At 62.1% G+C, this 221,800-nt stretch carries 223 protein-coding genes, 1 other RNA gene and 1 pseudogene (2 of these 225 running past the window's edge); 122 read left to right on the plus strand and 103 right to left on the minus strand.

Annotated elements, in window-relative coordinates; all coding sequences use genetic code 11:
* On the plus strand, positions 1-588 hold the 3' end of the coding sequence (locus Q0478_RS07665; protein ID WP_298677917.1) for an RSP_2647 family RNA methyltransferase. Its footprint begins 609 nt before the window's first position; the window shows 588 of its 1,197 coding nt (coding positions 610-1,197); its start codon lies beyond the left edge, outside the window; its stop codon occupies positions 586-588.
* Entirely contained in the window at positions 585-1,124 is a 540-nt protein-coding gene (locus tag Q0478_RS07670; RefSeq protein WP_298677920.1) for an RSP_2648 family PIN domain-containing protein, read from the plus strand. The genes Q0478_RS07665 and Q0478_RS07670 overlap by 4 nt, the downstream gene beginning before the upstream one ends.
* Here Q0478_RS07670 and Q0478_RS07675 read toward each other — a convergent pair.
* Positions 1,121-1,807, minus strand: a complete 687-nt coding sequence (locus Q0478_RS07675) for a M48 family metallopeptidase (RefSeq protein WP_298677923.1) — start codon at positions 1,805-1,807, stop codon at positions 1,121-1,123. The genes Q0478_RS07670 and Q0478_RS07675 overlap by 4 nt on opposite strands.
* Before the next feature lie 25 nt (positions 1,808-1,832).
* A complete protein-coding gene (locus Q0478_RS07680; RefSeq protein ID WP_298677926.1) occupies positions 1,833-2,990 on the minus strand; it encodes a cytochrome P450 in 1,158 nt (385 codons plus the stop codon).
* A gap of 57 nt (positions 2,991-3,047) precedes the next feature.
* Between Q0478_RS07680 and Q0478_RS07685 the strand changes: the two genes are divergently transcribed.
* The gene (locus Q0478_RS07685) at positions 3,048-3,782 is read left to right on the plus strand and encodes an Asp/Glu racemase (protein WP_298677929.1); all 735 of its coding nucleotides are present in this window, start codon (positions 3,048-3,050) and stop codon (positions 3,780-3,782) included.
* 168 nt (positions 3,783-3,950) lie between these two features.
* Here the strand turns inward: Q0478_RS07685 and Q0478_RS07690 are convergent, their stop codons facing one another.
* From Q0478_RS07690 to purB, 15 genes are all read right to left on the minus strand, one after another.
* On the minus strand, positions 3,951-5,132 hold the full coding sequence (locus Q0478_RS07690; protein WP_298677930.1) for a VWA domain-containing protein: 1,182 nt from the start codon (positions 5,130-5,132) through the stop codon (positions 3,951-3,953).
* A gap of 10 nt (positions 5,133-5,142) precedes the next feature.
* A complete protein-coding gene (locus Q0478_RS07695) occupies positions 5,143-5,307 on the minus strand; it encodes a hypothetical protein (protein ID WP_298677931.1) in 165 nt (54 codons plus the stop codon).
* 20 nt (positions 5,308-5,327) lie between these two features.
* Entirely contained in the window at positions 5,328-6,698 is a 1,371-nt protein-coding gene (locus Q0478_RS07700; RefSeq protein ID WP_298677933.1) for a DUF2927 domain-containing protein, read from the minus strand.
* A gap of 299 nt (positions 6,699-6,997) precedes the next feature.
* Positions 6,998-7,903, minus strand: a complete 906-nt coding sequence (locus tag Q0478_RS07705) for a lysophospholipid acyltransferase family protein (RefSeq protein WP_298677935.1) — start codon at positions 7,901-7,903, stop codon at positions 6,998-7,000.
* Positions 7,900-8,766, minus strand: coding sequence for a DMT family transporter (locus Q0478_RS07710; protein ID WP_298677937.1), 867 nt, complete (start codon positions 8,764-8,766; stop codon positions 7,900-7,902). Before Q0478_RS07710 ends, Q0478_RS07705 begins: the two co-directional genes overlap by 4 nt.
* Before the next feature lie 121 nt (positions 8,767-8,887).
* A complete protein-coding gene (locus Q0478_RS07715; RefSeq protein WP_298677939.1) occupies positions 8,888-9,955 on the minus strand; it encodes a FliG C-terminal domain-containing protein in 1,068 nt (355 codons plus the stop codon).
* 155 nt (positions 9,956-10,110) lie between these two features.
* Complete coding sequence (locus tag Q0478_RS07720; RefSeq protein ID WP_298677941.1) at positions 10,111-10,500, minus strand: monovalent cation/H(+) antiporter subunit G; 390 nt, start codon at positions 10,498-10,500, stop codon at positions 10,111-10,113.
* On the minus strand, positions 10,497-10,784 hold the full coding sequence (locus tag Q0478_RS07725; protein ID WP_298677944.1) for a K+/H+ antiporter subunit F: 288 nt from the start codon (positions 10,782-10,784) through the stop codon (positions 10,497-10,499). The genes Q0478_RS07720 and Q0478_RS07725 overlap by 4 nt, the downstream gene beginning before the upstream one ends.
* The gene (locus tag Q0478_RS07730) at positions 10,781-11,284 is read right to left on the minus strand and encodes a Na+/H+ antiporter subunit E (RefSeq protein ID WP_298677947.1); all 504 of its coding nucleotides are present in this window, start codon (positions 11,282-11,284) and stop codon (positions 10,781-10,783) included. Before Q0478_RS07730 ends, Q0478_RS07725 begins: the two co-directional genes overlap by 4 nt.
* 1 nt (position 11,285) lies before the next feature.
* Positions 11,286-12,839 carry a monovalent cation/H+ antiporter subunit D gene (locus Q0478_RS07735; protein WP_298677950.1) on the minus strand — a complete coding sequence of 518 codons (1,554 nt, stop codon included), beginning with the start codon at positions 12,837-12,839 and terminating at the stop codon, positions 11,286-11,288.
* Positions 12,836-13,192, minus strand: coding sequence for a Na+/H+ antiporter subunit C (locus Q0478_RS07740; RefSeq protein ID WP_298677953.1), 357 nt, complete (start codon positions 13,190-13,192; stop codon positions 12,836-12,838). Before Q0478_RS07740 ends, Q0478_RS07735 begins: the two co-directional genes overlap by 4 nt.
* Before the next feature lies 1 nt (position 13,193).
* Positions 13,194-16,064 (minus strand): monovalent cation/H+ antiporter subunit A, encoded by a 2,871-nt coding sequence (locus tag Q0478_RS07745; protein WP_298677956.1) that lies wholly within the window; start codon positions 16,062-16,064, stop codon positions 13,194-13,196.
* A gap of 625 nt (positions 16,065-16,689) precedes the next feature.
* Positions 16,690-16,842, minus strand: a complete 153-nt coding sequence (locus Q0478_RS07750) for a carbohydrate-binding module family 14 protein (protein ID WP_298677959.1) — start codon at positions 16,840-16,842, stop codon at positions 16,690-16,692.
* A gap of 33 nt (positions 16,843-16,875) precedes the next feature.
* The gene (locus Q0478_RS07755; protein ID WP_298677962.1) at positions 16,876-18,054 is read right to left on the minus strand and encodes an amidohydrolase; all 1,179 of its coding nucleotides are present in this window, start codon (positions 18,052-18,054) and stop codon (positions 16,876-16,878) included.
* 14 nt (positions 18,055-18,068) lie between these two features.
* The gene (gene purB / locus Q0478_RS07760) at positions 18,069-19,376 is read right to left on the minus strand and encodes an adenylosuccinate lyase (RefSeq protein WP_298677965.1); all 1,308 of its coding nucleotides are present in this window, start codon (positions 19,374-19,376) and stop codon (positions 18,069-18,071) included.
* Positions 19,377-19,456: 80 nt separating this feature from the next.
* On the opposite strand from purB, the gene Q0478_RS07765 reads away from it, so the two are divergent.
* Positions 19,457-19,933 carry a DUF6314 family protein gene (locus tag Q0478_RS07765; protein ID WP_298677967.1) on the plus strand — a complete coding sequence of 159 codons (477 nt, stop codon included), beginning with the start codon at positions 19,457-19,459 and terminating at the stop codon, positions 19,931-19,933.
* A complete protein-coding gene (locus Q0478_RS07770; RefSeq protein WP_298677970.1) occupies positions 19,923-20,510 on the plus strand; it encodes a biotin transporter BioY in 588 nt (195 codons plus the stop codon). Before Q0478_RS07765 ends, Q0478_RS07770 begins: the two co-directional genes overlap by 11 nt.
* A gap of 241 nt (positions 20,511-20,751) precedes the next feature.
* Here the strand turns inward: Q0478_RS07770 and Q0478_RS07775 are convergent, their stop codons facing one another.
* The 5 genes from Q0478_RS07775 to Q0478_RS07795 all read right to left on the minus strand — a co-directional run bounded on the left by Q0478_RS07775 (position 20,752) and on the right by Q0478_RS07795 (position 25,780).
* On the minus strand, positions 20,752-21,261 hold the full coding sequence (locus Q0478_RS07775) for a CarD family transcriptional regulator (protein WP_298677973.1): 510 nt from the start codon (positions 21,259-21,261) through the stop codon (positions 20,752-20,754).
* Between the two features lie 245 nt (positions 21,262-21,506).
* On the minus strand, positions 21,507-21,845 hold the full coding sequence (fdxA, locus tag Q0478_RS07780) for a ferredoxin FdxA (RefSeq protein ID WP_298677976.1): 339 nt from the start codon (positions 21,843-21,845) through the stop codon (positions 21,507-21,509).
* A gap of 83 nt (positions 21,846-21,928) precedes the next feature.
* Positions 21,929-22,315 (minus strand): RNA-binding S4 domain-containing protein, encoded by a 387-nt coding sequence (locus Q0478_RS07785; protein ID WP_298677978.1) that lies wholly within the window; start codon positions 22,313-22,315, stop codon positions 21,929-21,931.
* Positions 22,315-25,104, minus strand: coding sequence for a helicase-related protein (locus Q0478_RS07790; protein WP_298677980.1), 2,790 nt, complete (start codon positions 25,102-25,104; stop codon positions 22,315-22,317). Before Q0478_RS07790 ends, Q0478_RS07785 begins: the two co-directional genes overlap by 1 nt.
* A 46-nt stretch (positions 25,105-25,150) precedes the next feature.
* On the minus strand, positions 25,151-25,780 hold the full coding sequence (locus Q0478_RS07795; RefSeq protein WP_298677982.1) for a tetratricopeptide repeat protein: 630 nt from the start codon (positions 25,778-25,780) through the stop codon (positions 25,151-25,153).
* A gap of 69 nt (positions 25,781-25,849) precedes the next feature.
* On the opposite strand from Q0478_RS07795, the gene Q0478_RS07800 reads away from it, so the two are divergent.
* From Q0478_RS07800 to Q0478_RS07810, 3 genes are all read left to right on the plus strand, one after another.
* Positions 25,850-26,143: an SCP2 sterol-binding domain-containing protein gene (locus tag Q0478_RS07800; protein ID WP_298677984.1), complete on the plus strand. Its 294-nt coding sequence runs from the start codon at positions 25,850-25,852 to the stop codon at positions 26,141-26,143.
* A 12-nt stretch (positions 26,144-26,155) separates the two neighbouring features.
* Entirely contained in the window at positions 26,156-27,088 is a 933-nt protein-coding gene (locus Q0478_RS07805) for an alpha/beta fold hydrolase (RefSeq protein ID WP_298677987.1), read from the plus strand.
* A gap of 73 nt (positions 27,089-27,161) precedes the next feature.
* Positions 27,162-28,982: a M3 family oligoendopeptidase gene (locus tag Q0478_RS07810; protein ID WP_298677990.1), complete on the plus strand. Its 1,821-nt coding sequence runs from the start codon at positions 27,162-27,164 to the stop codon at positions 28,980-28,982.
* A gap of 539 nt (positions 28,983-29,521) precedes the next feature.
* Here Q0478_RS07810 and Q0478_RS07815 read toward each other — a convergent pair.
* Together Q0478_RS07815 and Q0478_RS07820 are read right to left on the minus strand one after the other, a co-directional pair.
* A complete protein-coding gene (locus tag Q0478_RS07815) occupies positions 29,522-30,403 on the minus strand; it encodes an alpha/beta fold hydrolase (protein ID WP_298677992.1) in 882 nt (293 codons plus the stop codon).
* A 271-nt stretch (positions 30,404-30,674) separates the two neighbouring features.
* Positions 30,675-30,998: a 2Fe-2S iron-sulfur cluster-binding protein gene (locus tag Q0478_RS07820; RefSeq protein WP_298677994.1), complete on the minus strand. Its 324-nt coding sequence runs from the start codon at positions 30,996-30,998 to the stop codon at positions 30,675-30,677.
* Positions 30,999-31,201: 203 nt separating this feature from the next.
* On the opposite strand from Q0478_RS07820, the gene Q0478_RS07825 reads away from it, so the two are divergent.
* Positions 31,202-31,723, plus strand: a complete 522-nt coding sequence (locus Q0478_RS07825; protein ID WP_298677996.1) for a peptidoglycan-binding domain-containing protein — start codon at positions 31,202-31,204, stop codon at positions 31,721-31,723.
* Between the two features lie 42 nt (positions 31,724-31,765).
* Here Q0478_RS07825 and Q0478_RS07830 read toward each other — a convergent pair whose 3' ends face one another.
* From Q0478_RS07830 to Q0478_RS07860, 7 genes are all read right to left on the minus strand, one after another.
* Positions 31,766-32,437, minus strand: coding sequence for a nitroreductase (locus tag Q0478_RS07830; RefSeq protein WP_298677998.1), 672 nt, complete (start codon positions 32,435-32,437; stop codon positions 31,766-31,768).
* The gene (locus tag Q0478_RS07835) at positions 32,437-33,549 is read right to left on the minus strand and encodes a primosomal protein N' (replication factor Y) - superfamily II helicase (protein ID WP_298678000.1); all 1,113 of its coding nucleotides are present in this window, start codon (positions 33,547-33,549) and stop codon (positions 32,437-32,439) included. The genes Q0478_RS07830 and Q0478_RS07835 overlap by 1 nt, the downstream gene beginning before the upstream one ends.
* Before the next feature lie 47 nt (positions 33,550-33,596).
* Entirely contained in the window at positions 33,597-34,691 is a 1,095-nt protein-coding gene (locus Q0478_RS07840) for an SPFH domain-containing protein (RefSeq protein ID WP_298678002.1), read from the minus strand.
* A gap of 42 nt (positions 34,692-34,733) precedes the next feature.
* Complete coding sequence (locus Q0478_RS07845; protein ID WP_298678004.1) at positions 34,734-35,699, minus strand: DUF2927 domain-containing protein; 966 nt, start codon at positions 35,697-35,699, stop codon at positions 34,734-34,736.
* 57 nt (positions 35,700-35,756) lie between these two features.
* Positions 35,757-36,956 (minus strand): toxic anion resistance protein, encoded by a 1,200-nt coding sequence (locus tag Q0478_RS07850; protein WP_298678006.1) that lies wholly within the window; start codon positions 36,954-36,956, stop codon positions 35,757-35,759.
* A 23-nt stretch (positions 36,957-36,979) separates the two neighbouring features.
* Positions 36,980-37,873, minus strand: a complete 894-nt coding sequence (locus Q0478_RS07855) for a 5-bromo-4-chloroindolyl phosphate hydrolysis family protein (RefSeq protein WP_298678008.1) — start codon at positions 37,871-37,873, stop codon at positions 36,980-36,982.
* A 208-nt stretch (positions 37,874-38,081) separates the two neighbouring features.
* Complete coding sequence (locus tag Q0478_RS07860) at positions 38,082-38,888, minus strand: pseudouridine synthase (protein ID WP_298678010.1); 807 nt, start codon at positions 38,886-38,888, stop codon at positions 38,082-38,084.
* Positions 38,889-38,950: 62 nt separating this feature from the next.
* Between Q0478_RS07860 and Q0478_RS07865 the strand changes: the two genes are divergently transcribed.
* From Q0478_RS07865 to rnpB, 6 genes are all read left to right on the plus strand, one after another.
* A complete protein-coding gene (locus Q0478_RS07865) occupies positions 38,951-39,397 on the plus strand; it encodes a nucleoside deaminase (protein ID WP_298678610.1) in 447 nt (148 codons plus the stop codon).
* A gap of 252 nt (positions 39,398-39,649) precedes the next feature.
* Positions 39,650-39,937 carry an Asp-tRNA(Asn)/Glu-tRNA(Gln) amidotransferase subunit GatC gene (gene gatC, locus Q0478_RS07870; RefSeq protein WP_298678012.1) on the plus strand — a complete coding sequence of 96 codons (288 nt, stop codon included), beginning with the start codon at positions 39,650-39,652 and terminating at the stop codon, positions 39,935-39,937.
* Positions 39,937-41,424 carry an Asp-tRNA(Asn)/Glu-tRNA(Gln) amidotransferase subunit GatA gene (gene gatA / locus Q0478_RS07875; protein WP_298678014.1) on the plus strand — a complete coding sequence of 496 codons (1,488 nt, stop codon included), beginning with the start codon at positions 39,937-39,939 and terminating at the stop codon, positions 41,422-41,424. Before gatC ends, gatA begins: the two co-directional genes overlap by 1 nt.
* A gap of 46 nt (positions 41,425-41,470) precedes the next feature.
* The gene (locus Q0478_RS07880; protein WP_298678017.1) at positions 41,471-42,214 is read left to right on the plus strand and encodes a hypothetical protein; all 744 of its coding nucleotides are present in this window, start codon (positions 41,471-41,473) and stop codon (positions 42,212-42,214) included.
* Positions 42,211-42,891, plus strand: coding sequence for an N-acetylmuramoyl-L-alanine amidase (locus Q0478_RS07885; RefSeq protein ID WP_298678020.1), 681 nt, complete (start codon positions 42,211-42,213; stop codon positions 42,889-42,891). Before Q0478_RS07880 ends, Q0478_RS07885 begins: the two co-directional genes overlap by 4 nt.
* 272 nt (positions 42,892-43,163) lie before the next feature.
* Positions 43,164-43,534: RNase P RNA component class A (rnpB, locus tag Q0478_RS07890), an RNA gene on the plus strand.
* Positions 43,535-43,608: 74 nt separating this feature from the next.
* Here rnpB and Q0478_RS07895 read toward each other — a convergent pair.
* A pseudogene (locus Q0478_RS07895) lies at positions 43,609-44,427 on the minus strand (EamA family transporter); the annotation flags it as partial.
* A gap of 141 nt (positions 44,428-44,568) precedes the next feature.
* Between Q0478_RS07895 and rpmG the strand changes: the two are divergent.
* The 3 genes from rpmG to Q0478_RS07910 all read left to right on the plus strand — a co-directional run bounded on the left by rpmG (position 44,569) and on the right by Q0478_RS07910 (position 45,862).
* Positions 44,569-44,736 (plus strand): 50S ribosomal protein L33, encoded by a 168-nt coding sequence (gene rpmG / locus Q0478_RS07900; protein WP_274961353.1) that lies wholly within the window; start codon positions 44,569-44,571, stop codon positions 44,734-44,736.
* A 306-nt stretch (positions 44,737-45,042) separates the two neighbouring features.
* Positions 45,043-45,384, plus strand: a complete 342-nt coding sequence (locus Q0478_RS07905; RefSeq protein WP_298678023.1) for a hypothetical protein — start codon at positions 45,043-45,045, stop codon at positions 45,382-45,384.
* Positions 45,377-45,862 carry an ATP-binding protein gene (locus Q0478_RS07910; protein ID WP_298678025.1) on the plus strand — a complete coding sequence of 162 codons (486 nt, stop codon included), beginning with the start codon at positions 45,377-45,379 and terminating at the stop codon, positions 45,860-45,862. Before Q0478_RS07905 ends, Q0478_RS07910 begins: the two co-directional genes overlap by 8 nt.
* A gap of 68 nt (positions 45,863-45,930) precedes the next feature.
* On the opposite strand, the gene Q0478_RS07915 is transcribed toward Q0478_RS07910, so the two are convergent.
* Entirely contained in the window at positions 45,931-46,665 is a 735-nt protein-coding gene (locus tag Q0478_RS07915) for a Bax inhibitor-1 family protein (RefSeq protein ID WP_298678028.1), read from the minus strand.
* Positions 46,666-46,822: 157 nt separating this feature from the next.
* Positions 46,823-47,782 carry an NADPH:quinone oxidoreductase family protein gene (locus Q0478_RS07920; protein WP_298678615.1) on the minus strand — a complete coding sequence of 320 codons (960 nt, stop codon included), beginning with the start codon at positions 47,780-47,782 and terminating at the stop codon, positions 46,823-46,825.
* 376 nt (positions 47,783-48,158) lie between these two features.
* On the opposite strand from Q0478_RS07920, the gene Q0478_RS07925 reads away from it, so the two are divergent.
* From Q0478_RS07925 to Q0478_RS07970, 10 genes are all read left to right on the plus strand, one after another.
* On the plus strand, positions 48,159-48,530 hold the full coding sequence (locus Q0478_RS07925; protein WP_298678031.1) for a helix-turn-helix transcriptional regulator: 372 nt from the start codon (positions 48,159-48,161) through the stop codon (positions 48,528-48,530).
* 70 nt (positions 48,531-48,600) lie between these two features.
* Positions 48,601-49,392, plus strand: coding sequence for an inositol monophosphatase family protein (locus tag Q0478_RS07930; RefSeq protein WP_298678033.1), 792 nt, complete (start codon positions 48,601-48,603; stop codon positions 49,390-49,392).
* Between the two features lie 110 nt (positions 49,393-49,502).
* Positions 49,503-50,837: an 8-oxoguanine deaminase gene (locus tag Q0478_RS07935; RefSeq protein WP_298678036.1), complete on the plus strand. Its 1,335-nt coding sequence runs from the start codon at positions 49,503-49,505 to the stop codon at positions 50,835-50,837.
* 37 nt (positions 50,838-50,874) lie between these two features.
* Positions 50,875-51,291, plus strand: a complete 417-nt coding sequence (locus Q0478_RS07940) for a CAP domain-containing protein (protein ID WP_298678039.1) — start codon at positions 50,875-50,877, stop codon at positions 51,289-51,291.
* Positions 51,292-51,359: 68 nt separating this feature from the next.
* Positions 51,360-52,742: a magnesium transporter gene (gene mgtE, locus Q0478_RS07945; protein WP_298678042.1), complete on the plus strand. Its 1,383-nt coding sequence runs from the start codon at positions 51,360-51,362 to the stop codon at positions 52,740-52,742.
* Positions 52,739-53,296: a 5-formyltetrahydrofolate cyclo-ligase gene (locus Q0478_RS07950; protein ID WP_298678045.1), complete on the plus strand. Its 558-nt coding sequence runs from the start codon at positions 52,739-52,741 to the stop codon at positions 53,294-53,296. Before mgtE ends, Q0478_RS07950 begins: the two co-directional genes overlap by 4 nt.
* Before the next feature lie 99 nt (positions 53,297-53,395).
* The gene (locus tag Q0478_RS07955; protein WP_298678048.1) at positions 53,396-53,866 is read left to right on the plus strand and encodes an OsmC family protein; all 471 of its coding nucleotides are present in this window, start codon (positions 53,396-53,398) and stop codon (positions 53,864-53,866) included.
* A gap of 27 nt (positions 53,867-53,893) precedes the next feature.
* A complete protein-coding gene (locus tag Q0478_RS07960) occupies positions 53,894-54,706 on the plus strand; it encodes a TIGR00282 family metallophosphoesterase (RefSeq protein ID WP_298678050.1) in 813 nt (270 codons plus the stop codon).
* Positions 54,703-55,623 (plus strand): DMT family transporter, encoded by a 921-nt coding sequence (locus Q0478_RS07965; protein WP_298678053.1) that lies wholly within the window; start codon positions 54,703-54,705, stop codon positions 55,621-55,623. Before Q0478_RS07960 ends, Q0478_RS07965 begins: the two co-directional genes overlap by 4 nt.
* Positions 55,624-55,647: 24 nt before the next feature.
* Entirely contained in the window at positions 55,648-57,426 is a 1,779-nt protein-coding gene (locus tag Q0478_RS07970) for an SLC13 family permease (RefSeq protein ID WP_298678055.1), read from the plus strand.
* Positions 57,427-57,528: 102 nt separating this feature from the next.
* Here the strand turns inward: Q0478_RS07970 and Q0478_RS07975 are convergent, their stop codons facing one another.
* Complete coding sequence (locus Q0478_RS07975) at positions 57,529-59,301, minus strand: SLC13 family permease (protein ID WP_298678057.1); 1,773 nt, start codon at positions 59,299-59,301, stop codon at positions 57,529-57,531.
* 153 nt (positions 59,302-59,454) lie between these two features.
* Here Q0478_RS07975 and Q0478_RS07980 point away from each other — a divergent pair, with 153 nt between their 5' ends.
* Complete coding sequence (locus Q0478_RS07980; RefSeq protein WP_298678059.1) at positions 59,455-60,204, plus strand: YebC/PmpR family DNA-binding transcriptional regulator; 750 nt, start codon at positions 59,455-59,457, stop codon at positions 60,202-60,204.
* 24 nt (positions 60,205-60,228) lie between these two features.
* On the opposite strand, the gene Q0478_RS07985 is transcribed toward Q0478_RS07980, so the two are convergent.
* A complete protein-coding gene (locus Q0478_RS07985; RefSeq protein WP_298678061.1) occupies positions 60,229-61,134 on the minus strand; it encodes a LysR family transcriptional regulator ArgP in 906 nt (301 codons plus the stop codon).
* Between the two features lie 87 nt (positions 61,135-61,221).
* Here Q0478_RS07985 and Q0478_RS07990 point away from each other — a divergent pair, with 87 nt between their 5' ends.
* Both Q0478_RS07990 and Q0478_RS07995 read left to right on the plus strand, forming a co-directional pair.
* Positions 61,222-61,815: a LysE/ArgO family amino acid transporter gene (locus Q0478_RS07990; RefSeq protein ID WP_298678064.1), complete on the plus strand. Its 594-nt coding sequence runs from the start codon at positions 61,222-61,224 to the stop codon at positions 61,813-61,815.
* 47 nt (positions 61,816-61,862) lie between these two features.
* Positions 61,863-62,768: a DMT family transporter gene (locus Q0478_RS07995; protein ID WP_298678067.1), complete on the plus strand. Its 906-nt coding sequence runs from the start codon at positions 61,863-61,865 to the stop codon at positions 62,766-62,768.
* A 109-nt stretch (positions 62,769-62,877) separates the two neighbouring features.
* On the opposite strand, the gene choV is transcribed toward Q0478_RS07995, so the two are convergent.
* From choV to Q0478_RS08010, 3 genes are all read right to left on the minus strand, one after another.
* Entirely contained in the window at positions 62,878-63,909 is a 1,032-nt protein-coding gene (gene choV, locus Q0478_RS08000) for a choline ABC transporter ATP-binding protein (protein WP_298678070.1), read from the minus strand.
* Entirely contained in the window at positions 63,906-64,757 is an 852-nt protein-coding gene (gene choW / locus Q0478_RS08005) for a choline ABC transporter permease subunit (protein WP_298678073.1), read from the minus strand. The genes choV and choW overlap by 4 nt, the downstream gene beginning before the upstream one ends.
* Before the next feature lie 100 nt (positions 64,758-64,857).
* Complete coding sequence (locus tag Q0478_RS08010) at positions 64,858-65,787, minus strand: choline ABC transporter substrate-binding protein (protein ID WP_298678076.1); 930 nt, start codon at positions 65,785-65,787, stop codon at positions 64,858-64,860.
* 96 nt (positions 65,788-65,883) lie between these two features.
* On the opposite strand from Q0478_RS08010, the gene betI reads away from it, so the two are divergent.
* The 5 genes from betI (at position 65,884) to Q0478_RS08035 (ending at position 70,809) form a co-directional block, all read left to right on the plus strand.
* Complete coding sequence (gene betI, locus Q0478_RS08015) at positions 65,884-66,465, plus strand: transcriptional regulator BetI (RefSeq protein ID WP_298678080.1); 582 nt, start codon at positions 65,884-65,886, stop codon at positions 66,463-66,465.
* Complete coding sequence (gene betC / locus Q0478_RS08020) at positions 66,462-67,970, plus strand: choline-sulfatase (RefSeq protein ID WP_298678083.1); 1,509 nt, start codon at positions 66,462-66,464, stop codon at positions 67,968-67,970. The genes betI and betC overlap by 4 nt, the downstream gene beginning before the upstream one ends.
* Positions 67,971-68,046: 76 nt before the next feature.
* Entirely contained in the window at positions 68,047-69,705 is a 1,659-nt protein-coding gene (gene betA / locus Q0478_RS08025; RefSeq protein WP_298678617.1) for a choline dehydrogenase, read from the plus strand.
* A 102-nt stretch (positions 69,706-69,807) separates the two neighbouring features.
* Entirely contained in the window at positions 69,808-70,473 is a 666-nt protein-coding gene (locus Q0478_RS08030) for a thermonuclease family protein (protein ID WP_298678085.1), read from the plus strand.
* A gap of 99 nt (positions 70,474-70,572) precedes the next feature.
* The gene (locus Q0478_RS08035) at positions 70,573-70,809 is read left to right on the plus strand and encodes a YdcH family protein (RefSeq protein ID WP_298678087.1); all 237 of its coding nucleotides are present in this window, start codon (positions 70,573-70,575) and stop codon (positions 70,807-70,809) included.
* Positions 70,810-70,875: 66 nt separating this feature from the next.
* On the opposite strand, the gene Q0478_RS08040 is transcribed toward Q0478_RS08035, so the two are convergent.
* Positions 70,876-72,267 carry a short-chain fatty acyl-CoA regulator family protein gene (locus Q0478_RS08040; protein ID WP_298678090.1) on the minus strand — a complete coding sequence of 464 codons (1,392 nt, stop codon included), beginning with the start codon at positions 72,265-72,267 and terminating at the stop codon, positions 70,876-70,878.
* Between the two features lie 203 nt (positions 72,268-72,470).
* Positions 72,471-73,685: a multidrug effflux MFS transporter gene (locus Q0478_RS08045; protein WP_298678093.1), complete on the minus strand. Its 1,215-nt coding sequence runs from the start codon at positions 73,683-73,685 to the stop codon at positions 72,471-72,473.
* A 178-nt stretch (positions 73,686-73,863) separates the two neighbouring features.
* Here Q0478_RS08045 and Q0478_RS08050 point away from each other — a divergent pair, with 178 nt between their 5' ends.
* From Q0478_RS08050 to Q0478_RS08070, 5 genes are all read left to right on the plus strand, one after another.
* A complete protein-coding gene (locus tag Q0478_RS08050) occupies positions 73,864-75,396 on the plus strand; it encodes an acyl-CoA carboxylase subunit beta (RefSeq protein WP_298678096.1) in 1,533 nt (510 codons plus the stop codon).
* Positions 75,397-75,406: 10 nt separating this feature from the next.
* The gene (locus tag Q0478_RS08055; protein WP_298678098.1) at positions 75,407-75,814 is read left to right on the plus strand and encodes a DUF6497 family protein; all 408 of its coding nucleotides are present in this window, start codon (positions 75,407-75,409) and stop codon (positions 75,812-75,814) included.
* A 70-nt stretch (positions 75,815-75,884) separates the two neighbouring features.
* On the plus strand, positions 75,885-76,256 hold the full coding sequence (locus Q0478_RS08060) for a hypothetical protein (RefSeq protein WP_298678101.1): 372 nt from the start codon (positions 75,885-75,887) through the stop codon (positions 76,254-76,256).
* Positions 76,257-76,442: 186 nt separating this feature from the next.
* Positions 76,443-78,488, plus strand: coding sequence for an acetyl/propionyl/methylcrotonyl-CoA carboxylase subunit alpha (locus Q0478_RS08065; RefSeq protein ID WP_298678103.1), 2,046 nt, complete (start codon positions 76,443-76,445; stop codon positions 78,486-78,488).
* Between the two features lie 94 nt (positions 78,489-78,582).
* Positions 78,583-79,083: a hypothetical protein gene (locus Q0478_RS08070; protein WP_298678105.1), complete on the plus strand. Its 501-nt coding sequence runs from the start codon at positions 78,583-78,585 to the stop codon at positions 79,081-79,083.
* 4 nt (positions 79,084-79,087) lie between these two features.
* Here Q0478_RS08070 and Q0478_RS08075 read toward each other — a convergent pair whose 3' ends face one another.
* Positions 79,088-79,537 carry a DUF4174 domain-containing protein gene (locus Q0478_RS08075; protein WP_298678108.1) on the minus strand — a complete coding sequence of 150 codons (450 nt, stop codon included), beginning with the start codon at positions 79,535-79,537 and terminating at the stop codon, positions 79,088-79,090.
* A 175-nt stretch (positions 79,538-79,712) separates the two neighbouring features.
* Here Q0478_RS08075 and Q0478_RS08080 point away from each other — a divergent pair, with 175 nt between their 5' ends.
* From Q0478_RS08080 to Q0478_RS08100, 5 genes are read left to right on the plus strand one after another with little or no spacing between them, the layout of a single operon-like run.
* On the plus strand, positions 79,713-80,657 hold the full coding sequence (locus Q0478_RS08080) for a hypothetical protein (protein ID WP_298678111.1): 945 nt from the start codon (positions 79,713-79,715) through the stop codon (positions 80,655-80,657).
* Positions 80,623-82,749 carry a methylmalonyl-CoA mutase gene (scpA, locus tag Q0478_RS08085; protein ID WP_298678114.1) on the plus strand — a complete coding sequence of 709 codons (2,127 nt, stop codon included), beginning with the start codon at positions 80,623-80,625 and terminating at the stop codon, positions 82,747-82,749. Before Q0478_RS08080 ends, scpA begins: the two co-directional genes overlap by 35 nt.
* A gap of 4 nt (positions 82,750-82,753) precedes the next feature.
* Positions 82,754-83,362 carry a VOC family protein gene (locus Q0478_RS08090; protein ID WP_298678117.1) on the plus strand — a complete coding sequence of 203 codons (609 nt, stop codon included), beginning with the start codon at positions 82,754-82,756 and terminating at the stop codon, positions 83,360-83,362.
* Positions 83,359-83,838 (plus strand): GNAT family N-acetyltransferase, encoded by a 480-nt coding sequence (locus Q0478_RS08095; protein ID WP_298678120.1) that lies wholly within the window; start codon positions 83,359-83,361, stop codon positions 83,836-83,838. Before Q0478_RS08090 ends, Q0478_RS08095 begins: the two co-directional genes overlap by 4 nt.
* A gap of 42 nt (positions 83,839-83,880) precedes the next feature.
* Complete coding sequence (locus Q0478_RS08100; protein WP_298678122.1) at positions 83,881-84,588, plus strand: molecular chaperone DjiA; 708 nt, start codon at positions 83,881-83,883, stop codon at positions 84,586-84,588.
* On the opposite strand, the gene Q0478_RS08105 is transcribed toward Q0478_RS08100, so the two are convergent.
* The 5 genes from Q0478_RS08105 to Q0478_RS08125 form a co-directional block, all read right to left on the minus strand.
* Positions 84,575-85,021 (minus strand): hypothetical protein, encoded by a 447-nt coding sequence (locus Q0478_RS08105; RefSeq protein WP_298678125.1) that lies wholly within the window; start codon positions 85,019-85,021, stop codon positions 84,575-84,577. The two genes, Q0478_RS08100 and Q0478_RS08105, sit on opposite strands and share 14 nt — an antisense overlap.
* A gap of 150 nt (positions 85,022-85,171) precedes the next feature.
* Positions 85,172-86,716, minus strand: coding sequence for a Ppx/GppA family phosphatase (locus Q0478_RS08110; protein ID WP_298678128.1), 1,545 nt, complete (start codon positions 86,714-86,716; stop codon positions 85,172-85,174).
* Between the two features lie 259 nt (positions 86,717-86,975).
* Positions 86,976-89,147, minus strand: coding sequence for an RNA degradosome polyphosphate kinase (locus Q0478_RS08115; protein WP_298678619.1), 2,172 nt, complete (start codon positions 89,145-89,147; stop codon positions 86,976-86,978).
* 225 nt (positions 89,148-89,372) lie between these two features.
* Positions 89,373-90,053 (minus strand): DnaA/Hda family protein, encoded by a 681-nt coding sequence (locus Q0478_RS08120; RefSeq protein WP_298678131.1) that lies wholly within the window; start codon positions 90,051-90,053, stop codon positions 89,373-89,375.
* Positions 90,053-91,213, minus strand: a complete 1,161-nt coding sequence (locus Q0478_RS08125; protein ID WP_298678133.1) for an AI-2E family transporter — start codon at positions 91,211-91,213, stop codon at positions 90,053-90,055. Before Q0478_RS08125 ends, Q0478_RS08120 begins: the two co-directional genes overlap by 1 nt.
* A 489-nt stretch (positions 91,214-91,702) precedes the next feature.
* Between Q0478_RS08125 and proS the strand changes: the two genes are divergently transcribed.
* The 5 genes from proS to Q0478_RS08150 all read left to right on the plus strand — a co-directional run bounded on the left by proS (position 91,703) and on the right by Q0478_RS08150 (position 97,371).
* Positions 91,703-93,055, plus strand: coding sequence for a proline--tRNA ligase (gene proS, locus Q0478_RS08130; RefSeq protein WP_298678136.1), 1,353 nt, complete (start codon positions 91,703-91,705; stop codon positions 93,053-93,055).
* A gap of 283 nt (positions 93,056-93,338) precedes the next feature.
* Positions 93,339-94,058 (plus strand): hypothetical protein, encoded by a 720-nt coding sequence (locus Q0478_RS08135; protein ID WP_298678138.1) that lies wholly within the window; start codon positions 93,339-93,341, stop codon positions 94,056-94,058.
* Positions 94,059-94,241: 183 nt separating this feature from the next.
* The gene (locus tag Q0478_RS08140) at positions 94,242-95,528 is read left to right on the plus strand and encodes a lipoprotein-releasing ABC transporter permease subunit (RefSeq protein ID WP_298678141.1); all 1,287 of its coding nucleotides are present in this window, start codon (positions 94,242-94,244) and stop codon (positions 95,526-95,528) included.
* On the plus strand, positions 95,521-96,204 hold the full coding sequence (locus Q0478_RS08145; RefSeq protein WP_298678143.1) for an ABC transporter ATP-binding protein: 684 nt from the start codon (positions 95,521-95,523) through the stop codon (positions 96,202-96,204). The genes Q0478_RS08140 and Q0478_RS08145 overlap by 8 nt, the downstream gene beginning before the upstream one ends.
* Before the next feature lie 171 nt (positions 96,205-96,375).
* Positions 96,376-97,371 (plus strand): Ldh family oxidoreductase, encoded by a 996-nt coding sequence (locus Q0478_RS08150; protein ID WP_298678145.1) that lies wholly within the window; start codon positions 96,376-96,378, stop codon positions 97,369-97,371.
* Between the two features lie 36 nt (positions 97,372-97,407).
* Here the strand turns inward: Q0478_RS08150 and Q0478_RS08155 are convergent, their stop codons facing one another.
* On the minus strand, positions 97,408-97,854 hold the full coding sequence (locus tag Q0478_RS08155; RefSeq protein ID WP_298678148.1) for a DMT family transporter: 447 nt from the start codon (positions 97,852-97,854) through the stop codon (positions 97,408-97,410).
* Complete coding sequence (locus Q0478_RS08160) at positions 97,851-98,315, minus strand: PaaI family thioesterase (RefSeq protein WP_298678151.1); 465 nt, start codon at positions 98,313-98,315, stop codon at positions 97,851-97,853. Before Q0478_RS08160 ends, Q0478_RS08155 begins: the two co-directional genes overlap by 4 nt.
* A gap of 146 nt (positions 98,316-98,461) precedes the next feature.
* On the opposite strand from Q0478_RS08160, the gene Q0478_RS08165 reads away from it, so the two are divergent.
* Positions 98,462-98,920, plus strand: a complete 459-nt coding sequence (locus tag Q0478_RS08165; RefSeq protein WP_298678153.1) for a c-type cytochrome — start codon at positions 98,462-98,464, stop codon at positions 98,918-98,920.
* A gap of 47 nt (positions 98,921-98,967) precedes the next feature.
* Positions 98,968-99,378: a cytochrome c gene (locus Q0478_RS08170; RefSeq protein WP_298678156.1), complete on the plus strand. Its 411-nt coding sequence runs from the start codon at positions 98,968-98,970 to the stop codon at positions 99,376-99,378.
* Positions 99,379-99,500: 122 nt separating this feature from the next.
* Here Q0478_RS08170 and Q0478_RS08175 read toward each other — a convergent pair whose 3' ends face one another.
* Both Q0478_RS08175 and Q0478_RS08180 read right to left on the minus strand, forming a co-directional pair.
* A complete protein-coding gene (locus tag Q0478_RS08175) occupies positions 99,501-100,688 on the minus strand; it encodes an NAD(P)/FAD-dependent oxidoreductase (RefSeq protein WP_298678158.1) in 1,188 nt (395 codons plus the stop codon).
* 39 nt (positions 100,689-100,727) lie between these two features.
* Complete coding sequence (locus Q0478_RS08180; RefSeq protein ID WP_298678160.1) at positions 100,728-101,780, minus strand: heparan-alpha-glucosaminide N-acetyltransferase domain-containing protein; 1,053 nt, start codon at positions 101,778-101,780, stop codon at positions 100,728-100,730.
* A gap of 257 nt (positions 101,781-102,037) precedes the next feature.
* Here Q0478_RS08180 and ftsW point away from each other — a divergent pair, with 257 nt between their 5' ends.
* From ftsW to ftsA, 8 genes are all read left to right on the plus strand, one after another.
* Positions 102,038-103,204: a putative lipid II flippase FtsW gene (ftsW, locus tag Q0478_RS08185; RefSeq protein WP_298678162.1), complete on the plus strand. Its 1,167-nt coding sequence runs from the start codon at positions 102,038-102,040 to the stop codon at positions 103,202-103,204.
* Entirely contained in the window at positions 103,201-104,325 is a 1,125-nt protein-coding gene (murG, locus tag Q0478_RS08190; RefSeq protein WP_298678165.1) for an undecaprenyldiphospho-muramoylpentapeptide beta-N-acetylglucosaminyltransferase, read from the plus strand. The genes ftsW and murG overlap by 4 nt, the downstream gene beginning before the upstream one ends.
* Position 104,326: 1 nt before the next feature.
* The gene (gene murC / locus Q0478_RS08195; RefSeq protein ID WP_298678166.1) at positions 104,327-105,760 is read left to right on the plus strand and encodes a UDP-N-acetylmuramate--L-alanine ligase; all 1,434 of its coding nucleotides are present in this window, start codon (positions 104,327-104,329) and stop codon (positions 105,758-105,760) included.
* Positions 105,757-106,011, plus strand: a complete 255-nt coding sequence (locus tag Q0478_RS08200; protein ID WP_298678168.1) for a DUF2484 family protein — start codon at positions 105,757-105,759, stop codon at positions 106,009-106,011. Before murC ends, Q0478_RS08200 begins: the two co-directional genes overlap by 4 nt.
* Positions 106,008-106,934 carry a UDP-N-acetylmuramate dehydrogenase gene (gene murB, locus Q0478_RS08205; protein WP_298678171.1) on the plus strand — a complete coding sequence of 309 codons (927 nt, stop codon included), beginning with the start codon at positions 106,008-106,010 and terminating at the stop codon, positions 106,932-106,934. Before Q0478_RS08200 ends, murB begins: the two co-directional genes overlap by 4 nt.
* Positions 106,935-107,011: 77 nt before the next feature.
* Positions 107,012-107,932, plus strand: a complete 921-nt coding sequence (locus Q0478_RS08210; RefSeq protein ID WP_298678622.1) for a D-alanine--D-alanine ligase — start codon at positions 107,012-107,014, stop codon at positions 107,930-107,932.
* On the plus strand, positions 107,920-108,813 hold the full coding sequence (locus Q0478_RS08215; protein WP_298678173.1) for a cell division protein FtsQ/DivIB: 894 nt from the start codon (positions 107,920-107,922) through the stop codon (positions 108,811-108,813). Before Q0478_RS08210 ends, Q0478_RS08215 begins: the two co-directional genes overlap by 13 nt.
* Positions 108,810-110,144, plus strand: coding sequence for a cell division protein FtsA (gene ftsA / locus Q0478_RS08220; RefSeq protein WP_298678176.1), 1,335 nt, complete (start codon positions 108,810-108,812; stop codon positions 110,142-110,144). Before Q0478_RS08215 ends, ftsA begins: the two co-directional genes overlap by 4 nt.
* A gap of 54 nt (positions 110,145-110,198) precedes the next feature.
* On the opposite strand, the gene Q0478_RS08225 is transcribed toward ftsA, so the two are convergent.
* Positions 110,199-110,663: a DsrE family protein gene (locus tag Q0478_RS08225; protein WP_298678178.1), complete on the minus strand. Its 465-nt coding sequence runs from the start codon at positions 110,661-110,663 to the stop codon at positions 110,199-110,201.
* Between the two features lie 507 nt (positions 110,664-111,170).
* Here Q0478_RS08225 and ftsZ point away from each other — a divergent pair.
* The 4 genes from ftsZ (at position 111,171) to recN (ending at position 116,580) form a co-directional block, all read left to right on the plus strand.
* Positions 111,171-112,775: a cell division protein FtsZ gene (ftsZ, locus tag Q0478_RS08230; RefSeq protein ID WP_298678181.1), complete on the plus strand. Its 1,605-nt coding sequence runs from the start codon at positions 111,171-111,173 to the stop codon at positions 112,773-112,775.
* 191 nt (positions 112,776-112,966) lie between these two features.
* Entirely contained in the window at positions 112,967-113,887 is a 921-nt protein-coding gene (lpxC, locus tag Q0478_RS08235; RefSeq protein WP_298678624.1) for a UDP-3-O-acyl-N-acetylglucosamine deacetylase, read from the plus strand.
* Positions 113,888-114,043: 156 nt separating this feature from the next.
* Entirely contained in the window at positions 114,044-114,892 is an 849-nt protein-coding gene (locus Q0478_RS08240) for an outer membrane protein assembly factor BamD (protein ID WP_298678183.1), read from the plus strand.
* Between the two features lie 41 nt (positions 114,893-114,933).
* Entirely contained in the window at positions 114,934-116,580 is a 1,647-nt protein-coding gene (gene recN, locus Q0478_RS08245; RefSeq protein WP_298678185.1) for a DNA repair protein RecN, read from the plus strand.
* A gap of 10 nt (positions 116,581-116,590) precedes the next feature.
* Here the strand turns inward: recN and Q0478_RS08250 are convergent, their stop codons facing one another.
* The gene (locus Q0478_RS08250; RefSeq protein WP_298678188.1) at positions 116,591-117,973 is read right to left on the minus strand and encodes an FAD-linked oxidase C-terminal domain-containing protein; all 1,383 of its coding nucleotides are present in this window, start codon (positions 117,971-117,973) and stop codon (positions 116,591-116,593) included.
* Between the two features lie 112 nt (positions 117,974-118,085).
* Here Q0478_RS08250 and Q0478_RS08255 point away from each other — a divergent pair, with 112 nt between their 5' ends.
* Positions 118,086-119,765 (plus strand): chloride channel protein, encoded by a 1,680-nt coding sequence (locus Q0478_RS08255; protein WP_298678191.1) that lies wholly within the window; start codon positions 118,086-118,088, stop codon positions 119,763-119,765.
* A gap of 27 nt (positions 119,766-119,792) precedes the next feature.
* Here Q0478_RS08255 and Q0478_RS08260 read toward each other — a convergent pair whose 3' ends face one another.
* The 4 genes from Q0478_RS08260 to cobS form a co-directional block, all read right to left on the minus strand.
* Positions 119,793-120,137, minus strand: coding sequence for a DUF427 domain-containing protein (locus Q0478_RS08260; RefSeq protein WP_298678193.1), 345 nt, complete (start codon positions 120,135-120,137; stop codon positions 119,793-119,795).
* Between the two features lie 61 nt (positions 120,138-120,198).
* Positions 120,199-122,001, minus strand: a complete 1,803-nt coding sequence (locus Q0478_RS08265; RefSeq protein WP_298678196.1) for an aminopeptidase P family protein — start codon at positions 121,999-122,001, stop codon at positions 120,199-120,201.
* Positions 122,002-122,150: 149 nt separating this feature from the next.
* Entirely contained in the window at positions 122,151-124,028 is a 1,878-nt protein-coding gene (cobT, locus tag Q0478_RS08270) for a cobaltochelatase subunit CobT (RefSeq protein WP_298678199.1), read from the minus strand.
* Between the two features lie 128 nt (positions 124,029-124,156).
* On the minus strand, positions 124,157-125,143 hold the full coding sequence (gene cobS / locus Q0478_RS08275; protein ID WP_298678201.1) for a cobaltochelatase subunit CobS: 987 nt from the start codon (positions 125,141-125,143) through the stop codon (positions 124,157-124,159).
* A gap of 219 nt (positions 125,144-125,362) precedes the next feature.
* Between cobS and msrB the strand changes: the two genes are divergently transcribed.
* Positions 125,363-125,830 (plus strand): peptide-methionine (R)-S-oxide reductase MsrB, encoded by a 468-nt coding sequence (msrB, locus tag Q0478_RS08280; protein ID WP_298678204.1) that lies wholly within the window; start codon positions 125,363-125,365, stop codon positions 125,828-125,830.
* A 27-nt stretch (positions 125,831-125,857) separates the two neighbouring features.
* Here msrB and Q0478_RS08285 read toward each other — a convergent pair whose 3' ends face one another.
* Positions 125,858-126,481: a DnaJ domain-containing protein gene (locus tag Q0478_RS08285; protein WP_298678207.1), complete on the minus strand. Its 624-nt coding sequence runs from the start codon at positions 126,479-126,481 to the stop codon at positions 125,858-125,860.
* Between the two features lie 75 nt (positions 126,482-126,556).
* Between Q0478_RS08285 and Q0478_RS08290 the strand changes: the two genes are divergently transcribed.
* Positions 126,557-126,808: a BolA family transcriptional regulator gene (locus Q0478_RS08290; RefSeq protein WP_298678209.1), complete on the plus strand. Its 252-nt coding sequence runs from the start codon at positions 126,557-126,559 to the stop codon at positions 126,806-126,808.
* 10 nt (positions 126,809-126,818) lie between these two features.
* On the opposite strand, the gene Q0478_RS08295 is transcribed toward Q0478_RS08290, so the two are convergent.
* From Q0478_RS08295 to Q0478_RS08310, 4 genes are all read right to left on the minus strand, one after another.
* On the minus strand, positions 126,819-127,118 hold the full coding sequence (locus Q0478_RS08295) for a hypothetical protein (RefSeq protein ID WP_298678211.1): 300 nt from the start codon (positions 127,116-127,118) through the stop codon (positions 126,819-126,821).
* Between the two features lie 96 nt (positions 127,119-127,214).
* A complete protein-coding gene (locus Q0478_RS08300) occupies positions 127,215-127,691 on the minus strand; it encodes a thioesterase family protein (RefSeq protein WP_298678214.1) in 477 nt (158 codons plus the stop codon).
* A gap of 7 nt (positions 127,692-127,698) precedes the next feature.
* Positions 127,699-129,213 (minus strand): Asp-tRNA(Asn)/Glu-tRNA(Gln) amidotransferase subunit GatB, encoded by a 1,515-nt coding sequence (gatB, locus tag Q0478_RS08305; RefSeq protein ID WP_298678216.1) that lies wholly within the window; start codon positions 129,211-129,213, stop codon positions 127,699-127,701.
* A gap of 86 nt (positions 129,214-129,299) precedes the next feature.
* Complete coding sequence (locus Q0478_RS08310; protein WP_298678219.1) at positions 129,300-130,589, minus strand: hypothetical protein; 1,290 nt, start codon at positions 130,587-130,589, stop codon at positions 129,300-129,302.
* 173 nt (positions 130,590-130,762) lie between these two features.
* On the opposite strand from Q0478_RS08310, the gene Q0478_RS08315 reads away from it, so the two are divergent.
* Positions 130,763-131,551, plus strand: coding sequence for a transglycosylase SLT domain-containing protein (locus Q0478_RS08315; RefSeq protein WP_298678221.1), 789 nt, complete (start codon positions 130,763-130,765; stop codon positions 131,549-131,551).
* 5 nt (positions 131,552-131,556) lie between these two features.
* Here the strand turns inward: Q0478_RS08315 and Q0478_RS08320 are convergent, their stop codons facing one another.
* The 7 genes from Q0478_RS08320 to Q0478_RS08350 form a co-directional block, all read right to left on the minus strand.
* Positions 131,557-132,003 (minus strand): hypothetical protein, encoded by a 447-nt coding sequence (locus Q0478_RS08320; protein ID WP_298678224.1) that lies wholly within the window; start codon positions 132,001-132,003, stop codon positions 131,557-131,559.
* A 129-nt stretch (positions 132,004-132,132) separates the two neighbouring features.
* Positions 132,133-134,685, minus strand: a complete 2,553-nt coding sequence (gene pepN / locus Q0478_RS08325) for an aminopeptidase N (RefSeq protein ID WP_298678227.1) — start codon at positions 134,683-134,685, stop codon at positions 132,133-132,135.
* Between the two features lie 102 nt (positions 134,686-134,787).
* Positions 134,788-136,119: a lyase family protein gene (locus Q0478_RS08330; protein WP_298678230.1), complete on the minus strand. Its 1,332-nt coding sequence runs from the start codon at positions 136,117-136,119 to the stop codon at positions 134,788-134,790.
* Entirely contained in the window at positions 136,119-136,907 is a 789-nt protein-coding gene (gene pcaD / locus Q0478_RS08335; RefSeq protein WP_298678233.1) for a 3-oxoadipate enol-lactonase, read from the minus strand. Before pcaD ends, Q0478_RS08330 begins: the two co-directional genes overlap by 1 nt.
* A 23-nt stretch (positions 136,908-136,930) precedes the next feature.
* Positions 136,931-137,902 (minus strand): threonine/serine dehydratase, encoded by a 972-nt coding sequence (locus Q0478_RS08340; RefSeq protein ID WP_298678235.1) that lies wholly within the window; start codon positions 137,900-137,902, stop codon positions 136,931-136,933.
* Entirely contained in the window at positions 137,899-138,738 is an 840-nt protein-coding gene (locus Q0478_RS08345; protein WP_298678237.1) for an alpha/beta hydrolase, read from the minus strand. Before Q0478_RS08345 ends, Q0478_RS08340 begins: the two co-directional genes overlap by 4 nt.
* The gene (locus tag Q0478_RS08350) at positions 138,731-139,429 is read right to left on the minus strand and encodes a haloacid dehalogenase type II (protein WP_298678240.1); all 699 of its coding nucleotides are present in this window, start codon (positions 139,427-139,429) and stop codon (positions 138,731-138,733) included. The genes Q0478_RS08345 and Q0478_RS08350 overlap by 8 nt, the downstream gene beginning before the upstream one ends.
* Before the next feature lie 197 nt (positions 139,430-139,626).
* On the opposite strand from Q0478_RS08350, the gene Q0478_RS08355 reads away from it, so the two are divergent.
* On the plus strand, positions 139,627-140,055 hold the full coding sequence (locus tag Q0478_RS08355; RefSeq protein ID WP_298678242.1) for a peptidylprolyl isomerase: 429 nt from the start codon (positions 139,627-139,629) through the stop codon (positions 140,053-140,055).
* A 128-nt stretch (positions 140,056-140,183) separates the two neighbouring features.
* Positions 140,184-140,888, plus strand: coding sequence for a thioredoxin family protein (locus tag Q0478_RS08360; RefSeq protein WP_298678244.1), 705 nt, complete (start codon positions 140,184-140,186; stop codon positions 140,886-140,888).
* 14 nt (positions 140,889-140,902) lie between these two features.
* Here Q0478_RS08360 and Q0478_RS08365 read toward each other — a convergent pair whose 3' ends face one another.
* The 3 genes from Q0478_RS08365 to Q0478_RS08375 are packed head-to-tail and all read right to left on the minus strand — an operon-like array spanning position 140,903 to position 142,748.
* Positions 140,903-141,955 carry a YeeE/YedE family protein gene (locus Q0478_RS08365; RefSeq protein WP_298678247.1) on the minus strand — a complete coding sequence of 351 codons (1,053 nt, stop codon included), beginning with the start codon at positions 141,953-141,955 and terminating at the stop codon, positions 140,903-140,905.
* 30 nt (positions 141,956-141,985) lie between these two features.
* Positions 141,986-142,330 (minus strand): helix-turn-helix transcriptional regulator, encoded by a 345-nt coding sequence (locus tag Q0478_RS08370; RefSeq protein WP_298678251.1) that lies wholly within the window; start codon positions 142,328-142,330, stop codon positions 141,986-141,988.
* A gap of 34 nt (positions 142,331-142,364) precedes the next feature.
* On the minus strand, positions 142,365-142,748 hold the full coding sequence (locus Q0478_RS08375; protein WP_298678254.1) for a thioredoxin family protein: 384 nt from the start codon (positions 142,746-142,748) through the stop codon (positions 142,365-142,367).
* A 72-nt stretch (positions 142,749-142,820) separates the two neighbouring features.
* Here Q0478_RS08375 and Q0478_RS08380 point away from each other — a divergent pair, with 72 nt between their 5' ends.
* The 7 genes from Q0478_RS08380 (at position 142,821) to soxB (ending at position 148,351) form a co-directional block, all read left to right on the plus strand.
* The gene (locus Q0478_RS08380) at positions 142,821-143,561 is read left to right on the plus strand and encodes a cytochrome c biogenesis protein CcdA (RefSeq protein ID WP_298678257.1); all 741 of its coding nucleotides are present in this window, start codon (positions 142,821-142,823) and stop codon (positions 143,559-143,561) included.
* A gap of 62 nt (positions 143,562-143,623) precedes the next feature.
* Complete coding sequence (locus tag Q0478_RS08385) at positions 143,624-144,187, plus strand: thioredoxin family protein (protein WP_298678260.1); 564 nt, start codon at positions 143,624-143,626, stop codon at positions 144,185-144,187.
* A 158-nt stretch (positions 144,188-144,345) separates the two neighbouring features.
* A complete protein-coding gene (soxX, locus tag Q0478_RS08390; RefSeq protein WP_298678263.1) occupies positions 144,346-144,822 on the plus strand; it encodes a sulfur oxidation c-type cytochrome SoxX in 477 nt (158 codons plus the stop codon).
* Between the two features lie 46 nt (positions 144,823-144,868).
* Positions 144,869-145,285 carry a thiosulfate oxidation carrier protein SoxY gene (soxY, locus tag Q0478_RS08395; protein WP_298678266.1) on the plus strand — a complete coding sequence of 139 codons (417 nt, stop codon included), beginning with the start codon at positions 144,869-144,871 and terminating at the stop codon, positions 145,283-145,285.
* An 18-nt stretch (positions 145,286-145,303) separates the two neighbouring features.
* Positions 145,304-145,633: a thiosulfate oxidation carrier complex protein SoxZ gene (gene soxZ, locus Q0478_RS08400; RefSeq protein ID WP_298678269.1), complete on the plus strand. Its 330-nt coding sequence runs from the start codon at positions 145,304-145,306 to the stop codon at positions 145,631-145,633.
* Between the two features lie 60 nt (positions 145,634-145,693).
* A complete protein-coding gene (soxA, locus tag Q0478_RS08405; RefSeq protein ID WP_298678272.1) occupies positions 145,694-146,545 on the plus strand; it encodes a sulfur oxidation c-type cytochrome SoxA in 852 nt (283 codons plus the stop codon).
* Between the two features lie 108 nt (positions 146,546-146,653).
* Positions 146,654-148,351, plus strand: a complete 1,698-nt coding sequence (gene soxB, locus Q0478_RS08410) for a thiosulfohydrolase SoxB (RefSeq protein ID WP_298678275.1) — start codon at positions 146,654-146,656, stop codon at positions 148,349-148,351.
* Between the two features lie 298 nt (positions 148,352-148,649).
* On the opposite strand, the gene Q0478_RS08415 is transcribed toward soxB, so the two are convergent.
* Positions 148,650-149,489, minus strand: coding sequence for a MoxR family ATPase (locus Q0478_RS08415; protein ID WP_298678278.1), 840 nt, complete (start codon positions 149,487-149,489; stop codon positions 148,650-148,652).
* 182 nt (positions 149,490-149,671) lie between these two features.
* Here Q0478_RS08415 and dksA point away from each other — a divergent pair, with 182 nt between their 5' ends.
* Both dksA and Q0478_RS08425 read left to right on the plus strand, forming a co-directional pair.
* Positions 149,672-150,094, plus strand: coding sequence for an RNA polymerase-binding protein DksA (gene dksA, locus Q0478_RS08420; RefSeq protein WP_298678626.1), 423 nt, complete (start codon positions 149,672-149,674; stop codon positions 150,092-150,094).
* Between the two features lie 72 nt (positions 150,095-150,166).
* Entirely contained in the window at positions 150,167-151,333 is a 1,167-nt protein-coding gene (locus Q0478_RS08425; RefSeq protein ID WP_298678280.1) for an FAD-dependent monooxygenase, read from the plus strand.
* Positions 151,334-151,487: 154 nt separating this feature from the next.
* On the opposite strand, the gene eno is transcribed toward Q0478_RS08425, so the two are convergent.
* From eno to Q0478_RS08445, 4 genes are all read right to left on the minus strand, one after another.
* Complete coding sequence (eno, locus tag Q0478_RS08430) at positions 151,488-152,762, minus strand: phosphopyruvate hydratase (RefSeq protein ID WP_298678283.1); 1,275 nt, start codon at positions 152,760-152,762, stop codon at positions 151,488-151,490.
* 213 nt (positions 152,763-152,975) lie between these two features.
* A complete protein-coding gene (locus tag Q0478_RS08435; protein WP_298678286.1) occupies positions 152,976-153,863 on the minus strand; it encodes a DMT family transporter in 888 nt (295 codons plus the stop codon).
* 114 nt (positions 153,864-153,977) lie between these two features.
* Positions 153,978-154,394, minus strand: coding sequence for a Fur family transcriptional regulator (locus Q0478_RS08440; protein WP_298678287.1), 417 nt, complete (start codon positions 154,392-154,394; stop codon positions 153,978-153,980).
* A gap of 75 nt (positions 154,395-154,469) precedes the next feature.
* Positions 154,470-155,321: a PhzF family phenazine biosynthesis protein gene (locus Q0478_RS08445; RefSeq protein WP_298678290.1), complete on the minus strand. Its 852-nt coding sequence runs from the start codon at positions 155,319-155,321 to the stop codon at positions 154,470-154,472.
* 64 nt (positions 155,322-155,385) lie between these two features.
* Here Q0478_RS08445 and Q0478_RS08450 point away from each other — a divergent pair, with 64 nt between their 5' ends.
* Positions 155,386-156,330 (plus strand): DMT family transporter, encoded by a 945-nt coding sequence (locus tag Q0478_RS08450; protein WP_366914909.1) that lies wholly within the window; start codon positions 155,386-155,388, stop codon positions 156,328-156,330.
* On the opposite strand, the gene Q0478_RS08455 is transcribed toward Q0478_RS08450, so the two are convergent.
* Both Q0478_RS08455 and Q0478_RS08460 read right to left on the minus strand, forming a co-directional pair.
* Positions 156,327-156,773, minus strand: coding sequence for an N-acetyltransferase (locus tag Q0478_RS08455; protein WP_298678293.1), 447 nt, complete (start codon positions 156,771-156,773; stop codon positions 156,327-156,329). The two genes, Q0478_RS08450 and Q0478_RS08455, sit on opposite strands and share 4 nt — an antisense overlap.
* Positions 156,770-157,711: a nucleoside hydrolase gene (locus tag Q0478_RS08460; RefSeq protein WP_298678295.1), complete on the minus strand. Its 942-nt coding sequence runs from the start codon at positions 157,709-157,711 to the stop codon at positions 156,770-156,772. Before Q0478_RS08460 ends, Q0478_RS08455 begins: the two co-directional genes overlap by 4 nt.
* 142 nt (positions 157,712-157,853) lie before the next feature.
* Here Q0478_RS08460 and Q0478_RS08465 point away from each other — a divergent pair, with 142 nt between their 5' ends.
* Entirely contained in the window at positions 157,854-158,777 is a 924-nt protein-coding gene (locus tag Q0478_RS08465; protein WP_298678297.1) for a hypothetical protein, read from the plus strand.
* Here the strand turns inward: Q0478_RS08465 and Q0478_RS08470 are convergent.
* The 3 genes from Q0478_RS08470 to mazG all read right to left on the minus strand — a co-directional run bounded on the left by Q0478_RS08470 (position 158,746) and on the right by mazG (position 161,569).
* Positions 158,746-159,531: a hypothetical protein gene (locus tag Q0478_RS08470; protein WP_298678300.1), complete on the minus strand. Its 786-nt coding sequence runs from the start codon at positions 159,529-159,531 to the stop codon at positions 158,746-158,748. The two genes, Q0478_RS08465 and Q0478_RS08470, sit on opposite strands and share 32 nt — an antisense overlap.
* A 127-nt stretch (positions 159,532-159,658) precedes the next feature.
* A complete protein-coding gene (locus Q0478_RS08475; protein WP_298678303.1) occupies positions 159,659-160,669 on the minus strand; it encodes a Fe(3+) ABC transporter substrate-binding protein in 1,011 nt (336 codons plus the stop codon).
* Positions 160,670-160,747: 78 nt separating this feature from the next.
* On the minus strand, positions 160,748-161,569 hold the full coding sequence (gene mazG / locus Q0478_RS08480; RefSeq protein WP_298678305.1) for a nucleoside triphosphate pyrophosphohydrolase: 822 nt from the start codon (positions 161,567-161,569) through the stop codon (positions 160,748-160,750).
* A gap of 62 nt (positions 161,570-161,631) precedes the next feature.
* Between mazG and Q0478_RS08485 the strand changes: the two genes are divergently transcribed.
* The 4 genes from Q0478_RS08485 (at position 161,632) to Q0478_RS08500 (ending at position 165,465) form a co-directional block, all read left to right on the plus strand.
* Positions 161,632-162,789 carry a M20 aminoacylase family protein gene (locus Q0478_RS08485; protein ID WP_298678308.1) on the plus strand — a complete coding sequence of 386 codons (1,158 nt, stop codon included), beginning with the start codon at positions 161,632-161,634 and terminating at the stop codon, positions 162,787-162,789.
* A gap of 12 nt (positions 162,790-162,801) precedes the next feature.
* Complete coding sequence (locus Q0478_RS08490; RefSeq protein WP_298678311.1) at positions 162,802-163,965, plus strand: M20 aminoacylase family protein; 1,164 nt, start codon at positions 162,802-162,804, stop codon at positions 163,963-163,965.
* 81 nt (positions 163,966-164,046) lie between these two features.
* A complete protein-coding gene (gene speB, locus Q0478_RS08495; RefSeq protein WP_298678314.1) occupies positions 164,047-165,015 on the plus strand; it encodes an agmatinase in 969 nt (322 codons plus the stop codon).
* Between the two features lie 39 nt (positions 165,016-165,054).
* Positions 165,055-165,465 (plus strand): DUF1499 domain-containing protein, encoded by a 411-nt coding sequence (locus tag Q0478_RS08500; RefSeq protein WP_298678317.1) that lies wholly within the window; start codon positions 165,055-165,057, stop codon positions 165,463-165,465.
* Here the strand turns inward: Q0478_RS08500 and Q0478_RS08505 are convergent.
* Positions 165,412-165,687 carry a hypothetical protein gene (locus Q0478_RS08505; protein WP_298678319.1) on the minus strand — a complete coding sequence of 92 codons (276 nt, stop codon included), beginning with the start codon at positions 165,685-165,687 and terminating at the stop codon, positions 165,412-165,414. The genes Q0478_RS08500 and Q0478_RS08505 overlap by 54 nt on opposite strands.
* A 62-nt stretch (positions 165,688-165,749) precedes the next feature.
* Here Q0478_RS08505 and prfA point away from each other — a divergent pair, with 62 nt between their 5' ends.
* The 3 genes from prfA (at position 165,750) to Q0478_RS08520 (ending at position 168,437) form a co-directional block, all read left to right on the plus strand.
* Positions 165,750-166,799 carry a peptide chain release factor 1 gene (gene prfA, locus Q0478_RS08510; RefSeq protein WP_298678321.1) on the plus strand — a complete coding sequence of 350 codons (1,050 nt, stop codon included), beginning with the start codon at positions 165,750-165,752 and terminating at the stop codon, positions 166,797-166,799.
* Complete coding sequence (prmC, locus tag Q0478_RS08515) at positions 166,796-167,632, plus strand: peptide chain release factor N(5)-glutamine methyltransferase (RefSeq protein ID WP_298678323.1); 837 nt, start codon at positions 166,796-166,798, stop codon at positions 167,630-167,632. The genes prfA and prmC overlap by 4 nt, the downstream gene beginning before the upstream one ends.
* A gap of 208 nt (positions 167,633-167,840) precedes the next feature.
* A complete protein-coding gene (locus tag Q0478_RS08520) occupies positions 167,841-168,437 on the plus strand; it encodes a DUF4167 domain-containing protein (RefSeq protein WP_298678325.1) in 597 nt (198 codons plus the stop codon).
* A gap of 115 nt (positions 168,438-168,552) precedes the next feature.
* Here Q0478_RS08520 and rsmA read toward each other — a convergent pair whose 3' ends face one another.
* Genes rsmA through lptF form a run of 6 tightly spaced genes read right to left on the minus strand, consistent with a single transcriptional unit; the run spans position 168,553 to position 175,985 of the window.
* On the minus strand, positions 168,553-169,392 hold the full coding sequence (gene rsmA / locus Q0478_RS08525; RefSeq protein ID WP_298678327.1) for a 16S rRNA (adenine(1518)-N(6)/adenine(1519)-N(6))-dimethyltransferase RsmA: 840 nt from the start codon (positions 169,390-169,392) through the stop codon (positions 168,553-168,555).
* Positions 169,389-170,357, minus strand: coding sequence for a 4-hydroxythreonine-4-phosphate dehydrogenase PdxA (gene pdxA, locus Q0478_RS08530; protein ID WP_298678329.1), 969 nt, complete (start codon positions 170,355-170,357; stop codon positions 169,389-169,391). The genes rsmA and pdxA overlap by 4 nt, the downstream gene beginning before the upstream one ends.
* Positions 170,347-171,570, minus strand: a complete 1,224-nt coding sequence (locus tag Q0478_RS08535) for a peptidylprolyl isomerase (RefSeq protein WP_298678331.1) — start codon at positions 171,568-171,570, stop codon at positions 170,347-170,349. The genes pdxA and Q0478_RS08535 overlap by 11 nt, the downstream gene beginning before the upstream one ends.
* Positions 171,571-171,574: 4 nt before the next feature.
* Positions 171,575-173,755, minus strand: a complete 2,181-nt coding sequence (gene lptD / locus Q0478_RS08540) for an LPS assembly protein LptD (protein ID WP_298678334.1) — start codon at positions 173,753-173,755, stop codon at positions 171,575-171,577.
* Positions 173,752-174,849 carry an LPS export ABC transporter permease LptG gene (lptG, locus tag Q0478_RS08545; protein WP_298678336.1) on the minus strand — a complete coding sequence of 366 codons (1,098 nt, stop codon included), beginning with the start codon at positions 174,847-174,849 and terminating at the stop codon, positions 173,752-173,754. The genes lptD and lptG overlap by 4 nt, the downstream gene beginning before the upstream one ends.
* A complete protein-coding gene (lptF, locus tag Q0478_RS08550; protein WP_298678338.1) occupies positions 174,846-175,985 on the minus strand; it encodes an LPS export ABC transporter permease LptF in 1,140 nt (379 codons plus the stop codon). Before lptF ends, lptG begins: the two co-directional genes overlap by 4 nt.
* 171 nt (positions 175,986-176,156) lie before the next feature.
* On the opposite strand from lptF, the gene Q0478_RS08555 reads away from it, so the two are divergent.
* Positions 176,157-177,641, plus strand: coding sequence for a leucyl aminopeptidase (locus tag Q0478_RS08555; protein WP_298678340.1), 1,485 nt, complete (start codon positions 176,157-176,159; stop codon positions 177,639-177,641).
* 3 nt (positions 177,642-177,644) lie between these two features.
* Positions 177,645-178,112, plus strand: coding sequence for a DNA polymerase III subunit chi (locus Q0478_RS08560; protein WP_298678341.1), 468 nt, complete (start codon positions 177,645-177,647; stop codon positions 178,110-178,112).
* On the opposite strand, the gene Q0478_RS08565 is transcribed toward Q0478_RS08560, so the two are convergent.
* Positions 178,109-178,972, minus strand: coding sequence for a LysR family transcriptional regulator (locus Q0478_RS08565; protein WP_298678343.1), 864 nt, complete (start codon positions 178,970-178,972; stop codon positions 178,109-178,111). The genes Q0478_RS08560 and Q0478_RS08565 overlap by 4 nt on opposite strands.
* A gap of 127 nt (positions 178,973-179,099) precedes the next feature.
* Here Q0478_RS08565 and Q0478_RS08570 point away from each other — a divergent pair, with 127 nt between their 5' ends.
* Positions 179,100-180,419 (plus strand): aminotransferase class I/II-fold pyridoxal phosphate-dependent enzyme, encoded by a 1,320-nt coding sequence (locus Q0478_RS08570; protein WP_298678345.1) that lies wholly within the window; start codon positions 179,100-179,102, stop codon positions 180,417-180,419.
* Between the two features lie 168 nt (positions 180,420-180,587).
* Here the strand turns inward: Q0478_RS08570 and Q0478_RS08575 are convergent, their stop codons facing one another.
* The 8 genes from Q0478_RS08575 to secG form a co-directional block, all read right to left on the minus strand.
* Complete coding sequence (locus Q0478_RS08575) at positions 180,588-181,889, minus strand: FAD-binding oxidoreductase (RefSeq protein ID WP_298678346.1); 1,302 nt, start codon at positions 181,887-181,889, stop codon at positions 180,588-180,590.
* Positions 181,886-183,247 carry a glutamine synthetase family protein gene (locus tag Q0478_RS08580; protein ID WP_298678348.1) on the minus strand — a complete coding sequence of 454 codons (1,362 nt, stop codon included), beginning with the start codon at positions 183,245-183,247 and terminating at the stop codon, positions 181,886-181,888. The genes Q0478_RS08575 and Q0478_RS08580 overlap by 4 nt, the downstream gene beginning before the upstream one ends.
* A complete protein-coding gene (locus Q0478_RS08585; protein ID WP_298678350.1) occupies positions 183,244-183,933 on the minus strand; it encodes a type 1 glutamine amidotransferase in 690 nt (229 codons plus the stop codon). The genes Q0478_RS08580 and Q0478_RS08585 overlap by 4 nt, the downstream gene beginning before the upstream one ends.
* Before the next feature lie 59 nt (positions 183,934-183,992).
* Positions 183,993-185,306: a glutamine synthetase family protein gene (locus tag Q0478_RS08590; RefSeq protein WP_298678352.1), complete on the minus strand. Its 1,314-nt coding sequence runs from the start codon at positions 185,304-185,306 to the stop codon at positions 183,993-183,995.
* A gap of 78 nt (positions 185,307-185,384) precedes the next feature.
* Positions 185,385-185,831: a TerB family tellurite resistance protein gene (locus Q0478_RS08595; protein WP_298678354.1), complete on the minus strand. Its 447-nt coding sequence runs from the start codon at positions 185,829-185,831 to the stop codon at positions 185,385-185,387.
* Positions 185,832-185,879: 48 nt separating this feature from the next.
* The gene (locus tag Q0478_RS08600) at positions 185,880-186,173 is read right to left on the minus strand and encodes a DUF1330 domain-containing protein (protein WP_298678356.1); all 294 of its coding nucleotides are present in this window, start codon (positions 186,171-186,173) and stop codon (positions 185,880-185,882) included.
* Positions 186,174-186,239: 66 nt separating this feature from the next.
* The gene (locus Q0478_RS08605) at positions 186,240-187,883 is read right to left on the minus strand and encodes a CTP synthase (RefSeq protein ID WP_298678358.1); all 1,644 of its coding nucleotides are present in this window, start codon (positions 187,881-187,883) and stop codon (positions 186,240-186,242) included.
* 168 nt (positions 187,884-188,051) lie between these two features.
* A complete protein-coding gene (secG, locus tag Q0478_RS08610) occupies positions 188,052-188,405 on the minus strand; it encodes a preprotein translocase subunit SecG (protein ID WP_298678360.1) in 354 nt (117 codons plus the stop codon).
* Between the two features lie 390 nt (positions 188,406-188,795).
* Between secG and Q0478_RS08615 the strand changes: the two genes are divergently transcribed.
* From Q0478_RS08615 to cysE, 24 genes are all read left to right on the plus strand, one after another.
* Positions 188,796-189,146 (plus strand): DUF6614 family protein, encoded by a 351-nt coding sequence (locus Q0478_RS08615; RefSeq protein WP_298678361.1) that lies wholly within the window; start codon positions 188,796-188,798, stop codon positions 189,144-189,146.
* Between the two features lie 148 nt (positions 189,147-189,294).
* The gene (locus Q0478_RS08620) at positions 189,295-190,590 is read left to right on the plus strand and encodes an adenylosuccinate synthase (RefSeq protein WP_298678364.1); all 1,296 of its coding nucleotides are present in this window, start codon (positions 189,295-189,297) and stop codon (positions 190,588-190,590) included.
* Between the two features lie 4 nt (positions 190,591-190,594).
* A complete protein-coding gene (locus Q0478_RS08625; RefSeq protein ID WP_298678366.1) occupies positions 190,595-190,855 on the plus strand; it encodes a DUF2842 domain-containing protein in 261 nt (86 codons plus the stop codon).
* 313 nt (positions 190,856-191,168) lie between these two features.
* On the plus strand, positions 191,169-192,251 hold the full coding sequence (locus tag Q0478_RS08630) for an ABC transporter ATP-binding protein (protein ID WP_298678367.1): 1,083 nt from the start codon (positions 191,169-191,171) through the stop codon (positions 192,249-192,251).
* Positions 192,248-192,889, plus strand: a complete 642-nt coding sequence (locus Q0478_RS08635) for a DNA-3-methyladenine glycosylase 2 family protein (RefSeq protein WP_298678368.1) — start codon at positions 192,248-192,250, stop codon at positions 192,887-192,889. Before Q0478_RS08630 ends, Q0478_RS08635 begins: the two co-directional genes overlap by 4 nt.
* The gene (locus Q0478_RS08640) at positions 192,886-193,551 is read left to right on the plus strand and encodes an alpha/beta fold hydrolase (protein WP_298678369.1); all 666 of its coding nucleotides are present in this window, start codon (positions 192,886-192,888) and stop codon (positions 193,549-193,551) included. Before Q0478_RS08635 ends, Q0478_RS08640 begins: the two co-directional genes overlap by 4 nt.
* A gap of 171 nt (positions 193,552-193,722) precedes the next feature.
* Positions 193,723-194,112, plus strand: coding sequence for a hypothetical protein (locus tag Q0478_RS08645; RefSeq protein WP_298678370.1), 390 nt, complete (start codon positions 193,723-193,725; stop codon positions 194,110-194,112).
* 43 nt (positions 194,113-194,155) lie between these two features.
* Positions 194,156-195,382 carry a terminase family protein gene (locus Q0478_RS08650; protein WP_298678630.1) on the plus strand — a complete coding sequence of 409 codons (1,227 nt, stop codon included), beginning with the start codon at positions 194,156-194,158 and terminating at the stop codon, positions 195,380-195,382.
* Positions 195,383-195,494: 112 nt separating this feature from the next.
* Entirely contained in the window at positions 195,495-196,679 is a 1,185-nt protein-coding gene (locus Q0478_RS08655) for a phage portal protein (protein WP_298678371.1), read from the plus strand.
* Positions 196,672-196,974 carry a hypothetical protein gene (locus tag Q0478_RS08660; protein ID WP_298678372.1) on the plus strand — a complete coding sequence of 101 codons (303 nt, stop codon included), beginning with the start codon at positions 196,672-196,674 and terminating at the stop codon, positions 196,972-196,974. Before Q0478_RS08655 ends, Q0478_RS08660 begins: the two co-directional genes overlap by 8 nt.
* A 21-nt stretch (positions 196,975-196,995) precedes the next feature.
* Entirely contained in the window at positions 196,996-197,550 is a 555-nt protein-coding gene (locus Q0478_RS08665; protein WP_298678373.1) for an HK97 family phage prohead protease, read from the plus strand.
* 34 nt (positions 197,551-197,584) lie between these two features.
* Positions 197,585-198,778: a phage major capsid protein gene (locus Q0478_RS08670; protein ID WP_298678375.1), complete on the plus strand. Its 1,194-nt coding sequence runs from the start codon at positions 197,585-197,587 to the stop codon at positions 198,776-198,778.
* Between the two features lie 135 nt (positions 198,779-198,913).
* Positions 198,914-199,513 carry a head-tail connector protein gene (locus Q0478_RS08675; RefSeq protein ID WP_298678376.1) on the plus strand — a complete coding sequence of 200 codons (600 nt, stop codon included), beginning with the start codon at positions 198,914-198,916 and terminating at the stop codon, positions 199,511-199,513.
* Positions 199,510-199,848 (plus strand): head-tail adaptor protein, encoded by a 339-nt coding sequence (locus Q0478_RS08680; RefSeq protein WP_298678377.1) that lies wholly within the window; start codon positions 199,510-199,512, stop codon positions 199,846-199,848. Before Q0478_RS08675 ends, Q0478_RS08680 begins: the two co-directional genes overlap by 4 nt.
* Entirely contained in the window at positions 199,845-200,258 is a 414-nt protein-coding gene (locus tag Q0478_RS08685; RefSeq protein WP_298678378.1) for a DUF3168 domain-containing protein, read from the plus strand. Before Q0478_RS08680 ends, Q0478_RS08685 begins: the two co-directional genes overlap by 4 nt.
* A 27-nt stretch (positions 200,259-200,285) precedes the next feature.
* Positions 200,286-200,702, plus strand: coding sequence for a phage major tail protein, TP901-1 family (locus tag Q0478_RS08690; RefSeq protein WP_298678379.1), 417 nt, complete (start codon positions 200,286-200,288; stop codon positions 200,700-200,702).
* Positions 200,702-201,034 carry a gene transfer agent family protein gene (locus Q0478_RS08695; RefSeq protein WP_298678380.1) on the plus strand — a complete coding sequence of 111 codons (333 nt, stop codon included), beginning with the start codon at positions 200,702-200,704 and terminating at the stop codon, positions 201,032-201,034. Before Q0478_RS08690 ends, Q0478_RS08695 begins: the two co-directional genes overlap by 1 nt.
* The gene (locus Q0478_RS08700; RefSeq protein WP_298678381.1) at positions 201,024-201,224 is read left to right on the plus strand and encodes a rcc01693 family protein; all 201 of its coding nucleotides are present in this window, start codon (positions 201,024-201,026) and stop codon (positions 201,222-201,224) included. The genes Q0478_RS08695 and Q0478_RS08700 overlap by 11 nt, the downstream gene beginning before the upstream one ends.
* Entirely contained in the window at positions 201,217-201,876 is a 660-nt protein-coding gene (locus Q0478_RS08705; RefSeq protein ID WP_298678382.1) for a phage tail tape measure protein, read from the plus strand. The genes Q0478_RS08700 and Q0478_RS08705 overlap by 8 nt, the downstream gene beginning before the upstream one ends.
* A 9-nt stretch (positions 201,877-201,885) precedes the next feature.
* Positions 201,886-202,518, plus strand: a complete 633-nt coding sequence (locus Q0478_RS08710; RefSeq protein WP_298678383.1) for a DUF2460 domain-containing protein — start codon at positions 201,886-201,888, stop codon at positions 202,516-202,518.
* A complete protein-coding gene (locus Q0478_RS08715; RefSeq protein ID WP_298678384.1) occupies positions 202,518-203,408 on the plus strand; it encodes a DUF2163 domain-containing protein in 891 nt (296 codons plus the stop codon). Before Q0478_RS08710 ends, Q0478_RS08715 begins: the two co-directional genes overlap by 1 nt.
* Entirely contained in the window at positions 203,405-203,845 is a 441-nt protein-coding gene (locus tag Q0478_RS08720; RefSeq protein ID WP_298678385.1) for a peptidase, read from the plus strand. The genes Q0478_RS08715 and Q0478_RS08720 overlap by 4 nt, the downstream gene beginning before the upstream one ends.
* Positions 203,845-207,756: a glycoside hydrolase TIM-barrel-like domain-containing protein gene (locus tag Q0478_RS08725; RefSeq protein ID WP_298678386.1), complete on the plus strand. Its 3,912-nt coding sequence runs from the start codon at positions 203,845-203,847 to the stop codon at positions 207,754-207,756. The genes Q0478_RS08720 and Q0478_RS08725 overlap by 1 nt, the downstream gene beginning before the upstream one ends.
* 147 nt (positions 207,757-207,903) lie before the next feature.
* Complete coding sequence (cysE, locus tag Q0478_RS08730) at positions 207,904-208,719, plus strand: serine O-acetyltransferase (RefSeq protein WP_298678387.1); 816 nt, start codon at positions 207,904-207,906, stop codon at positions 208,717-208,719.
* Between the two features lie 80 nt (positions 208,720-208,799).
* Here the strand turns inward: cysE and Q0478_RS08735 are convergent, their stop codons facing one another.
* Together Q0478_RS08735 and Q0478_RS08740 are read right to left on the minus strand one after the other, a co-directional pair.
* Positions 208,800-209,648 carry an alpha/beta fold hydrolase gene (locus Q0478_RS08735; protein WP_298678388.1) on the minus strand — a complete coding sequence of 283 codons (849 nt, stop codon included), beginning with the start codon at positions 209,646-209,648 and terminating at the stop codon, positions 208,800-208,802.
* Positions 209,645-211,021 carry a dipeptidase gene (locus tag Q0478_RS08740; RefSeq protein ID WP_298678389.1) on the minus strand — a complete coding sequence of 459 codons (1,377 nt, stop codon included), beginning with the start codon at positions 211,019-211,021 and terminating at the stop codon, positions 209,645-209,647. Before Q0478_RS08740 ends, Q0478_RS08735 begins: the two co-directional genes overlap by 4 nt.
* A gap of 263 nt (positions 211,022-211,284) precedes the next feature.
* Between Q0478_RS08740 and hemA the strand changes: the two genes are divergently transcribed.
* The 3 genes from hemA to ispG all read left to right on the plus strand — a co-directional run bounded on the left by hemA (position 211,285) and on the right by ispG (position 215,372).
* Entirely contained in the window at positions 211,285-212,508 is a 1,224-nt protein-coding gene (hemA, locus tag Q0478_RS08745) for a 5-aminolevulinate synthase (protein WP_298678390.1), read from the plus strand.
* Positions 212,509-212,618: 110 nt separating this feature from the next.
* On the plus strand, positions 212,619-214,160 hold the full coding sequence (locus Q0478_RS08750) for a helix-turn-helix domain-containing protein (protein ID WP_298678391.1): 1,542 nt from the start codon (positions 212,619-212,621) through the stop codon (positions 214,158-214,160).
* 87 nt (positions 214,161-214,247) lie between these two features.
* On the plus strand, positions 214,248-215,372 hold the full coding sequence (gene ispG / locus Q0478_RS08755) for a flavodoxin-dependent (E)-4-hydroxy-3-methylbut-2-enyl-diphosphate synthase (protein ID WP_298678392.1): 1,125 nt from the start codon (positions 214,248-214,250) through the stop codon (positions 215,370-215,372).
* Here the strand turns inward: ispG and Q0478_RS08760 are convergent.
* From Q0478_RS08760 to Q0478_RS08770, 3 genes are read right to left on the minus strand one after another with little or no spacing between them, the layout of a single operon-like run.
* Positions 215,369-215,839 carry a disulfide bond formation protein DsbA gene (locus tag Q0478_RS08760; RefSeq protein WP_298678394.1) on the minus strand — a complete coding sequence of 157 codons (471 nt, stop codon included), beginning with the start codon at positions 215,837-215,839 and terminating at the stop codon, positions 215,369-215,371. The genes ispG and Q0478_RS08760 overlap by 4 nt on opposite strands.
* Positions 215,836-216,585 (minus strand): DsbA family protein, encoded by a 750-nt coding sequence (locus Q0478_RS08765; protein WP_298678395.1) that lies wholly within the window; start codon positions 216,583-216,585, stop codon positions 215,836-215,838. The genes Q0478_RS08760 and Q0478_RS08765 overlap by 4 nt, the downstream gene beginning before the upstream one ends.
* On the minus strand, positions 216,582-217,910 hold the full coding sequence (locus tag Q0478_RS08770) for a M48 family metalloprotease (protein ID WP_298678396.1): 1,329 nt from the start codon (positions 217,908-217,910) through the stop codon (positions 216,582-216,584). Before Q0478_RS08770 ends, Q0478_RS08765 begins: the two co-directional genes overlap by 4 nt.
* A gap of 58 nt (positions 217,911-217,968) precedes the next feature.
* On the opposite strand from Q0478_RS08770, the gene Q0478_RS08775 reads away from it, so the two are divergent.
* The 3 genes from Q0478_RS08775 to Q0478_RS08785 form a co-directional block, all read left to right on the plus strand.
* Positions 217,969-219,120: an aminotransferase class I/II-fold pyridoxal phosphate-dependent enzyme gene (locus Q0478_RS08775; RefSeq protein WP_298678398.1), complete on the plus strand. Its 1,152-nt coding sequence runs from the start codon at positions 217,969-217,971 to the stop codon at positions 219,118-219,120.
* Between the two features lie 44 nt (positions 219,121-219,164).
* Positions 219,165-220,373 carry an N-acetylmuramoyl-L-alanine amidase gene (locus Q0478_RS08780; protein ID WP_298678400.1) on the plus strand — a complete coding sequence of 403 codons (1,209 nt, stop codon included), beginning with the start codon at positions 219,165-219,167 and terminating at the stop codon, positions 220,371-220,373.
* 117 nt (positions 220,374-220,490) lie between these two features.
* A protein-coding gene (locus Q0478_RS08785) for a penicillin-binding protein 1A (protein WP_298678402.1) crosses the window boundary here: on the plus strand, positions 220,491-221,800 show its 5' portion. It continues 1,207 nt past the right edge of the window; only the first 1,310 of its 2,517 coding nucleotides appear in the window; the start codon lies at positions 220,491-220,493; the stop codon falls past the right edge of the window.

Consider the following 221,800-nt stretch of genomic DNA (forward strand, 5'->3'; position numbering starts at 1 on the left):
CAGAAAACCGGTATTTTCTTTGATCAGCGCGACAATCAGGCTTTTGCCGCAAAGCTGAGCCAGGGCGCTGATGTTCTTGATGTTTTTTCCCATGTCGGGGGCTTTGGCCTCGCCGCCTTGGCGCAGGGGGCCAAGAGCGCTCTGGCTGTCGACGGCTCCGCCGCAGCGCTGGAACTGGCCACAGCGGGGGCTACGGCCTCGGACATGGCAGAGCACTTTGAAACGCGTATATCAGACGCATTTGACGCGCTGGCAGCCTTGGCCGAAGAGGGCCGCAAATTTGATGTGGTGATCTGTGATCCGCCCGCTTTTGCGCCCTCAAAGAAGGCTTTGGACGCGGGGTTGAGGGCCTATGAGCGCATTGCGCGGCTGGCGGCTGTCTTGGTGAAGGAGGGCGGATATTTAGGGCTTTGTTCCTGTTCGCATGCCGCCGATTTGGGCAAGTTTCGCGCCGCCTCAAGCCGGGGCATTGGCCGCGCAGGGCGCGTAAGCCAGCTGATTCACACGGGCTTTGCGGGGCCGGACCATCCGCTGATGCCGCAGCTTGCGGAAAGTGGCTATCTCAAAGCGCTGTTTTACCGGCTGTGAAGCTGCTGCTTGACACCTGTGTGCTCTATCCGACGGTGATGCGCGAAATGCTTCTGGGCGCGGCCGATGCGGGGGCTTTTGAGCCACTGTGGTCCGCCGAGATCGAGGGCGAATGGGCGCATACGGCAGAGAAGCACGCGGCTGGTGGACGGGTGTTTGCCGAAGGGGAAATTGCGCTGCTCCATGCGCGCTGGCCCAATGCGCGGGTGCGCTATGGCGAAGGGCTGAAAGCGCGGCTCTGGCTGCCGGACGCGGGCGACATCCATGTGCTGGCGGCGGCTGTGGCAGGCTCTGCTGACGCGATTATCACCTTGAATAAAAAGGACTTTCCCGCGCAGATATTGGCCGAAGAGGGCCTGAGCCTGATGGACCCGGACGCTTACCTGCGCGGGGTTTTTGCCTCCGATCCTGCGCTTGTTACGCCTGTTGCGGAGCGCGTTCTCGCCAAGGCGCGGGAGCTTTCGGGGCAGGGTTGGACGATGCGCAGCCTTTTCAAAAAAGCGCGTCTGCCACGGCTGGCGAAAGCGCTCGGCTAGGCCTTTGCCCAGCGGCTTTCGAGCGCGCGGATGGCGGCGATGCGCTCTTTTGTTTTGGGATGGCTCAAGAGCCAGGCGGGCGGTCGGCCCGCGACCGCGCCTGTGAGGGTTTCCAGCTTGTGAAACAGCGCGATTTGCGGCGCAACGCCAAAGCCGGCTTTCGTCATCAATGCGGCGGCGTATTCATCGGCCTCGTATTCGTCTGCGCGCGAGAGGCGCGCGGCGAGCAGGGTGGTTGCGAAATTGGCGAGCCAGACACCAATCACCGGAACGAAGCGCGAGAAAATTGCTCCGAGCGCCATGCGCATGGCATTTTGGCCCGAAAAGTCGATCATTCGGCGGCGCGAATGGCCGAGGGCGACATGTCCCAGCTCATGGGCGATCACGCTGGCCAGCTCCTCTGCGCTCACCTCTCCAGACCGAAATTTGTTGTAAAATCCTCGGGTTATAAAGATCCGCCCGTCTGGTGCCGCGAGCCCGTTGACCGGTTCTATCTCATAGAGATAGACCGTCACGCGCGCGAGCCCAAGGGCGGCGGCGAGGCGTGTGAGCACGGGCTGAAACGCCGGATCGACCAGCTCTGTGGACTTCTCATCAAGCTCCTTGAGCGTGTTGCGCACGGAGAAACGGTAGACGATATAGCCGTAAATGAGCGGCAGCAGGATGGGCAGAAGCTTGATCATGGCACATGATATGGGGGCTGGCGCGCTACCATGCAACGGGCATTTTTGTGGGCCCGCGAAAGGCCCAGCCCGTGAAGGGGACATCGCCCGCAAGCGACATCTGCGGGAAGCGCTCAAAGAGCTTTGGCAGCGCGATCTCGGTGATCAGCGCACGGGCCACAGCCGCCCCGCCACAGAAGTGTGGCCCCGCGCCAAAGGGGATGGAGGGAGCTGTATTTCGTTTAATATCATATAGTTGAGGTTCTTCAAAATGGGCCTCGTCATGGCCTGCGGAGGAGAACATGAGAAACACCCGCGCGCCTTTTTCAAAGGGGATGCCGTGGATCACATCGGCGCGCGCGACCTCACGCGGCGACATGCCGATGGGAGAAATCCAGCGGACATATTCATCAAAAACCTGGCCCCAGCTGGCCTCGCCCTTGCGGACCCATGCGAGCTGCTCGGGATGGGTGAGCAGCGCCCATGCGGCCCCGGCTATGGCGTCGCGCGGCTCGTTCTGTCCACCGGAGATGATCAGCTTGATGTTGGCGCGGATCGACTCCATTGGCAGGCCGGCCTCATACATGACCGAGAGCGCGGAGTTGTTGGGCGCGGCTTTGAGGCGGGGGAGCATGTCGTCGATATGGGTGTCGATGGAGGTGGTGCAATCGTGGCAATTGGCCTCGATCTCGGGATTGCCTGCGTAGTTGGCGCAGCCGTCGATCATGCCCTGGCTGACGCGGTCAAGCTCGGCGGCGGCCATGTTTGTGAGGCCTGTGACAAGCTTCAGGGTTTCGGCGGAGAGGACCATCGCATAGGCGCGCACCAGATCGCAGCCTTGCTTTTCTGCGAGTGAATTCAGCAGCTTGTCGGCCATGGTTGCTATTTGCGGTTGCCAGATGTCGCGCATGGTGCGGGGGCTGAGCGCGGGAAAGAGCGCGCGGCGCTCGGCCATATGGGCCGCGCCATCCTTGCGCATGAGGTTCTCGCCCATGAGCTTGGTCATTAACCCTTTCGGCTGGCGCGAGGAGAAAACGTCGATTCGTTTTTCTTGTGTGAAAATATCATCGCGCCGGGTGAGCAAGGTGGCGTTGAGCTCGGGCACAAAGGTGATGGGCGCGCTCGCGCGCATCGCGGCCAGATCGGGGTAGGGATCGGCGGCGAAGGCGGCGAGGTTTATATGCGTGACAGGGGCGCGCGTCATGGGGCAAGCTTACGGGGGCACGCAGATTCGGGCCAGCGAAAATACAAGGAGCGTGCGGTGGTAAAATATGAGCTGGATCAAGGGTTTGGCGGCGAAGCCAAGCTTGGGCTGATTGTTCTTTCAACCGATGAAACCCTGGAAAACGAGGCCCGGCAGGTGCTCGCCGGGCGGGCTGTGAGCCTTGTGCACACGCGCATCGCCGCTGAGGCCGACGTAACGCCTAAGGCTCTGAAATTGATGGAAAACCGCCTGCCTGCGGCGGCGGCTCTGCTGCCGCAGGGGCTTCGGGCGATTGGCTATGCCTGCACCTCGGCCAGCACGGTGATTGGCCCTGAGCGGGTGGCGGCGTTGCTGGGCCAAGCCCAGCCACAGGCCGCCGCAACCAACCCCATCAGCGCTGTGGTGGCAGCCCTTAAGGCCCTGAATACAAAGCAGATTTCATACGTCAGCCCCTATGTCAAAGAGGTGACCGCCCCGATGCGCGGCTTGCTGGCCGAGGCTGGATTTGAGACCGTGGCAGAGGCCAGCTTTGCCCAGAGCGAAGACCGCAAGGTGGCCCGAATTTCAGAAGAGAGTACCTTGCAAGCCATTGAAGATATTGCAAAAACAGCGCCTTCAGATGCGGTTTTTGTGAGCTGCACCAACCTGCGGAGTTTTTCTATTCTGCGCGAGGCAGAGCAGCGGGTGGGACGGCCGGTTATTTCGTCAAATCAAGCGCTTATCTGGCATATGCTCACCCTCGCGGGCTGTGCGCCCAAAGGCTGGGGGCCTGGCAGCTTGTTTGAAGTGTAAACCCTGCGCACGAGAGGGTTAACGGCGCGCGCCAGAGGCCAAAAGGGGGGGGTGAAACCCGTGCACCCCCCGTGCACAAAGCGTGCACCGCTGTTGCGCGGCTTTGAGGCGCTAAAAGTGGTTAACGCGGCGCACGCTGGGCCAGAAAGGCAACAGGCTTGCGCCGGGTCAGATCAGCGCGCGCATTCCGCGTGTGATGCCATCAAGGGTCATCGGCACCATCTGATCTTCAAAGATCTCCCGGATCATGCCGATGGAATGGGTGTAGCCCCAGTATTTTTCCGGCACGGGGTTGATCCAGACCGTGTTGGCCCACTGTGCCCGCGCCCGCTCCAGCCAAACCTGCCCTGCCTCGGCGTTCCAATGCTCATTCGCGCCGCCGGCATAGGCGATCTCATAAGGCGACATGGAGGCATCGCCCACGAAGATACATTTGTAGTCGCTGCCATAGGTGCGCAGAACCTCCCAAGTGGGGGTCTGTTGGTCCCAGCGGCGGGCATTGTCTTTCCAGACGCCCTCATAGAGGCAGTTGTGAAAGTAGAAGTGCTCAAAGTGTTTGAACTCGGATTTGGCAGCGGAAAACAGCTCCTCGACCAGTTTGATATGCGGGTCCATCGAACCGCCGATATCAAGAAAGAGCAGCACTTTGACGGCGTTGCGCCGCTCGGGGCGGGTCTTCACATCGAGATAGCCGTGTTCGGCCGTGGCGCGGATTGTGCCGTTGAGGTCCAGCTCCTCATGCGCCCCGTCGCGTGCCCAGCGGCGCAGGCGCTTGAGCGCAACCTTGATGTTGCGCGTGCCCAGCTCCACATCGCCGTCGAGATTCTTGAATTCGCGCTTGTCCCAAACTTTGACGGCGCTCTTGTGGCGGCTCTCTTTCTGGCCAATGCGCACCCCTTCGGGGTTGTAGCCATAAGCGCCAAACGGTGAGGTTCCGGCTGTGCCGATCCATTTGTTGCCACCCTGGTGGCGGCCCTCCTGTTCTTTGAGGCGTTCTTTCAATGTTTCCATGAGCTTGTCAAAGCCGCCTAAACTTTCGATCTCGGCGCGTTCTTCTTCGGAGAGGTGCTTTTCGGCAAGTTTTTCCAGCCAGTCTGAGGGGATATCGACCGCTTCTAAGACATCACCTAAAGAAATCTCTTCAAGGCCCTGAAATGTTTTGGAAAAAGCCTGATCAAATCTGTCGATATGGCGCTCATCTTTGACCATGGCAGCGCGGGCCAAATAGTAGAACCCTTCGATATCATAGGTCACCAGACCGGATTTGACCGCCTCCAGAAAGGTTAGAAATTCGCGCAGAGACACCGGAATACGGGCCTCGCGCAGGTTCTCGAAAAACGGGAGAAACATCGCCTCGGCCTCAGAGCATCCGCAGGATCAGGATATTGAGAAACAGCGCGACCAAGGCGCAGATCACCCCGAGGACAGCCGCGTGCTGCACCATATCGAGCCTGTTACCATTCTTTTTTCGGGCCAAGAGGGCCCCGCCAATCGCGCCGATTACGAACCCCAGTGTAACAATCATCTCGCCCCATCCGCTCTGCTTTAGCCACGTTTGCCTCGGGATGGGCTGAGGGTTTCGATCTCGCGCATTTTGGCGCGCACGGCCCATTCCGAGCCAAATCCGTAGCGCGCCCAGCCCAGACTGTCCAGCCTGACGTGGTGGGCCTCGGAGGAGCGCCCAGTCAGTTCGAGGGCCTCGGCGCGCAACAACATCAGCGTGCTCAGCAGGGCGGCGTTCTCATGCTTTTGGGCAATGTGCAGGGCCGGGTTCACGAGGCCGAGCGCGCGCAGGCCATTGCCTTCGCTGAGCGCATGCGAGGCCAGTTGCGAGGCGACATAGGCCCGGTGCAGCGTGGTGGCAGACGAACGGGCGTAAAGCTGGTCGGCGGCCTGAAAATGTTCGAGCGCAAGCGCCGGATCAGAGACCTGCGAGATGCGGCCCATGGCGTAGTGGGCAAAGGCGCGCCGGTGATCTTGCCAGCCAAAGGCCCGCGAGATTGACAGGGCTTTTTGGGCTGCGGCGCGGCGCTGGGGCATAGAGGCCCCGGGACCGAGGGCTGTTTGAACGGCATTGATGTAACTGCGCGGGGTGGGCGCGGTGCGAGTTGGGCTCAGCGCCTCCCCGGCGGGGTTGAGCCGCGCAAGCAGCCCCGGCAGAAGCGCTGCGACCTGGCGTTTGCTCATTCCGGTGCGCAGTTCGGGCGCGTAATAGGTGCGCAGGATCAACATATCAAAGCCGGTCAGAACGGTGTGCATATTGTCATCATTGAAGACAGAATCGGGCAGGCGATAAAGATCATTGAGCGGCCCGATGGCTTGCGCGAGCTCCTCGTGCAGGCAATCACGCACCTCTTGCGGGCTGGCATCATTGGGCACGAAAACCGCAAGTTTCTGGCGGCTGCGCAGCGCGGCCCAGTTGGTTTTTTCGGTGCGGCGCGCTGCTTTATACTCTGAAATATCGGAAATATTGGGCACAACAAAACAGGCCGCATGGGGCAGGTTGCGCCGGATTTCGGCCCGGCTGACGGCCTGCACCGTGATATTGGCATTGGGCGCATTTGTCAGGCTGACGGGCAGGCGGGCCTCGCTTTGCAGCCGGTAGATCAGGCGGCTCAGATCGGGGAGCAGCGTGGCGGGGGGCGCCCCGGTGACGCGGATGCTGATCGGGCCTTCAAAGCGGGTGAGCACGGGCAATTCGCGCCCGGATTCCAGCTGGAAGGCCAGCGCGAGAAAATCGCGGGCGATATCGCTGTTGGCGCGCATGGGCGCTTGTTGCACAGTTGTGGTGAAGGATTTGAGCGGCGGCAGGCCCAGAGTGCCGTCCTGGACGATCCCGCGGGAGGGGGTATCAGAAATATGGCCGGGCATACAGCCGACGAGCGTAAAGAGTGCAGGCAGCAGGAAATTGCGCATCAGCAGCCTCCCGTTGCAGGCTGAGCACCCACGCGCAGCGGACCAGTGGCGGGGGCGGTTTTGTCCAAACACAGACACAGCGCCTGCACCAGCTCTCTCTTTTTCATGGTCAGCTTCTGCCTTAACATTTCCGTTGAACAGGCTTTTCGCTGCTCTTCCTGACTTCCTTAAGGACGAATTGGGGCGAAAAAGTGACAATTTAGCTTAACTGCGCCGCATCCGGCGGACCTGATAAAAAGTGATTTAAAGACAATGCTTTAGGTTGATGTGTCTTGGCAACACTTGGGGCAAAAAGACGGCTAGCTGGTTTCATCTTGGGGGCTTGCGCCTTTCCAGCGGCGGTGGATCCAGAACCACTGGCCGGGATTGGCGCGCACCAGGGCTTCAAGTTGGTGGTTGATTTCCTGGGTCATGGTCGTTGCGTCTGAGGGCGCGACAGGGGCCTGGGCTATGATCTCAAAGTCCAGCCCGTTGGCTTGGCGGATGGCATAGACGGGGATCAGGGCGGCATTGTATTTGAGCGCCAGTTCGGCGGTGATCACCGAGGTGAGGGCCGGCTTGCCAAAAAAGTCGAGTGCTGCGCCCGCGCCGTTGTTGAGGTCGGTGAGGATCCCGACCACGCCACCGCTGCGCAGGTGTTTCACCATCTGCATCATACCGCGGTTGCCCTGGGCAAACATCGGCGCGCCGATGGCTGTGATCGCGCGGACATAATGGCGGTTGAAATAGGGGTTGCTCATTGGCCGGTAAAGCGCGCCCATATTGTGGCCACGCGCGATCAGATTGGCGCGCACCGCATCGTAATTGCCAAAATGCCCTGTCACCAGAATGACCGGGCGCCCCTCTTGGCGGGCGGCCTCCAGCGCGGCGAGGCCGGGGCCCGATATGGGGGCTTGCACGGCGCGGGCCTTGAAGGGCGCGCCCGAGTAGATTTCGATCAGGGTGCGCCCGGCATTGTCGGGCACCGCGCGGCAGATCTCTTGAACCTGCGCCTCTGGCAGATCGGGGAGCACATGCGCAAGGTTGGCGCGCACCCGCGCCTGCCAACCGGCCAAAGGGGCCAAAATCCGCGCGGTGATCCAGCCCATCAGCGGCACACGCCAGCGATAGGGCAGCAACAGCGCCAGACGGATCAACCCGGCAAACAGCAGATTGCTGAGAAAATAACCCGCACGCTTGCGCAGGGAGAGGGGCGCGGCTGTCATGGTTTGCTCTTAGGCTTGGCGTAGGTTTCGCGGTGCCAGACATAAATGCCAGAGGCCGCAATCACAAGCGCGCCGATCAGCGTGTAAAGATCCGGCACGGCGGAAAAGACAAAGAACCCATAGACCAGCGCAAAGAGGATACCAGCGTAGGAAAACGGTGCCAGCATGGCGGCCTCGCCCGCCATCAGCGCGCGGATCAGCGCCAGCTGCCCCAAGGTTGCGCAAAGGGTGATTCCCACCATCAGCGGCACATCGCTCAGCCCCAGCTTCTGCCCGTAAAGCGGCAGGCTCAGCGTGAGCACCGCCGCGCCGAACAAGGCGGTGTAAAACAGCGAGGTCCAAGCATCTTCATCGCGCCCCACAAAGCGCGTGACCAAAGCATAGGCCGAATAGCACATCGCCGCCGCCAGCGGCAGCAGCGCATAGGGCGAAAACACCGCCGAGCCGGGCCGGATCACCAGATAAGCCCCGCCAAAGGCTGCCAAGATGGCCGCCGCACGGCGCAGGCCAAAGCGCTCGCCCAGAAAGAAGGCCGCCCCAAGGGTGATAAACACCGGATTGGTGGACATCACGGATGCGGCCTGCGCGAGGCCGATATTGGAGATGCCAAAGAAGAAAAAGCCGGTCGCGCCCAGCAGGCACACCGAGCGCGCCAGTTGCAGCTTGGGATAGCTTGTGCGCATGATCCGGCGAAAATCCGGCAAAATCAGCGCGGTGACAAGCAACGCCTGCCCGGTGTAGCGCACCCAGAGGGTGGTGAGCGTGCCAACCCGCTCGGCCAGAAGTTTGGCCATCATATCCATGCTGGAAAAGCAGAAAATGGCGGCAATCATCAGCAAGATCGCTTTGGTAGGGGAGGACATGGGGCCACAGCTTTGTGAGAAAAATCCTGCCAAGCCTATCGGGCTTTGCGCGCAAGGGAAAGCAGAAGCCGTCTGCGCGGGCACGCGCTTTTAGGGGCACGGGCCTTTTGGGCGCGCGGGTCTAGCCTTCAGAGTCGTCCTCTTCGGCGATAACCAGTGTCAGCTCGCCGGCGCTTTGCAGCGCGCCAATGGCGGCAACCACGGCATTCATGGCAGCCTCGCCCTCTTTGGGTTTGACGCGGCCGGACTCGGCGATTTCCTCGCGCATACCTTCGGCCATGCGCTTGGAGATATTGCCCAGGATATATTCGGCGCTGGCGCGCAGGCCCTCATCTTCGGTGGCCAGCGCAAAGGCGAGTGCGGTGCGCAGCTGTTCAGGGTCGACCTCGCGGGTGATCTTGGGCACATCCACAGCCCCGACGCGGGCGGGGATATGCACGAAGGTGAAGATTGCCTTTTGCAGGCGTTGGCCAAAATCGGCGTCCTCCTCGGTGAGCCCGCTGAGCAGCGCATCGCGGGTTTCCGAATTGGCAATGTTGAGAATCGCCCCGAGCCGCTCGACGGGGTCGTCCTCAAAGGCGCGCGGGCTTTCATGCTCAAATTGCGCGGCGAGCGAGAGGCCGATCCTGTCAACGGCGCCGGGGGTGACCTGCCCGGTGAGCGAGACGGCATAGCTGATGCGGCGCGCCTCCGGCCCCGGGATCTGGCCGAGCAGCTCGGCGGCCAAGGGCACCGGCAGCTTGGAGAGCAGAACCGCGGCCACCTCGGTGCTTTCCTGGCTGAGCAGGGGCAGCAGCTTTTCGGCGGGCAAGGCGCGAATTCTGTCCCAGGGATCACCGACCTGGCGCACCCCAGCCTCTTTGCGCAGCCGCGCGGCTGTGACAGGGGAAATGCGCCCTTCAAGGCTTTGCAGCGCTTCGGCCAGTCCGGCGGGGAAGACAAGGCCCATGGCCTCGATTTCGCGGGCAAATTCGGCCAGCACATTGGCCAGGGTTTCCCGGTCGATATACCCCATGTCGCCGATGGCAGCGGTGAGGGTGCTCTGGCTCTCTTCGGAGAGGCGCTCCAGCGGCACATCGGCCCCCTCCTTGAGCAAGAAGCGCACAATGATGGCGGCTTTCTGCGCAGAGGTGAGCGCGGGAGACATGCGGCTGGGCGCTAGGCTGGCGAGGGGCTGCATCGCGGACATTTGGCTTCCTATCTGACTGGGTCAGACCCTAGGACGAACCCCCTAAGAAAGCCTTTCGCCCCCCGCAGCCACCAGCGTTTTCTGGCGCCGTTTTGAGCCAAGTTTGCCTAAAATTGTCAGCGCCTCGGCTGACGAGCCGGGGCGCTGGTCTGGTGTCATTGGGAGCTGTGTGGTGGGGACTGGCCGGGCTCTTTTGGGGTGTTGAGCGTTGACCAGGTTTCGTCCTGCGGCGGCGCGGGCGGGGTATCACAGCTGCGCTGGTGGATGTTCACCTTGGCAATGAAGTTGGCCGAAATCGGCGCGGTGACAAACAGAAAACCCATGATCAGCAGCTCGTGATAGGAGGGGGCCCCGCTGAGAAAGCCGTGCAGCATGGAGGCCAGCAGCAATGCGCCGATCCCCACGGTGCCGATTTTGGTGGGCGCGTGCAGCCGGGTCATCGGGTCGTTGAACTTGAGCAGGCCGATGGCGGCGACGCTGGCAAAGCCCGCCCCGATCAGCAAGAGGGCGGCGGTGAGATAGGTTCCGAGGATGGCGGCTGTCATTCGATGATGTCCCCCCGCAGGATAAAGCGCGCAAGCGCGACGGTTGACACAAAGCCCAGCATGGCAATCAGCAGGGTGACTTCAAAATAGATCCGCACCCCCTGGTGCAACCCCAGCAGGATGACCAGGCCCAGCGCGTTGATGACCATGGTGTCCAGCGCCAGGATCCTGTCGCCCGTGCTGGGGCCGATGACCAGGCGGATCAGGCACATGAGTTGCGCAAAGGCGAGGGCGGCAAAGGCCAGCACAAGCGCCAGCGCAAACAGCTCGGGAGCGGTGATCATGCGAAAATCTCCTTCAGGCGGGCTTCGTAGCGGGTTTTGATCTCGTCGCGCACGGCGTCGGGGGTGGTGGTGTGCAGCACATGCACCAGCAGGCTGTGGCCTTCATCGGAAAGGTCAGCAGAGACCGTGCCCGGGGTGAGGGTGATGGTGCCGGCGAGCATGGTGATGGCCTCTGGCGCGCGCAGCTCCAGTGGCACGACAATCCAGGCGGGCCGGAGCTTTGTGTTGGGCACGGTGAGCACGATCCAGGCAACCTGAAGGTTGGCGACCATGATGTCCCAGATCACCAGCAGCGCATAGCGGGCCATTTTGCCGCTGCGAAAGCTTTGCGGGCGGTCGGGCCACCACGGGGCGGTGATCAGCGGTATCACGATGCCCAGGATCAGTCCGAAGACAGCCATGCCGGCGCTGAACTGGTTTTGCAGCAGGATCCAGACCACCGCCAGCAGCAGGGTGAGCACGGGGTGGGGCATGAGCCAGTGAAGCAGGCGGCGTGCCATGTCAGTGATCCTTCTTCTGCGGGTCGGGGGTGCTGAGTTTGCCCGGCGTCTCCAGCACGGTGCTGATATAGGGCTGCGGCGCAAAGAGCTGTGCGGCGATCTTGCTGGTGTAGCCGTGCGCGGCCCCGGCAAAAACCGTGTGCAGAGCCAGCAGGGCGAGCAGCCCGCCAACCGCCAGATAGGCCAGCGGGGCTGGCACGCTGGCGGGGGCCATATCTTCGGGGGCGGTGATGCTCTTGGCTTTCCAGAAGAGCTGGCTGCCCGCGCGGGCAAACCCCAGAATGCTCACAAGGCTAGAGAGCAGCACCACGGCCCAGATCAGCGCGGCCTGCGGTGTTGCCAGCGCGGCCTGAAGCAGCAGGAGCTTGCCCAGAAAGCCCGAGAGCGGCGGCAGACCGGCCATCGCGATGGCACCGGCAAAGAAGAGCGCAGCAGTGAGCGCGGCCCCGGCCATTGGCGGCTGCGCTGTGAGCGCGAGGCTGCCGCCGCGGCCTGTGCGCACCAGATCGCTGATCAGAAACAGTGCCGCCCCTGCGAGGGTGGAGTGCACAATGTAATAGAGCGCAGCGGCGATGGCCTCGGGCGTGAAGAGCGAGATCATCACCATGACCATGCCCATGGAGCCGATGACGGCAAAGGCGACGAGCCGCTCCAGGCGTTTTGCCGCAAGCACACCGATCATCCCCAGAGCCACCGACACAAGCGCCGCCGGCAGCAGCCAGAGGTCATGCAAGCCCTGTGTCACCGAAAGCTCGGGCGGGAAGATCAGAGTATAGACGCGGATGATGGCGTAGGCGCCCACCTTTGTCATGATCGCAAAGAGCGCGGCCACGGGCGCGGGGGCTTCGGCATAGCTGGAGGGCAGCCAGAAGTGCAAAGGCACAAGCGCGGCCTTGATGGCGAAGACCAGAAGCAGCAACACCGCAGCGACCCGGATGCCGACCGTCTCCTCGGCGCTCACAAGCGTGACGCGCTGGGCCAGATCGGCCATGTTGAGCGTGCCCGTCTCGGCATAGATTGCGCCGAGCGCAAAGAGAAACAGCGTTGAGCCGATGAGGTTGAAGAGCACATATTGCACGCCTGCGCGCAGGCGGGCTGTGCCGCCCGCGTGGATCATCAACCCGTAAGAGGCGATGAGCAGCACCTCGAAGAACACGAAGAGATTGAACAAATCGCCCGTCAGGAAGGCCCCCAGAATGCCCATGAGCTGGAACTGAAAGAGCGCATGAAAGTGCCGCCCGCGCGCATCCCAGCCCGAGCCGATGGCATAGAGCAGCACAAAGAGCGCCAGAACCGTGGTGAGCAGCACCATGAGGGTGGACAGCCTGTCACCCACAAGCACGATGCCGAAGGGGGCGGCCCAATCGCCGAGCTGGTAGAGGGTGATTGTGCCATCCGCAGCCTGCCAGGCCAGCGCGGCGGCAATGCCGATAAGGGCGAGCACGCCCGCCAGCGACAGCACCCGCTGGATCCCAATATGATAGCGCGCCGCCAGAACGATAAACGGCGCAAGCAGCGCAGGCAGAACAACCGGTGCAATGAGCCAATGGGTCATGGGCGGGCCTCCGGGCTGTCTTGTGCAGAGGCGGGCGCATCATCCACACGGTCGTCATCGGAGCCAAGAAAGGCCCCAAGCCCGATCATCACCACAACGGCTGTCATGCCAAAGGAAATGACGATGGCTGTGAGCACAAGCGCTTGTGGCAGCGGATCGGCGTAGCCGATGGCGCCTTCGCGCAGAATGGGCGCGCCGCCGATGGTGAGGCGGCCTGAGGTGAACAAAAAGACATTGACCGCATAGGTGAGCAGCGAGATGCCCAGTATAACCGGGAAGCTGCGCAGGCGCAGCACGAGGTAGATCCCCCCTGCGGTGAGAGCGCCGATGGCGGAGGCCACGAGAAATTCCATTCTACACGCCCTCCTTGGCGGTGTTGGTTTGCGGATCATCCCGCGAGGGGTCTATGTCCATCGGGTGTTCTGTTTCCGGGGTATGGGCGCGGCGGGCAAGGCGCGAGAAGCTCTCCAGCGAGAGCATCACCGCACCGACCACCGCGAGGAACACCCCGAGATCAAACAGGGCGGCGGTGGCCAGTTCGAACTTTTCGAACGGCGGGATGCGCACATAGGTGAAATCCGATGTCAGGAAGGGTTTGCCAAAGAACCAGGCTCCGAGCCCTGTCAGCCCGGCAATCAGCACCCCGGTGCCGATGATGCCGTGATAGGGGTAGCGCAGCCGCGCCGTGGCCCAGGAAAACCCGCTGGCCATATATTGCATGACCACCGCAATGGCCACGATCAGCCCGGCAATGAAGCCGCCACCCGGCTCGTTATGGCCGCGCAGGAAGATGTAAAAGCCCACCAGAAGCACCAGCGGCATAATCCCGCGGGTGAGCACCACCATCATCATGGGGTGCATATCGCCCGCGAGGGGCTGGTCGGGGGTGCGGTTGAGCAGGCGCGCCCGCACGGGGCCGCCCAGCAGCGTTTCGGTGAGCGCGTAGATCAGCAGTGCCGCGATTCCAAGCACGATGATCTCGCCGTAGGTGTCAAAGCCACGGAAATCCACGAGGATCACGTTCACCACATTGGTGCCGCCGCCGCCCTTGTAGGAATTGGCAAGGTGAAAGCCGCTGATCGGATCGCTGACAGCGTTGCGCAGCAGGTAGTGGTAAGCGAGCCCGAAGGCGGCCAGTCCACCGGCGATGGCCAATCCGGCGTCACGCAAGCGGCGCAGCACCGAGCTTTCTACCGGCGTGCGGTTGGGCAGGAAGTTGAGCGCCAGCAGCAGCAAGATGATGGTCACGACCTCAACGGTAAATTGGGTCATTGCAAGGTCTGGCGCGCTGAAAAAGACAAAGCCAATAGAGACCATGAGGCCGATGATGCCCATCAAGATGAGCGACAACAGACGGTTGCGGTGCAAAAGCACAAGCCCCGCCGTGGCGGCGAGCACCATGAGCCAAGCGGCCACAGGCACGGCGCCAACCGGCTGCAAGGCGCGGGTGGCGGGCGCCAGCGTGCCGCTGTCATAGGCGTGATAGCCCGCCGCGAGGATGGTGGCTGTGGCGATGGCGGCGTAGCGGCTGAAGGCCCCGTTGTGCAGGGGCAGGACAAGCTTTTCTGCCAGCGTGGCCACGGCCTGAACGAGCGCTTCAAAGATTTGTTTGGCTTCGGGGCGCGGGGCCGCCTCCCAAAGGCGCAGGGCAGGGTTGAACACCGCCAGCAAGAGGAGGCCGCCGATTACTGCCGCGATGGACATGAAGAGCGCGGGCACAAGGCCGTGCCAGATTTTGAAATAGGCTTTGGGAACCTCGCCCGCTTCGCCCAGCACTGCGGCTGTGACGAGCTTCACAAACGGCTCCGCCAGGAAGGGTGCCACGCCGATCGCCACCACCGGCAGCATCAGCAGCGCGGGCGGCAGCCAGAGGCCGGCGGGCGGATCATGCGGCTTGGCAGGGTAATCTGCGCGCACGGGGCCAAAGAAAACATGGCCAATGAGGCGGAAGCAATAGGCCGCCGAGAAGAGCGAGCCGAAGGTGGCCAGCGCGGGCACGAGCCAGGGTGCGCCGAAGAGCGCGGTTTTCGTGGCTTCTTCGAGCATCATCTCTTTGGAGAGGAAGCCGTTGAGCAAGGGAATTCCCGCCATCGACAGCGCAGCCAGCGTGGCGATCACGAAGGTGACGGGCATGAGCTTGCGCAAGCCGCCGAGGCGGCGGATGTCGCGGGTGTGGGCCTCGTGATCTATGATGCCTGCGGACATGAAGAGCGCGGCCTTGAAGGTGGCGTGGTTGAGGATGTGAAACATCGCCGCCATGGCGCCAAAGGCCGTGCCTGTGCCCAAAAGCATGGTGATGAGGCCGAGGTGGCTCACTGTGGAGAAGGCCAGAAGCGCTTTCAGGTCATGCTTGAAAAGCGCGATGACCGCGCCGAGCACCATGGTGATGAGCCCCGCTGTGGTGACAATGACGAACCATTCAGGCGTGCCCGAAAGCACCGGCCACATGCGCGCCATGAGGAAGATACCCGCCTTCACCATGGTGGCGGAATGCAGATAGGCCGAAACCGGCGTGGGCGCGGCCATGGCGTGTGGCAGCCAGAAGTGGAAGGGGAACTGCGCCGACTTTGTGAAACAGCCCAAGAGGATGAGCAGGAGCGCGGGGAGATAGAGCGGATCGGCCTGAATAAGCGCACGGTTTTGCAGAATGACGCTGAGATCAAAGCTGCCGACGATATTGCCCAGCAGCAGCATCCCACCGACCATGGCAAGCCCGCCCATGCCTGTGACGGTAAGGGCCATGCGCGCGCCTTGGCGGCCTTCGGGTAGGTGCTTCCAATAGCCGATGAGCAGGAAGGAGGAGAGCGATGTCAGCTCCCAGAAAATGAGCAAAAGCAGGATGTTATCAGACAGCACGATGCCCACCATCGCGCCCTGGAACATGAGCAGATAGGTGAAAAACTCGCCCATGTTGTCGTCGCGGCTGAGGTAGTTGCGCGCATAGGCGATGATGAGCAGGCCGATGCCGAGGATGAGCAGGGCAAAGAAAAAGCCGAGGCTATCAAGCATGAGCGTGAAGTTGAGGCCCAAAAGCGGCATCCACTCGATCCGCGCCATGACAACCTCGCCGGCAAGGATGGCCGGCAGGTTGGTGAGCAGGCCGATGAAGGCGGCGAGCGAGACTGTGAAGGTGACGCCGGCTGTGGCGGCGCGGCCCGCAGAATTCATCAGCCCTGGAAGCAGGGCGCCGAGGAACGGCAGAAGGACAATGAAGAATAGGGACACGAGACCTCCTGCTGGCCGTTTTTTAGCTTTGCTTTGCTCAAAAATGCACCTGATTTGCCAAAACGCAAGGTTGTGCGACAAAAATAGTCAATTACTCGCGCCGATTTTTGCGGCGCGTTGGGAATCTTGTAAGGGAGGGGGCAAGAGGCCGCAACGCTGATCGGCGTTTGCAGATGTGAAACGCCCAATGACCTTCACGTTATCGCCCGAGCCTGAAAAATAAGAAAGTCGGCAAAGCGGGGCTTTGTGAAGGGGGTGGTGATGGAAGGCAGGTAGTGGTGGTAGGTCTCGGGCCGGTTAACAGCCGCATAGCGGCCCGGCCATGCTGTGCCTGACAGGCGATTTGACAGTTGAGCGCGCGCGGCGTGTTCTGGGGGTGTGTTTGGCAGGCATAAAACGCCCTGCGAGTCATTCAGGTTGGCCACTCCCGGGGCTGACGTTGGCCTCTTGAAGCAAAGGTAGAAAAGTCCCGCACTGGGGGCCTTGGCTTGGATGGGGCAGAAGCGCTTGAGGATTGGGCCGGTTTTGCGGGATGCAGTGTTATTGCGTGGCGCGGCCCGTTGCACGGCTTTTGGCGCCAGATCCAAAAGGGTCTGGCCCGTGGCATTCCGCGAATGTGCCGTGCTCAGCTGGTGACGCGGGGCACGCAGGTGCCTGTTTCGGCATCATAGCTTTGGCCTTGTGCGCAGCTCATGGCTTGCTCATGGCCACGGGAACACTCGGCGCTGGCCATGCTGGCTGTGAGCACAAATATGGCGGTGAGAATGAAACGGGGCATGAAAACTCCTCTCTGACCTGTGCAAGCAGCCTATCACAGCGCGTGATTCGCCGATAGGCCTGTGCCTTCGCTCAAGAGATCATGGGCAATGCGCGCAAAAAGAGCGCTGCCCAGAGGGATGAGATCATCTGGGAAGTCATAGTCAGGATTGTGCAAGGCGGCGTAGCCCTCCCCCGGGCCGAGGCAGAGCATGGCGGCTTTTGCGCCCCAGCCGAACACGCCGAAATCCTCGGAGGCGCGCATGGGCACGCCTTCGCGGCTGTGCGAAATACCGAGCGTGTCCATGGCTTTGACGGCCACTTCATAGGCTTCTGTATCATTGATCGAGGCGGCGAAATGGTCGTGCACCTCGAAGGCCACTTGGAGGCCGTGGGCCTTTGCGGCCTCGGCCGCGAGCGTGCGGGCGGCCTCTTCCAGCGCCGTGATACCCGCATCATCGGCGGTGCGCAGAGTGGCGTAGATCACCGCATCGGCGGGGGCGATGCCGAAGGTCGGCGCGCCGATGTTCACATGGGTGAGGGTGACGAGCTTGAAATCATCACCAAGCGTGCCGCCGTGGCCGAGATCATCCAGCTGCGGCAGAAGGGCTGCCACGGCAAGGGCGGGCGATGTGCCGTCTTCGGGCGTGGCGGCGTGGGCTGTCTTGCCTGTGAGGGTGATCTTGAGGCCGAGAGATGCGCAGTTGATCAGCCCCGCGCAACTGGCGACATGGCCGAAGGGGCGGCCCGGCTCGACATGAATGGCGAAGGCCCAATCAGGAGCGATCTGCGCAAACGCCGGGTCGGCGACCACGGCGCGCGCGCCGCTGCCATCCTCCTCGGCGGGCTGGAACATGAGCACAACGCGGCCCTTGGCGACAGGCTGGCGCACGAGCAGGCGCCCTAAGGCGAGCAGCATGGTCATATGGCCATCGTGGCCGCAGACGTGGCTTTTGCCCGCGATCTGCGAGGCCCAGGGGATATTGTTGATCTCCTGAATGGGCAGCGCGTCCAGCTCGGCGCGAAAGAGCACGGTGGGGCCGGGCGCGCCGCTGTCAAACACCGCCGCGACGCCATGGCCGCCCAGACCTGTGAGGATCTGGCTCGGCGCGAGCGCTTCAAGCGCCTCGGTGATGCGGCGGGCTGTCTCGGCCTCTTCGCCCGAGACTTCGGGGTGCTGATGCAACGCGCGGCGAAAGGCCGTGAGCTCTTTGATGTCGCGGTTGGTCAGCATTTTGCCCCCTGATATCAGCTTTCGCCGAAGACGCGTGTGAAGATCGTATCGACGTGTTTGGTGTGATAGCCCATGTCGAATTTGGCGCGGATGCCCTCTTCGCCGAGGGCTTTGACGACCTCTTCATCGGCCAGCAGCAGCTCCTGGAAATCACGCCGCTCTTCCCAGACTTTGAGCGCGTTGCGCTGCACCATGGAATAGGCATCTTCGCGGGAGACACCTGCTTGGGTGAGCGCGAGAAGCACGCGCTGGGACATCACAAGGCCGGGGAATTTGTTCATGTTTTCCAGCATGTTGTCGGGGAAGATGAGCATCTTTTCGACAACCCCTGTGAGGCGGGCGAGGGCGAAATCAAGCGTGATGGTCGCATCGGGGCCGATGGCGCGCTCGACCGAGGAGTGAGAAATATCGCGCTCGTGCCAGAGGGCGACATTTTCCATTGCAGGGATCACGGCCATGCGCACGAGACGCGCGAGGCCAGTGAGGTTTTCCGTCAGCACAGGGTTTTTCTTGTGCGGCATGGCAGAAGAGCCTTTCTGGCCCATGGAGAAGAACTCGGCGCCCTCAAGAACCTCGGTGCGCTGCATGTGGCGGATTTCGATGGCGACATTCTCGATGCTTGAGGCGATGACGCCCAGAGTGGCGAAGAACATGGCGTGACGGTCACGCGGGATGACCTGTGTGCTGATCGGCTCGGGGGAGAGGCCGAGCTTCGCGCAGACGTGCTCCTCGACGCGCGGGTCGATGTTGGCGAAGGTTCCGACCGCGCCGGAGATCGCGCCTGTGGCGATCTCTTCGCGGGCCATTTTGAGGCGGGCCAGGTTGCGGTCCATCTCGGCGTAAAAGCGCGCGAAGGTGAGGCCCATTGTGGTGGGTTCGGCGTGGATGCCGTGGCTGCGGCCGACGCGGACCGTCATTTTATGCTCGATCGCGCGGGTTTTGAGCGCGGCGAGGAGCTTCTCCATATCGGCCACGAGGATATCGGCGGCGCGCACGAGCTGCACGTTGAGGCAGGTGTCGAGCACATCGGAGCTTGTCATGCCTTGGTGCACGAAGCGGGCCTCATCAGAGCCCACATGCTCGGCGAGATGGGTGAGAAAGGCGATGACATCGTGCTTTGTCACGGCTTCGATCTCGTCGATGCGGGCGACATCGAACTCCACGTCCTTGGCTTTCCAGACCGCTTCGGCATTCTCGCGCGGGATCACCCCCAGATCGGCCATGGCGTCGCAGGCGTGGGCCTCGATCTCGTACCAGATTTTGAACTTGGTGGCCGCAGACCAGATAGAAACCATTTCGGGGCGGGAGTAACGCTCGATCATAAGGAAGCCTTCGCTGTTGCAGGTTGGGTTGGCGCGGTCATAGACTGGGGTTTGCTTAACCTCAAGTCAGGAGCGCGGATATGAGACAGTTTGCCGACTTTCTGGGCCAGTGGCGGCTGGCGCGCACGATTTTGCCAGCGGCAGGGCCTGAGGCGCGCTTTGAGGGCGCGGCTGTCTGGAGCGAGGATGGCGCTTATGCGGAACGCGGGCTTTTGCAGGTTGAAGGGCAGGTGCCGATGACCGCAGAGCGGCGTTACCACTGGGACGCGGATCTGAACGTCTATTTTGACGATGGGCGGTTCTTTCATCGGGTTCCGCCCACGGGCGGGGAAACGGCGCATTGGTGTGACCCCGACCAATATGACGGGGCCTATGATTTTGCCCAGTGGCCGCGCTTTGAGGTGCGCTGGCGGGTGCTTGGCCCGCGCAAAAATTATGAAATGATTTCGCAATATTGTCGCGAGGGAGCGGTTCTGGCTTGCGAAAATGCCTTCGCTGGTGCAGAAATTGCGCAAACAAATGGAGGGACGTGGGATGGCCACAGCCATGACAAATAGAGTTTTGATTGAAACATTCGGCGCAGAGGCCGGAGCGGGCCTTTGGGCCAAGCGGGTTGCTCTGGTGATTGCCGGTGTGATGGCGCTGGCGATTTCGGCCAAGATTGCCGTGCCGATGTGGCCCGTGCCGATCACCATGGGCACCTTTGCGGTGCTGGCGATGGGCGCGGCCTATGGGCCCCGGCTCGGGCTGGCGACGATTGCGGCCTATATGCTGGTTGGCGTGATGGGTTTTGATGTCTTCGCCGGTTCATCGGCGGAAGCTTATGGCATCACCTATATGATGGGCGGCACGGGCGGCTATCTTGTGGGCTATGTGCTGGCTGTTTTGGCGCTGGGCACGCTGGCGCGCAAGGGCTGGGACCGCTCGGCGGGCAAGATGGCCGGGGCGATGTTGATCGGCAATGCGTTGATCTATGTGCCCGGTGTGCTCTGGCTTGGTGTGCTTTACGGCTTTGACAAGCCGCTGCTGGCCTGGGGCTTGACGCCGTTTCTTGTGGGCGATGCGGTGAAACTTGTGCTGGCGGCGCTGCTGTTGCCGGCGGCTTGGAAGCTTGTGGGCCGCGCGCGCGGCTGACGCTTTGGGCACCAAGAGATGTGAAGGGGGCGTAAGCGTGGGAGCTTGCGCCCTTTTTTTGGTTTCGAATTGTGCTGCGCACAATCCGACCAGCTGGGGGCTTTGCCCCCAGACCCCCAGGATATTTGAGGCAAGAAAAAGGGGCATTGGAGGTTTGTGCGTGTGAGGAGGGTGTGCCTCACAAGAAAAAGCCCGCGCTCTTTGGGGAGGCGGGCTTTTGATTTGAGTGCGGTGAGGAGGGTCAGGCGGCGCGGCTGACCAGAACCTCGTCAATTTGCTTGGCGGCGGCGCGCTCGTCTCCGCCTTCGACAGCGCCGACTTCCCGGGTCAGCCGTTCCAGGGCCGCTTCATAGAGCTGGCGCTCGGAATAGCTTTGCTCGCGCTGATCATCGGAGCGGTGCAGATCGCGCACCACTTCGGCGATGGCGATGAGATCGCCTGAATTGATCTTTTGTTCATACTCCTGCGCGCGGCGCGACCACATGGCGCGTTTGACCTTGGCCTTGCCGCGCAGGGTTTTCATGGCCTGGCTGACCACATCGGGGCTGGAGAGCCCGCGCATTCCGATTTCGGTGGCCTTGTTGGTGGGCACGCGCAGGGTCATCTTGTCTTTCTCAAAGGAGATGACAAAAAGCTCGAGTTCAAAGCCGGCGACCTCTTGTTTCTCGATCGAGATGATCTGGCCCACGCCATGGGCCGGGTAGACGACGAATTCATTGGCGCGGAACTCCGCTTTTTTTGATTTGCTCATGCAATCTTTCCTCGCATTGCCGAGAAACCCTGTGAAGCTGTCAACAGAGCCGGAGGGCTGCCGGGGCTGCCCTGTTGGCCGGATTTATGACAGGCAAAACCATCCAGCAAGCGAGGCGCTCGGGGGATGGGTCAGGCAGGTTTCATAATTTACATAAGTGATACATATCACGAATCAGCCCCCAAAGAAAGGGCGCTGATCAGGGTTGCGCACGCGGGGCGGGGCCGGCGGGCGCGCCGGGCGGATCAGCCGCCCTCGCCGGGGGCTTCGGAGAAGTATTTCTCCAGTTTGCCTTCTTCGCCGTCACGGTCCTCGGCTTCGGGGAGCGGGTCTTTTTTGGACACGATGACCGGCCAGAGCTCGGCGTATTTGCGGTTGAATTCGACCCATGTTTCGGTGCCCGGGTCTGTGTCGGGGCGGATGGCATCGGCGGGGCATTCCGGCTCACAGACGCCACAATCAATGCATTCATCCGGATGGATGACGAGCATATTTTCGCCCTCATAGAAGCAATCTACTGGGCAGACTTCGACGCAATCTGTGTATTTGCACGCGATGCAGGCGTCGTTGACGATATAGGTCATATTCAAAAACCCCGATTTTACCTTTGCAAGGTTGGCTAATCGGTTTTGGCAGATCATTCAAGCGCCCACTGTGCCGCAGCGGGCTAGTGTTCGGTGTCGAGGCTGTCTTTGAACGCGGCGATGTGGCGGCGGTCTTTCTTGGTGGGGCGGGGGCCTGTGCGGGCCGGCTCGGGCGCGCGCGGCGCGCGGGGGGGTGTGAGGTCCTCATAGAGGGCCTGTGCCTCGGGGGCGGGGCCCCGGCGTGTGCCCAGAGCAACGATCCTGACCACGCGAATCTGCGCGCCTTGTGAGAAGGTGAGCACATCGCCCGCCGTCACCGCATGGGCGGGCTTGAGCACCTTTTGGCTGTTCACCCGACAATGGCCCCCTGAGACCTGCTTGGCAGAGAGGCCACGGGTTTTGAAAAACCGCGCATGCCAGAGCCATTTGTCCAGCCGCAGCTTTTCGGGGCTTTGGAGCGCCTCGGCCATCAGTCTTTCTTGGTGAGGCCCATGAGTGCGGCGGCGAAGGGGTTGTCAGGGTCGATCGCTTTTTCCTTGGGCGGGCGGGCCTGATAGCTCTGAGCGCCCTGGGGCTTGCCGCGGTCTTTGCCTTGCGGTTTGCCCTTGCGCTGGGGCTTGCCTTTGCCGCGCGGGGCGTCGCCTTGGCCTGCGGGCTTGCCGCGTGGGCGGGCGTTGCCACGGTTGCCACCCCAGGTGAAGGTATAAAAGACCTCCATCTCGGGGGCGTCTTCGGCTTTTGCTTCGGGTTCGGCTGGCGTGGGCGTTTCGGCCTCTACAGGCGCTTCTACAGCGGCTTCGAGGGGAGCTGTTTCCTCGGTGGCGGCCTCTGTAGCAGCCTCTGTGGCTTGCGGAGCGGCTTGCGCCTCGGCGGGGGCCGCCTTGACTTTCACGCGCTCGCCCTTGTCGGCTTTGTAGCCGAGGCCTGCCATAAGGTCGGCGAATTGCTCCAGCGTCATGCCGGTGATGGAGAGCATATCGGCTTTGGCTTCAAAACCGCCACGGCTGTCTTCGGAGCGGAGCATATCGGCGAGGCGCTCAAGCATGTCGATGCGGATCGCGCGGGTTCCGGCGTTGCGGTAGCCGGCCATTGTGTCTGTGCCGGCGGGCTGCGCCGACATATTGGGCACGGTCACGAGGCCGGCGGGCGGGCTTTCGGGGAACTCGGCAAGATCTTGCGCAAGCGACCAGAGCACAAGGCGCAGGCGCGTGGGCGCGGGCTTGAGCAGAAGGGGCTGGAAGATGGTGAACTGGCCAAAGCGGATGCCGTGTTTGCGCAGGGCAGAGCGGGCGTCCTGATCGAGCGCTTTCACTTCGTTGGCCACGGAGGCGCGGGGCAGGATGCCCAAGCCTTCAACCATCTGGAAGGCAAAGCCGCGCGCGAGGCCGGTGAGGGCTTCGTCGCGGCTGAGGTTGAGCAGCGGCTCAAAACCGGCGGCGATTTTGCGGTCAATGAAATGTTGGAGACGGCGGGTGACTTTTTCGGCCACGTCTGCGCCGGCCTCGTCGTCGACAAAGGCCTTTACGGTGGGTTTGAGCGCCTCGGAGCCTTTGAGCAGCTTGCCAACGGCCTGGTTTCCCCACATGAGGCCGCCTTGCTCGGTAAAGTCGATCTCGGTGTCAGGGGCGTTGTAGAACCGGTCTGCGAGCAGATGGAAATGGGGCGCGAGCGCCGCGAGGCTGGCTGCCTTGAGGGTCTTGGCCTCCTGGCCTGCTGCGGATTTGTCCTGCGAGAAGCGGAACCCTTCAAGACGGCCGACGAATTCGCCTTCGACCGTCACTTCACCGTTTTCATTTACCTCGGCCAACATGGCCTCCTTTTGTTTTAGGCGCCGCAGGAGCACAGATGTGCGCCTGTCGACAAATCTCTGGGTCAGCGCCTCGTGAAGCGCATCTGACAGGCGGTCTTCTACAGCGCGAGTCGTCTCGCGCCAATGAGAATCGTCGCGTGTCCAGCCTTTTCGCTGTGCCACATAGGTCCAAGTGCGAATAAAAGCCAGCCGTTTGGACAATGTGTCGATGTCGCCGGCGGGGCGGTCGATCTGTTTGATGTGCCGTGCGATCCAGTCTTCGGGCAGCTCGCCGCGCTCGTGCAGATGGGCAAAGATCTGCCCCAGGAGGGCCGCATGTTCGGACGAGGAGATGGAGCGGAAATCCGGCACGCAGCAGACATCCCAGAGCAGGCGCACGGAGGCGGCATCGGAGGCGCGCGCACGCGGTTCGGCCTCGGCGGCGAGGGTTTTGAGCGCGGCGAGGTCATCGGCCTCGCGGGCCTTGACGAGCAGCTCGTCTTGCGGGCTTTCCTCCAGCGAGTGGATCAGCGCGTCAATTTGGCCGAATTGCAGCCGAGGGTTGCGCCAGATGATCTTTTTGACCGGCGCAAAGCGGTGCTCCATGATCGCCTGGGCGACGCCATCCTCCAGCGGCGCGGCTTCGCCGGTGACCCCAAAGGAGCCGTGCGACATGCCACGCCCCGCGCGCCCGGCGATCTGGCCCAGCTCGTGGGGCATGAGCTGGCGCATGCGGCGGCCGTCAAACTTAGCGGTGGCGGAGAAGGCGACATGGTTGATGTCGAGGTTGAGGCCCATGCCGATGGCATCGGTGGCGACGAGGAAATCCACATCGCCGTTCTGGTAAAGCTCAACCTGTGCGTTGCGGGTGCGTGGGGAGAGCGCGCCCATGACCACGGCTGCGCCGCCTTTCTGGCGCTTGAGCAGCTCGGCGATGGCGTAGACATTTTCCACCGAGAAGCTGACAATGGCCGAGCGCGCCTGCATCCGGCTGATCTTTTTGGAGCCGCCATAGACGAGCTGGGACAGGCGCGCGCGGCCCAGAAAATCGGCCTCCGGCACCAGCGCGCGGATGATGCCGCGCATGGAATCAGAGCCGAGAAACAGCGTTTCATTGATCCCCCGGCTGCGCAGCAGCCTGTCGGTGAAGATATGGCCGCGCTCCGGATCGGCGCAGAGCTGGATTTCATCTATGGCGACAAAATCGGCGGCCATACCCTCGGGCATGGCCTCTACTGTGCAGACGTAATATTGCGCCCGGGTGGGCAAGATCCGCTCTTCTCCGGTGATCAGCGCCACCACCGAGGGGCCGCGCACTGCGACGATCTTGTCATAGACCTCGCGTGCCAGAAGGCGCAGGGGCAGGCCGATCACACCGGTACGATAGCCGAGCATCCGCTCGATGGCGTAGTGGGTTTTGCCCGTATTGGTCGGCCCGAGCACCGCTGTGATGCGCTTTTGCTGGGTCATGTCGGGACACTCTTTTTGGCTGGGGCAGGAGGCAGAGAACGGGCGTTTAGAGCGCCACACCGTTGACAGACGGCGACAGGCGGGCGACGCCCTCAAGGGCTTTCTCATGTGCAGGGTAGAGGTTCAAGAGGATCTTGTAGGCCGCATGGGCCTCTTGGGGCTTTTCAAGTTGCTCCAGAAGGGCGGCAAGGCCGTAGATCGCTCCGAAATGTTGGGGATTGAGCGCGAGCGCTGTGCGCAGATCGCTCAGCGCCAGCCCATAGGCCCCGCTGGCAAAAAAGGCCTGTGCGCGGCCATGCCAGCCTTCGGCAAAGGCGGGGGCATGGTCTGTCAGGGCGGTGAAATGCTCTATGGCGCGCTGCGGCTGGGAGGCTTCAAGCGCGTCTTGGCCGCGCTTGAGCAACAGATCGGCCGTGGGCGAGCCCGAGGCGGACCACTTGAGTTCGATGGTGCGCGCGAGTGTCGCCGCTTCGCCCGCCGGTGCTGTGCGCAGGCGCTCAAGCAGGGTGGCGATTGTGTTGTCGGCGGCGCTGTCTGGCGCCGTGGCGCTCGGCTCTTGGGTGTGGTTTTCGGGCGGGTTTTGCGGCTGCGTTTGGGCAAGGCCCGGGTGACCCGGCGTGAGCCAGAGCAGAAATGCCGCGACGGCAGGTTTGAGATAGACAGCAGGATTTCTCATAGTAGGGTCAGGATAACCACTGGCAGGGCCGACACAAGGCTTTGTCGCAACAATGTGAAGGAATGATCCATGAGTGATGTGATTGACGGGGCTGTGAAGGCGCTCAACGAGAAGCTGGCTGGCGCGGGCTTTGATGCGGGCACGGCCAAATTTGTGATCAACGGCGAAGGCGCTGTGCTGATCGACGCCGATGGCGCGCGCGCGGGTGATGAGGACGCCGATGTGACGCTTTCGGCGGACCGTGATGTTTTTGAGGCGATCCTCACCGGCGATATGAACGCAACCTCTGCCTTCATGAGCGGCAAGCTGAGCGTGGATGGCAACATGGGGCTGGCCATGCAGCTGGGCGGGGTTCTGGCTTAAGTGACACAGGCAGTGACACAGGCGGCTCCCTTCTTTGAGGCGCTGGCCGAGGGGCCAGAGGGCGGATATGCGCTCTGGCTCACGGCCGAGGATGGCCTGCGCTTGCGGGCGGTGCACTGGCCCAAGGAGGGCGCGCGCGGCACGGTGCTGTTGATGCCGGGGCGCACGGAATACTGCGAGAAATACGGCCGCACCGCAGGCGAGCTGGCCGAACGGGGCCTTGCCACGCTGGCGATAGATTGGCGCGGGCAGGGGCTGGCTGATCGGCTGGCCGAGCCGCCACTGCTTGGCCATGTGGGCCGCTTTGGCGATTATCAGCGCGATGTGCGCGCCATGGTGGCGGTGGCCAAGGCCGAAGGGGCCGCAGAGCCCTACTTCTTGCTTGGGCATTCCATGGGCGGCTGCATTGGCCTCAGAGCGCTCTATGAGGGCCTTGAGGTGCAGGCGGCGGCGTTTTCGGCACCGATGTGGGGCATCTATCTTGCGCCGCAGATGCGCCCTGTGGCCTGGGCGCTGAGCAACCTTGCGCAAACCCTTGGGCAGGGCGCGCAGTTTGCCCCCGGCACAAAGAGCGAAACCTATGTGCTTGCCGACCCGTTTGAGGACAACATGCTCACCACGGATCCTGCGATGTGGGCCTATATGGTGCGCCAGGCTCAGGCGCATCCGGAGCTGACGCTGGCGGGGCCATCGCTGCAATGGCTGGCCGAGGCGCTGCGCGAAACCCGCGCGCTGCACAGGATGCCTTCGCCCCAGAGGCGCACCATAACGTTCCTTGGCACATGTGAGCGCATTGTCGATGGGACGCGGATCACCGACCGGATGCGCCGCTGGCCCAGCGGGCGGCTCAGCATGGTTGAAGGGGCCGAGCACGAAGTTTTGATGGAGCGGGCGGCCATGCGCGCTTCGGTGCTGGATGAAATGGTGCAGTTCTTCTTGGAATGAGCGGCGCTGCGCCTTGAGATCGGCTGGCGCGGGGTTTATGTCTGATCCAACAGACACAAAGAGGCGCTCAGAGATGTTTCAACTTCCGTTTCCCGTTCGTGATGCAAACGCCGCTTCGGGCGCAGATGGCCTTGGGGATCTTCCCGAATGGGACCTGAGCGATCTTTATACCGGCGAGGATGCGCCGGAGCTTCAGCGCGACCTGGCCTGGCTTGAGGAAGAATGCGCGCGCTTTGCCGCCGATTATGAGGGCAAGCTCGCCGATCTCGATGCAGAGGGCTTTCTCACCTGCGTTCTGCGCAACGAGAAGATCAGTGCGATTGCCGGGCGGATCATGTCTTTTGCGGGGCTGCGATACTACCAGCTCACGGTGGATGCGGGGCGGGCGAAGTTTCTTTCGGACACGCAGGAAAAGATCACCACTTTCACCACGCCTCTGGTGTTTTTCACGCTGGAGCTGAACCGCCTGGAAGACGGTGTTCTGGAGGGGCTTTTCGCACAGAACGCCGCGCTGGCGCGCTACAAGCCGGTGTTTGAGCGCATCCGTGCGATGAAGCCTTACCAGCTCTCTGACGAGCTGGAGAAATTCCTTCATGATATGGGCGTTGTGGGCGATGCCTGGGAGCGGATGTTTGACGAGACCATTGCAGGGCTTGAATTTGAGGTCGATGGCGAGCCGCTCAACATCGAAGGCACGCTCAACCTTCTGACCGACGAGACCCGCGCAACGCGTGAGGCGGCGGCGCGCGAGCTGGCCGATGTCTTTGGCAGCAATATCAAGACCTTCGCCCGTGTGCACAACACCCAGGCCAAGGAAAAAGAGATCGTCGACCGCTGGCGGGGTATGCCCACAGCACAGACAGGGCGGCACCTGTCAAACGATGTGGAAGCCGAAGTGGTGCAAGCGCTGCGCGACGCGGTTGTGAAGGCCTACCCAAAGCTGAGCCACCGTTACTACGAGCTGAAGCGCAAGTGGCTCGGGCTGCACAAACTTCAGATCTGGGACCGCAACGCACCCCTGCCGATGGAAGACAAACGCAGTGTCGGCTGGGAAGCTGCGCGCGAAACCGTGATGAGCGCTTATGCCGGGTTTGATGCGCGCATGGCCGAGATTGCGGAGCCGTTCTTTACCAAGGGCTGGATCGATGCGGGCGTGAAACCGGGCAAGGCGCCGGGGGCCTTCGCGCACCCCACGGTGACCGATGTGCACCCCTATGTGATGCTGAACTACCTCGGCAAGCCGCGCGATGTGATGACGCTGGCCCATGAGCTGGGGCATGGCGTCCACCAGGTGCTGGCGGCAGAACAGGGCGAGATGCTCTCGTCAACGCCGCTGACACTGGCCGAAACAGCAAGCGTCTTTGGCGAAATGCTGACCTTCCGCAAGATGCTGGGCGAGGCCAAGAGTGATGCAGAGCGCCGTGTGATGCTGGCGGGCAAGGTTGAGGACATGATCAACACGGTCGTGCGCCAGATCGCCTTTTATGACTTTGAATGCAAGCTCCACGCCGCACGCCGGCAGGGTGAGCTGACACCTGAAGACATCGGCGCGCTCTGGATGTCTGTGCAGGGCGAAAGCCTCGGGCCGGCGTTTGAGTTCATGGAGGGCTATGAACACTTCTGGGCCTATATCCCGCATTTCGTGCACTCACCGTTCTATGTCTATGCCTATGCCTTTGGCGATGGCCTGGTGAACGCGCTCTACGCGGTTTATGAAGAAAGCCCTGAAGGCTTTCAGGACAAGTATTTCGAGATGCTCAAGGCCGGCGGCTCCAAACATCACACCGAGCTGCTCGCGCCCTTCGGACTCGACGCGACCGATCCGAAGTTCTGGGCCAAGGGCCTGAGCATGATTTCCGGCTTCATCGACGAACTTGAGGCCATGGAGGGGTGATCAAATTGTGCGCCTTGCGGCGCGCAGGATGTCTCGCCGTCGCCTTTGGCGCCGCCTCGGGCGTATGGCAGGCGTGACGAGCCAATCGAGGGGATGCGCTTGTGGACCTCTTGGAGCCTCCGGCGGGGATATTTGTAGCAATAAGAAAGAACGAAACGCTTTTTTAACCAAGCGAGTTCAGACTGGCGTTACGGTACAGGCGGGGACGCCGATGACCGTGCAATGAGAAAGGCTTTTGCCTTGGGGGCAGCTCGTCGGGGCTGCCCTTTCTTATTGCCCTAAATATCCCGGGGGTGCGGGGGCTGGCCCCCGCCTGTGCCTGTGTGCGGGGGCTGGCCCCCGCTTGTGCCTGTGTGCCGCCCGGCGGGGCGTGGCCGAAGGCCGCGCAAAACCTTGTTTTTTCAGCAGGCTTCAATTTAGGCCGCGCCGATTGACAGTGATATGTGCGTTTGGGCAGGCCAGAACAGGGTGGCAGACGCCTTTTTCTTTTGCCCAGCGGCTTAACATTATTTGTCGTATGGTGTCTTGGGGGGGTAAATTTAGGGCTTCTGCAAGGCAAATTGAGAGAATTCGGTGCGCGCTTGACCTGCGCCATCGGTGAGGCGGCGGAGGAAGCGGATGGCGGCGGGTGAGGAGACCGGCACCATATGCCCTGCGCTTGTGCCCGCTTCAAAGGGAGAGAAGTCTAGCACGGTGACGTTCAAGTTGCGCATATCTGCGTTATCTTGCAGGCGGCCCAACCGTGTTTTATCACCCGTCAACAGCGCGGCCAGATTGAGGACGCGGTCTTTCTGGCTGGTCATGATCACGAAGGGTTGGGGCAGCGGGCCGATTTCGCGGGCCTGTTTGCGAAAGACATCCGGGTCAATATCGGGCGACATGAGCACCACTGCGTCCAGCGCGGCCAAGGGCCGTGATTTGCCCTCCAGGGCCAGTTGCCGCAGCGCTTCCATGACGAGGTGGCTGCCCAGGGAATGGCCGAGCAGGATTATACGGCTGTTTGTGGTGCGGTTGAGTGTCTCCAGAAGCTGCGCCAGATCGCTGCGGGCGAAGAGCACGGAGTCGCGGTCATAGGCATAGCCCAAGGGGTCGCCTGCGGAGGGCCATGCGAAGAGCAGCGACGGGTTGGGCAGGTCAAAGTCATGTTGGATCTGGGCGAGGCGAAAGGCGGCATCTTCCAGGGTGTTGTTATAGCCGTGCACATAGAGCAGGAGCGGCTCGTGTTGGGCCGTGCGTGCGTTGGCAAGTTGTTTGGCAAGCGCCTCGTTCCCGTTGAGCCGGGTTACGCTGAGCGGCGCGAAGTGGTGGGTTGCATTGATCCGGCCGCTGCCGCGTTCGATTTGGCCGGTTTCATGGCCGGGGGGAATGGAAATATTGGCCCGGGCGTAGGTCATGGTGTCCGAGCGGTCTTTGCCAAACATCGCCCCTCTTTGAGACGGGAGGCGCAGGGTGGCAACATAGATGGTTTGGACCGTGGCTTCTGGCACCGGTTGGGAAAATCCCGTGGCCTGCGGGCGGCCACAGGCCGCCAGCGCAAGGAGGGCAAGAAGGAGAAGGCTTCTGGAACAGACCATGCGAGTTTATGCCATGCCGGAGGGGCGCGGGGAAGCGCGCTCTTTTGGTCTGCCGGGTGATGGCTTCATAGGCTGTGCCGCTGCGCCCGGGGCTTGCCGGGCGCATTTGAGGGCGTTCTCAGATCTGTTTTTCGGGCATTTGCACGATCAGACCATCCAGGGCGTCGGTGACTTTGATCTGGCAGGTCAGCCGCGAGCGGGTGGCATCCGGGGCAAAGGCGAAGTCGAGCATGTCTTCTTCCATATCGTCCTTGCCCGGAATTTTTTCGACCCAGTCCGGATGCACATAGACGTGGCAGGTGGAGCAGGCGCAAGCGCCGCCGCAATCGGCTTCGATGCCGGGGATATTGTTGTCGCGGGCCCCTTCCATGACAGTGAGTCCGGCGGCCACCTCGACGGTGTGTTCGGTGCCGTTGTGTTCGATATAGGTGATTTTGGCCATTGCTGCGGGCTCCTGAAAGAGATGTCTTGGGTGTTGTTACAAAAGCTTTCGGGGGGCTGCCAGCCCTAAATTTTCTGCGCAATCCTGCCACAGCTCAAAAAGCTTTGGCCCCGCCGCGCTGTTCGGTGCTTTGCGTGGGGTGGTTTTCTGCTTAAGCTCTGGCCCAGAGGCGCGGCTGTGTGGCGGTTAGGGGCGAATTCGGTTTGAAACGGGTAGCGTGCGGCGCATGGGTCGCGATCATCATAGTGGCGGGCTGTGCAGAGCCGGGCGGGCAGGCTGTCGGTGCGCTGGCATCTGCGCCCCAGAGTTACAGCGCGCTCCCCGCCGGGCGGGACCCGGACTCCTGTTGGGGCAAGGATGTGCGCCCGGCAATTGTCGAGACCGTGTTGGAGCGTGTGCTGGTGCAACCCGGCCAACGGGATGCAGAGGGGAACGTGCTGCGCCCGCCGGTCTACCGCGAGCAGCGGCGGCAGGCGATCGTTCAGGAACGGCAAGAGATTTGGTTTGAGATCCCTTGTCAGGACAGGCTTACCCCGGACATTATTGCCAGCCTGCAACGCGCGCTTAAGGCACGCGGGCTCTATGCAGGGGCATTGAGCGGGCAGATGGACACACGCACCCGCGCCGCCATTCGCCGCTTTCAGAGCGCTGAGGGGCTGGACAGCGCGGTGCTCTCGCTTTGGGCCGCGCGCAAGCTCGGGCTTGTGGCGGTGCAGCGCTCCTAGAGCCTTGCGCACCGTGTCTTTGGCTGGGCCGGTCCGGCGCGCTCAGCGCCAGTCGATCACCTCAGAGAGCGGTGCGCGTGGGGTGCGGAAGCGATTGAGCGGCGCGGCGCTGTCGGCATGGCCAAAAGAGATGGCGCAGAGGATGAGGCGGTCTTGGGGCAAGTCAAACCAGTCGCGCAGAAAGGGGGCGTGGCCTGCGGGTGCGGCCTGAGGAATGCTGGCAAGGCCAAGGCTGCCGAGGGCGGCGCAGAAGGCGGTGACAAAGCCACCGCAATCCAAAGCGCCGTAAGCCCCCAATTCTGCGGGGGACGTGATGAGCGCCATATGTGGTGCGCCAAAAAAGCGAAAATTCTCAAGCATTTGTGCGGCCCGCGCAGGTTTGTCCTCGCGCGGGATGCCCGCGGCGTCATAGAGCTGCATACCGCAGTCAAAGCGGCGGGATTTGTAAACGCCCGAGTAGCTTGCCGGCCAGGGCAGGTCGGGCTGCATTGCGTGGGTTTGGGCGTGGGTGTGGAGCGCTGCGCCGAGGCGGGCGGTCTCATCGGGGGAGGTGATCAAGAGCTGCCAGGGCTGGGCGTTGCACCAGGAGGGCGCGCGGGCGGCTGTGGCGACAGCCTGCTCGATGAGCACTGTCTCAACAGGCTTGGGAAGGTAGGCGCGGCAGGAGTGGCGCGCGGCGAAGATGGCATCGAGGGTTGCATGATCGGCTGTCATCAGAAGGCTCCTTGCTCAAGCCCGTAGAGATAGCCGATTGCGCCCGCCACGATAAGCCCTGCCAGCACCGCGAGAGTGATTTTCCAGATGCAATAGGGCCGCTCGCCCTGCACGCGGCCTGTGCGCCCGTTGACCACAAAGCGGAAGCTGCGCCCCCGGTATTTATAGGCGGCCAGCCAGACGGGCAGCAGGATATGTTTGAAGGTGACATCTTTCACGTCGGTCTTGATTTCGTGGATCTGCTGACGGTCGCCGCCGATGTCAAACTTGACATCGCGTTCGATGATCCGGGCCATTTTCTCGCGCGCCTCTGTGTACCCTTCGGGCAGCAGGACGGCGTAGCCCTCGGCCCGAAAACCGGCGAGATACTCTGGGCGATAGGGCTCAAGGGCGGCCAGATCCCATGGCTCCAGCGCATCGGTGAAGCGCTTGGGCAAAGAGCGCGAGGCGAGCACCAGCACATCATCAAAAAAGCGTGCAACGCGGCCCCGCACGGGCGACCAGCGGATTTTGGCGACTTGCTGGCGCTGGCGCTTGCCATCGCGCATGACCGTGATGGTCTCGTAGTAGACCGTGCCCCGCGCGCCCGTGTAGCGCGAGGCGGTGTCGGCATCAAATGTCCAATAGGGCACATAGATACCGGACATGGCACGGCCCTTGCGGGCATAGGCCTGCAAGCCTTTGGGGGCGAACCAGAGGCTGGCGAGCCAGTCTGTCATGGCGGCGCGGGCGGCGCGTTCATCCAGCGCGAAAGGCAGCACACCGCGCGGCTTGATGTGGCGGTGCACCCCCGTATCTGTCACCACGGGTGTGGCGCAGAAGGGGCATTCGGCGGCGTGCAGGGTGGCGTCAAACGCGACCTCGGCCGCGCAGTTGGGACATTTGCAAACGCGGGTTTCCTCGATGTCCTGTGCGGGCAGGGCGGCGTGCAGCGCGGCCTCAAAATCAAGCTCGCGGATGGCCGCGCCGCGGGTGAGGCCGATGGCCTCTGTGTTGCCGCAGTGATCGCAGATGAGGCGGTCATGGCCTGCATCAAAGCGGTGGTCAGCCCCGCAAGCGGCGCAGGGGAAGCGGTGTTCGGCTGTGACGCTTTTTGGCTCTGGGTGCGACAAGAGATTCTAGGCCTTCGGCGAGGATATTTGGGGCAATAAGAAAGGGCTTACGCGGGGGGCGGGGGCGGTGGCAGGATTGTGAAGAGGGTGGCCAGCGCTGAGAGCTCGGATGCTTTTTTCCAGCCGTCCTGCCCCGCTGTCCAGACCAATGTGTCGCGCGCGAGCGCGCCCTCGGCAGCCATGCGTCCCAGAGAGGCGCGCGAGAAGGGGCCTTTTGTCTCGCCCTTCTCGGCGATGTGCCAGACCGGCTCGGCAGGCGCTGGGGGCGGCGCGAGGTTGGTTTGGGCGGCTTGCCCCCAAGGCCCTTGCGCGGCTTCGCGGGCGATTTGCATCCCCAGCCCGGCGCCAACTCCGGCCTGAAGCGCCCCTGCGCCAGCCTGTGCCGTGAGGCTCTCGGCGGCCTGAAAGCGCATGTAGGAGGAGAGATCTCCGATCATGCCCATGGCGCTGCGCTTGTCCAGGACCGCTTCGACGGCCTCCGGCAGGGAGATGTTTTCGATGTAAAGTTCTGGAATGCTCAGGCCATAGGTGGCGAGATGCGGGCTGATTTCGCGGGCGACAAGCTGGCCCAGCTCGCGGCTGTTGGCGGCCATATCAAGTGCGGGAATATCTGCCAGCGCGAGCCTGCGGGAGACCTCTTGCACGATGATATTGCGGATCTGGTAGCTGATTTCATCCATGGTGAATTCGCCATCTGTGCCGACGATTTCTGTCAGAAAGCGCGCCGGATCGCTGACCTTGATGGTGTAGGTTCCAAAGGCGCGCAACCGCAGCGGGCCAAACTCGGGGTCGCGGACCATGATCGGATTCTTGGTGCCCCATTTGAGGTTGGAAAACCGGGTGGTGTTGACGAAGTAGATTTCGGATTTGAACGGGCTTTCAAAGCCGTGGTCCCAATGGTTGAGGGTGCTCAGCAGCGGCATGTTGTTGGTCTCAAGCAGGTAGAGACCGGGGGTGAAGACATCGGCCAGCTGGCCTTCATGGACGAAGACCGCCGCCTGGCCTTCGCGCACGGTGAGTTTGGCGCCGTATTTGATTTCATGGCCCTCGCGCTCAAAGCGCCAGACCATGGTGTCGCGGCTGTCATCGACCCAATGGATGACGTCGATGAACTCGCCTGTCAAAAAATCAAAAATGCCCATGTCCGGCTTCCTTTACTGATACGTTTGCACTGGATGATCTTGTTAAGAGCCGATCTCCCCGGCCAGCTCCTGCGCGATTTGGCGGATGATGGGCTGGGCGGCCTCAAGGCTCATGCCGCTTTTGAGGCGCGGGTCATAGAGCATTTTGAGCAGCAGCTCGTCATGGCTTGTGAGCGTGGCAAACTCCTCGTCATCATTGAAGATGGAGGGGCGCGCAAAGGGGCTGTCGTTGGAGAGGCCAAGCCCTTGGGCGAGCTCTTCGTGAATGCACGAGAGGCGCATGAGATCAGGGTGTTCGGCGCGGATGAGCGCGATGGCGCGTTCGCGGCCCCACGCCGCTGACGGGGTGTTTGTGTGCACGAGGCAGTAGATGTCGCGCGGCAGCTGGGTGAGCCGGTCGAGCCGTGAAGCGGGAAAATCGGGCCAGACCTTGCGGACGGTTTCGCGCAGGGCGTCATTGTCATCGGCACCCATAAAGAGCACATGGAAATTGGGGTTCGCAGCGTCGGTTGTGATCGGCTGTGCGGTGATGCGGGCAAGCCTGCTGGCATAGCTGCGCAGGGTTTCGCTATCTTGGCTGCGCTGCGCGGCGCTGACGGAGGGGCCAAAATAGCCCGCGATGCGCACCGGGCCACGCCAGGGATGAAACCGGCTGACCTCGGCACGGCTCTGGCTGAGCTCGCCGCCGGAATGCTCGTCATAAAAGGCAATCGCTGTGAAGTTGCGGGCCAGATCGAGGCTGCGAAACCCTGTGTCAGGCCCCCCGCCGTCACGGCGCAGCAGGCCCTGTGCCAGCAAGTGCCTTTGCAGGCGTTGGTAATAGCCGGCCAGTGCGCGCGCGCGCGGGGAGGGGGCAGGCGGCGCGCCGATCAGATCTGCGGCCTCTTGCCCGGATGGCGGCGGACCCATACCGCAGCCCCCCAGCAGCCCCAGCCCCAACAGGCCCGCCAGAAGCGGCCCAACGAGCGCAGGCCCGCCACGCCGCCGGGCTGGCAGACCAGCCGGCATGTCTGCTGGCAGATCAGCCGGTTGAGCAGTGGCAAGGGCGCGGGCGCAGGGCATTGGCTAAGCCGCCGGAACCGAGGTGGCGGCGGTATCGCCCGTGCCGGTTTTGCGCGCCCGTGCCGCAGCGAGGGTGTTGCGCAGCTCCACTTCCATTTTCTGCAACTCGGCTTCGGCGCTGGCGCGTTTGGCCTTGCCAGCATCGGCGATTTGCAAGCTTTCCTCGATGGTGCCTATGAGGTCGGCGTTGGCTTGTTTCACGGCTTCGATGTCAAACACGCCGCGCTCCATTTCCTGGCGGATCATCCGGTTGCTGTCGCGCAGGTTCTGGGCGTTGGCTGTCAGGAGCTCGTTGGTGAGATCATTGGCATCGCGCACGGCGGCGGCGGCCTCGGCGGAGCGCTGGATTGTCACGGCCTGCGCAAGCTGGGTTTCCCAGAGCGGCACAGTGTTGACCAATGTGGAGTTGATCTTGGTGACGAGGGATTTGTCGTTTTCCTGCACAAGCCGGATGGAGGGAAGCGACTGCATGGTGACCTGGCGGGTAAGCTTCAGATCATGCACGCGGCGCTCCAGATCATCGCGCGCGGCGCGCAGATCGCGCAGCTCCTGGGCGCGCATGACCTTGTCTTTCTCGGCGGCTTTCTCGACCTTGGCTTCCAGTGCGGGGATGTCTTTGCTGTCAAGCTGGCGGAGTTTCTCTTCGCCAGCAGCGATATAGAGCGCCAGCTCATCGTAGAAGGCGAGAGTTTTTTCATAGAGCAGATCGAGCGATTTGATGTCTTTCAAAAGCGTGTGCTCATGCTCCAGAAGGCTTTCTGTGATGCGGTCGATCTGATGTTGCACCGCTTCGAACTTGGCGGTGAACTTGGCGAAGGGTGCGGCGCGGCCCAGCAGCTTTTCCCACCAGCTGCGCTCGCGGCGCACGTCCAGCTCGCTCACGGAAAAGCCGCGAATGGTGGTGACAATGCCGCGCAGGCTGTCGCCGGCGGGGCCGACATCCTTGTTGCGCACGCCTTGTAACATGGATTGGCTGATCACTTGCAGCTCGGCCTGTGCCGCAGAGCCGAAGCTGACAATCGACTGGGTGTCGCGCATGTCAAGCTCCGCAAGGCGCTGCTTGATCTCCTTGCTGAGGGCACCCTTGGCGTCGCTCATGGGCACCACGGCCTCGGCGGCGGCAGGTTCGGCAAGCACAACGGCACTCACCTCTTGCACGAGGGCGGCGGCAGCGGCGGCTTTTTGCTGGGTTTCTCTGGCCATGTGGGGTCTCACTTTCTGTAAAATCAGGACTTGTCTAAACGGATACCTTCGCGGGCGAGGCGCTCGCGCAGCACTTCGATCTCGATGTTCAGGTCGCTGCGATCATCCAGCAAAAGCTGCTGGTTCTTGGCAGAGAAACTGTCTTGAAGATCACTCAACAGGGCCAGAAAGCTGGCCTTTGCGGCGCTGCTGCGGCTGCGGCTGTAGAGCTGGGCGAAGGCCTCTGTGGCGTCGCGTGCGCCTTTGAGGTAGATGCCCATATATTTGCGCGCAGCGGTGAGATCGCGCGGATCGTCCTGCACGCTGCCCAGAAGTGCGCGCACTTGGGTTTCAAAGCGGGCCACCCGCGAGCTGACCTCGCGGTCGGCGGTTCGGTTGGCGGCTGTGGTGATGGCGGCAAGATGCGCCTCGGCCTGTGTCACCACCCGCGCTACGCGGTCATTCTGGAAGGTGTCAAGGCCCTCCATACCCTTGTTTACAAGCGGATCAGGGCCAAAGGCGGCGAAATGCAGCCCCAAGCCCAACCCTCCGAAGAGCGCGGCCTCGAGCAGGCCAAAGCCTGCGAGGCCGGCCAGGGCCAGGCCGGCCCCGGTGAGAAGGGAGCCGAGAATTTTGCGCGGCAGGGCCGGGCGGCGCGCCACTTTGCGTGCCTCATAGGCCTCCTGAGCGGTTTCGCCTGCGCGGGTCAACCAGGCTGCGAGCAACAGCAGGGCGAGCGCGCCAAGCCAGAGGGCCATATCTGTGGGCGGCGCTGTGAAGGCCCGCCAGACCATGGGCAGAGGCGCAAGAAAGAGGACGTTGACACGCCCGCCTGCGCGCGCGCGCCGCGCGCCGGCATAGCTCTGGCCGCTGACAGCGCTGCTGTTTGCGGAGCTGCTGTTTGTGGGGCTGTGTTTTCCGCCGTAGCGCTGTGACATCAGCCAGCTCCGAAGACAGCGGCATAAAGCATCAGCAACACCAGCAGCGCAAAGGCCAGTTTTTGCAAGCCGGTTTCGGTCATTTATCCCCCCGTTGGACAGACAAGCTCTCTTGATGTCTTTAATCTAGGGGAGCCAGGCCCGCCGCGCTAGGGGGAAACATGCCCGCCGCGGCTCAGGGCCGTATTTTGCAGCCAAAGCGCGCGGGTTAGCGGGTGCGCCGGCGCTGTGGCTTTCGCGCGGGTTTGGGGTTGCTGTCTTCGCCTGCGGGTGTCTCCAGCCCGAGCTGGTCGCGGATCACCTTGGCGCGCAGCTCCTGCACCTCGCCCTGTTTGAGATCTCCCAGCTGGAAGGGGCCATAAGACACCCGGATGAGCCGGTTGACGGAAAACCCGATGGCTTCCATGGCGCGGCGGATCTCGCGGTTTTTGCCTTCGCGCAAGCCAAGCGTGGCCCAGGCATTGGCTCCTTGCTGGCGATCAAGCGTGACCTGCATGGGCTGGAAGGCCTCGCCCTCGACCACAAGGCCCTGGCGCAGGGGCTCGAAGCTTTCTTCGCTGGGGCGGCCGTTGATGCGCACGCGGTAGCGGCGCAACCAGCCAGTGGAGGGCAGTTCGAGCTGGCGTTTCACGCCGCCGTCATTGGTGAGCAGAAGAAGGCCCTCTGAGTTGATGTCCAGACGCCCCACTGTCATCACACGGGGCAGGCCCTCGGGGAGTTTGTCAAAGACTGTTGCGCGGCCTTGCTCGTCGCTGTGGCTGGTCACAAGACCGGCGGGCTTGTGATAGAGCCACATGCGGGCGGGCTCGGGGGCCTTGAGGGGCTTGCCGTTGACCACGACCTTATCGGCGCTGGTGATGTTGAGCGCCGGGCTTGTGATTGTCTTGCCGTTCACGGCGACGCGGCCTGCGGCGATGAGACGCTCGGCCTCGCGGCGCGAGGCGAGGCCGGCGCGGGAGATGACTTTGGCGATGCGCTCGCCTGCGGGGCTATCGGGTTTGGGTGTGTTGCTCATAGGCGCGGCTTAGAGCATTCATGGCTCTTGCGAAAGAGGGCATCTTGGGGGCATGTGGGCACATGGGATTTGACACGCATATGGCGCGGGCCTTGCAACAGGCCGCGCAGGCCGGCGCGCGCGGCGAGGTGCCGGTGGGCGCGGCTTTGGTCGTGGCGGGGGAGGTGATAGCCCAGGCGGGCAACCGCTGCCGGGAGTTGAAGGACCCGACCGCCCATGCCGAGATGCTTGTCATCCGTGAGGCCTGTGCCGCCTTGGGGGTTGAACGCCTTGAAAACGCTTCGCTTTATGTCACTCTGGAGCCTTGCCCCATGTGTGCTGCGGCCATTTCCCACGCCCGGGTGGCGCGGCTTTACTACGGGGCCTGTGACCCCAAGAGCGGTGGGGTTGCCCAGGGCGCGCGGGTGTTTGAGCATCCGCAGTGTCATCATGTGCCCGAGATTTATGATGGGATTGGCGCGGGGGCGGCGGCTCGTTTGCTGGCGGAATTTTTCAAGGACCGCCGCTGAGAGGGATCGAATTTTGCGCGGCAAAATCCGACCGGCTGGGGGCGCTGCCCCCAGACCCCCGAGGTATTTGACACCAGAAGAAGGGCCGGGGCGCGGCTGTGTGGCCAGCTGTGTGGCGGGCTGTATGGATGGCTGTATGGACAGCCGGGGGCAGGGCTTGCAGCGCAGATTGCAGCAATTGGGTGCGAAGCAGGTTGAAGCGCGCCGCAAGGGGGGGTAAAGGCAAGGCGTTCAGAAATTGGAGTGACTGCCATGTCGATTGACAAGGACACAGCGGCCAAAGTGGCCAAGCTGGCGCGGATCAGGGTTGAAGCGGGAGAGCTGCCGGCTTTGGCGGCGGAGTTCAATGCTGTGCTCGGGTTTATCGAGCAGCTTTCCGAAGTAGATGTTGAGGGTGTGGAGCCGATGGTGTCTGTCACGCCGATGCGCCTGAAGCGGCGGGTTGACGCGGTGACGGATGGGGGCCAGCAGGCGGCTGTGCTGGCGAATGCGCCGGATGCGCGCGAGGGCTTTTTTGCAGTTCCGAAGGTGGTGGAATAATGGCTGATCTGAACAAGCTGACGATTGCGGCGGCGCGGGATGCGCTGCGCAAGGGTGATGTCACCAGCGCGGAGCTGACCGAGGCCTGCCTCACCGAGATCGAGGGGGCAGGGGCGCTGGGCGCTTTTGTGCACCACACGCCGGAGGCTGCGCGCGCGCAGGCAGAGGCGGCGGACAAACGGATCAAGGCGGGCGATGCGCCGGATATGTGCGGCATTCCACTGGGCATCAAGGATTTGTTCTGCACCAAGGGTGTGCCCTCTCAGGCGGCGAGCAACATTCTCAAGGGCTTCAAGCCCGAATATGAGAGCACCGTGACCAGCCAGCTGTTTGACGCGGGCGCGGTCATGCTCGGCAAGCTCAACATGGACGAATTTGCCATGGGCTCGTCCAACGAGACCAGCGCTTATGGCAATGCTGTGAACCCGTGGCGGCGCGCGGGTGACGCGGCGGCGCTCACGCCGGGCGGCTCGTCTGGCGGCTCGGCGAGTGCTGTGGCGGCGGACCTTTGCCTTGCGGCGACGGGCACAGACACCGGCGGCTCGATCCGCCAGCCTGCGGCCTTCACCGGCATCACCGGCATCAAGCCGACCTATGGCCGCGTGAGCCGTTGGGGGATTATCGCCTTTGCCTCCTCGCTTGACCAAGCGGGGCCGATGACCAAGGATGTGCGCGACGCGGCCATCATGCTGGAGGCCATGTGCGGCCATGACCCCAAGGACAGCACCAGCGCCGAGCTGGCTGTGCCCAACTTCGAGGCTATGCTGACGGGCGACATTCGCGGCAAGAAGATCGGCATTCCGCGCGAATACCGCATGGACGGGATGCCCGAGGAGATCGAGACGCTCTGGGCCGAGGGCACGGAGATGCTCAAGGCGGCGGGCGCGGAGATTGTCGATATCTCGCTGCCGCACACAAAATATGCGCTGCCGACCTACTACGTCATCGCGCCTGCGGAAGCCTCAAGCAACCTCGCGCGCTATGACGGGGTGCGCTATGGCCACCGCGCCAGCCTGGCGGCGGGTGATGGCATTACCGAGATGTATGAAAAGACCCGCGCCGAAGGCTTTGGCCACGAGGTGCAGCGCCGTGTGATGGTGGGAACCTATGTGCTCTCGGCGGGCTTTTATGACGCCTATTACAACCGGGCCCGCAAGGTGCGCACGCTGATCAAGCGCGACTTTGAGGAGGTGTTTGCACAGGGTATCGACGCGATCCTGACACCTGCCACGCCAAGCGCGGCCTTTGGCCTTGGCGAGATGAGCGAGGCGGACCCGATTGCCATGTATCTCAACGATGTGTTCACCGTGACGGTGAACCTTGCCGGCTTGCCCGGGATTGCTCTGCCAACGGGAACAAACGCGCAGGGGCTACCGCTTGGGTTGCAGTTGATCGGGCGGCCCTGGGAAGAGGGTGATCTGCTGAATACCGCCTATGCGCTGGAGCAGGCGGCAGGATTTGTGGCCAAGCCGCAAAAATGGTGGTAAACCCCCGCAAAACCGCGTGTTTATGCGCAGAAATGCAGAGGGTAAGGTGACAAGATTTATTCAGATTGCTGCGCTGTCCTGGGCGCTTACGGGCTGTGCTGTTTCTGTGCCAGAAAGTGGTGCGCCCGGCGCAGGCTTTGGGGCTTTGGGGCGCGAAAATGCCTCGCCCTTGCCGGATGCGCAGGCGCTCAGCGATGAGAGCTTGAGCGCAAACCCGGCCAACGAGGGCGCGGGTGCTGAAGACCTGGACCTTGGCGGCACGCAAGACCCGACGGCGGCGCTTGCCCTGGAGACGCAGGCTGTTTTGGCGGCCACACAGGCACAAGCCGATGGCGCAGCCGAGGAGCGCTTGCAGCCGGTGATCAATGCCGCAGGCATCTCGCAGGAGAATGATTTTGATGCGGTCGGCTCACAGCGCAGTATTGAAGACGACGCGGCGCGCCGGGCGGCGCTGCAACAGCAGTATCAGGTGGTTGCGGCAACCAAAGTGCCCGCGCGCGTGGGCTCGGGCGGGCCTAATATAGTGGCCTATGCCCTGAGCACCTCAAATGCCCGTGGCGAAGGCATTTACAAGCGCAGTGGCCTGAATTTGCAGGCAAAATCGACGCGAAATTGTGCGAGATATGCCTCGCCCGACTTGGCGCAGCTTGAGTTTCTGGAGCGGGGTGGGCCCGAGCGGGACCGGCTGGCGCTGGATCCGGACGGAGATGGCTATGCCTGTTCCTGGGATCCGGCTCCGTTTCGCGCAGCGCGCGCGGCGGGTGCAGCGCAGGCTGCTCAAGGGGAGTGAGCCTGCGGCCGCAGATCTTTGAGCGCGTCTCGCCCAATTGGGGCGCGCGCCGCGGCGGGCAAAGGCCCGATCTTGTGGTGATCCACTACACTGCGATGCAGAGCGCGCAAGCTGCGATTGAGCGGCTGTGCGACCCTGTGGCCGAGGTGTCGGCGCATTATGTGATTTGCGAGCGGGGGGGCGTGACGCGGCTTGTGCCTGAGGGAGAGCGCGCCTGGCACGCCGGCGCGGGGCGCTGGGGAGATGTGAGGGATGTCAATTCGCGCGCGATCGGGATCGAGCTGGCGAATACGGGGGATCAGCCCTTTGCGGAGCCGCAGATGGCGGGCCTTGAAGCATTGCTTGCACAGATCATGGTGCGTTGGGCGATTGCGCCTGAGCGGGTGATTGGCCATTCGGACATGGCTCCGGGGCGCAAGAGCGACCCGGGCGCGCGGTTTGATTGGGCCAGGCTGGCGCGGTTGGGCTTGTCGGTTTGGCCGCAGGCGCGCGCGGGGAGCGACTTTTACGGAGCTGCGGCGGCGTTTGGATACCCTGTTGGCGATGTGGAGGATGCGCATATTCTGGAGGCGTTTCGGCTGCGGTTTCGCCCTTGGGCAACGGGGGGGATGGACGCGGTGGATGTGGCGTTGATGAGCGATCTGGCGGCGCGTTGGCCTGTGAGGGGCTGTGCGTGAGGTTTTGCGCCGCGCCCTGCGGGCGCGTCGCGGTGTTTGGGGGAGCAGTTCCTCCGAGCACAGGTTTAACTGGGGGACCAGTCCCCCAGACCACAGGTTTTAGCTGGGGGACCAGTCCCCCAGACCACAGGTTTTAGCTGGGGGACCAGTCCCCCAGACCACAGGTTTTAACTGGGGGACCAGTCCCCCAGACCCCCTGGGATATTTCTGGCAAAAAGAAAGGGCTACGCGGTGATTGACCTCTGGGCGGGGGCGGACTATCTGGCAGGGGCGCGGAAGGCTGGATGGCCGCGGGGGGCTTTTGGGCGCTTCGAGGAAAGTCCGGACTCCACAAGACAACGGTGCCGGGTAACGCCCGGGCAGGGCAACCTGACGGAAAGTGCCACAGAGAAGAGACCGCTTCCTCACGGGGGAGCAAGGGTGAAACGGTGGGGTAAGAGCCCACCGGGGGGCTGGCAACAGACCTCGCATGGCAAACCCCGCCGGGAGCAATGCCGAATAGGGACCTCGCTTTAGGCTGTTTTGGCCTTGAGGTTCGGGTAGGCAGCTAGAGGGGCGTTGGCAACAGCGCTTTTAGATGAATGGTCATCCACTTCGGGACAGCCCGGGGAGACAGAATCCGGCTTACAGGCCTTCCGCGTGTTTATCTTTATCACTTGTGACGATGTAGAGCCCTGCGAGCAGGAGCGCGGCCCCTGTGAGTTTGAGCGGCGTGGCCGCTTCACCGACGACGAGCAGCGCGAGCACCCAGGCTGTGAGCGGCTCGGCCAGCGCAAGGGTGACGGCTGTGGAGGCGGGGAGGGCCTTCAGGCCCCAGGTGTAGAGCGCATAGGCCAGCCCTGTGGCCCCGAGGCCAAGCGCGACGAGCGTGAGCGGGGCTGTGCCTGTGAGGGCCCAGCCCCATGGCAGCAGGAAGAAGACGGGTGTTGTGAAGAGCGCCGCGAGGCTGAAGGTGCTCGCGGCGATGGTGGCGGGGGGCGCATGGGCTGTCATGCGCGAGGAGGCCAGAGAATAGGTCGCATAGCACAGGCCTGCCGCCGCGGCGAGGGCGAGACCGAGGGGGGCACTGCCGCCGGTTGCGCCTGCGAGCACGAGGGCGCCAGCCCCGACAATGGCGAGCGCCTGTCCAAAGGCCTTGCGCAGGGAGGGGCGTTGGCGCAGCCAGAGGATGTCATAGGCGGCCACCCAGAGCGGCGCGGAGCCGATGGTGACCGCTGTGCCAAGGCCGACGCCAGCCAGCGCCACGGCGGCAAAGAAGAGCATGTTATAGGCCGCGATGGCCGCAGCGGCTGTGAAAAGCGCGCGCTTGGGCAGCTGGCGCAGGGCCGCGCGCGCGGCGGGCTGCAAGGCAGCCAGCGCGATGAGCGCGGCCGCGCCAATCCAGAGGCGGGCCGCGCCCACAACGAGCGGCGCGCGCTCCGGCGGCAAAAAGCTTTGCAACGTGCCAGTGCTGCCCCAGAGGATGGCGGCGGCGAGCACCGCAAGCGTGGCGGTCAGGGTGGCGGGAGCGCGTGTCATCGGTGCTTTCTGCTTCATGCCCGCACGAAGCGCAAAGCAAAACTTTCGCAAGCGCGCGCTTTGCGGTTGACTCAGGCGCGCATCTCCTTAAAAGGCAGGCTTCAAGAGAATTCACGGGCTGTGCGCCATCTGCACCCGCCCAGCCGCAGGAGAAGCCCAATGGCGAAGCCAACCACGATCAAAATCCGCCTGAACTCGACCGCAGGCACCGGCCACTTCTATGTGACCAAAAAGAACGCACGCACGATGACGGAAAAAATGTCTATCCGCAAATATGACCCCGTTGTGCGCAAGCATGTTGAATATAAGGAAGGCAAAATCAAGTAAGCTTGGTTTTGACTTTTTCGAGATGGGGCCGTTCCGAGAGGGGCGGCCTTTTTCGTTGACTGAGCGGGCTGTGCTTGTTTGGGGTGGGGGTGTGATTGGCTTTGTCGGCCATGTTGGGCACCACCGGCCGGTGCAAGGGCGGGCCAGCCCCCACGCGCGGGTGCAAGGGAGGGTTGCCCCCCACACACAGGTTTAAGTGGGGGCCAGCCCCCACACACAGGTTTAAGTGGGGGCCAGCCCCCACACCCCCGGGATATTTCGGGAAAGAAAAAAAGCGGTGCGGAAGAGAGGTTTGGAGCGTGGCGGATGCGGCAGATGATCTGGTGGGCGTTGGTGCTTGGAGTGTTGAGCAATGTGGCCGCGGGGGAAGCGCGGGTGATTGAAGACTTTAAGAATAATCCTGCGGCGCGGGGGGTGCTTGTCTTCGATCAGGTGATGGGTTCGGTCAATTTGGCGGGAGCCACTATCTGTGTGGGCAGTCTTCGGCGCCTTGACGGGAGTTTCGGGTTTGATGCGGTCTGGCGTGCGCCTAAAGATGGGTGCGGGTGGGGCGGTATTGGCCGGTATGGCGCGCAGGTATTGGAATGCGAGGTCGATGCCTTTCAGGCAGCGATTGGTAGGGGAGAGAGGTTGGCGGGCTATGTCTGAGGCTGTTTTGCATATGCTCTGCGGCAAGATTGCTGCGGGCAAATCGACCTTGAGCGCAGAGCTGGGGAAGGGCGCAGGCACACTCGTGTTGTGCGAGGATGAATGGCTTTATGCGTTGTTTGCCGATCGGCTTGAAACGCTCGCCGATTATGCGGATTGCACGGCGCGGCTGCGCGAAATTGTTGGCCCGTTGTGTATTGATCTGCTGCGCGCGGGGAACTCTGTTGTTCTGGATTTTGCGGCCAATCGCCCGGCAGAGCGCGCCTGGATGCGCGGCCTTGCCCTGGCCGCCGGGGCGCAGGTGCGGCTGCATTATCTGGCGGTGGATGATGCAACCTGTTTGGCGCGGCTCAAGGCGCGCAATGCGCGTGGGGGCCATCCTTTCCAGGTGAGCGAAGCGCAGTTTCACCGGATTACCTCACATTTTGTACCGCCGACTGAGGATGAGGGCTTTGATGTGATTGAGCACCCTGCCTGAGGGGCGGCCACAAAACAAAAGGGCCAGCGCGGTGGCTGGCCCTTGGGTGTTTGATGTAAGCGTCTGGCTCAGTCGCGCGGCATGAAGAGGAACATGATCGAGCGGAACATCGCGATGAAGCTGATGTAAAGCTGGAGCGCGCCGATGATCGCGGCTTTTTCAAGGAACATTTCAGCCTCTTGGCCGCCCTGGTAGCGTGCGCCGAGGTAGGTGTTCTTGATGTCTTGGGTGGAGGTTGCCGTGAGCACGGCGAACACGCCGAGGATGGCAAGGTTCATCCACCACGCGCCGTTTGCGCCCATGCCACCTGTGAACATGCTGAACAGGCCAATCGCGACAATCCCCCAAGCCATCATGGTTGCGACCTGGCCGATGGGGCCGAGGTTGCGCTTGGTGAGGTAGCCGGTAAGGCTGAGGCCAAGGAAGGCAACAGCGGTGTAGAGCAGCCCCATGATCACGCTGGACATGGAGAACATGATGAAGATCACCGAGAGCGACACGCCTGTGAGCGCGGCATAGGCCCAGAAGATCATGTTGATGCTCGCGACACTCAGGCGCTCGAAGGCGAAGTTGGCCACGAGAACGAAGGCCAGCGGGCCGAAGATGACCGCGTAGACGATTGGCGGGACCAGAAGGACTTGCTGTGCCGCAGGGCTTTGGGCCACGAGGTAAGCCAAAGCAAAGGTCGCAAGGAGTGCGGCCGACATAAGGCCGTAAACCTTGTTCATATGGGCACGAAGCCCTTGGTCGATTGCGGCGTCCTGCGTGCGCGCGCCGGAATGGACGGTGTCAAATTCTGCCATTTAAGCCTCCGAAGTTGCATAGGCGTTATGTGGCCCTGCCTATTCACAGAGCCCTCAGGGTGAATATCGGTGAGGCGGGGGGCTTTTTCAAGCATTTCCCGCTGTGATTTTGTCGGGTTTTTACGTTTTCAAAGCGAGGTGTGGCGCGGTGCTCTCTTCAGAGGGTGATCACCACCTTGCCGGTGGATTTGCGGCTGCGCAGAAGCTCCATGCCCTCAAGGGCTTGCTCAAGCGGCAGGGCGTGGCTCACATGGGGCTTGATCTTGCCTTCGGCATGCCAGCGCACCAGCTCGGTAAGGCTGTCTGTGACGACGGAGGGCTTGAACGCGAGGTAGCCGCCCCAGTAAAAGCCCATGACGGTGAGGTTTTTGACCAGAAGGATATTGGCGGGCACTTGCGGCACTTCGCCCGAGGCGAACCCGATGCTGAGCAGGCGTGCTTCGGGGTTGCAGGCGCGCATGGCGGCCTTGAACTGATCGCCCCCCACCGGGTCATAGACCACATCCGCGCCGCCAAGGGCGCGCACGGCCTCGCGGATATCGTCTTTTTCGGCGTCGATCAGGTGATCCGCGCCTGCGGCTTTGGCCACGGCGAGCTTATCGGCGCCGCGCGCGCAGGCAATAACCGTTGCCCCCATGAGCTTGCCGATTTCAACGGCTGTGAGCCCAACGCCGCCTGCTGCGCCAAGCACCAGCAGGGTTTCGCCTGCCTTGAGCCCGGCCTTGTAGCCAAGCGCGACATGGCTTGTGCCATAGGCCACTTGCAGGGCCGCCGCGCTGACCATATCGGTGCCCTGCGGCAGCGGGGTGACGCGGGACGCGTCAAAACAGGCGTAATTAGCCAGCCCCCCCTGTCCGCCAAAGACCAAGACAGGCGTGCCCACGGCGGGGCCGCTCACGCCTTCACCCAGCGCATCCACCACGCCAGAGACCTCCATTCCCATGGTAAAGGGGTAGGCGGGGGTCTCCTGATAGCTGCCTTGCACCATGAGAAGATCTGCAAAATTGAGCCCGCAGGCGGCAATTTTGACGCGCAGCTCCCCGGCAGCGGGCTGCGGGCGGGCGATGGTTTCAAGGACGGGCGGTTGCCCTTTGCTCAGGCAGCGCAGGGCGCGCATGGTCGGGGTGCTCATTGGGATGGTCCTTTCAGCGACGGCGGCTGTGCCTGTTTTGCCTTCTGGCGGTGCGCAGGTAAACCAAAAATTCGACCCTCCAGAGCCGGCAATTAAGCTTAAGGTTGTGTATTTTAATAATGAAACACGCTAAGCTTGAGGGTTTTTCTTGACAAAATTCCCCTTTAAACGCGTAATGCGTGTAAGCAAGAATTTGTTTAGCTTTATGCGGTATCCTTTTCGGGAAGACATGGCACCGAGGCTATAAAACGTTTGATTTCCGTCTCTGATTGGTCTTGTAACGGTGTGACCCATGATTTCGCGCCGCTGCGACAGGCAAGTGATTGGTAATAGTTTGTGAATAGAAATTGAGGAGTAAAATATGGCTCACCCCGTAGATGTCCACGTCGGCAAGCGCTTGCGCCAGCGCCGCTGGCTTGTTGGCATGACACAGCAGCAATTGGCCGAGAAAGTTGGGATCAAATTTCAGCAGATCCAAAAATACGAAACCGGGGCAAACCGTGTCAGCGCCTCGCGGCTTTGGGACATTTCAGAGGTTCTGGATGTTCCGGTCTCCCATTTCTTTGAGGCAATGGAGGCCGCAGAGCTGCCCGGCCCCAAAGACGAGAGTATCCCGGCTGATTTGCTGGCCGATAAAGAGGCGATGGATTTGATCCGCTCTTATTATTCGATACCGGAAAACCAGCGTAAGCGGCTTTTTGAACTGGCGCGGGTGTTGAGCGACGTGGCCTAGCGCAGCGGCGGCTTGCCTTTGGGGCGCGGGTTGCGGCATAGACGCCCAAAAGGGCGGCAAGAGGCAAGATATGAAAACTGACGACTTGCTCAGCACGGCTCATGCGCTGGCCGATGTGGCCCGCAGCGAGGTGCTGGGCTATTTTCGCGCCGATGGTCTGACGGCTGAGAACAAGCTGGCCACTGGCTTTGATCCAGTGACAGCGGCAGACAAGGCCGCAGAGCGTGCCATGCGCGCGGTCCTGGCGCAGCGCCGCCCCGATGATGCGGTGATCGGTGAGGAATATGGCAACACCGAAGGCCGCTCGGGGCTGACCTGGGTTTTGGACCCGATAGACGGCACTCGCGGCTTTTTGGCCGGCACACCCACCTGGGGGGTGCTGATTGCGGTCTGCGATCTGTCAGGGCCGGTTTTCGGGATGGTGGACCAACCCTATATCGGCGAGCGTTTCTGGGGTGGGTTTGGCGCTTGTGAGATGGTCGGACCGCTGGGGCGCAAAGCGCTCAAGACCCGTGCGGGCCGCCCCTTGAGCGAAGCGATCTTGTTTTCGACCTTTCCGGAAATCGGCAGCGCTCAGGAGCGCGCTGGGTTTCAGGCCCTCGCAGCACAGGTGCGGCTGACGCGGTATGGCATGGATTGTTACGCCTATGCCTTGCTGGCGGCTGGGCAGATTGATCTGGTGGTGGAGGCAGGTTTGTCCAACTACGATATCTGCGCGCCAATCGGCTTGATTGAGGCCGCTGGCGGAATTGTGACCGACTGGCAAGGCGGCCCGGCCCACAACGGCGGGCGGGTTTTGGCGGCGGCGGACCCGATACAGCATGGCGCGGCTTTGGAGCTTTTGCGCCGGGTGCCTGCGTAAGCGGGCTTTGCGCGCGCAGCGATCTGCGCTAGACTGACAGGGCCTGCGCTTCTTGGCCCTTTTCCAGCGCGGCGGTTTTGGCATGAGAGGGCACCAAGAGAGGTGCAACCATGCAAGAAACCCTGATCCGCGGTGCGGACCACATCCTCACGATGAATGATGCGCGCAGCGAGCTGCAAGGCGCCGACATCCTGTTGCGTGACGGCAAGATCGCAGCGGTGGGCCACGGTTTGAGCACTGCGGGGGCGGTGTTGGAGGCGCGCGGCTGTGTTGTGACGCCGGGGCTTGTGAACACCCATCATCATCTCTACCAGACCCTGACCCGGGCCGTTCCGGGGGGGCAGGACGCCTTGCTGTTTGGCTGGCTCAAAACGCTCTATCCGATCTGGGCGCGGTTTGGCCCGGAAGAGATGTTTGTATCGGCACAGGTAGGGCTGGCTGAGCTGGCGCTGACGGGCTGCACGATGAGCTCGGACCACCTTTACCTTTTTCCCAATGGCGCACGGCTGGATGATACGATTGCCGCGGCGCGCGAGGTTGGGTTGCGCTTTCATCCCACGCGCGGCGCGATGAGCATTGGCGAAAGTGATGGCGGCTTGCCACCGGACAGTCTTGTGGAGCGGGAAGCCGCGATTTTGGAAGACAGCATTCGGGTGATTGATGCCCACCACGACAGCTCGGAGGGGGCGATGGTGCGGGTGGGCGTTGCGCCTTGTTCGCCTTTCTCGGTCAGCCGGGAGCTGATGCGCGATGCGGCGCTGCTGGCGCGCGACAAGGGTGTTATGCTGCACACCCATCTGGCCGAAAATGACGAGGATGTGGCTTATAGTCTTGCCAAATTCGGTTGCCGGCCGGGGCAATATGCCGAGGATCTGGGCTGGACGGGGCCAGATGTGTGGCATGCGCATTGCGTGAAGCTGGATGGGCAAGAGATTGATTTATTTGCCCGTTCCGGCACGGGGGTGGCGCATTGCCCCTGTTCCAATTGCCGGCTGGGCTCGGGGATTGCCCCTGTGCGTGCGATGCGCGATGGCGGGGTCAAGTTGGGGCTTGGCGTTGATGGCTCGGCCAGCAACGACAGCGGCCAGATGATGCTGGAAGCCCGCCAGGCGATGCTGTTGCAGCGGGTGGCGCGCGGGGCGGACGCGATGAGCGCACGCGAGGCCCTTGAGATTGCCACGCGCGGCGGGGCCGAAGTTCTGGGGCGCACGGATTGCGGCCAGATTGCTCCAGGCAAGCGCGCCGATCTGGCCATATGGGATATTCGCGGCGTAGAATCGGCCGGGAGCTGGGACCCTGCAGCGCTGTTGCTTGCCGGGCCCTCCAGGGTTAAAGATTTGTTTGTAAATGGACGCCATATTGTGCAGGACGCAGAGATGCCGCATCTGGATTTGCCTGCACTATTGGCGCGCCAGCGCAAGTTGGCACAGAACTTAATGGTTTAATGGAGTGACGTGGTTGCGAGTATTGATGAGTTTGACGGTGGCGATTCTTATGGCAGGCGGGCCTGTTCTGGCCGAGCCTGCGCGTGATGTGATCAAGATGGTGAACGCCTTACGGGCCAAACACGGGCTGCACGCCCTAAAGCTGAGCCCCGAGCTTGAGGCCGCCGCGCAGCGCCACGCGCAGGATATGGCGCGGCGCAACTTTTTGGATCACAAGGGGTCGGATGGCTCGAGCCCGGCCAATCGCGCCAAGCGGGCGGGATACAACTTTTGCACGGTGGCCGAAAATGTGGCTGCCGGGCAGCGCAGCTCGGGCGAGGTCATGCAGGCCTGGACAGACTCGACGGGTCATCGGCGCAATATGCTCAAGCCCAAGGCGCGTGATATTGCGGTGGTGCGCGGGCCGAACAACAAATGGGTGATGATGTTGGCGGCCAAGCGCGGGCGCTGCTAAGGGTGAAATCCCCGATTGCCCCTGTGGCGGCTTGCGCTTAGGTTGGCCGCCAACAGACGGGGGCAAAATTGAGCGACGAGAGTTTTGAAACAGTTGAGCCTGACGATGAGGCCTATGAGCTGAGCCGCAGAGATGTGGACGCGGTGCTCGAGGCGGTGGAGCAGGGCGCGCGCGATGCGCTGATCGCGCGAATGGAGCCCATGCACGCGGCAGATATTGCGGACATGCTTGAGCAGATCAGCTCGGCGGATCGCTATGCGCTGATTGAGCTTTACGGCGTCGAATTTGACGGGGATATCCTCTCCGAACTCGACGAAAGCATCCGTGAGGATGTGATTTCGGCGCTGCGGCCCGAAGTTCTGGCGGAAGCCGTGCGCGAGCTTGAGTCTGATGATGTTGTGGACCTGCTCGAAGACCTTGAGGCGCCGCAGCAGGAAGCCATTTTCGAGGCGCTGGATGATGCGGATGCGGTGATTGCGCGCCAGGCGTTGAGCTATCCCGAGGAATCGGCCGGGCGTTTGATGCAGCGCGAAGTTGTGGCTGCGCCAGAGCATTGGACTGTTGGCGATGCGATTGATTTCATGCGCTCTTCGGAGGATCTGCCGGAACAATTTTATCATGTGGTGCTCGTGGATCCGCGGATGCACCCTGTTGGCAATGTGACCCTGGGGCGCATTATGGGTGCGCCGCGCAAGCAGCCGCTGCACGCGCTGGTGGAAGATGTCTTCCAGATCATTCCGGTGGATCAGGATGAGGGCGATGTCGCCTATGCTTTCAACCAGTATCACCTGATTTCAGCGCCGGTTGTGGATGACGAAGGGCGCCTTGTGGGGGTGATCACCATTGATGATGCGATGGCGGTTCTGGATGAGGAGCATGAAGAGGACATCATGCGCCTTGCCGGTGTGGGCGAGGGCAGCCTGACCGACCGGGTGATCAGCACCACGCGCCGTCGCTTTCCGTGGTTGGCGGTCAATCTGGTGACGGCGGTTCTGGCGAGCCTGGTGATTGCCCAGTTTGAAGGGGTGATATCTGACTATGTTGCCCTGGCGGTCTTGATGCCGATTGTGGCCTCCATGGGCGGCAATGCGGGCACCCAAAGCCTGACTGTGGCGGTGCGCGCCATTGCGACCAAGGATTTGACCAGCTCCAACGTCTGGCGTGTGATCCGGCGTGAGGTGCTTGTGGGCGCGCTCAATGGCGGCATTTTTGCCCTGGTGATGGGCGCTGTTTGCCTGTTGTGGTTTTCCTCGCCGCTGCTGGGGGCGGTGATTGCCGCGGCGATGGTGATCAACCTTGTGGTGGCCGGGCTTGCGGGGACGGTGATTCCTGTGGCGCTGGAAAAAGCGGGCGTTGACCCGGCGTTGGCCTCGGGCGCTTTTGTGACGACGGTGACCGATGTGGTTGGGTTTTTTGCCTTTCTTGGGCTGGCTGCTTGGGTGCTGGTGTGAGCTCTTTGGCGCAGCAGAAGGCAGCGGCGCGCCAGGCCGCTTTTGCACGGCGCAAGCTGGCGTTTCAGGCCGCAGGCGCGGCGCAGGCGGGCTATCTCTCGGAAGTTCTGGCGGGCCATAGGGGCGTGCCCTTGGCCGGGTTTATGCCGATCAGAACCGAGATTGACCCGCTCCCCGCAATGGCGGAGGCGGCGGCGCACGGGCCTGTGGGCGTGCCGGTTATTCAGGCGGCCGGGCAGGCCCTGAAATTTGCCCTCTGGGAGCCGGATTGCGCGCTTGTGGAGGGGCCGTTCAAGGCGATGATCCCCGCAGAGCTTGACTATTTTGAGCCGGAAATCCTGATTGTGCCGCTGGTGGCCTTTGACCGCAAAGGCGGGCGGCTGGGCTACGGGGGCGGATTTTATGACCGCACGCTCGAAGGCTTGCGCACGACACGCGCGACACTCGCGATCGGGTTTGCGTTTGCGGCGCAGCAGGCAGAGGATTTGCCGCTTGAGGCGACGGACCAGCCATTGGATATGATCGTGACGGAGCGCGGGATTATCACGCTGTGAAGCCCTTTTGCAGCGCGCGCCCACCCGCCCACCCCGCGCGCTGCAAAAGGGCTGCCTTCGGCGAGGATATTTTTTGGAAAGAAAAAGAAGGGGAGAGCCATGCACCAGGCACATGATTTTGATGCCAAGATCGTTTGGACGGGCAATTTGGGCACGGGGAATGCGACTTATAAAGGCTATGCGCGCAGCTGGGAGGTGCGCACGCCGGGCAAGCCGGTGATTGCCTGCTCAAACGATCCGCTTCTGGGCGGGGACCCTTCCTTGCACAACCCCGAGGATATGCTGATTGCCGCGCTCTCGGCCTGCCATATGCTGTGGTATCTGCATCTGGCGCATAACGCGGGGATTGTGGTGCTGGGCTATGAGGACGACCCTGTGGGGCATGGCGAAAGCGCGGCCAGTGGAGCGGGGCGCTTTGTGGGCGCGACGCTGCGGCCTGTGATCACGCTGGCGGAGGGCAGCGATATTGAGCGCGCGGATGCGGTACACCACGAGATTGCGAAGGTGTGTTTTATTGCGCGTTCGGTCAATTTTCCGCTGCGGTATTCAGCAAGATACGAGATTGCATAAGTGCTGCCTGCGGCCTAAGGGTTCTCTATGAGACTTCTGTTTTTAGGCGATGTCATGGGCCGCGCGGGGCGACGGGCTGTGAGCGAGCGGCTCAAGGGGCTGCGCGAGGCGTGGGGCCTTGATTTTGTTGTGGTCAATGGCGAGAACGCCAGCAACGGGATGGGGCTTTCGGGCGAACATGCCAAGCTGTTGCTGGCCGCGGGTGTGGATTGTCTGACCCTGGGAGACCATGCCTTTGATCAGAAAGATATGTTGCAGTTTATTGGCCGCGAGCCGCGCATTTTGCGGCCTGTGAATTTTGCCAAAGGGGCACCGGGCGCCGGCGCGCGGGTGTTTCAAGACGGGCGCGGGCGCAAGATATTGGTGGCGCAGGTTTTGGGGCAGGTCTTTATGAAGCGCGCTTTTGACGACCCGTTTGGGCAGATTGAGGCCGTGCTGAAGACACATGTTCTGGGCGGCGCGGTGCAGGCGGCGATTGTCGATGTGCATTGTGAGGCCACCAGCGAGAAAATGGCGATGGGGCATTTTTGCGACGGGCGCGCGAGCCTTGTTGTCGGCACGCACACCCATGTGCCGACGGGCGATGCGCAGATTTTGCCGCGTGGCACGGCCTATATGACAGATGCGGGGATGTGTGGCGATTATCTCAGTGTGATTGGCATGGAGACGGAAGAGCCGCTGCGCCGCTTTGTGACCGGGATGTCCAAGAGCCGTTTTACGCCAGCCACGCAAGAGGCAACGCTTTCGGGGGTTTATGTGGAGACAGACGACCGCACGGGGAAGGCTGTGACGGTGCGCCCTGTGCGGGTGGGTGGGCGTTTGCAGGATGCGGCCCCTTGAACCGCACGCTTGGCTCTGTTTTGGCGCTGTTGCTCATGGGCGCAGGCTGGGGCGTGACGGCGCCTTTGTCAAAACTTGCGGTTTCGACGGGGCACCAGCCTTTGGGGCTGGTGTTTTGGCAAATGTTCGTGGCGGCCTTGCTGTTGGGTGCAATTGTTTGGGCCCGGGGCGGGCGGCTGCGCCTGGGGCGGCGGCAGGTTGTTTTATATGTGGCGATCGCGCTTTTGGGGACAATTTTTCCAAATTCGGCCAGCTACCGTGCGGCGGCGCATTTGCCTGCGGGGGTGATGTCGATTGTGATCGCCATGGTGCCGATGTTTGCCTTTCCCATCGCGCTGGCTTTGGGGCTGGACCGGTTCAGCCTGGCGCGTCTCTTGGGGCTTTGCCTCGGGCTGGGCGGGGTGGCGCTTTTGGTGGGGCCTGAGGCGAGCTTACCGGAGCGGGCCATGGTGGCCTTTATTCCGCTCGCGTTGATTGCACCGTTTTTCTACGGGATCGAAGGAAATTTCGTGGCGAAATTTGGCACTGCGGGGCTGGACCCGATTGCGGTTTTGTTCGGGGCATCTGTTTTTGGCGCGGCCTTCAGCCTGCCTTTGGCGCTGGGGTTTGGCCATTGGGTGAATCCCTTGGCGCAGCCAGGGCTGGCGGAGGCGGCGTTGCTGGCCAGTGCGCTCATCCATGCGCTTGTCTATTCGGCCTATGTTTGGATGGTCGGGCGCGCGGGGGCTGTCTTTGCGGCGCAGGTGGCCTATCTGGTGACAATTTTTGGTGTCGGGTGGTCGATGCTGTTGTTGGGAGAGGCCTATTCGGCCTATATTTGGGGTGCGCTTGGGCTGATGTTGGCCGGCATGTTTTTGGTGCAGCCGCGGGACCCGGAAGAATTTGGACGCGGCGGGCCGGCCTGTGAGCGTGAGTGAAGAGTATGAAAAGGGCAGGGCGATATGGGTGTGTTGGAACTGAGCCAGACAACTGAGGCCGTGTTGGCGCTGGGTGTTGTCCTTGTGATGTTTGTGCTCTTTGTGCGCGAGACTTATCCCACCGAGGTGACCGCGATTTCGGGGGCGGCTGTGATGCTGCTGTTGGGGCTGTTGCCCTACGAGGACGCTTTGGAGGTTTTGTCAAACCCGGCGCCCTGGACGATTGCGGCCATGTTTGTGGTGATGGGGGCTTTGGTGCGCACGGGGGCTCTGGAGGCCTTCACCAGCGTGGCCGACAGGCTGGCGGCGACAAACCCTGCTCTGGCGATTGGCCTTTTGATGGGATTTGTGGTTGTGGCCTCAGCTTTTGTTTCAAACACGCCCGTGGTTGTGGTGATGATTCCGGTGTTTGTGCAGCTGGCCAAGACCATGGGGTTCTCCGCTTCAAAGCTGCTGATCCCGCTGTCTTATGCGGCCATCTTGGGGGGCACATTGACCCTGATCGGGACCTCGACCAACCTTTTGGTGGACGGTGTGGCGCGGGCCAATGGGCAGGCGGCTTTCACGATCTTTGAGGTGACGCCGTTGGGGATTGTTCTTGTGATCTGGGGCATGATTTATCTGCGTTTCATTGCGCCGCTGCTTTTGCCGGAGCGCGACAGTATGGCGAGCCTGCTCAGCACCCGTTCCAAGATGAAATTTTTCACCGAGGCGGTGATCCCGCCGGAGAGCAACCTGATCGGGCGGGAGGTGACCGGGGTTCAGCTCTTCAAGCGTGATGGTGTGCGCCTGATTGATGTTGTGCGCGGGGATGCCTCGTTGCGGCGCAATTTGGCCGGGGTGCGCTTGCAGGTGGGTGACCGTGTGGTCTTGCGCACCGAGATGACCGAGCTGCTCAGTTTGCAAAGCAACAAGGAGCTGAAACGGGTGGATCAGGTATCGGCGGTTGAGACAACCACCGTTGAGGTTTTGATCACGCCGGGGGCGCGGATGGTTGGGCGCAAGCTGGGGGCGCTGCGTTTGCGGCGGCGCTATGGCGTGTATGCCCTGGCGGTGCACCGGCGTAACCAGAACATCGGATTGCAATTGGATGAGCTTGTTGTGCGGGTGGGCGATACGCTTTTGCTGGAAGGGGCTCCGGATGACATTCACCGCCTCGCGGCGGATATGGAGCTGGTAGAGGTGAACCAACCGCAGGCCCGCGCCTATCGGCGTGGCCATGCGCCGCTGGCGCTTCTGGTGATGTTTGGCCTTGTTTTGCTGGCCGGTCTGGGGGCGGCGCCCATTTTTCTGCTTGCGGTTTTGGCGGTGGCGATTGTTCTGTTGTCGCGCTGTATTGATGCGGAGGAGGCCTTTTCCTTTATTGACGGACGGCTGCTGGCGCTGATCTTTTCCATGCTGGCCATTGGGGCGGCCCTGCAGGCCACGGGAGCTGTTGAAATGATCGTGCGTGCCGTGGCGCCTGTGCTGTCGGTCTTGCCGCCGTTTCTGATCATCTGGGCGATTTATCTGCTGACCTCGGTGCTGACCGAGCTTGTGAGCAACAATGCGGTGGCCGTTGTGATCACGCCGGTGGCAATCGGTTTGGCGACGGCGCTGGGGATTGATGCGCGGCCCCTGATTGTGGCGGTGATGGTGGCGGCGAGTGCCTCCTTTGCCACGCCGATCGGTTATCAGACCAATATGCTGGTTTACGGACCGGGGGGGTACAAGTTCACGGATTTCATGCGCGTGGGCATTCCTTTGAACCTCTCGGTGGGGCTGTTGGCTTCCGCGCTCATTCCGCTGATCTGGCCGCTTTAGAGCTTTCGAATTTGGCTGCGCCAAATCCGACCGGTGCGAGGGGCCAGCCCCTCGCGCTCCCCGGGATATTTGGGGCAATAAGAAAGGGATTTTTAGGCGGGTCTAGAGAGGCCAGAAGATCAGGATCAGCGGGATGGAGACCACGACCACGATGATTTCGAGCGGCAGGCCCATGCGCCAGTAATCTGCGAAGCGATAACCGCCCGGACCGAGGATGAGCGTGTTGTTTTTGTGACCTATGGGGGTGAGGAACGCCGAGGAGGCGGCCACGGCCACGGCCATGAGGAAGGGATCAGGAGAGACTTCAAGGGCGCGGGCCATTTCGATGCCCACGGGTGCGGCGACGATTGTTGTCGCGGTGTTGTTGAGCACATCCGAGAGTGTCATGGTGACGATCATCAGCACCGTCAGGATGGCCCAGGGGGGCATGGTTTGGGTGATGTTGAGCAGCGCGCCTGCGAGGAGCTCGGTTCCGCCTGAGTTTTCAAGCGCGGCGCCCAGAGGGATCATCGAGCCGAGGAGCACCACCACGGGCCAGTTGATGTGATCATAAAGCTCGGAGAGCGGCAGAATTTTGAACAGGATATAGGCTACGACCACCCCCCCGAGTGCGATGGGCAGGTAGAGCAGCCCCAGCGAGGCGGCGGCCACGGCGGCGACAAAGAGACCAATGGCGAGCCATGTCTTGCTGTCTTGGGTCACGGCAAGGCCGCGATCGGCCAGCGGCAGGCAGCCAAGCCAGTCTGTGACCTCGGGGCCTGTGCCTTGGGGCACGAGCAAAAGCAGGATGTCGCCGGCCTGCACCTCGGTTTTGCGGATCTGGCTGGTGATGCGGCGGCCTTTGCGGGAAATGCCCATGAGCACGGTTTGTTTGCGCCAGGACAGGCCCAAGCTGAGTGCGCTTTTGCCCGCGATACGCGCTTCGGCGGGCACCACCACTTCGATGAGGTCAAGCCCTTCGTTGGCGGCTTTGAGGCGTTCTTCGCGGGTTTTGTCGGCAAAGGCAAGCCCGAGGGTGGCGCGAAATTCATCCAGCGCATCGGGGCTGGCCTCCAGCACCAGCACGTCATGTTCCTGCAAGTGCGCGTTGCGCGCCGCGCCATAGTGGCGTTTGCCGTTGCGCATGAGGCCGAGGATGGCGACATCGGCCTGTTCGGCGGCCTCTTCAAGCTCGGCGAGGCGTTTGCCGATCTGTTTGCAGCCCTTTGGCACGGTGAGCTCTGCGATATAGGCGGACATATCACCCACGGCTTTGAGGGCATCTGCGCGATTGGGGATGAGGCGCCAGCCGATCAGCGCGACAAAGAGCAGCCCTGCCAGCGCCGTGAGCCCGCCGACGGGGGCGAAATCAAACATGGAAAAAGGCTCGCCCGTGGCATCCCCGCGGATGGAGGCGATGATGATATTGGGCGGCGTGCCGATGAGGGTGGCCATGCCGCCAAGGATTGTCGCAAAGGACAGTGGCATGAGCGAGAGGCCCGGCGCGCGGCCCGCTTTGCGCGCGGTCTGGATATCAACAGGCATGAGCAGGGCCAGCGCGGCCACGTTGTTCATGAAGCCCGAGAGCAGCCCGCCCACGCTGCCCATGATGGCGATATGCGCGCCAAGGCTGCGGCTGTTGTCAATCAGGGTTCGGGTGATGAGATAGATGGCGCCAGAGCGCACGAGGCCCGCCGACACCACCAACACCAGCGCCACAACGATTGTCGCCGGATGGCCAAATCCCGCAAAGGCTGCATCGGTTTGGACAACGCCCAGGGACACGCCCAGCATCAGGGCTGCAAAGGCCACGAGATCATAGCGCCAGCGGCCCCAGAGCAAGAGCGCGAAAACGCCACCAAAGAGCGCGAAGAGGATGATCTGGTCTTGTGTCATGAGCCAAGCCTAGCGCGAGGCTGGGGCGATTTGCACGGGGAAATATGCCTCTGCGCTTCCTTTGGGCACCGGCGGGTGCAGGAATGGTTGAACAGCCCCCCTGCGATCCCTTATAGAGTGCGCAAGAATTTATCGGGTTATCAGGAGCAAACCATGGCAGGCCATTCCAAATGGGCAAATATTCAGCACCGTAAAGGGCGTCAGGACAAGCTGCGCTCCAAGCTTTTCTCCAAGCTCTCCAAGGAGATCACGGTGGCCGCAAAGATGGGTGACCCTGATCCGGAGAAAAACCCCCGCCTGCGTCTGGCGGTGAAAGAGGCCAAGGGCCAGTCTATGCCCAAGGACAATATCGAACGGGCAATCAAGAAGGCTGTTGGTGGCGAGGGCGAGGCCTATGAAGAGATCCGCTATGAAGGCTATGGGCCCAATGGTGTTGCGGTGATTGTCGAGACGATGACCGACAACCGCAACCGCACCGCCAGCAATGTGCGCTCGCTTTTTACCAAACATGGCGGCAACCTTGGCGAAACAGGCTCTGTGGGCTTCATGTTTGATCGCAAGGGGGCGGTGCGTTATCCGGCCACTGTGGGGGATGCGGACACCGTTATGATGGCCGCGATCGAGGCTGGTGCCGAGGATGTGGAAAGCGGTGAAGAGGAACACATAATCTGGTGTGCTGACACGGATTTGAACGAGGTGTCAAACGCGCTTGAGGCCGCGCTGGGCGAGAGCGAGAGCACAAAGCTTGTCTGGCGGCCCACGACCACGACAGAAATGGGCTTTGAGGAGATGCAAAAGCTCATGCGCCTGATGGATGCGTTGGAAGATGATGACGATGTGCAGACTGTGACCACAAATTTTGAAGCTTCAGACGCGGTTATGGCGCAGCTCGACGAGGCTTGAGCCGCCTGTGGCCAGCGCGCTGTTTCAGAGGCGTTGGCCCCCAAGAGGCTCTAGCGCCTTTTTTGCGTGCCGGCGCAGTCGGGCGGTGATCTGAGACAGCGCCGGCGAAACTATGCGGCTGACTTGCCAATAAAGCGGCCTGTCATAGTGGCTGTTTGGCAGCAGCGCGACCAGCTTGCCCTCTGCAAGATATGGGGCCGCGAGGCCAAGCGGATTGAGCGACCAACCAAGCCCGGCAACTGTGGCTCCAAGAAAGCCTGTGGTGGACGGCACAAGATGAACAGGAGGGCGCAGCCCCGGCCTGACATGCTGTGCGAGCCAGTTGTGTTGTAAATCATCATGGGCTGAAAATTGCAACATGGGGGCCTGCGCCAAAGCTTCGGGGGTTGGGCCGAGCGCAAGCCATCGGCGCAAGAAGCCCGGTGACGCCGTGGCGACATAACGCAGCGCACCGAGCGCGACGACATCGCAGCCGCGCACCGGCTTTGCCTGTGTTGTCAGCGCGGCCATGACCTCGCCCCTTCGCAGCCTGTCAGCCGAGACGCTCTCGTCATCGACCAACAGCTCAAAGCTGTATTGCGCGCTGCTATCAAGCGCGGCGGGGAGCCAGGTTGCCAGGCTGTCGGCATTGACGGCGAGGCGGATGCGGCGCGGGCTCTCTGTGGCCTGATCATCCAAACCAAGCGTGCGGGCCAGATTGGCCTCCATCAGCGCGACGGCGTCAGCGTGGGCTGCGAGCCTGAGACCGGCGGCTGTGCCTCGGCAGGGGCTGGCGCGCTCTACCAGAACAGATCCGAAGCTGTCCTCCAGGGCCTTGAGCCGCTGGGAGACGGCGGATTGGGTGAGCCCTAGGGAGTCTGCGGCGGCCTCAAAGCTGCCGAGGCGCAGAATTTCGGCGAGGGCCGCGAGGTGTTTGGGATCGAGTGACATTAGAAATTCTTATTTATGAGGAAGAAAGTTAATTTGTTTTATCCCGCTGCTCCGCATATCCCTAGGGAAATTTGGAGGCCTAAAATTATGCAGGCAGCTTTTGCCGGGTTTGCGCTCGGGTTTTCGCTTATTTTGGCCATAGGGGCGCAAAACGCCTTTGTGCTCCGGCAGGGGATTCGGGGGGAATTTGTCTTTGCGACCTGCGCCACCTGCGCGGTTTCGGACGCGCTGTTGATTGCTGCGGGGGTGACGGGCTTTGGTGCGCTCGCCGAGGCGCTGCCCTGGCTTGAAACTGCGATGCGCTTTGGGGGTGCGGCCTTTCTTTTCTGGTATGGGCTGCGCAACTTTGGTGCGGCCTGGCGAGGCGGACAAAGGCTCGACACCGAGGGGCGCGCGCAGAGCGCGCTGGCGGGGGTGTTGAGCACAGTGTTGATGCTGACCTGGCTCAATCCGCATGTCTATCTTGATACGGTTGTTCTTTTGGGGTCGATTTCTGCGCAATGGGACAACAAGCTCGGCTTTGCCCTTGGGGCTATGAGCGCAAGTTTTGTCTTCTTTTTCGCACTGGGCTACGGCGCAGGTTTTTTGCGGCCGCTTTTTGCACAGCCCCGATCCTGGCAGATCCTGGATGGGCTCGTGGGGCTGACGATGTGGGCGATTGCGTTGAAGCTGCTGCTGTGAGGGCTTTTGGCCTTGCAGGGGCCAAGGCTTCGTGGCTTTCTTAACAGATGAATGAACCTCGCGCCTATCAGCCTGTCAAAGGTGTGTTCTGGATGCTCGTGACCGGGCTGTTGTTTGTCGGGGTGACGGCTCTTGTCAAGGTGAATGGCACCCGTATTCCGGCGGCGGAATCTGCCTTTCTGCGCTACGCAATGGGGCTGGTGTTCTTGCTCCCCATGATCGGAGCGCTGCGGCAATCGAGGCTCTCGTTGCGCCAGCATAAGCTTTTCTGGGCGCGTGGATTGGCGCATACGGGGGGCGTGGCGCTTTGGTTTTATGCCATGGCGCGCATTCCGATCGCGGATGTGACGGCTATGAATTATCTCGCGCCGGTTTATGTGACATTGGGGGCGGCGCTGTTTTTGGGCGAGAAGCTCGCGCTGCGGCGGATCCTTGCGGTGGTGGCGGCCCTTGTGGGGGCGCTGATAATTTTGCGGCCGGGGTTTCGCGAAGTCGGGATGGGGCATTTGGCGATGCTCTTTGCGGCGGTTTTCTTTGCGGGCTCTTACCTGTTGGCCAAGCGGATGTCGGACGAAACCGGCCCTGCTGTTGTGGTGAGCATGTTGTCGCTGACTGTGACTGTCGGGCTTGCCCCGCTTGCGCTGGCAAACTGGGTATCGCCCACCGGAAGTGAGTTGGCGGTGCTGTTTGCTGTCGCGGCTTTGGCGACGGCGGGGCATTACACCATGTCCATGGCCTTTGCGGCGGCCCCTGTGACGGTGACGCAGCCTGTGAGCTTTTTGCAGCTGGTCTGGGCGATTTTGCTGGGCGCAGTGTTTTTCGGCGAGGGTGTTGACCCCTGGGTTGTGGTTGGCGGTTTGGTTATTATCGGGTCGATCGCGTTCATCACCATGCGAGAGGCCGCGCTCAAACGCAAAATGCGCACGCCAGCTGTGCCGGCCACCAAGTTTTGAAAACAGGGGCCTTGGCTGGGGCAGGCCGGGGGCGCCAGCCCTTGATGGGACACCTGCGGTTGTATGCTCTTCAGGACAGGCGTTAAACGACACAGCCGCAGCGGCGCACTCAAGCCTTTGGGGTGAGCAGGCGCGTGAGCACTGTGTTGCGCGTGATCTGGCCGATTGCCGCGCCGGCCTGCATGACCTTGAGGGGGCTGTCGCCGGCGTCAAAATGGGGCATCAGGGCAGACAGTTTGGTGTGTGCTGAAATGCTGCCGCGCGCGGCCGGGGTGAGCGGCTCCATCACATCCCGGGCGGTCAGCACGCCCAAGGGGTTCATCTGGGCCACGAAGTCCGCGACATAGCTGTTGGCGGGATTGGTGTAGATGTCTTGAGGCGTGCCGCATTGGACGATGCGCCCACCCTCCATGATGGCGATGCGCCCGCCGATTTTGAAGGCCTCGTCCAGATCGTGGGACACAAAGATGATGGTGCGCCCAAGGCGCGCCTGAAGGTCAAGCAGCTCGTCTTGCAGGCGTGTGCGAATGAGCGGGTCGAGGGCGGAGAAGGGCTCATCCATCAACAGGATCGGGGCGCTGGTGGCGAAGGCCCGCGCCAGCCCGACACGTTGTTGCATCCCGCCGGAGAGTTCACCCACCTTGCGATCGGCCCATTCAGAGAGGCCGACAAGGGCCAGCTGCTCGCGCACTGTATCTGCGCGCGCAGACGGGCTTTGGCCGGCAAGTTCCAGCCCGAGGCCAACGTTTTGGGCGACACTGCGCCATGGCAGCAAGCCAAAGTGTTGAAACACCATCGAGATTTGATGCAGGCGCAGGGCGCGCAACCGGGCCGGACTGGCTTGGGTGAGCGCGGTGGTTTCTGTTGCGCTGCGCACGAAAACCTCGCCGCGCACCACAGGGTTGAGGCCGTTGACCGCGCGCAGGAGCGTGGACTTTCCCGAGCCGGAAAGCCCCATCAGAACAAGTATTTCCCCCTGTCGCACGTCAAGGCTGCAATTGTGCACACCGAGCACTTGGCCCGTTGCGGCCTGTATCTCGGACCGGCTTTGGCCTGCATCCATGAGGGGCAGGGCGGTTTCGGGCTGGGTGCCGAAGACAATGGACACATTGTCAAAGGAGACGGCGATGTCAGAGTTCATGCCCGGGCCTCCACGCGCAGCATTCTGTCAAGGGCGATGGCAACCGCGACAATGACCAGCCCGCTTTCAAAGCCCAAAGCCGCGTTGACCGTGTTGAGCGCCCGCACGACCGGCACGCCCAACCCGTCTGCGCCCACGAGGGCCGCGATGACCACCATAGACAGAGAAAGCATGATGGTTTGGTTGAGGCCGGCCATGATTTGGGGCAGGGCCGAGGGCAGTTCGACCTTCCACAGCAGTTGGCGCGGGGTGGCTCCAAAGGCGCGGGCCGCTTCCAGAAGGGGCAGCGGGGTGCGCGAGATCCCCAGATGTGTGAGGCGAATGGGCGCTGGCAAGACAAATATAAAGGTTGCGACAAGCCCCGGGACCATGCCGATCCCAAACAGGACGATCATCGGGATGAGATAAACGAACGTCGGGATTGTCTGCATCATATCCAGAACCGGGAGCAAGGCTTGATAAACTTTCGGGCGGTGGGCGGCATAAATCCCGATGGGGACGCCGACCCCCATGCAGAACACCCCTGCAAAAAGGATGAGTGCGAGGCTCTCTGTGGCTTCTTCCCAGTAGCCTTGATTGAGGACGAAGCCAAAGCAAAGCGCCACAATGACTGTGCGTTTCCAGCTGCGTTGCAACAGCCAGGTGAGGGCTGCAAACAGCGCGATCAGGGCCAAGGGATGTGGAAACTGGAGCACATCAAGCGCTGTATCTATGGCAGCGCTGAGGAGCGTTTCCAGCAGATCAAATGCGCCGCTGAAGCGGTCTGTGAGCGCGTCAAACCCCGCTGCAATGGCTTTGCCGACGGTGAGTTTGCCGTTTGCGTCCAGCAGGGGGGAAAGCCATGTCATGCAAATTTGCCTTTGTTGTGTGGGAAAGCAGCGTTGGCAGGCGCCTCAGGGTGCAGAGCTGGCGCGCGGTGGCGCACCAGCTCTTTGGCATCAAAGGGGGTCAGAGGCCCAGCGCCGCTTTGAGCGCTGCGACGGCATCGCCACCGTCTTTTGTGCGCACACCCGCGAGCCAGCTGATTGGCATCTCCGGGTTGGCCTTGAGCCATTCTGTGGCGGCTGCGCGCGGCGCGCTTCCGTCATTGAGGATGGCGCCCATGATCTCATTTTCCATGGCGAGGCTGAAACGCAGGTTGCCCAACAGCTTGCCCAGGTTGGGACAGTCTGTTGCATATCCTGCGCGGGTGTTGGTGTAGACGGTCGCCCCGCCAAAATCAGGCCCGAAATAATCATCTCCGCCGGTGAGATAGCCCATTTCGAAATTGGCATTCATCGGGTGTGGCTCCCAACCGAGGAAAACAATGGGGTCATTTTTCTTGGTGGCGCGGCCGACTTGCGAGAGCATTCCTTGCTCCGAGCTTTCGGCAACTTCGAATCCATTGAGGTCAAAGGCGTTGCTGTCGATCATGGTCTGGATCAGGCGGTTGCCGTCATTGCCGGGTTCAATCCCGTAAATCTTGCCATCCAGTGCCGCGCGGTGTTTGGCAATATCGCTGAAATCCTTGATCCCGAGGTCCATGGCCGCTTTGTTGACGGCGAGCGTATATTTTGCGCCCTCAAGATTGGCGCGCAGGGTGTCGACTGTGCCCGCCTCACGGTAGGGCGCGATATCGGCTTCCATTGTGGGCATCCAGTTTCCGAGGAATACATCAATATCCCCTTCGGCCATGGCCGTATAGGTGACGGGCACCGAGAGAACTTTGGTGTCGGTTTCATATCCCAGGGCCTCAAGCACGGTTGCGGTTGCGGCGGTGGTGGCTGTGATGTCGGTCCAGCCGACATCCGAGAAAACAACGGTGTCACAGGCCGTGTCTGCCAGCGCTGAGGACGCCGCAAAAAGCGCCAGGGCGGAAAGCGTATATTTGAAAGTCATATGAGGTCTCCCATGGGTGGTTTTGATGATTTTTTATTGATTGACGCGTCAATAAAAACAAAACAAGCTCGGTGACGCAACTATTGAGGCGCTGAAATGCCGAAACTTGGAATGGAGCCTATTCGAAGACAGGCTCTCGTGAAAGCCACTATTGCCGAAATCGGCCAGCATGGCACGCTTGATGTGACGGTGAGTCAGATCGCGCGCCGCGCGGGGATGTCGAGTGCGCTTGCGCATCATTACTTCGGGGGCAAGGAGCAGATATTTGTGGCGGCCATGCGGTATACGATGGGGGTTTATGCCGCCGAAGTGCGCGGTGCGCTGACGATGGCGCAGGGCTCGAAAGAGCGGATCGAGGCGATTGTGCGCGCGTCTTTTTCGAGCCGCAATTTTCGCAGTGAAACGGTTGCGGCCTGGATGAATTTTTATGTTCTGGCACAGGTTTCCCCGGAGGCGCGGCGGCTGCTCAATGTCTATCACCGTCGTTTGCGCAGCAACTTGGCCCAGGGGTTGAAGCCCTTGTTGGGGGCACGCGGAGAGGCAGCGGCGAGCCGTGTGGCGGCGCTGATTGATGGCGTATACTTGCGTCAGTCTTTGGGAGAGGGTGAACCCAACGGGCCACGCGCCATCAGACAAGTTCTGGAATATGTCCACCTTGAACTGGGAGAAAGACGGTGAGCAAACCCAATATTCTGATCATCATGGTTGATCAGCTCAACGGCACGCTTTTTGACGATGGTCCCGCTGAGTGGCTGCACGCGCCCAACCTAAAGGCGCTGGCCGCGCGTGCGACCCGCTTCAAAAACGCCTATACCGCCAGCCCTTTGTGCGCGCCGGGGCGGGCGGCTTTCATGTCGGGGCAGTTGCCAAGCGCCACGGGGGTTTATGACAATGCCGCGGAGTTTGCGTCCTCGATCCCGACTTATGCGCACCACTTGCGCCGGGCGGGATATCAGACCTGCCTGAGCGGAAAGATGCATTTTGTCGGCCCTGACCAGCTGCACGGTTTTGAGGAACGTTTGACCACCGATATTTACCCGCCGGATTTTGGCTGGACACCTGATTATCGCAAACCGGGTGAGCGGATTGACTGGTGGTATCACAATATGGGCTCTGTCACCGGTGCGGGGGTGGCGGAAATCACCAATCAGCTCGAATATGACGATGAGGTGGCATATCATGCCACGCGCAAGATCTATGATTACGGCCGTGGGCTGGATGCGCGGCCCTGGTGCCTGACCGCGAGCTTTACGCACCCGCATGACCCCTATGTGGCGCGCCGGAAATACTGGGATTTATATGAGGATTGCGCGCATCTTCTGCCTGACGTGCCTGCGATGGCCTATGAGGCGCATGATGCGCACAGTCAGCGCATTTTTGATGCCAATGACTGGCGTGCCTATGACATCACCGAGGAGCATATCCGCCGCGCGCGCCGCGCGTATTTTGCCAATATTTCCTATCTGGACGACAAGATTGGCGAGATTTTGGCGGCACTTGAGGCGACACGGCAAGAGGCCATGATTGTCTTTGTTTCTGATCACGGCGACATGCTGGGCGAGCGCGGATTGTGGTTCAAGATGAGCTTTTATGAAGGCTCAGCACGGGTGCCCTTGATGATTGCCGCTCCGCAGATGGCGCCGGGGCTGGTTGAGACACCTGTGAGCACCATTGATCTCTGTCCCACGCTTTGCGAGCTTGCGGGGGTGAGTATGGAAGAGGTCATGCCCTGGACGACGGGCGAAAGCCTTGTGAAACTTGGCCAAGGGGGCGTGCGCAAAAGCCCTGTGGCGATGGAGTATGCGGCGGAGGCCAGCTATTCGCCGCTGGTGTGTCTGCGCCAAGGCAAGTGGAAATATACCAATTGCGCGCTGGACCCGGAGCAGCTTTTTGATCTTGAAACAGACCCAAAAGAGCTTCGCAATGTGGCTGAGGACGCTTCAAATACGGGCGTGTTGGAGCAGTTTCGGCTCATGGCGGCGGAGCGCTGGGACTTGGAGCAGTTTGACGCTCAAGTGCGTCAGAGCCAGGCGCGGCGCTGGGTTGTGTATGAGGCCTTGCGGCAGGGGGGATATTTCCCCTGGGATTACCAGCCGCTGCAAAAGGCCAGTGAGCGCTATATGCGCAACCACATGGATTTGAACGTTTTGGAGGAAAACCAGCGTTTTCCCAGAGGCACATGATGGGCCGCCCCCTTTGCGGTGCGCCCACCCACCCGCCCCGCCCCGCAAAGGGGGCGCAGCAGGAGAGACGATGGTGATGCAGGCAGATTATGTTATTGTAGGCGCAGGCTCTGCGGGCTGCGCGATGGCCTACCGGCTGAGTGACGCCGGCAAGACCGTTATCGTGATCGAGCATGGCGGCACGGATGCCGGTCCGCTCATCCAGATGCCGGCGGCCTTGAGCTATCCGATGAATATGCGCCGCTATGATTGGGGCTATATGACAGAGCCAGAGCCACACCTTGGCGGGCGCAGGCTTGTTGCGCCGCGCGGCAAGGTGATTGGCGGTTCAAGCTCAATCAACGGCATGGTTTACGTGCGCGGCCATGCCCGCGACTTTGACCATTGGCGCGACAGCGGGGCGAAGGGCTGGGGCTATGCGGATGTGCTGCCCTATTACAAGCGCATGGAGAGCTGGGACGATGGCGGCCATGGTGGTGACCCTGCCTGGCGGGGCAGGAACGGGCCGTTGCATGTCAGCCGGGGGCCGCGAAAAAACCCGTTGTTTCATGCCTTTGTCGAGGCCGGTCGCCAAGCGGGTTACCCTGTAACGGCTGATTACAATGGCGAGCAGCAAGAGGGCTTTGGCGCCTTTGAGCAGACGGTTCACAAGGGGCGGCGCTGGTCGGCGGCGAATGCTTACCTCAAGCCTGCGCTCAAGCGCGAGACCTGCACTTTGGTGCGAGGCTTGGCGGAGAAGGTTGTGATTGAAGACGGGCGCGCGACGGGTGTGCAGATCAGCCGTGGCGGAAAAAGCGAAGTGATTTCAGCGCGCTGCGAGGTTATTCTTGCGGCGAGCGCGTTCAATTCGCCCAAGCTGCTCATGCTGTCGGGCATTGGCCCCGCTGCACATCTGGCTGAGCACGGCATTGATGTGATCGCAGATCGCAAGGGCGTGGGGCAAAACCTTCAGGACCATCTGGAGATGTATATTCAATATGCCTCAAAGCTGCCGATCACGCTGTTCAAGCATTGGAACCTGCTGTCAAAGGCGGCCATCGGGGCGCAGTGGCTGTTCACCAAGACAGGGTTGGGTGCGTCCAATAATTTTGAGAGCTGCGCCTTTATTCGCTCGCAAGCGGGCGTGGATTATCCGGACATTCAATACCATTTCCTGCCCATTGCTGTGCGGTATGACGGGCAGGCCGCCGCCGAGGGGCATGGGTTTCAGGCGCATACAGGGCCGATGCGCTCGGGCTCGCGCGGGCAGGTAAGTTTGCGCTCCTCAGATGCGCGCGAGGCTCCGAAAATTCTTTTCAATTACATGAGTTTGGAGAGCGATTGGGAGGATTTCCGGCGCTGTATCCGCCTGACTCGCGAGATTTTTGCACAGGCGGCTTTTGCCCCCTATGTGAAGCATGAGATCCAGCCTGGCTTGGCGGCGCAGACGGACGATGAGCTGGACGATGTGATCCGTGAACACGCCGAAAGCGCCTATCACCCCTGCGGCACCTGCAAGATGGGCCGTCAGGATGACCCGATGGCTGTGGTAGACCCGGAGTGCCGGGTGATTGGTGTTGAGGGCTTGCGCGTGGCGGACAGCTCGATTTTCCCAAGAATTACAAACGGAAACCTCAACGGGCCCTCCATCATGACGGGTGAAAAGGCCAGTGACCACATTCTTGGCCGCGCACCGCTGGCCCCGAGCAATGATGCGCCTTGGATCCACCCTGACTGGCAGGCGCGCCAGCGTTAACCTTCCGGTTGGTTTCGTATTGAAAACTGGCCTGCCGGGGGGCATTTTCCCGGCATGTTAATAAAGGTTAACAAAGCTGCCCGCCGGGTCTGGATGGGCCTGATGATGGCCGTATGGGGCCTGGGCGCTGTGCCTGCCTGTGTGGCTGCGGATGTGGCCGGGCATGTGGCTGGGCGTATGGACATTGTGGATGGCGATACGCTGCGGATCGGTGCGCAGCGTTTGCGCCTGTTTGGGGTGGATGCGCCAGAGCGTGCCCAGAGCTGCACAACCGCTGAGGGGCATATCTGGCCCTGCGGAGCCTGGGTCACTGCTCAGGTGCGCCAGCGCTATCAAGGCGCCTATGCCCGTTGCACTGAATTGGCCCAAGACCGTTACGGACGCAGTGTGGTGCGCTGTGAGGTGGCAGGGGGAGATCTGGGGCATTGGCTGGTGCGCGAAGGCCTGGCCTTTGCCTATCGCAAATATTCGCAGCGTTATGTGGCTGCGGAAACACAGGCCGTGGCGGCCCGGCGCGGGGTGCATGGCAGCGATGTTCAGCACCCTGCGGCCTTCCGTGCGGCCCGCCGCCAGGCAGCGGCGCGGCAAGCTGCGCCAAAGGGTGATTGCGCGATCAAGGGCAATATTTCGGCCAAGGGAGCGCGGATTTTTCATATGCCCGGGCAGGAGCATTACGCGCGCACAGTGATTCGTCAGGCCAAGGGGGAGCGCTGGTTTTGCTCGGTTGATGAGGCGCAAGCGGCGGGATGGCGCAAAGCGCGCCGCTGACGGGACTTATTTTTTGCGGCTGGGAGATTGATCGGGATCAAAGTGCCCCGCTTTGCCGCGCGCTAGGCTCTTGGGTGACATCAGAACAGGAGTTACGCCATGTCAAACACACCTCACGAATTGATCGAGGAATTCCCGGAATTTGCCGACAAAATGAGCGCGCTGAAGGTTGCGGATGCGCATTTTGCACGTTTGGCAGAGACCTACCACGAAGTGAACCGCGCGGTGCACCGCGCAGAGACCAATGTGGAGCCGGTGGGGCAATTTGCGGAGGAGGAAATGCGCAAGCGGCGCGGTGCCCTGAAGGACGAGATTTACAAGTTGTTGTCGGCCTGACAGCGCCCAGAGGCGCGTTGGGCGGATAAGGCGAGGGGCAGCTGGGAGACCTGCTGCCCTTTTGAATTAGCCGACATCATACGGCAGAATGCCACGGCTGTCGGGGTTGATGGTGAGGCGGCGTTCAAGCGGCGGCACGGACCGTTGGTGGCAGCTTGTGCGCTCGCAGATCCGGCAGGAAATGCCGATCGGCTCAAAGCTCTGGCGCTCGCTCACATCCAGCCCGTCGGCGTAGACAATATCGCTGGCATGGGCGATGTCGCAGCCAAGCGCAATGGCGAAGCGGCGCGTGGGCGCGCCGAACTGGCCGCCTGTCTTGCTGACATCGCGGGCAATGGAGATGTAGCGCACGCCATCCGGGGTCTCGGCGAGCTGGCGCAAAAAACGCCCCGGAGTTTCAAAGGCGCGGTGCACATTCCAAAGCGGGCAGGCCCCGCCAAAGCGGGCAAATTGCAGCCGTGTGGCGGAATGGCGCTTTGTGATGGTGCCGGCCTGATCCACGCGCACGAAAAAGAAAGGCACGCCTTTGGCACCGGGCCGTTGCAGGGTTGAGAGGCGGTGGGCGACCTGCTCAATGGAGGCCCCGAAGCGGCGGGCGAGCATCTCCAGGTCATGGCGGGTTTCGCGCGCGGCGGTGAGAAACGCGGTGTAAGGCATGAGAGCGGCCCCGGCGAAGTAGTTGGCAAGGCCGATTTTGGCAATGGTGCGCGCTTCGGCAGATTGGAAGCGGGCCAGATCGAGGGTGGCCTCGATGAGCTTGTCTTGCTTCAGCAGGGCGAGCTGCAAGAGGAGCTGGAAGTTGCGGGTGCCAAGGCTCGTTCGTGTCGACAAGGTGAGGGTGCGCGTTTCACGCTCAAAATTGCGCAGCTCGGGGCGGTCAAGCTCGTGGACGGTGATGCCTTCTTCGCGCAGCGCACGCACCGCTGTCTGGCGAATATCGCTGCTTTGAGCCGCGAAATGCTCTGCGGCGCGGTCGACGGCATCAATGTAGTTGTCGCAGTAGTGAAAGAAATCGCGCACCTCATCCCAAGGGCTGGCTTGGGGGCGGGCGTCTTCGCGTCCGAGGGCCTCATCGAGCGAGGCCAGACGTTCATGGGTTTGGCGGTAGGCATTGTGCAGCGCCAGAAAGGCACGCGCCAGCCCCGGCGCATTTGAGGCTGTCAGGCGCAGATCGGCGAGGGGGGGAGGATCTTCTGCAAACATCGGATCAGCCATGGCCTCGCGCATGTCAGAAACCAGCCGCTCGCTGTCGGCGGATGTGAGCTCTGTGACATCAAAGCCAAATTCCTGCGCAAGGCCCAGCACCACCGTTGCGGAAACCGGGCGTTTGTTGTTCTCCATCTGGTTGAGATAGGGCAGGGAGACGCCCAGTTTCTGGGCAAAGTCTTTTTGGGTGAGATTGAGGCGATTGCGGGTTTCGCGCAGTTTTGCGCCGGCATAGAGCTTTTGTTGGGGCATGGTGGGCCTGTCGCTTTGCAAATTAGCTATTGAGAGACTGTGCCTTTGCAAAGCTTTTCTGGCAAGCTGTGGTTTCAAATTTTGCTGCGCAAATTCCGACCATTGGGCGCCGGCCCCCATCTTTTAACGCCAAGGCTTTTGAAGGATCCCCCAGGGGTGTTCGTGGGACATGTAAAAACAGAAGAAACCTGAGAGCGGGCGGCTCAGAGGCGCAGGCGGTTTTCGCGCCGGGTGACGAGCAGGATGACTCCGAGGGCTGCGAGGCAACAGATCATCATCAGGCTCACAAGGGGTAGGTCGGTGGAGCCAGGCTTGAGCAGCGTGCCGGCGAGGGCTGAGAGCGCGGCGCCGCCGCCGATCATGATGGCACTGCCAAGGCCGGAGGCTGTTCCGGCAAGATGGGGGCGCACCGACAACATTCCGGCCTGCGCATTGGGGATGACCATGCCGTTGCCGATGCCCAAAATCATCACACTGCCGAAAAAGGCTGCGGCGGAGCCGGCGCCGGCAAAGCTGAGTATCAGCGCAGGCAGGAGCGCCACCGCACACAGCGCGTTGCCCCAGAAAATCATTGCCGTGAGGCCCACGCGCACCGAATAGCGGGCGGTGATGAAGTTGCCAAGAAAGTAGCCCGCACCGGGGGCGGCGAAATAGAGGCCCAACTCATCCGGGCTCAGCTGATAGACCTTTACGCCCACGAAGGGCGCCCCTCCAAGATAGGCAAAGAAGGCTCCCGACGAAAGCGCCGACGCCATGCAATAGCCCCAGAAACGCGGCGATCTGAGCAGCTCGGGGTATTCCGCGAATTGCTGACGCAGGCTGTTGTTGCTGGGGGGCGCGGTTTCGGCGAGATCGCGCCAGCAGATCACGAAAAGGGCAAGGCCGAGGGCCAGCAGCATCCAGAAGCTTGCGTGCCAGCCGTAGCGAACCTCCAGCACACCGCCGATGGCGGGAGCGATCATGGGCACAAGGGACATGCCCATGGTGACATAGCCCAGCATCGAGGCGGCTTGGTCTTGTGGGTAGATGTCGCGCACAATGGCGCGGGCCAGCACCATGGCGACGGCAATAACCGCCTGAAGCATCCGGAAAATCATGAAGATTTCGGCGTTGGGCGCCAAAATGCAGCCGAGTGTGGCAAGATTGAACAGGCCAAGCCCCCAAAGAATGACAACCCGGCGGCCGTATTTATCCGAGATGGGGCCGATGAACAGCTGCAAGAAGCCGTTGATCGCAAGATAGAGGGCGACGGAGAGCTGAATGAAGGCATATTCGGCATTGAAATAGGCGGCCATGCCATCGAGGGAGGGCAAAAAGACATTCATCGCCAGTGCTGAAAGCCCGGTGAGGCACACCAGCGTCAGGATGTGGGGGGGTGTCGCCCGGTCAAAGAGGCGACTCTTTGGAAACTCTCTCATGCAACCGGCCTAGGGCGCAGGCGGGCAAGAGTCCAGATCGGGGTGTTATGCCATTGCGCAATTTGCAGTTTTGCAATTTGCCAAAAATTTTCGGACACAATTTTGCAAATTTGCCTCTTTGGTCTTTTTTGACCGGCTGGCAAGCTTTATAGAGGAGCAAACCAAAAGGGGACGTATGATGAAAGACATTCTCCAGAAGCTCGAAGAGCACCGTGCGCAGGCGCAGCTTGGCGGCGGCGAGAAGCGGATTGCCGCACAGCACAGTAAGGGCAAATTGACGGCGCGCGAGCGGGTCGAACTGTTGCTGGATGAAGGCAGCTTTGAAGAGTTTGACATGTTCAAAACCCATCGCTGCACAGATTTTGGCATGGATCAGCAAAAGCCTGCGGGCGACGGCGTGATCACCGGTTGGGGCACCATCAATGGCCGGATGGTTTACGTTTTCTCCCAAGATTTCACGGTGCTGGGAGGCTCTGTCTCTGCGACCCACGCTGAAAAGATTTGCAAGATCATGGATATGGCGATGCAAAACGGTGCGCCGGTGATCGGGATCAATGATTCTGGTGGCGCGCGTATCCAGGAGGGTGTTGATAGCCTTGCGGGCTACGGCGAAGTCTTCAAACGCAATATCCAGGCTTCCGGCGTTGTTCCGCAGATCAGCCTCATCATGGGCCCCTGTGCGGGGGGGGCGGTGTATTCGCCGGCGATGACCGACTTTATCTTCATGGTGAAAGACAGCTCTTACATGTTTGTCACCGGACCGGACGTTGTAAAGACAGTGACCAATGAGCAGGTGACCTCTGAAGAGCTGGGCGGGGCCTCAACCCATACCAAGAAGTCATCTGTGGCCGATGCGGCCTTTGAAAATGACGTCGAGGCGATTGCAGAGGTGCGCCGCTTGGTGGATTTCCTGCCGATGAACAACCAGCAAAAGCCGCCGGTGCGCCCGTTCTTTGACGAACCGCACCGCGCCGAGGCCAGCTTGGACACGCTGATTCCGGAAAACCCGAACCAGCCCTATGACATGAAAGAGCTCATCCTGAAGATTGCCGATGAGGGCGATTTTTACGAGATTCAAGAGGATTTCGCGGGCAATATCATCACCGGATTTATCCGCCTTGAGGGCCAGACCGTTGGTGTTGTGGCCAACCAGCCGATGGTGCTTGCCGGTGTCTTGGATATTGACAGCTCGCGCAAGGCGGCGCGGTTTGTGCGCTTCTGTGATTGCTTTGAAATTCCGATTCTCACGCTTGTGGATGTCCCCGGCTTCTTGCCGGGAACCGGTCAGGAATATCGCGGCGTGATCAAGCACGGGGCCAAGCTGCTCTTTGCTTATGGCGAGGCGACTGTGCCCAAGGTCACAGTGATCACGCGCAAGGCCTATGGCGGGGCTTATGTTGTGATGAGCTCCAAGCACTTGCAGGGCGATATCAACTACGCTTGGCCGACATCGGAAATTGCGGTGATGGGCGCGAAGGGCGCAACCGAGATCATCCACCGCGCGGATGCAGGTGACGCTGACAAAATCGCCCAGCACGCGGCCGATTATGAAGAGCGTTTCGCCAACCCGTTTGTGGCGGCTGAGCGCGGCTTTATCGACGAGGTGATCATGCCACAGAGCACGCGCAAGCGGGTGAGCCGTGCCTTTGCGAGCTTGCGCAACAAGAAGCTCTCTATGCCGTGGAAAAAACACGACAATATTCCGCTTTAGGGGTATTGGAATGCGCGTTTCCGCCGGTTCTCTTTTCTGGGCAGGCCTGTGCCTGGCAGGCTTCTCTGTGCAGGCACAGGAGGTGCCACGTTTGCCCTCGGGGCTGAAGGCGGAGGTGTTGGAAGCCTTTGTGGAGTTGCAGCCGGATGGTGTGTTGAACTATGCGCGCTTCCGCTTTGTGGTGCCCCAGATTGCGCGCACTGAAAACATGGATCCTGCCGATTTTGCCGGGGATTTTGCAGTGCTTTGCGCGCAATATGCGGTCCCGCAGCTGGAACGGGAAACACACCGCATTGACCGCGTTGTGATTTCCATGTCCGACAGGCCAGTTGATTTTGGGGTCTCTGACCCTGAGGCCGTTCAGTATTTTGAGCAGTTTTCGCTCAAAGACGGCCGCTGTCACTGGGAGGCGTATTGATGAAATTGTGGCTTAGGTCTGGGCGCGGGATGCGCGCATCTTTGGTCTGTATCAAGCAGGAGCTTGCACCATGCTGAAACATCGCGGTTTTCCTGGCCGGTTGTCGGGGACAGATTTTCAATTTGTGATCCGCCGCGCAAACCCGCGGGGGGTTACACCGATCACAGCACGCGAGCGCTACCGTGACCGCCGCCCCGCCGACAAGCGCGCGGATGTTGGTTTTATGGCGGCGCTCTGGACGCAGTTTGGGGAGGCCCCGTTTGAGCGGGGCAATCTGGATGCGGGCCGTCTGTCCTGGTTGTTTGGCCGCGAAGTGGTGGCGGCAGAAGATCCGTTTGATCCGGCGTGCTATGAGGCGCTTTTGCGCATTGATGTGGATGTGGCACGCGTGTCCTTTCCAGACATCTTTGACGGCACATATGTTTTGGAAGGCCAGGCATGAGCGGGTTGGGGGGGCTGCAAAGGGCGCTGCACAAGCCCCGCTGGCCATGGCTTGGTGGGCGTGCTGGCGCGCTTGGAGAGACTATTTCACACAATGGGCCTGACGCAGGATGCTGTGTCGCAGGCTTTTCACGACCAATGTGCAGCCTAGGCGCTGCGCGCACGACCGATAAAAAGGGGACGGAACATGTTTAAGAAGATCCTGATTGCAAACCGCGGCGAGATCGCGTGTCGCGTGATCAAAACAGCCAAGAAAATGGGGATCAAGACGGTCGCCATCTATTCGGATGCGGACCGTCAGGCGCTGCATGTGCAGATGGCCGATGAGGCCGTGCACATCGGGCCGCCCCCGGCGAACCAGTCCTATATTGTGATCGACAATGTCATGCGCGCCATCAAGGAAACCGGTGCGGAAGCGGTGCACCCGGGCTATGGGTTCCTCTCGGAGAACTCCAAGTTTGCCGAGGCGCTTGAGGCGGCGGGCGTGGCCTTTATCGGGCCACCTGTTGGCGCGATTGAAAAGATGGGCGACAAGATCACCTCCAAGAAGATCGCCCAAGAGGCGGGCGTGAGCACGGTTCCGGGCTACATGGGCCTCATTGCCGACGCGGACGAGGCTGTGAAAATCTCCAACGAGATCGGTTATCCGGTGATGATCAAGGCCTCTGCGGGCGGCGGCGGCAAGGGGATGCGGATTGCCTGGTCTGACAGCGAAGCGCGCGAGGGCTTCCAGAGCTCCAAGAACGAAGCCGCGAGCTCTTTTGGCGACGACCGTATTTTCATCGAGAAATTTGTCACCCAGCCGCGCCATATCGAAATTCAGGTGCTTTGCGACGGCCACGGCAACGGAATTTACCTTGGCGAGCGGGAGTGCTCTATCCAGCGGCGCAACCAGAAGGTTGTGGAAGAGGCCCCGAGCCCCTTCCTTGATGAAGCCACGCGCAAGGCGATGGGCGAGCAGGCGGTCGCCCTGGCCAAAGCGGTGGATTATGCCAGCGCCGGCACGGTGGAATTCATTGTCGATGGCGATAAGAACTTCTATTTCCTCGAAATGAACACGCGCCTGCAGGTGGAGCACCCTGTGACCGAGCTGATCACAGGCGTTGACCTTGTGGAGCAGATGATCCGCGTGGCTTACGGCGAGAAACTGGCCATGGCTCAGGAGGACGTGAAGCTGACCGGCTGGGCGATTGAAAACCGTCTTTACGCCGAAGACCCTTACCGCGGCTTCTTGCCCTCGATCGGCCGCCTCACACGCTACCGCCCGCCTGCCGAGACAGCCTCTGGCCCGCTGCATGACAATGGCAAGTGGCAAGGCGATGCCCCCGCCGGTGATTTTGCCGTGCGCAATGATACCGGCGTCTATGAGGGCGGCGAGATCAGCATGTTTTATGACCCGATGATCGCCAAGCTCTGCACATGGGCCCCGACGCGCGGCGAGGCGATTGCCCATATGCGCGATGCGCTGGACGGCTTTGAGCTGGAAGGGATCGGCCACAACCTGCCGTTCCTGAGCGCGGTGATGGACCATGATATTTTCATCAAGGGCGAAATGACCACGGCCTTTATCGAAGAGCAGTATCCTGAAGGGTTTGAAGGCGTCGAGCTGGATGAGGCCGCGCTGCGCGCTATTGCGGCGAGTGCGGCGGCGATGCACCGTGTCGCCGAGATCCGCCGCACCCGTGTTTCCGGACGGATGGACAACCACGAGCGGGTGGTGGGCACGGACTGGGTTGTGAGCCTTCAAGGGCAGGACTACCCCGTGACGATTGCCGCCGATAAGGCCGGTTCCACTGTCGGCTTTGAAGATGGCAGCTCGCTGCGCGTGGCCTCTGACTGGACCCCGGGCGATCAGCTCGCGCGGCTCAGCGTGGGCGAGGGCGGGCTTGTGCTCAAGGTTGGCAAGGTTTCTGGCGGCTTCCGCATTCGCAGCCGTGGCGCGGACCTCAAGGTGCATGTGCGCACCCCGCGTCAGGCCGAGCTGGCCCGGCGGATGCCTGAAAAGGTCGCGCCGGACACCTCCAAGATGCTCCTGTGCCCAATGCCCGGCCTGATCGTGAAGATTGATGTGGCCGAGGGAGATGAAGTGCAGGAAGGCCAGGCGCTTTGCACCGTTGAGGCGATGAAGATGGAAAACATCCTGCGCGCCGAGAAGAAGGGCATTGTCAGCAAGATCAATGCCGCGCCGGGCGATAGCCTCGCGGTGGACGAAGTGATCATGGAGTTCGAATAAGCCATGCGCCAAAGCCCCACAGAGGCGTCAAGACATTTGAAAGGTCTTCGCGCTAGTCTGAGCAAGGTTTGGCCTTGCTTGGAGGGGCTTTGGCATGAAAATTTACCTGCTCGCGCTGCTGGCACTGGTTTTTACAGCAAGCTGCGATCTGGACACGGAAGAGGCGGTGAAGGCGCAGCTGTCCGGGCGGCTGTATATTTTGGAGACGATGCACTTCACCTCCAAGGGCAGTTGCACAGCGGCTGTCTTCACGCTCGCGCTGGGCGAATTTCGCAAACCCTATCCGCTTGCAACAACGCTGGAAACCGCGATGGCGCGGGTGAAGGCGCAACAAACAGTGCAATTCGCGCTTGCCGGGCTCACGCCCCATCAGGTGAGCGAAGCCATTATGAGCCGCGATCTGTCCAACGGGCTGGGGTTGATCTCGTCCGGGATCGGGCCGGCTCGCGACTGCATGGACGAGAAAATCATGCGCGGATATTACCGCGTTTTGATGTCGCCTGCGGCGCAGATGGTGTATCTGCCCCAAGAGAACGCCTTGCTCTTGCTGTATCCGCCCGAAAAACTGGCCTTTTTTCTGCGCGGCAACGTTTAGGCGCTCAGTTGGTTGTGTCGCGGCGGTCGCGCATTTCTTGTTGGCGCTGGGGGAGCTTGTCGATGGAGCGCGAGATTTCGCGCACGGTCCAGGGCAAGGGTTTGCGCAGATATACCTGCCCGTCCTTGCCCACCAGCATCAGCATAAAGCCGCGCGGGCGGAACAATGTGCGCAAGGCGTTATTCGCAGTGGGGTCTGAATCCAGCACGATTTTGACATCCCGCGCGAGCAGATCCTGCGGGCGCTCAGCCAAGAGCTCTATCTGTTCCATGAAGCGCGGATCGTTTTCGGCCTCCGCGAAAACGATCACCAGCCGATTTACCCATAAAAATCGAGATAAATCTGCTTCTTCCGGAGCGATAAGCCTATCAGCCTCCAGCGTTTCACGCGGGTTTTCAGCCCAGGCAAAGCTGGCAAAAAAGACTGCAATTCCAAAGCTTAAGACCCTAAACATCCTGCCTCCTGTTGGCTATGATATATGCGCTCATAGCCGCTTTACGACCCAAAAAACGGTTCTGGATGATTTTTCTTCGTCGTTAAGCACACGCTTAGAAAAGCTGCGCCACACTCAGGCCCGAATATCAGGCAGCCCGGGTCTGCCTGTGCGGGGCAACTTGGGGCGAGGCACCATGCGGGTTATCTTTCATCTTGGCGCGCATCGCAGCGCGACCACCTCATTGCAGCACTATCTGCGCCTTCAGAGCCCTCTCCTGGCCCGTCGAGGGATCGGGTTCTGGGGGCCGCAGCGGCTGCGCAACGAGGGGCTTTTTGCGGGGCTTTATGCGGGCCCATCTGGGCGGGTGAGCGAGGCTGCGGTGCGCGCGGCACGGCCCCGCATTGCGCGTGCTTTGGCCATGGCGCGCGCGCGCGGGATGCACACACTTGTGATCAGTGAGGAGAACGCAATTGGCTCGGTGCGCGGCAATATCCGCGCAGGGGCGCTCTACCCCGAGGTGCAGAGCCGCTTGCAGGGCTTTGCGCGTGCGCTTGGCAGCCCGGTGCACACGGTGATGCTCGGGGTGCGCCCTTTGAGCGATTATTGGCGCTCTGCGCTGGCTTACGGCGTCAAGCGCGGTGCCGCGCTGCCGGATGCCCAGCGGTTGGAGAAGATCAGCGCCAATGCCCGCAGTTGGCAGGATGTGGCCTCAGATCTGGCGAGTGTTTTCCCGGCTGCCGAGATCGAGCTGCACCCGTATGAAGATTTTGCCCAATGCCCCGAGCAACGGCTGGGCCTTGTTTTGGGCGAGGAGGGGTGCTTTGACGCACTTGAAACGCCTTTGAGGTTGAACGCCGCTCCGGATCTGGACAGTTTGCGCCGCTCATTGAGGCGTCGTGGCGAGGACCCGCGCGCGCTGCCTGCCACAAAAGGGGCCTGGCAGCCTTTCAGCGCCGCGCAGCTGGCGGCCTTGGACGAACGATTTGCAGATGACGTGTTTTGGGGGCTGGCAAAACCCAACAGCCGCACCCGATGGATTGACAGAAAAGCGCCAAAAGAAGCAGGCATCAGCCTGACGTTGGCAAAAGAAAGAGGACATACCAATGACCAAGCGAGACGATTGGGCCAAGCAAGCTGAAACAGAGCTGCGGGGCCGCAAGCTGAGCGATCTGACGTGGAAGACCCTTGAGGACATCGAGGTCAAGCCCGTCTATTTCGAGGACGACCTCGCGGGCATGAGCCATCTTGGGTCCATCCCGGGTTTCGGGCCTTTCACACGCGGCGTGAAATCGACCATGTATGCCGGCCGCCCCTGGACGATCCGCCAATATGCGGGCTTCTCCACGGCCGAGGAAAGCAACGCCTTTTACCGCAAGGCGCTGGCCGCGGGGCAGCAGGGCGTGTCTGTGGCCTTCGACCTTGCCACGCACCGCGGCTATGACAGCGACCACCCCCGCGTTGTGGGCGATGTGGGCAAGGCCGGTGTGGCGATCGACTCTGTGGAGGACATGAAGATCCTGTTTGATGGCATTCCGCTGGACAAGGTCTCTGTCTCGATGACGATGAACGGAGCGGTCATTCCGATTTTGGCGAACTTCATTGTGACGGGGGAAGAGCAGGGCCATGACCGTGCCGTGCTGTCGGGCACGATCCAGAACGATATTCTCAAAGAATTCATGGTGCGCAACACCTATATCTATCCGCCCGAGCCGAGCATGAAGATCATCTCGGACATTATCGAATTCACCTCCAACGAGATGCCGAAGTTCAACTCGATCAGCATCTCGGGCTACCACATGCAGGAGGCGGGGGCGAACCTTGTTCAGGAGCTGGCCTACACGCTGGCAGACGGGCGCGAATATGTGCGCGCGGCCATCGAGGCTGGCATGGATGTGGACAAGTTTGCGGGGCGCTTGAGCTTCTTCTTTGCCATTGGCATGAACTTTTTCATGGAAGCAGCCAAGCTGCGCGCGGCACGGCTTCTGTGGCATAAGGTGATGACAGAGTTTGGCGCCAAGAGCGAGCGCTCCAAGATGCTGCGCACCCATTGTCAGACATCGGGTGTGAGCTTGCAAGAGCAAGACCCCTACAACAACGTGATCCGCACCGCCTATGAGGCGATGGCAGCGGCGCTGGGTGGCACGCAAAGCCTGCACACCAACGCGCTCGATGAGGCGATTGCGCTGCCCACCGAGTTTAGCGCGCGGATTGCCCGCAACACCCAGCTCATTTTGCAGGAAGAAACCGGCATCACCAATGTCGTCGACCCCCTCGCAGGCTCTTACTATGTGGAGAGCCTGACAGCCGAGCTGGCCGAAAAGGCCTGGGCGCTCATGGAAGAGGTCGAGGAGATGGGTGGCATGACCAAGGCTGTGGCCTCCGGTATGCCCAAGCTGCGCATTGAAGAAAGTGCTGCGCGCCGTCAGGCGGCGATTGACCGTGGCGAAGAGGTGATTGTGGGCGTGAACAAATACCGCCTCGCCAAGGAAGACGCCATCGACATTCTGGATGTGGACAATGTGGCCGTGCGCGAAAGCCAGGTGAAGCGCTTGGAGAGCATCCGCACCAGCCGTGATGAGGCAGCCTGCGCAGCAGCGCTGGCAGAACTGACACGCCGCGCCAAAGAGGGCGGTAACTTGCTTGAAGCCGCAGTGGAAGCGGCGCGGGCGCGGGCCTCTGTGGGAGAGATCAGCATGGCAATGGAAGAAGAATTCGGCCGCCACCGCGCGGAAGTGAAGACGCTCGCAGGGGTCTATGGCGCAGCCTATGAAGGCGACGCGGGCTTTGCCGCGATCCAGAAGAGCATTGAGGCCTTTGCCGAGGAAGAGGGCCGCCGCCCGCGCTTGCTTGTGGTGAAAATGGGCCAAGACGGACACGACCGTGGCGCAAAGGTCATTGCCACGGCCTTTGCCGACATCGGCTTTGATGTGGATGTGGGCCCGCTCTTTCAGACCCCTGCCGAGGCCGCGCAGGACGCGATTGACAATGACGTGCATGTGGTCGGAATTTCGAGCCAGGCGGCGGGGCACAAGACGCTTGCGCCCCAACTCATTGAGGAGCTGAAGGCCAAGGATGCGGGCGATATCATTGTGATTTGCGGCGGGGTCATTCCGCAGCAGGACTATGATTTCCTCAAGAACGCCGGTGTGAAGGCGATCTTTGGGCCGGGCACGAATATTCCAGAAGCGGCCGAGGATATCTTGCGCATCATCCGCGAAACGCGCGGCTAACACTGTGCTGGAGTTTGACCATCTGGTGATCGCCGCCGAGCGGCTTGACGAAGGGGTGGCCTGGGCGGAGGCGCGCCTGGGCGTGGCGCTTGAGGCGGGTGGGCAACATGCGCGCTACGGCACGCATAATGCGCTTTTGGGGCTGGCAGGCGGGCTTTACCTTGAGGTCATCGCGATTGATCCGGAGGCCGCCACCCCTGAGGGCGCGCGCTGGTTCGGGCTTGACAGCTTTTCCGGCGCGCCACGGCTCGTGACTTGGGTGTGCCGCTCTCCGGGGCTGGCCAAGGGGCCTGTGCCCGCCGGGTTTGACGGCATTGTTGCCCTCACGCGCGGTGCGCTGGCATGGGATATGGCCGAGGCTGAGGGCGGTGTTTTGCCCTTTGATCAATGTCACCCCGGTTTGATTGACTGGGGCGACACGGCGCATCCGGCCACGCGGCTTGCCCCTTCGGGGCTGGAGCTTGAGCGGCTCACGCTGACCCACCCCGATGCGGAGGGATTGCGCGCCGCTTTGGCAGGCTTGCAGGACGCGCGCGTAGAGATCATCCGCGGGCCTGAGGCAGGTTTGCGGGCGGTCTTGCGCGGGCCTGAGGGGCGCGAGGTGCGCCTGTGAGCGTGCGGCGGGCTGTGGCGGCAGATGCGGGCGCGATTGCTGCGATCTGGAATGCGATCATCCGCGACACGCTGGCCACCTTTACCACCGAGCTCAAGGATGCCGCCGCGCTTGCAGAGGTCATACAGGCGGCCCCAGAGCGCTGGCATGTGGCGGAGGCAGGCGGGCAAGTGCTTGGCTTTGCCTGCTATTTCCAGTTTCGCGGCGGGCCGGGCTACCGACACGCGATGGAATATACCGTCCACCTTGAGGGGGCGGCGCGCGGGCAGGGGCTGGGCCGTGCGCTTCTGGCCGCAGTGGAAGCGGCGGCGCGGCACGAGGGCGCGCATACGCTTTTCGGCGGGGTGAGCGGAGCCAATCCGGAAGGGCAGGCCTTCCACGAACGCGCGGGTTTTCAGCGGCTTGCTGTCTTGCCTGAGGTGGGGCGCAAGGCGGATCGGTGGCTTGATTTGCATCTTTATCAGAAATTCCTCTGATTGCGCCCTGACACGCTGCCAAGGGGGCGTTAAGCTTGGGTCATGTCAATCTGGACCCGCATATCTGCCGCTGTTTCGGCGCTCTCGCAGGGAGAACCGCTGAGTGCGGTTTTTGCACAGCTGCGCACGCCGCCGGAGCGCTCTGTGGCCTTTACCATCGCGGTGATTGCCTTGGGCGCAAAAATGGCCAAGGCCGACGGGCTTGTGACGCGGGACGAGGTGATGGCCTTTCGCGAGGTGTTCCAGATCGGGCGCGAGGATGAGGCGGGTGCGGCGCGGGTGTTCAACCTTGCGCGCCAGGATGTGGCCGGGTTTGAAGACTATGCTGCAAGGGTGCGGGAGATGTTTGGGGCCGGTCACGACGCGCTGGGAGACCTGTTGGAAGGCTTGTTTCATATCGCGCTGGCCGATGGGCGCTACCACCCCAACGAAGATGAGTATTTGCAGGCCGTGGCCCGCATTTTTGGCCTTAAAACACGGGAATTTCGCCAGATCAGAAGCCGGTTTGTGCCGGAGGCCGAGGCGGACCCATATAGCGTTTTGGGCGTGTCCCCGCAGGCGGAGCTCAACGAGGTGCGCAAGGCCTGGCGTGCGCTGGTTCAGGAAAGCCACCCCGACAGGTTTGTGGCCCGCGGCTTGCCGCCGGAAGCCGTGAAGCTCGCCGAAAAACGGCTGATTGCGATCAACCGTGCCTGGGAGGAAATTCAGGAGAAATCAGCGCCCCAAAAGCCGGCGTTCAAGGCGCCTTGAAGGTCAGCCCGAAGGCCAGCAGGCCTTTAGAATCCCTGTCTGTGAGGGGGACGATTTGGGCAAAGAAAGCACCCTGGGTGATCTGCACCCCGCCCAGGAAAATCACATCTCCCACCAGACGCGTTTTGAGGCTGCGGCCGTTTTCCGGATAGAGCGCGATGCCGCCAAACAGCCCGGCCGTGCCAGTGCGCCAACGGGCGAGCGGGCGGTAACTTGTCGCCGAGATGGACAGGCGTTTGTGGCTGTTGAGATAGGCCCCCAGGCTGAGTGCACTGCGCTTGCGCTCCCAGGTCGCAAAGAGGCCGGGATTGACCTCGTTGAACTCCGAGCTGCCCAGATGTTTGGAGCCCAGCAAGAGCGCGTAGCTGTCGGGGCCAGCTTGGGTTGCGCTGGCAAAACAGCAAAAACAAAGGGCAAGAAAAAGACGCTTCATAACCTGTCTCTCAATAACGGCCACGGGCTGTGGCGTTTGGGGCTGATCTGACAGGGTATACTTGGCGAATAAGACATTTTTTAGCCGCTGAAACGGTGTTTTCCGTTCAGGCTCAGACACGCCCGACCGGGCCGGCAAAAGAGGTTTAATCTATTGTTTCAAAACAATTTTAGGCTCAGCTTTCAAGGCTTGTGCGAGCGAGGTGAACCGGGCTTCGGCCACTTCGCCAAACAGCGGCACAGCCTCACGGCTCAGGCTCAGCTCCAGAACGCGCTTCTTGGGATAGAGGCGCATTTTGCCGATATGGGCATCTTTTTGCAGCCAGAGCATCGCCCCAAAGCGCATGGCCTTGCCGACCGTTTCTGCCGCCGTCTGCTCTGCTTGTGAAAGCAACTCGGCGGTGGGCTCAAACCGCGCGGTGGTGATGCGCGAATTGGAGTAGCGATAGAGCAGCGCCAGCCCCAGAAAGATCCTTTCATTGTGTCCGATGCCTGCAAGATTGGCCTGTGTGGCCAAGTTGAAACAGGTTTCGGCGCGATAGTCCGGATGCGCCCGCCAGCTGACATCGTGCAGCAAGCAGGCGGCCTTGATGAGCTTGAGCCGCTCGGGCGCAGCCGCCTTGAACAGCGGCTGGATAAATTCATAGAGCGTGCGCCCGAACCCGGGCAAACGCGCATCTTTTGATTCGGCGAAGCGACAGGCCTCAATCAGCGGGTCACGGTCGCGCAGGCTTTGGGGCATCTGCTCATAGAGCATTCCCTCGCGAATGCCGTAAGAGCTGATGGCAATGTCGCGTGGACGAAATTCTCGCACCACTTCCTTAAGAACTTCTGAAGCAATCGGCACAAGCTTCATACGGCTTGCAGACACCCCCGACTCAGCCTTGAGGCTGTCCTCATCCTGCTCGGCGATATATTTTGCCGTGGCCGAAACAGCTTTGCGGCTCATGCGATATTCGTGCAGCACATGCAGCGGGTAGCCGCGCCGCTGCATGTCGATCCGGGCGATGGCGCGCCAGGACCCGCCCACCAGAAACAGCCGGTTTTGTTGTGTGCCGAGCCGGGCGTGGAGCTCCTGGATGGTGCTGCGGATCAGCGCCTTGCGGGCTTTGCGCCCTCCCTTCACGCTCATGAGCCGTTGCGGGCCGAGCGAGGAGCTGACCCGTTTACCCACCACGCCATCGGAGATCTCGGCCAGTTCCATGGAGGACCCCCCGATGTCGCAGACCAGCCCGTAAGACCCTGGCCAGCCTAGCAAAACACCCTGTGCCGACAGGCGCGCCTCTTCGGTTCCGTCAATCACATGCAGCTGCAATCCGGTTTCAGATTCGACCAGGTCGCGAAATTCCTGCCCATCTTCGGCCTCACGCACCGCCGCTGTGGCCACGGCCGTGAGCGGCCCTGTGTTCATGCCCTCCGCGAGGCGCTGGAAGCGGCGAATGGCGCTGAGCGCGCGGGTGCGCCCAGACGGGTTGAGCCGGCCTGTTTCGCCAATGCCTTCGCCAAGGCCACACATGACTTTCTCGTTGAAAAAATATGCTGGCGAGCGCGCGGCCCCGTCAAAAACCACCAGCCGCACCGAGTTGGAGCCCACATCCACAACCCCAACGCGGGAGAGGGCGCGGGCCTTTGGGTCTTGGAAGAGCGGGCGGCCAAAAAGCCCCCAGTCGCTTGAATTTGCTTGATTTTCGCTCATTCCCAGCGCTCCTGAAGCGTGCTTGGGCCTCTTATGGCGCGCGGGGGACACTGCGTCAACCGTGCGCAGAAAGGTTAACTTTGCGTCAAGGCAGCGCAGGCAGCGTTTGCCAAATCCTCGACAGCCTCAACAGGGGGGGTGCAACCCGTGCACAGGGCGTGCACCACGCGTGCACCGGGGGGATGCGCCTTTTTTGGTTAAGGGGTCTGTGCGGTGGGTTAGGGCCGTTTTAACCAAATTTCGGGGTGAGTTTTGCGGCTCAATCTTCGCCGTGGGTCAGTTTGGGCACATCAGAGGCCCCCGCAGAGCCGCGCCCGGAGAGCGAGGGGTTTTCCATGAAAAAGCGGTGACAGTTGAAGCTGAACACCCCGTCGGGCAGCTCTTCGCGGGTGAAGCGCCCTGAGGCATCCATGACCCAGCTTTGGGCGGTGTCGGCCATATTGGCGGCCATGATCTGGCTGGTGATCTGGGCCTTGACGGTGGGGGTGTTGATTTCCACCAGAGTTTCCACGCGGCGTGAGAGGTTACGCCCCATCCAATCTGCCGAGGAGATGAAGACCCGCGATTTCTTGTGCGGCAGCCCGTGGCCTGCGCCGAAGCAGACAATGCGCGAGTGCTCCAGGAAGCGCCCGACGATGGATTTGACGCGGATGTTTTCAGACAGCCCTTTCACGCCGGGCCTGAGGCCGCAGATCCCCCGGATGACGAGGCTGATTTCCACCCCGGCTTGGGAAGCGGCATAGAGCGCGTCGATCACTTCCGGCTCGATCAGCGAGTTCATCTTGGCCCAGATCTGTGCGGGCCGGCCAGCGCGGGCGTGCGCGGCCTCGGCTGTGATCATGTCCAGCAGCCGTGGCTTGAGGGTGAGGGGGGAGATGGCCAGATTCTCCAGCGCGGCGGGCTCGACATAGCCTGACAGGTAGTTGAAGACCTTGGTGGCGTCGCGCCCCAGGGCGGCATCACAGGTGAAGAGCGACAGATCGGTGTAGATGCGCGCTGTGATCGGATGGTAATTGCCGGTGCCATAGTGGGTATAGGTGACAAGGCGGTCGCCTTCGCGGCGCACCACCGTCGAGATTTTGGCGTGGGTTTTGAGGTTGAGGAAGCCGTAGACCACATGCGCCCCCGCGCGCTCAAGGCGGCGCGACTGGCGGATGTTGGCGGCCTCATCAAAGCGCGCTTTCAGCTCAACAAGGGCGGTGACGGATTTGCCCTCTTCGGCGGCCTCGCAGAGCGCTTCCACGATCGGGCTGTCGCGCGAGGTGCGGTAGAGCGTTTGCTTGATGGCAACCACATCAGGGTCGCGCGCGGCTTGCTGCAAGAAGCGCACGACCATATCGAAGGTCTCATAGGGGTGGTGCAGCAGCATGTCTTTCTGGCGGATCGCGGCGAAGATATCGCCCTCGTGGTCCTGCACCCGCTCGGGGATGCGCGGGGTGAAGGCGGGCCACAAGAGGTCGGGGCGGGCGTCTGTCACCAGCTCGGAGAGGTCGGCGAGCCCGAGCATCCCGCTGATCTCGACAATCTCGTTTTCGCTGACATGCAGCTCGCGCTGGATCATGTTGAGCAGGCGCGCGGGGGCATCTGCGGAGATGGTCAGGCGCACAACCTCGCCGCGCCGCCGCCGCTTGAGGGCGGTTTCAAACTCGCGCACGAGGTCTTCGGCCTCGTCCTCCACCTCAAGGTCACTGTCGCGCAAGACCCTGAAGCCGCAGGCCCCCTTGAGCCGGAAGCCGGGAAAGAGGCTGGGCAGGTGCTCCAGCAACAGCTCCTCCAGCGGCAAGAAGCGCATCTGCCCCTCCGGGGCAGGCAGCGCCACAAACCGAGCAATCTGTGCGGGAATGGGCAAGAGCGCCTGAAGTTTGCGCTTGTCGCGGGCGTTTTCAAGCTCCAGCGCCAGCGCGAAGCCGGTGTTGGGGATGAACGGAAACGGATGGGCCGGATCGATCGCCAGGGGGGAGAGCACCGGAAAGACCTGCTCCAAAAAGACCTCGCGCAGCAGCGCCTTGTCGTCTTTGTCCAGCCCCTCGCGGGTGCAGATATGCAACCCCTCGGCCGCCATATCGGCCCCGAGAGCGGCAAAAATCTCCTGCTGGCGGGCCAGGAGCTCGCGGGCATTGTCATTGATCAACACCAGCTGCTCGGCGGGGCTGAGCCCGTCGATGGCCGGTGTTGTGACCCCTTCATTGACCATCTCGCGCAACCCTGCGACCCGCACGGTGTAAAATTCGTCAAGATTGGTAGCCGAAATCGATACGAACCTGAGCCGCTCCAAAAGCGGCACCCGCGGGTTCTCGGCTTCCTCCAGCACCCGCCAGTTAAAGCCCAGCCAGCTGAGCTCGCGGTTCATAAAGCGGGCCGGACCGGCGAGATCGCCCTCCAGCACCTGCGGTTGCGCAAAAGGCGCTTTCAAAAAATCGGCGTAAGTCATGACGGTGATATAGGCTTCATTTGTAACAGCTTGAAGAGCATTGCCAAAATAATGCGCCTGCCCAAGGGCAAAGTCCACACTGCCTTTCTTATTGCCATAAATATCCATTCTCAACCGCGCAGCACGCGCGCCCTACCGATCCTTCCCTTTGCCTTGCAACGGCTTGGGGGGTGCGGGGGGACAACGTCCCCCCGCGGGTCGGACTGTGCGCAGCACAGTTCGAAATCAGAAAAGCTCGGCCTGCCGCTCCATCACTTCACTGGCCAGTTTGCGGCTCACGTCGCGGCCCTCGCTGAGCGCGAGGGTGTCAAGCGCCTCCACGATCGTGCGGGCGGCTTCAAAGCTGCGCTCCATGGCGCGGGTGAGATAGGGGATAACATCTGGGCGCGGGTTGAGTTGGCGGTCGGCGAAGAGTTTCATCAGCACGGCCGCAAGCAGCGCATCATCCGGCGCGCGCAGCTGCACGCCGCCAAGCTGGTGCAGGCGGCTTTCCAGATCGGGCAGGGTGAGGCCCATCGTTTGGGGTTCGCACTCTGCTGTGAGCAGGAGCGTGCCGCCCTCGGCTTTGGCGAGGTTGTAGAGGTGAAACAGCGCCGTTTCTGCCGCGTCATCGCCGGCGATCTGCTGCACGTCTTCCACCACCAGGCAGTGCGCGGCGAGGGCGGGAATATCGGCCCGCCTCAGGGCTATGGCCTGAATATGCGCCGCCCCCGAGAGCGCACTCCAGACATGGGCGAGGTGGGTTTTGCCGGCGCCTTTGGGGCCGATCAGAAAAAGCGTGCGCCAGCGCGTGGTCGGCCAGCTGTCTACGCTGGCCACGGCGGCGGCATTGGCGGGGGAGACGAAGAAATCATCGCGCCCCAGCGCGGTCACGCTGGGCAGATCAAAGGCTAGCTGGCGGGCCATCAGCGGGGCGTGTCCTTGTCCTTTGTGTTGAGCTGGGCCTCGGTGGCGTCTGTCGCCCTGTGGTGGGTGGCCTCGGAGGCTGCGCGCAGCGCGGCCTCTGGGGAATGTCCTTGCAACCCTTGATAGAGCCGGCTGTCGCGATAGAGCGCCAGCACAAACCGGGTCAAGACGCCGATCGCGGCGGCCACGGGCACAGCCACGAGCATTCCGACAAAGCCAAACAGCGTTCCAAAGACAGAGAGTGCAAAGATCAGCCAGACGGGGTGCAGTCCGACCGATTTGCCCACGAGCTTGGGCGTCAAGAGGTTGCCCTCCACCATTTGTCCGATGACAAAGACCGCCACAACCAGCCCGAGCGACAGCCAGTCGCCCCAGAACTGGAAGAGCGCCAGCCCGATGGCCAAAACGCCGCCCAGGATGGCTCCGAGGTAGGGAATAAAGGTCAAAAGCCCGGCGACAAAGCCCACAACCAGCCCGAATTGCAAGCCCACCAGCATCAGCGCCAGCGCGTAGTAGCTGCCCAGAATCAGGCAGACCGTGCCCATGCCCCGGATAAAGCTTGCGAGCGTGCGGTCCACATCAAGGGCAAGCTGGCGGATCACCGGGGCGTGGTCGCGCGGCAGGGCTGCGTCGATGGCCGCAACCATGCGGTCCCAATCATAAAGCAGATAGAAGGCCACCACCGGCACGATCACCAGCAGCATCACCAGGTTGAGGATCGACATGGCCGAGGAGAGCAGGCTTTGCAGCAGCTCGCCACCGCGCTCCTTGACCGTTTCGCCCACGGCCACCAGCGAGCTGCGCAGGGTGCTGTCGGCGTCCATCAAGGTCGGGAAGCGCAGGGTGAGAGCGTCTTGCAGATCGCTGAACAATTTGGGCGCGGTGTTAAAGAGCGAGACCGCCTGTTCGATCATGATCGGAATCACAAGCAGGGCGAGGATGACGAAGACCAGCAGCGCGACAATGGTGATGAGCGTGGTCGCCAGCGCCCGCGAGCAGCCGGCGTTTTCGAGCCGATCAGCCAGCGGGTCCAGAAAATAGGCAATGGCCCCGCCCAGCACGAAGGGCAGAATCACATCGCCCAGAAACCACAGCGTCACGCCGAAGCCGAGCGCGGCAACGCCCCAATATTTGAGCTGGTCGCGAACAGGTAGTGCCATGACGAATGCCTTTATACGAAGACCTAGACATGCCTTTTCGGGCGCACAAGTGCAAGGGCGAAGGCAGCGCTTGCCCTGTGATGTGAGGCTTGTTGGCCAGAGTTTGGGGCTGATTTTTTCCTGTGGCGGCCCACCCGCCCACCCCCGCCACAGGAAAAAATCAGCTCCGATACCCGCCGGGACAGGCCCAAGAGGGCGGGTGGGCCGCGTGTCACAGGGGGCGCACAGGAGGCACACTGAGGTTGAACAGGGCCTGACGCGGCACCGCTTGTGGCGAGACGGCCCTTCGGGGAGGATATTTGGAGCAATAAGAAAGACACTGGACGCCATACAAAACGCTATACTGGACGTCGTACTGGACGTCATACTGGGCGCCATATGGCTTGGGCGCTTGTTTGGCCCGCGGGGATTTTGGGGGGCATGATCGCCCTCTTGCTCCGCTGCGCAGGAGCGCCTAAACGGGGGGGGAACAAAACATAAGGTTTTCCAATGCGACTGAGCCGTTATTTTCTGCCCGTTCTGAAAGAAACCCCTGCGGAAGCGCAGATTGTCTCGCATCGTCTGATGTTGCGGGCGGGGATGATCAAACAGTCGGCGGCGGGGATTTACTCGTGGTTGCCATTGGGCTTCAAGGTGCTGCGCAAGATCGAGAATATTGTGCATGAGGAGCAGATGCGCGCGGGGCATTTGCCGATGCTCATGCCGACGATCCAGAGCGCTGACCTCTGGCGCGAGAGCGGGCGCTATGACGCTTATGGCGACGAGATGCTGCGCATCAAGGACCGGGGCGGGCGCGATATGCTGTTTACGCCCACCGCCGAAGAGCTGATCACCGATATTTTCCGCAGCCATGTGAGCAGCTACAAAGACCTGCCGCTGACCATGTATCAGATTCAGTGGAAATTCCGCGACGAGGTGCGCCCGCGTTTTGGGGTTATGCGGGGCCGCGAATTCTATATGAAAGATGGCTATAACTTCGACCTCACCAAAGAGGATGCGCTGCACGCCTACAACCGCCATTTGGTGAGCTACTTGCGGACCTATGAGCGGATGGGTTTGCAGGCCATTCCGATGCGTGCGGACTCCGGGCCGATTGGCGGGGATGACACCCATGAGTTTCTCGTGCTGGCCGAGACGGGCGAGAGCGAGGTCTTTTATGACCGCGAGATCACCGACCTCAAGTTTGGTGACCGCGAGATTGACTATAGCGACAAGCTGGCCTGTCAGGCGGTGCTGGAAGAGTTCACCTCGCGCTATGCGCGCACCGATGAGACGCATGACGAGGCGGTCTTTAACGAGGTGCCCGAAGAGCGCCGCCGCGTGGCGCGGGGCATCGAGGTTGGCCAGATTTTCTATTTTGGCACGAAGTATTCCGACGCCATGGGCGCAACCGTGCAGGGGCCGGATGGCAAGCCTGTGCCGGTGCATATGGGCTCCCACGGGATTGGTGTGAGCCGCCTTTTGGGTGCGATTATTGAGGCGAGCCATGACGACAACGGCATCATCTGGCCCGAAGGCGTGACGCCGTTTCACGCAGGGATTGTCAACCTCAAGCAGGGTGACGCCGAGGCCGATGCGGCCTGCGAAGCGATTGAGGCCGCGCTGGAAGCGGTGGGGCTTGAGCCTTTGTATGACGACCGCAACGAGCGCGCGGGCGGCAAGTTTGCCACCATGGACCTGATCGGCCTGCCGTGGCGTATCACCGTGGGGCCGCGGGGCCTCAAGAACGGGGTTGTCGAGCTCACGAGCCGCCGCACGGGCGAGAGCGAGGAGCTGCCGCCTGAGGCGGCCGTGGCCAAGCTGGTTGAAATCTATGCAGGCCACCGCGTTACGGGGCTCTGAGACGCGGCGCCACCTATTGCGGGTATGACTGCGGCGCTCTGCGGACGGAGCGGGCATGCCTCCAAGGAGGCTCCAAGGTCTGTTTTGCGCGGAATGCGGCCCTTCAAACAGGCATCAATTCTTGCCCAAGACATCGCTGGGCTGACCCCTGTTTGAAAAATGTGTGCGCGGGCGCGCCAGCCGCAAAAAGGGTGCAATTCTTATGATTTTGGACGCTTTGGGCTATCGCTGATGTTCAGGATGGGCGGCTTTGGGCCCAATCTGATCGGTGGGGAGTTAAAGAATGACACGTTTTGCCGCCTTGGTCTCCGCTTTGGTTTTTGCGGGGATCACTTTTTCAAGCGGGGCTGTTGCGCAAAGCAAATGGCGCAACGTGAACATGGGTTGGAAGATCTCATGCGGCGTTGACGCTGGCGCCATCAGGCGCAAGGGCAGAACATATACGTTCTCAACAAGCAACAACCTCTGTGAGAGTAGGGGGACCTTCACACAAAGAGCCGAGATTTATGGGTCTGACATCAAAGTCAACCAACCGATGAACTATCTGTTCTCGACCACTATCCAGTTCAAGGCGCCTGTGAACAAAGACTTCACGCTGTTTCAAATTCACGATGGCCGGTTGTCATGTGCTCCGCCTTTGAAGCTGGACTGGCGCGCAAATAATCGCATGCTGTTTTACAGTGCCTATTCGCTGGACAAAGGCGTGCACGACTGCGTTGAAAATCGGCAAATGATTTCTGCCAAGTATACCGGCCCACACCTGAAAAGGGATGGAACCGCCTATGAGCTGAAGGTTCTTCTTGAGTTGGATGGTGCTGCTGGCTTTAGGGCGACGGTCTTTGTGGACAATGTGAAAGCGCTTTCCGGTCAATACGAACCGCCAACTGATCCGCGGTTCTTTAAGTCGTCGAAGTTTTATATGAAGCACGGTTCCTATTCTCGCGATGTTTGGCGTTATCAGCTGACATCAACCGATATTCGCGTGGCGCGGCAAAAGCCTTAACACCGCTTTGGGCACGCAGTGCTGCCTGGCTCTGTGAATGCTCGGCTGGGGGGCGCTCTTTCGTTCCGGTTGCGGCATGATCGCGCTCTTGCGGGCGGTCTTTGGTCTGCGAGGGCGGCAGAGCGCTTGACCTTGTTGGCGCGCGCGCGCATTTTGCGCGCTAACCGTTAGAAAGCGAATGACATGGCGCTACCTCCTCCCCCTTTTGCCGGCTTTGAGCTGATGATTGCCTGGCGCTACCTGCGGGCGCGCCGCGCCGAGGGCGGGGTGAGTGTGATGACCTGGATCAGCCTCATCGGGATCACGCTGGCCGTTATGGCGCTGATTGCCACGCTGGCGGTGCGGGCCGGATTTCGGGCTGAGTTTGTCGATACGATCCTGGGGGCGAATGCCCATGTCACCGTATATCAGGCGGGTGAGATGCAGCCGGATGGCCGTCTGGAGCGCAGTATTGCGGATTATGAGGCCATGGCGGCGCGGTTGCGCGCTGTGCAGGGGGTTGTGCGGGCGGCGCCACTGATCAAGGGGCAGCTCATGGCCTCGGCGGCGGGGCGCAATGTGGGGATCGAAGTCTTCGGGATCACCGCGCAGGATTTGCGCACCATTCCGCGGGTGGCCTCGCCGCAGCAGGCTGCGGGCGATATGGACCGGTTTGAAGCCGGGGTGGCCATTGGCTCGGGGGTGGCGCGCGAGCTCGGGGTGAGCGCGGGCGACAAGATCAGCGTGATCAGCCCGAATGGGGTAAAGACCGCCTTTGGCACCAGCCCACGGGTGAAGAGCTATGAGGTGGTCTATATCTTCACGGCAGGGCGGTATGACATCGACCGCAGCCGCCTTTACATGCCCTTTGCGGAGGCGCAAAGCTTCTTCAACCGGGAGGGGCGGGCAGATGAGATCGAGGTGATGGTTGCTGCGCCGGACAGGGTTGAGGACATGGCGCTGGCGCTGTTGCGCGCCGGTGGGGAGCGCGCGCTTTTGTGGAGTTGGAAAGACGCCAGTGGCGGCTTTTTGCGCGCTCTGGACATTGAAGACAATGTGATGTTCGTGATCCTCTCGATCCTTGTGTTGATTGCGGCCATGAATATCGTTTCCGGTCTGATCATGCTGGTGAAGAACAAGGGCCGCGACATTGGTATTTTGCGCACCATCGGCCTGACCGAGGGGGCGGTGCTGCGGATATTCTTCCTGTGCGGGGCCTTTACCGGGATATTGGGCACGGCGCTGGGGGTGCTATTGGGCTGTCTTTTTGCGCTCTATATTGACCCGATTTTTGCCATTGTGAACGGCGTTTCGGGTGGCGGAATTTGGGACCCTGCGGTGCGGGGGATCTCTTTCTTGCCGGCCAAGTTGCAGCTGGTGGATGTGATGTCTGCGGTTGGTCTCAGCCTCGGGTTGAGCTTTGTGGTGACGATTTTCCCGGCCCGGCGGGCGGCGCGGATGAACCCTGTGGAGGCACTGCGCTATGAGTGATGCGGTTTTGCGCCTGAGCAACATTCACAAGAGCTACAATGCCGGCAAACCCAGTGCGCTGCATGTGTTGCGCGGGGCAGAGCTGGCGCTTGCGCCGGGAGAGATTGTGGCGCTTGTGGCCCCCTCTGGCGCGGGAAAATCCACTTTGCTGCACATTGCCGGGCTTTTGGATGTGCCCGATTCCGGGCGGGTTGAAATTGGCGGGCAGGACATGAGCACGCGCAGTGACCGGCGGCGCACCCGGGTGCGCTGTGAGGATGTGGGGTTTGTCTATCAGTTCCATCATCTCTTGCCCGAGTTCAGCGCGCTGGAGAATGTGATGTTGCCACAGATGGCCAACGGCGCACCGCGCGGGCGGGCACGGCGGCGGGCGCAGGAGTTGCTGGAGCGGGTTGGCGTGGGCGCGCGCGCAAAGCATCGCCCGGCCGATATGTCTGGCGGTGAGCAGCAGCGGGTGGCGTTTTGCCGGGCGCTGGCGAATGCACCCCGGCTCTTGTTGGCGGATGAGCCCACGGGGAACCTTGATCCGGCCACATCTGATCAGGTTTTTGCAGCCCTGATGGCCCTGGCCCGCGAGACCGGTTTGGCGGCGTTGATTGCCACGCACAACCTGGAGCTGGCAGCCCGGATGGACCGGCGTGTGCAGCTGGCCGACGGCGCGCTTGTGCCGGCGTGAGCGGCCGCGTGACTAGCCGCGTGGCGGGAGGAACAGCTTGCCGGGCAGCGGGCGGTGCGCTTGGGGCCTGTGCGTTGCGGCGATCTGGCCAAGGGCAGCCTCGCAAAGACACGATTTGCGGCGGTGGCGTTGCCCGCCGGAATATTTTCAAAGAAAACAAGGGGAACGGCGATGGCTGAGGGATGTGTGACGGTCACATTGGATGAGATTTATGAGGTGAGCCTGCGCGCTTTGGTGGGTCATGGTGCGGCGCCCTGGGTGGCGGAGCATGTGGCCGATGCGATCCGGGTGGCGGAGAGTTTTGGCAATAAGATCTGTGGGTTGTATTACCTTGAGAGTTACTGTCAGCAGCTTGTGAGCGGGCGCGTTCTGGGCGCGGTGGAGCCTGAGGTGAAGACCCCACGCAGCGGCGCTGTTCTTGTGGATGCGAAATACGGCTTTGCCCAGCCGGCCTTTGCCCGCGGCTTGCCGACGGCGCTGGCGGCGGCGCGCAGCTGTGGCGTGGCCAGCTTGGCGGTGGGACATGCCCATACCTGCACGAGCCTTGGGTATTTTGTAGAGCAGATTGCCCGTGCGGGGATGATCGGTTTGGGCATGACCAATGCCTCGCCGATTGTGGCGGCTCCCGGTGGCAAGCAGCGGGTGATCGGCACCAACCCCATGGCCTTTGCGGTTCCGGATGGTGCGGGCGGTGTGGCGATGCTGTTTGATCAGAGCACCACGACGGTGGCTTTGGGCAAGATCACCATGGCCAAGGCGGCGGGCCAGCCCATTCCGCTGGGCTGGGCCGTGGATTGTGACGGGCAGCCGACCACCGATCCTGAGGCCGCGCTGGCGGGCAGCCTTGTGAGTATGGGCGGCTATAAGGGCTGGGGATTTGGGCTGATGGCCGAGCTGTTGGCGGCCGGGATGACCGGGAGTTTGGCCAGCCAGGATGTTGCGCCGCTGAAAGCCCCGGAGGGCGCGCCCCATGATCTGGGCCAGTATTATCTGCTGATTGACCCGGCTGCGGGGGCGGATTTTGAGGCCCGTCTTGCTCAGGTGGCTGGGGCTGTTGCACTGGATGAGGGAGCAAGGATGCCCGGGCAGGGGCGGGCACCGCGCCCCTCGGTAGAGGTTGCGCCAGATTTTTGGGCGGCCTGTCAGGCGCTTGCGGCGCGCGGCTGAGATTGGCTCAGACCGCTGGCGGGCGGCCTTCTCGGATCAGGCTTGCTGGGTGAGCCAAACACCGGAGGCCATAAGCGCGATGCCGCTGGCGCGGGTGAGCGAGAGCGGTGAGATACGCGCGCCAAACAGGCCGAAATGATCAATCAGCGCCGCAGAGATCAGCTGTCCGATCAGCACGAAGAACACCGCATTGCCAACGCCGAAGCGCGGGGCGACCCAAGTGATCGAGAGCACATAGAAGGCCACCAGAAGCCCGGCCAGAAACAGATGTTTGGGTTGGGCGGGGGCCTTGGCGAGGGCGGCGGTGCTGCCGGTGGCCACCAGCATCACCAGCGCCGCACAGAGGGCCACGCTGAACAGGATGGCCCCTGCGGCAAAGGGGGTGGCGAGGCGGGTTCCGAGGCTGGCGTTGAGGGCCGCGAGCACGGGAATGCCGATTCCGGCGATGAGCATAATGAGCGCATAGGCGGCGGGACTGTTCATGGGGTTGTCCTTTGGGCTGTGTCGCGTGCGGCAAGAGCGGGGGCCGCTGCGGCGGGGAGGTGGAAGGTGGCTGTCGCGGTGGCGACCTCCTTGCCGGAGGGGGCGGCACAGAGGCTTGCGCGTGTGAAGATCAGTGAGCGCCCCGGTTTCACGATCTGGGCGGTGCAAATAATTGCCTCTCCCAGCCCCGGGCGCAGGAATTGCAGCTCAAGGTTTGTGGTGGCCACCGGGCGCATTTTGCCAAACAGGCCGGCGCAGGCGAAGACCATGGCTGTATCGGCCAGTGCGGCGAGCGCCTGTCCGGAGAGCACATCACCCATGCGGGTCAGCTCGGAGGTGATGGGCATATGCAGGGTGGCCGATGTGGGGCTTATGTCGGTGATGGTGAGGGCGAGGGCGCGCACCCAGGGGGCAAAGCCCTGATCGAATATGGCTTGGGCGTCTTGGCTGGTGAAGGACATTTGTTTCTCGGTTGCGTTGCTGTGGTCTCGGGCCTGTTCTGAGCGGGCGCCCGTCCATGCGAGAGTGGCACGGCGGGCCGGGATGATCCAGATCAAAGCGAGCGGGGCATGCTTGCAGGCAAGCTGGCCGCATGAGGAGAGGCGATATGGCAGGACATAAATGGCGCAAGGCGACCTTACCCTTGGGGATGCTGTTGGCGCTGGCGGCATGTGATGCGCCGCCCACATCTAACGGGCCAACCGGGCAAGCCGTGCAAATTGGGCAAGCCGGACAGGGCAAGAGCGGGGCGCTTTTGTTTGCACAGAACTGCGCGGCCTGTCACGGGGCCGGTGCGCGCGGAGATGGGCCTGCGGCGGCGGGGCTTCTTGAAAGCCCGGCGGATTTGACCCTGATTGCAGAGCGGTCCGGCGGCGTGTTTCCTGCGGATGATGTGCTGGCCAAGGTGCATGGCTATGGCGGGCCGGGGCATTTTGGGGATATGCCTGATTTTGCCGATCTGGAGGCCGGGGCCACGGTGATCTGGGAGACGCAAGAGGGCCAACGGCTTGAAACCCCGCGCGCCTTGGTGGCATTGGTGGGCTATCTCGATGGCTTGCAGCGCTAGGGGTCAGTCTCTAGGCTTGGACACAGAAAAACAAAAGGGGGCGGCTGATGCGGTATTTTGTGACTGGAATGATAGCGCTGGCAGGATTTGCAGGCTGTATGGCTGTGGAAATGCCGGATGCACGCGAGGGGCGTGTGGCCTATGAGGCCAATTGCGCCATGTGCCACGGCCCGGGCGGGCGCGCAGACGGGCCTTTGGCCGGTGATTTGAGCGTTCCTCCGATAGATTTGACCAAGCTTGCGCAGGAGGCAGGGGGGGCGTTCCCGGTCAACCGGGTGCTGAGCTATATCGACGGCTACAAGCGCCAGGCCCCTGAGGCGGTCGAAATGCCCGAATTTGGCCTGCTGCTGGAGGGGCCATCTGTTCCGGTTGAGACGGGGGCGGGGATCATGACACCGACACCGCGCCCCCTGGCGGCGTTGCTGGCCTATCTTGAGAGCATTCAGAGCGAAATCTGACCCCGTGGTGGCGCTGGGCCCGGAGTGTCAGCCCTGTTTTGCCGCGCCCGAAGATTTGCTTGTGGTTCTGCCAGGTCTTTTGCCTGTGGCTCTGTTGCAAAGGGGGGGGGGGCTTCTGGTGCTTAGGGGGCGGGGCGGCTGGCAATATCGCGCGCAGCGGCGATGGCGCAGGACCAGGCCCATTGGAAGTTGTAGCCCCCCAGCCAGCCTGTGATATCGACACACTCGCCAATGAAATAGAGGCCTCGCTGCTGTGTGCTTTCCATAGACTTGGAGCTGATCTCGGCGGTGGAGACGCCCCCAAGCGTGACTTCGGCGGTGCGGTAGCCTTCGGTGGCGGTGGGTTTGAGCTGCCAGTTTTGCAGCGCCTCCACGATCTCGCTCAGGCGGGCATCGGACTGATCGGCAAGGTTGCCCGCAAGGGCGAGCGGCGCGGTGAGATGCTCCACCAGCTTGGTAGGCAGGTGGCGGGCCAGCTCTGTGGTGAGCTGGCGGCGGCCCTGGGCTTGGCGTTGCTGGCGCAAAGCGTCAAGCAGTCTGCCCTGAGGATCAAGGTTGAGGGTGATGGCCTCGCCCTCGCGCCAGTAGGAGGAAATTTGCAACATAGCAGGGCCGGAGAGGCCGCGGTGGGTAAACAGCGTGGCTTCCTCAAAGCTGGTGTGGCCCGCTGTGGCGCGGGTTTCGGCGGCAGTGCCTGAAAGGGGTGCGAACGGATTGTCGGAGAAGGTGAAAGGCACGAGCGCGGGGCGGGTCTCGGTGAGGGAATGGCCGAACTGTTCGGCGATGTCATAGGCCAGCCCGCTTGCGCCCATCTTGGGGATGGATTTGCCGCCCGTGGCGACAACGAGGTGCTGGGCCAGCACGGTTTTGCGCTTGCCCTTGTGCTCCAGCAGGGCGGCGAAATGCGTGCCGTCATGGGAGATGCTGACCACTGAGGTTTCCAGCCAGAGCGCGGCTTCGGCGCGAGCCATTTCATCAAGCAGCATCTGCACGATCTGGGTGGATTTGCCATCACAGAAGAGCTGGCCGAGGGTCTTTTCGTGATAGGCGATGCCGTGGCGCGCGACGAGGTCGATGAAATCCCATTGGGTGTAGCGCGCCAGCGCCGATTTGGCGAAATGCGGATTTTCGGAGAGGAAGTTTTGCGGCGTGCAATAGAGATTGGTGAAGTTGCAGCGCCCGCCGCCAGAAATGCGGATTTTTTCGCCCGGCTTTTTGGCGTGATCAATGACCAGCGTGCTCGGCCCCGCGTGGGCGGCACACATGAGGCCGGCGGCACCTGCGCCGAGGATGAGCGTGTTGACTTGCATATGCGCTGGGCTAATCGGATGTGCGCGCCTTGGCAAGGGTCAGCCCGCGAGGCGGCGCATGAGGGCTTCGACGGGGCCGCGCCGGAAGCGGCGCGCCCAGAGTCGGGCATAGAGCGTGGCAGCGGCGCAAAACAGGAGCGCAGCCAGCAATGCGGCCTCTGGCGTTTGTCCTCCGACAAGGCCCAGAGCCTCAAGTGTGCCCATGCCAATCAGGATATGGGCGATGTAGAGCGTGAGGGTCTGGCGCCCGGCGGGGGCGGTGAGCGCCAGCACGCCCCAAGCCGCCAAGCGCACCTCGGCCATGAGGCAGAGGCCAATTGTGAGGCTGGCCGCGCCAAGGCCTGCGAGGGTGTAAAGCGGCATCGGCGGGATGGGGGAGGTTGTGAGCAGATCGGCCAGCTCCGGGCCAAGCGGGGCGAGCCAGCTTGAGAGCGCGCGGCTGAGGGCAGAAGCCATAAGCAGGGCTGCGAGACCTGCGAGGGCGAGGGCGCGCTGGGTGCGCCGCGCGGCCAGAGGCAGGCGCGACAGCACAATGCCAAACAGCAAGAAACCCAGCCAGGGCACGACGGGGTGCCAGCCGTTGAAGAAGAGGTTGCGCAGGAAGCCTGAAGGCGTCCAGAAGCCAGTGTAGCTGTAATCCTCCCAGTTCCAGCCGATGTCGTAGTCCAGCGTGAAGATCATGGTGACAAAGGCGAGGTTGAGCAGGGCGATGGCCCAGATCAGCGCGCGGGTGCTCAGCGGCAGAAGGAATGCACCGAAGAGGAAATAGAAGGCGTAGTAGTGCAGGATGTCTGCGTCAAAGATCAGCATGTTCACAAGGCCGATGGCGAGCAAGAAGGCGGCGCGCTTGAGGGTGATGCGCGTGTTTGCGGCCCCTGAGCGGGCGTGGGCCAACCCGAGACCGAGACCTGCGAGCACCACGAAGGTGGCGGCAGCGCGCCCTTCTAGGAGCTGCATGAAATGGCTCGCGAAGCCAGAGCCGCCTTCGGCGCCCATGACAATTTTGAAATTGACAATGACCATGCCCACGAAGGCGAGGTAGCGGGCCAGGTCGAGGCCTGCGAGGCGCGGGGCTTTGGGCTTATGAGACATGGGAGCCCTTTTTGGCCCAAAACGAGGCGCTTTTTTCACTGATGAGATCTCAGTGTTAGGGCGCGGCCTTGGGCCTGTCAACTTGGGCCAGTAAACTTGAGCCAGTGAAGCTGCGGCCTCGTCTGCGCGGGCGCGGGTTATGGCCGGTTGCGTTGCGGGTGCGAATCATCTGCTTCCCAAAGGCGAATCACCGTGCTACTGTGCCGGAACAGACCCCGAAAAGGGGCAATCGAGGCAGTTCTAGCGGTGAATGTCAGATGACAGAGATGGTCTATGGCTCGGTGCCTGTGCAGGCGGGCGAGCCGGTTCTTCCCAAATGGTGGCGCACCGTAGACCGGTGGACGCTGTCTTGTGTGCTGTTGCTCTTTGCGATCGGGCTTTTGCTCGGGTTTGCGGCCAGCCCGCCGCTGGCAGAGCGCAACGGTTTTGGCGCCTTTCACTATGTCCAGCGGCAGGCGGTTTTTGGCGGGCTGGCGCTGAGCGCCATGTTGATCACATCCATGATGCCGCCCCAGCTTGTGCGGCGGCTGGCCGTGATCGGGTTTCTGGTGTCTTTTGTGGCGCTTCTGGGGTTGCCGTTTTTTGGCACCGATTTTGGCAAGGGCGCGGTGCGCTGGTATTCGCTGGGCTTTGCTTCGGTGCAGCCAAGCGAGTTTCTCAAGCCGGGGTTCATTGTGGTCTGCGCTTGGCTGATGGCGGCGAGTTTCCAGATCAACGGACCGCCGGGCAAGGCGATGTCTTTTGCGCTCTTGGTGATCATTGCCTTTATTCTGGCGATGCAGCCCGACTTTGGCCAAGCGGCTTTGCTGCTGTTTGGCTGGGGTGTGATGTATTTCATTGCCGGCGCGCCGATTGTGCTGCTTGTGGGGCTGGGCGGCGCTGTGGCGGCTGCGGGGATGCTGGCTTATAACGCCTCAGAGCATTTTGCGCGCCGTATTGATGGCTTTCTGGCACCGGACATCGACCCGCGCACCCAGCTGGGATATGCGACCAACGCCATCCGCGAGGGCGGCTTTTTTGGTGTGGGTGTCGGGGAGGGGCAGGTGAAATGGAGCCTGCCGGACGCCCATACCGATTTCATCATTGCCGTGGCGGCGGAAGAATACGGGCTTGTGCTGGTTGTTTGCATCATCGGGCTTTACGCCAGCATTGTCGTGCGCTCCATGATGCGGCTGATCCGCGAGCGCGATCCGTTTATCCGGCTAGCCGGAACGGGGCTTGCGGCGATTTTTGGGGTTCAGGCCATGATCAACCTGGGCGTGGCTGTGCGCCTTTTGCCGGCCAAGGGGATGACGCTGCCGTTTGTGAGCTACGGCGGCTCTTCGCTGATTGCGGGGGGCATTGCGGTGGGGATGCTGCTTGCATTTACACGCACACGGCCGCAAGGAGAGATTGACGATATATTTAGGGGTCAAAAGAGATGAGTGAGACACAGCCGCTGCTGATAATCGCAGCGGGTGGCACGGGGGGGCACATGTTTCCGGCGCAGGCTCTGGCAGAGCGAATGCTGCGTGCGGGCTGGCGGGTGAAGCTGAGCACGGATGCGCGCGGCGCGCGCTACACCGGCGGGTTTGCACATTCTGTTGAGATCACACAGGTGGCGAGCGCCACCTTTGCGCGCGGCGGTCTTTTGGGACGGATTGCGGCCCCGTTTCGCATTCTGGCCGGTGTTGTTTCGGCCACATTTGGGATGTGGCGCGACCGCCCCACTGTGGTGGTGGGGTTTGGCGGTTATCCCAGTATTCCGGCTTTGAGCGCGGCGTGGCTGTTGCGGTTGCCCCGGATGATCCACGAGCAGAACGGTGTGCTTGGGCGGGTGAACCGGCTGTTTGCCAAGCGGGTTGACTTGGTGGCCTGTGGCACCTGGCCCACGGCGCTGCCGGAGGGTGTGGAGGCGGTGCATGTGGGCAACCCTGTGCGTGGGGCTGTTCTGGAGCGGGCAGGGGCGGGCTATATTGCGCCGGGCCCTTATCCGATGTCACTGCTGGTGATTGGTGGCTCACAAGGCGCGCGGATTTTGAGCCAGGTGGTGCCGGAGGCGATTGCGCGTTTGCCGGAAAGCCTGTTGGCGCATGTGCGGGTGGTGCATCAGGCCCGGGCCGAAGATGCGGCCGCGGTGGCGCAGTTTTATGCGGATCGCGGCATTCCGGCGGAGGTTGAGCCGTTTTTCCACGATGTGCCCACACGGATGAGCGAGGCGCAGCTGGTGATTTCACGCGCCGGAGCCTCAAGCCTGGCTGATTTGAGTGTGATCGGGCGACCGGCCATTCTGATCCCTTTTGCGGCGGCTGCGGGGGACCATCAGAGCGCCAATGCCCGCGGGCTGGCACAGGCCGGTGGCGCTATCGTGATTCCGGAAAGCAAGCTCACCGCCGAGGTATTGAGCGAGCAGATTTTGAGCGTGATGGACACGCAAGAGGGCGCGCAGATGATGGCGCGGGCCGCGCTTTCGGTGGCAAAGCCTGAAGCGGCAGAAGAGTTAGAGCAGCTGGTGAGCGCTTTGGCGCAAAAACAGGCGCAAAAACCGGCGCAAAAAGGGGACTGACATGAGTGCAGCACGGGCCACCAAACTTCCCGGAGATGTCGGGGCCATCCATTTTGTCGGGATCGGCGGGATCGGGATGTCGGGGATTGCCGAGGTGTTGCTCAATCTGGGCTATGCGGTGCAGGGCAGTGACCTCAAGCGCTCCAAGATCACCGATCGGCTTGCCGAGATGGGCGCGCGGGTGTTTGAGGGGCAGAGCGCTGAAAACCTCGCAGAGGCGCAGGTTGTGGTGATGTCTTCGGCGATCAAGCCGGGCAACCCTGAGCTCGACGAGGCCCGCCGGCGGGGCTTGCCTGTGGTGCGGCGCGCGGAGATGCTGGCCGAGCTTATGCGGCTCAAATCCAACATCGCGGTGGCGGGCACCCACGGCAAAACGACCACCACGACAATGGTTGCGGCGCTGCTGGATCATGGCAAGTTTGACCCGACGGTTGTGAACGGCGGGATCATTCATGCTTACGGTTCCAACGCGCGCTCGGGGGATGGCGAGTGGATGGTTGTGGAGGCCGACGAGAGCGACGGCACCTTCAATCGGCTGCCGGCCACGATTGCGATTGTGACCAATATTGACCCCGAGCATATGGAGCATTGGGGCACCGAAGAGGCGCTGCACAAGGGCTTTTATGACTTTGTGTCCAACATCCCCTTTTACGGTGTGGCCGTGTGCTGCACCGATGACAGCGATGTGCAGGAGCTTGTGGGCAAGCTCACCGACCGCCGCGTTGTGACCTATGGTTTTAACGCGCAGGCCGATGTGCGCGCGCTCAACTTGCATTACCAAGATGGTATCGCCTGTTTTGACATTTTGCTGCAATCGGAAGATCTGCGCATTGAGGGCTGCACCCTGCCCATGCCGGGCGATCACAATGTTTCCAACGCGCTCGGGGCTGTGGCGGTTGCGCGGCACCTGGGCATGTCGCGCGCGGATATTCGCGCTGCACTGGCGGCGTTTGGCGGCGTCAACCGTCGCTTTACCAAGGTGGGCACTGTCAACGGTGTGACCATTATCGACGATTACGGCCATCACCCGACCGAGATTGCGGCGGTGCTCAAGGCGGCACGGCAGGCCTCATCGGGGCGGATTATCGCGGTGCATCAACCGCACCGTTACACGCGGCTGCACCACCATTTTGCGGAGTTCTGTGCCTGTTTTAACGAGGCCGATGTTGTTGGGATTGCCGATGTCTATGCGGCGGGAGAAGCGCCGATTGCGGGCGCGAGCCGTGATGATCTGATCAACGGGTTGATTGCGCATGGCCATCGCAACGCGCAGGCTGTGCCGGATGAGGAAAGCCTTCTGGCGCTGTTGCGTGCCGAGGCCCGGCCTGGCGATATGGTTGTCTGCCTCGGCGCGGGCACGATCAGCGCCTGGGCGAACGCTCTGCCGGCGCATCTGGCGGCGGACCGGGCGGCGGACCGGGAGGTGGATCAATGACCGTGTCGCTCACGCTGGCCTGCCTGTGGGCTTTGGTGGCCAACCTGATCGCCATGCTTCCCAGCCGGGACAACTATTGGCGTGCGGCCTATGGGCTGATTGCGGCGGGCATCCCGGTTTTGGGATATGTGACCTATGAGAACGGGCCATGGATCGGGCTGCTGGTGCTGCTGGCTGCGATGAGCCTGTTGCGCTGGCCTCTGGTTTATCTGATGCGCTGGCTGAGCGGCGCAGGGCGGAAGCGGCTGTGAGTGCGCCACTGCCGGACGTGCGCGGGCGCTTGCGCCAGGGCCAGCTTTTGAGCGCGCTCACATGGTTGCGCGTGGGCGGGCCTGCGGACTGGCTGTTCAGCCCGGCGGATGTGGATGATCTGGCTGCCTTCCTCGCCGCCCTTGACCGGGACGTCTCGGTGTTTCCCATGGGGGTCGGCTCGAACCTCATTGTGCGCGACGGCGGTTTGCGCGCGGTGGTCATCAAGATGGGGCGGGGATTCAACCACATCGAGATCGACGGCCCCCGCGTGCGCGCGGGCGTGGCGGCGCTGGATGCGCATGTGGCGCGCAAGGCGGCGGATGCGGGAATTGACCTCACTTTTTTGCGCACCATTCCGGGTGCGATAGGCGGCGCGGTGAAGATGAATGCCGGGTGTTACGGGCGGTATCTGGCGGATGTGTTTGTGAGCGCCAAGGCCGTGACGCGGGAGGGTGCGCTTGTCACCCTCACGGCGCAAGACCTTGAATTTGCCTACCGTCAGAGCGCCTTGCCGGAGGGCTGGGTGCTGGTGGAGGCCACGCTGGAAGGCCCGGCGGGCGTGCCCGAAGAGTTGCACGCACGGATGGCAGAGCAGCTCGCCAAGCGCGACGCGACACAGCCGACCAAGGAGCGCAGCGCCGGCAGCACCTTCCGAAACCCAGCGGGCTACAGCTCGACGGGGCAGGCCGATGACAGCCATGCGCTGAAGGCTTGGAAGGTGATCGACGATGCGGGGATGCGCGGGGCGCGCCTTGGCGGTGCGCAGATGAGCGAAATGCACTCAAATTTCATGATCAACACCGGCGATGCCAGTGCTGCCGAGCTGGAAGCGCTGGGCGAGGCAGTGCGAAAAAAGGTTTACGAAAACAGCGGGATCACGCTAGAGTGGGAAATCATGAGAGTGGGAGAACCGGCTCCGTGAGACAGGCACAACAATGACCGCGGCCTTTGGCCGATAACAGCAACGAGGGCCACAAATGGCCCCAATTTTAGGCGGAACTGGGTATGTCGGGCAGGACAACCCCCAAGGTGGCAGTGGTGATGGGCGGACCATCGGCGGAGCGCGAGGTTTCTCTTGTTTCGGGCCGGGAGTGCGCCAATGCGCTGCGTGCTGAGGGCTATCAGGTGACGGAGCTAGACGCGGGGCAGGATCTTGCCGAGCGTCTGCGCGCGCTGGCCCCGGATGTTGTGTTCAACGCGCTGCACGGGCGCTGGGGCGAAGACGGTTGCGTGCAAGGCATTCTGGAATGGCTCGGTATTCCTTACACGCATTCCGGCGTTCTGGCCTCGGCCCTGGCCATGGACAAGGAACGCACCAAGGACGTTTACCGCGCCCATGGCCTGCCGGTTGTGCCCTCGCTTCTGGCCGATAAATCTGAAGTCTGTGCGCGCCATGTGATGGCGCCACCCTATGTGGTGAAGCCTTACAACGAGGGCTCCTCTGTTGGGGTCTATATCGTGCAGGAGGCGGCCAACGGGCCACCCAAGCTGGCCGAGGATATGCCGGACACGGTGATGGTGGAGGCCTATGCGGCGGGGCGCGAGCTGACCACCACAGTGATGGGCGAGCGGGCCTTGACTGTGACCGAGATCCTCACCGAGGGGTGGTATGATTATGACGCGAAATACACCGAAGGCGGCTCAAAGCATGTGTGCCCGGCGGATATTCCGCAGGAGATTTTCGATCTGTGCATGGACTACGCTGTGACGGCGCATAAGGCGCTGGGCTGCAAGGGGGTGAGCCGCACGGACTATCGCTGGGACGCGGCGCGCGGCGTTGAGGGGCTTGTGCTTTTGGAGACCAACACCCAGCCCGGCATGACACCGACATCGCTCAGCCCCGAGCAGGGCGTGGCTGTGGGCCTCAGTTTCGGGCAGCTTTGCGCCTGGATGGTGGAGGATGCGTCATGCTTGAGATAAAGCCGCCGCGCAGCGCGGGTTCGCGGGCAGACCCGGCCCCGAGCCGCTGGAGCTACCGGTATCAGCGGCTGATGCTCACGCCGCTGTTTCGCAAGCTGCTGCACATCGGGGTGCCTTTCACGGCGGCGCTGCTTGTGGGGCTGGTGTATTTTGCCAATGACGCGCGGCGCGAGAGCTTTGCCCTGAGCGTGACAGAGCTGCGGCGCGCTTTTGAGACCCGCCCCGAGTTCATGGTCCAGCTGATGGCGATTGATGGTGCAAGCCAGGATATTGCCGAGGATATCCGCGAGATTGTGCCGCTGGATTTTCCGTTGACCTCGTTTGATATCAACCTTGAGACGATCCGCACCGATGTGATGGGGTTGCAGGCCGTGAAATCGGCGCGCGTGAAGATCAAATCGGGGGGGATTTTGCAGATCGAGGTGGACGAGCGCACGCCCGTTGCCCTGTGGCGCAGCTATGAGGGGCTTGAGCTTGTCGACGCGGAGGGCGTTGCCTTTCGCGCGCTGGAGCGACGCACCGACCGCCCCGAGCTGCCTTTGCTTGTGGGCGAGGGCGCGCTGGAGCAGCTGGGCGAAGCCATGCAGATTTTGGCCGCAGCCGCCCCTCTGAGCCCGCGTCTGCGCGGGCTGGCCCGGATCGGTGAGCGCCGCTGGGACCTTGTTTTGGACAGGGATCAACGGATCCTGTTGCCCGAAGCACGCCCGGTGCAAGCGCTTCAGCGGGTGCTGGCGCTGGATGCGGCGCGCGACCTGCTGGCGCGCGATGTTTCGGTTGTGGATATGCGGTTGGCCCATCGGCCGACCCTTCGAATGAGTGATGTGGCAACGCGCGAGCGCTGGAAGCTGCGCGCAAGCCAAGTGGGGATAGCGGACCAATGATTGAACTCTATGAATCTCAGCGCGCCATGCGCAACATGCGCAAATCGGCGATGCAGCGCGGCGTGATCGCCATTTTGGATGTGGGCAGTTCCAAGATCGCCTGCCTGGTGTTGCGCTTTGACGGCAACGCCGCCCTTAGCGAGAGCAGCGCAATGGGGGCGATGGCGGGGCAGGCCGGCTTTCGGGTGATCGGCGCGGCCACCACGCGCTCACGCGGTGTGCGCTTTGGCGAGATCGACACCATGGCCGAGACCGAACGCGCCATTCGCACCGCTGTTCAGGCGGCACAAAAGATGGCCAATATCCGTGTGGATCATGTGATTGTCTGTTTCTCGGGGGGCGAGCCGCGCTCTTACGGGCTTGTCGGAGAGGTGGGTATCGAAGGCCATGTTGTGTCTGAGGAGGATGTGAGCTGTGTGCTCAATGCCTGTGAGCTGCCCGACATCGGCGCGGGGCGCGAGGTGCTCCATGCGCAGCCGGTGAACTTTGCGCTGGACCATCGCACCGGTCTGTTGGACCCGCGCGGACAGATGGGCTCTAAACTGGCCACTGACATGCACTTGCTGTCGATTGATGGCACGGTGATCCAGAACATCGCCCATTGCGCGCGCCGTTGTGACCTGGAGCTGGCGGGGCTGTATTCTTCGTCTTATGCGGCGGGCTATGCGGCTTTGGTGGAAGACGAGCAGGAGCTGGGCGCTGCCTGTATTGATATGGGCGGGGGCACCACCGGCGTTTCCATTTTCATGCGAAAGCACATGATCTATGCGGACTCCGTGCGCCTTGGCGGGGAGCATGTGAGCGGGGATATTTCCATGGGATTGCAAGTGCCCATGGGCATGGCTGAGCGGATCAAAACCATGTATGGCGGTCTGGTTGCCACCGGGCTGGACGACCGCGAGATGATCGATATTGGCGGGGACACCGGCGATTGGGAGCATGACCGCCGCGCGGTGAGCCGCACCGAGCTGATTGGCATCATGCGCCCGCGCGTGGAGGAAATTCTGGAAGAGGTGCGCAGCAAGCTGGATGCGGCCGGGTTTGACCAGCTGCCCAGCCAGCAGATTGTTCTGACGGGCGGGGCCAGCCAGATCCCCGGCTTGGACGGGCTGGCGAGCCGTATTCTGGGCCAACAGGTGCGCCTTGGACGGCCCCTGCGGGTTCAGGGGTTGCCCCAGGCCGCCACCGGCCCGGGCTTTGCCAGCGCGGTGGGGCTCTCGCTGTTTGCGGCCCATCCGCAGGACGAATGGTGGGATTTTGATTTGCCGGTTGACCGCTACCCGGCGCGCTCGCTCAAGCGGATGGTGCGCTGGTTTCGTGACAACTGGTGAAAAAAAGGCCGCCCAAAAGGGGGCGGCCTGCTCTCTGTGTTGGGGCGCTCTCTCTCAGGGCTTGATGTAGGTGTAACCCTGCTGTTGCAAATGGGACAGCTCGGCCACGCCGCTGGGCACGATGTCTTCTTCAAAGACATCAAACAGATCGTTTTCGTATGAGATCTTGCGGCCCTTGAGGGTGTTGTTGCAGACATGCATGGAGACATTCTGGCCTTTGAGCTCAAGCACTTGGCCGCGCAGGGCTTCATTGGCTTTGGCCTGTGACAACAGCCCAAGGCCATTGCCGTGCAGCACGACCTTGATGTCCATATTCTCGGCACCAACGGCGTTGATGTGGTTTTGGATGTTGCGCATCGCGCCGCGGTATTTCTTATCGTCTTTACCGCCGTCATAGTTGATGTGGTAAACCACCTTTTGCTTGCTATACCGCTCGCTGGCCTCTGCCGGGGTGGAGCTGAGGGCAAAGCTTGCCAGGGTCAGGGCCAAAGAGACGGCCAGTGTCAGAAATGTCTTCATGGGTGTTTCCTCCAGATATTGGGCCTGCGCGCGCCGACCGTTCCAATAGGTTACGCAGTTTCACCCTATTTGGAACCCCTTTGAGGGCGCGGCGGGCCCCGGCGCGCAGAGCTGCGCATAAAATCGGGAAAAAAGCCCGCATAAACCGCATGTTGAGGGGGAGAAATGCTGGAAAGCGGTGTCAAACTGTGATAAAGCTCCACGAAAGCCTCTGAAAAAAGAAGCACTTCAAAAGATCGAACTGGCCGAGCAGGGCCCAACCCATTGACCTCTTCAAAACGCTGCCTGCGGGCGGCCCGGTTTCCTTTGGCTAGTGGGGGTTGGGGCGCGCCCCCCAATATTTCGAGGGCTCGGCGAAATCTCGCGGGTTTGCCTCAGAAAATGGCCATATTTTGTGGAAAATGGCTGTTTTTTGCGTGACGATAGGGCAAACGCGCGGTAGAAATAGAGCGGAACAGGCAGTAATGGCACCCGCGTTTGCGGAAAAGACATCAGGCGGACAAAAAAATGACACTCAACCTCACAATGCCCGGACAGGAAGACCTCAAGCCACGCATCACCGTTTTCGGTGTTGGCGGAGCAGGGTGCAACGCTGTCAACAACATGATCGAAAAGGCGCTGGAAGGCGTTGATTTTGTCGTGGCCAACACGGATGCGCAGGCGCTTCAGCAGAGCCGCTCCCCCAGCAAGATCCAGCTGGGCGTGAAGCTGACCGAAGGTCTGGGTGCTGGCGCAAAAGCCACAATCGGGGCCGCCGCCGCCGAAGAGAGTATTGAACAGATCGTCGATCATCTGGCCGGCGCGCATATGTGCTTCATCACCGCCGGAATGGGCGGCGGCACCGGCACCGGGGCCGCACCGATCATCGCGCAGGCTGCCCGCGAGCTGGGGGTTCTGACCGTTGGGGTCGTGACAAAGCCGTTCCAGTTTGAGGGTGCCAAGCGGCTGCGCCAGGCCGAGGATGGTGTGGAGGCGCTGCAAAAGGTTGTTGACACGCTGATCATCATTCCCAACCAGAACCTGTTCCGGATTGCCACGGAGAAGACCACGTTTACCGATGCGTTTTCCATGGCTGATGATGTTTTGTATCAAGGGGTTAAGGGTGTCACAGACCTGATGGTGCGCCCTGGCTTGATCAATCTGGATTTTGCCGATGTGCGGGCCGTCATGGACGAGATGGGCAAAGCCATGATGGGCACCGGCGAGGCGACTGGCGAAGACCGCGCAACGCAGGCTTCCGAAAAGGCCATCGCCAACCCGCTGCTCGACGAGATCAGCCTGCGCGGCGCGCGCGGTGTTCTGATCAACATCACCGGCGGCCATGATCTGACGCTGTTTGAGCTGGACGAGGCCGCAAACCGCATTCGCGAAGAGGTCGATCCGGAAGCCAATATCATTGTCGGCTCGACGCTCGACACCTCCATGGAAGGGGCCATGCGCGTTAGCGTTGTGGCCACCGGGATTGATGCGAGCGCCGTGCAGAGCGATTTGCCCGTGCCCCGCCGCACCCTGGCGGAGCCTCTGCGCCAGAAAGTGGCCGCCGAGGAAGCCCCTGCGGTGCAGGAGCAGCCCGCCACAGCGGTGTTCACTGCCGAGGCCCCCGTTGCCGCTCCCGCCGCTGAGGAGCCATCGCTGTTTTCAGGCATGGAGACGCCAGAGCCGCAGGTTGCGGCCGCCGAGCCAGCCAGCTTTGCCCCCCAGCAGGAAGCCGTGTCCGAGGTGGTGGAGGATGATTTGCCCCCGCCCGCCTATCAGCCACAGGCGGCCCAGGCGGCGGCACCGATTGATGCCGCGCCCGAAGAGTTTGTGGCGCCGCGTGCGCCTGCGCCGGGCACCCCTTCGCCTGAGGCCATGGCCCGTTTGCGCCAGGCTGTCACCAACACCCGGTCGGTGCCACAGGAGCCTGCCGCACAAGCGCCCGCAGAGGAAAAGCCGCGGTTTGGCATCAATTCGCTGATCAACCGCATGACAGGCCATGAGCAGGCAGCCAAACCCGCAGCGGCGCGTGCGCAGCCACAGATGGGAGCCGCTCAGGCCCAGCCAAATGTGCAGCCCGAGGCGGATCAAGAGCGGATCGAAATCCCTGCATTCTTGCGCCGCCAAGCCAATTAAGGCAGCCACATGATCACAAAAAGCCGCCCTTTGGGGGCGGCTTTTTTCTATGGGTGCAGGGGGTTGCAGGGGCTGAGGCAGCCTTCCGCCGATTGTAACAGGCGATGTTACAAGCAGTTGCAAAGCGTGAATTGAGACCTGCGGCCCCAGCGCATAAATTGCGGCCAACTGAAATGATTCAGGCCGTGGCTGTGCAAAGAACTCTAAACAAATCAGTGCGTTTTGAAGGCGTCGGGCTGCATTCTGGCAAGCCCGTCTGTCTGACCGTGCACCCTGCGCCCGCCGGCCATGGCATCAGCTTTTGCCGCAGTGACATCGCTTTGGGCGAAGCCGTGGTGCCCGCCCGCTGGGACGCTGTGGAGCAAGGCCCGCTGTGCACAAAGATCGTCAACGGTGCTGGTGTGTCTGTTTCGACGGTTGAACATGTGATGGCGGCGCTCTCCGGATGTGGGGTTTACAACGCCCGTCTGGAGCTGGATGGCCCGGAAGTGCCCATTCTGGATGGCAGCGCAGCCCCCTTTGTGCAGCGCTTCTTGGAGGTCGGGTTGCAAAGCCTTGACCAACCGGTCTGGGCGATCCGCATTTTGCAACAGGTTGAGGTGCGCCGTGGTGCAGCTTGGGCGCGGTTGGCTCCGGCCAATGAGATGAAAATCGAGTTTTCAATCGAGTTTGAAGATGCCGCGATCGGGCGCCAGCACAAGACGCTCAACATGGCCAATGGCTCATTCGTGCGCGAGCTTTGCACGAGCCGCACCTTTTGCCGCCAGTCCGATGTGCAAGCCATGCATGAGCAGGGGCTGGCTCTGGGGGGCTCGCTGGACAATGCGGTGGTTGTGCAGGGCGACAAGGTGCTCAGCCCGGGTGGGCTGCGCCACGCGGATGAGGCTGTGCGCCACAAGATGCTGGACGCCTTGGGCGATTTGGCCCTGGCGGGCGCGCCGATTCTTGGGGCCTATACCGGCGCGCGGGCGGGCCATGCCATGACCAACGCTTTGCTGCGCAAGCTGTTTGAAACAGACGGGGCCTTTTGTTTTGTGCGCTGCACAGCTGAGCAAGCTGCGCGCCTGCCCGGTGCGGGCGTGCATCTGGGCGAGATGCCGAAAGTCGCCTGACTTGCAGCTTTGGTTTTGCAATCTGAGTGGAGATCATCGGTGTTGCCAGCTTTTGGAGCCGGCGCATTAAGGCGTTTTGCCCCGGATTTTTCTATGCTAGGACAAAACCAGCGCAGGCCTTTGGCCGAGACAAAAGACGAAGGTGGGAATAGAAGCATGAAGAGCGGGCTTTCTCTGGTGAGAATTTTCGGTTTTACCCTGCTGTGTGTTTCGCTTGTGGGCTGTGGCCAGCAAGGCAAGATTGCGCGCGGGGAAGTTCCTCTGGAGACCTATTCTGCCGAGCAGATCTTTGAGCGCGGCGAATTTGAGATGAACCGCCGGCGGTTTGAGGACGGGGCCAAATATTTTGGCGAGGTCGAGCGGCTGTATCCCTATTCAAGCTGGGCCAAGCGCTCGGTGATCATGCAGGCTTATGCCTTTCACAGCGCCAAGGATTATGAGAATTCGCGCGCCGCAGCCCAGCGCTATATTGATTTTTATCCAACCGATGAAGACGCGGCCTATGCCCAATATCTGTTGGCGTTGAGCTATTATGACCAGATTGACGATGTGGGCCGTGACCAAGGGTTGACCTTTCAGGCCCTGCAAAGCCTGCGGGCCGTGATCGAGGGGTATCCTGAGAGTGAATATGCGCGCGCCTCGGTGTTGAAGTTTGATCTGGCCTTTGACCATCTTGCTGGCAAGGAGATGGAGGTTGGACGTTATTATCTCAAGCGCGACCGCTTTACTGCGGCCATCAACCGGTTCCGTGTTGTGGTGGAAGATTTCCAGACCACAACCCACACCGCCGAGGCGCTGCACCGCCTTGTGGAATCCTATCTGTCGTTGGGGCTGAGCGAGGAGGCCCAGACAGCTGCGGCTGTTTTGGGGCATAATTTCCGCAGCAGCCCGTGGTATGAAGACAGCTATGCGCTTTTGCAGGGGCAAGGTCTTGCACCGAGGTTCTTCAAGGGCAACTGGCTGGCTTCGGCCTATCGGCAGACCATCAAGGGTGACTGGCTGTGACGGGCTCTGGCCTGGGTCATGGGTGAGCAGAGAGCCGTTCTATGCTGCGTGCGCTAGATATTCGCGATATTTTGTTGATTGACCACCTTGAGTTGAGCTTTGAGGCAGGTCTGAATGTGCTGACCGGAGAAACCGGGGCAGGCAAATCTATTTTGCTGGATTCGCTGGGCTTTGTGCTGGGCTGGCGGGGCCGTGCGGAGCTTGTGCGCGCCGGGGCACAGCAAGGAGAGGTCAGCGCGGTGTTCGAGCTTCCTGAGGGTCATGCGGCCCTGACGGTGCTGGAGCAGGCGGGCATTCCGCAAAGCCGAGAGCTGATCTTGCGGCGTATCAACACGGTGGATGGGCGCAAGAGCGCTTGGGTGAATGACCGCCGCTGTTCTGGAGAGGTGCTGCGCGCCTTGTCAGAGCATCTTGTGGAGCTGCATGGTCAAAATGATGATCGGGGCCTGCTCAACCCGCGGGGGCATCGCAGTTTGCTCGATGAGTTTGCCGGGCTGGCCCCCAAGCTCGCTGAGCTGCGCGGGTTGTGGCGCGCCAAAGCCGAGGCCGCACGCGCGCTGAGCACGGCACAGGCCGCTGTGATGGCCCTGCGCGCGGAGGAAGAGTATTTGCGCTATGCGGTGGCCGAGCTTGACGCGCTGGCCCCGCAAGCTGGGGAAGACGCAGAGCTGGATGCGCGGCGCCGCCAGATGCAGAGCGCTGACAAGCTGCGCGGAGATCTGGACCGCGCCCTGAGCGGCCTGCGCGATGAGAAGGGGGCAGAGGACAGTGCGGCCAAGGCGCTGCGCTGGCTTGAGAGCGCAGGCGGTGAGGTGGGCGAGATGCTCACGGAGGCGGTGGACGCGCTGGAGCGCGGGCTCAACGAGCTGGCGTTGGCGGCGGATGGTGTGGAACAGACCCTGCGTGCGATGGAGTTCAGTCCAGCCGATCTGGAGGCCTGCGAGGAGCGGCTTTTTGCCATTCGCGGCCTGGCCCGCAAATACGAGGTTTTACCGGATGCGCTCGCGACCCATGCAGATGCATTGCGCCAAAAGCTAGAGGCAGTTGACGCCAGTGATGCGCAGCTGGGCGCTTTGGAGGCGCAGAGTGCTGCCGCCGAAGCGGCCTATCAGGCCGCAGCTGAGGCGCTGACGCAAGCGCGGCACGTGGCGGCAGCGAAGCTTGACACAGCCGTGATGGCGGAGCTGGCCCCCCTGAAGATGGAGCGCGCGGTTTTCACCACCGAAGTGAGCGCGGGCGAGGCTGGTCCGGAGGGCCAAGATGCTGTGAGCTTTGTGGTGGCCACCAATCCGGGCGCTCCGGCGGGGCCGCTGGCCAAAATCGCTTCGGGGGGTGAGTTGAGCCGCTTTTTGCTGGCGCTGAAGGTTTGCCTCACCGGTGGCAACAGCGATGTCACATTGATTTTTGACGAGATTGACCGTGGCGTGGGCGGGGCCACAGCGGATGCTGTGGGCCGTCGTTTGCGGGCCTTGGGCGAGGGCGGGCAGGTGCTCGTCGTGACCCATTCGCCGCAAGTGGCCGCCTTGGGTGAGCATCATTGGCGGGTGGAAAAAACCGTGAAAGCCGGTCAGACGCTTTCCACGGTAAAGCCACTGGACCGTCACGCCCGGGTGGATGAGGTGGCCCGGATGATTTCTGGTGACAGCATCACCGAAGAGGCGCGCGCGGCTGCGCGGGCGCTGTTATAGCGCGCGGCTGCTAGGGCGCGTTGCGCGGCGGGACCATCTTCCCGGGGTTCATGATATTTTGCGGATCAAGCGTGCGCTTGAGATCGCCCATCAAGGCCCAGGCCGCGCCGTGCTCGCGCTCCATATAAGACAGCTTGCCCATGCCGATCCCATGTTCGCCCGTCGCGGTGCCGCCCATGGTCAGCGCACGCGACACCATCTTGTCAGAGGCGGCTTTGGCGGCGCGAAGCTCTGCCGGACTGTCCGGGTCAAACAACAGGATCGCGTGGAAGTTGCCATCGCCCACATGCCCGAGGATCGGACCGGGCAGGCCGGCGGCTTGGATATCCTCCTGCGCGGCGGCCACGGCTTCGGCGAGGCGCGAGATGGGCACGCAAATATCGGTGACCAGCGCGGTTGCGCCGGGGCGGGATTGCAAGATCGACCAGTAGGCATGGTGGCGCATCCGCCAGAGGGCGGCCCGCTCTTCCGGGCGCGCAGCCCATTCAAAGTCTGTGCCGCCATGGTCTTGGGCGATGCTGCCAAAGCTCTCGGCCATATCCTCGACACTGGCTTGGGTGCCGTGAAATTCGAGCAAGAGGTGGGGGCATTCGGGCATTTTGGCTCCGGCCACGCTGTTGAACGCGGCGACTGTGGCGCTGTCGAGGATTTCGATGCGGGCCATGGAGAGATCCATCTGGATGGTGTCAATCACACAGGCGACGGCGGCGTCAACGCTGGGAAACGCGCAGGCGGCGGCGGTGATGGCCTCGGGCTGGCCATAGAGCCGTAGGGTGAGTGAGGTGATGAGGCCGAGCGTGCCCTCTGCGCCGACGAAAAGCCCGGTGAGGTCATAGCCGGCGGCAGACTTGCGGGCGGTGCTGCCGGTCTGGATGATCCGGCCATCTGCGAGCACCACCTCAAGCCCGATCACATTGTCGCGCATGGTGCCGTAGCGCACGGTGGTTGTGCCCGAGGCCCGGGTAGAGGCCATGCCTCCCAGCGTCGCGTTGGCGCCGGGATCAACGGGGAAGAACAGCCCCGTCGCGCGCAGCTCTTCGTTGAGCGCCTCGCGGGTGATGCCGGGCTCGACAATGGCGACCATATCTTCCTGTGCAACCCGGCGAATGGCGGCCATCTGGGCGAAATCGACACTCACCCCGCCGCGCGGCGCCTGGGTTTGCCCTTCCAGTGAGGTGCCTGCTCCATAGCCTATCACCGGGCAGTCTTCGGCGGCGCAAATTTTGACAATCTCGGCCACTTCATGGGTGTTGCGCGGAAAGGCCACCGCGTCGGGGGCGCTGAGGGGGAAATAGGTTTCCGAGCGCCCGTGGGCTTCCAGAACAGGCTTGGAGAGGGTGAGCCTTTCGCCTAGTAATGTGGTGAGCCGGTGAATGGCACGCGTGACGGTCATGGTTGCCCCTTGTTTGCGCAGATGTAACAAGGTTAAGCGCTTGTGAGAACCTGAGAAAGCGTAACGGGTTAATATTTTGTTAAAATGCTTCCTAAAGAGGTAACCTTTTCTCATGCCTAGGCAATTCGCAAGAGAGACCCTGCGTGAGCTGCGCGCCGAGCTGGCACGCGGGCTGCGGGTCTTGCGCGAGAGGGGGCCAAGCCAGATTCAGTTTTGGTTTATTGCCTTGGCCATCGGCCTGGCGGCTGGGCTGGCGGCGCTGCTGTTTCGCAAAGGCATTGAGGCGTTGCAAAGCTGGGCCTATGGCGCGCAAGACATTGGCCATCTTTATGGGCTGACCCGCGAGATCGAGTGGTATTGGATCTGTCTCATCCCGGTGATCGGCGGAGCGGTTGTGGGGCAAATTCTGCATCATTTCACGCCGGACGGGCGGGTCCGGGCGGTGGCGGATGTGATTGAGGGGGCGGCGCTCAAGGAGGGGCGTGTGGAGCGGCGCGCAGGGCTTGCCTCGGCGGCGGCCTCACTGATCACCCTTGGGTCGGGAGGCTCTTCGGGGCGTGAGGGCCCTGTGGTGCATCTGGCCGCGGTGATTTCCAGCTGGGTGTCAGACCGGCTGCATTCAGACGGTATCACGGGGCGAGACCTCTTGGGCTGTGCTGTTGCGGCGGCGGTATCGGCCTCGTTCAACGCCCCGATTGCGGGGGCGCTGTTTGCGCTTGAGGTGGTGCTGCGCCATTTTGCCGTTCATGCTTTTGCGCCGATTGTCATTGCCTCGGTGGCGGGCACAGTGATCAACCGGCTGGCCTTTGGTGATGTGACCGAATTCAACCTGCCCGACAGCTCGGCTCTGGCCTTTTATGTCGAGTTGCCCGCCTTTCTGTTGCTGGGGCTGCTGTGCGGCGTGGTGGCGGCACTTTTCATGCGTGCGATCTTCATTGGCGAGGATTTTGCCAATCATGTGCAGGCGGATTTCCGGATTCCGCGCGCTTTGCGGCCGGCGATTGCGGGCGGGATGCTGGGGGTGCTGGCATTGGCGTTCCCGCATATCATCGGGGTGGGCTATGAGACCACCTCGGCCGCGCTCACGGGCAAGCTGTTGTTTTGGGAAGCGGTTGTGTTTGCCCTGCTCAAGGCCATTGCGGTTGTGATCACCATGGCGGGGCGCATGGGCGGGGGGATCTTCTCGCCTTCCTTGATGATTGGGGCGCTGACGGGGTTGGCTTTTGGCACGGTGGCCACAGCAGTGTTTCCCGAAGTGTCCGGCACCAGCGCGCTCTATGCGCTGGCGGGAATGGGGGCGGTTGCGGCGGCTGTGCTGGGGGCGCCGATTTCGACCACGCTGATTGTGTTTGAGCTGACTGGCGATTGGCAAACGGCGATTGCGGTGATGGTGGCGGTGAGCATGTCCACGGCTTTGGGCTCAAGGTTGGTGGACCGCTCTTTCTTTCTGACCCAGCTTGAGCGGCGCAATGTGCATCTGGCGGCGGGGCCGCAGGCCTATTTGCTGGGGGTGTTTGCGGTGGCCAAGCTCATGCGTGCAAAAAACACCCCCGGGTGCCCTGCGGAGGCTGTGCTTTGGGAGCTTGTGGAACAGGGCATCTATGTGGATGGGCAGGCGACCCTGGAAACGGCCATGCCGCTTTTTGAGCGCACGGGCGCACAACTTTTGCCGGTGGTGAGCCTCTCGGGGGAAGACGCGCCGCCAGAGCTTTGGGGCGCGTTGATGCAAGTGGATGCGCTGAAGGCCTATAACCGCGCCCTGGCCGCGACGGCCGCCGAAGAGCACAGTTAGGCCCGCCGCCGACTATGGCCAGCGCTGTCAGACCCGTTCGACTGTGACATCCTCGGAGGTGAAAAAGGCCAGATGGCCTTTGATCCGCGCCACGGCCTCTTTGGGGGCGTCATAGCTCCAGGCGGCGTTTTCCAGTGTCTTGGATTTGGTGACGATGGAGTGATAGCTGGCATCACCCTTGTGGGGGCAGTGGCTGTGGTGGGGGCTTGCGTCTAAAAAGGCCATGGCGATATCGCTGCGGGGGAAGTAGATCACCGGGGGGTAATCCCCTTCGATCAGCTCCAGGGCGTGTTTGCTCTCGCCCAGCACGGCCCCACCGGCGCGCACAACCCAAGTGCCTGTTGCGGGGGTCAGGGTGATTTTTGGGGTCATGGCCACATCCTTTGGTTACATCGGCGCGCTTTTCATCGCGCCAAACTGTTACGATATCATGTCAAATGGGTTGCGTGGCCGCAGTTAACCACTTTTGAGCCGGTTCTGAAACCCTTGGCGCAACTTTTGCGGCGCAAGCGGCGTGATAGTGGTTGAGCCAGTCGCGCTCGCCCCGGCTCAGAGCCTCTGGCAGAATGAGCCGTCGGTCGAGCGGCACATAGGTGAGCGTGAGAAAATCAAACATCTCGCGGGCATCGGCGCCCTCCAGCGCGCAGGCCTCTTGCACAACAATCAGGTTTTCAAGCCGGATGCCAAAGGCGCCCTCACGATAGTAACCCGGCTCGTTGGAGAGGATCATACCCGCCCTGAGCGGCACCTGAGACACGCGGCTGAGGCGCTGTGGCCCTTCATGCACGCAAAGGTAGACCCCAACGCCATGGCCTGTGCCATGGTTGAAATCCTGCCCGGCCAGCCAGAGCGGATAGCGTGCAATGGCATCCAGATCGCGCCCGGCCAATCCCTTTGGAAAGCGCAGGCGGGAGATCGCGATCATCCCTTGCAAGACCCGTGTGTAGGCCTCTTTTTCGCTGTGCCCGACGGCTCCGACCGGCAAGGTGCGGGTGATGTCGGTGGTCCCGTCAAGATATTGTCCGCCGCTGTCGAGCACCAGCAACTGGCCCTCCTTGAGGGGGGCGTTTGTCTCGGTTGTCACCCGGTAGTGCATGATGGCCCCATGCGGGCCTGTGCCGGCAATGGTTTCAAAGCTGATGTCTTTGAGCGCACCGCTGGCGCGGCGTGCCTGCTCAAGGCGGGAGACCACGTCAATTTCGGTGAGGCTGCCCGGGGGCTGTTGATCATACCAGCTGAGAAATTCGACCATGGCGGCGGCATCACGCAGGTGGGCTTCTTGGGTGCCGGTGATTTCGGCGCTTGTCTTGCAGGCTTTGGGCAGCAGGCAAGGGTCTTCCCCCCATGAGAGGGTGGCGTGGCCTTCGCGCAGCTCATGGGCGAGTTTCACGGGCGCGCTGGCGCGGTCAATCCGCACCGCGCCTTGCAGCGAGTGCAGCGCGGGCAAAAATGCCGAGGGGGGCCGCAAGGTGATCTCTGGGCCCAGATGGGCGCGCAGCTGCTCATCCAGTTTTTCGGCGGCGACAAAAAGGCTGAGATTGCCGGTGTCAAACAGGATCGCAAAGCAATGTGGCACGGGATTGCGCGGGATGTCAGAGCCGCGGATGTTGAGCAGCCAGGCAATCGAATCGGGCAGAGTGAGCACGGCGGCGCTTTGCCCGAGCGCTTGCAGGCTTCGGCCGAGCCGCTTGCGCTTTGAGGCATGGCTCTCGCCGGCCAGCGCCTCCGGGTACGGGGTGATCAGCCCGCGTGGCGGTGCGGGTTGATCGGGCCAGATCTGATCGACAAGATTATCTGTGGGGCGAAACAGAAAGCCTTTGGGTTCAAGGGCTTGTTCTAGCTCCTCGATTTCCTGAGCGCTGTGCAACCACGCGTCATAGCCGATCACACCGCCCGCTGGCAGCTCGGCTTCCAGCCAAGTTTTCAAGGGGGTTTCTGGCCAAGGCACAGGGGTGTAAACCTTGAGATCTACCTGCTCTTTCACCTGGGTGCGGTAGCGCCCGTCGATAAAGACCCCCGCGCGATGGGCCAACACCGCGCAAAAGCCGGCGGACCCTGTGAAGCCGCTCACCCATGCCAAACGCTCGTCGTGGGGCGCGCAATATTCGCCCTGGTGGGCATCTGCGCGCGGGACAAGAAAACCTGCGAGGCCGTTTGCGGACATCTGCGCGCGCAGGGCGGCGAGGCGGGCTTGGCCTGTGGATGGATCGGCGCGGTTTTCGAAGGTTTGAAACATGAGCATCCCTCTGCGTTTACGGCAGGTTAGGTTGGAAAGCGGGGCATGGGAAGGGGAGAGGGTTCGAATTTTGCTGCGCAAAATCCGACTGGCGCGAGGGGGCCAGCCCCCTCGCACTCCCCCGGGATATTTCTGGCAAGAAAAAAGAGCTAGAGTGCGCGTTTGAGCCCGAGGAAGCGCGCACGCGCGCGCGGGTCGCTGTCAAAGAGTGAGGCGAGCTGTTCGGTCATTGCTCCGGCCAGTTGCTCGACATCGGTGATCGTGACGGCGCGGTTGTAATAGCGGGTGACGTCATGGCCAATCCCGATCGCGAGCAACTCGACCTGGCGCTTCTTTTCGACCATCGCGATGACATCGCGGAGGTGTTTTTCAAGATAGTTTGCCGGGTTGACCGAGAGCGTCGAATCATCCACCGGGGCGCCATCGGAGATGACCATCAAAATCTTGCGCGCTTCAGGGCGGCGGCCCATGCGGCGGTGGGCCCATTCCAGTGCTTCGCCGTCGATATTTTCCTTCAGCAGGCCCTCTTTCATCATCAGACCGAGGTTGTTGCGGGCCCGCCGCCAGGGGCTGTCGGCGCCTTTGTAGATGATGTGGCGCAGATCGTTGAGCCGCCCGGGCTGTTGGCTGCGCCCGTCAGCGAGCCATTTCTCGCGCGCCAGCCCGCCCTTCCAGGCGCGGGTGGTGAAGCCGAGGATCTCGACTTTGACCGAGCAGCGCTCCAGCGTGCGGGCCAGAACATCTGCGCAGATGGCGGCGATCGAAATAGGACGGCCGCGCATGGACCCTGAGTTGTCGATCAGAAGTGTCACCACCGTATCGCGGAACTCGGTTTCCTGCTCGACTTTGAAGCTCAGGGGCGTTGTCGGATTGGCGACCACGCGCGCCAGCCGGCCTGCGTCCAGAATGCCCTCCTCTTGATCAAATGACCAGGAGCGATTCTGCTGGGCTTGCAAGCGGCGTTGCAGTTTGTTGGCGAGGCGGCTGACCGCGCCTTTGAGCGGGTCGAGCTGTTGATCCAGATAGGCCCGCAACCGCTCAAGCTCGGCCGGCTCGGCCAGCTCTTCGGCAAGGATTTCCTCATCGTGGCTGTCATCATAGACGAGGTAATGCGGATCGGCATCAGACACAGGCTGTGGGGCGGGCGGCTCCAGAGGGGCCTCGCCATCGGGCATTTCGGCCTCGTCTCCGAGCTCCTCATCGGCCATTTCATCCATCGAAACCTGCGCCTCGGCGGCATCCTGCGTTTCTTCCTGGCTTTGCTCGGGGCTGGCCTCGGCCTCTTCATCCTGGCTGTCGTCTTGGCCTGTGCTGTCTGGCTGGTCTTCGTCCTGCTCTGCCTCTTCCGAGCTGTCTTCGCTGTCCTCATCCGGCGCGTCAGGGTCTTCACCAAGCTGGTCGCCATATCCCAGATCAGAAATGACACGGCGGGCGAACCGGGCGAAATCCTGCTGGCTTGCAAGGCGCTCGGAGACATCGGCAAGAGCCTCGCCGGCCTGCTCTTGCATAAACCCCTGCCACAACTCCATCACATTGCGCGCGCCCTCCGGAAGAGGCCGTCCCGTGGCCAGCGCCCGCACAAGATATCCGGCCGCTGTCGCCAAAGGGGCGTCGGCGCGATCACGGATCTCGGCAAAGCCGGCACGGCGTGCATCCTCTGCAATCTTGGCGTCGATATTGCCCGCTGTGCCCGGCATGTCGCGCGCGCCCATGGCCTCGCAACGGGCGGTTTCCATCGCGTCATAAATGTCGCGCGCCAGATCTCCGGCAGGGGCGTAGCGCGCATGGGTGGCCGTGTCGTGATACTTGTGGCGCAGTGCCAGCGCATCGGCGGTGCCCCGGGCGAGCAAGACCTCCTCGCGGCTCATCCGCCGACTTACCTGTGGCAAGCGCATGGTGTCGCCCGACAGCCCTGCCGGATCGACAGAATAACTCACCGTCAGCTCAGAATCATTCGCCATAACCTTGGTGGCTTCGGCGAGCGCCTTCTTGAACGGATCGGCTGGGTTGTCGGAGGGTTTGGACATCTCTCTCGTTCAGTCTTTCTTTTTGCCGAAAATATCCCGGGGGTGAGGCGTAGCCGAGGGGGCTGGCCCCCTCTGTGCGCGCGTCAGCGCGCCTTGGTCGGATCGGCGAAGCTGATCCGAAACCGCTCTCATCCCAAGCTCACGCTTGCTGCGCTCTCTGGCAGCTCTTCGTCAAACAGGCGCTGGTAGAACTCTGCCACGGTCTGGCGCTCGAGTTCGTCGCATTTGTTCAGAAAGGTAAGCCGGAAGGCATAGCCGACATCACGGAAAATTTCGGCGTTTTGAGCCCAGGCAATCACTGTGCGGGGCGACATGACGGTGGAGAGATCCCCGTTCATAAACGCTGTGCGGGTGAGGTCGGCGACCTGCACCATATGCTTCACCGTCTTGCGTCCGGCTTCGGTGTTGTAATGCGGGTTTTTGGCGAGGACGATGTTGGTCTCCGCATCAATCGACAGGTAGTTGAGCGTGGCCACAAGCGACCAACGGTCCATCTGGCCCTGGTTGATTTGCTGGGTGCCATGATAGAGGCCCGTCGTATCGCCCAGGCCCACGGTATTGGCCGTTGCAAAGAGACGGAAATAGGGGTTGGGGGTAATCACTTCGTTTTGATCAAGCAAGGTAAGCTTGCCGTCCACCTCCAGCACCCGCTGGATCACAAACATCACATCGGCGCGGCCGGCGTCATATTCGTCAAACACAATCGCCGTGGGGTTGCGCAGCGCCCAGGGCAGGATTCCCTCATGGAATTCAGTAACCTGTTTGCCGTCCACAAGTTTGATCGCATCTTTGCCGATCAGGTCGATCCGGGAGATGTGGCTGTCAAGATTGACCCGCACACAGGGCCAGTTAAGGCGGCTTGCGACCTGTTCGATATGGGTCGATTTGCCGGTGCCGTGATAGCCCTGGACCATCACGCGGCGGTTGTGGCCAAAGCCTGCAAGGATCGCAAGGGTCGTGTCTGGATCGAATTTATAGGTGCTGTCCAGCTCTGGCACACGGTCCGTGCGCTCAGCAAAGGCCGGCACGCGCATGTCTACATCAATGCCGAAGACATCGCGCACCGACACGGTTTCGGTGGGTTTCGCATTGATGTCGATCATACCGTCCGCCATGGCCAGATTCCTTCCTATCCCGATGTGTTGCAGGTGTGGTGCCTCAATTTCTGGGCAAGGGCAAGTCCAAGCCCGCAGTTTCCGGCTTTGGAATGGCAAATTGCGACAGCTGGCCCTATCGGTTTTTCTCACGCGGCCTTCACGCGAAATTGCATTTCTGTGGCCTGCTTTCGCGGCGGCAGATGTGCTAGGCTCATCGCGGGTTTGAAGGAGGACGACATGAAGAGACGTGTGTTTTTGGCGGCGGCTATGGGCGTCGGAGCCGGGCTGGCCTTGGGGCGCCGTGCCGAGGCCAAAGCCTTTGAAGTCACCCGCAGCGAAGCAGAATGGCGCGCCATGTTGACGCCCCTGCAATACAAGGTGATGCGCAAGGAAGGCACCGAACGGGCCTTCAGCTCACCGCTGGACAAGCAGTATGACGCAGGAACCTATCACTGCCGTGGCTGTGATCTGGCGGTTTACAGTTCAGAGCACAAATACGACAGCGGCACAGGTTGGCCCAGTTTCTACCAATCCTTGCCGGATGCGATTGCGACCAAGACGGATTTCAAAATCATCTACCCGCGCACGGAGTGTCACTGCCGCCGGTGTGGCAGCCATTTTGGGCATATCTTTGACGACGGCCCCGCTCCGACCGGCAAGCGCCATTGTTTGAATGGCGTGAGCCTCGTGTTTCGCGCAGCCTGAGCCTGAGCCTGAGCCGGGGTTTGAGGCTCACTTGAAGCTGCGGCTGACCTTGATCTGATCCCAGGCCCAGACGACCTCTTGCAGCTGCTCTTCCTGCGAGCGGTCGCCGCCGTTCATATCCGGGTGCAGCACTTTGATGAGTTTCTTGTAGGCTTTGCGGATTTCGGCTTTTGTCCAGTGATCCTTGGCTTCCAAAATCTCGACCGCGCGGCGCTCGGTTGGGGGCAGGCGGCGCGAGCCGCCGCCGCCTTTTCCGGGGTTCTTGGTCGCATTTGCGCCCAGAACCTGATGTGGATCCTCGATGCCCAGCCGCGCCCAAGCGCGGGCCTCGGGGTCTCCGAGGGGCTTGGTTTCGCGCTCCCAGACCTTGTCTTTGGACAGCTGGGCGTTCATTTCGGCTTCGGTTGTGCCGTCAAAGAAGTTCCATTTCAGGTTGTATTCGCGGATGTGGTCTTTGCAGAACCAGAGATATTCGTCCAGCACGTCCGGCGCACGCGGCGCGCGGTATTTTCCGGCTTCTTCACAGCCCTCATGTTCGCACTGGCGGGTCGATGTCTCGGATGCACCAGACATGCCACGGCGGCCCCGCGGGTTCTTCTTTTTTGCGGATGACACGGACATATCAAAACCGAAAGGATCTGCTTTTGGCATGGGAACTCTCTTTTCGCGACTGGCTTGGCAGTCTACTGTGTTTGCACTCAGAGGAAAGAGGAAAGAGCGCTAAAAATGAAGATGGAAGTAAAAATTCGCGAAGCCCTGGAACGCGCTTTTGAGTTTGAGAGCCTTGAGGTGATCAATGAGTCCGCTTTGCATGCGGGTCATTCTGGTGATGATGGCTCCGGGGAGAGCCATTTTCGGGTGCGCCTCAAGGCTGGCTGTTTTGCCCAGATGAGCCGGATTGCCCGCCACAGGGCCGTCCATACAGCCCTTGGCAGCCTGAGCACGCAAATTCATGCCCTGGCGCTTGAGCTGTCCTGAGGTTGCGGGCTCAGGCTGAGTCTGGGCGCTCGGGGGCGACCAGCACAGGCTCATGGCCTGCGCTGACGGCTGCGGGCGCCACCGGTGTTGCGGCGCTGCCTTGGTCTTTGCAAAAGACCAGGACACTGCGCTCAACCAGTTTTTTGCCCCGAAAGCCCGAGCGCTCCTCGCTGGGCAGGGTTTCGGCGCGCAGGAAGCGCCAGCCCTGTTTGGCTTCGCTGTTGATGAGCTCCTGAAGGGCGTGTGCAAAACGGTCTTCGGGTGTTTTGACACCCTTGGCTTTCAGCCCTTTGCGGGGAGCTGGAATCACTTTGTAATCTTGCACTGCGCGGCCCTCTTGTCGTTTGAAACTGTGGCGAGACCCTAGCAGGCAGCGGCCCGGGTTGCCATGTGCTTTTGGCCCTGCTCAGGCGTTTTGGCGCAGGCCCATAGGCCGGCCCACAAAGGCGGGGCGGGGCAGTTTGGCGTGAGCCTTGGCCATGGCGGAGAGGGTGGCAAACACATCTGCCGGAAGCGGCGCAACGCGTGGACCTGATTGGTCAATATGCAGGCAGATGCCCTCTCCCTGGGCCGAAACCCAACCGTCTTCGTGGATCAGCTCCTGGCAGAAATGCAAGGATTTTTCATTGAGCGCGAGGAGCTGGAAGCTGGCGCGCAGCCGGTCTCCCTCATGCACTTCGCGGCGATAGTGCATGTGGTATTCTGCCGAATAGGTGGTGTGGCCGGTGCGGGCGAGATAGTCGCCACCAAAGCCGATCTCGTTCCAGAGCGCATCGACGCCAAGGTCCATCAGGACGTTATAGTAGGCCATGTTGAGATGGCCGTTGAAGTCGATCCACTCGGGGCGCACGACCATGGGCTCGGAGAGAAAGGGCTGCGACATCTGCGCCTCAGCCGCCAAGCTTGGCTTGAACCAGATCGTTCACGGCCTTCGGATTGGCCTTGCCGCCCGTCGCTTTCATGACCTGGCCGACAAACCAACCTGCGAGCTTGGAGTTTTCGCGGGCCTTTTCAACCTGCGCCGGGTTGGCGGCAATGATGTCATCCAAAGCGGCTTCGATCGCGCCGGTGTCTGTCACCTGTTTCATGCCGCGGGCTTCAACGATCTCGGCCGGGTCACCGCCTTCGCTATAGACGATCTCAAACAGGTCTTTGGCGATTTTGCCGGAGATCGTATCGGCGGCGATCAAATCAATAATGCCGCCGAGCTGGGCAGGCGAAACCGGGCTTTCGCTGATATCCTTGTCGCCGTCTTTCTTGAGGCGGCCGAAAAGCTCGTTGATCACCCAGTTGGCGGCGATTTTGCCATCGCGCCCCTTGGCCACATCTTCGAAATAGCTGGCATTTTGCACCTCGGCTGTGAGCACGGAGGCGTCATATTCCGTCAAGCCATAATCAGCCATGAAGCGCGCGCGCTTGGCGTCGGGCAGCTCGGGGAGGGACGCTTTGATATCATCTACCCAGCCTTGCTCGATTTCGAGCGGCAGAAGGTCGGGATCGGGGAAATAGCGGTAGTCATGCGCTTCCTCTTTGGAGCGCATCGAACGGGTTTCGCCCTTGTCTGGGTCATAAAGGCGGGTCTCTTGCACGACGTCGCCACCTTCTTCGAGAATCTTGATCTGGCGACGCGCTTCATAGTCAATCGCTTGCTGGATGAAGCGCATGGAGTTCATGTTCTTGATCTCGCAGCGCGTGCCGAGATGGGAAAAGTCCTGCGTTTCCATATATTTTTCATATTGTCCCGCCCGGCAGACAGAGACGTTCACATCGGCGCGCAGGTTGCCGTTTTGCATGTTGCCATCACAAGTGCCGAGATAGCGCAGGATCTGGCGCAGCTTGACGACATAGGCCGCCGCCTCTTCGGGGCCGCGAATATCGGGGCGCGAGACGATCTCCATCAGCGCAACGCCTGTGCGGTTGAGGTCCACAAACGACATGTTCGGGTCCATATCGTGGATGGATTTGCCGGCGTCTTGCTCAAGGTGAATGCGCTCGACGCGCACAAGGCGGGCGACACCGGGGGCCATATCGACAAGAATTTCGCCCTCGCCCACGATGGGCTCATAGAGCTGGCTGATCTGATAGCCTTGGGGCAGGTCGGGGTAGAAATAGTTTTTGCGGTCAAATGCTGATTTGAGGTGAATTTCGGCATTCAGGCCAAGGCCCGTGCGCACCGCTTGCTCCACGCAGAATTCATTGATGACGGGGAGCATCCCGGGCATGGCAGCGTCAACAAACGCCACATTGGCGTTTGGCTCGGCCCCAAACTGGGTGGAGGCACCGGAGAACAGCTTGGCTTTTGAGCTGACCTGGGCATGGACCTCCATGCCGATTACCAGCTCCCAATCATATTTTGCACCCGCAATCACTTTGGGCTGCGGTGTTTCATAGGCCAGATCGAGCATTGCCCTCATCCTTTATACATCTGTGCAAAGTCGAGGTGCGTTTTAGGGCAGCGCAAAGGGCGGGGCAAGGGGGAGTTCGCGCTCTGTTACCCCTGCGGGAACAGGGTCAGGCCCGTCTTCCCGAATTCCAGCGTTTTGCCGTTTTGCAGATCGCGGTGAAAGTGACTGGCGATTGCGTTAAATGCGGTGTCGCGGCCCCGGCGCAAAAGTGCGCTGCGCGGCGGCAGGTGGGTGCCCGGATTGGGGCCCAGTTCGGCTTCGGCCCAGAGCAGCGGGTGCAGCTCATGCAGGCTTTCGCGCAAGATCCCGTCAAAGCAGGCGTGGATGGATTTGCGCACATCGCGCACAATGTCGGGCGCTGAGGGCGGTGTGCGCGCCGGGGACATGGTGATGCCGGTATAGGCCGCCAGAAGATTGGCGATATGCTGGTCCGGTTGCAGGTAGAGGATGTCTTTCAGCCCGTCGATGAAGAAGCTCACATCCAGGTTGCGTGCAACGCCGTGATCCACGCGCAAAGCATCCAGGAATACCCAAGTATAGCCGCCATTGCCCCAGGATGCGCTGGTGCGGGCGGCCATGCGCCGGGCTTCGAGCTCCAGCACATCATAGCTCCCAAACCAGCGGGGCAGCAGGAAATTTCCAAGGCTGCGCATGGGGGCGGTGTTGACGGGGTTGAGGTCGATCAACCGGGCGTAGGCATCGGCGATATGAAGCGCAGGCTTGGGCTTGGCCACCACCAGCGCACAATGCGCCGCCGCCAACAGCGGCGAGGCAAGGGCTGTGCGCGCAAAGCTCTCGAGGATCTCGGCGGCACGGTCAAAATGGGCCTGAAACAGCGCCAGGTTGCGCGCCGGAATTTCGTGGGACCAGTTGGAGCCCCGCCACGCCCAGCCGATGTCCATATGCGCCTGCGCCACGATGGCGGCGATGGCGTAGTCTTCCGGGAATTCGGCCAGCACATCTTCGAGCTCTTCAATGCCACTGAGCTTGGGGGTGAACCCGTCGGCAATCGCATGTTCGGTGGCCATGACGACATCTGTGCGCGCACCAAGGCTGAGCAGGTTGGCATGGGGCATTCCGCAATGGGTGGCGGCTTTTCGGTTGTCTGCCGAGCGGATCAGCCGGCTCAGCTCTTCCCAGCGCTCCTGACGGGCCAGAAATTGCCCCCGATCCTGAACCCGCACCCGTGTGCTTTCTTCTGGAGGCTCGCCGGCCATGGGAAGGTGCAAGCGGGCCTGAAGCTGCTCTGCGAGCGAGCGGGGCTCTTGCTGTGGGGGGGCTGGCTGGGGGCTGCTGCGCGTCCCGCGCCGCAAGCTTGCGCGGGCTTGTGCCGCCAGTTCTGGTATGTTCGCCAAGAGTGACATTGTGTCTTTCATCCCTAATCTGATCTCTTTTTTGCCCCGTCATTCGGGCTAAAAAGCGGCAATTAGACGAAGGATTTTGGGAAAAACCTTAATAAATAGGTTAACTGTCACCGGGGTTGAAACAATAAGCGCTCTGGGTGCGAAAAGTTTGCATAACCGCGTCGGATCGCGGTATTTGGGCAGGGATGCGTTTTGTTCTGTGGTCCAAATTCAGTCTTGTGATTCTGCTGCTGTTTGGCAGCCCTGGGGGGGCGGCTGGTGTTGAGGGCGCGGGCCCGGCATCCTTGCAGGATGCGCCGGTGCAGGGTCTTTTCCCGCCGGAACTTGGCGCCATACGACCGCAAGCCCGCAGGGCCTCCTATGAGAGCGCCGCCCAAGCGGCTCTGGCCCGGATCAGGCCCATGGCGCGGCCCTATGAGTTTGCTTTGCCACACACGCGCTGGGAGCACCGGCCCGGCCATGCCCGCTGGACAGCGACGGCCATGCGGGCTGTCCTGTCACATGGGCGCGCGCTGACCGAAACTGTTCCGGCGGATTACCGGGCCTGGTGTCCGGCCTATGCAGACAACGACAGGCTCCAGCGGGCGATGTTCTGGGTTGGGTTTATGTCGGCCTTGGCCAAACATGAAAGCACCTACCGTGCGGAGGCTGTTGGCGGGGGAGGGCTTTGGTATGGGTTGCTGCAAATTTTGCCTTCTACGGCAAAGCTTTACAACTGTCAGGCCCAGACGGGGGAAGCGCTCAAGGACGGTGGATTGAACCTGAGCTGTGCCACGCGGATCATGACCAAAACGGTGGCCCGCGACGGGATCATCCACGGGTATTTCCCTGAAAAACGTCGCAAATATCAAGGCGTCACCCAGGATTGGGGGCCCATGCATTCGCGGACCAAACGCACAGAAATGGCGGCCTGGACCCGCAAGCAGGCCTATTGTGTGACGCGCAAGAGCCTGCGGCCAAAGGCACGGCCCTGACGCGCTCAGCCGATCAAGGAAAAATGGTGCCGCTCAACCGGAATTGCGCGCGCCCGCAGAGCTTGCTCCAGCGCAAGATGTGGGGGGGTGCAGGCATGGGGCAGCCTTATTTTGCGGTTGTCCTTGAGCAGAAACGTCACCCGCACCGACAGATCCAGCCGGGTGTCAAACCGCGCCCGCAAAATCAGCCCCAGCGGCATTTCATCTTGCAGCCGCGGGGTGCTCCAGCGCAGGTTCTGCTGGTCCATCTCAAAGCGGCTTTCAGGATTTTTCCAATATTCCCAGAGGGCTGGCAGGGTAAACAGCGCCACCACCCCCACGATCACCGGGCTGAGCGCGATCCCCCAGACAAGTGCGGCCAAGAGCCCGTAGACTGCGCCCAGCGTGAGCAACGCGGCGCGTGAGCGGCCCTGTGTGACATGCACAAAGCGGGCGTCAGCTGGCGCGGGCATCCTAGCGGCTTTGCCCTGCGAGAGGCCCTGCGAGGGGTCCTGTGAGGGGCTGTATGGCCCACAGTATGGCCCGCTGTATGGCAAGCTGTATGGACAGCGATCCAGACAATGCCGCGCGCCTGTGCATGCTCACACCTCCAAAATCCGCGTCACCATCTCGGTGGTGTCGCGGCTCAGATCGGGGCTTGCCAGGATGCGCGCCAGCGCCGCCTGCGCCAAAGTGCTGCGGGCCGGGGCATAGCGCGCGCTGGTCTGAAAGGCGGCACAGAGCCGCGCGGCTGTCTGCGGGTTGAGCGCATCAAGCTTGATCAACCAGTCTGCAAGCACCCTGTAGCCCTGACCCGACGCATGGTGAAAGCCGGCGTGATTGAGCGCCAACCCGCCAAAGACCGCGCGAAACCGGTTTGGATTGCGGATCTCAAACAGCGGATGCTCTGTCAGCGTTTCGGCGAGGCTGGCGGCGGTTTGGGGCGCCGCAAGCGCCACCTGAACGCCGAACCACTTGTCCATCACCAGCCGGTCTTGCTGCCATTGCGCTTCAAAGGCGGCCAGCTCGGCGGCGGCATCTTCCTGTGCCAGCAGGGCTGTGAGCGCGGCGAGCTGTTGGGTCATGTTGTTAGCGGTGGCAAATTGCGCCCGGGCCTGAGCCCCGCCGTCCATCCGCGTCAGCAGCCCCAAAACCCGCCCGTTCAGGGCGCGCTTGCCGGCCCCCTCGGCGTCGGGCCGGTAGGGGCCTGTGACGGTGGTTTGGGCGTAGAGCTTTGGCAGGCTGTCGGCCAGGTGCTGCGCGAGGCTCTGGGCGAGTGTCTCGCAGGCCAGATAGATCGCGTCCGGATCGGGGGTCTGGCCCGCGCTGTGCAGCTCCTGGGCCAGCTCATCCTGGTTGGCGGGCCGCAGGACCAGCGCGCGAAACGCCGGATCAAGGCGCTCGTCGGACACCACTTGCGCCATGGCCTCCAGAAAGGCGCTGTCAGGTGCGCGGCCTTCTGTGAGGCTGGCCATCAGGCTTGCGCGGCGCAGGGAATCGGCGGCCTGCCATTTGTTGAACGGGTCCGTATCATGGGCCAGCAAGAAGGCCTGCTCTGACGAGCTTGTCGCGCGGGTCAGGATCACCGGAGCCGAGAAATCCCGCAGGATCGAGGGCACGGGCCGCTCGGGCAGGCCCTCAAAGTGAAAGCTCTGCGTGCCATCTGTCATTTTGAGCATCGTGGTGGGCAGGATCTCGCGGCCATCTGCCCCGAGCAACCCCACGGCGATGGGAATGACGCGCGGCGCTTTGACGGCCTCGCCCGGGGTGGGCGGCGTCTCTTGGGTAAAGGTGAGCGTGTAGCGCCCCGCCTCAAAAGCCTCACGCACAAAAAGCCGTGGGGTGCCCGCAGAGGTATACCAGAGCTTGAAGCCTGCAAGGCTTTCGCCTGTGACATCTTCAAACACCTTGAGCCAGTCTTCCAGGGTGCAGGCCTGACCATCGTGGCGCTCAAAATAGAGCGCCAGCGCCGCATCATAGGCGGTATCGCCGACGAGGCGTTTGAGCATCCCGATCAGCTCGGCCCCTTTTTCATAGACGGTGGCTGTGTAGAAATTGTTGATCTCCACAAAGCTGTCGGGACGCACGGGGTGCGCCAGCGGCCCGTTGTCTTCGCGAAACTGCCGGTTGCGCAGGTCGATCACATCGGTGATGCGCTTGACAGGGGCAGAGCGCATATCGGCGGTAAACTGGCTGTCACGGAACACGGTCAGCCCTTCTTTGAGACACAGCTGGAACCAGTCGCGGCATGTGATGCGATTGCCGGTCCAGTTGTGGAAATACTCATGGGCAATGATTGCTTCGATGCGCTCAAAGTTGTCATCGGTCGAGGTTTGCGGGCTGGCCAGCACACAGGAGGAATTGAAGATATTGAGCCCCTTGTTTTCCATGGCGCCCATGTTGAAATCATCGACAGCGACAATGTTGAACACGTCAAGATCATACTCCCGCCCATAGGCGGTTTCATCCCATGCCATTGATTTCTTGAGGGCTTCCATGCCGAAGGCGCATTTGTCTTCATCGCCTGGCCGCACCCAGATGTTGAGCGCCACGTCGCGCCCTGAGCGGGTTGTGAAACTGTCGGGGTGGTTGACGAGATCGCCGGCCACCAGCGCAAAAAGATAGGCCGGTTTGGGCCAAGGGTCGTGCCATTCGGCAAAGCCTGCGCCGCTGGCACCGGGGTTGCCGTTGCTCAAGAGCACTGGGGCCTTGCCTTCGATCCGCACGGTGAAGACACTCATCACATCGGGGCGGTCGGGGTAATAGGTGATCTTGCGAAAGCCCTCGGCCTCGCATTGGGTGCAATACATGCCGTTGGACATGTATAGCCCCTCAAGCGCGGTGTTGGCGGCGGGCCTGATACGCACCTCGCTTTCCCAGACAAAGGGGCCATCAGGCACCTCTGCGGTGAGGCCCTCTGGGGTGATCACGGGGGTGCAGGGCGCGCCGTTGATCTGGGCGCTCAGCAGTTCGAGCCCCTCGCCATGCAGAAAAAATGGCTGCGCGGGGGCATCGGGGTTGGGCACAAAGCGGATCCGGCTTTTGACCTTTGTGGCCTTTGGGTCGAGGGTGAAGGTGAGGTGGACCTCCTCCAGATGCCAGCCAAAGGCTTTGTAATCTTTGAGATAAATTCTCTCGGGCGCAGCTTGTGACATGGTGTTTCCTTATGGCTTGCTCAGAGGGTAGGCGCGCGGCCAAAGCGCTTCAAGAGCCGAATTGCGCCTGCGGTGCTTGCTCTCTGGCTGGGCCAGTGGCTCTCAGGGGAGGGCGCGCACATCGGCGGCAAAGCGGCGGGCTTCTGCGGGGGCTTCCCCGAGCTGGGCGGCTGGGGCAAAGACGGCGCTCAGATCGAGCTGCTCAAAGGCCTCGGCGGCCACGGCGCTGAGGGGGCGGCCTGTGGCCTGAGCGGTTTTGCAGAGCTCTTTTGTCTGGGCCTGTGCCTCGGGGCGGGGCATCTGTGCGGCCAGAGCGAAAGAGAGCGCCTCGGCGTAGATGAGTTCCTGGCTGCGGGCGAGATTGTCCTCCATGCGCGCGCTGTTGGCCACAAGGCCCCGGCTGAGGTGCTCAGCGTGGTGCAGGGCGGCGCCTGTGCCCAGAACAAGCTGGGGCAGGGCGAGCCATTCTGACATCCAGGCGGCACCATCGCGCTGGTGTTTGTGCACAGCCGCCCCTTGGAGCACGGAGTTAAGCGCCGTCGCATGCGCTGCCAGCGCCGTGATCGTGGCGGCGGCCACGGGGTTCTGTTTCTGGGGCATGGTGGAGGAGCTTCCCGCGCCAGTGAAGGTGACTTCGCCAAGCTCTGTCATGTTGAGCTCAGTGAGGTCGGCCCCCATCTTGGCGAGGGCATTGGCAAGGCGTGTGGCCCAGGCCGCGAGCCATGTGAGGGGGGTGCGGTCGCTGTGCCAGCTGGTGGCCGGATCGTGCAGCCCGAGTGCCTTGGCCAGCGCGGCGCGGGTGTGGGCCGCTTTCGGCCCGAGCGCGCCTGATGTGCCCGCCGCGCCGGAGAGCGACACCCAGAAGGCCTGCGCCTTATGGGCCTCAAACTCATGATAGAGCGCCAGCAGCGGGCGGCCCCAGGCGGCGTTGAGCGCGCCGAAGCTGCTGGGGGTGGCCTGTTGCCCCCAAGTGCGCCCTGCAATTACGGTTTCTGCATATTTATCAGAATTTTCCGCGATGTTGTTCAAGTGATGCTTTAGGTGAATGGAGAGGTGTTCAAAGGCCCTTTTGAGCCGCAGCATGAGGGCGGTGTCCAGAATGTCTTGCGAGGTTGCCCCCCAGTGCAGGTATTGCGCGTGCTCGGGGGCCTCGAGGGTCTTGCGCAGGGCCGCGACAAAGGCAGGAATGCACACGCCATTGGCTTGCGTTGCCTCTGCGAGCCCGCCGGGATCTACTTGTACCTCCATCGCGGCGCGGTGCAAAAAGCTGCCGCTGGCTTGTGGGATGATACCCAGGTCGCCTTGGACTTTGGCCAACGCGCCCTCCACCAGCAACAGCGCGCGCATTTCAGCGCTGTCTGTGAAGAGCGCGGCCAGCTCACCGCTGTGAAAAAGCTTGCCCAGATGCTGGCTGTCAAAAACCGAAGCGGCCATCAGATATGTCCTATGTCGTGTAAAAAACGGGTGAGGCAGGCGGCAAAGGCCGCCGGCTGTTCGACGCAGGGCAAATGTCCCGCGCGGCGCAGCAGTTCGAATTTGGACCCTGGTATCAGCGCAGCCGTTTCGCGCACCAGATCGGGAGGGGTTGAGCCATCCTCGGTGCCGGCAATGGCCAGAGTGGGCAGCCGCAGCCCGGATGTGGGGGTGATAAAATCCGTGCCGGCAATGGCCGCGCAGCAGCCGATATACCCTTCCTTTGGTTGGCGCAGCAACATGTTGCGCCAAAGCGGCAAGGATGGCCCCGCGCGGAAAGCCTTGGAAAACCAGCGCTCCAGAACAGGCTCGGCAAGCGCTGCAATGCCGCCAGCCTCCACTGCTGCCATGCGCTCCTGCCACATTTGGCGGGTGCCGATTTTGGCCGCGGTGTTGGACAGCACCAGCGCGCGCACCAGATCAAGCCGCTTGACGGCCAAGCCCTGCGCAACCATCCCGCCAATGGAGAGGCCGACAAAGACACAATCCTTCACCTCAAGATGCTCCAGCAGCGCCTCGGCGTCGCGCACCAATGTGCCCATGGAATAGGGCGCAGCCGGGCAATCAGAGAGCCCATGGCCGCGTTTGTCATAGCGGATGAGGCGCAAGCCCGCAGGCAGATGGGGCAAGACATCGTCCCAGAGCCGCAGATCGGTGCCCAGCGAGTTTGCAAAGACAACCGCTGGCCCCGTGCGGGGGCCCTGATCTTGATAGTGTAGGTTGATGTCGGCAAGCTGGGCGAGGTTCATCTTCGGGTGCTTTCGTGGCGTGCTCAGGGCAGGGTGGCGAGGGCTTGGGCAAAGATGTCCTGATCGACATTGCCCCCTGTTGTCACGGCGATCAGCGTTTGGGCGCTGGTTTTGTCGCTGTGAAACAGGGCGGCAGCAAGGCCCACGGCACCGCCCGGCTCGACCACGATTTTCAGGCGTTGATAGGCCAGGGCCATGGCTTTGAGCACCTCGTCTTCGCGCACCACGATCCCGGCTTTGCAATGCTGTTGCATCAGCGGGAAGGTAAGCTCCCCGGGCTGGGGGGTGATGATTGCATCGCAGAGCGAGCCTGAAACCTTAGTATTGCGCTGGATCTGGCCTGTTGCGAGCGAGCGGGCTACATCGTCAAAGCCCTCTGGCTCACAGGGGCGCACGGTGAAGGCGGGGGTCTCTGCGGCCAGAGCCAGGGCAATGCCCGAGGTCAAGCCGCCCCCGCCGCAGCACACGAGAACCTCGGCCTCTGTGAGCCCTTCGGCCCGGGCCTGATGGGCAATTTCCAGCCCGGTGGTGCCTTGACCGGCAATCACCTCAGGGTCGTCATAAGGTTTGATGAGGCTCAGGCCGCGGGCCTGTGCCAGCTCTGCGCCGATCTGCTCGCGGTCTTCGCTGGCGCGCTCATAGAGCACCACTTCGGCCCCGAGCGCGCGGGTATTGGCGATTTTGAGTTTGGGCGCATCTGCGGGCATGACAATCACCGCAGGCACCCCATGCAGGGCCGCGGCATAGGCCACGCCCTGTGCGTGATTGCCGGAAGAATAGGCAATGACCCCCTTTTGGCGCAGGGCTGCGGGCCGCGCCGAGAGCGCCGCCCAAGCGCCGCGAAACTTGAAGGAGCCGGTGTGCTGGAGGCATTCGGCTTTCACAAAAACCGGCTTGCCGGCGATCTCGTCCAGAAAGGGAGACGACAGCAGCGGCGTGGTGCGCGCACGGCCTTCAAGGCGGGCGGCGGCGGCGCGGATTTTGTCGATATTCATAGCAGGTCTCTCCAGCTTTGGAGCGCGGCGAGCGCGTCGGGTTCGTCCAGATAGGGGGCATGGCCCCGGTCGGCAATGGTGGCTGCGATCATCTGGGGTTGGCGGGCCTGCATTTGGACAAAGGTTTCGGCGCTGAGCAAGTTCGAATTTGCCCCGCGCAAGGCCAAAAGCGGCAGGCCGTCGAGGCTGTCAAACAGCGGCCAAAGGTCGGGCAGCTCATCGGCCTCAAGCGCGGCTTGCACCCCCAGCGCCAGCGCCGGATCATAGCGCAGCTCAAGCCCGGTGTCGCCCTGAGCATAGAGCCGTGTGATCTCTTCGCGAAAGCGGCTTTCAGGCACGTTTTCAAAGCCTTGAGCCAGATCTGGCCAGACTTTAAGCAGCGCTTGATGGGTTTTGAACGCGGGTTTTTTGCCAATGCGCGTGGCGATATGCTCAAGCCCGCTGCGGCCCAGCTCGGGGCCAACATCATTGAGCGCCACCCCGCACAAGCGCGCCTTGGCGGTGGCGGCGAGGGTCATCGCGATCAGCCCGCCCCGGGAGGTGCCCAAAATGGCCACTTGCGCCAGCGAGAGGTGGTCCAGAAGCTCCAGCACATCGCGGGCCTCGGTGAGGACTGTGTAGCTGTTTGGCGCGCCCCAATCGGATTGGCCCCGGCCGCGACAATCCAACCGGATCACGCGAGTCTGGCCCAAGTGGGGCAGCAGAAAATCAAAATCCCGCCCGTCGCGGGTGAGCCCGGCGAGGCAGAGCAGCGGCGGCGATGTTGCGCCGGGCGTGTCGGGGCCTGTGTCGCTGTAGTGCAGGCTGAGCCCGTCAGACGTCTGAAACCTAGGCATTGGTGTTTTGGGTCAGCAGGGCGGGCAGCGGGGCAAGATCGCTGAGCTGGTGTTTGGGTTTGCCCGGAAGCCTGTCCACCGGCGCGCCGAGGCGGTTGACCCAAACGGTTTCAAAGCCAAAGGATGTGGCGCAGCTTGCATCCCAGCCGTTGGAGGAGACAAAGAGCACCTCATGCGGGCGCAGGCCCAGGGCGGCCTCGACCATGGCGTAAACCTCGGGGGCGGGTTTGAAGATGCCCACAGCATCCACCGAGAGCAGCGCGTCAAACTGGCCTGACAGCCCCGCCGAGCTGACAGCGCCCTCCAACATGGCGGCGGAGCCGTTAGAGAGAATCGCGGTTTGCAGGCCCGCTGCCCGCAGCTCGGCAAGCATTGTGGGCACCTCGGGGTAGGCGGAGAGTGTGAAATAGAGGTCCAGCAAACGGGCCCGCAGCGCAGGGTTTCCCTCCAAGCCGCTGGCCGCCAGCGCGTAGTCCAGCCCATCTTGCGTGACCTGCCAGAAATCGCAGTGTGCGCCGGTGACGGCGCGCAGCCAGGTGTATTGTAGCTGTTTGTCGCGCCAGACAGCGGCCAGGTTCTGCCAGTTTTGGGCAAGCTCGGGGAAGTCGGGTTCGCGCGCGGCCTCGCGGGCGGCGGCCGAGACATCAAACAACGTCCCATAGGCGTCAAAAACGCAGGCTTTCAGGGTCATGTTTGTCTCCAGTGTTCTCTTTGGCCAAACTTTGGGGGAGGGGATGGGAAAGGTCAATGCTGCGGCTGCTGTTGGGCCGGGTGTGGCGGGAGCGGTTTGCAATTGGCGCATGGGGTGCTAAAAAAGCGCCCGAGCCTGAGAACCTGCGCGCTGGCGCGGCCTCTAAATTCACACCCCCCAAAAGAACTGGACACGCCATGAGCGAAGTAAAGAGCGGTGACACCGTGCGCATTCATTATACCGGGACATTGAGCGATGGCTCTGTCTTTGATTCGAGCCAGGGCCAGGACCCGCTTGAGTTTGTTGTCGGCTCCGGCCAGATCATTCCGGGGCTGGATGTGGCCTTGCCGGGCATGGTTGTGGGCGAAGAAAAGCGCGTCGAGATCGCTTCGGACGATGCCTATGGCCCGCATCACGCCGAGGCCCGTCAGGCTGTGCCGCGCGGCGAAATTCCGGCAGAAATTCCGCTTGAGGTTGGCCTTCAGCTTCAGGCCAAGAACGAACGTGGAGAGATCATGCCGCTGACGGTTGTGGAGATCAGTGAGGAAACTGTGGTGCTGGATGCCAATCACCCCCTGGCGGGCAAGGATTTGGTGTTTGAAATCGAGCTGGTCGAGATCGCCTGAGCCGGCTGACCCAACAGCAGGGCGGGGCTGATTTGAAACATAATCTGCCCCGGTCTCGCGAAACCTTGATTGGCGAGTGAGAGCGGCAATGGCTATGCCTGTCTGGACAGTTTCAAAGGAGGCGACCCATGCGGCGCAGCATAGCCCTTGTATTTGTGATGCTTGCAGCTTTGGCCAAGCCGGTTTTGGGCGAAGAGCGCCCGACGGTGGTTGTGGAGCTGTTCACCTCGCAGGGGTGCTCAAGCTGCCCGCCAGCGGATGCCTTTTTGCATGAGTTGGCCGCGCGTGAGGATGTGCTCGCGCTGGGGCTGCATGTGGATTACTGGGATTACATCGGTTGGAAAGATGTGTTTGGTCATGCCGCTTTTTCAGAGCGCCAGCGCGCCTATGCCAAGGCCGGTGGGCGGCGCTCTGTTTACACGCCGCAGATGATCATCAATGGGCAGCAGCATGTTGTGGGCAATCATCCTCAGGAGGTGGCTGCGCTCATCCGCCGGCATCAGGCACAGCCGCCTGAGGCGCGCTTGCGCCTGACGCGGGAGGGGGCGCAGCTGCATGTGGCGGCCGAGGCCGACAGCCGCGCCCCGGCGCGGGCGGTGACTGTTTTGCTGATCCGCTTTTTGCCCGAAGCGGTAACCGACATCAAACGTGGCGAAAACGCGGGCAAGCAAATCAGCTATGCCAATATCGTGACAGAGATCGTTCGGCTTCAGACGTGGGACATGCGCGCGCCCCTGCGGCTCACGGCGCAGCTGGGCGGCACCGCGCGGGCGGCTGTTGTGTTACAGGGGCAGAACGCGGGCCCGATCCTGGCCGCCGCATTGGCCGACTAGCGGCTTTTCGCGGGTTATTCGGCCGGCTGGAACCCTTCAATCAGCTGGCGCAACCCGAAGGCCGCCCCCGCAAACACAGCCGTAAAGGTGACAGGGGCGGAATAGCTGAGCGTGGAAAAGGCCGAGAGCCCCTGGCCAACTGTGCAGCCCATGGCCAAAACCGCGCCGGCGCCCATCAGCGCCGCACCCAGAATCTGGCGGCGCAGCTCGCGGGGATCTTCACAGGCTTCCCAGCGGAAGTGGCCCTTGATGAGCGAGCCGGCGAAGGCGCCCAGCAGCACCCCGCCAACCGAACCGACCGCAAAGGACGGCAGCCCGGCTGAAGCGGTCATCGCGTAAAGCAGCGCCTCGCCAACCGGGGCAGAGTAGCTGTGCGACACCACGGGAAATGCGCCAAAGCCATTCTGTGCGATATAGCCGGAGGCAGCCCAGCCACTGACGATTGCGCCCGCCACCACAAGCGCCCAGAAAGCCGAGGCCGGGCTTTTGCGAAACCCCGAAGAGCAAAGCGCCGCCAAGGCTATCGCCAAGCCGAGGGTGATGCCCAATGTGGCAGGGGCCAACCCGGTTTGTGCAGCGAGAAAATGCGCCAGCCCTGGCGGGGTTGTGGCCATGCCCTGCGGAAACACCCAGATGCGCAGATAGGCCAGCGGGCCGGCCAGCACCGCGTAGGCGGAGACGCCCATCACAAGCACCACGACAAAGGCGCGCATATCGCCCCCGCCCAGACGGGCCAACGCGCCATAGCCGCAGCTGCCTGTCAGCGCCATGCCATAGCCGAACATCAATCCGCCCGAGATAGAGGCGAGCGGCATCCAGGCGATCGAGAGATAAAAGCTGTCTTCCAGCGGCACCAGCCCGGCCCCCGAAAGAGCAAAAGTGCCGGCAATTGCGGCACCTATGGCCAGAAACCACATGCGCAGGCGCAGGGTGTCGTCGCCGTAGAGCGTGTCTTCGATGGCCCCGAGCGTGCAAAAGCGCCCGAGCCGCGCAGCAAGCCCGAGAAGCACGCCGCCAAAAACGCCTGCCAGCGTCACGAAGCTGTTTTCCGAGATCATTTCAAGCATCACACACCCTCCCCAGAGCGGATACAGAGTTTACGCCTCGCTATCGTCGTCGCAAAATAGTTCATAAACAAGCTCCAAGACACGCTTGGGGCGATTGTCTGCCAGACGGTAGAAGATAGCCTTGCCCTCGCGGCGCGGCACGACAAGGCCTTCCAGACGCAAGCGCGAGAGCTGCTGGCTCACGGCGGCCTGACGCGCTGAGAGCAGGCTCTCCAGCTCGGTCACGGATTTTTCGCCCGTCACCAGATGACAGAGGATCATCAGGCGGCCCTCGTGGCTCACGGTTTTCAGAAAATTGGACGCCTTGGTGGCATTGTCCATGAATTTGTCGAGCTCTGCGTCGCTGAGATCATCGCTGAATTGTGGAAGTCCCATCGGGTCTCCTTTGGCGGGGCTTGGCCCTGAATGTCTAGTTTCCCGCGGCTGTTTCGGCGGGTTTTGTGTAATTGGTTTTGGCCTTTAACATCATTTCCAGCAAACCCCAGAAAAAATCTTCGCCCGGGTAACCCTCTATGCGGCCAATTTCTACGCCATTCTCCACCAAAATGAAAGTGGGCGTGAAAACGGCAGGGCGGGCAAAGCGCAGCCCTTCGGGGGTGCCCTCGCGGATATTGACCACCCGCAGGGGCGCAAAGGCCCCCTCAGCGGTTTTGGGATAAATCGGGCCGATCTCGCTGTGCCATGTTTCGCAATGCGCGCAGCCCTTTTGCTCGACCATCACGAGTTCAACGGCAACGGCCTGTCCCGCCAGAAACACAAGAGCTGCCAGAGCGGCAAAAAGACGGGTCAGCATGGCATCATCATTGACTGTTTGAATTACACTCAACATAATCTGAATATGTAAATTTTACAAGGATCGCAGGCCATGCTCGGGGAAATCACCTATTGGGGCGCGATGCTCGCGGGGTTCGTGGCGTTTTTCACGCCCTGCATTCTGCCGATGGTGCCTTTTTATCTCAGCTATATGGCCGGGCTTTCCATGAGCGAGCTGCGCGGCGACGGCGATATTGCGCCGGGTGCGCAGCGCCGGCTGGTCGTGTCGGCGGCTATGTTTGCGCTTGGTGTGACGACGATTTTCATGCTGCTGGGGCTGGGAGCCACGGCGCTGGGGCAGGCCTTTGCGCAGTTCAAGGAGCCGCTGTCTTATCTGGCGGCGGCGGTGATTTTCCTGTTTGGGCTGCATTTTCTTGGGGTTATCCGGATCGGGTTTCTCTATCGCGAGGCGCGTATGGAGAGCAAAGCGGACCCCTCAACCGTTTTGGGCGCCTATCTGATGGGGTTGGCCTTCGGATTTGGCTGGACGGCCTGTGTCGGCCCCGTTCTGGCCTCTATCCTGTTTATTGCCAGCGGAATGGGCGAAGTCTGGCGGGGCGGGGTGTTGCTGATGTGCTTTGGCCTCGGAATGACGGCGCCATTTGTGGTGGCGGCGTTTTTTGCCCGGCCTTTTCTGGCCTTCATGGCGCGGTTCCGCGCCTATCAGGGGCATGTTGAGAAAGTCATGGGCATCATGCTGATCGTCTTTGCGATTCTCATCGCCACCAATTCGGTCAACATGATCGCCAATTGGATGATCGAGCTCTTTCCCAGCTTTCAATCGCTCGGGTGAGGGCTGCGCCGCAAAAGACAGAAGCCATTAGGCACCGGAGAGACGATACTGGGGAGATTAAAATGAGACCTATTCTGGCACTATTGACCACGCTCTGTTTGGCGCTGCCGCTTCAGGCGGCTGAGCTGGGCGATGACGGGCTGCACAAAGCCTCATGGATGCGCGACACCTTCAAGGATCTGCGGGAAGATCTTGCTGAAGCCAACGCCGAAGGCAAGCGCCTGGCAATCATCATTGAGCAGCGTGGCTGTATCTATTGCAAGAAGATGCACGAAGAGGTTTTCATCGAACCGGCCATTGATGCCTATATCCGGGAAAATTATTTCGTCATTCAGATCAACATGTTCGGAGATGTTGAGGTGACCGATTTTGATGGCGAGACCCTGCCTGAGAAAGAGATGGTGCAAAAGTGGGGCGCGCTTTTCACGCCCTTGATGATCTATTTCCCCGAAGCGGTGCCCGAGGCCACAAGCGCGCCGCGCGCGGCGGTTGCGCAGGTGCCGGGGGCCTTTGGCAAATGGACGACCCTCAACATGCTGACCTGGGTGAAAGAGAAGGGCTATGAAACGGGCGAGCCTTTTCAAAAATATCACGCACGCCGGTTGGAGACGCAACTTTCGGACTGAAATTCCGGCTGTTGGCTCACAAGAGACCACAGGGCCTTGGAAGGCTCTGTTTTGCGTAAATTCATTTTCGTGAATTTGTTGTTGCGAGTCTGCGAGCGGTCCACTACGGTATGCAAAGCTAACCTAGCTTGAGAACACGGGTAGCCCAGGGAGGAAGTATGAGGTTCACAACACTCGCATTGGCGGCAACGCTGACAGCTGGAACGGCCTTCGCCGAAACAGTCGCACCGGCAGATGTCGTTTATACAGAATATGGCGCAGTCGAAAAATCACTGAGCGGCACGCCCGGCTCTGTGGAAGGGGGCATTGATGTCTATGCCAATCGCAGCAAAGGCAATTGTGTCGCTTGTCATGTGATCAGCTCGCTGCCCGATGTCGCGTTTCCGGGCAATGTCGGCCCCGCCCTTGATGGCGTGGCGGACCGCTGGACGGAGGCCGAGTTGCGCGGCATTCTGAGCAATTCAAAACTGACATTCGAAGGCACGGTCATGCCCGCCTATTACCGTGTTGACGGGTTCACCCGTCCTGGCAACGCCTATACAGGCAAGGCGCCAGACGGACCGCTTGACCCGCTTTTGAGCGCCCAGCAGATCGAAGATGTTGTGGCATACCTTATGACACTGAAAGAAGAGTGAGCCAGCTTGCTGGGGCGCTTTGAGAGAGACGTAAAAGGAGATAGAGATGGAATTCTCACGACGTGATACGCTGGCCCTCGGGGCGGGTGCTGTTGCCCTGACAATTCTGCCGTTCCAGGCCACAGCGGCTGCGGACGACATGATTGCAGCGTTTACAGGTGGCGCGGATGTGGCTGACGGCGGTGTAACGCTGACAGCCCCCGAAATCGCTGAAAACGGCAATACTGTGCCGGTCAGTGTTTCGGCCGAAGGCGCGCAGGCAATCCTGCTGCTGGCCGCTGGCAACCCGACGCCTGATGTGGCGACCTTCAATTTTGGCACGCTTTCAGGCAGCCAGAGCGCATCCACACGCATCCGCCTTGCTGGCACACAGGATGTTGTGGCTGTTGCCAAGCTTGCCGATGGCAGCTTTGCCCGTGCGAGCCAGACAGTTAAAGTGACAATTGGCGGCTGCGGCGGCTAATCAGAGGAGACGAAAAACATGGCAGATGGTGTAAAACCCCGCGTCAAAGCGCCCAAGTCGGCGGCCGCTGGTGAAGTGGTGACGATCAAGACTCTGATCAGCCACAAGATGGAATCAGGCCAGCGCAAAGACAGCGACGGCAACAAGATCCCGCGCTCGATCATCAACCGTTTTACCGCCGAATTTAACGGCGCGTTGGTGATTGACGTAGAACTTGCTCCGGCGATTTCTACAAACCCTTACTTCGAATTCGAAGCAACTGTTCCGGAAGCCGGTGATTTCAAGTTCACCTGGTATGATGATGATGGTTCGGTCTACGAAGACAGCAAGTCAGTCAAAATCGCCTGATCAACAGGCAGAGGCGCCTTGCCCCGCAGAAGGGCAAGGTGCTTTCCAAGGGAGGAACGCATGAACTTCAAGACACTGTCACTGATCAGCGCGGTTGCGTTGGCCTTGCCAACACTCGGCATGGCGGACCCAGATGATGATACGCTGGTGATCAACGAAGAAATAGAAATGGTAACAAAAACAGCAGCGCCTGCGCATCTTGCAGATGCTGTTGACGAGGTTATGTCAGGCTGGCATTTCCGCTCGGATGAAACCCAGGCGATGCAGGCCGATGACTTTGACAACCCCGGCATGATGTTTGTCGAGCAGGGGGTTGAAATTTGGAATGCAGTGGACGGCAGTGAGGGCAAATCCTGTGCAAGCTGTCATGGATCGCCTGAGGCGATGGCCGGCGTGCGCCCTGTTTATCCCAAGTGGAACGAAGCGGCAGGCGAAGTGCGCACGCTGCAAATGCAAGTCAACGACTGCCGTGAGAACCGCATGGGCGCGAAGCCCTGGAAAACAGACAAGGGCGGCTCCATTCCCATGGAAGCGCTGCTCGCATCTGTTTCGCGCGGTCTGCCTGTGAATGTGGCCATCGACGGCCCGGCGCAGGCAACCTGGGAAATGGGCAAAGAGCTCTATTACACCCGCACAGGCCAGCTTGAGCTGTCGTGCGCCAATTGCCATGAAGACAACTATGGCAATATGATCCGGGCCGACCACTTGAGCCAGGGCCAGATCAACGGCTTCCCGACCTATCGTTTGAAAAACGCCAAGCTCAATGGTGTTCACAGCCGCTTCAAAGGCTGCGTGCGCGACACCCGCGCGGAAACATTCAGCCCCGGCAGCCCCGAGTTTGTGGCGCTTGAGCTTTATGTCGCCAGCCGCGGCAATGGTCTGTCGGTCGAAGGTCCGTCAGTCCGCAACTAAACAACCGAAGCCCGCATTCCTTTTGGGGTGCGGGCTTTAATTTGTCAAAACGCATTAGATTTTATGCATATGTTGCCAGTCTGATGCCAGAAGAAGGGTTCCCCTGCCATGATCTCCCGTCGCGATTTTCTGCAAGTCTCAATGGCCGCTTCGGCACTTTACGGTGCGAGCGGCTTTGGCAATTGGGCCCGTTTGGCGGCGCAGCAGGCGCTGACGCAAGACCAGCTTCTGGAGTTTGAAACCTACGGCAATGTGAGCCTTATTCACGTCACGGATATTCATGCCCAGATGAAGCCGATCTATTTCCGCGAGCCGGAAGTGAACATTGGTGTGGGTGTCAACAACGGCCATGTGCCGCATATCACGGGCGCCGAGTTCCGCAAGCTTTATGGCATTGCCGATGGCTCACCTTCAGCTTACGCCCTGACATATAACGACTTTACCTCGCTTGCCCAACAATATGGCCGTGTTGGCGGGCTGGACCGTGTGGCGACTGTGATCAACGCGATCCGCGCTGACCGCCCTGATGCGCTGCTTCTGGACGGGGGCGACACATGGCATGGCTCCTACACCTGCTACCAGACCGAGGGGCAGGATATGGTCAACGTGATGAACGCGCTCAAGCCCGATGCGATGACCTTCCACTGGGAGTTTACGCTGGGTTCGGAGCGGGTGAATGAGCTTGTCTCGAGCCTGCCGTTTACCTCGCTTGGGCAGAATATTTTTGACGCGGAATGGGACGAGCCGGCCGAGCTCTTCAAGCCTTACAAGTTCTTTGAGCGCGGCGGCGTGAAGGTTGCCGTGATCGGGCAGGCCTTCCCTTACATGCCGATTGCCAACCCACGCTGGATGTTCCCCGAATACTCCTTCGGCATCCGCGAAGACAATATGGCCGCGATGGTGCAGGAAGTGCGCGAGCAAGGCGCCGAGCTGGTTGTGGTGCTGAGCCACAACGGGTTTGATGTGGACAAGAAAATGGCCGCAAACGTGGAGGGCATTGACGTGATCCTGTCAGGCCACACCCATGATGCGCTGCCCGAGCCTGTGCTGGTTGGCAAAACCCATATTGTGGCCTCCGGCTCCAACGGCAAGTTTGTGAGCCGTGTGGACCTTGATGTGCGCGACGGCGAGATGAAGGGCATCCGCCACAAGCTGATCCCGATTTTCTCGGATGTTATCACGCCAGATCAAGAGGTTGCGGCGCTGATTGATGCGCAGCGCGCGCCTTATGAGGACAAGCTCAAAGAAGTGATCGGGACAACAGACTCGCTGCTTTACCGCCGCGGAAACTTCAACGGCTCCTGGGACGATCTCATTTGCAACGCGCTGATTTCGGAGCGCGAAGCCGATATCGCCATGAGCCCTGGTGTGCGTTGGGGGCCAAGCATTCTGCCCGGCCAGGAGATCACGCGGGAAGATATTTGGAACGTAACGTCAATGACTTACGGGGAAGCCTACCGCAGCGAGATGACCGGTGAATTCATCAAGGTGATCCTTGAGGATGTGGGCGACAACCTGTTCAACCCAGACCCCTACTACCAGCAGGGTGGCGACATGGTCCGCATCGGCGGCATGGGCTACAAGATCGACGTGAGCAAGCCCCAGGGCGAGCGCATCAGCGATATGACCCTCTTGAAGACGGGCGAAGCGATTGATCCGGCGAAAAACTATGTTGTCGCGGGCTGGGCCAGCGTCAACGAGGGCACGGAAGGCCCGCAGATCTGGGATGTGGTGGAGAACCACATTCGCAAACAGGGCACGATCAAGCTTGAAGAGAATAACTCGGTGCAGGTTAAGGGCGCGTAAACCGCACGTTTGCAAAAATATTTGCCCGATTTGAAACTAAAAACGCCCGCGAGATTTCGCGGGCGTTTTTTGCATTTGGTGGAGATTTTCGGCTGACGGCGACCCGCTGGGGACGCTGCCTATAGCGCGCTTAGCGCGCGGAACCGACAGAGCGCACTTGCTGCGCGGAGTCGGCCCCAGAGCAGCGGACAGCTGGGGGGCCAGCCCCCCAGATTCAAAAGCCTTTGGGCTTTTGAATCATCCCCCCGGGATATTTGTGGCAATAAGAAAGGGAGGACGGACGGCTTCGGGGGCGTTGTCAGCGTTGTTGACGAGCCATGAAGGCGAGGCGCTCGAAGAGGTGCACGTCTTGCTCGTTTTTGAGGAGTGCGCCGTGCAGCTTGGGCAGGGCGTTTTTGCCATCGCGTTTGAGGTCTTCGGACGTGAGGTCTTCGGCGAGCAGCAGCTTGAGCCAGTCGAGCACCTCGGAGGTGGAGGGCTTTTTCTTCAGGCCCGCCTGATCGCGAATTTCATAAAATTGTGTGAGCGCGGTTGTCAGGAGCTGTTCCTTGATGCCGGCGTGATGCACCTCGACGATCTGGCGCATGGTGTCCATATCGGGGAAGCGGATGTAGTGAAAGAAGCAGCGGCGCAGGAAGGCGTCGGGGAGTTCTTTCTCGTTGTTGGACGTGATGATGATCACCGGGCGGTTCTGGGCGCGGATGGTTTCGCCTGTTTCGTAGACGTGGAACTCCATCCTATCGAGCTCTTGCAGCAAGTCGTTGGGGAATTCGATGTCGGCCTTGTCGACCTCATCAATCAGCAGCACCACGCGCTCCTCGGAGGTGAACGCCTCCCAGAGCTTGCCCTTTTTGATGTAGTTGCTCACATCATGCACGCGCGCCTCGCCAAGCTGGCTGTCGCGCAGCCGCGAGACGGCATCATATTCATAAAGCCCCTGCTGCGCTTTGGTGGTGGATTTGATGTTCCATTCGATCATTTTCATGCCGAGCGCTTTGGCGACCTGGCGGGCCAGCTCGGTTTTGCCTGTGCCTGGCTCGCCCTTGACCAGCAAGGGGCGTTCCAATGTGACAGCGGCGTTGACGGCTGTTTTCAGATCATCTGTGGCGATATAAGCGTCGGTTCCGTGAAATTTCATCTGCGGCTGGCCCTGTTGTTTGAAGTCTTCGCGGGCAAACTACCTGAGAGGCAATTTCACCGCAATCTGATGTTATGGGGTAGTGACAAACAGCTTTCTTCGGAGTATCAGCGGCGCATAAGAAGCGCGCACTGAAGGAGAAACCCGTGTCATTGACGCGCTCAAAAGCAGAGGAAAAGGAAATGAAAGCTGAGCTTTTTCTACCTGAAGATTACCGTCCTGCCGAGGATGAACCTTTTATGAATGACCTTCAGCTTGAGTATTTTCGTCGCAAATTGACATCTTGGCGTGAAGAATTGCTTGAGGGCAGCCGCGACACCATTGAAGGCTTGCAAGAAAGCACGCGCAACATTCCTGATTCTGCGGATCGTGCTTCTGAAGAGACAGACCGCGCCCTTGAGCTGCGCACCCGCGACCGCCAACGCAAGCTTGTCTCCAAGATCGATTCTGCTCTGCGCCGGATTGATGAAGGCGAGTTTGGCTATTGCGAGGTGACGGGCGATCCGATTTCGCTCAAGCGGCTGGATGCGCGCCCGATTGCCACCATGAGCCTGGAAGCGCAGGAGCGCCATGAGCGGCGCGAAAAAGTGCACCGCGACGATTGAGCTCTGTGGGGGCGAAGAGAAGAATGGGCGTCGGAGCGGTGGTTCCGGCGCTTTTTTGTTGGGAGATGAGGGATGCTCGACGGTCTTAAGGTGATTGTGATTGGCGCGGGAATCGGCGGATTGGCTGTGGCGCGTGCGCTGGCGTTGCGCGGGGCCGATGTGACGGTGCTTGAGCAGGCCGCAGAGATCACCGAGGTGGGCGCGGGGATTCAGATTTCGCCCAACGGGCTGGCGGTGCTGCGTGCTTTGGGGCTGGAGGCCGAGCTTGAGGCGGGCGGCGCGGTATTGGCTGACACTGTGGCTTTGAAAGACTACCGGGGCGGGGCGGTGCTGGATCTGGATCTGACCCAGCTTTCGCCCCATAAATATTACTTTGTTCACCGCGCCGATCTGATTGATTTGCTGGCGCAGGGCGCGCGGGCGGCCGGTGTGAAAATCCAGCTTTTGCAGAAGGTTGAGGCTGTTGAGGACGGCGCTGTGGGGCAGGTTATTCTGCGCGGCGGTGCGCGGCGGGAGGCGGCGCTTGTGGTGGGCTGTGATGGTGTGCATTCGCGGGTGCGCCCGGCGCTCAACGGGCCGTCAGAGCCGTTTTTCACCGGCCATGCGGCCTGGCGTGCGACGGTGCCCAACCTTTGGGGGCGGCGCAGCGACGTGCAGGTGCATATGGGGCCGGGGCGGCATCTTGTGAGCTATCCGATTTGTGGCGGGGCGCGGGTCAATCTGGTGGCGGTCCAAGAGCAGCAGAGCTGGGTGGCCGAAAGCTGGACGCTGGCCGACAGCCCTGCCAATCTGCGGGCGGCGTTTCACGATTTTGGACCCGAGGCGCAGGCGATGTTGGCCGCCGTGCAGAGCGTGCATTACTGGGGGTTGTTTCGCCATGAGGTGGCGGCGCGCTGGCATGGGCAGAGCCTGGCTGTGTTGGGCGATGCCGCCCATCCGACTCTGCCGTTCCTGGCGCAGGGGGCCGTGATGGCGCTGGAGGATGCCTATGGTCTGGCGCAGTCTCTTGCGGGGGCAGATGGCTTGCAAGAGGGGCTCGCCGCCTATCAGCAGCTGCGCGCGGCGCGGGCGCAAAAAGTGGTGCGCACCGCCACGGGCAATGCGCGCAAATACCACCTCAGTTTCGGGCCTCTGCGCTTTGCGGCGCACAGCGTTTTGCGCCTTGGCGGGGCGGTTGCGCCGCGGGCGATGCTGCGCCAGTTTGACTGGCTTTACGGCTACGACATCACCCAGATCTGAGCGCGTTAACACATCCAGAATCTAAAGAATCGGGGGGGTGAAAAGCGTGCACACCCCGTGCACTTTGCGTGCACCGCCCAAACAGCTTTTGAGCGCGCACAAAAAAGCCGCCGTTCGTAAAGCAGGCGAACGGCGGCTTAAGCTTTGAGGCCGATTATTTAAGGATCGAGCGGCCCGCATAGAGCGCGGATTCGCCAAGCTGTTCTTCAATGCGGATGAGCTGGTTGTATTTCGCCAGCCGGTCCGAGCGTGCGAGCGAGCCGGTTTTGATCTGGCCGCAATTGGTGGCCACGGCGAGGTCGGCGATGGTGGCATCTTCGGTTTCGCCCGAGCGGTGCGACATGACATTGGTCATGCGCGCGCGGTGGGCCATATCGACGGCCTTGAGCGTTTCCGACAGCGTGCCGATCTGGTTCACCTTCACCAGCATGGAGTTGGCGCAGCCGCGCTCGATTCCCATGGCGAGCCGCTCGGGGTTGGTGACAAAAAGGTCGTCGCCCACAAGCTGCACGCTCTCGCCGAGCCTGTCGGTGAGCGCCTTCCAGCCCTCCCAGTCATCTTCCGAGCAGCCGTCTTCGATCGAGATGATCGGGTAGTCGGCGCAGAGGGCGGCGAGGTAGTCGACATTTTCCTCTGGGGTGAGCGATTTGCCTTCGCCGGCGAGCTCGTATTTGCCGCCCTTGAAGTATTCTGTCGCGGCGCAGTCGAGCGCGAGGTAGATGTCTTCACCCGCCTTATATCCGGCTTTCTCGATGGACTTCAGAATGAAATCAAGCGCCTCGCGGGTGCTGGCGATATTGGGGGCAAAGCCGCCTTCATCGCCCACACCCGTGGCGAGGCCTGCGGCGGAGAGCTCTTTCTTGAGCGTGTGAAAGACTTCCGCGCCCATGCGAATGGCGTCGCGGATGTTGCCCGCACTCACCGGCATGATCATGAATTCCTGAATGTCGATGGGGTTGTCGGCGTGTTCCCCGCCATTGATGATGTTCATCATGGGCACAGGCAGGGTGCGCGCAGAGGTGCCCCCGACATAGCGAAACAGAGGTTGCGCACAGACATCCGCCGCTGCCTTGGCCGCAGCCAAGGACACGCCCAAAATTGCGTTCGCCCCCAGTCGGGATTTGTTGGGCGTGCCATCAAGCTCGATCATGACCGCATCCAACAGCTCCTGCTCGGTGGCGTCCATGCCGATGAGCGCTTCGGCGATCTCGCCATTGACCGAGGCGCAGGCCTCCAGCACGCCCTTGCCCATATAGCGGCGCGTGTCGCCGTCGCGCTTCTCGGCGGCTTCATAAGCGCCCGTCGAGGCCCCCGAAGGCACGGCCGCGCGCCCCATGCTGCCGTCTTCCAACACAACATCCACCTCAACAGTGGGGTTGCCGCGGCTGTCAAGAATCTCGCGGGCGTGAATGTCGATGATGATGCTCATGGCAGGATGATCCCTCTGGTTGCGTTGTGCTGTTCATAGGCGCTTGAGCGCCACGCGCAAGGACGGTAGCGCCAACATGGGCGTTTTGGCGCAACCCCTTCGGGCTTTTTCTTGGCAAAATACTCTGGGGGGAGGCGTGAAAAGCCCAAAGGCTTTTGACGCTGGGGGGCGAGCCCCCCACGGGTCGGATTTGGCGCAGCCAAATTCGATCCCCTAGATCGGCTCGCCAGACGCGCGGGCGTGCCGGGCCAGCTTACGCTCGCGCAACACCGTATAGAGCCCGGAGGCAATGATCAGCACGGCCCCCAGATAGGTGAGTGCATCCGGTGATTCGTCAAAGACGATGTATCCCAGCACGATGGAGAACAAGAGCCGCGTGTAGCGAAACGGCATGATGGCCGAGGCCTCCCCCAGCCGCATGGCCACAACGATCATGTAATATCCGATAATCCCGAAGAAGACACCGATCGCAAGGTAGAGCCCGGTTGTGCGGCTCAGCGCGACAGCGGGCTCGCCGGCCAGCATCAGCAAGGGCACCGCCAGCACAAAAGAGGCCGCGCCGTAAAAGGACACCACCATCGACGAGGTGTTGGCCGGCACCAGCCGGGTGAGCAGGTCGCGCGCGGCAATCCCGCCCACCGCCACCAGCACAAAGAGCGCTGCGGGGTTAAAGCCCTCAAGGCCGGGGCGGATGATGATCAACACGCCCAGAAAGCCCGTCAGGATCGCGGCCCAACGCCGCCAGCCGACCTGTTCGCCCATAAAAAGCGCTGCGCCCAGGGTGATGGCCAGCGGAGTTGCCTGAAACACCGCCGCCACGGTGGAAAGCGGCACCAGCCAGAGCGCGGTGATAAAGGCCGAAGCCGCCAGCGTATCGGCCAGCGTGCGCCAGAAAATCACCCGTGTGCGGTAGCGGCGGGCAAAGACATTCACCCCTTGCAGCCGCGCAAGGCCGCCAAACACCAGCGCCGATGCGCCGCCCAGCCACAGAAAAATCTGCCAGCGCGGCAGGGTCAGCGTCAGATGTTTGATGAAGCTGTCTTCCACAGCAAAGGCAGCCATGGCCGCTGTCAGAAGAAGAATGCCGCGCAGGTTGTTCATGGGGGGATCCGCAAAAGTTACCCGCCACCTTTCAGCGAAAGCGGACAGCAGTGCAAGGTCTTTCGCATGTTAAGAAAGTCGGGTGCACAGGGTCTTGCCCCCGCAGCGACGGGCTTAGCTGTCTTTCTTGATCGGCACGCCGTAGAGCTCAAGGCGGTGGCCCTTGAGGCGGTAGCCCAGTTTCTCGGCGATACGCTCTTGCAGCGCCTCGATCTCTTCATCGACAAATTCGATGACTGCGCCAGAGTTCATATCAATCAGGTGGTCGTGGTGGTCGCGCTCGGCGTCTTCATAGCGCGCGCGGCCATCGCCGAATTCGAGCTTGTCCAGAATACCGGCCTCTTCAAAGAGCTTCACTGTGCGGTAGACCGTGGCAATCGAGATCCCGGCGTCCAGAGCGGCGGCGCGGGCGTAGAGCGCTTCCACATCGGGGTGGTCGTCGCTGTCTTGCAGCACGCTGGCGATGGTGCGGCGCTGGCCGGTCATGCGCAGGCCTTTGGCTTCGCAGCGGGAAATAATCGTATCGCTCATGGTCTCGCTCGTTCTGGCTTTGGCGCGGTTTATCCGAGCAGGGCGCAGTTGGCCAGAGGCGCGCGCCCTGCGGGTTCAGAGGATGAGTTGCCCCTCCATGGTTTTGACGGCTGCACCGGTGATGGTGACGCCGCTGTCATCGGCCTTGACCTTGATGTGGGAGGGGCGGCCCATATCCTCGCCCTGCCAGATGGTCAGGGTGAGCGGCTCGGCGTAAAGATCGGCCAGATAGGCCCCAAGCGTGGCGCAGGCGGAGCCTGTGGCGGGGTCTTCGGGGATATTGTCGAGCGGCGCAAACATGCGCGCGTGCACGGTGTTGCCAGTGCGCACATAGGCGAATTGGGCGAAGTCGAGCGCAGTTTGGAACTCTGCCGCGCCCTCGCGGAAGGCGGCGGTTTCGGGCACGCAGGCGGCGAGCGCTTCGCGGCTGGCGAGCTCTGTCAGCGTGAAGGGCAGCCCGAGGCTGGCCAGCGCGGGGGCGTGGATGTGGCTGGTGATGGCCGTTTCGGGCAGGCCGAGCGCACGCGCCACCAGCGCCACGGGCGGGTGGGCCAGCACCTCAAGTGGCACGGCTGTTGTGAAGGAGGCTTCGCGCGGGCTGGCATGGGCGGCCAGAGGGCCGACGCCCAGCTCCAGCACCATATCGGGGCCATGGCCCATCTCTGCGAGCGCCACGGCAGCCCCCACGGTGGGGTGGCCTGCGAAGGGGATCTCCATGGTCGGGGTGAAGATACGCAGCCGCGCGGTATGGGCGGCGTCTTTGGGCGGGTAGAGAAACACGGTTTCCGAAAAATTGAACTCGCGGGCGATCTTTTGCAACGCTTCTTCGGGCAGGGCGCTGGCCTTCGGGATCACGGCGAGCTGGTTGCCGCCAAAGGGGGAGTCGGTGAACACATCCAGCACGAGGTAATCTGTCAGAGCTGTCATCTCTTGGGTCCGTTCGGGTGGCACATACTGCGCAAGCCTAGGCGCTTCTGCTGTGGATGAAAAGATGCGCCCGCCTCTTGACCTTCCTCTGCGCGGCTGGGCAGATGCAGCGATGGACCGCAAACCACATATTGACCTTGCGGGTGCCTTGGCGCTCACGGCTTTTGCGCTTGTGCTGGGGCTCAACCAGGTTGTGATCAAGGTGAGCAACGGGGGCTTTCAGCCCGTATTCATGGCTGCGCTGCGCTCGGCGCTGGCGTTTCTCGTGATGCTGGCGTGGATGCGGTATCGCGGGCTGCATCACGGCATTCGCCGCGATTTGCTGGGGCCGGGGCTGTTGCTGGGGGTTTTGTTTACTTTCGAGTTTGTCTGCCTCTACCTTGCGCTCGATTACACCACGGTGTCGCGTGCCTCGATCATCTTTTATTCCATGCCGGTCTGGCTCACGCTGGTGGCGCATTTTGTGCTGCCCGGCGAGCGCATGGGGCCGGCGCGCGCGCTGGGCCTCATGCTGGCGATGGCCGGGGTGATCTGGGTCTTGGCCAAGCCTTACGGGGGCGCAGAGGCGAGCCTTGCGGGCGATTTTCTGGCTCTGGGCGCTGCGCTCGGCTGGGGCGGGATTGCGCTTGTGCTCAGGCTCAACCGCGTCTCAAGCGAACCGCCCGAGGTGCAGCTTTTGTGGCAGCTGGGTGTGTCGATGCTGTTGCTTTTTGCCCTTGCGCCGCTCTTTGGCCCGCTGACGCGCGAGCTGGCCCCGATCCATTGGGCGGGGCTGGGGTTTCAGGTGTTGGCGGTGGCGAGTTTTGGCTATCTGATCTGGTTCATGCTGCTTAAGGTTTATCCGGCCTCGGGCGTGGCCTCGTTCAGCTTTCTCTCGCCTGTCTGCGGCGTGGCGCTGGGCTGGCTTTTGCTGGGAGAAACCATCGGCATCGAGATCATCGGCGGGCTGTGCCTTGTGGCTGTGGGGCTGTTTTTGATCAACCGCAAGCCCAAGCCAGCGGGCCTCTAGCGCGTGCGTGTCATGAGCATGTAGCCGTCGCGCGGCTCAAAGCCTGCGCGTTTGTAGAGCCGTTGCGCGCTTTCGTTCTCGCGCGCCACCTCAAGGTGCAGCGCCTTGATGCCATGGTCTTTCAGCGCGGGCAGAAGGGTCGTGAGCACCTCGCTGCCCATGCCGCGGCCGCGCACCTTTTCGCGGATGAAGAATTCATCGACAAAGCCTTCTATCCCGCCCAGCTCGACGGAATAGCCCAGTGAAATGATGATATAGCCCACGGGGGCTTTGCGCGGACCGATGAGGTAGGCCATGCCGTGGGGGATGCCCTCCAGCAGCGGCAGAACGGCGGCGCGGCGCTCCTCATCGCTCTGGGCAATGCCGTGGTGGGCATGAAAGCGCGCCACGAGCGGCTGGAGCGTGTCGATGTCTTCGGGGCGCGCGAGATGCAAGAGGTTCATAGGCGGGCGAGCCTTTCTGTGAGCAGGGCAAAGAAGCCCTCGGCGTTGATATCGCCCATGAAGGTGGCGTTGGGCGCGCGGTCGGTGACGCGCCACCAGTCGGCCACCGTCATGCCGAGGGTAAGCTCTGAGTGTGTTTCCACCGCGACGTTGATGTGGCGGCCTGTGAAGAGATCGGGCTGAAGGAGATAGGCCGTCACGCACGGGTCATGCAGCGGCGCGCCGGGGGAGCCGTATTTCTCGCGGTCATAGCGCTCGAAAAATTCGGTCATCTCGGCCACGGCCACGCCAACAGGCGTGCCAAGGGCGCGGAAGGCATCGTTGCGCTCTTGGGTCACCAGCGCTTTGTGGGTGACATCAAGCGGCATGACCGTGAGAGGCGCACCGGATTTGAACACGATATCAGCGGCTTGCGGATCAACATAGATGTTGAATTCGGCGGCGGGCGTGATGTTGCCGACCTCAAAGTAAGCGCCGCCCATGAGCACGATTTCGGCGATGCGCGGGGCGATATCGGGGGCCTTTTGCAAAGCGCTCGCGATGTTGGTGAGCGGGCCGAGGGGGCAGAGCGTGACCGTGCCCGACGGCTCGGCGCGCAGCGTCTCGATGATAAACTCAACGCCGTGTTGGGCTTGCAGCGGCATGGTGGGCTCGGGCAGCACGGGGCCGTCGAGGCCTGTTTTGCCGTGGACATGCTCGGCGGTGACGAGCTTGCGCTCAAGCGGGGCATCGCAGCCCGCGAAGATGCGGGTTTCGGGCTTGCCGGCCAGCTCGCAGATGATGCGGGCGTTGCGCGTTGTCAGCGGCAGCGGCACATTTCCGGCCACACAGGTGATGCCCAGGAGCTCAAGCTCTTGAGGGCTGGCAAGGGCAAGCAGGATGGCCACGGCATCGTCTTGGCCCGGATCGGTGTCGATGATGATTTTGCGCGCGTTCATGGGGGATCTCTGGCTGTGGGGCTGAGGGCCAGCTTCGCAACACTTCGCGCCACTGTCCAGCGCGGCGTTGCAATTCTGTGCCCGCTGGCAGACACTGGCGTCACCCCGCGCGGGCGCGGGTTTGGGTAACGAGGGGGCGCGGATGCAGCGCAAGGTTTATTTGCACGTTGGGGCGCATCGCACCGGCACATCGAGCTTTCAGCTGTGCCTGGCGCTCAACCGGGCGCGCCTTGCTGAGGAGGGCTATGATCTGGCCTATCCGGGGCGGGATGGCGCGCCGGGCGGAACGCTGCGCCTGCGCTTGCCGCGGCCACGGATGGGCGCCGAGCATTTGCCGGAGTATGTGAGAAAGACGCAGCGGGCCTTGGAGGCCCATCTGAGCGCGCAGCGCCAGAAGCTCATCCTGTCGGAGGAAAACCTGCCGGGGCTGATCGTGCATTACTTCAAGGGGCGGCTTTATCCAAACCGGCGGCGGCGGTTGCAAGCCTTCCGGGGGGGGCTGGAGGCTGTGGGCGCAGAAGTGGCCCATCTGGTGCTTGTCATCCGCCCCTATGCGGCACTTTTTGTGTCGGGCTATCGCAAGCACGCCGAGGACAATCCGGTGCCGCCATTTTCTGACTATGCCCAGAGGATGGCGGATTTTGCCGGGGGGTGGCCGCAGACGGTTCAGGCGTTGCAAAATGTGCTGCGCCCGGCACGACTCACGGTGGTGGACTATGGCGCACGCGGGCAAAGCCGCGCGTTGCTGGCGGAGCTTGTGGGCGGGTCTGCGGCGCGGTTTGAAGAGCCGGCGCGCGCGCTCAACACCAGCGCCACGGATGCGGCGCTGGAGCATTTGCAACAGCTCTATCACGGGGGCCAGCGGCTTGAGCGGCCCGCCTGGCAAGAGGTGATTGCCCGCTACGCCGAGGCGCGCAGCCCGCGCGGGTTTGCGGCGTTTGAGGCCGCCCAAAGCGCCCGGCTGGAGGCGCGTTATGCGGCGGATCTGCAAGCGCTGGCCCAGATGGACGGGGTGCGGCTTCTGTGCGCCCAGCCTAAGCCACAAGCGGGCCAAGCAGGGCAATAAGCCATTTGGCGGCGGTGAAAAGCCCCATGAGCAGCAAGGCGAGATAGGTCAGCGGAACATTGGCCGCATTGCTCATCATGGCGGCATGAAGGTTGATGTTGCTCACCAGCAAAACGGCCCGCACAAGCCCGCCGGCGGCCAGCACCACTGCGCGCAGCCCCAGGAAGGCTGCCACAGAAAAAAGCGGGGCCACCAGCGCTGTGACATAGGCTGTCCAGAGCATTTTGTTTACCTTCCAAAGCTCGAAAATCCAGCTTGGGAAAGAGTTGATGAGCACAAAGATTGCGGTCAGCGAGAGGCCGGTGATTCCCAGGGAGAGGGCCAGATCGGCCCCGAGTTTGGCCCAGATCGGCCAGCCGGCGCCCCGGGTGATATAGATATATTTGCTGATCCTGAGGTTGAGGTATTCTATGGGCGCGCCGCAAAGGCTCATCCAGAAGAACACGGCCAGAACTTCGGCCAGGTTGCCATCGCCAACCACGGCGGCGCGCCCGCCGATGGCGTAGGAGATCATCACAATCACAAGAGTGATAAAGACCGACAGCAGGCTGGCGCGCAGCCAGCTCACCTTTGCGCCGCGCATGAACAGCGAGAGCCAGAGGCTCATGAGCGAGTCTTCAAACTGGCGGGCGGTGAGGCCGTGCACCCCGAAAATATACTCTGACATCCGGGTGCGGGCGGCGGGGGTGGTGAGAGAGTCCATCACCGAAAAGATACCCGCCACCGTGGCGATCAAGATCAGATCATCACTCATACATCACAGCCCCGTCAGCGCCCCGTGTGGCGCTCAAAGCGGTCATGCCGGTTTTGGGCCTGCTTTGCAAGATGCGCGGCCCAACCGGCCCGCGAGGGAGCGCCGGTTGGGCCGCAGTTGTGGTGGCTTAGCCGTCAAAATCCACGGTTTCGGTCAGCTTGAGCGCAGCGTTGCGCAGACGGGCGAGCGCCATCAGGTTGACGCTGTCAGCTTCAAAGCTGCCCCACCCGGCAACCAAGGGGTCAACCTCTGTGCCTTTGGCGATGGGATATTCGAAATTCGCTTTCGCATAGATTTCCTGTGCTGTGGGCGAGGTGAGAAACTCCATCATTTTCAGGGCGTTGTCCTTGTTGGGCGCGGCTTTTGTCATGGCCACCCCGGAGATGTTCACATGGGTGCCCGCGCCTTCAAATGTGGGAAAGACGATGTCAACGCTCTCGGCCCAGGCGGCTTGCTCCGGGTCGGCGAGCATTTGGCCCATGTAATAGGTGTTGCCGATGGCGATGTCGCATTCGCCGGCCCAGATCGCCTTGACCTGGGCGCGGTCATTGCCTTGGGGCTTGCGCGCGAGATTGGCTTTGACGCCCTCAAGCCAGGCTTTGGCACCTTCTTCGCCATGGTGGTGGATGACGGCGGAGGTGAGGGCGACGTTGTAGGCATTGGTCCCTGAACGGGTGCAGATCCGGCCTTTCCATTTGGGGTCGGCGAGGTCTTCATAGGTTGTCACCTCGCCCTCGGCCACGCGCTCTTTGCTGGCATAGATGATGCGCGCCCGGGTGGTGAGGCCCCACCAGTGGCCCTCTGGGTCATGGTAGATGTCAGGGACATTTGCCATGAGCGTTTCGCTTGTGATGGGCTGTGTGAGGCCCGCTTGCACGGCGGCAGAGAGGCGCGAGATATCGACTGTGAAAATCAGATCGGCCGGTGAACGCGCGCCCTCGGCCTGAAGGCGCTCGACCATGCCCTTTTGCAGGTAGGCGACATTGACGGCGATGCCCGTTTCTTTGGTGAAAGCGTCGGTCAGCGGCTTGAGCAGCTCGGGTTGGCGGTAGCTGTAGAGGTTGACCTCTTCTGAAAGCGCGGGCGTGGCGATTGCGAGAGCTGTGAGGGCGAGGGATATTTTGGCTGTATCAAGCATTGCGGTCTCCGTTGATGTTGGAGCAGCATTAACCCGACTCTTTTTGTCGGGTCAATACCCAATTAAAAAAATCAGGTTTTATTTTGCCGCACGTTCGGCCTGTTTGGCGGCGTTCCAGAGCGCGTCCATTTCGGCAAGGTCGCTGTCTTCGGGGCGCTTGCCCTTCTTGGCCAGTTCGGCCTCAATAAAGGCGAAGCGGCGGGTGAATTTGGCGTTGGCGGCGCGCAGGGCGGCCTCTGGCTCAACGCGCATATGCCGGGCGAGGTTGGCCATGACAAAGAGCAGATCGCCGAACTCTTCTTCCACCTCGCTTTGGGAGAGCGTGTCGCGGGCCTCGGCCAGCTCGGCGGCTTCCTCGACGATCTTTTCAAGCACCTGACCCGTATCGGGCCAGTCAAAGCCCACGCGGGCGGCGCGCTTTTGCAGCTTGTGGGCCCGCAGGAGCGCGGGCAGGCCGAGCGCCACGCCATCAAGCGTGCCTTTCTCGGCCTTTTCGGCGCGCTCTTCGGCTTTGATGGCCTCCCAGTCGCGGGTTTGCTGTTCGGCGGATTTATCGCGGCTCTCGCTGCCGAAGACATGTGGATGGCGCGCGACCATTTTGTCAGACATGGTGTCAGCCACGGCGTCGAGATCAAACAGGCCAGCCTCTTCGGCCATCTGGGCGTGAAAGACCGATTGAAACAAGAGATCCCCCAGCTCGCCTTTGAGCTCCTCCCAGTCTTGCCGCGCGATGGCATCGGCGACCTCGTAAGCCTCTTCGATGGTGTAGGGCGCGATGGTGGCGAAGGTCTGCTCGATATCCCAGGGGCAGCCTGTGGCCGGATCGCGCAGGGCGCGCATGATTTCACGCAGGCGCGCAAGGCCGCCGTTGGGGGTGTGAATGAGGGTGTTGTCAGCCATTGCGCCTGCCTTTTGTTCGGTGTTGAGTGGCAGGGTAACTCAGACAGCACGGGGCGCAAGACATGGCGGTGATAAATCGGATTGCAGGCTTTGCCGAGGAGATGGCAGGCTGGCGGCGCCATATTCATATGCACCCGGAATTGGCGCTTGATTGTCACGAGACCGCCGCGTTTGTGGTGGAGCGGTTGCGCGAGTTTGGTGTGGACGAAATCCATGAGGGGATTGCGAAGACCGGTGTTGTCGCGATCATCAAGGGCACGGGCGAGGGGCCCTGCACGGGGCTGCGCGCGGATATGGATGCGCTGCCGATGCAGGAGGAGACGGGGGCGGAGTGGGCTTCGACAGTTGCGGGTAAGATGCACGCTTGCGGCCATGACGGACACACCGCGATGCTTTTGGGCGCGGCGAAGTATCTGAGCGAGACGCGCAACTTCAAGGGCCGTGTGGCGCTGATCTTCCAACCTGCCGAAGAGGCGATTGGCGGCGGGCGTATCATGGTAGAAGAGGGCATGATGGAGCGCTTTCAGATTGATGAGGTCTACGCACTTCACACCGACCCTTTTGCCAAGGCGGGCGAGCTGCGCACGGTGGCCGGGCCGATCATGGCCGCGGTTGACGAATGGGAGATCACCGTAAAGGGGGTGGGCGGGCACGCCGCTTATCCGCATACTTGCAAAGACCCGATGATTGCCGCGATGAGCACGGGGCTGGCCTTGCAGACGATTGCGGCGCGGAATGCCGACCCGATTGACCCCATTGTGGTCTCTGTCACACAGTTTCACGGCGGCACGGCGAGCAATATCATTGCGGACGAGATTAAGCTGAGCGGGACGGTGCGGACATTTTCTGAAACCAACCGCGACTTGGCGGAGCGGCGGATACAGGAGATTGCAGCGGCGCAGGCGGCGAGCTTTGAGATGAGCGCCGAGGTGGTTTATGAGCGCAGTTACCCTGCGACGGTGAACCACGCGGCACAGGTGGAAAAATCCGCCGCCGTGGCGCGGGAAGTTGTGGGCGAGGAGCTGGTGATCACCGATTTGCCGCCCGAAATGGGCGCTGAAGACTTTTCTTACATGCTCAACGCGCGCCCCGGGGCGTTTTACTTTATCGGGCAGGGGATCGGGCCTTCGGTACACCACCCTGCGTTTGATTTTAATGATGAGATAGCGCCCATCGGGGCTTCATTCTTTGCGCGGCTCATCGAGACGCTGCATCAATAGGGAGACGACATCATGCCAGTGATCAACCGTATTGCGGGGTTTGCCGAGGAGATGAAGGCCTGGCGGCGGCATATCCATATGCACCCCGAGCTGGGACGCGACTGCCATGAAACGGCGGCGTTTGTTGTGGCGCGCTTGCGCGAATTCGGCATCACCGAGATCAGCACGGGCTGGGCGGAGAGCGGTGTTGTTGCCGTGATCGAGGGGCAGGGCGCGGGGCCTGTGATTGGCCTCAGAGCCGACATGGACGCGCTCCCGATGGAGGAGATCACGGGGCTGGACTACGCCAGCAAAACGCCCGGCAAGATGCACGCCTGCGGCCATGACGGGCACACGGCGATGCTGCTTGGCGCGGCGAAATATCTGGCGGAGACCCGCAATTTCAAAGGTAAGGCTGTGCTAATTTTCCAGCCCGACGAGGAAGGCGGCGGCGGTGGCGAGGCCATGGTGCAGGAAGGCATGATGGAGCGCTTCGGGATTGACGAGGTCTATGCCATTCACAACGGCCCCGGCCTTGAGGCGGGGCAGGTGGCGATGGTCGCCGGGCCGATCATGGCGGCGGTGGACAGTTTTTATATCGACATCCAAGGCAAGGGCGGGCACGGCGCGATGCCGCATGAGAGCGTCGACCCTGTGGTTGCGGCTGTGGGCATGGTGCAGGCGATCCAGACGATTGTGAGCCGCAACAATGATGCGCAGGAGCGCCTCGTGGTTTCGGTGACGCAGATCAACACCGGCACGGCGACGAATATCATCCCGGATACGGCACGCATCTGCGGGACGGTGCGCAGCTTTGACGCCCATGTGCGCGACATGGTGGAGCAGCGCATGGGCGAGATCGTGGCGGGGCAGGCGGCAAGCTATGGGGTGAGCGCAAGCTTGCAATATGACCGCGGCTACCCGGCGACGGTGAATGACGCGGAGAAGACCGCCTTTGCCGCCGAGGTGGCGCGTGAGCTTGTCGGGGAGGGCCGGGTGGATGCCGAGGCCAAGCCGATGATGGCGGCGGAGGATTTCTCCTATATGCTCAATGAGCGGCCGGGGGTCTATGCCTTTGTCGGCAATGGCGAGGGCGCGATGGTGCATCACCCTGCTTATGATTTTAACGACGAGATTGCGCCTGTGGGCGCGTCCTTCCTTGCGCGGCTGGTTGAGAAGGCAGCACCGCTCGGCTAAGGCTTTTTCGGGGGCTGCGGCCCCACCCACCCGCCACAGCCCCCGAAAAAGCGGGGTGCTTGTGGCCAGCGGAGACCCAAGATGGCATTGGAAGACAGCAAGAACTTTGTAGACGAGGCTTTCACGCGCACAAGCGACCGTGGGGTGAGCTTTGAGAACAGCTTTGGCGGGGCGCTGTCTTTTTTGCGCCGCCGTTACACCAAGGATTTGAGTGCGGTGGATGTGGCTGTCACGGGCATTCCCTTTGATCAGGCGGTGACGAACCGCCCCGGCACGCGGCTGGGGCCGAGGGCCATTCGCGAGGCGAGCACGCTGCAAAGCCCCGATGCGCCTTATGGCTGGGGCTATAATCCGCTGGATGAGATAAACGTAATCGACTACGGCGATCTGGCGTTTGATTATGCCAATATTGCGGCCTTCCCCGAGGCGCTCACCGCGCATATCCGCACCATTCTGGCAAGCGGTGCGGCGAGCGTGGCGCTGGGGGGGGATCATTACATCAGTTTCCCGATTTTGAAGGCCTATGCGGAGAAATACGGGCCTATCTCGCTCATCCAGTTTGATGCGCATACCGACACATGGGCGGATGACGACATGAGCCGTGTGGACCATGGCACGATGTTTTACAAAGCCGTGAAGAGCGGGATTGTCGACCCCAAGACCTCGGTGCAGATCGGCATTCGCACCAGCAATGAGGACACGCTGGGGGTGAATATCATTGATGCGCGCGAAGTGCATGCGATTGGCCCTGCTGCCGTGGCCGAGAAGGCGCGTGCGATTGTCGGCGACAGGCCCGTTTACCTCAGCTTTGACATTGACGGGCTGGACCCCGCCTTTGCCCCTGGCACCGGCACCCCTGTTTGGGGCGGTTTAAGCTCGGCGCAGGCGGCGCATATTCTGCGCGATCTGGCGGGGATCAATATTGTCGGGGGGGATGTTGTGGAAGTTTCCCCGCCCTATGACACCACGGGGGCCACGGCGGTTGCGGGGGCGCATGTGGCGATGGAGATCATCTGCCTTCTGGGCTGGGCGCGGCTTGGCAAAGGCTGATTTCGCCTTCGGCGAGGATATTTGGGGCAATAAGAAAGGATGAGGGTTTTGGGCTGGCTGCTGTTGGGACTGTTTTTAGGGGTGGCCGGTTTTGCGGGCTATGTGCGACTGGCGCCGCAGGATGCGGAGCGGTGGCGGCTGCACGGAGAGATGGCCGAGGCGGGCGATTTGGCCAGCGCTGGCGGCTTTCGGGCGGTGCGGGATTATGCCGGCAGCTTGGACGATGTGGAGGCGGTGATTCTGACAAGCGCGCGCACGGAACGACTGGCAGACTGGGGCCATGAGCGGCTTTATGTAACGCGCTCAGCGCTTTGGGGGTTTCCTGATTATGCCACGGTGCGGCTTGGGGACGGGCGGCTGGAGATTTTCAGCCGGTTGCGCTTTGGGCGCTCGGACCTAGGAGTCAACCAGGCGCGTGTTCGGGGATGGCTGGCTGATTTGCAGCTCTGAGCTCATGCAGCCATCGGCGGTTTCGCGCCACATCGGCACGTTGAGCGACATCTGGCACTGGGCGGTGAACATGCGCCCGCCGACTTGCAGGCAGATGCTTTCACCCAGCTCGACACGGCTGCCGGTGCTGTCGGTGCAGTAGCAGTCAATCACCTTGCCACCGATCGTCTGATCGGCGAGGGCGGGGGCGGCGAGCGCCAAAAGGATGGCATAACGCTTCATTTCCTCAGTATAGCAAAAACTGAGCGCTTGACCAAGTGCTGCGAATACCGCACATCGCTCCCATGGTTCCTTCCGAGCGTCTTGAGCAGATCATCCAGCGTTTCCAGTTCCTTGAAGCCAAGATGGCGGAGGGGGGCGGGGATATTGCCGCGCTGGCCAAGGAGTATTCCGACCTGCGCCCCGTGGTGGAGCAGATCGAGGGCTACCGCGGCTTGCTGCGCGATCTGGCTGACGCCAAGGCGATGTTGGCAGACCCCGAGATGAAGGCGCTGGCCGAGGAGGAGCTGCCCGAGCTGCGCGCGCGCCTGCCCGAGGCTGAAGCGGCGCTGCAACTTGCGCTTCTGCCCAAGGATGCGGCAGACGGGCGGGCGGCACTTATCGAGATACGCCCCGGCACGGGGGGCGATGAGGCGGCGCTTTTTGCGGGCGACTTGTTGCGCATGTATCAGCGCTACGCGGAAGCGCGCGGCTGGAAGTTCGAGATCCTGGAAGAGAGCGTGAGCGAGCTGGGCGGGATCAAGGAGGCGGTTGTGCGCGTGGCGGGGCAGGATGTTTTTGCGCGGCTCAAATTTGAAAGCGGGGTGCACCGTGTGCAGCGCGTGCCTGAAACGGAAAGCGGCGGGCGCATTCACACCTCGGCGGCCACGGTGGCTGTTTTGCCCGAAGCGGAAGACGTGGACATTGTGATCAACGCCGCTGACATCCGCATCGACACCATGCGCGCCAGCGGCGCAGGCGGGCAGCATGTGAACACCACCGATTCTGCCGTGCGCATCACCCATATCCCGAGCGGACTGGTTGTGACCTCTTCGGAAAAATCCCAGCACCGCAACCGCGAGATTGCCATGCAGGTTCTGAAGACACGGCTGTTTGACCTTGAGCGCCAGAAGGCCCATGACGCACGCAGCGCCAGCCGCGCCGCGCAGGTGGGCACGGGCGATCGCAGCGAGCGGATCCGGACCTATAACTTCCCGCAGGGGCGGATGACGGACCACCGCATCGGCCTGACGCTTTACAAGCTTGATGCTGTGATGGCGGGGGATCTCGACGAAATTATTGATGCGCTGATTGCCGACCATCAGGCGACATTGCTCGCGGAGATGAACGGGTGAGCCAGCGGACTGTGGCCGCTGCCTTGCGCGCGGGCGCGGGCGTTTTGACGGCGGCGGGCGTGGAGGGCGCGGCGCGGGATGCGCGGCTCTTGATGGCGCATGTGCTGGGGCTTGAGGCGGCGCGGATGACGCTGCATCTGCAAGACGAGATCACGCCAGAGGCCCAAGCGGCTTTTGACGCGCTTGTGGCGGAGCGGGCCGCGCGGCGGCCTGTGGCGCAGCTGACGGGGCGGCGGCAGTTTTACGGGCGTATCTTTGAGGTGACACCTGATGTGCTCGACCCGCGCGGGGACACGGAAACGCTGATTGCGGCAGCCCTTGCGGAGCCGTTTGCGCATCTGCTCGATCTTGGCACCGGGTCGGGCTGTATTGCGCTTACGCTTCTGGCGGAGAGCGACGCACAAGGGCTGGCAACGGATATTTCCGAGGCGGCGCTGGCGGTTGCGGCGCGCAACGCGGCGGCGCTGGGCGTGGCTGCGCGGGTGCGCTTGCGGCGCTCGGATTGGTTTGAGGCCGTTGAGGGCCGCTTTGATCTGATCGTTTCCAACCCGCCCTATATTGCGCTGGGGGATATGGCAGGGCTGGCGCCCGAGCTTGCCTATGAGCCGCGCGGCGCGCTGACCGACGAGGCCGACGGGCTGACAGCTTACCGGGTGATTGCGGCGCAGGCCGCCGATTATCTGGACCCCGGCGGGCGGCTGATGCTTGAAGTTGGGGCCGGGCAGGCGGCTGATGTGCAAGAGCTGTTGCGGCTGGCGGATTATTGTGACGTGCAGCATCTGCACGACCTTGACGGGCATGAGCGCGTGGTTTGGGGGCGTAAGCCTGCGTAAAATCGGTGTGTTTTGCCGGTTTGGCGGGGTTTTTTGGCATTTGGCCCTTGTTAATCAAGTTGTGGCATGATTATTGGGCATGTGAGCGGTGGATGTCCTGTTGACGGTCCCGCTGACACTCAAGCCAGAAATCTTTGGATTTGCCTTATGTGTGTTTGCACACCGCAGATCAAACAAAGACCATTTAACAAGCTCAGGCTCTTACAACATGAGATCATCCAAATCGCGTTCGCGATCAAAGAACAACCGGAACAACAGCCGGCCGTCAGGAAATATCATCAACCGCGTTTTTGACAGCTCGGGGCCTGAGGGAAAAGTGCGCGGCACGCCGCAGCAGATTATCGAGAAATACAACCAGCTTGCGCGTGACGCCCAGCTTGCGGGCGACCGGGTGGCGACTGAGAATTTTCAGCAACATGCCGAGCATTACCAGCGTATGCTGAGTGAGGCGATGCGCGAGGAAACGGCCAAGCGCGAGCTGATGGAACAGCAAAACCGCGAGCGCCAAGCTGAGCGCGACCGGGAGGCGCAAGAGCGCCGCGAGCGTCAGGAGCGTGAGAGCAACGCCGCACCGGCCGCACCGGCTGCACCTGCGCGCACCCAGCCTGCCGAGAGCGCTGAGGCCGCAAAGGCTGACGCCCCGCATCCGGAGATTTCCCAGCTGGAAATGATGCGCAGCGAAGAGCCTGAAAGCGGCTTGGTTGAAACGCCGGAAGGGGCTGTCGAGAAGCCCAAGCGCGTGCGCAAGCCGCGCCGCAAGAAGGATGTCGCCGCGCCGGAAGGCGGTTCTGAGGCGGCAGAATAGCGCCCGCACACGGCCGCCGGCCCCGCGCGCGCAGGTTTCATATCACAACACCAAAGGCGGCCCTGGCCGCCTTTTTTTGTGCTGTGTCGGTTTGGCAAATCTGTGGAGGGGCGTGTCAGCTGTCCAGCGCGCGGGCGAGGGCACAGAACTGCTCCAATCCGACCGTTTCGGCCCGTTCGGTCGGCTTGATGCCGGCGGCAATCAAGCGGTCTTCAAGATCGGGGGCCAGGCCCTTGAGGGCGGCGCGCAGCATCTTGCGGCGCTGGTTGAAGGCGCGGGCGACGACGCGCTCCAGCGTTTTGGCATTGGCCTCAAAGCGGGGCGCGGGCAGGGCCTTGAGGTGGACAACCGCGCTGCTGACCTTGGGCGGCGGTGTGAAGGCCTCGGGCGGCAGGCTGAGCACGATGGCGGCATCACAGCGCCATTGGGCCAGCAGGGCGAGCCGGCCATAGGCTTTGGAACCGGGGCGGGCCACGATCCGCTCGGCCACCTCGCGCTGAAACATCAGTGTCAGGCTGTCCCAGAACGGGGGCCAGGCGGGCGGTGTCAGCCAGCGCACGAGCAGCTCTGTGCCGATATTGTAAGGCAGGTTCGCCGCGATCTGGATTGGCTGGCTGAGATGCGCCAGCGGGTCCACCTCCAGCGCGTCGCCCTCGATCACGGTCAGGCGGCCCTCATAGGCGGCGGCGATCTCTTGCAGGGCCGGAATGCAGCGGCTGTCTTTTTCGATGGCCAAGACGCGGCGCGCGCCTTCGGCGAGCAACCCGCGTGTGAGCCCGCCCGGGCCGGGGCCGATTTCCAGAACATCGCTCTCGCTCAGAGTGCTGACATGCCGGGCGATCTTGGCGGTCAGGTTGAGGTCAAGCAGGAAGTTCTGCCCGAGTGATTTGCGCGCGGAGAGGCCATGGGAGGCAATCACGCTGCGCAGCGGGGGGAGGGTGTCAATCTGGCTCATCTGCGCCCCATGTGCCATGCGAGGCGCAAAGCTTCAATGCTGGAGCGCGGATTGGCCGCCCCGGTTCCGGCGATGTCAAAAGCGGTGCCATGATCGGGCGAGCTGCGCAGGAAGGGCAGACCGAGGGTGATATTGACGCCCCTGTCAAAGGCCAGTGTCTTGATCGGAATCAGTGCCTGATCATGATACATGCAGATGGCGGCATCATAGCGCGCGCGGGCCTCGGCATGAAACAGCGTGTCCGCAGGCAGCGGCCCGAGCAGGTTCAGCCCCTCGGCGCGCATCTGGTCCAGCAGCGGTGCGATCCAGTCTTGCTCTTGGCGGCCCATGGTGCCGCCCTCACCGGCGTGTGGATTGAGACCGGCCACGGCGAGGCGGGGTGCGGCAATCTTGAATTGCGCTTGCAAGGCATGATGGGTGATCTCAACGGTGCGGCGCAGGCGGGCGGGGGTGAGCGCGGCGGGCACATCGGCCAGCGGGATATGGATCGTGGCGGGCACAACCCTGAGCTCGTCGCTGGCGAGCATCATCACCACATGCTCCACCCCGGCCAGATGGGCCAGATATTCGGTATGCCCGGCAAAGGCAAAGCCGGCCCCGTCCTTGAGGGCTTTCTTGTGGATGGGCAGGGTGGTGAGCGCGCAGGCCGCGCCTGATTGCACCAGCGCAACCCCCCGTGCAATCGCCTTGAGAACCCCGGCGGCATGTGCCGGATCGGGCTGGCCGGGCCGGCGCGGGCCCGGCATGGGCTCGTGCAGCACCGGCAGGCCACGGGCCATGGCCGCGGGGGCCTGCTCGGGGCTGTTTATCTGCACGCGCGGGCAGCCTTGGGGGAGGTGTTCGGGCTCTCCAATCCAGAAAAAGCTCATCTCGTCTTTGAGGGCCTGCCAGAGCCGAGGTGCCAGATCGGGGCCGATGCCCGCCGGCTCGCCACAGCTGAGCGCAACCGGGCGTTCAGTAGTCAATGATCCGCGCCTCGTCCAGCAGCTGGGCAAGATAGCCATCCGCGAAGCTGGCCAGCCGGCGGTTTTGAACGCTCAGCGCCACATCGTTGCGGTCGATCCCCTCGGTGTCTTTGGGCGTGCGCCCGCAGAGCATGAGGAAAACCAGCTGTTGGCCCTCGCCACGGGTGAGGGCCGTGGACACCTCGTGTTTGTCCAGCTTGGCCAGTTCGACGCCGATATCTGCTGCGATCTCGCCGGGGGCTTTGGAGAGGCGTTGGAGGCGCTCTTCGGGCTGGCCCTTGGCGATTCCGTAGAGATCGTCACAGGTGTCGATCTGGCTCTTGATGGCTTCGGCCTGGGCCAGCGCTTGGGCTGTGCGCCCGCCGGGAATAAAGTAGGTGGCGTAGTCTATGGCGCTAAAGCTGGGCTGCACCACCGCCCCTTCTTGAAGCCCGCGCAGCTGGAACAGGGCAAAGCCGCCGTCAATCGGGACGGGATCGCTCACCTGGTTCTGGCCGAGGCCGAGGATGATGGGATGCAAGGGCGCGGGCAGATTGGCCAGCGCTGTCCAATCCAGCCTTCCGCCGCGCAGGCTGCTTTCGCTGGCCGAAAAGCGCTGTGCCGCCTCTGCAAAGGCCGCCTGGCTGGTGATCTGGGCGATCTGCTCGGCGCGTTCGCGCACCTGGGCCGCCTCGGCGGGCGGCGCCGGCAGGATGATTTCGGAGAGCAGCACACGCACGTTTCCAACCCCCGTGCTGGCCAGCGCGCGGTCGACATCGCCCTCGGCCACCTCGACGCGGGGCCCGAATTTGGCCCGCACCAACCGGCCCCAGGCAATGCGAGACAGGATAAAGTCGCGGAAGGTGACGGGCTCTATGCCGGCCTGGGCCAAGGATTGCAGGAAGACTTCTGTTGTCATATCGGCGCGGGCGGCGAAATCGGCCATGCCCTCTTCAAGCTCCTGTTCGCTGGGCAGGATGTCGAGCGTTTCGGCCATGTCCAGCTTGAGGCGATCCTCGATAAGCTGTTTGCGGGCCTCTGTGGCCGGGTTTCCGGGCGAGCGGAAGAGCTGCAACATCTGGGCGCGCTGATTGAGCTCGAAACGGGTGATGACCTTGTCGTTGACCTTGATCGCGGGGGCAAAAAGGTTTTGTGCCATGGCCGGGGCAGTGGCGCCCAGAGGCTGGGCCAGCAGCGCCAGTAGAAGCAATTTGCGGAGCGAGAAAAGGGTCATGGTGTCAGTCCTTGCATTGGCGGGCATAGGTTGTGTCGCGCGAGCTTGCATTAAACCCGAGCAGCCCGACTGTCAGGCTCATTTCTGTTGCGGGGGACAGGATAGTGGAAGAGGTGAAGCGGCGCGAGAGCGAAAGGTCAATTTTCACGCATTCATTGCGGTATTGCAGCCCGAGCCCGGCCTCGGCGGCCTGATCGGCGGTGACATCATAGACCATATGGGTTGAACTCGTCCAATGGCGCGAGATCCGGTAGCGCCCGTCCAGCGAGAGTTCTGCGACGGTGCTTGTGCGCTCTTCCTGCGGGTCCACCCCCAGCCAGACATAGCTCGCCCCAAAGCCGTAGCGCTGGCCCGTCCAAGCGCCGCGCGCCTCGGCTTTGCTGAGGCTCAGATCTTTGGTCAGCAGCGCCCGACCGGTGAGCGAAACACCGTTTTGGGAGTGCAGCTTGCCCGAAAGCAGCAGATCGGAGTGGCGCCCGGAGAGACCCGAGGACACCGAAAAGTCATCCTGGTGTTGCCGGCGCAGGATTTGGGCCAGTGTGAGCGAACTCATCCAGCCGGTTGGCCCCTGCCGGCTCCAGTTGAGCCCATAGGCCAGCATGGCCCCGCGCTCGCGGCGGTCCTGGGCGGGAAAGCGCGACAGATCCAGCAGGTTGCCTTCGTCAAATTCGACGCGTGTGCTCTCGTCGTTGGCCACATCCGGTGTGCTGCCCCCGACCCAGCCGAGCTGGGCAAAGGGCTCAAGCACATGGTGCGCACCCCCGCGCGAAAGCTTATGCAGCGGCCAGCGCAGCGCGAGCGCGGCCATGGGGGTCAGCTCGGAGGCTGTGGTGGCGCGGCTGCTGTCTTGGGTGGTGCTGAAGCTGTCAAAGGCCAGCCCGGTGAAAAGCTGCGCCTGCACACCGCTGGGGCGGGTCCAGAGGCGTTGCCAGCTGGCCTCTGCGCTCAGGCGGGCCACATCACGCCCGTCACTCTCGCCATCGCCGTCGGTGTCGGTGTCTCTGTCTGAATACCGGTAATGGCTGTGGACTTTGCCCTTCAGGCGCAGCTCCCCTCCGAAAGCGCGGGGAAAGCGCCTGATTTCATGGGAAAAGTCACCAATTACCGAGGGCAGTGTGGCGTTGTCCTCGCCCTGCCGCAGGCTGTGATAATGCACAAGCGCGGCCGTGGTATAGCTGTCGCGGGAGGCGCGGGTGAGCGCGACTTCGCTGTCCAGCCGGTCTTTCTCGGAATATTTGTAGTCCAAAAGGTAGCTGTCATCGCGGGTGGCTTCCAGATCAAAGCTCAGGTTGAAGCCGCTCTTGAGGCGAAAGCCGCCCTCGGCAAAGAGATAACCGCGGCTCTCTCCGGGCAGGGTATCATCGCGCGAGAGCGCCCCCTCAAAGCCGATGTCGCCCTGCGCAAAAGCCTGGCGGTAGCTGAATTCCAGTGAGCGCGCCTTGGTGCTCACATAGGGGGCCAGGGTGAGATCACGATGCGCGCCCATGCGGATGAAATAGGGGGTGCGCACCCCGGTTCCGAGGACCGAGCTGCTGGAGAAGGAGGGGATCATGAAGCCTGAGGCGCGTTTCAGGCTTGGATCGGGCAGCCGCAGATAGGGCAGGTAAAAGACCGGCACATCGCGCACCAGCACTTGTGCGCCCTCAAAATAGAGCTGTTTCTCTTCTGCATCATGGACAACCCTTCGGGCGCGGATCTGCCAGAGCGGGGCGTCGCCCGTGGCGCAGATGTGGCAGGAGGTGACCGCGGTTTTGTAAAGCTGCAAATAGCGCCCCTCGGCGCGGGCCAGCTGATGGGCGGCCAGCTGGACCTGCTGATCAAGCACCAGCCGGGCCCCCTTCAGGATGGCGCTTTGAAAGCGGCTGTCCATCTGGCCGCTTTCGGCCAGAATTGTGGTGTCGCCTGCGGCGCTCTCAAGGTGGATGGGCCCTTCTATGACCAGCGTGTCGGTGCTGCGCTCATAGGTGATCTTGCGCGCGGTGATGCGGGTTGTGCCGGCAAGGGCTTCCACGCGGCCCTGCGCCACGAGCCGTGCTGCGCCCTCCAGGAAAATCTCATCGGCCACCAGCATTGCGGGGCCGTCCTGAGCGGTGAGGGCGCGTGGCAGAGCCAGCACAACAGCGAGCAGGCCCAGACCGAGCAGGGCCAGGCGCAAAGGCGCAAAGATCAGGGCGGCGCGTCTCATCCGTCCTCCATGTGCAACAACAGGCCGAGAGCCAGCAGGATGGACGCGCTGGGCGGGGCCCAGGCAGCCAGCAAAACCGGAATTTGGCCATTCTCGCCCAGCACCTGCGCGAAATTTCGGGTGTAGTAAAGGCCAAACCCCAGCAAAACCGACGCCAGAACGGCCAGCCCGGTGCCGCCGCTGCGGCTGTGTCGCATGGTAAAGGCCGCACCGATCAGCACCATGGCGAGCAGGAAGAAGGGTTGCGCCAGCTCCATTTGCATCCAAACCGCGTGACGCCGGGTGGAAAAGCCCGCCTGATCAAGCTGGCCGATGAAGGCGGGCAGATCCCAGATGGAGATTGCATTGGGCGCGCCGAAGCTTTCCAGGATACGCTCTTGGGTGAGAGTTGAAGAAATCCGTAATGTCAGGTGGCGTGCCACGCTGCCCTCCGGATTGACCCCGGAGGACAAGGGCCAGACAACCGCCTGCGAAAGCTCCCAGGCCCCCGGCACAAGCTGTGCTTGGGCGGCTTCGATCCGCTTGAGCGGGCCGCCGCTGGGCGCATAGGAGATGAAGGTGACATCATAGAGCACCGTGGCCTCCGGATTGGCGGAGGCGGCGCGGATCACCGTTTGGCCTTCGGCCCCGCCCTGGCGCAACCAGAGGCCCTCTGCCGAGAGCGAGAGCACATCCACCGAGCCGTCGCGCAGCTCTTGGCTGATCCTGTCGTGCAGCTTGGTGGTGGCGGCCACCATCGGGTTGAACACGGCCACCATGAGCGCCCCGATGAGCAGGGCCACGGTGGCCGGCGCCACCAAGGCGCGCAGCCCAGAACGCCCCGTCGCGCGCACCACCACCAGCTCGGAGCTGCGCGCCAGCCCAATGAACAGCGCAATTGCAGACAGGATCATCACCAGAGGCAGGATTTGATACAGGCCCTGCGGAACATTGAGCAGCGTCAGCCGCAAGACGCCCCAAAAGCTGACCTCGACCCCTTGAAAGCGGCGCAAGGTTTCGATCAGGTCAATGAAGGTCTGAAAGAGAAAAAACAGCCCCAAAAGACCGAAGAACAGCAGCACAAATTTACGGATGAAATAGAGGTGCAGCGTCATGGCGTTGCCTCCGGGGAGGGCCGCGCGCGCGCTTTGAGCCGTGGCAGCTGCCCCGCAGAATGCGCCAACAACAGCCCCGTGAGGCCAATCCCGAGCAGCGACGGCAGATAGAGCAGCGGCCAGAGCGGCGCATGGCTCAGAACCGGCTCTGTGAGCGCGCCTTCAAGGGCTTTGATGGCGATCAGAAAACCGAGGGATAGCACGATTTGACGCCAGACACCGAACCGCGAAAATCCGCCCGACAAGAGCGTCGCAAACCCCAGGAGCGCCGCCGTAAAGGCAAAGAGCGGCTGCACAAAGCGGCTGTGAAACTCCTCGGCAAACACCCCGTCCTGCACGCCGGTGCGCAGCTTGATATGCACCGGGGTGGCCCGAAGCTCTGCGGTTGAAAAATGGCGCAAGAGCGGTTGGACGCTCTTTTCTTGGGTAAGAAAGCCGCTGATATTATACGATAAATCAGAGAAATGGGTGGTGCTGAGGCGGTTTTCAGGGCGCTCAAGCCGCTGGGTGAGCCCATCGAGCATCACCAGCGACGGCCCGTTTTGCTGGCGCACAAGATAGGCCGAAGCGGCGGTGTGGGTGACGCTCTGGTCCCGGTTGCGCCTGTCTGACAGGAACACATCGTTCATCCGGCCTTCCGGGGTGATTTCGCGGATGTAGAAAGTGACCCCCTCAACCGGATGCAAAAAGGTGCCCTCGGTGAGCAGGCGCGCGGTGATATTGCTTGAAATCTCGGTTTCACGCAGTTTGAGCTGCTTGAGGGAGGCGGGCACCAGCAGATGGGTGAGCACGCTGAGCATGAGCGCCAGAATGAGCCCGAAATAGGCCACAGGCCGCGCCAGGCGCCAGGGGGAAAACCCGGTGGCCTGCATCACGGTAAGCTCGCTTTCCGTGCTCAGGCGGTTGGTGACAAACAGGGTTGCGGCAAAGCCCGCAATGGGCAGCACCACGCGGATCACCGAGGGCAGTGTGAGGGCTGTGAATTCGGCAAAGACAAGCGCTGTCTGGCCGTCGCCGATCAGCGTTTCAAACAATTTGACGGCGCGATTGATCCAATAGATGGCGACGAGGACAAGGGCAAAAAAGCCAAAGAGGACCATAAGCTGCGAGAGCATATAGCGGTCGAATCTGGCCACGGTATTCCCCCGGAGTGTGTCGTCGTTCTGCCAACCCTACTAGATCGGGCAGGGGGGGGTAAACTGCTAAAGCGGTGGCGCGCAAGGGGGTTTGGCGACTTCCTGCGCAGCCCCTCTGGCCAAGCGCAGCTGTGCAGGCTAGGACTGGAGAAAACCTGATGGGAGAGACACATGGCCGGGCTTGCGACGTTTCGTTTTGAAGAATTGGATCTGGAGGCATTGAGCCTTGTGCAGGGGCGCGTGGCGGTTGTTGCGGGCTTTGACGGCGCGCTGGACAAGGCAGGGCGCCGTGTGGCCCGGCTCACTAAGGGGGCGCTGAAGCGGCTGGTGGAGAGCCCGCGCTTTGAAAAGGCCAAGGAAGGCGAGGTGATCAGCCTTGGCTACCCTTCGGGCATGGCCGCCGAGGCTGTGGATGTGGTGAAGCTTGCGCGCACCGCCAAGGCCGACCTGGCTCGCAAGGCGGGGGTGGCGCTGGCCAAGGCCAAGGGCAAAGCGGCCCTCACGCTCTGCCTTGGCGCGATGCCGCGGGCGGAAGAGGTGATCATGGGGTTGGCGCTGCGGCTCTATGACTTCACCCCGCACAAGACAGCAGAACAGGACGCAGAGGGCGCGATTTTGGTGATGTGCCCCAAACCCGGCGCGCTTGAGGCGGCCACCGCTGCGCCGCTGGCTGTTGCGCGCGGCGTGCATTTCACCCGCGATCTTGTGAACGAGCCAGCCAACCACTTGACCACGACAGAATTTGCCAACCGCTTGGTGGCGCTTGAGAAACTGGGCCTCAAGGTGAAGGTCATGGACGAGGCGGAGCTTGCCAAACTGGGGATGCACGCGCTTTTAAGCGTGGGCCACGGCAGCGCCAGCCCCAGCAAGGTTGTGGTGATGGAGTGGCTGGGCGGCGATAAGGGCGCGGCCCCGCTCGCACTTGTGGGCAAGGGCGTTGTCTTTGACACGGGGGGAATCAGCCTCAAACCTGCCGCTGGCATGGAAGATATGACCATGGACATGGGCGGCGCAGGCACCGTGGCGGGCGTGATGCAGGCCCTTGCCGAGCGCAAGGCCAAGGCCAATGTCATCGGCCTTGTCGGGCTGGTGGAGAACATGCCGAGCGACCGGGCGACACGGCCCGGCGATGTTGTGACCTCCATGAAAGGGGACACCATCGAAGTGATCAACACCGACGCGGAGGGCCGCCTCGTTCTCTGTGATGTGATGTGGTATGCCCAAGAGACCTACAAGCCTGCGGGGATGATCGACCTTGCCACGCTCACCGGCGCGGTGATCATTGCGCTGGGGCATGAGAACACGGGTGTTTTCTCCGACGACGATGCGTTTTGCCAGAGCTTCCTCAAGGCGGCTGCTGCTGAGGGCGAGGGCGCGTGGCGTCTGCCGCTTGGGCAGGGGTATGACGACCAGCTCAAGAGCCGCATTGCCGATATGAAAAACGTGGGCGGGCGGCCTGCCGGCGCGATCACGGCGGCGCAGTTTCTGAAGCGCTTTGTGAAAGAGGGGCAGCCGTGGATTCACCTTGATATTGCGGGCACGGCCAGTGTGAAGGCGCAAACCGCCTATGCAGGGGCGGGCGCGACGGGCTGGGGTGTGATGGCGCTCAACCGTTTTGTGGCCGACACTTTTGAGACCAAGGCAGAGCAGGCCTGAGCCATGGGCAAGGCGATGTTCTACCATCTGACGCGCAGGCCGCTCGAGCAGGCCTTGCCGCAGCTTCTGGAGGCATCGCTGGCGCGCGGCTGGAAGGTGGCCGTGCGCGGGTCTGAGCGCGCACGGCTTGAATGGCTGGACGAAAAGCTCTGGGGCGGGCGGCCCGACAGCTTCCTGCCACATGGGCTTGCGGGCGGGGCGCATGATGCGCTCCAGCCTGTTTTGCTCACCGAAGGGCGCGATAGGCCCAATGGCGCGACCTGCCTGATGGCGATTGACGGCGCGGATGTCACGGCTGAGGAAGTGGCCGAGCTTGAGCGGGTCTGCCTTGTCTTTAACGGCTATGAAGACGAGGCCGTGGCCGCGGCGCGGGGGCAGTGGAAAGCGCTGACAGGGGCGGGCTGTGCCGCCGAATACTGGAGCGAGGAGAGTGGGCGCTGGGAGAAAAAGGCCGAAAGCGCAGGCGCTTAGGAGCTGAGTAGCGCCCCCAGATCATGCGTGGCAGCAGGGCTTTGCTCCAGCACCAGCGCCTTGCCACTTGGCAGGGCCAGATCAAAGGGCGCGACGAGCTCGCCAGTGTCCAGAGCCTGCTGCACCAATGGCAGATGCCCCATCAACACGCCGAACCCTGCCTTGGCATCGGCCACAGCCAGCGCATAGAGCGAATAGCGTGCATGGGCCTGCTCAGACGGCAGGGTGAGGCTTTGGGCCTTGGCCCAAAGTGGCCAATCCTCGCGCCAGCTTTCGTCATGCAGCAGGGTTTCGCCAGTAAGGTCTTGCAGGCTGTTGAGCCGCGCGGCGACAGAAGGCGCGCAGACCGGCACAAGCGCGTCGCGGGCCAGCACGCGTTCCTCTGCTGCCCAGCTGGGGGTGCGTAGAAACAGGCTGCAATCAAACGGGGTGCGGCGCAGATCAGGCGGGGTTTCGAGGGCGTAAACCGAGAGGCTGGCCGCACCCAGGCTGGCGCGGAGCGTGCCAAGACGGGGCTGAAGCCAGAGCTGGGCGATGCTGGGCAGGGTGGCGATATTGAGCACAGGTTTGGGCGCGAGGCTGCGCAGAACGCTTGTGGCCTCGGAGAGCGCATCAAAAGCGGGGGTGAGCGGGGCCAAAAGGGCACGACCCGCCGCTGTGAGCGCAACCCCTTGCGCACGCCGCTCAAACAGCGCTGTGCCGGCCCAAGCCTCGATTTGCTTGATCTGCTGGGAGATTGCGCCCGCTGTGACGGAAAGCTCCTCACCGGCTTTGGCAAAGCTGCCAAGGCGGGCGGCGGCCTCAAAGGCGCGCAGGGCGTTGAGCGGTGGCCCCTTGGGGCGCGGGGGTGTGACTGGCATGAAAGCGACCCTTAGTAAGCTACCCATAGTTTTTCTAAACTCATGCTAGTGGTTTTCTGGTTTGCCGCAAGCGCTGCGCTGGGCCACTGTAAAAGCCAGATCATCGGCTCAGAGAGGGAATGTGAGCATGACATTGCAAAAGCGGAACTGGGTGCCTGAGGTGTGCGAAAGCCTTGTGATGCGTGTGGCAGGCGAGACTGCAAGCGCCCCGTCAGCGGATGTGCTGGCGCGCCTTGAGGGGCTGGCGGAGGAAAACCGGCATATTCACGAGCGTGCTTGCTTCAACCTCAACCCTGCGACCAATGTGATGAACCCGCGCGCTGAGGCGCTTCTGGCCAGTGGCATCGGCTCGCGGCCCTCGCTGGGCTATCCGGGCGACAAATACGAAATGGGGCTGGAGGCGATTGAAGAGATCGAGGTGATCGCTGCCGCGCTCGCCGCCGAGGTGTTTGAGGCCAAGTTTGCCGAGATCCGCGTGCCGTCGGGGGCGATTGCGAACCTCTATGCTTTTATGGCGACTTGCCAGCCCGGCGACACGATCATTGCGCCGCCAGCGGCCATTGGCGGGCATGTCACGCACCACGGCGCGGGCTGTGCGGGGCTTTACGGGCTGCGCATCCTTGAGGCGCCTGTGGCGGCGGATGGCTATACCGTGGATGTGGAGGGCCTGCGCGCTTTGGCGAAGGCAGAAAAGCCCAAGCTGATCACGCTGGGCGGCAGCCTCAACCTTTATGAGCACCCTGTGGCCGAAGTGCGCGGCATTGCCGAGGAGGTGGGCGCGGTCTTGCTGTTTGATGCGGCGCATCAATGCGGGATCATTGCGGGCAAGGCGTGGAAAAACCCGCTTGAACAGGGCGCGCATCTGATGACGATGAGCACCTACAAGAGCCTTGGCGGCCCTGCGGGGGGCTTGATTGTGAGCAATGACGCAGCCCTTGTGGAGCGGCTGGACGCGATTGCCTTTCCTGGGATGACGGCGAATTTTGATGCGGCGAAATCGGCCGCACTCGCCGTGACGCTGCTGGATTGGCGCGACTTTGGGCAGGCCTATGCGCGCGAGATGATCGCGATGGCCGGAGCGCTGGCGGAGGCGCTCAAGGAAGCGGGATTGCCTGTCTTTGAAGGGCGGCATGGGGCGACGCGCAGCCACCAGTTTGCGCTTGAGGCGGGGCGCTTTGGTGGCGGGCAGGCGGCGAGCAAGACGTTGCGGCAAGCGGGCTTTCTGGCCTGCGGGATCGGCCTGCCTGCAAAGCCTGTGGCGGGGGATATGAACGGGCTGAGGATCGGCACGCCGGAACTTGTCCGCTGGGGCATGACGGCGGCGGATGCGCCGCGGCTGGCCGGGTTGATCGCGCGCGGGCTGACGGGGACTGACGCCGAAGCTGTCGCACGCGAGGTGGCGGCGTGGCGCGCAGAGTTTGACCGCGTGCATTTTGTGAACGGGTAGCTTCGTCGCGCTGCGCGCGCCGACCCGCTGGGGGCGCTGCCCCCTAGATGCAAAGCCTTGGCTTTGCATCATTCCCCCGTTTTGTGGGGGCCTGCCCCCAACACGCAGGCATAGTGGGGGCCAGCCCCCACACCCCCGGGATATTTAGAGCAATAAGAAAGGGGGCAGTCAGACGCCGAGGCGGTCGCGCAGGGCATACCATGTCATGGCGAGTGTGAGCAGCGGGGTGCGCAGGGCTGGCCCGCCCGGGAAGGGCGTGTTTGGGATGCGCGCCATGGTGTCAAAGCCCGCCGATTGGCCGGCGATGGCCTCGGCCATGAGTTTGCCGGCGTGGGTGGCTGTGCCCACACCGTGGCCCGAGTAGCCCGAGGCGGAGAGGATGTTTTGACCGACGCGGGCGAGATAGGGCAGGCGCTTCATGGTGATGGCGAGGGTGCCGCCCCATGCGTGATCAAAGCGCACGTTTTTGAGGTGCGGGAAGATGTCGGCCATGGGTTTGCGCACGGTTTTGTCGATGTCAGGGAAGCGGTAGCCATAGCTTTCACCGCCGCCAAAGAGCAGGCGGTTGTCCGCACTCAGACGGAAGTAGTTGACCACGAATTTGCTGTCGGCCACGGCGATGTCGCGGGTGAGCACGCGGGCGGCATCTTCGCCCAGAGGCTCGGTGGCAATGATGAAATTGTTGATCGGCATGACGCGGCCCGCGACGCGGCGGTTGAGCCCGCCGAGGTATCCGTTGGCGGCGAGGATGACATGGTCGGCCAGCACGCGGCCTGTGTCACAGCGGACCTCGGCTTTGGGGCCTTCCTTGATGGCCTGCACATGGGTGTTTTCATAGAAGGTGACCCCCGCCGCTTCACAGGCGCGTGCGAGGCCAATGGCGAAGTTGAGCGGGTGCAGATGGGCCGCACCCATATCAAGCGAGCCGCCCTGATAGCGCGGTGAGGGGCAGATTGCGTGCAGCTCTTCGGGGCTAAGCGCCTCGATTTGGTCATAGCCATAGCGGGTTTGCAAATGCGCAACATAGGCGTGTTCATGGGCCCGCTCGGAGGCGCTGAAGCCGGCATGGGCGATGCCGGGTTTCAGATCACAGTCGATTTTGTGCTTTTTGATCAGATGTTTGACGAGGTCTTTGGCCTCTTCGGCGAGCTGCCAGAGCTTGAGCGCATCCTCCGGGCCGACCATTTTTTCAAGCTGAGTCTGCTCTTGGCGCTGGCCGGAGCCGAGCTGGCCCCCGTTGCGCCCGGAGGCGCCAAACCCGGCTTTATGCGCCTCGATGAGGGCCACAGAATAGCCGCGCTCAGCCAGATGCAGCGCCGCGGAGAGCCCGGTGAAGCCTGCGCCCACAACACAGACATCGGCGCGCGCCGTGCCCTTCAGCGGGGCGGCGGGGGTGCGCGCAGGCGCTGTGGCGGCATACCAACTGGGCGGGAAGGCGCCTTTTTTATCGTTTGAATAGAGCAGGTTCATACGTTGAGCAGCAAATGTTCTCGCTCCCAGGGCGAAATGACGCCGAGAAACTCTTCATATTCGGCGCGTTTGACAATGGAATAGACCCGGGCGAACTCGGGGCCGAGAATTTCATGGAGCGCGCTGCTGTCATCAAACAGATCCAAAGCGGCCCCCATTTCGCGCGGGATGTCCTCATCGCCCTCATAGGCATCGCCTTTGAACTGCTTGTCCGGGCGCTTTTCCTCGTTGAGGCCAATAAGGCCGCAGGCAAGTGAGGCGGCTATGCCCAGATAGGGGTTGCAATCCATGCCGGCAAGACGGTTTTCAACCCGCCGTGCCGAGGGGCTGGACAGGGGAACGCGGATGCCTGTGGTGCGGTTGTCGCGGCCCCATTCAAGATTGATGGGCGCGGCGTGGTCGCGCACGTAGCGGCGATAGGAGTTTACATAGGGGGCGATCACCGCAATGGCCGCCGGCAAGTGGTTTTGCAGCCCTGCGATAAAATGGAAGAATGCATCTGTCTCCCCGCCCTGTGGGCCGGAAAAGATATTCTGCCCGCTCTCCTTGTCGAGCACCGAATGGTGGATGTGCATGGCCGAGCCCGGCTCATCGGCAATCGGTTTGGCCATGAAGGTCGCGAAGCAATCATGGCGCAGCGCCGCCTCGCGGATCAGCCGTTTGAAGAAGAAGACCTCATCGGCGAGCTTCACAGGGTCGCCATGGAGCAGGTTGATCTCGAGCTGGCCCGCGCCGCCTTCCTGGGTGATGCCGTCGATCTCAAAACCCTGGGCCTCGGCGAAATCATAGATGTCATCTATCACCGGGCCGAACTCGTCTACAGCTGTCATGGAATAGGCCTGACGGGCGGCGGCCGGGCGGCCGGAGCGGCCCATCATCGGCTCGATTTTCTTGGCCGGGTCAATGTTGCGGGCCACGAGAAAGAACTCCATCTCGGGCGCGACCACCGGCTCCAGCCCTTGCTTGCGATACAGCTCGACCACGCGCTTGAGCACGTTGCGCGGGGCAAATTCGATCGGGTTGTTCTTGCGGTCATAGGCGTCATGGATGACTTGCAAGGTCCAGTCGCCGGTCCAAGGGGCGGCGGTGGCGGTGTCCATGTCGGGCTTGAGGATCATGTCACGTTCGATGAAGCCATCATCGCCCGCAGCTTCCCCCCAATCGCCTGTGATGGTTTGATAAAAGATGCTGTCGGGCAGGTGAAAATAGGTCTGCCGTTTGAACTTGCTGGCCGGCACGGCCTTGCCCCGGGCGATTCCCGGCAGGTCGGAGATGATGCATTCGACCTCGTCCAGCCGCCGCCCTTCGAGGTAGGCTTGCGCGGCCTCGGGGAGGCCCTTTGTCCAGTCGTCGCTCATGCTGTGGCCTCTGCTGTCTGGCGTTTGAGGTGGGCCACCATCATGTCGCGGAAGGCCCCGCGCTGTGTCGGGGATTGCAGTGCAGATTTCGCTTCTGCGATCTGCGCCGGTGGCACGGCTCCGCCACGGTGTTCGATCAACCCGCGGATGACGCCTGCGCCAAACTCGGGGTGAGGCTGAATGGTGAGAATGCGCTCGCCGATCATCAGCACAGCGTTTTCGCAAAAGGCGTTGCCCCCCAGCACGCGGGTGTTTGGCGGCAGTGCAACGACCTGATCCTGGTGCCAGGCATTGATGGAGAGCGCTTTGCCCTCGATGGTATAGGTCTGCCGCCCGACGGCCCAGCCGCCTGCGAATTTCTCGACCTTGCCGCCAAGCGCCTGAGCGATGATCTGATGGCCAAAGCAGACCCCGACAAGCGGCTGGCCTGCGGCCGCGATCTCGCGGATGAGCGCTTCTAGCGGCGCAATCCAGGGGTGATCCTCATAGGCGCCGTGCTTTGAGCCGGTGATGAGCCAGGCCTCGGCCATATCGGCCCCCTCGGGGAACTGGCCGTCGACCACGTTGAATGTTTCAAATGTGAAGCCCTCGCCAGCAAGCAGGGCGCGGAACATGGCGTCGTAATCGCCTTCTGTTTTCAGAAGCTCGTCAGGCGCATGGCCTGTTTGCAAAATACCAATTTTCATGGGTCACCTATTTGATCAAACTCAGCCTATTGCGCGCCAAGGGCCAAAGCAAGAGGGGCTTACACGGTTTCTAGATATGTCTTCCAGTGCTCGTCGGCGGGGATGTCGGCCAGCAGGCGCAGCTCCTGGCGCTTTGTCATCACAAGGTTCTCAACCAGCCGCGGGTGGAAGATCCGGGCGATGAGCGGGTCTGTCTCAAACAGCTCTATGGCATCGGCCCAATTTGTCACCAGCTCGGGGTGATTTCCCTCATAGGCGTTGCCGGTGATGGGGGCGGGCGGCTCGGCTTGGCGCTCGATCCCGTCCATCGCCGCGCCCAGAACGGCTGCGAGATGCAGGTAGATGTTGGTGTCGCCCCCGGCAATGCGGTGTTCAATGCGCCGCCCGGCCGGCGGGCCCGCGGGAATGCGGATGGCGGCGGTGCGGTTTTCATAGCCCCAGCAGACGGAAATGGGCGCGTGCTCGCCCGGCACGATACGGTCATAGCTTGGGCCATGGGGCGCAAAGACCAGCGTTGAGGCGCGCATGGCCTCAAGGCAGCCTGCCACCGCGTGGCGCAGGGTGTCGTTGCCTGTCTCGCTGCCATCGTCGAACACATTTTGCCCGGCACTGTCGACCACCGAAAAATGCACATGCAGCCCGGTGCCCGCATCTGCCGCAAAGGGCTTGGGCATGAAGGTGGCGGCCATGTTGTGCAGTCGGGCAATGCCCTTGACCATGGATTTGAAAAGCCAGGCGTTGTCGGCGGCTTCCAGCGCATCACGGTGGTTGATATCGATCTCAAACTGGCCGGTGCCGACTTCGCTGATGGCGGTTTGGGCGGGGATATCCATCACATCACAGGCGCGGTAAAGCGCGTTGAAAAAGGGCTCAAAGGCATCCAGCTCGGCGAGCGAGAGGATATTGGCCCCGACAAGCGGGCGGCCTGTGCGCGGGTTTTTCACCGGGACGGGGACATCACCGGAATCATCCACCAGATAAAACTCCATCTCCGCCGCGGCGCGCACCTCCCAGCCGCGTGCGGCATAGCGCTCCAGCACCCGCTCAAGCGCACGGCGCGGATCGCCCTCAAAGGGGGTCTGGTCTTCTTTGAGCATGGTGGCGGGCATGAGGTAGGCGTCATCCGACAGCCAGGGCATGGGCACTGCGCCGCGCCCCGTGGGCTGCATGTAGCCGTCGCGGTCGCCTGTTTCAAACACCAGCGGGTTGTTGTCGATGTCGGCGCCCCAGATGTCGACATTGAGCACAGACAGCGGCATCCGCACGGCGCCGTTCTCGACTTTGCGCATGTAATCGGCGGGCAAGCGCTTGCCGCGCATCCTGCCGTTGAGGTCGGAGGCTGCAATGCGAAGGGAGCTTAGGTCGGGTTGCATGGGGGCGCCATAATTTGATCAAATCTTGAGGCAAGATGCCAGAAGCCCCCCCATCAGCGCAAGAGTTTTGATTGCAGATCAGCGTGAAGGCGCTTCTGTGGCGCGCTGGCGGGCCAGATGGCTGTCGCGATCAGACACACCAAGCAGGTTGGCCACCATGCGCAAGAGCGCGTCTTCATGTTGGTCGCGCTGCGCATCGGCGAGCACGACCGACCAGAGCGCTTGGATCACGGCGGAGCGCTCTTCATAGGGCACGGCGTCTTTGATCACCCGGGTGAAGCGCACCGTGTCAGGGGCCTCGGCCTCCAGCGCTTCGGCCTCGCGGCGCAACGCCTGAGCGGCGGGCAGATCAAACCCGTAACGCTCTGTCAGGATCTGGTCGATCCGGGCCACCTCGCGCGCGTCATACTCAAAATCAGCCCGTGCAACCCGCACCAGAAGAGCCGCGAGCGCCAAGCGGGCTTCTGCGTCGGAGAAACTGACATCCTCTTTTGAAAACAGGGTCTTGAGAAGAGATTTTATCATTGACTATCTGCCTTCTGAGGTCGTGTTTGCGCTTTGGGTGCGGGCTGCTTAGCCGTCATAGCCCTTGACGATCACCATATCACCCTCAGAAACCGCCTTGCGGATGTCGATGGCGGCTTGATAGGCGGGGCTTTCATAGCAGGCCACGGCGGCCTCGTAGCTTGGAAATTCGATCACAACGGTGCGGCTGCGCACAGAGCCCTCACGCACCTGCTGCTCACCGCCGCGCACCAGAAAGCGCGCGCCGAACTCGGCAAAAGGGGCGGCGTTGGCGGCTTTGTATTTCTCGTAGACTTGCGGATCTGCGACATCGACATGGGCAACCCAATAGGCTTTGGTCATGGTTTTTTCTCCCGTTTGGCCTGCGAGGCTGCGGCGAAAGGCTCTGCCAGTCAAGCCTTACGCGGCCTATACCAGCCTTGATGTCTCAACAGCGGCACGCACGAAATCGGCAAATAGCGGATGCGGTGCGAAGGGCTTGGACTTGAGCTCCGGGTGGAACTGCACGCCGATGAACCACGGGTGATCGGACCATTCCACGATCTCGGGCAGGCGGCCATCGGGCGACATCCCGGAGAATTTCAGGCCGCAAGCTTCGAGCTGGTCGCGGTATTTGACATCGACTTCATAGCGGTGGCGGTGGCGCTCTTCGATGGCTGTGCCACCATAGACCTGCGCCACTTTGGAGCCCTGAGACAAGGTGGCGTCATAGGCGCCAAGGCGCATGGTTCCGCCTTTGTCGTCGCTCTCTTTGCGGGTGACGGTGTAGTTGCCTTGCACCCATTCTTTCAAGTGGTAAACCACTGGTTCAAAACGCTTTTTACCGGCTTCATGGTCAAACTCCTCTGAGCCGGCGTCTTTGATCTTGGCCACGTTGCGCGCGGCTTCGATGACCGCCATTTGCATCCCGAGGCAGATGCCGAGATAGGGCACTTTGCGCTCGCGGGCGAACTGCGCCGCTTTGATCTTGCCCTCTGTGCCGCGCTCGCCAAAGCCGCCGGGCACGAGGATCGCGTGGTAGCCTTCAAGGTGGGGCGCGGCATCGCCCTTATCGAAAACTTCGGCATCGACCCAGTCGACATTTACTTTCACACGGTTGGCCATGCCGCCGTGCATGAGCGCTTCCTTGATCGACTTATAGGCGTCTTCAAGCTGCGTATATTTGCCGACGATGGCGATATTCACCGCGCCGTCGGTATGGGTGATGCGCTCTTTCACATCCTCCCAGACTTTCAGCTCGGGCTTGGGCGCAGGGCTGATCTGGAAGGCATCCAGCACCGCCTGGTCAAGGCCGACCTGATGATAGGCCAGCGGCGCCTCGTAGATCGAGCTCAGATCATAGGCGGGAATCACCGCCTCGGGGCGCACGTTGCAAAAGAGCGCGATTTTGGCGCGCTCTTTTTCGGGGATGATCTGCTCGGAGCGGCAGACCAGCACATCCGGTTGAAGACCGATGGAGCGCAGCTCCTTGACGGAGTGTTGGGTCGGTTTTGTCTTCAATTCGCCGGACGCCGCAAGATAGGGCAAAAGGGTTAAGTGCATGAAAATGCACTGTCCGCGCGGGCGCTCCTGGGAAAACTGGCGAATCGCTTCAAAGAAGGGGAGGCCCTCGATATCGCCCACCGTGCCACCGATTTCACAGAGCATGAAATCGACCTCGTCATCACCGATGCCTATGAAGTCTTTGATTTCATTGGTGACATGGGGGATGACCTGAATGGTTTTGCCCAGATAATCGCCGCGGCGCTCTTTTTCGAGCACGGTGGAGTAGACGCGCCCGGAGGAGACCGAGTCTGTCTTGCGCGCGGCGACGCCTGTGAAGCGCTCGTAATGGCCCAGATCAAGGTCGGTTTCCGCCCCGTCATCTGTCACGAAAACCTCGCCGTGCTCAAAGGGCGACATCGTGCCCGGATCAACATTGAGATAGGGGTCAAGTTTGCGCAACCGCACGGAAAAGCCACGGGCCTGCAAGAGCGCGCCAAGCGCGGCCGAGGCCAGCCCCTTGCCCAGCGAGGAGACCACACCGCCCGTGATAAAAATATAGCGTGCCATGTTGGAAGGACCCCCGTGAAAGCTTTTGGTTTTCGCTCAAAAATGCTCAGAGGCGGCCTGTAAAGACCGCATCATCACGGGATTTGAGTGATAGTAGATTCGCCCCGACTTGGCAATGCAGCCGCAACATAATGTTGCAATTATTCGCGCCGGGGCAATGTGTTGTGGTCAGTCGGCCGAGGGCACCAGCGGCGCGTCATCCCCTTCGGCGGGGGGCAACAGCGTGTCAGCGCTGGCCGGCGCGGCCTCGGGCTCGGGCACTGTGACATCGCCGAGGCGGTCGATCACCGAGCCGCCGGCTGATTTCTGCGCCGCGATGATGGTCAGCGAAATGGAGGTGCAAATAAAGGCAATGGCCAGAATCCAGGTGAGCTTGCCCATGGCGGTTGCCGCTGCGCGCCCAGAGACACTGCCGCCACCGCCGCCCATGCCCAGCCCACCGCCTTCAGAGCGCTGCAAAAGCACCACGCCAATGAGCGCCAAAGCCAAAAAGAGATGGACGATAAGAACGACGTTTTCCATGAAATGTCCGATGCCTGAGACTGGTCTGGGCGGGTTTTAGGGCAACTGCCCAAGGCGCGCAACCCGTGATCTTGGCCTGGCCGGGTGCAAAACGGGCGCAAGACGGGTGCAAAACAAGATTACCATCGGCTTAACGCTGCGCAGCGCATGGTTAACAGGGCCGGGCGGCCCGCCAGCGGGGGGGTGAAACGCGTGCACATCGCGTGCACCGGGCGTGCACCGGGCAAAACCGGATGTGTTCAGGAAAAATTCATCAATTCAGCGCACGCAGGCGCGGGCGCGTTCATGATTTTTTAACAGGTTTTGGCCCTGCGGCAGTGCGCGGCTTAACGGATTGGGAACTTCTTTGTGCCACCCTCTGGGAACAGGAACAGGGAGAGACGACCTATCATGAACCTTTATCACTGCTCGATTGATCTGCGCGACACGGCCAAAGCACTGGCCTTTGCGGCGGCCGTAGACAGCTGGATGGCGCATCTCAAAGCGCATGGGGCGATCCTGTCGTGGCATCTGTGCCGGCGCAAGCTTGGCTTTGGCGCGCCTCGAGCGCGGGATTTCCTGCTTCAGATCGAGGTGGAAGACATGACCCAGCTGGACCGCGCCTTTCGCTTTACCGGCACCGCAGATGAGCAGATTGAACGGCTCTACACCACCGTGCACCAGATGGTGGGGGAGGTGGATATTGCCTTGTATCGCCCCTTTCCCGATGCGGAGCGCGCCGAGCGCATGGCGCTCATTTGAGCGGCGCAACCGGGTTTGGCGGCGGCGCGCTACTGATTTTGGCCGCTTCTTTGGCGCTGCGGCGAATTTGCAGTTTCGCCCACGCGCGCAGCCGTATATACGAGCGCGGGTTTGACAGAGAACTCGCAGCGAAACCAAGGGGGCCGGTATGGCGAATGTGGTGGTTGTCGGCGCACAATGGGGCGACGAGGGCAAGGGCAAGATTGTAGACTGGCTGAGCGAGCGCGCAGATGTGATTGCGCGCTTTCAGGGCGGGCACAATGCGGGCCATACGCTTGTCATTGATGGCAAGGTATATAAGCTGCATGCACTGCCTTCGGGTGTGGTGCGCGGCGGCAAGCTCTCGGTGATTGGCAACGGGGTTGTTCTGGACCCTTGGCACCTTCTGAACGAGATCGAGACGGTGCGCGCGCAGGGGGTAGAGATCAGCCCCGAGACGCTGATGATTGCCGAAAACACGCCGCTCATTCTGCCGATTCACGGCGAGCTGGACCGCGCGCGCGAAGAGGCCGCGAGCAAGGGCACGAAGATCGGCACGACGGGGCGGGGCATTGGCCCGTGCTATGAAGACAAGGTGGGCCGGCGCGCTGTGCGGGTGGCAGACCTGGCCGATGAGGCCACGCTGATTGCGCGGGTGGACCGCGCGTTGCAGCACCATGACCCGCTGCGCAAGGGCCTTGGCATTGCGCCTGTGGACCGTGACGGGCTGATTGCCGCGCTCAAGGCGATTGCGCCGCAGATTTTGCCCTATGCCGCGCCTGTCTGGAAAGTGCTCAACGAAAAGCGCAAGGCCGGCAAGCGCATCTTGTTTGAGGGGGCGCAGGGCGCGCTTCTGGACATCGACTTCGGCACATATCCTTTTGTGACCTCTTCCAATGTGATTGCGGGGCAGGCGGCGACGGGGGTGGGCATTGGCCCTGGCAGCATTGATTTTGTGCTGGGGATTGTGAAAGCCTATACCACCCGCGTGGGCGAGGGGCCTTTCCCCACCGAACTGGAGGATGCGGACGGCCAGCGGCTGGGCGAGCGCGGCCATGAATTTGGCACAACCACGGGGCGCAAGCGTCGCTGCGGCTGGTTTGACGCTTGTCTTGTGCGCCAGACCTGCGCGACCAGCGGTGTGAACGGGATTTCGCTCACCAAGCTGGATGTGCTCGACGGTTTTGAGACGCTCAAGATCTGTGTCGGCTACGAGCTGGACGGTGAGCGGCTGGACTATCTGCCGACCGCCGCGGAAGCGCAGGCGCGCTGCACGCCGATCTATGAGGAGATGAAGGGCTGGAGCGAGAGCACCGAGGGCGCGCGCTCCTGGGCTGATCTGCCTGCGGAGGCGATCAAATATGTGCGCCGCGTGGAAGAGCTGATCGACTGCCCGGTGGCGCTTTTGAGCACAAGCCCGGAGCGTGACGACACGATCCTTGTCACCGACCCGTTTGCGGATTGAGCGGATGTTTGACTCGCTGAGTTTCAAAGCGCGCCGCTGGCTGGCTGTTCTGGTGCTGGTCATTGGGATGCCGGTCTATATTGTGCTGGCTGTCACGGCTGTGAACTGGCTTGAGGCGCTTGTCGGGCGCTTGCCCTTGCTGATCGAGCTGGTCGTTTATGTGGCGCTTGGGATGATCTGGATCTTGCCGTTCAAGGGGCTGTTCAAGGGGATTGGCAAGCCTGACCCGGATGCAGAGCCAATAAAATGGGATGACGAGATCTGAGGCTTTGCGCGGCCTTTGGCACCGACATCAGGCTTTGCGCTGCCTGCGGCATCTGCTTAAGGTTTTGCGCTGCCTGCGGCATCGCGGGGGGGCGGGCGCGCCCCTTCGGGCCGCGCCCGCCAGGGGCGCTTGACGCACTCCGGAGCGCTTGGGGCGCTGTCGGGATTTGGATATTTGTAGCAATAAGAAAGAGCTGTGTCTGGAAGTGGCCCGCGCTTGGCTTGCGAGGCGCGCGCGGGGCTGGTAGGACTGGCTTAATCCCGATGAAAATCATCGGATACCCTGAGTTTGAGAGCAAAAGGCAGATCCTCTGATGCAGACACCTCCGCGGCTTGATGTGCGCAATCTCAAGCGCGCCTTTGAGGGGCGCGTTGTGGTGGATGATGTGTCGCTCACGATCCAGCCTGGGCAGGTGACCTGTCTTTTGGGGCCTTCGGGCTGCGGGAAATCGACCACGCTGCGGATGATTGCGGGCGTGGACATGCAGGACAGTGGCGAGATTTTTGTCGATGGTCAGCTGATTTGCGACACGGTGTTTCGGGTGCCTCCCGAGCGGCGGCACACGGGGCTGATGTTTCAGGATTTTGCCCTGTTTCCACATTTGAGCGTGGCCGAGAATGTGGCTTTTGGCCTGTCGGGCAGGCGCGAGGAAAAAACCAAGCGGGTGCGTGAGCTTTTGGCGCGGGTGGGGTTGGCGCGCTTTGAGGAGAGCTATCCGCACGAGCTTTCGGGCGGGGAGCAGCAGCGGGTGGCGCTGGCGCGCGCCTTGGCCCCGCGGCCGCGGCTGATGCTGATGGATGAGCCTTTTTCGGGGCTGGACAACCGTTTGCGCGACGAGATCCGCGACGAAACCCTGGATGTGCTCAAGCAGGAGGATACGGGGGTTTTGCTGGTGACCCACGAGCCGGACGAAGCCATGCGCATGGCAGATGAGATTGCGCTCATGCGCCAGGGGCGGATTGTGCAGCGCGGTGCGCCTTACAATATTTACAACGCCCCTGTGGACAAGCAGGCTGTTGGCTTTTTTAGCGATATCAACGTGATAGAAGGCACGGTGCGTGGGGCTTTGACGCAGACGCCGTTTGGGCAGTTTCTGGCGCCGGGCGTGGCGGACGGGCAGGAGGTTGAAATTGTCATCCGCCCGCAGCACTTCAAGATTGATTTTGACCGCGAGGGGCGTGGGCCCAACCCGACGCCGCAAGATGGCACGGCGGCGCGCGGGGTGGTGGAGCGCGCGCGGTTCATGGGCAACGAGAGCCTTGTGGAATTTCGCATGGACCATGACGGCTCCAAGCTGCGCGTGACGGTGCCGAATGTTTTTTTGCCCAGTGTGGGCAAGCCGCTTTGGCTCACAATCCGGCGTGATAGGTGTTTTGTCTTTCCCAAGGGCGCATGAGCGCGCCGATGGATGAGCGTGTCATCTCTGGTGCGGGCTGTGTGGCCGAGGGTGCGGCATGGCTTGTGGCACAGGATGCGCGCCTTGCAGAGGCCTATGGTGCGACCGGGCCGTTGCCGCTGCGCTTGAAGCCGGAGGGCTTTGCGGCCCTTTTGAATGCGATTGTCAGCCAGCAGGTGAGTGTGGCGAGTGCCCGCGCGATCTGGGGGCGTTTGCAGGCGGCGGGCTGTGACAGGCCCCACGCTGTGGCGTGCATGGGACTTGAGGACTTGCAGGCGCTGGGGCTGAGCCGGCAAAAGGCGGCATATGCCAAGGCGCTGGCGGCGGCGGATATCGACTTTGCGGCGCTGCGCAGCCTGCCAAGCGAGGCTGTGATCAAGCGGCTGGTGGCTGTGCGGGGCATTGGTGTCTGGACGGCGCAGATTTATGCGATGTTCAGCCTCGGGCGGGCGGATGTCTTTGCGCCCGGGGATTTGGCGCTTCAGGAAGCGGCGCGGCTGCTGTACGGGCTTGCAGAGCGGCCCAAGGAGCGCCAGATGAGCCAGATGGCTGAGCGCTGGTCTCCTTGGAGAGCGGTTGCGGCGCGGCTGCTCTGGGCCTATTACAAAGAAATCAAAGACCGTGAGGGGACCCTATGACACGCGCATTGCAAGCCAACCGAAGAGAGCCGGTTTCCGGCGAGACCCGATCCGTCGTTGTCTTTTTACATGGATACGGGGCGAACGGCGCCGATTTGCTCGGGCTGGCCGACCCGTTGGGCGAGCATTTGCCGGACACCTTGTTTGTGGCGCCCGATGCGCCGGAGGCCTGTGCCGGTGCGCCGATGGGGTTTCAGTGGTTTCCGATTCCCTGGATTGACGGCTCCTCCGAAGAGGAGGCCGAGCGCGGCATGATGGCGGCAGCCGAGGATCTGAACGCTTTTCTGGACGGTATTTTGGTGGAGGAAGACTTGTTGCCCGAGCAGATGGCCCTATTCGGCTTCAGCCAGGGCACGATGATGGCGCTGCATGTTGCGCCGCGCCGCGAGGAGGAGCTGGCCGGGATTGTGGCGTTTTCGGGCCGATTGCTTGCGCCGGAGGAGCTTGGCGAGGCGGCGTTGAGCAAGCCCCCGATCTTGCTGGTGCATGGGGATCAGGATGATGTCGTCTTGCCCCAGAGCTTGCCGGAAGCCGCGCAGGCGCTTCAGGTTGCGGGCTTCAAAGAGGTCTATGCGCATATCATGAAGGGCACGGGCCACGGGATCGCTCAGGATGGCCTGTCAGTTGCGCTGGCGTTTTTGCGCGACAAGGCTGGCTTTTAAGGCTCTGAAATAAAACAAAATTAAGACTTTGTTAACCCGAGCGTGCGCCGCTCGGGCAAGTCTATTTACGCGCTGTAAGCAGCTCGCTAGCCTTTTGGGGCAGGCAGAATGCTGGGCGCGCTGCGCAGTGTTCATGCCGGGCGGAGGCAGACCACATGAGGCGCATACCCTATGAGCAATTACTCTCCGAACGCTGCGGGCCCGAGTCTGGATCAGAGCTTGGATCAGAGCTTGGGCCAAAGCTTGAGCCAGTCTGTTGCGGCCCTTGTTCTCGAACTGACACGCATGAAACACGATCTGACGGCGCTGCGCGCGCGCATGGTGGGGCCGGCGACAAGCCTTCAGCCCCGCGAGGCGCTCTTTTCTCTGGAAGAGATTGCGCAATGGATCGGGATCGCCCTGGAAATGGAGCAAACCTATGACAAGCATACCCGCAGAACATCTGTCGACAGCCGAGCCCGCGCGCTCGACCTTGACGCCGCGCGCCTTAGCATCGGCGGCAAGCTGGATCGTCTCCGAGCCGCCCAGCGTGCAGAGCGCCTTCCTGAATGCGCTGACTGAAGACGAGCTGCTCGCCCTGCCTTTTCTGTTTTCGTTTTGGGCCATGCCGCACCAGCTTGCACCGGAGGGGGATTGGACCCGCTGGGTGATTATGGGCGGGCGCGGTGCGGGAAAGACCCGTGCGGGGGCGGAGTGGGTGCGCAGCCTTGTGGAAGGGGCCGGGCCGCAGGACGCTGGGCGTTGCCGCCGCATTGCGCTGGTGGGTGAGACCGTGGCGCAGGTGCGCGAGGTCATGGTGTTTGGCGAGAGCGGGCTGCTGGCCTGCTCGCCGCCGGACCGCCGCCCCGAATGGCAAGCGAGCCGCCGCCAGCTCTTGTGGCCCAACGGCGCTGTGGCGCAGGTGTTTTCGGCCCATGACCCCGAGGCCTTGCGGGGGCCACAGTTTGATGCGGCGTGGGTTGATGAGCTGGCCAAGTGGAAAAAGGCCCGCGAGACTTGGGATATGCTCCAGTTTGGCTTGCGCTTGGGGGCGCATCCGCAGGTCTGCATCACCACGACGCCGCGCAACATCGGGCTGCTCAAGGAGCTGCTGGAAGCGGATGGCACGGTGGTGACGCAGGCTGCGACAGAAGCCAATAAAGCCAATCTTGCCAAGAGCTTCCTGGACGCTGTTCAAGCGCGATATGCGGGCACGCGGCTGGGCCGGCAAGAGCTTGACGGGGTGCTGCTCGAGGAGACCGAGGGCGCGCTTTGGACCCCGGCGCGCCTTGAGGCGGCCCGCTTGCGCGAGATGCCCCAGATGAGCCGGATCGTGGTGGCGGTGGACCCGCCGGTCAGCGGCACGGCCCGCTCGGACGCCTGTGGCATTGTCGTCGCCGGTGTCGTGGCCGAGGGGCCGGTGCAGGACTGGCGCGCCTATGTGCTGGAAGACGCCAGCGTGGAGGGCGCCAGTCCGATGGGCTGGGCGGAGGCGGCGGTGGCGGCGATGCACCGCTGGGGCGCGGAGCGCATGGTGGCCGAGGTCAACCAGGGCGGCGACCTCGTGGAGCAGGTGATCCGGCAGGTGGACCCGTTGATTTCCTTGCGCAAAGTCCATGCCTCCAAGGGCAAGAGCGCCCGGGCAGAGCCGATCGCGGCGCTGTATGAGCAGGGGCGCGTGCATCACTTCACCGGGCTTGCCAAGCTGGAAGACGAGATGTGCCAGCTCACGCTGCACGGCTTTCACGGCAAGGGCAGCCCCGACCGCACAGATGCGCTTGTCTGGGCGTTGTGGGAGCTGATGATTCTGCCGGCCAAAGCCCGTCTGAACCCGCAGGTGCGCACGCTCTAGTTAAGAGTTCTTAAACTTTTCACCTCATCTTCCTGTCAAAGCTTCACGGCGGGTTTCACATAAGCTTTGCCGCGTAACACACAGGTTTGATTTTATAAATCGGGAGTAAGACATGGCCGTATTTGATTTTTTTCGCAAGCCCCAGCCTGAGGCGCTCCAGCAGAAGGCCAGCGCTGCGGCCTCTGTGATCGGCTGGCATGGCAGCGGCCGTGTGGCCTGGAGCCCACGCGACACAGGGAGCCTCACGCGGATCGGCTTCACGGGCAACCCTGTCGGGTTTCGCTGTGTGAAGATGATTGCCGAGGCGGCATCTGCGCTGCCGGTTGTGTTGCAGGACTTTCAGCGCCGCTATGAAGAACACCCCGTGCTCGCGCTGTTGCGCAAGCCCAATTTTGCACAGGGGCGTGCGGAGCTTTTGGAGGCGCTTTACGGCCAGCTCCTGCTCACCGGCAACGCCTATCTGGAAGCGGCGGGCGGGGACGGCGGTTTGCCCTCTGAGTTGCATGTGCTGCGCAGCGACCGGATGAGCCTTGTGCCCGGGCGCGACGGCTGGCCTGTGGCCTATGATTACACCGTGGGCGGCAAGACGCACCGTTTCCAGATCAGCCAGGGCGCACCGGCGATCTGCCACATCCGCAATTTCCATCCGCAGGATGACCATTATGGCTTTTCGCCCATGCAGGCGGCGGCGCAGGCGGTGGATGTGCACAATTCGGCCTCGCGCTGGACAAAGGCGCTGCTGGACAATGCCGCACGGCCTTCGGGGGCGATTGTTTACCGTGGGGCCGACGGGCAGAGCGGGTTGAGTGCCGACCAATACGACCGCCTCGTCAGTGAGATGGAGGCGAACTACCAAGGCGCGCGCAATGCGGGGCGGCCGATGTTGCTGGAGGGCGGGCTTGATTGGAAGCCCATGGGCTTTTCGCCCTCTGACATGGAATTTCAGAAAACAAAGGAGGCGGCGGCGCGCGAGATTGCGCTGGCCTATGGGGTGCCGCCGATGCTGCTCGGCATTCAAGGGGATGCGACCTATGCCAACTATCAGGAAGCCAACCGCGCCTTTTATCGCCTCACGGTCTTGCCGCTGGCGGCCCGGGTGACAGCCAAGCTGGCGGATTGGCTGGGGGCTTTGGGCGCTGAGGGGTTTGAGCTCAAGCCGGATCTCGATCAGGTGCCCGCACTTGCCGCGGAGCGCGATGCCCAATGGGCGCGGGTGAGCGGGGCGGATTTTCTGAGCGAGGCCGAGAAGCGACGGCTTTTGGGGCTGCCCGCTTTGGGGGAGGACACCGATGAGTGATCTTGGCCCGCAAGAGGCTGTTCTTGAGGCAATGCTGCCCTATGAGGGCTACCGCGCCATGCTGCGCCATATCGAGAAGCGGCTCACTTCGCTCGAGCTCAGCGTTGCGGCGATGGAGACAGAGCGCGCGGTGAGTGAAGAAAAGCGCAAGTTCATGGTGGCACGGTTCAACCAGATCGACACCCGGCTTGACAAGATCGACGGTCATATCGCGCGGCTTGTCTGGCTGATCATCGCAGCCATTCTGGGCGGGTTCATGTCGTTTGTCATGCAAGGCCCCCTCATGCCCGGCTGAGGGCGCAATTAGGAGAGAGTAATGAGTTATCAAACTGAGATTGAGCGCAAATTCTGCCGGCTTGGCGAGCAGATCACCGTGACGGAGGGGCGCTGTATCGAAGGCTATGCGAGCCTGTTTGGCACCTGTGACCAGGGCGGGGATGTTGTGGCCAAGGGCGCGTATGGCGCGAGCCTAAAGGCGCTGGCCGCAGAGGGGCGGCGCGTGAAAATGCTTTGGCAGCATGACCCGGCCCAGCCGATCGGGATCTGGGACGAGGTGCGCGAAGACGCCCGCGGGCTCTTTGTAAAGGGCCGCTTGCTGGACAGCACCCAGAAGGGCCGCGAGGCGGCGGCGCTCATCGAGGCGGGGGCGATTGACGGGCTCTCTATCGGATACCGCACCAAAAAGGCGGGCAAGACAGACAAGGGCCAGCGGCTCTTGACGGAACTGGAGCTTTGGGAGGTGTCGCTTGTGACCTTCCCGATGTTGCCCAGTGCGCGGGTTGCAGCCAAGGGCGAGCGCCTTGAGGCCGTGGCCCTGCGCAATATGGCGGCGGCCATCAGGGATGCGCGCCAGGAGCTGGCGCAAGACTGACGCGCTGAAACAGTAACCAGAAAGGAAACTCTGCATGAGTGACACCCAGTTTGAAACTCGGGCGAAGGCTCGGGGCGGGGAAGCTGTGTCTTCCGCACCTGAAACGAAATCGGCAGCTGATGATTTCATGAGCGAATTCAACGGCTTTCAAAGCGACATTGTGAAGCGACTTAAACAACAGGAAGAGCGACTGACCATGCTTGATCGGAAAACACAAACCCACAAACGCCCTCACCTTGCCCGCGCGGCAGAGCTTGAGGCGCCTCACCAGAAGGCCTTTAACGCCTATTTGCGCTCCGGCGATGATGACGGGTTGCGCGGCCTTGAGCTGGAGGGCAAGGCGATGTCTTCGGCTGTTGCGGCAGATGGCGGCTACCTTGTTGACCCTGAGACCAGCGAGAGCATCCGCTCGGTTCTGGAGAGCACCTCGTCGATCCGCGCGGTGGCCAATGTGGTGCAGGTCGAGGCGACAAGCTTTGATGTGCTTGTCGACCACTCCGATGTGGGCGCGGGCTGGGCGACAGAGACCGACCCGACCAGTGAGACAGGCACGCCGCAGATCGACCGGATCACCATCCCGCTGCACGAGCTTTCGGCCCTGCCCAAGGCGAGCCAGCGTCTGCTGGATGACAGTGCCTTTGACATTGAGGGCTGGCTTGCGGGCCGTATTGCCAACAAGTTTGCCCGCTCTGAAGCGGCGGCTTTCATCAACGGCAACGGTGTGGACAAGCCCACGGGGATGCTGACGCACCCCACGGTGGACAACGACAGCTGGAGCTGGGGCAACATCGGCTATGTGCCCACGGGTGTTGCGGGGGATTTTGACGGCGGCGAAGCTGTGATTGACCTCGTTTATGCGCTGGGCGCGCAATACCGCGCCAATGCGAGCTTCGTGATGAACTCCAAGACGGCCGGCGCCGTGCGCAAGCTCAAGGATGCGGATGGCCGCTTTTTGTGGTCAGACGGTCTGGCGGCGGGCGAGCCTGCGCGCCTTCTCGGTTATCCTGTGCTGATTGCCGAGGATATGCCCGATGTGGCCGCAGACGCGATGGCGATTGCCTTTGGCGATTTCAACGCCGGCTATACGGTGGCCGAGCGCCCCGATTTGCGGGTGCTGCGTGACCCCTTCAGCGCCAAGCCGCATGTTCTGTTTTATGCAACCAAACGTGTGGGCGGCGATGTGAGCGATTTTGCAGCGATCAAGCTGCTGAAATTCGCCACCTCGTGAGGCTGAAGGACGGGGGCGGGCCGACCGCCCCCGACTGCGCGCGGCACAGCACAGCCTTTTGCCAAGCTTTGTCCCCTCCGCCTTGGCAGGTGGGGTGCCGCGCGCTCCCTGGAGGCGCAATTTTGGAGAGACTCCATGATGTTAACTGAAGAAACCGCAGTGCCCACCGCGGCCTTGCCCGTGGACGCCTTCAAAGCGCATTTGCGCCTGGGCACGGGCTTTGCCGAGGACACATTGCAAGAGCCTGTGTTGGCCAGCTTTCTGCGTGCCGCCATCGCGGCCATCGAAGCGCGCACCGGCAAGATTTTGATTGAGCGCGATTTTTCCTGGCTGCTCAACGGCTGGCGTGACGACACCGGGCAAGCGCTGCCTGTCGCCCCTGTGACCGCGCTGAGCGAGGTTGTGTTTATCAACCGCAGCGGGGCTGAAACGCCACTGGCGGCACATTTTTACCGGCTGGCCGAAGATATGCAGCGCCCCAAACTCACGCCTGTGGCGGGAGTGCTGCCGGCTGTGCCCACGGGCGGCGCTGTGCGGATCGGTTTTCGCGCGGGCTATGGCCCGAGCTGGGAGGATTTGCCCGCAGATCTTGCGCAGGCGGTGTTGCTGCTGGCGGCCTATTATTACGAATACCGCAATGAAACCAGCGTCGGCGAGGGCTATATGCCCTTCGGTGTGAGCTCGCTGATCGAGCGTTACCGCACCGTGCGGCTGTTTGCGGGGGCAGGGCAATGAGCGTGCCCCGGTTGAACCGCCAGCTTGTGCTTCAAAACCCTGTGCGTATGCCCGATGGCGCGGGCGGTTTTACCATCAGCTGGCAGCCTTTGGGCACGCTTTGGGCCGAGGTGAGCGCACGCACGGGGCGTGAGACACAGGGCGAGGCCGTGCCGCTTTCCAGCGTGGCTTACAAGATCCGCCTGCGTGCCAGCCCGATTGGCCATGAGATGCGCCCCAAGCCGGAGCAGCGCTTTGTGGAAGGCAGCCGCGTGTTTCGCATTGAGGCCGTGGTGGAGGATGATCTGACGGGGCGGTTTCTGACCTGTCTGGCTCAAGAGGAGGTTGTGGCATGAGCTACGGTGTATCTTCCGCCCTTCAGGCGGCGGTCTATCAGGCGCTGATTTCAGACGCGGACCTGGCCGCGCTTGTGGGCACGGCGATTTATGATGCGCTCCCCTCGGGCAGCCTGCCGGCCACCTATGTGGCTTTGGGCCCTGAAAATGTGCTCGACAGCTCGGACAAGAGCGGGGCGGGCGCTTTGCATCTCTTCACCGTTTCGGTGGTGACGGACAGTGCGGGCTTTCAGGCGGCCAAGGATGTGGCGGGGCGGGTGAGCGATGTGCTTGTGGATGCACCTTTGGTGCTGGCCCGTGGCAGCCTCATTTACCTCGGATTTGACCGTGCCAGCGCCACCCGCGAGGGCACAGGCGCGACGCGGCGGATTGATCTGCGCTTTCGCGCTGGCGTGCAAGACGACGACTAAACAACAGACAACATTGGAGATTTTCCCATGACGGCACAGAACGGCAAAGAACTTCTGATCAAGATCGACCTGACGGGCGACGGCCAGTTTGAAACCATCGCGGGGCTGCGCGCCACGCGACTGAGCTTCAATGCGCAAAGCGTGGATGTGACCAGCCTTGAGAGCGCCGGGGGTTGGCGCGAAATTCTCGGCGGCGCGGGGGTGAAATCGGCCTCCCTCTCGGGGTCGGGCGTGTTCAAGGATGCGGCGAGCGATGAGCGCGCGCGCCAGATTTTCTTTGATGGCGAGACACCTGATTTTCAGGTGATCATCCCGGATTTCGGCAGGATCGAAGGCGCGTTTCAGCTGGCGTCCATCGAGTATTCGGGCAGCTACAACGGCGAGGCAACCTATGAGCTTTCGCTGGCCTCCGCCGGCCAGCTCAGCTTTGTGGCTGCCCTGTGATGGGCAACCCCTTTGCCTCTGAGGTGGCGCTTGTCATGGATGGCGAGCGCCGCGTGCTCAAGCTCACGCTCGGCGCGCTGGCCGAGCTTGAGACGGCCATGGGCGAAGACACGCTTGTCGCGCTTGTGGGCCGCTTTGAGGCGGGCAGTTTTTCCAGCCGTGATGTCATGAAGCTGATCGTGGCAGGCTTGCGCGGCGGCGGCTGGCAGGGGCGCGCCGAGGACTTGCTGCACGCCGAGATCGCCGGTGGGCCGATGGCCGCGGCGCGGGCGGCGGCGCTTTTGCTGGCGCGCGCCTTCATGCTGCCCGAGGGGGCGGACAATGCGCTTTGACTGGGCCGAACTGCTCCGGCTGGGGCTGACCCGGCTGGGCCTGAGGCCAGCGGAGTTCTGGGCGCTGACGCCTGTGGAGCTGATGCTGCTGCTCGGGCCACAAGCGGGCTTGCGCCCGATGGATACAACCGGGCTTCAGGCGCTGCTTGAGGCTTATCCCGACATGAAAAACGAGGCCAAAGATGAGTGATTTTGATGCGCTGGACGATATGGAGCTGAAGGCCGACGCCCTGGAGCAAAGCTTGGGCGCGGCGGCCAGCATGGCGGCGAGCTTTGATGCAGAGCTAAAGCGCGTGCGGGCAAGCTTCTCGGAGACGGGGCAGGAAGTGGCCACGCTGGAAAAGGGGCTTTCACGCGGGCTCAAGCGCGCGGTGGACGGCGTGGTGCTGGACGGGGCCAAGCTTTCAGATGTGCTCGGCACGGTGGCGCAATCCATGATCAACGCCTCTTATTCGGCGGCTGTGAAGCCTGTGACCGACCATTTTGGTGGGCTGATTGCCAATGGCATCGGCGGGCTGATGGGCGGGCTTTTTCCCTTTGAGAAGGGCGCCAGCTTTGCGCAAGGACGCGTGATGCCCTTTGCCAATGGCGGGGTTGTGAACAGCCCTGTGGCCTTCCCCATGCGCGGCGGCACGGGGCTGATGGGCGAGGCGGGGCCAGAGGCGATTATGCCGCTGGCGCGCGGCTCGGACGGTAAGCTCGGTGTCAAGGCCGAGGCAGGGCGCGCCATCAATGTGGTGATGAATATCAGCACGCCCGATGCCGAGAGCTTCCGCCGCTCCCAGAGCCAGATCGCTGCGCAGATGGGCCGTGTGCTCGCCCGTGGCAACCGCAACAGATAGGAGGCAGCGATGCAATTTCACGAAGTCAGATTTCCGGTGAGCCTGAGCTTTGGCTCGTCCGGCGGGCCGGAGCGGCGCACCGATGTGGTGAGCCTTGCCAACGGGTTTGAGGAGCGCAACACGCCCTGGGCGCATTCGCGCCGCCGCTATGACGCGGGGATGGGGCTGCGCTCGATGGATGATATCGACGCGGTGCTGGCGTTTTTTGAGGCGCGGCGCGGGCGGATGCACGGCTTTCGCTGGAAGGACTGGACGGATTTTCAGACAGGCCGCCCCTCGCGCGAGGTGGGCTTTGAGGACGAGGTGATCGCGATTGGCGATGAGGTCACGACGGTCTTTCAACTGGTGAAAGTCTACCGCTCGGGGGAGCAGACCTATGCGCGCCCCATTGTGAAGCCCGTGGAGGGCAGCTTGCGCGTCGGCCTTTCGGGCGATGAGCAGAGCGAAGGCATTGACTTTACAGTGGATTACACCACGGGTCTGGTGACCTTCATGCACCCCCCGAGTGTCGGGGTGGAGGTGACGGCGGGCTTTGAGTTTGACGTGCCGGTGCGCTTTGACACCGACCAGATCATCGCCTCGGCGGCGACATTTGCCGCGGGCGAAGTGCCCAGCGTGCCGGTTGTGGAGCTGCGGGTCTGATGGGGGGCGTGAGAGGCGCGCTGCTCGCGCATTTGCAAACAGGCTGCACCACGGTCTGCCGCTGCTGGGCGCTGACGCGGCGCGATGGCACAGTCATGGGCTTTACCGACCATGACGGGCCGCTGAGCTTTGAGGGCATCACCTTTCGGGCCGACACGGGCATGAGCACCGCAAGCTTGCAGCAAAGCACGGGGCTGTCGGTGGACAACAGCGAGACCATGGGCGCGCTGAGCGATGCGGCGATCCGCGAGGCCGACATCGAGGCGGGGCGCTATGACGGGGCCGAGGTGACAAGCTGGCTGGTGAACTGGGCCGATGTGACCGAACGTCACCTGATGTTTCGCGGCACACTCGGCGAACTGCGCCGTGGCAACGGGGCCTTTCACGCCGAGCTGCGCGGGCTGACCGAGGCGCTGGGGCGGCCCGTGGGGCGGGTTTACCAGAAGCCCTGCACTGCTGTGCTTGGCGACAGCACCTGCGGCTTTGACATCACGCGCGAGGGCTACTTCACCGAGCGCGCCGTCGAGGTGGTGGAAGCGGGGCGCGTGTTTCGCTTTGACGGCATGACAGGCTTTGACGAGGGCTGGTTTGCCTTTGGCACGCTCGCGGGGCTGAGCGGCGCCTGTGAGGGGCTCAGGGGCATTGTGAAGCGCGATGCCTTTGAGGGCGAGAGACGTGTGATCGAGCTGTGGCATCCTATGCGCGCCACGATGGAAACGGGCGATATGATCCGCCTTGTCGCGGGCTGTGACAAGCGGATGCAGAGCTGCCGCACAAAGTTTGTCAACCTGCTGAACTTTCAGGGCTTTCCCGATGTGCCGGGGGACAGCTGGCTGACGGTGCAACCGGCCAGCGCCGGCCAGACAAGCGGCGGGAGCCGGCGCGGATGAGAGATGTTGCAACAGAGGTGCTGACGGAGACGCGAGGCTGGATCGGCACGCCTTACCATCACCAAGCCTCGTTGAAGGGCGTGGGCACAGATTGCCTTGGCCTTTTGCGCGGCGTGTGGCGCGCGCTTTATGGCGCGGAGCCTGAGCCTGTGCCCGCCTATACGCCCGATTGGGCCGAGCCGCAGGGCGAAGAGCGGCTCTGGGCGGCGGCGGAGCGGCATCTTCTGCGCGTTCCCGTGGCCGAGGCGGGGGATATTCTGCTGTTTCGGATGCGCGCCGGCGCGGTGGCCAAGCACCTTGGCATTCTGTCTGTGGGGGGCGCGGCCCCCAAATTCATTCACGCCTATTCGGGCCATAGTGTGCTGGAAAGCCCGCTCACCGCCCCCTGGCAGCGTCGCATTGCGGCTTCATTTCGTTTTCCTGAGGAGGTGTCCTGATGGCAACCATACTTCTTTCGGCCGCGGGCGCGGCGATTGGCGGCTCTGTCGGCGGCTCTGTGCTGGGCCTCTCGATGACTGCGGTGGGGCGATTTGCAGGCGCGCTCGCGGGCCGTGCGATGGACCAGAAGATCATGGGGCAGGGCTCTGATGTGATCGAGCAGGGGCGTGTGGAGCGTTTTCGCCTCACCGGTTCGGGGGAGGGCGACCCTGTGGCGCAGGTTTTTGGCCGGATGCGTGTGGCGGGGCATGTGATCTGGGCGACAGAGTTTGCCGAGACGGTGACGACAACGGGCGGCGGCAAGGGCGCGCCCGCGCGGCCCGCGACAAGCCAGTTCAGCTATTCGGTGAGCCTTGCGATTGCACTGTGTGAGGGGGTGATTTCGGGGGTGGGCCGTGTCTGGGCCGATGGGGTGGAGGTTGACCCTGAGAGCCTTGGGATGCGGGTTTATCGCGGCACAGCTGAGCAGATGCCAGACCCCAAGATGGAAGCGGTCGAGGGAACAGGCCAAGTGCCGGCCTATCGCGGCACGGCCTATGTTGTGCTCGAAGAGCTGGGCCTTGAGCGCTTTGGCAACCGCGTGCCGCAGTTTGAATTTGAGGTGATGCGCCCATCGCAAGCGCATCTGGAGGACGGGGCCGAGGATATGGCCCATGCCGTGCAGGCTGTGGCGATGATGCCCGGCAGTGGCGAATACACGCTCGCCACAACCCCTGTGCGCTATGATTACGGCGTGGGGCAGGCGGCGCTGGCCAATGTCAACACCCCCGCTGGCAAGGCCGATTTTCGCGTGGCCACCGAGCGGATGGTGACAGAGCTGCCCAACCTCAAGGCCAGCTCGCTGATTGTGAGCTGGTTTGGCGATGATCTGCGCTGTGGTGCGTGCAAGCTGCGCCCCAAGGTGGAGCAGAAAGCCCATGACGGGGAGATGCCCTGGCAGGTTTCGGGCTTGACGCGCGCGCTGGCCGAGGAGGTTGCGCCGGATGCTGCCGGGCGGCCTGTCTATGGCGGCACACCTGCGGATGCTGCGGTGATCGAGGCGATCCGGCATTTGCAGGCCGAGGGCTTGGCTGTGCTCTACTATCCTTTCATCCTGATGGAGCAGCTGGCGGACAACACGCTTCCCGACCCTTACACAGGCGAGCTTGGCCAGCCGGCCTTCCCTTGGCGCGGGCGGATCACGCTCTCAAGCGCCCCCGGGCAGAGCAGCAGCCCTGACGGGACAGCTACGGCAGATGCCGAGGTGGCAGCCTTCTTTGGCACGGTCACGGCGGCAGATTTTGCCGTGAGTGATGGCGCGGTGAGTTACACGGGGCCGGAGGAGTGGAGCTATAGCCGCTTTATCCTGCACAATGCCGCCCTCTGTGCGGCGGCGGGGGGTGTGGACAGTTTCTCGATCGGTTCTGAAATGCGAGAACTCACCAAGATACGCGGCGCGGCGGGCTTTGCGGCGGTGGCGGCCCTGAAGAGCCTTGCGGCAGAGGCGCGGGCCATTCTCGGGCCGGATGTGAAGATCGGCTATTGCGCGGATTGGTCGGAATACTTCGGGTTCAACGGCGCAAATGGCGACCGCTTCTTCCACCTCGATCCGCTCTGGGCGGACGGTAACATCGACTTCATCGGGATCGACAATTACATGCCGCTCAGTGACTGGCGCGATGAAGCGGGCGAAGCCGATGCGGCCTATGGCTCGATCTACAATCTCGACTATCTGGAAGCCAACATCCTCGGCGGGGAGGGCTATGACTGGTTCTATCACTCCGAGGAGGCCAGAGACGCACAGATCCGCACGCCGATTACCGATGCGGCGCACAGCGAGCCTTGGGTCTGGCGATACAAGGATATCGTGAACTGGTGGTCCTCGGACCATCACGAGCGGGTGGGTGGTGTGCGCGCGGCCACGCCGACGGAGTGGGTTCCACAATCCAAGCCGATCTGGTTCACCGAGCTGGGCTGCGCGGCCATAGACAAGGGCACGAACCAGCCCAACAAATTCCTTGACCCGAAATCGAGCGAGAGCAGCTTGCCGCGTTATTCCAACGGGCGGCGCGATGACTACCTGCAAGCGCAATATCTGCGCGCGATGCACCGGTTCTGGGCGCGGCCAGAGAACAACCCTGTGTCGGTTGAATATGGCGGCCCGATGCTTGACATGAGCCGTGCCTTTGTCTGGGCCTGGGATGCGCGGCCCTATCCGCACTTCCCCGCGCTTGAAAATGTCTGGAGCGACGGTGGCAACTATGGCCGTGGCCACTGGATCACCGGGCGGGCGAGCGCGCGCGCCCTCGGCTCTGTGGTGGCGGAGCTGTGCGCGCGCGCGGGGCTGAAAAACTATGATGTGAGCGATCTCACAGGCATGGTTGAGGGCTATGCCGTGGGGCAGGTGGAAGAAGCACGCGCCTCCTTGCAACCGCTCATGCTGGCTTATGGCTTTGATGCGGTGGAGAGGGATGGCACGCTTGTCTTCCTCATGCGCGACGGGCGCGAAGACGCAGCGCTGGGCAGCGATGCTGTGGCCTTGAGCGCGGATCTTGAGGCTGATGTGGAGCGGCTGCGCGCCGCAGAAGCCGAGATGGCAGGCCGCGTGCGGCTGCGCTTCATCCAGAGCGGAGCCGATTTTGACGTGATCGCCGAAGAGGCTGTTTTGCCCGATCAGGCCACGCAGGCTGTGGCGGTGTCAGAACTCCCGCTGGTGATGCGGCGCGGCAGCGGGCGGCAGATTGTCGAGCGCTGGCTCTCCGAGGCGCGCGTGGCGCGCGATAGTTTGCGCTTTGCGCTGCCGCCCTCGCGGCTGGATGTGGCCGCGGGCGATGTGCTGCGCCTGAGCCATGAGGGCACAGAGCAGCTTTTGCGGGTGGACCGTGTGGAGCTGGGGCGCGAGCAGATTGTCGAAGGCGTGCGGATCGAGCCTGAGACCTATAACCCGATTGATGTGGCCGAAGATGCGCCGCTGATGCCGGGCTTCACGCCGCCTGTGCCGGTGTTTCCGCTCTTTCTTGATCTGCCGCTGATGCGCGGGGATGAAGTGCCCCATGCGCCGCATCTCGCCGTCACAGCAGAGCCTTGGCCCGGCTCGGCCGCGCTCTACCGCTCTACGGATGGCGAGGGATACAGTTTTGACACGCTGATCGCGACGCGCAGCACAGTCGGGGTGCTGGAGACACCGCTCAGGGCGGCTTGCCCGGGGATTTATGACAGGGGCGCTGGGGTGTCGGTGCGGCTGACCTCTGGCAGCCTCGCAAGCGCAAGCGAATTGGCCCTGCTCAATGGCGCCAATCTTGCGGCCATCGGCGATGGCAGCCCGGAAAACTGGGAGCTTGTGCAGTTTCAGAACGCCGAACTTGTTGCCGAGAAGACTTATGCGCTGACGCAGCTTTTGCGCGGGCAGCTTGGCAGCGACGCATGGCAGCCTCAGGAATGGCCTGCGGGGAGCTATTTTGTCTTGCTTGACGGGCGGCCGGAGCAGATTGCCCTGCAGCCGAGTGAGCGCGGGCTGGAGCGGTTTTTCCGCATTGGACCCGCGGCCCGTGCCTATGATGACCCCTCCTACAGTGGCACCTCGGCAGCTTTCCAAGGTGTGGGCCTGCGGCCGCTCAGCCCTTGTCACCTGCGGGTGCAGGGCTCCCCGGGCGCGGATGTGACGGCCAGCTGGATCCGGCGCACCCGGATCGGGGGCGATGGCTGGGAGAGTGTAGACGTGCCGCTGGGTGAAGAAAGCGAAAGCTATGTGGTGCGTGTTCTTTCGGGCGGGAGCGTTTTGCGCGAGGAGGTTGTGAGCGCGCCTCTCTGGCAATATCCGGCCGCGCAGAGGGTGGCCGACGGAACGACAGCCAGCTTTACACTGCGGGTTGCGCAGGTCTCGGCCACCTATGGCGCGGGGGCCTTTGCCGAGATTGAGGTAAGCCCTTGAGGCGCAGGGCGGCGGGGAGAGGCCCGCCGCCCTTATTTTCCAGAGCATGCTCTGTGCGAATGCGCACAAAAGGCCTGATGGATTTGGGTTTGTCATTGGGGGGCCATTTCAGATAAACTCAGGGGGTAAGCGTGAAAGGACACCGCTATGGCCCAGCTGAAGACAAACCTCGCCAAGCTTGACCCTGTTTGGGCGCAGATCCGCGATGAGGCCGAAGAGGCTGTGCAATCCGAGCCGCTTCTGGGCGGGCTGGTTCATGCCTGTATCCTGCATCACAACTCGATTGAGAAGGCGCTGGCCTACCGCATTTCCATGAAGCTGGCGTCGGCGGAGATGTCCGAGCAGATTTTGCGCGAAATATGCGATGAAGCCTATGGCGCGGATAGCGGCCTCGCGGTGAGCGCGCGCGCGGATATTGTTGCGGTCTATGACCGCGACCCCGCTTGCCACCGCTTTTTGCAGCCGCTTCTTTTTTTCAAAGGGTTTCAGGCGGTGCAGGCCCATCGCATTTCCAGCTGGCTCTGGCGGGAGGGGCGCAAGGATCTGGCCTATTTCTTCCAGATGCGCTGCTCGGAGGTTTTCGGGATAGATATCCACCCCGGGGCGCGGATTGGCAAAGGGATCATGATTGATCATGCCCATTCCATCGTGATCGGGGAAACCGCTGTTGTGGGGGACAATGTCTCGATGCTGCACTCCGTCACGCTGGGCGGCACGGGCAAGGAAGAGGAAGACCGTCACCCCAAGATCGGCGATGGTGTGCTGATCGGGGCGGGGGCGAAAGTTCTGGGCAACATCAAGATCGGCAACTGCTGCCGGATCGCCGCGGGCTCTGTGGTGCTGGAGGATATTCCCGCCAAGAAGACCGTGGCCGGCGTGCCGGCGCGGATTGTGGGCGAGGCGGGCTGCGCGACACCTTCGCAGACCATGAACCAGGTGATCGAGCGCGGTTTTGACGGCTGAGGACCGCGTCTGATCCAAAGGCGTGCCTGCGGCCCACAGGATTGTTTGATTGGGGGCCAGCCCCCAAACCCCCGGGATATTTAGGGCAATAAGAAAGACAGAAGCGCTTGGGCTGTGGCATCGGGCGCTGTGTCGGGAAAGAAGTGGCCGCCGGACATGGGCTGGCTTTTGATATTTTTGAAGCGGTTGGCCCATGTGGCGGGGACGTCATAGGCTTTGGCCATAGGGCCGTCTTTGCCATAGAGGATGAGCGCTGGGATATCGAGCTGGCGGGTCAGGTCGGCGGCGTCGAGCGCGAAATCATGTTTTATGGCTGCGCGGTAATCGTTGCACATGGCGGTGATGGTGGCCGGGTTGCGCCAGCTGGCGCGGTAGGCGGCGAGCTGGCTTGGCGCGAAATCAGCAAATGTGTTGGAGCCCCAGCCCGTGAGACAGCTTTCAAAGTAATGATCGGGGTCGTGGCCGATGAGCGTTTCGGGGAAGGGCGCGGGCTGGGCGAGGAAGAACCAGTGGTAGTAGCCCGTGGCGACGGCTGTGGTGAGCGCGTTGAGCAAAAGATGGGTCGGGATGATGTCCAGAAGGGCGACCCGGGTGATGCACGCGGGCGCATCCAGCGCCATGCGGTGGGCTGTGCGTGCGCCCCTGTCGTGGCCGGCCAGCGCGAAGCGTGGATGGCCCAGATGGGCCATAAGCTCCAGCATGTCGCGGCCCATTTCGCGGAAGCTATAGGCGGCCACGCCCTCGGGTTTGGAGGAGGCGCCGTAGCCGCGCAGATCGGCTGTGACGACAGTGAAATGGGGCGCGAGCTGCGGCACGATCTGGTCCCACATGGCGCGGGTTTGCGGAAAGCCGTGCAACAGCAAAAGCGGCGGGCCCTGGCCTGTGATGTCATAAGCTATCTCGGCGCTCGAGCCTTGAAAGCGCATCATGGTTTGCTCAGCTCGGCCAACACCCGAGCCCAGGACCGGGTGCCCTTGTGAAAGCTCTCAAGGTCATATTTTTCGTTCGGAGAGTGAATCTGGTCATCATCCTTGCCAAAGCCGATCAGCATGGCGTCCATATTCAGGATGTCTTTGAAAAAGCCCGCAATCGGGATCGAGCCGCCGCAGCCGACGTAGGCCGCCGCATCGGGCCATTCATCAGAGAGCGCCTTGCGGGCCTTTTCAAAGGCGGGATGGGTGATCGACATCTGGGCTGCGGGCGCGCCTTTTTCGCCTTTGAAGCTGACGGTGTAATCGCTTGGCACTGCGCTGTGAACATAGGATTTGAGCGCGGCGATGATCTTGTCGGGGTCTTGTTGGCCGACCAGACGGAAGGTGAATTTTGCATGGGCCTTGCTGGGCAAAACTGTCTTGGAGCCATCGCCCGTGTAACCGCCCCACAAGCCGTTGACCTCGCAGGTGGGGCGTGACCAGAGCTTTTCAAGCGGGGTGCGTTCCACTTCGCCGCCCTGTTCGGTGAGGCCGATATCACCGAGGAACTTGGCGTGATCAAAGCTGAGTGCCTGCCATTGGGCGCGGATTTCGTCGGGCAGTTCGGGCACATCGTCATAAAAGCCCTCCAGGGTCACACGCCCGTTTTCATCGTGCAGCCCTGCGATGATCCCGGCCATCACATGCAAGGGGTTGCGCACCAGCCCGCCATACATGCCAGAGTGCAGGTCGCGCTGGGGGCCGGTGATTTCAACTTCCAGCCCGGCAAGGCCGCGTAGCATGGTGATGATGGCCGGAACCCGGCTCTCAAACAGGCCGGTGTCACAGATCAGCGCAATGTCGGCGCTCAGCTCGGCGGCGTTTTGTTGCATGAAAGGTATCAGGGACGGCGAGCCGCTTTCCTCTTCGCCCTCAAAGAAAAAGGTGATGCGGCAGGGCAGGGTGCCATGCACCTCTTTCCAGGCCCGGCAGGCTTCTACAAAGGTCATCAACTGGCCCTTGTCATCAGACGCGCCGCGCCCGCGGATGACTTTGCCCTCCGGGCTGTCTTGCAGCGCGGGGTCAAACGGGTCCGTGTCCCAGAGGTCGATCGGATCGACGGGTTGGACATCATAGTGGCCATAAAACAGAAGATGTGGCCCTTCCCCCGCCAGATGGCCCAGGACCATCGGGTGGCCCGGTGTCTCACGTTTGCTGACCGTGGCCCCCAGGCGCTCCAGATCGGCCACGAGCCAATCGGCTGCGCTCTGGCAGTGCTCGGCATAGGCCGGATCGGTGGAGACCGAGGGGATTCGCAACAGCTCCAGCAGGCGCTCGGTTGCGGCGGGGAGATTCTTGTCGATTTGCGCGAGCACGGCTGTGAGAGACATGGGGCAGTCCTTGAAATTGGCGAGTGTGAGCCAAAGGTAACTCTGACAGCGCCATTGTCCAGACACGAAAAGATGTAGCGCAAAGGCGGTTTTTCTTGATCTGGGTCAAGTCATGCGCACGCGGCAAAATGTAGCCTGTCATAGAAGGGTGGCGCGCGATAAAGTTATTCAGTAATGTGAATACGCAAATCTGCTCTGCCGCTTGCACCTGCAAGCAACAAGTGACACGACGAACAAGAAATGACGGATGAAGGGGATCGCGCGTGGATTATTCTGCCAAGCTCGACGAAGCGCTGAACAAATTGCACGAGGAGGGGCGCTACCGCACCTTTATCGACATTGAGCGCAAGAACGGCCAGTTCCCCCATGCGACTTGGCGCAAGCCCGATGGAAGCGAGCAGCCGATCACTGTCTGGTGTGGCAACGACTACCTCGGCATGGGCCAGCATCCTGTGGTTTTGGCCGCCATGCACGAGGCTATAGAGGCCACGGGCGCAGGCTCTGGCGGCACACGCAACATCTCTGGCACAACAGTTTACCACAAGCGCCTTGAGGCCGAGCTGGCCGATCTGCATGGCAAGGAAGCGGCGCTGTTGTTCACATCGGCCTATATCGCCAATGATGCCACGCTGAGCACCTTGCCCAAGCTCTTCCCCGGGCTGATTATCTATTCCGATGCGCTCAACCACGCCTCGATGATCGAGGGGGTGCGCCGCAATGGCGGTGCAAAGCGCATCTTCCGCCACAATGATCTGGCGCATCTGCGCGCGCTTCTGGAGGCCGATGACCCCGCAGCGCCCAAGCTGATTGCTTTCGAATCAATCTATTCGATGGACGGTGATTTTGGCCCCATCAAGGAAATCTGCGATCTGGCAGACGAGTTCGGCGCGCTGACCTATATCGACGAGGTGCACGCTGTCGGCATGTATGGCCCGCGCGGCGCAGGTGTGGCTGAGCAAGAGCGCCTGATGCACCGCATCGACATCATCAACGGCACGCTGGCCAAGGCCTATGGCGTGATGGGCGGTTATATCGCGGCGAGCCACAAGTTGTGTGACGCGATCCGCTCTTACGCTCCGGGCTTTATCTTTACCACCTCCTTGCCACCGGCGATTGCGGCAGGGGCGGCGGCGTCTGTGGCGCACCTCAAGCACGACAACAGCCTGCGCGAAAAACATCAGGAGCAGGCGGCCAAGCTCAAGCTGCGCCTCAAGGGCATGGGCCTGCCGATCATTGACCATGGCAGCCATATCGTGCCCGTGATGGTGGGGGACCCGGTTCACACCAAGGCGCTTTCGGACATGCTGTTGGAAAACTACGGAATTTATGTCCAGCCGATCAACTTCCCGACAGTGCCACGCGGCACCGAACGGTTGCGCTTCACCCCCTCACCGGTGCATGGGCCATCGGAAATGGAAACGCTCATTCAGGCCATGGACGCGCTCTGGTCGCATTGTGCGCTGAATCGTGCCGAACTGGCCGGGTAAACAGAGTGTTTCGTGCAAATTGTAAACTTCTGTGCTAACAAAGCCCGAATAACGAGTTACAGCGTTGTATTTGAAACGCGATTCGCATGTTTGCGATAGGGGCAGCACGGATGATCAGGCGCAAAAACAAGCGCAGTGATACGAATGAAAACGTCGAGCCGATTTGGTTCGATGATTTTGAATTGCGTTTGGGCGATATCATGCGGGGCGAGCGCGCCACCATGGGCAAGTCGCTGCTCGATGTGCAGCGCGAATTGCGCATCAAAGCCAACTATATTGCCGCCATTGAAAATGCGGATGCCGATGCCTTTGACACGCCCGGATTTATTGCAGGTTATGTGCGCTCCTATGCGCGCTACCTGGGGATGGACCCGGAGCGCGCCTTTGCCGCCTTCTGCGCGGAGAGCGGTTTCACCACGGCGTCTGCATCTGTCGGGCGCGACAGCGAACTGGCCACCCAGAAAAAGCCGCAGCCCCGCGTCGGGCGTGACCCGATGTTTGAGGGGCCAACTCCGTTTGCGCCGGGCAGTGAGAGCCTGTTTGCGCGGATAGAGCCCGGGGCAATCGGCTCATTGCTGGTTCTGGTGGCCTTGGTGGGCGCACTCGGTTTTGGCGGGTGGACCGTGCTCAATCAGGTGCAGCAGGTGCAGCTTGTGCCGGTTGAAAACACGCCTGATGTGCTGGCCGATCTTGATCCGCTGACCCAGGCGCAGTCAGGCCTGTCTGCGCAGATTGACACAGACAGCCCACAGATGACGGCCACATCCGACAGTTTTGACAGGCTCTATCGTCCGCAGGCGCTGGATGTGCCTGTGCTGGTGGCGCGGGACGCCCCGATTTCCACATTGCGCCCCGACGAGCTTGGGGTGTTTGCCCAGACAGCAACGGCCCCGGCCTTGTTTGACGCGCCCAGAGAGACGGCCCCGGCGCAGGGTGTGAGTGTTCTGGCGGCGCGCCCGGCTTGGGTGCGGATCATGGATGGTGCGGGTGAGACCCTTTTCAGCGGCATCCTGGATGCCGGGGAAAGTTTCAAGGTGCCGGCGTCGCAGCACGCGCAGGGGGCCAGTATTCGGGTGGGCGAGAGCGGCGCGATCTATTATCTGGTGGATGGCCAGACCCTTGGTCCGACAGGGCCGCGCGGGGCGATCACCGAGAATTTCTCTCTGGCGGCGGCGGATTTGGTTGCAGCCTTGCCGCAGGCCAATGTTGCGCGTGACAGTGACCTCTCGCAAGCTTTGGCCGCTTTGGGGATGGCACTGCCTGAGCAGCTTGTGGCTGTTCCACAGGTTTTTGAGCAACAACAGGATGTTGTGACGGTCATCGCCACCCGTGAGGTCTGGCTGCGGGTGCGCGCGGCAAGCGGGACCATTTTGCACGAAGCGGTGATGCAGCCGGGCGATTTTTATACTGTGCCCCAGACCAGTGAGCCCGCAACCCTGCGTGCGGGCGATGCGGGGGCGGTCTATTTTGCGGCCAACGGAAAAACCTATGGCCCCTACGGCGCGCGCGGCGCTGTGGCGGATAATCTTGAGCTGACCGCTCAAAAGGTTACGGCCCGGCTGGCCCCGGCTGATTGGGAAACCATCGAGCCGTTGGCGCGTGCTGTTGCCCAGCTCGATGCCGAGGGGGCCTTTGGCGCGCTCACCGATTAGAAACAGCCGCCCAAAGCGCCGCATTGCGCAGGGGGCCGTTTCTGCCTATGTCACATCAGAAATCACCTAAGCAAGCGTGAGGCTCCCATGTCGCTGAACCCTATTCGCCCGTGGCGCAACATCTATCGCCGCCAGAGCCGCCAGATCATGGTTGGCAATGTGCCGGTGGGCGGGGATGCACCGATTTCGGTTCAGACCATGACCAACACGCTCACCACAGATGCCGCCGCCACCATCGCCCAAGTGCAGGCGGTGGCTGAGGCCGGAGCGGATATTGTGCGGGTTTCCGTGCCCGATGAGGCGAGCGCCAAGGCCCTGAAAGAAATTGTGCGCGAAAGCCCGGTGCCGATCGTGGCGGACATCCACTTTCATTACAAACGCGGGATCGAGGCCGCAGAGGCCGGCGCCGCCTGCCTGCGGATAAACCCGGGCAATATCGGCGATGAAAAGCGCGTGGCCGAGGTGATCCGTGCGGCGCGCGACCACAATTGCTCGATCCGGATTGGTGTGAATGCGGGCAGCCTTGAACGGCATCTGCTGGAAAAATACGGCGAGCCTTGCCCTGACGCCATGGTGGAGAGCGGGTTGGATCATATCAAGATCCTGCAAGATCACGACTTCCACGAGTTCAAGATTTCGGTCAAGGCCTCTGATGTTTTCATGGCCGCCGCGGCTTACCAGCAGCTTGCCGAGGCCACCGATGCGCCCATCCACCTCGGCATCACAGAGGCTGGGGGGCTGACCTCTGGCACCATCAAATCCGCCATTGGCATGGGCAACCTTCTTTGGATGGGTATTGGCGACACGATCCGCGTATCACTGTCTGCCGATCCGGTGGAAGAGGTAAAGGTGGGCTATGAAATTCTCAAATCGCTCGGACTGCGCCATCGGGGGGTCAACATCATTTCTTGCCCCTCCTGTGCGCGCCAGGGCTTTGATGTGATCAAGACGGTCGAGCAGCTTGAAAAGCGGCTGGAGCATATCAAAACGCCCATGAGCCTTTCGATCATCGGCTGTGTCGTCAATGGCCCCGGCGAAGCGCTGATGACGGATGTGGGGTTCACCGGCGGCGGCTCTGGTGCTGGCACGGGGATGGTCTATGTGGCCGGCAAGCAAGACCACAAGCTGGGCGATTATGATATGGTTGAGCACATTGTCGCGTTGGTTGAAAAACGTGCCGCCGAACTTGAGACCCAAAACCAGGACCGTTAAAGCCTGTCCAGGAACCGTGCCAGAACAGGCGCAGGCATGGCGCCACGCAGCATCTGCTTTGGCAGCACATAAAAGGGCAAGCTGTCAATTTGAAATGCGGCTTCAATGTCAGGATAGTCTTTTAATATCAAGATGTTGACCTTCAGTCCGCGCGCCGCGGCCAGGGCGGCAAGCTCGGTTTGCGCCGCCGCGCAGCTGTCACAATCCGCACCGACAAACAGGGCCAGATCCTTGCCCGCGAACACCGCCTGCGCATGGTGCGCGATCAGCGCCAAGTCAGAGGCAATCTGAGCGCGATAGGGTGGCGGGGCCAAGGCTTGGGCAACAAGCTCGGGCTGCGCAAGCAACACCTCGCGCACCACCGCACCAAGCAAAAGGCGCTCGCTTTCAGAAAGCGCCTCAAAGTTGGTGTCTGCCAGCGCCGGGGCCGCAAGCGCGCCCCAAAGGCTCAGGGCCTGACGGATCATTGCGCCCGGATGGCCTCGGCAAAATCCTGCATCTGCGCGAGCGGCATATACCCACGCAAAACCTGATCACCCATCACAAAAGTGGGCGTGCCGGAAATGGCCAGCCGTTGCCCAAGCGCGCGGTTTGCCACAATCACCTCGGTGACCTCATCACTGGCCATTTTGAGCAACATGGCATCGCCGTCTATCCCAAGCGAGGCAGCCAATGCGCGCAGAACAGGCTCTTCCACGCCCGTTTTCAAAGCAATCAGCGCGTCAGAGGCCTGCTTATAGGCGGCGTCCCCGGCGATCAGTTTGGTGGCAATGGCAAAGCGCGCCGAAATTTCTGAGGCTTCGCCGAGAATGGGGAATTCTTTCACGATAAAGCGGATGTTGCCGTCAGACTCGATCAGCTGGGCCACGTCGTCATGGGCCTTGCGGCAATAGCCACAGCGATAATCGACAAACTCCACAAGCGTCAGATCGCCCTCGGGGTTGCCACCGACATAAGAGTTCTGATCTGCAAAAAGCGCGTCCGCGTTGATCTGCACAAGGTTGGCGTCATTCTCAGCTTGGGCGTTGGCCTGGCGCTCTTCCAACACCGCAACGGCTTCCATGATAACTTCCGGGTTCTCGAGCAGATAAGCCCTGATTTCCTGCTGCAAGGCGGCCCGCTCGGGGGCGCTCATTTTGGTAAGGTCCAGGGCCGCAAGCGGGGAGCTTGCGAGGGCTGCCGCACAGGCGAGGGCAAGAGTGGCTCTGATCATTTCTGTCTCCGTGAGGTTTGGGTTGCGGCTTGGCTTTCTAAGAGCACATCCTGTGCGCGTTGCCAACCTGGGGACCCTGTTTTCAACTGGTCCAATGCGCGTTTGGCGTGAATCGTGGCGTCTTTGGGGCGCCCTTGCAAGGCGTAGCGCTCTGCGGTGAGAAGCGCCGCCATGCCCATGCGGCCCAGCTGGGCATAGGCGCTGCCCAGGTCGCGCAGGATCCGTGCATCCCGCCGTTCAAGCTGGGCTGCACGCTCCAGGTGCGGCAGCGCGTCTTTCGGGGCTGCCGACACAAGCAGGGCATGGCCGTATTGGCCAACGATGAGCGCGTTGCGCGGGGCCAGTTTGACCGCCTGCGCATAAGCGGAACGCGCTGCCGAAAACTGCCGCCGCTCCAACAAGAACTGCCCATGCAGCTCATGGAGGAACGGGTCCTCAGGGGTCTGTGCGATCAAGCCCCTCAGCGTGCTCAGTGCCTTTTGCGATTGGCCCGAGCGGTGCCAGGCAATGGCTTTGCGCAGGCGGGTGACATCCGGATGCGCGTTGTCATCCGGGCGCTTCAAGGTCCATTTGGGAGGGCGATAAAAGGCCGCAAGCTTGCTCTGGGCCCGGGCAAACCAATAGGCAGCCGCCGGATCGGGCCCAAACCGCCCGCTGTGGCCGCCCGCAGCCGCTTCCATGGCCCGCAGGCGGTCCCGCGAGAGCGGGTGGGTGCGCGCATAAGGGTCTTGGCGGTTGGCGCTCAACAGCTCTTGCCCGGCAAAAAGGCGCATCACGTCAACCGCGCCTTGCGGATCAACCTTGGCGCGCGCCATGTAGCGCACCGCCGATTGATCTGCAGAGGCTTCTTCGGCCCGGGTATGGCTGAAAAAGCTGCGTTGGGCCGCGCTTTGCACGCCAATCCCCAGAGCTGCGCCAAGATCTGTGCTGCCGGACGCCGCCGCCGCAGCGGCAAGCGCCAGCCCGAAAGCGGCGACAGTGTTGGCCGCGCGGGCGTTGCCGCTGCGCCGTGCGAGGTGGCCATTGGCAATATGGGCGGCCTCATGGGCGATCACGGCTTGCAGCTCTTGCGCGGTCTGAAGCTTGAGGAGCAATCCGGCATGGATAAAGATATGGCTGCGGTCGATCACAAAGGCATTGAGTGTGTTTTCATCGACCACAAGAACCTTGATACGCCCCGCCGGCAGGCCAGCGGCATTGAGCACAGGCGTGGCCAGCTGTTTGAGGTTGTGTTCAATATCAGGGTCGCGCAGAAGCGACACAGCCCAAAGCGGCGTGGCCAATATCAGGGCGAGCACGGTAAAAAATACGGTCTTTAACTGCATCGCATTGACCTTGGCCTCCGGATCCCTAGAAGTCGTGGGTCAGAGTAGGAGAGAATGGATGCGAATTTCAAGGCGCGGGGCGGTTGATCCTTTTATTGTGATGGATGTGATGGAAGCTGCGCGGGCTGCGGAAGCGGCGGGGCGCTCCATCATTCACATGGAAGTGGGCCAGCCGGCCACTGCGGCGCCCAAAGGCGCGCGCGCGCATCTGGCGCAGGCCATGGAGGCTTCTGCGCTTGGTTATTCTGTTGCGCTTGGCCTGCCCGAGCTGCGTGCGCGCATTGCCCAGCATTATAAGGACAAACACGGCGTAACGCTCAGCCCGGAGCGGGTGATTGTCACCTCTGGCTCCTCGGGGGCCTTTCTACTGGCGTTCACGGCTCTTTTTGATGCGGGCGCAAGAGTTGGGTTGGGCGAGCCGGGCTATCCGAGCTATCGGCAGATCCTCAAGGCGCTTGATGTGGCGCCGGTCGGGCTTCCCACCTCGGCGGAAAACCGCTTCCAGCCGGTGCCCCAGGATTTTGACGGCCTCGCGCTGGATGGGCTTTTGGTGGCCTCGCCGGCCAACCCCTCGGGCACCATGCTCAGCCGCAAGGCCATGGCGGCTCTGATTAACGCCTGCGCCGCGGCGGGGACCAGCTTTATCTCTGACGAGATCTATCAGGGCATCGAATATGAAGGACAGGCGGTTTCGGCGCTGGAGCTGACAGACGCGTGCTATGTCATCAACTCATTTTCCAAGTATTTCTCCATGACAGGTTGGCGCGTGGGCTGGATGATTGTGCCGCAAGATCATGTCCGCAGGATCGAGCGGCTGGCGCAAAACATGTTTATCTGCGCGCCTCATGCCAGCCAGGTGGCGGCGCTTGCGGCGTTCAACTGCACCGATGAGCTGGAGGCCAATCTCAGGGTCTATAGCGCAAACCGTGCCAAGATGATTGCTGAGCTGCCCAAGGCCGGCCTGCACAATTTCGCCCCGCCCGACGGGGCGTTTTATATCTATGTTGATGTCAGCCATATCACCTCCGACAGCCGCGCCCTTGCGGCGGATATCCTGGAGGTTGCAGGTGTGGCGGTGACTCCGGGTGTGGATTTTGACCCGCATCGGGGCCATCGCACGCTCAGGCTTTCTTATGCGCGCTCCAGCGCGGAAATTGAGGAAGGTCTGCGCCGCTTGATTGCCTATTTCGCCAATTCGCCACTTTCCTGACCGCCGGATTGCCGCTACCCTGCCCAAAACAGAAGCGGGCGCGTATGAGTAGGCTTTTTTCACTTTTTGTTCTGTGGCTGGCGCTTGCGGGCGTTGCCCCGGCGCTGGGCCAAAGTCTGAGCGGGCTGGCGCGTGTGCTTCCCGCGCAAAGCGGCTTTGTGGCTGCGGGCCAGGAGCTGCGCTTCACGCTGGAGCTGAGCCAGCCGGTGGCATACCGGGTCTACACCCTGGCTGCGCCGCCCCGCCTTGTCATCGACTTTCGCGAGGTGGACTGGTCGGGGCTGTCTGACACCGACATCCGCCCCGCCAAAGGGATTGCCGCCCTGCGCTTTGGCGGCTTTCGCCCCGGCTGGTCGCGCTTGGTGGCTGATCTGGAGGCCCCTTTTGCGCTTGTGAGCGCCCAGATGAGCCGCACCGATCAGACAGGGCAAGCCACATTGGACATCACACTGTCACAAACCAGCGCACAAGCCTTTGCCGCCCAATCGGGCCTGCCCAAAGCCGACAGCTGGCCCGCGCCTGTGGCGGCGCTTCCCGAAAAGCTCAACGACCGTGTGCTGGTGCTGCTCGATCCGGGCCATGGGGGGATTGATCCGGGGGCCTCGCGCGGGGGCCACAGCGAAAAAGACCTCATGCTCACCTTTGCGCGTGAGATCGCCGAAGAGCTTGGCCGGCTGGGCACGGTTGATGTGTTGCTGACGCGCACGGACGACAGCTTTCTCTCGCTCGAGCGCCGCGTTGCCATGGCCCATCAGGCGGGGGCCGATCTGTTCATCTCGCTCCATGCCGATGCGCTTGCCGAGGGGCGCGCGCATGGGGCCACCGTGCACACATTGGCCGAAGAAGCCAGTGACGAGGCCAGCGCGCTGCTTGCCGAGCGTCACGACCGGGCAGACCTGCTCTCTGGAATGGACCTGAGTGGGCAGGATGATGTCATTGCCAATGTGCTGCTTGATCTGGCGCGCCAGGAAACGCAGCCCCGCACAGAGCGGCTGGCGCGCGCGCTGATTGGGGGGCTGGAAAGCCAGGGCGCACCGCTGAACCGCCGGCCATACCGTGCGGCGGCGTTTTCGGTGCTCAAGGCGGCAGATATTCCCTCGGTTCTGTTGGAAATCGGCTTTCTGTCAAGTGATCGGGACTTTGCGAATATTATCAACCCGGAGTGGCGGCGGCGCATGGCCGAAGGGCTGCGCGACGGCATACAAGCCTGGATTCTGGCCGATGAGGCCGTGCGGGGGGCGGTGCGCAAATGAGCCTGATCCGGTCTGACAGGCAAAATTGTGCCGGGGCTCACTGTCAGTTGATTTTGACCTCAAGCGCCCTTGCGCGTATAGGGCCTATAGGGCGCAACGGCGCGTCAGGGGAATAAGGTGCTGAGATTCTTGTTATCGCTTCTGGGCGGGCTGTTCAGCCTGCTGACGCTCGGCCTCATGGCTGTGGCGCTCTCCATTGGTGCGATCTTTTATATTTATGGCCGCGATTTGCCGAGCCATGAAAGCCTTGCGCAATATCAGCCTGCCACGATCAGCCGGATTTACTCGGGTGAGGGGCGGATGCTGGACGAATTTGCCCGCGAGCGCCGGCTCTTTACCCCGGCTGATGAAATTCCCGATCTGATAAAACACGCGTTTATCAGCGCGGAAGACAAGAATTTCTACGCCCACCAAGGCTACGACACACGCGGCATTGCCTCTGCGGCGCTGGATGCGCTGAAGGGAGGCAGTGTGCGCGGGGCTTCAACCATCACCCAGCAGGTTGTGAAGAATTTCCTGCTTTCCGCCGACAGGCGTGCCGAACGCAAGATCAAGGAAATCATCCTCGCCACGAGGCTGGAAGAAACGCTCAACAAAGAGCGGATCCTTGAGCTGTATCTCAACGAGATCTTTCTGGGGCAGAATTCTTTTGGTGTCACCGCTGCCGCACAGGCCTATTTTAACAAAACCCTGCGCGAGCTGGCGCCGCATGAAGCGGCCACCTTGGCCTCAATGCCCAAGGCCCCGGGCCGCTTTCATCCTGTGCGCAACAAGAAACGCGTGCTTCAGCGCCGCAATTTCGTGCTGAAAGAGATGTTTGAGAATGGCTATATCTCCGAAGCAACCTATCTCTCCGAGCGCGCGCTGCCGCTGCGTTCTGTTCAAAACGGCGATTTTGAACCCTTCAAGAACGGGTTGCCGCCGCGCGACTATTTCACCGATGAAATCCGCCGCCAGCTGTCCAATGTTTTTGGTGAGGAAGAGTTTTTCTCTGGTGGGATGACCGTGCGCGCCACGATTGACCCCGAAATGCAGAGGCTTGCCGCCCTGTCTCTGCAACGCCAGCTCGAAGATTATGATCGCAGCCTTGGCCTCTGGCGGGGCACTGGCGCGCGCGTGCCAGAGCAGGCTTTGGCCTCCGAGGCGGCTTGGCGCGCTGCTCTGGCAGAGGTGACGGTGCCGCGGGACATCCAGCTTGACGGGCCGTGGTTTCCTGCTGTTGTGCTGGAGATTGGCGAGCGCCAGATGCGGGTCGGAATTGAAGGGGTGCAAGAGAGTGCGGCTGAGCCCTTTGTTGTGCCGCGCAAGGATATAGACTGGGCCAGAGGCAGCTTTTTTGACAATTTCAAACTTGGCGATGTGGTGCTGCTGCGCCGGGTGACAACCGGCGAGGACGGCAGCGGTGATTTTGTGCGCTGGAGTTTGCG

Source organism: uncultured Lentibacter sp. (assembly GCF_937123735.1).
Taxonomy (GTDB): Bacteria; Pseudomonadota; Alphaproteobacteria; order Rhodobacterales; family Rhodobacteraceae; genus Lentibacter.

Bases quoted from the DNA above. Each gene is read 5' to 3' on its own strand.
- Q0478_RS07675 (WP_298677923.1), bottom strand. From the start codon at position 1,807: ATGATCAAGCTTCTGCCCATCCTGCTGCCGCTCATTTACGGCTATATC.
- Q0478_RS07680 (WP_298677926.1), bottom strand. From the start codon at position 2,990: ATGACGCGCGCCCCTGTCACGCATATAAACCTCGCCGCCTTCGCCGCC.
- Q0478_RS07690 (WP_298677930.1), bottom strand. From the start codon at position 5,132: ATGTTTCTCCCGTTTTTCGAGAACCTGCGCGAGGCCCGTATTCCGGTG.
- Q0478_RS07695 (WP_298677931.1), bottom strand. From the start codon at position 5,307: ATGATTGTTACACTGGGGTTCGTAATCGGCGCGATTGGCGGGGCCCTC.
- Q0478_RS07700 (WP_298677933.1), bottom strand. From the start codon at position 6,698: ATGCGCAATTTCCTGCTGCCTGCACTCTTTACGCTCGTCGGCTGTATG.
- Q0478_RS07705 (WP_298677935.1), bottom strand. From the start codon at position 7,903: ATGACAGCCGCGCCCCTCTCCCTGCGCAAGCGTGCGGGTTATTTTCTC.
- Q0478_RS07710 (WP_298677937.1), bottom strand. From the start codon at position 8,766: ATGTCCTCCCCTACCAAAGCGATCTTGCTGATGATTGCCGCCATTTTC.
- Q0478_RS07715 (WP_298677939.1), bottom strand. From the start codon at position 9,955: ATGTCCGCGATGCAGCCCCTCGCCAGCCTAGCGCCCAGCCGCATGTCT.
- Q0478_RS07720 (WP_298677941.1), bottom strand. From the start codon at position 10,500: ATGACAGCCGCCATCCTCGGAACCTATCTCACCGCCGCCCTCTTGCTG.
- Q0478_RS07725 (WP_298677944.1), bottom strand. From the start codon at position 10,784: ATGATCACCGCTCCCGAGCTGTTTGCGCTGGCGCTTGTGCTGGCCTTT.
- Q0478_RS07730 (WP_298677947.1), bottom strand. From the start codon at position 11,284: ATGGCACGCCGCCTGCTTCACTGGCTCATGCCCCACCCCGTGCTCACC.
- Q0478_RS07735 (WP_298677950.1), bottom strand. From the start codon at position 12,839: ATGACCCATTGGCTCATTGCACCGGTTGTTCTGCCTGCGCTGCTTGCG.
- Q0478_RS07740 (WP_298677953.1), bottom strand. From the start codon at position 13,192: ATGGAATTTCTCGTGGCCTCCGCCATCGGCGCTCTCACCGCAGGGGGG.
- Q0478_RS07750 (WP_298677959.1), bottom strand. From the start codon at position 16,842: ATGCCCCGTTTCATTCTCACCGCCATATTTGTGCTCACAGCCAGCATG.
- Q0478_RS07755 (WP_298677962.1), bottom strand. From the start codon at position 18,054: ATGCTGACCAACCGCGACATCAAAGAGCTCACGGCCTTTCGCCGCGCG.
- purB (WP_298677965.1), bottom strand. From the start codon at position 19,376: ATGATCGAGCGTTACTCCCGCCCCGAAATGGTTTCTATCTGGTCTGCG.
- Q0478_RS07765 (WP_298677967.1), top strand. From the start codon at position 19,457: ATGAGACAGTTTGCCGACTTTCTGGGCCAGTGGCGGCTGGCGCGCACG.
- Q0478_RS07770 (WP_298677970.1), top strand. From the start codon at position 19,923: ATGACAAATAGAGTTTTGATTGAAACATTCGGCGCAGAGGCCGGAGCG.
- Q0478_RS07775 (WP_298677973.1), bottom strand. From the start codon at position 21,261: ATGAGCAAATCAAAAAAAGCGGAGTTCCGCGCCAATGAATTCGTCGTC.
- fdxA (WP_298677976.1), bottom strand. From the start codon at position 21,845: ATGACCTATATCGTCAACGACGCCTGCATCGCGTGCAAATACACAGAT.
- Q0478_RS07785 (WP_298677978.1), bottom strand. From the start codon at position 22,315: ATGGCCGAGGCGCTCCAAAGCCCCGAAAAGCTGCGGCTGGACAAATGG.
- Q0478_RS07790 (WP_298677980.1), bottom strand. From the start codon at position 25,104: ATGACCCAGCAAAAGCGCATCACAGCGGTGCTCGGGCCGACCAATACG.
- Q0478_RS07795 (WP_298677982.1), bottom strand. From the start codon at position 25,780: ATGAGAAATCCTGCTGTCTATCTCAAACCTGCCGTCGCGGCATTTCTG.
- Q0478_RS07800 (WP_298677984.1), top strand. From the start codon at position 25,850: ATGAGTGATGTGATTGACGGGGCTGTGAAGGCGCTCAACGAGAAGCTG.
- Q0478_RS07810 (WP_298677990.1), top strand. From the start codon at position 27,162: ATGTTTCAACTTCCGTTTCCCGTTCGTGATGCAAACGCCGCTTCGGGC.
- Q0478_RS07815 (WP_298677992.1), bottom strand. From the start codon at position 30,403: ATGTTTGGCAAAGACCGCTCGGACACCATGACCTACGCCCGGGCCAAT.
- Q0478_RS07820 (WP_298677994.1), bottom strand. From the start codon at position 30,998: ATGGCCAAAATCACCTATATCGAACACAACGGCACCGAACACACCGTC.
- Q0478_RS07830 (WP_298677998.1), bottom strand. From the start codon at position 32,437: ATGACAGCCGATCATGCAACCCTCGATGCCATCTTCGCCGCGCGCCAC.
- Q0478_RS07840 (WP_298678002.1), bottom strand. From the start codon at position 34,691: ATGGGCATTTTTGATTTTTTGACAGGCGAGTTCATCGACGTCATCCAT.
- Q0478_RS07845 (WP_298678004.1), bottom strand. From the start codon at position 35,699: ATGCCGGCTGGTCTGCCAGCCCGGCGGCGTGGCGGGCCTGCGCTCGTT.
- Q0478_RS07850 (WP_298678006.1), bottom strand. From the start codon at position 36,956: ATGGCCAGAGAAACCCAGCAAAAAGCCGCCGCTGCCGCCGCCCTCGTG.
- Q0478_RS07855 (WP_298678008.1), bottom strand. From the start codon at position 37,873: ATGTCACAGCGCTACGGCGGAAAACACAGCCCCACAAACAGCAGCTCC.
- Q0478_RS07860 (WP_298678010.1), bottom strand. From the start codon at position 38,888: ATGAGCAACACACCCAAACCCGATAGCCCCGCAGGCGAGCGCATCGCC.
- Q0478_RS07865 (WP_298678610.1), top strand. From the start codon at position 38,951: ATGGGATTTGACACGCATATGGCGCGGGCCTTGCAACAGGCCGCGCAG.
- gatC (WP_298678012.1), top strand. From the start codon at position 39,650: ATGTCGATTGACAAGGACACAGCGGCCAAAGTGGCCAAGCTGGCGCGG.
- gatA (WP_298678014.1), top strand. From the start codon at position 39,937: ATGGCTGATCTGAACAAGCTGACGATTGCGGCGGCGCGGGATGCGCTG.
- rpmG (WP_274961353.1), top strand. From the start codon at position 44,569: ATGGCGAAGCCAACCACGATCAAAATCCGCCTGAACTCGACCGCAGGC.
- Q0478_RS07905 (WP_298678023.1), top strand. From the start codon at position 45,043: ATGCGGCAGATGATCTGGTGGGCGTTGGTGCTTGGAGTGTTGAGCAAT.
- Q0478_RS07910 (WP_298678025.1), top strand. From the start codon at position 45,377: ATGTCTGAGGCTGTTTTGCATATGCTCTGCGGCAAGATTGCTGCGGGC.
- Q0478_RS07915 (WP_298678028.1), bottom strand. From the start codon at position 46,665: ATGGCAGAATTTGACACCGTCCATTCCGGCGCGCGCACGCAGGACGCC.
- Q0478_RS07920 (WP_298678615.1), bottom strand. From the start codon at position 47,782: ATGCGCGCCCTGCGCTGCCTGAGCAAAGGGCAACCGCCCGTCCTTGAA.
- Q0478_RS07925 (WP_298678031.1), top strand. From the start codon at position 48,159: ATGGCTCACCCCGTAGATGTCCACGTCGGCAAGCGCTTGCGCCAGCGC.
- Q0478_RS07930 (WP_298678033.1), top strand. From the start codon at position 48,601: ATGAAAACTGACGACTTGCTCAGCACGGCTCATGCGCTGGCCGATGTG.
- Q0478_RS07935 (WP_298678036.1), top strand. From the start codon at position 49,503: ATGCAAGAAACCCTGATCCGCGGTGCGGACCACATCCTCACGATGAAT.
- Q0478_RS07955 (WP_298678048.1), top strand. From the start codon at position 53,396: ATGCACCAGGCACATGATTTTGATGCCAAGATCGTTTGGACGGGCAAT.
- Q0478_RS07960 (WP_298678050.1), top strand. From the start codon at position 53,894: ATGAGACTTCTGTTTTTAGGCGATGTCATGGGCCGCGCGGGGCGACGG.
- Q0478_RS07970 (WP_298678055.1), top strand. From the start codon at position 55,648: ATGGGTGTGTTGGAACTGAGCCAGACAACTGAGGCCGTGTTGGCGCTG.
- Q0478_RS07975 (WP_298678057.1), bottom strand. From the start codon at position 59,301: ATGACACAAGACCAGATCATCCTCTTCGCGCTCTTTGGTGGCGTTTTC.
- Q0478_RS07980 (WP_298678059.1), top strand. From the start codon at position 59,455: ATGGCAGGCCATTCCAAATGGGCAAATATTCAGCACCGTAAAGGGCGT.
- Q0478_RS07985 (WP_298678061.1), bottom strand. From the start codon at position 61,134: ATGTCACTCGATCCCAAACACCTCGCGGCCCTCGCCGAAATTCTGCGC.
- Q0478_RS07990 (WP_298678064.1), top strand. From the start codon at position 61,222: ATGCAGGCAGCTTTTGCCGGGTTTGCGCTCGGGTTTTCGCTTATTTTG.
- Q0478_RS07995 (WP_298678067.1), top strand. From the start codon at position 61,863: ATGAATGAACCTCGCGCCTATCAGCCTGTCAAAGGTGTGTTCTGGATG.
- choV (WP_298678070.1), bottom strand. From the start codon at position 63,909: ATGAACTCTGACATCGCCGTCTCCTTTGACAATGTGTCCATTGTCTTC.
- choW (WP_298678073.1), bottom strand. From the start codon at position 64,757: ATGACATGGCTTTCCCCCCTGCTGGACGCAAACGGCAAACTCACCGTC.
- Q0478_RS08010 (WP_298678076.1), bottom strand. From the start codon at position 65,787: ATGACTTTCAAATATACGCTTTCCGCCCTGGCGCTTTTTGCGGCGTCC.
- betI (WP_298678080.1), top strand. From the start codon at position 65,884: ATGCCGAAACTTGGAATGGAGCCTATTCGAAGACAGGCTCTCGTGAAA.
- betA (WP_298678617.1), top strand. From the start codon at position 68,047: ATGCAGGCAGATTATGTTATTGTAGGCGCAGGCTCTGCGGGCTGCGCG.
- Q0478_RS08030 (WP_298678085.1), top strand. From the start codon at position 69,808: ATGATGGCCGTATGGGGCCTGGGCGCTGTGCCTGCCTGTGTGGCTGCG.
- Q0478_RS08035 (WP_298678087.1), top strand. From the start codon at position 70,573: ATGTCAAACACACCTCACGAATTGATCGAGGAATTCCCGGAATTTGCC.
- Q0478_RS08040 (WP_298678090.1), bottom strand. From the start codon at position 72,267: ATGCCCCAACAAAAGCTCTATGCCGGCGCAAAACTGCGCGAAACCCGC.
- Q0478_RS08045 (WP_298678093.1), bottom strand. From the start codon at position 73,685: ATGAGAGAGTTTCCAAAGAGTCGCCTCTTTGACCGGGCGACACCCCCC.
- Q0478_RS08050 (WP_298678096.1), top strand. From the start codon at position 73,864: ATGAAAGACATTCTCCAGAAGCTCGAAGAGCACCGTGCGCAGGCGCAG.
- Q0478_RS08055 (WP_298678098.1), top strand. From the start codon at position 75,407: ATGCGCGTTTCCGCCGGTTCTCTTTTCTGGGCAGGCCTGTGCCTGGCA.
- Q0478_RS08060 (WP_298678101.1), top strand. From the start codon at position 75,885: ATGCTGAAACATCGCGGTTTTCCTGGCCGGTTGTCGGGGACAGATTTT.
- Q0478_RS08065 (WP_298678103.1), top strand. From the start codon at position 76,443: ATGTTTAAGAAGATCCTGATTGCAAACCGCGGCGAGATCGCGTGTCGC.
- Q0478_RS08070 (WP_298678105.1), top strand. From the start codon at position 78,583: ATGAAAATTTACCTGCTCGCGCTGCTGGCACTGGTTTTTACAGCAAGC.
- Q0478_RS08075 (WP_298678108.1), bottom strand. From the start codon at position 79,537: ATGTTTAGGGTCTTAAGCTTTGGAATTGCAGTCTTTTTTGCCAGCTTT.
- Q0478_RS08080 (WP_298678111.1), top strand. From the start codon at position 79,713: ATGCGGGTTATCTTTCATCTTGGCGCGCATCGCAGCGCGACCACCTCA.
- scpA (WP_298678114.1), top strand. From the start codon at position 80,623: ATGACCAAGCGAGACGATTGGGCCAAGCAAGCTGAAACAGAGCTGCGG.
- Q0478_RS08100 (WP_298678122.1), top strand. From the start codon at position 83,881: ATGTCAATCTGGACCCGCATATCTGCCGCTGTTTCGGCGCTCTCGCAG.
- Q0478_RS08105 (WP_298678125.1), bottom strand. From the start codon at position 85,021: ATGAAGCGTCTTTTTCTTGCCCTTTGTTTTTGCTGTTTTGCCAGCGCA.
- Q0478_RS08110 (WP_298678128.1), bottom strand. From the start codon at position 86,716: ATGAGCGAAAATCAAGCAAATTCAAGCGACTGGGGGCTTTTTGGCCGC.
- Q0478_RS08115 (WP_298678619.1), bottom strand. From the start codon at position 89,147: ATGACTTACGCCGATTTTTTGAAAGCGCCTTTTGCGCAACCGCAGGTG.
- Q0478_RS08120 (WP_298678131.1), bottom strand. From the start codon at position 90,053: ATGGCCCGCCAGCTAGCCTTTGATCTGCCCAGCGTGACCGCGCTGGGG.
- Q0478_RS08125 (WP_298678133.1), bottom strand. From the start codon at position 91,213: ATGGCACTACCTGTTCGCGACCAGCTCAAATATTGGGGCGTTGCCGCG.
- proS (WP_298678136.1), top strand. From the start codon at position 91,703: ATGCGACTGAGCCGTTATTTTCTGCCCGTTCTGAAAGAAACCCCTGCG.
- Q0478_RS08135 (WP_298678138.1), top strand. From the start codon at position 93,339: ATGACACGTTTTGCCGCCTTGGTCTCCGCTTTGGTTTTTGCGGGGATC.
- Q0478_RS08140 (WP_298678141.1), top strand. From the start codon at position 94,242: ATGGCGCTACCTCCTCCCCCTTTTGCCGGCTTTGAGCTGATGATTGCC.
- Q0478_RS08145 (WP_298678143.1), top strand. From the start codon at position 95,521: ATGAGTGATGCGGTTTTGCGCCTGAGCAACATTCACAAGAGCTACAAT.
- Q0478_RS08150 (WP_298678145.1), top strand. From the start codon at position 96,376: ATGGCTGAGGGATGTGTGACGGTCACATTGGATGAGATTTATGAGGTG.
- Q0478_RS08155 (WP_298678148.1), bottom strand. From the start codon at position 97,854: ATGAACAGTCCCGCCGCCTATGCGCTCATTATGCTCATCGCCGGAATC.
- Q0478_RS08160 (WP_298678151.1), bottom strand. From the start codon at position 98,315: ATGTCCTTCACCAGCCAAGACGCCCAAGCCATATTCGATCAGGGCTTT.
- Q0478_RS08165 (WP_298678153.1), top strand. From the start codon at position 98,462: ATGGCAGGACATAAATGGCGCAAGGCGACCTTACCCTTGGGGATGCTG.
- Q0478_RS08170 (WP_298678156.1), top strand. From the start codon at position 98,968: ATGCGGTATTTTGTGACTGGAATGATAGCGCTGGCAGGATTTGCAGGC.
- Q0478_RS08175 (WP_298678158.1), bottom strand. From the start codon at position 100,688: ATGCAAGTCAACACGCTCATCCTCGGCGCAGGTGCCGCCGGCCTCATG.
- Q0478_RS08180 (WP_298678160.1), bottom strand. From the start codon at position 101,780: ATGTCTCATAAGCCCAAAGCCCCGCGCCTCGCAGGCCTCGACCTGGCC.
- ftsW (WP_298678162.1), top strand. From the start codon at position 102,038: ATGACAGAGATGGTCTATGGCTCGGTGCCTGTGCAGGCGGGCGAGCCG.
- murG (WP_298678165.1), top strand. From the start codon at position 103,201: ATGAGTGAGACACAGCCGCTGCTGATAATCGCAGCGGGTGGCACGGGG.
- murC (WP_298678166.1), top strand. From the start codon at position 104,327: ATGAGTGCAGCACGGGCCACCAAACTTCCCGGAGATGTCGGGGCCATC.
- Q0478_RS08200 (WP_298678168.1), top strand. From the start codon at position 105,757: ATGACCGTGTCGCTCACGCTGGCCTGCCTGTGGGCTTTGGTGGCCAAC.
- Q0478_RS08215 (WP_298678173.1), top strand. From the start codon at position 107,920: ATGCTTGAGATAAAGCCGCCGCGCAGCGCGGGTTCGCGGGCAGACCCG.
- ftsA (WP_298678176.1), top strand. From the start codon at position 108,810: ATGATTGAACTCTATGAATCTCAGCGCGCCATGCGCAACATGCGCAAA.
- Q0478_RS08225 (WP_298678178.1), bottom strand. From the start codon at position 110,663: ATGAAGACATTTCTGACACTGGCCGTCTCTTTGGCCCTGACCCTGGCA.
- ftsZ (WP_298678181.1), top strand. From the start codon at position 111,171: ATGACACTCAACCTCACAATGCCCGGACAGGAAGACCTCAAGCCACGC.
- Q0478_RS08240 (WP_298678183.1), top strand. From the start codon at position 114,044: ATGAAGAGCGGGCTTTCTCTGGTGAGAATTTTCGGTTTTACCCTGCTG.
- recN (WP_298678185.1), top strand. From the start codon at position 114,934: ATGCTGCGTGCGCTAGATATTCGCGATATTTTGTTGATTGACCACCTT.
- Q0478_RS08250 (WP_298678188.1), bottom strand. From the start codon at position 117,973: ATGACCGTCACGCGTGCCATTCACCGGCTCACCACATTACTAGGCGAA.
- Q0478_RS08255 (WP_298678191.1), top strand. From the start codon at position 118,086: ATGCCTAGGCAATTCGCAAGAGAGACCCTGCGTGAGCTGCGCGCCGAG.
- Q0478_RS08260 (WP_298678193.1), bottom strand. From the start codon at position 120,137: ATGACCCCAAAAATCACCCTGACCCCCGCAACAGGCACTTGGGTTGTG.
- Q0478_RS08265 (WP_298678196.1), bottom strand. From the start codon at position 122,001: ATGTTTCAAACCTTCGAAAACCGCGCCGATCCATCCACAGGCCAAGCC.
- cobT (WP_298678199.1), bottom strand. From the start codon at position 124,028: ATGTCCAAACCCTCCGACAACCCAGCCGATCCGTTCAAGAAGGCGCTC.
- cobS (WP_298678201.1), bottom strand. From the start codon at position 125,143: ATGGCGGACGGTATGATCGACATCAATGCGAAACCCACCGAAACCGTG.
- msrB (WP_298678204.1), top strand. From the start codon at position 125,363: ATGAAGAGACGTGTGTTTTTGGCGGCGGCTATGGGCGTCGGAGCCGGG.
- Q0478_RS08285 (WP_298678207.1), bottom strand. From the start codon at position 126,481: ATGCCAAAAGCAGATCCTTTCGGTTTTGATATGTCCGTGTCATCCGCA.
- Q0478_RS08290 (WP_298678209.1), top strand. From the start codon at position 126,557: ATGAAGATGGAAGTAAAAATTCGCGAAGCCCTGGAACGCGCTTTTGAG.
- Q0478_RS08300 (WP_298678214.1), bottom strand. From the start codon at position 127,691: ATGTCGCAGCCCTTTCTCTCCGAGCCCATGGTCGTGCGCCCCGAGTGG.
- gatB (WP_298678216.1), bottom strand. From the start codon at position 129,213: ATGCTCGATCTGGCCTATGAAACACCGCAGCCCAAAGTGATTGCGGGT.
- Q0478_RS08310 (WP_298678219.1), bottom strand. From the start codon at position 130,589: ATGAAAGACACAATGTCACTCTTGGCGAACATACCAGAACTGGCGGCA.
- Q0478_RS08315 (WP_298678221.1), top strand. From the start codon at position 130,763: ATGCGTTTTGTTCTGTGGTCCAAATTCAGTCTTGTGATTCTGCTGCTG.
- Q0478_RS08320 (WP_298678224.1), bottom strand. From the start codon at position 132,003: ATGCCCGCGCCAGCTGACGCCCGCTTTGTGCATGTCACACAGGGCCGC.
- pepN (WP_298678227.1), bottom strand. From the start codon at position 134,685: ATGTCACAAGCTGCGCCCGAGAGAATTTATCTCAAAGATTACAAAGCC.
- Q0478_RS08330 (WP_298678230.1), bottom strand. From the start codon at position 136,119: ATGGCCGCTTCGGTTTTTGACAGCCAGCATCTGGGCAAGCTTTTTCAC.
- pcaD (WP_298678233.1), bottom strand. From the start codon at position 136,907: ATGAACCTCGCCCAGCTTGCCGACATCAACCTACACTATCAAGATCAG.
- Q0478_RS08340 (WP_298678235.1), bottom strand. From the start codon at position 137,902: ATGAATATCGACAAAATCCGCGCCGCCGCCGCCCGCCTTGAAGGCCGT.
- Q0478_RS08345 (WP_298678237.1), bottom strand. From the start codon at position 138,738: ATGCCTAGGTTTCAGACGTCTGACGGGCTCAGCCTGCACTACAGCGAC.
- Q0478_RS08350 (WP_298678240.1), bottom strand. From the start codon at position 139,429: ATGACCCTGAAAGCCTGCGTTTTTGACGCCTATGGGACGTTGTTTGAT.
- Q0478_RS08355 (WP_298678242.1), top strand. From the start codon at position 139,627: ATGAGCGAAGTAAAGAGCGGTGACACCGTGCGCATTCATTATACCGGG.
- Q0478_RS08360 (WP_298678244.1), top strand. From the start codon at position 140,184: ATGCGGCGCAGCATAGCCCTTGTATTTGTGATGCTTGCAGCTTTGGCC.
- Q0478_RS08365 (WP_298678247.1), bottom strand. From the start codon at position 141,955: ATGCTTGAAATGATCTCGGAAAACAGCTTCGTGACGCTGGCAGGCGTT.
- Q0478_RS08370 (WP_298678251.1), bottom strand. From the start codon at position 142,330: ATGGGACTTCCACAATTCAGCGATGATCTCAGCGACGCAGAGCTCGAC.
- Q0478_RS08375 (WP_298678254.1), bottom strand. From the start codon at position 142,748: ATGCTGACCCGTCTTTTTGCCGCTCTGGCAGCTCTTGTGTTTCTGGCG.
- Q0478_RS08380 (WP_298678257.1), top strand. From the start codon at position 142,821: ATGCTCGGGGAAATCACCTATTGGGGCGCGATGCTCGCGGGGTTCGTG.
- Q0478_RS08385 (WP_298678260.1), top strand. From the start codon at position 143,624: ATGAGACCTATTCTGGCACTATTGACCACGCTCTGTTTGGCGCTGCCG.
- soxX (WP_298678263.1), top strand. From the start codon at position 144,346: ATGAGGTTCACAACACTCGCATTGGCGGCAACGCTGACAGCTGGAACG.
- soxY (WP_298678266.1), top strand. From the start codon at position 144,869: ATGGAATTCTCACGACGTGATACGCTGGCCCTCGGGGCGGGTGCTGTT.
- soxZ (WP_298678269.1), top strand. From the start codon at position 145,304: ATGGCAGATGGTGTAAAACCCCGCGTCAAAGCGCCCAAGTCGGCGGCC.
- soxA (WP_298678272.1), top strand. From the start codon at position 145,694: ATGAACTTCAAGACACTGTCACTGATCAGCGCGGTTGCGTTGGCCTTG.
- soxB (WP_298678275.1), top strand. From the start codon at position 146,654: ATGATCTCCCGTCGCGATTTTCTGCAAGTCTCAATGGCCGCTTCGGCA.
- Q0478_RS08415 (WP_298678278.1), bottom strand. From the start codon at position 149,489: ATGAAATTTCACGGAACCGACGCTTATATCGCCACAGATGATCTGAAA.
- dksA (WP_298678626.1), top strand. From the start codon at position 149,672: ATGAAAGCTGAGCTTTTTCTACCTGAAGATTACCGTCCTGCCGAGGAT.
- Q0478_RS08425 (WP_298678280.1), top strand. From the start codon at position 150,167: ATGCTCGACGGTCTTAAGGTGATTGTGATTGGCGCGGGAATCGGCGGA.
- eno (WP_298678283.1), bottom strand. From the start codon at position 152,762: ATGAGCATCATCATCGACATTCACGCCCGCGAGATTCTTGACAGCCGC.
- Q0478_RS08435 (WP_298678286.1), bottom strand. From the start codon at position 153,863: ATGAACAACCTGCGCGGCATTCTTCTTCTGACAGCGGCCATGGCTGCC.
- Q0478_RS08440 (WP_298678287.1), bottom strand. From the start codon at position 154,394: ATGAGCGATACGATTATTTCCCGCTGCGAAGCCAAAGGCCTGCGCATG.
- Q0478_RS08445 (WP_298678290.1), bottom strand. From the start codon at position 155,321: ATGACAGCTCTGACAGATTACCTCGTGCTGGATGTGTTCACCGACTCC.
- Q0478_RS08450 (WP_366914909.1), top strand. From the start codon at position 155,386: ATGCGCCCGCCTCTTGACCTTCCTCTGCGCGGCTGGGCAGATGCAGCG.
- Q0478_RS08455 (WP_298678293.1), bottom strand. From the start codon at position 156,773: ATGAACCTCTTGCATCTCGCGCGCCCCGAAGACATCGACACGCTCCAG.
- Q0478_RS08460 (WP_298678295.1), bottom strand. From the start codon at position 157,711: ATGAACGCGCGCAAAATCATCATCGACACCGATCCGGGCCAAGACGAT.
- Q0478_RS08465 (WP_298678297.1), top strand. From the start codon at position 157,854: ATGCAGCGCAAGGTTTATTTGCACGTTGGGGCGCATCGCACCGGCACA.
- Q0478_RS08470 (WP_298678300.1), bottom strand. From the start codon at position 159,531: ATGAGTGATGATCTGATCTTGATCGCCACGGTGGCGGGTATCTTTTCG.
- Q0478_RS08475 (WP_298678303.1), bottom strand. From the start codon at position 160,669: ATGCTTGATACAGCCAAAATATCCCTCGCCCTCACAGCTCTCGCAATC.
- mazG (WP_298678305.1), bottom strand. From the start codon at position 161,569: ATGGCTGACAACACCCTCATTCACACCCCCAACGGCGGCCTTGCGCGC.
- Q0478_RS08485 (WP_298678308.1), top strand. From the start codon at position 161,632: ATGGCGGTGATAAATCGGATTGCAGGCTTTGCCGAGGAGATGGCAGGC.
- Q0478_RS08490 (WP_298678311.1), top strand. From the start codon at position 162,802: ATGCCAGTGATCAACCGTATTGCGGGGTTTGCCGAGGAGATGAAGGCC.
- speB (WP_298678314.1), top strand. From the start codon at position 164,047: ATGGCATTGGAAGACAGCAAGAACTTTGTAGACGAGGCTTTCACGCGC.
- Q0478_RS08500 (WP_298678317.1), top strand. From the start codon at position 165,055: ATGAGGGTTTTGGGCTGGCTGCTGTTGGGACTGTTTTTAGGGGTGGCC.
- Q0478_RS08505 (WP_298678319.1), bottom strand. From the start codon at position 165,687: ATGAAGCGTTATGCCATCCTTTTGGCGCTCGCCGCCCCCGCCCTCGCC.
- prfA (WP_298678321.1), top strand. From the start codon at position 165,750: ATGGTTCCTTCCGAGCGTCTTGAGCAGATCATCCAGCGTTTCCAGTTC.
- Q0478_RS08520 (WP_298678325.1), top strand. From the start codon at position 167,841: ATGAGATCATCCAAATCGCGTTCGCGATCAAAGAACAACCGGAACAAC.
- rsmA (WP_298678327.1), bottom strand. From the start codon at position 169,392: ATGAGCCAGATTGACACCCTCCCCCCGCTGCGCAGCGTGATTGCCTCC.
- Q0478_RS08535 (WP_298678331.1), bottom strand. From the start codon at position 171,570: ATGACCCTTTTCTCGCTCCGCAAATTGCTTCTACTGGCGCTGCTGGCC.
- lptD (WP_298678334.1), bottom strand. From the start codon at position 173,755: ATGAGACGCGCCGCCCTGATCTTTGCGCCTTTGCGCCTGGCCCTGCTC.
- lptG (WP_298678336.1), bottom strand. From the start codon at position 174,849: ATGACGCTGCACCTCTATTTCATCCGTAAATTTGTGCTGCTGTTCTTC.
- Q0478_RS08555 (WP_298678340.1), top strand. From the start codon at position 176,157: ATGGCCGGGCTTGCGACGTTTCGTTTTGAAGAATTGGATCTGGAGGCA.
- Q0478_RS08560 (WP_298678341.1), top strand. From the start codon at position 177,645: ATGGGCAAGGCGATGTTCTACCATCTGACGCGCAGGCCGCTCGAGCAG.
- Q0478_RS08565 (WP_298678343.1), bottom strand. From the start codon at position 178,972: ATGCCAGTCACACCCCCGCGCCCCAAGGGGCCACCGCTCAACGCCCTG.
- Q0478_RS08570 (WP_298678345.1), top strand. From the start codon at position 179,100: ATGACATTGCAAAAGCGGAACTGGGTGCCTGAGGTGTGCGAAAGCCTT.
- Q0478_RS08575 (WP_298678346.1), bottom strand. From the start codon at position 181,889: ATGAACCTGCTCTATTCAAACGATAAAAAAGGCGCCTTCCCGCCCAGT.
- Q0478_RS08580 (WP_298678348.1), bottom strand. From the start codon at position 183,247: ATGAGCGACGACTGGACAAAGGGCCTCCCCGAGGCCGCGCAAGCCTAC.
- Q0478_RS08585 (WP_298678350.1), bottom strand. From the start codon at position 183,933: ATGAAAATTGGTATTTTGCAAACAGGCCATGCGCCTGACGAGCTTCTG.
- Q0478_RS08590 (WP_298678352.1), bottom strand. From the start codon at position 185,306: ATGCAACCCGACCTAAGCTCCCTTCGCATTGCAGCCTCCGACCTCAAC.
- Q0478_RS08595 (WP_298678354.1), bottom strand. From the start codon at position 185,831: ATGATAAAATCTCTTCTCAAGACCCTGTTTTCAAAAGAGGATGTCAGT.
- Q0478_RS08600 (WP_298678356.1), bottom strand. From the start codon at position 186,173: ATGACCAAAGCCTATTGGGTTGCCCATGTCGATGTCGCAGATCCGCAA.
- Q0478_RS08605 (WP_298678358.1), bottom strand. From the start codon at position 187,883: ATGGCACGCTATATTTTTATCACGGGCGGTGTGGTCTCCTCGCTGGGC.
- secG (WP_298678360.1), bottom strand. From the start codon at position 188,405: ATGGAAAACGTCGTTCTTATCGTCCATCTCTTTTTGGCTTTGGCGCTC.
- Q0478_RS08615 (WP_298678361.1), top strand. From the start codon at position 188,796: ATGAACCTTTATCACTGCTCGATTGATCTGCGCGACACGGCCAAAGCA.
- Q0478_RS08620 (WP_298678364.1), top strand. From the start codon at position 189,295: ATGGCGAATGTGGTGGTTGTCGGCGCACAATGGGGCGACGAGGGCAAG.
- Q0478_RS08625 (WP_298678366.1), top strand. From the start codon at position 190,595: ATGTTTGACTCGCTGAGTTTCAAAGCGCGCCGCTGGCTGGCTGTTCTG.
- Q0478_RS08630 (WP_298678367.1), top strand. From the start codon at position 191,169: ATGCAGACACCTCCGCGGCTTGATGTGCGCAATCTCAAGCGCGCCTTT.
- Q0478_RS08635 (WP_298678368.1), top strand. From the start codon at position 192,248: ATGAGCGCGCCGATGGATGAGCGTGTCATCTCTGGTGCGGGCTGTGTG.
- Q0478_RS08640 (WP_298678369.1), top strand. From the start codon at position 192,886: ATGACACGCGCATTGCAAGCCAACCGAAGAGAGCCGGTTTCCGGCGAG.
- Q0478_RS08645 (WP_298678370.1), top strand. From the start codon at position 193,723: ATGAGCAATTACTCTCCGAACGCTGCGGGCCCGAGTCTGGATCAGAGC.
- Q0478_RS08650 (WP_298678630.1), top strand. From the start codon at position 194,156: ATGCCGCACCAGCTTGCACCGGAGGGGGATTGGACCCGCTGGGTGATT.
- Q0478_RS08655 (WP_298678371.1), top strand. From the start codon at position 195,495: ATGGCCGTATTTGATTTTTTTCGCAAGCCCCAGCCTGAGGCGCTCCAG.
- Q0478_RS08660 (WP_298678372.1), top strand. From the start codon at position 196,672: ATGAGTGATCTTGGCCCGCAAGAGGCTGTTCTTGAGGCAATGCTGCCC.
- Q0478_RS08665 (WP_298678373.1), top strand. From the start codon at position 196,996: ATGAGTTATCAAACTGAGATTGAGCGCAAATTCTGCCGGCTTGGCGAG.
- Q0478_RS08670 (WP_298678375.1), top strand. From the start codon at position 197,585: ATGAGTGACACCCAGTTTGAAACTCGGGCGAAGGCTCGGGGCGGGGAA.
- Q0478_RS08675 (WP_298678376.1), top strand. From the start codon at position 198,914: ATGATGTTAACTGAAGAAACCGCAGTGCCCACCGCGGCCTTGCCCGTG.
- Q0478_RS08680 (WP_298678377.1), top strand. From the start codon at position 199,510: ATGAGCGTGCCCCGGTTGAACCGCCAGCTTGTGCTTCAAAACCCTGTG.
- Q0478_RS08685 (WP_298678378.1), top strand. From the start codon at position 199,845: ATGAGCTACGGTGTATCTTCCGCCCTTCAGGCGGCGGTCTATCAGGCG.
- Q0478_RS08690 (WP_298678379.1), top strand. From the start codon at position 200,286: ATGACGGCACAGAACGGCAAAGAACTTCTGATCAAGATCGACCTGACG.
- Q0478_RS08695 (WP_298678380.1), top strand. From the start codon at position 200,702: ATGGGCAACCCCTTTGCCTCTGAGGTGGCGCTTGTCATGGATGGCGAG.
- Q0478_RS08700 (WP_298678381.1), top strand. From the start codon at position 201,024: ATGCGCTTTGACTGGGCCGAACTGCTCCGGCTGGGGCTGACCCGGCTG.
- Q0478_RS08705 (WP_298678382.1), top strand. From the start codon at position 201,217: ATGAGTGATTTTGATGCGCTGGACGATATGGAGCTGAAGGCCGACGCC.
- Q0478_RS08710 (WP_298678383.1), top strand. From the start codon at position 201,886: ATGCAATTTCACGAAGTCAGATTTCCGGTGAGCCTGAGCTTTGGCTCG.
- Q0478_RS08715 (WP_298678384.1), top strand. From the start codon at position 202,518: ATGGGGGGCGTGAGAGGCGCGCTGCTCGCGCATTTGCAAACAGGCTGC.
- Q0478_RS08720 (WP_298678385.1), top strand. From the start codon at position 203,405: ATGAGAGATGTTGCAACAGAGGTGCTGACGGAGACGCGAGGCTGGATC.
- Q0478_RS08725 (WP_298678386.1), top strand. From the start codon at position 203,845: ATGGCAACCATACTTCTTTCGGCCGCGGGCGCGGCGATTGGCGGCTCT.
- cysE (WP_298678387.1), top strand. From the start codon at position 207,904: ATGGCCCAGCTGAAGACAAACCTCGCCAAGCTTGACCCTGTTTGGGCG.
- Q0478_RS08735 (WP_298678388.1), bottom strand. From the start codon at position 209,648: ATGATGCGCTTTCAAGGCTCGAGCGCCGAGATAGCTTATGACATCACA.
- Q0478_RS08740 (WP_298678389.1), bottom strand. From the start codon at position 211,021: ATGTCTCTCACAGCCGTGCTCGCGCAAATCGACAAGAATCTCCCCGCC.
- Q0478_RS08750 (WP_298678391.1), top strand. From the start codon at position 212,619: ATGATCAGGCGCAAAAACAAGCGCAGTGATACGAATGAAAACGTCGAG.
- ispG (WP_298678392.1), top strand. From the start codon at position 214,248: ATGTCGCTGAACCCTATTCGCCCGTGGCGCAACATCTATCGCCGCCAG.
- Q0478_RS08760 (WP_298678394.1), bottom strand. From the start codon at position 215,839: ATGATCCGTCAGGCCCTGAGCCTTTGGGGCGCGCTTGCGGCCCCGGCG.
- Q0478_RS08765 (WP_298678395.1), bottom strand. From the start codon at position 216,585: ATGATCAGAGCCACTCTTGCCCTCGCCTGTGCGGCAGCCCTCGCAAGC.
- Q0478_RS08770 (WP_298678396.1), bottom strand. From the start codon at position 217,910: ATGCAGTTAAAGACCGTATTTTTTACCGTGCTCGCCCTGATATTGGCC.
- Q0478_RS08775 (WP_298678398.1), top strand. From the start codon at position 217,969: ATGCGAATTTCAAGGCGCGGGGCGGTTGATCCTTTTATTGTGATGGAT.
- Q0478_RS08780 (WP_298678400.1), top strand. From the start codon at position 219,165: ATGAGTAGGCTTTTTTCACTTTTTGTTCTGTGGCTGGCGCTTGCGGGC.